The organism is Luteimonas sp. A482 (genome assembly GCF_054072655.1).
In genome coordinates this window covers 336,235-564,385 of sequence record NZ_JBSVRO010000001.1, presented here as the reverse complement: position 1 = coordinate 564,385, position 228,151 = coordinate 336,235, and the positions used below count along the sequence as shown (strand labels likewise).

192 protein-coding genes, 1 tRNA gene, 1 other RNA gene, 2 pseudogenes and 1 riboswitch (2 of these 197 running past the window's edge) are annotated in these 228,151 nt (G+C 70.1%); of the genes and pseudogenes, 105 read left to right on the top strand and 91 right to left on the bottom strand.

From position 1 onward, the window contains the following. Nucleotides 1–546, top strand: partial view of a SirB1 family protein gene (locus ACW5DW_RS02500; RefSeq protein ID WP_457017183.1) — the 3' portion only. Its footprint begins 300 nt before the window's first position; the window shows 546 of its 846 coding nt (coding positions 301–846); the start codon falls outside the window, past its left edge; its stop codon occupies nt 544–546. Between the two features lie 76 nt (nt 547–622). On the opposite strand, the pseudogene ACW5DW_RS02495 reads toward ACW5DW_RS02500, so the two are convergent. Continuing rightward, nucleotides 623–837 (bottom strand): annotated as a pseudogene (locus ACW5DW_RS02495) (rubredoxin). Here ACW5DW_RS02495 and thiE point away from each other — a divergent pair. The 3 genes from thiE to ACW5DW_RS02480 are packed head-to-tail and all read left to right on the top strand — an operon-like array spanning nt 836 to nt 3,482. After that, nucleotides 836–1,570 (top strand): thiamine phosphate synthase, encoded by a 735-nt coding sequence (gene thiE, locus ACW5DW_RS02490; RefSeq protein ID WP_457017181.1) that lies wholly within the window; start codon nt 836–838, stop codon nt 1,568–1,570. The pseudogene ACW5DW_RS02495 and the gene thiE sit on opposite strands and share 2 nt — an antisense overlap. Before the next feature lie 5 nt (nt 1,571–1,575). Beyond that, the gene (gene hemL / locus ACW5DW_RS02485) at nt 1,576–2,871 is read left to right on the top strand and encodes a glutamate-1-semialdehyde 2,1-aminomutase (protein ID WP_457018380.1); all 1,296 of its coding nucleotides are present in this window, start codon (nt 1,576–1,578) and stop codon (nt 2,869–2,871) included. Next, a complete protein-coding gene (locus ACW5DW_RS02480; protein WP_457017179.1) occupies nt 2,868–3,482 on the top strand; it encodes an HAD-IA family hydrolase in 615 nt (204 codons plus the stop codon). The genes hemL and ACW5DW_RS02480 overlap by 4 nt, the downstream gene beginning before the upstream one ends. A gap of 47 nt (nt 3,483–3,529) precedes the next feature. Here the strand turns inward: ACW5DW_RS02480 and ACW5DW_RS02475 are convergent, their stop codons facing one another. Continuing rightward, entirely contained in the window at nt 3,530–4,753 is a 1,224-nt protein-coding gene (locus ACW5DW_RS02475) for an acetylornithine transaminase (protein ID WP_457017177.1), read from the bottom strand. A 280-nt stretch (nt 4,754–5,033) separates the two neighbouring features. After that, nucleotides 5,034–5,471 (bottom strand): VOC family protein, encoded by a 438-nt coding sequence (locus ACW5DW_RS02470; protein ID WP_457017176.1) that lies wholly within the window; start codon nt 5,469–5,471, stop codon nt 5,034–5,036. A gap of 72 nt (nt 5,472–5,543) precedes the next feature. On the opposite strand from ACW5DW_RS02470, the gene ACW5DW_RS02465 reads away from it, so the two are divergent. Then, complete coding sequence (locus ACW5DW_RS02465; protein ID WP_457017174.1) at nt 5,544–6,677, top strand: trans-sulfuration enzyme family protein; 1,134 nt, start codon at nt 5,544–5,546, stop codon at nt 6,675–6,677. Between the two features lie 42 nt (nt 6,678–6,719). Here ACW5DW_RS02465 and ACW5DW_RS02460 read toward each other — a convergent pair whose 3' ends face one another. Together ACW5DW_RS02460 and ACW5DW_RS02455 are read right to left on the bottom strand one after the other, a co-directional pair. Further along, nucleotides 6,720–7,538 (bottom strand): SDR family oxidoreductase, encoded by an 819-nt coding sequence (locus ACW5DW_RS02460; RefSeq protein ID WP_457017172.1) that lies wholly within the window; start codon nt 7,536–7,538, stop codon nt 6,720–6,722. 123 nt (nt 7,539–7,661) lie between these two features. Continuing rightward, nucleotides 7,662–8,324 carry a serine/threonine protein kinase gene (locus tag ACW5DW_RS02455; protein WP_457017170.1) on the bottom strand — a complete coding sequence of 221 codons (663 nt, stop codon included), beginning with the start codon at nt 8,322–8,324 and terminating at the stop codon, nt 7,662–7,664. 47 nt (nt 8,325–8,371) lie between these two features. Here ACW5DW_RS02455 and ACW5DW_RS02450 point away from each other — a divergent pair, with 47 nt between their 5' ends. Next, nucleotides 8,372–10,393, top strand: coding sequence for a VTT domain-containing protein (locus ACW5DW_RS02450; protein WP_457017168.1), 2,022 nt, complete (start codon nt 8,372–8,374; stop codon nt 10,391–10,393). Between the two features lie 72 nt (nt 10,394–10,465). Here the strand turns inward: ACW5DW_RS02450 and ACW5DW_RS02445 are convergent, their stop codons facing one another. Together ACW5DW_RS02445 and mpl are read right to left on the bottom strand one after the other, a co-directional pair. Continuing rightward, nucleotides 10,466–11,035 (bottom strand): LON peptidase substrate-binding domain-containing protein, encoded by a 570-nt coding sequence (locus ACW5DW_RS02445; RefSeq protein WP_457017166.1) that lies wholly within the window; start codon nt 11,033–11,035, stop codon nt 10,466–10,468. 384 nt (nt 11,036–11,419) lie between these two features. After that, the gene (gene mpl / locus ACW5DW_RS02440; RefSeq protein WP_457018379.1) at nt 11,420–12,826 is read right to left on the bottom strand and encodes a UDP-N-acetylmuramate:L-alanyl-gamma-D-glutamyl-meso-diaminopimelate ligase; all 1,407 of its coding nucleotides are present in this window, start codon (nt 12,824–12,826) and stop codon (nt 11,420–11,422) included. 167 nt (nt 12,827–12,993) lie between these two features. Between mpl and ACW5DW_RS02435 the strand changes: the two genes are divergently transcribed. Then, nucleotides 12,994–13,497 carry a DUF411 domain-containing protein gene (locus ACW5DW_RS02435; RefSeq protein WP_457017164.1) on the top strand — a complete coding sequence of 168 codons (504 nt, stop codon included), beginning with the start codon at nt 12,994–12,996 and terminating at the stop codon, nt 13,495–13,497. Nucleotides 13,498–13,660: 163 nt separating this feature from the next. Here the strand turns inward: ACW5DW_RS02435 and ACW5DW_RS02430 are convergent, their stop codons facing one another. Beyond that, nucleotides 13,661–14,239, bottom strand: coding sequence for an adenylate kinase (locus tag ACW5DW_RS02430; protein ID WP_457017162.1), 579 nt, complete (start codon nt 14,237–14,239; stop codon nt 13,661–13,663). Between the two features lie 126 nt (nt 14,240–14,365). Here ACW5DW_RS02430 and ACW5DW_RS02425 point away from each other — a divergent pair, with 126 nt between their 5' ends. Continuing rightward, a complete protein-coding gene (locus ACW5DW_RS02425; RefSeq protein WP_457017161.1) occupies nt 14,366–15,622 on the top strand; it encodes a 6-phosphofructokinase in 1,257 nt (418 codons plus the stop codon). 145 nt (nt 15,623–15,767) lie between these two features. On the opposite strand, the gene ilvD is transcribed toward ACW5DW_RS02425, so the two are convergent. Continuing rightward, on the bottom strand, nt 15,768–17,606 hold the full coding sequence (ilvD, locus tag ACW5DW_RS02420; protein ID WP_457017159.1) for a dihydroxy-acid dehydratase: 1,839 nt from the start codon (nt 17,604–17,606) through the stop codon (nt 15,768–15,770). Between the two features lie 367 nt (nt 17,607–17,973). On the opposite strand from ilvD, the gene ilvC reads away from it, so the two are divergent. The 8 genes and pseudogenes from ilvC to gdhA all read left to right on the top strand — a co-directional run bounded on the left by ilvC (nt 17,974) and on the right by gdhA (nt 27,176). Beyond that, nucleotides 17,974–18,966 carry a ketol-acid reductoisomerase gene (gene ilvC, locus ACW5DW_RS02415; protein ID WP_457017157.1) on the top strand — a complete coding sequence of 331 codons (993 nt, stop codon included), beginning with the start codon at nt 17,974–17,976 and terminating at the stop codon, nt 18,964–18,966. Further along, on the top strand, nt 18,966–20,732 hold the full coding sequence (gene ilvG, locus ACW5DW_RS02410) for an acetolactate synthase 2 catalytic subunit (RefSeq protein WP_457017156.1): 1,767 nt from the start codon (nt 18,966–18,968) through the stop codon (nt 20,730–20,732). The genes ilvC and ilvG overlap by 1 nt, the downstream gene beginning before the upstream one ends. Beyond that, nucleotides 20,716–20,952: an ACT domain-containing protein gene (locus ACW5DW_RS02405; protein ID WP_457017155.1), complete on the top strand. Its 237-nt coding sequence runs from the start codon at nt 20,716–20,718 to the stop codon at nt 20,950–20,952. The genes ilvG and ACW5DW_RS02405 overlap by 17 nt, the downstream gene beginning before the upstream one ends. A 55-nt stretch (nt 20,953–21,007) precedes the next feature. Further along, the gene (locus ACW5DW_RS02400; RefSeq protein ID WP_457017153.1) at nt 21,008–21,943 is read left to right on the top strand and encodes an aminotransferase class IV; all 936 of its coding nucleotides are present in this window, start codon (nt 21,008–21,010) and stop codon (nt 21,941–21,943) included. Between the two features lie 23 nt (nt 21,944–21,966). Further along, nucleotides 21,967–22,929: pseudogene (locus tag ACW5DW_RS02395) on the top strand (threonine dehydratase); the annotation flags it as partial. A gap of 125 nt (nt 22,930–23,054) precedes the next feature. Next, the gene (locus ACW5DW_RS02390; RefSeq protein ID WP_457017152.1) at nt 23,055–24,605 is read left to right on the top strand and encodes a 2-isopropylmalate synthase; all 1,551 of its coding nucleotides are present in this window, start codon (nt 23,055–23,057) and stop codon (nt 24,603–24,605) included. A 106-nt stretch (nt 24,606–24,711) separates the two neighbouring features. Continuing rightward, nucleotides 24,712–25,770: a 3-isopropylmalate dehydrogenase gene (gene leuB / locus ACW5DW_RS02385; RefSeq protein ID WP_457017150.1), complete on the top strand. Its 1,059-nt coding sequence runs from the start codon at nt 24,712–24,714 to the stop codon at nt 25,768–25,770. 65 nt (nt 25,771–25,835) lie between these two features. Further along, complete coding sequence (gene gdhA / locus ACW5DW_RS02380; RefSeq protein WP_457017148.1) at nt 25,836–27,176, top strand: NADP-specific glutamate dehydrogenase; 1,341 nt, start codon at nt 25,836–25,838, stop codon at nt 27,174–27,176. A 276-nt stretch (nt 27,177–27,452) separates the two neighbouring features. Here the strand turns inward: gdhA and leuD are convergent, their stop codons facing one another. Further along, entirely contained in the window at nt 27,453–28,100 is a 648-nt protein-coding gene (gene leuD, locus ACW5DW_RS02375; RefSeq protein ID WP_457017147.1) for a 3-isopropylmalate dehydratase small subunit, read from the bottom strand. 13 nt (nt 28,101–28,113) lie between these two features. Continuing rightward, nucleotides 28,114–29,541: a 3-isopropylmalate dehydratase large subunit gene (gene leuC / locus ACW5DW_RS02370; protein WP_457017145.1), complete on the bottom strand. Its 1,428-nt coding sequence runs from the start codon at nt 29,539–29,541 to the stop codon at nt 28,114–28,116. Nucleotides 29,542–29,750: 209 nt separating this feature from the next. Here leuC and ACW5DW_RS02365 point away from each other — a divergent pair, with 209 nt between their 5' ends. Further along, nucleotides 29,751–30,629 carry a LysR family transcriptional regulator gene (locus ACW5DW_RS02365; RefSeq protein ID WP_457017143.1) on the top strand — a complete coding sequence of 293 codons (879 nt, stop codon included), beginning with the start codon at nt 29,751–29,753 and terminating at the stop codon, nt 30,627–30,629. Nucleotides 30,630–30,656: 27 nt separating this feature from the next. On the opposite strand, the gene ACW5DW_RS02360 is transcribed toward ACW5DW_RS02365, so the two are convergent. Then, nucleotides 30,657–33,941 carry an efflux RND transporter permease subunit gene (locus ACW5DW_RS02360; protein WP_457017141.1) on the bottom strand — a complete coding sequence of 1,095 codons (3,285 nt, stop codon included), beginning with the start codon at nt 33,939–33,941 and terminating at the stop codon, nt 30,657–30,659. Between the two features lie 110 nt (nt 33,942–34,051). Further along, nucleotides 34,052–35,191 (bottom strand): efflux RND transporter periplasmic adaptor subunit, encoded by a 1,140-nt coding sequence (locus ACW5DW_RS02355; RefSeq protein ID WP_457017139.1) that lies wholly within the window; start codon nt 35,189–35,191, stop codon nt 34,052–34,054. Nucleotides 35,192–35,267: 76 nt separating this feature from the next. Between ACW5DW_RS02355 and ACW5DW_RS02350 the strand changes: the two genes are divergently transcribed. From ACW5DW_RS02350 to ACW5DW_RS02340, 3 genes are all read left to right on the top strand, one after another. After that, complete coding sequence (locus ACW5DW_RS02350) at nt 35,268–35,933, top strand: TetR/AcrR family transcriptional regulator C-terminal domain-containing protein (protein WP_457017137.1); 666 nt, start codon at nt 35,268–35,270, stop codon at nt 35,931–35,933. A gap of 133 nt (nt 35,934–36,066) precedes the next feature. Then, the gene (locus ACW5DW_RS02345) at nt 36,067–36,720 is read left to right on the top strand and encodes a protein-L-isoaspartate O-methyltransferase family protein (protein ID WP_457017135.1); all 654 of its coding nucleotides are present in this window, start codon (nt 36,067–36,069) and stop codon (nt 36,718–36,720) included. A 30-nt stretch (nt 36,721–36,750) separates the two neighbouring features. Then, nucleotides 36,751–38,082 carry a TolC family outer membrane protein gene (locus ACW5DW_RS02340; RefSeq protein ID WP_457017134.1) on the top strand — a complete coding sequence of 444 codons (1,332 nt, stop codon included), beginning with the start codon at nt 36,751–36,753 and terminating at the stop codon, nt 38,080–38,082. A 290-nt stretch (nt 38,083–38,372) separates the two neighbouring features. On the opposite strand, the gene waaA is transcribed toward ACW5DW_RS02340, so the two are convergent. Then, on the bottom strand, nt 38,373–39,677 hold the full coding sequence (gene waaA, locus ACW5DW_RS02335) for a lipid IV(A) 3-deoxy-D-manno-octulosonic acid transferase (protein ID WP_457017133.1): 1,305 nt from the start codon (nt 39,675–39,677) through the stop codon (nt 38,373–38,375). Between the two features lie 251 nt (nt 39,678–39,928). Between waaA and lpxL the strand changes: the two genes are divergently transcribed. After that, nucleotides 39,929–40,858 (top strand): LpxL/LpxP family Kdo(2)-lipid IV(A) lauroyl/palmitoleoyl acyltransferase, encoded by a 930-nt coding sequence (gene lpxL, locus ACW5DW_RS02330; RefSeq protein ID WP_457017131.1) that lies wholly within the window; start codon nt 39,929–39,931, stop codon nt 40,856–40,858. Between the two features lie 65 nt (nt 40,859–40,923). Here the strand turns inward: lpxL and ACW5DW_RS02325 are convergent, their stop codons facing one another. The 6 genes from ACW5DW_RS02325 to ACW5DW_RS02300 all read right to left on the bottom strand — a co-directional run bounded on the left by ACW5DW_RS02325 (nt 40,924) and on the right by ACW5DW_RS02300 (nt 45,825). After that, complete coding sequence (locus ACW5DW_RS02325) at nt 40,924–42,279, bottom strand: O-antigen ligase family protein (protein ID WP_457017129.1); 1,356 nt, start codon at nt 42,277–42,279, stop codon at nt 40,924–40,926. Then, nucleotides 42,236–43,375 (bottom strand): glycosyltransferase, encoded by a 1,140-nt coding sequence (locus ACW5DW_RS02320; RefSeq protein ID WP_457017127.1) that lies wholly within the window; start codon nt 43,373–43,375, stop codon nt 42,236–42,238. Before ACW5DW_RS02320 ends, ACW5DW_RS02325 begins: the two co-directional genes overlap by 44 nt. Nucleotides 43,376–43,394: 19 nt before the next feature. Further along, nucleotides 43,395–43,595, bottom strand: a complete 201-nt coding sequence (locus ACW5DW_RS02315; protein ID WP_457017125.1) for a zinc-finger domain-containing protein — start codon at nt 43,593–43,595, stop codon at nt 43,395–43,397. Nucleotides 43,596–43,704: 109 nt separating this feature from the next. Beyond that, nucleotides 43,705–44,415, bottom strand: a complete 711-nt coding sequence (locus ACW5DW_RS02310) for a pirin family protein (protein WP_457017123.1) — start codon at nt 44,413–44,415, stop codon at nt 43,705–43,707. 9 nt (nt 44,416–44,424) lie between these two features. Continuing rightward, entirely contained in the window at nt 44,425–45,120 is a 696-nt protein-coding gene (locus ACW5DW_RS02305; protein WP_457017122.1) for a YceI family protein, read from the bottom strand. A 117-nt stretch (nt 45,121–45,237) separates the two neighbouring features. Continuing rightward, the gene (locus ACW5DW_RS02300; protein ID WP_457017121.1) at nt 45,238–45,825 is read right to left on the bottom strand and encodes a malonic semialdehyde reductase; all 588 of its coding nucleotides are present in this window, start codon (nt 45,823–45,825) and stop codon (nt 45,238–45,240) included. 75 nt (nt 45,826–45,900) lie between these two features. On the opposite strand from ACW5DW_RS02300, the gene ACW5DW_RS02295 reads away from it, so the two are divergent. After that, entirely contained in the window at nt 45,901–46,890 is a 990-nt protein-coding gene (locus ACW5DW_RS02295; protein WP_457017119.1) for a mitochondrial fission ELM1 family protein, read from the top strand. 87 nt (nt 46,891–46,977) lie between these two features. On the opposite strand, the gene ACW5DW_RS02290 is transcribed toward ACW5DW_RS02295, so the two are convergent. Together ACW5DW_RS02290 and ACW5DW_RS02285 are read right to left on the bottom strand one after the other, a co-directional pair. Continuing rightward, nucleotides 46,978–47,370, bottom strand: a complete 393-nt coding sequence (locus ACW5DW_RS02290; RefSeq protein ID WP_457017118.1) for a hypothetical protein — start codon at nt 47,368–47,370, stop codon at nt 46,978–46,980. Beyond that, the gene (locus tag ACW5DW_RS02285) at nt 47,370–48,578 is read right to left on the bottom strand and encodes a DesA family fatty acid desaturase (RefSeq protein ID WP_457017117.1); all 1,209 of its coding nucleotides are present in this window, start codon (nt 48,576–48,578) and stop codon (nt 47,370–47,372) included. The genes ACW5DW_RS02290 and ACW5DW_RS02285 overlap by 1 nt, the downstream gene beginning before the upstream one ends. 105 nt (nt 48,579–48,683) lie before the next feature. Between ACW5DW_RS02285 and ACW5DW_RS02280 the strand changes: the two genes are divergently transcribed. The 4 genes from ACW5DW_RS02280 to ACW5DW_RS02265 all read left to right on the top strand — a co-directional run bounded on the left by ACW5DW_RS02280 (nt 48,684) and on the right by ACW5DW_RS02265 (nt 53,941). Continuing rightward, complete coding sequence (locus ACW5DW_RS02280; RefSeq protein ID WP_457017115.1) at nt 48,684–49,511, top strand: ABC transporter ATP-binding protein; 828 nt, start codon at nt 48,684–48,686, stop codon at nt 49,509–49,511. After that, nucleotides 49,504–50,331, top strand: a complete 828-nt coding sequence (mutM, locus tag ACW5DW_RS02275; protein WP_457017113.1) for a bifunctional DNA-formamidopyrimidine glycosylase/DNA-(apurinic or apyrimidinic site) lyase — start codon at nt 49,504–49,506, stop codon at nt 50,329–50,331. Before ACW5DW_RS02280 ends, mutM begins: the two co-directional genes overlap by 8 nt. Before the next feature lie 70 nt (nt 50,332–50,401). Continuing rightward, nucleotides 50,402–50,962, top strand: a complete 561-nt coding sequence (locus ACW5DW_RS02270; RefSeq protein WP_457017111.1) for an ECF-type sigma factor — start codon at nt 50,402–50,404, stop codon at nt 50,960–50,962. Between the two features lie 159 nt (nt 50,963–51,121). Beyond that, nucleotides 51,122–53,941 carry a protein kinase domain-containing protein gene (locus ACW5DW_RS02265; protein WP_457017110.1) on the top strand — a complete coding sequence of 940 codons (2,820 nt, stop codon included), beginning with the start codon at nt 51,122–51,124 and terminating at the stop codon, nt 53,939–53,941. Here the strand turns inward: ACW5DW_RS02265 and ACW5DW_RS02260 are convergent, their stop codons facing one another. Then, a complete protein-coding gene (locus ACW5DW_RS02260) occupies nt 53,942–54,565 on the bottom strand; it encodes a thymidine kinase (RefSeq protein ID WP_457017108.1) in 624 nt (207 codons plus the stop codon). 264 nt (nt 54,566–54,829) lie between these two features. Here ACW5DW_RS02260 and ACW5DW_RS02255 point away from each other — a divergent pair, with 264 nt between their 5' ends. The 3 genes from ACW5DW_RS02255 (at nt 54,830) to ACW5DW_RS02245 (ending at nt 59,795) form a co-directional block, all read left to right on the top strand. Next, on the top strand, nt 54,830–56,806 hold the full coding sequence (locus tag ACW5DW_RS02255) for a UvrD-helicase domain-containing protein (protein ID WP_457017107.1): 1,977 nt from the start codon (nt 54,830–54,832) through the stop codon (nt 56,804–56,806). 92 nt (nt 56,807–56,898) lie between these two features. Further along, nucleotides 56,899–57,804: a 5'-nucleotidase, lipoprotein e(P4) family gene (locus tag ACW5DW_RS02250; protein ID WP_457017106.1), complete on the top strand. Its 906-nt coding sequence runs from the start codon at nt 56,899–56,901 to the stop codon at nt 57,802–57,804. Between the two features lie 329 nt (nt 57,805–58,133). Next, nucleotides 58,134–59,795, top strand: a complete 1,662-nt coding sequence (locus ACW5DW_RS02245) for a hypothetical protein (protein ID WP_457017104.1) — start codon at nt 58,134–58,136, stop codon at nt 59,793–59,795. A gap of 28 nt (nt 59,796–59,823) precedes the next feature. On the opposite strand, the gene ACW5DW_RS02240 is transcribed toward ACW5DW_RS02245, so the two are convergent. The 17 genes from ACW5DW_RS02240 to ACW5DW_RS02160 form a co-directional block, all read right to left on the bottom strand. After that, on the bottom strand, nt 59,824–60,279 hold the full coding sequence (locus tag ACW5DW_RS02240; RefSeq protein WP_457017102.1) for a hypothetical protein: 456 nt from the start codon (nt 60,277–60,279) through the stop codon (nt 59,824–59,826). A gap of 149 nt (nt 60,280–60,428) precedes the next feature. After that, nucleotides 60,429–60,755 (bottom strand): hypothetical protein, encoded by a 327-nt coding sequence (locus tag ACW5DW_RS02235; protein WP_457017100.1) that lies wholly within the window; start codon nt 60,753–60,755, stop codon nt 60,429–60,431. A gap of 65 nt (nt 60,756–60,820) precedes the next feature. Further along, nucleotides 60,821–61,180: a hypothetical protein gene (locus ACW5DW_RS02230; RefSeq protein ID WP_457017099.1), complete on the bottom strand. Its 360-nt coding sequence runs from the start codon at nt 61,178–61,180 to the stop codon at nt 60,821–60,823. Between the two features lie 69 nt (nt 61,181–61,249). Beyond that, nucleotides 61,250–61,828, bottom strand: coding sequence for a hypothetical protein (locus tag ACW5DW_RS02225; protein WP_457017098.1), 579 nt, complete (start codon nt 61,826–61,828; stop codon nt 61,250–61,252). Nucleotides 61,829–61,962: 134 nt separating this feature from the next. After that, on the bottom strand, nt 61,963–62,403 hold the full coding sequence (locus ACW5DW_RS02220; protein ID WP_457017096.1) for a hypothetical protein: 441 nt from the start codon (nt 62,401–62,403) through the stop codon (nt 61,963–61,965). A gap of 79 nt (nt 62,404–62,482) precedes the next feature. Continuing rightward, nucleotides 62,483–62,692, bottom strand: coding sequence for a hypothetical protein (locus ACW5DW_RS02215; RefSeq protein WP_457017095.1), 210 nt, complete (start codon nt 62,690–62,692; stop codon nt 62,483–62,485). Between the two features lie 133 nt (nt 62,693–62,825). Continuing rightward, a complete protein-coding gene (locus tag ACW5DW_RS02210; RefSeq protein WP_457017093.1) occupies nt 62,826–63,551 on the bottom strand; it encodes a type III secretion HpaP family protein in 726 nt (241 codons plus the stop codon). A gap of 10 nt (nt 63,552–63,561) precedes the next feature. Beyond that, nucleotides 63,562–64,065 (bottom strand): hypothetical protein, encoded by a 504-nt coding sequence (locus ACW5DW_RS02205; protein WP_457017091.1) that lies wholly within the window; start codon nt 64,063–64,065, stop codon nt 63,562–63,564. Next, nucleotides 64,062–65,408, bottom strand: a complete 1,347-nt coding sequence (locus ACW5DW_RS02200; protein ID WP_457018378.1) for a FliI/YscN family ATPase — start codon at nt 65,406–65,408, stop codon at nt 64,062–64,064. The genes ACW5DW_RS02205 and ACW5DW_RS02200 overlap by 4 nt, the downstream gene beginning before the upstream one ends. A gap of 2 nt (nt 65,409–65,410) precedes the next feature. After that, nucleotides 65,411–66,106: a FliH/SctL family protein gene (locus ACW5DW_RS02195; protein ID WP_457017089.1), complete on the bottom strand. Its 696-nt coding sequence runs from the start codon at nt 66,104–66,106 to the stop codon at nt 65,411–65,413. 1 nt (nt 66,107) lies between these two features. After that, nucleotides 66,108–66,743, bottom strand: a complete 636-nt coding sequence (locus tag ACW5DW_RS02190) for a hypothetical protein (RefSeq protein WP_457017087.1) — start codon at nt 66,741–66,743, stop codon at nt 66,108–66,110. An 8-nt stretch (nt 66,744–66,751) separates the two neighbouring features. Continuing rightward, the gene (gene sctJ, locus ACW5DW_RS02185) at nt 66,752–67,546 is read right to left on the bottom strand and encodes a type III secretion system inner membrane ring lipoprotein SctJ (protein WP_457017085.1); all 795 of its coding nucleotides are present in this window, start codon (nt 67,544–67,546) and stop codon (nt 66,752–66,754) included. A gap of 19 nt (nt 67,547–67,565) precedes the next feature. Beyond that, complete coding sequence (locus tag ACW5DW_RS02180) at nt 67,566–67,982, bottom strand: hypothetical protein (RefSeq protein ID WP_457017084.1); 417 nt, start codon at nt 67,980–67,982, stop codon at nt 67,566–67,568. Nucleotides 67,983–68,088: 106 nt separating this feature from the next. Continuing rightward, on the bottom strand, nt 68,089–68,427 hold the full coding sequence (locus tag ACW5DW_RS02175; RefSeq protein WP_457017082.1) for a hypothetical protein: 339 nt from the start codon (nt 68,425–68,427) through the stop codon (nt 68,089–68,091). A 144-nt stretch (nt 68,428–68,571) separates the two neighbouring features. Beyond that, the gene (locus tag ACW5DW_RS02170; protein WP_457017081.1) at nt 68,572–69,828 is read right to left on the bottom strand and encodes an FHA domain-containing protein; all 1,257 of its coding nucleotides are present in this window, start codon (nt 69,826–69,828) and stop codon (nt 68,572–68,574) included. A gap of 68 nt (nt 69,829–69,896) precedes the next feature. Beyond that, on the bottom strand, nt 69,897–71,942 hold the full coding sequence (locus ACW5DW_RS02165; protein WP_457017080.1) for an FHIPEP family type III secretion protein: 2,046 nt from the start codon (nt 71,940–71,942) through the stop codon (nt 69,897–69,899). Between the two features lie 253 nt (nt 71,943–72,195). Further along, complete coding sequence (locus ACW5DW_RS02160; RefSeq protein WP_457017079.1) at nt 72,196–72,642, bottom strand: flagellar biosynthetic protein FliO; 447 nt, start codon at nt 72,640–72,642, stop codon at nt 72,196–72,198. A gap of 117 nt (nt 72,643–72,759) precedes the next feature. Here ACW5DW_RS02160 and ACW5DW_RS02155 point away from each other — a divergent pair, with 117 nt between their 5' ends. From ACW5DW_RS02155 to sctT, 6 genes are read left to right on the top strand one after another with little or no spacing between them, the layout of a single operon-like run. Then, a complete protein-coding gene (locus ACW5DW_RS02155; protein WP_457017078.1) occupies nt 72,760–73,842 on the top strand; it encodes a sensor histidine kinase in 1,083 nt (360 codons plus the stop codon). A 3-nt stretch (nt 73,843–73,845) separates the two neighbouring features. Further along, entirely contained in the window at nt 73,846–74,442 is a 597-nt protein-coding gene (locus ACW5DW_RS02150) for a response regulator transcription factor (RefSeq protein WP_457017076.1), read from the top strand. Next, nucleotides 74,435–75,541 carry a type III secretion system cytoplasmic ring protein SctQ gene (gene sctQ, locus ACW5DW_RS02145; protein ID WP_457017074.1) on the top strand — a complete coding sequence of 369 codons (1,107 nt, stop codon included), beginning with the start codon at nt 74,435–74,437 and terminating at the stop codon, nt 75,539–75,541. Before ACW5DW_RS02150 ends, sctQ begins: the two co-directional genes overlap by 8 nt. A 49-nt stretch (nt 75,542–75,590) precedes the next feature. Next, complete coding sequence (locus ACW5DW_RS02140; protein WP_457017072.1) at nt 75,591–76,598, top strand: hypothetical protein; 1,008 nt, start codon at nt 75,591–75,593, stop codon at nt 76,596–76,598. A 30-nt stretch (nt 76,599–76,628) separates the two neighbouring features. After that, on the top strand, nt 76,629–76,895 hold the full coding sequence (sctS, locus tag ACW5DW_RS02135) for a type III secretion system export apparatus subunit SctS (RefSeq protein ID WP_457017070.1): 267 nt from the start codon (nt 76,629–76,631) through the stop codon (nt 76,893–76,895). After that, on the top strand, nt 76,895–77,683 hold the full coding sequence (gene sctT / locus ACW5DW_RS02130; RefSeq protein ID WP_457017068.1) for a type III secretion system export apparatus subunit SctT: 789 nt from the start codon (nt 76,895–76,897) through the stop codon (nt 77,681–77,683). The genes sctS and sctT overlap by 1 nt, the downstream gene beginning before the upstream one ends. A gap of 25 nt (nt 77,684–77,708) precedes the next feature. On the opposite strand, the gene mdoH is transcribed toward sctT, so the two are convergent. The 3 genes from mdoH to ACW5DW_RS02115 form a co-directional block, all read right to left on the bottom strand. Next, nucleotides 77,709–79,586: a glucans biosynthesis glucosyltransferase MdoH gene (gene mdoH / locus ACW5DW_RS02125; protein WP_457017067.1), complete on the bottom strand. Its 1,878-nt coding sequence runs from the start codon at nt 79,584–79,586 to the stop codon at nt 77,709–77,711. Beyond that, complete coding sequence (locus ACW5DW_RS02120) at nt 79,583–81,121, bottom strand: glucan biosynthesis protein (RefSeq protein WP_457017065.1); 1,539 nt, start codon at nt 81,119–81,121, stop codon at nt 79,583–79,585. Before ACW5DW_RS02120 ends, mdoH begins: the two co-directional genes overlap by 4 nt. An 85-nt stretch (nt 81,122–81,206) precedes the next feature. Further along, a complete protein-coding gene (locus ACW5DW_RS02115) occupies nt 81,207–83,237 on the bottom strand; it encodes a M3 family metallopeptidase (protein ID WP_457017064.1) in 2,031 nt (676 codons plus the stop codon). 371 nt (nt 83,238–83,608) lie between these two features. Here ACW5DW_RS02115 and ACW5DW_RS02110 point away from each other — a divergent pair, with 371 nt between their 5' ends. The 6 genes from ACW5DW_RS02110 to ACW5DW_RS02085 all read left to right on the top strand — a co-directional run bounded on the left by ACW5DW_RS02110 (nt 83,609) and on the right by ACW5DW_RS02085 (nt 87,460). Then, nucleotides 83,609–84,370: a DUF72 domain-containing protein gene (locus tag ACW5DW_RS02110; protein WP_457017062.1), complete on the top strand. Its 762-nt coding sequence runs from the start codon at nt 83,609–83,611 to the stop codon at nt 84,368–84,370. After that, nucleotides 84,363–85,091, top strand: coding sequence for a DNA-formamidopyrimidine glycosylase family protein (locus ACW5DW_RS02105; RefSeq protein WP_457017060.1), 729 nt, complete (start codon nt 84,363–84,365; stop codon nt 85,089–85,091). The genes ACW5DW_RS02110 and ACW5DW_RS02105 overlap by 8 nt, the downstream gene beginning before the upstream one ends. 132 nt (nt 85,092–85,223) lie before the next feature. After that, on the top strand, nt 85,224–86,075 hold the full coding sequence (locus ACW5DW_RS02100; protein ID WP_457017058.1) for a succinate dehydrogenase iron-sulfur subunit: 852 nt from the start codon (nt 85,224–85,226) through the stop codon (nt 86,073–86,075). Further along, nucleotides 86,075–86,500, top strand: a complete 426-nt coding sequence (gene sdhC, locus ACW5DW_RS02095) for a succinate dehydrogenase, cytochrome b556 subunit (RefSeq protein ID WP_457017057.1) — start codon at nt 86,075–86,077, stop codon at nt 86,498–86,500. The genes ACW5DW_RS02100 and sdhC overlap by 1 nt, the downstream gene beginning before the upstream one ends. Before the next feature lie 4 nt (nt 86,501–86,504). Beyond that, a complete protein-coding gene (gene sdhD / locus ACW5DW_RS02090; protein ID WP_457017056.1) occupies nt 86,505–86,900 on the top strand; it encodes a succinate dehydrogenase, hydrophobic membrane anchor protein in 396 nt (131 codons plus the stop codon). 116 nt (nt 86,901–87,016) lie between these two features. Beyond that, on the top strand, nt 87,017–87,460 hold the full coding sequence (locus ACW5DW_RS02085; RefSeq protein WP_457017054.1) for a CBS domain-containing protein: 444 nt from the start codon (nt 87,017–87,019) through the stop codon (nt 87,458–87,460). A gap of 45 nt (nt 87,461–87,505) precedes the next feature. Here ACW5DW_RS02085 and ACW5DW_RS02080 read toward each other — a convergent pair. The 4 genes from ACW5DW_RS02080 to dtd all read right to left on the bottom strand — a co-directional run bounded on the left by ACW5DW_RS02080 (nt 87,506) and on the right by dtd (nt 91,058). Then, nucleotides 87,506–87,581: transfer RNA gene (locus ACW5DW_RS02080), tRNA-Ile, on the bottom strand. Between the two features lie 316 nt (nt 87,582–87,897). Beyond that, nucleotides 87,898–88,278: a hypothetical protein gene (locus ACW5DW_RS02075; RefSeq protein ID WP_457017053.1), complete on the bottom strand. Its 381-nt coding sequence runs from the start codon at nt 88,276–88,278 to the stop codon at nt 87,898–87,900. Nucleotides 88,279–88,487: 209 nt separating this feature from the next. Further along, on the bottom strand, nt 88,488–90,374 hold the full coding sequence (rpoD, locus tag ACW5DW_RS02070; protein ID WP_457017052.1) for an RNA polymerase sigma factor RpoD: 1,887 nt from the start codon (nt 90,372–90,374) through the stop codon (nt 88,488–88,490). 243 nt (nt 90,375–90,617) lie between these two features. Then, entirely contained in the window at nt 90,618–91,058 is a 441-nt protein-coding gene (gene dtd / locus ACW5DW_RS02065; protein ID WP_457017050.1) for a D-aminoacyl-tRNA deacylase, read from the bottom strand. Nucleotides 91,059–91,210: 152 nt separating this feature from the next. On the opposite strand from dtd, the gene ACW5DW_RS02060 reads away from it, so the two are divergent. The 4 genes from ACW5DW_RS02060 to ACW5DW_RS02045 all read left to right on the top strand — a co-directional run bounded on the left by ACW5DW_RS02060 (nt 91,211) and on the right by ACW5DW_RS02045 (nt 95,329). Next, entirely contained in the window at nt 91,211–92,242 is a 1,032-nt protein-coding gene (locus tag ACW5DW_RS02060; RefSeq protein ID WP_457018377.1) for a lauroyl acyltransferase, read from the top strand. Beyond that, nucleotides 92,239–92,754 (top strand): PH domain-containing protein, encoded by a 516-nt coding sequence (locus ACW5DW_RS02055; protein WP_457017049.1) that lies wholly within the window; start codon nt 92,239–92,241, stop codon nt 92,752–92,754. The genes ACW5DW_RS02060 and ACW5DW_RS02055 overlap by 4 nt, the downstream gene beginning before the upstream one ends. Then, nucleotides 92,735–94,273, top strand: coding sequence for a PH domain-containing protein (locus tag ACW5DW_RS02050; protein ID WP_457017048.1), 1,539 nt, complete (start codon nt 92,735–92,737; stop codon nt 94,271–94,273). Before ACW5DW_RS02055 ends, ACW5DW_RS02050 begins: the two co-directional genes overlap by 20 nt. 96 nt (nt 94,274–94,369) lie before the next feature. Next, nucleotides 94,370–95,329 (top strand): glycosyltransferase family 9 protein, encoded by a 960-nt coding sequence (locus tag ACW5DW_RS02045; RefSeq protein WP_457017047.1) that lies wholly within the window; start codon nt 94,370–94,372, stop codon nt 95,327–95,329. A gap of 13 nt (nt 95,330–95,342) precedes the next feature. Here ACW5DW_RS02045 and ACW5DW_RS02040 read toward each other — a convergent pair whose 3' ends face one another. The 4 genes from ACW5DW_RS02040 to def all read right to left on the bottom strand — a co-directional run bounded on the left by ACW5DW_RS02040 (nt 95,343) and on the right by def (nt 99,521). Further along, entirely contained in the window at nt 95,343–96,467 is a 1,125-nt protein-coding gene (locus ACW5DW_RS02040; protein ID WP_457017046.1) for a glycosyltransferase, read from the bottom strand. A 236-nt stretch (nt 96,468–96,703) separates the two neighbouring features. Then, nucleotides 96,704–98,011 carry a 16S rRNA (cytosine(967)-C(5))-methyltransferase RsmB gene (rsmB, locus tag ACW5DW_RS02035; protein WP_457017044.1) on the bottom strand — a complete coding sequence of 436 codons (1,308 nt, stop codon included), beginning with the start codon at nt 98,009–98,011 and terminating at the stop codon, nt 96,704–96,706. A gap of 58 nt (nt 98,012–98,069) precedes the next feature. Next, nucleotides 98,070–98,993 carry a methionyl-tRNA formyltransferase gene (fmt, locus tag ACW5DW_RS02030; RefSeq protein WP_457017043.1) on the bottom strand — a complete coding sequence of 308 codons (924 nt, stop codon included), beginning with the start codon at nt 98,991–98,993 and terminating at the stop codon, nt 98,070–98,072. A gap of 12 nt (nt 98,994–99,005) precedes the next feature. Beyond that, complete coding sequence (gene def, locus ACW5DW_RS02025) at nt 99,006–99,521, bottom strand: peptide deformylase (RefSeq protein ID WP_457017041.1); 516 nt, start codon at nt 99,519–99,521, stop codon at nt 99,006–99,008. Between the two features lie 142 nt (nt 99,522–99,663). On the opposite strand from def, the gene ACW5DW_RS02020 reads away from it, so the two are divergent. From ACW5DW_RS02020 to ACW5DW_RS01970, 11 genes are all read left to right on the top strand, one after another. After that, nucleotides 99,664–100,830, top strand: coding sequence for a LysM peptidoglycan-binding domain-containing protein (locus ACW5DW_RS02020; RefSeq protein WP_457018376.1), 1,167 nt, complete (start codon nt 99,664–99,666; stop codon nt 100,828–100,830). Nucleotides 100,831–100,908: 78 nt separating this feature from the next. Next, nucleotides 100,909–102,039 (top strand): DNA-processing protein DprA, encoded by a 1,131-nt coding sequence (gene dprA, locus ACW5DW_RS02015; RefSeq protein ID WP_457017039.1) that lies wholly within the window; start codon nt 100,909–100,911, stop codon nt 102,037–102,039. A gap of 33 nt (nt 102,040–102,072) precedes the next feature. Next, nucleotides 102,073–102,546, top strand: coding sequence for a DUF494 family protein (locus ACW5DW_RS02010; RefSeq protein ID WP_457017038.1), 474 nt, complete (start codon nt 102,073–102,075; stop codon nt 102,544–102,546). Nucleotides 102,547–102,565: 19 nt separating this feature from the next. Beyond that, the gene (locus ACW5DW_RS02005; RefSeq protein WP_457017036.1) at nt 102,566–103,069 is read left to right on the top strand and encodes a pilin; all 504 of its coding nucleotides are present in this window, start codon (nt 102,566–102,568) and stop codon (nt 103,067–103,069) included. A gap of 54 nt (nt 103,070–103,123) precedes the next feature. Continuing rightward, nucleotides 103,124–104,062, top strand: a complete 939-nt coding sequence (locus ACW5DW_RS02000; RefSeq protein WP_457017035.1) for an RDD family protein — start codon at nt 103,124–103,126, stop codon at nt 104,060–104,062. 178 nt (nt 104,063–104,240) lie between these two features. Continuing rightward, entirely contained in the window at nt 104,241–106,775 is a 2,535-nt protein-coding gene (locus ACW5DW_RS01995) for a DNA topoisomerase I (protein WP_457017034.1), read from the top strand. A gap of 168 nt (nt 106,776–106,943) precedes the next feature. Continuing rightward, nucleotides 106,944–107,504 carry a Sua5/YciO/YrdC/YwlC family protein gene (locus ACW5DW_RS01990; protein ID WP_457017033.1) on the top strand — a complete coding sequence of 187 codons (561 nt, stop codon included), beginning with the start codon at nt 106,944–106,946 and terminating at the stop codon, nt 107,502–107,504. Nucleotides 107,505–107,676: 172 nt separating this feature from the next. After that, nucleotides 107,677–112,140 (top strand): glutamate synthase large subunit, encoded by a 4,464-nt coding sequence (gene gltB / locus ACW5DW_RS01985; protein WP_457018375.1) that lies wholly within the window; start codon nt 107,677–107,679, stop codon nt 112,138–112,140. Nucleotides 112,141–112,290: 150 nt separating this feature from the next. Further along, nucleotides 112,291–113,772: an FAD-dependent oxidoreductase gene (locus ACW5DW_RS01980; RefSeq protein WP_457017031.1), complete on the top strand. Its 1,482-nt coding sequence runs from the start codon at nt 112,291–112,293 to the stop codon at nt 113,770–113,772. Between the two features lie 156 nt (nt 113,773–113,928). Beyond that, complete coding sequence (locus ACW5DW_RS01975) at nt 113,929–114,600, top strand: DUF4124 domain-containing protein (RefSeq protein ID WP_457017029.1); 672 nt, start codon at nt 113,929–113,931, stop codon at nt 114,598–114,600. After that, complete coding sequence (locus tag ACW5DW_RS01970) at nt 114,600–115,253, top strand: DUF4124 domain-containing protein (protein WP_457017027.1); 654 nt, start codon at nt 114,600–114,602, stop codon at nt 115,251–115,253. The genes ACW5DW_RS01975 and ACW5DW_RS01970 overlap by 1 nt, the downstream gene beginning before the upstream one ends. Nucleotides 115,254–115,288: 35 nt before the next feature. On the opposite strand, the gene ACW5DW_RS01965 is transcribed toward ACW5DW_RS01970, so the two are convergent. From ACW5DW_RS01965 to ACW5DW_RS01920, 10 genes are all read right to left on the bottom strand, one after another. Further along, nucleotides 115,289–115,792, bottom strand: coding sequence for a methyltransferase family protein (locus tag ACW5DW_RS01965; RefSeq protein ID WP_457017025.1), 504 nt, complete (start codon nt 115,790–115,792; stop codon nt 115,289–115,291). Continuing rightward, entirely contained in the window at nt 115,782–116,558 is a 777-nt protein-coding gene (locus tag ACW5DW_RS01960; protein WP_457017024.1) for an SDR family oxidoreductase, read from the bottom strand. The genes ACW5DW_RS01965 and ACW5DW_RS01960 overlap by 11 nt, the downstream gene beginning before the upstream one ends. Before the next feature lie 314 nt (nt 116,559–116,872). Next, a complete protein-coding gene (locus ACW5DW_RS01955) occupies nt 116,873–118,000 on the bottom strand; it encodes a GDSL-type esterase/lipase family protein (protein ID WP_457017022.1) in 1,128 nt (375 codons plus the stop codon). A 154-nt stretch (nt 118,001–118,154) separates the two neighbouring features. After that, nucleotides 118,155–118,913 carry a 2-dehydro-3-deoxy-D-gluconate 5-dehydrogenase KduD gene (kduD, locus tag ACW5DW_RS01950; RefSeq protein WP_457017020.1) on the bottom strand — a complete coding sequence of 253 codons (759 nt, stop codon included), beginning with the start codon at nt 118,911–118,913 and terminating at the stop codon, nt 118,155–118,157. 21 nt (nt 118,914–118,934) lie between these two features. After that, on the bottom strand, nt 118,935–119,783 hold the full coding sequence (gene kduI / locus ACW5DW_RS01945; protein ID WP_457017018.1) for a 5-dehydro-4-deoxy-D-glucuronate isomerase: 849 nt from the start codon (nt 119,781–119,783) through the stop codon (nt 118,935–118,937). 362 nt (nt 119,784–120,145) lie between these two features. Then, nucleotides 120,146–121,192 carry a LacI family DNA-binding transcriptional regulator gene (locus ACW5DW_RS01940; RefSeq protein ID WP_457017016.1) on the bottom strand — a complete coding sequence of 349 codons (1,047 nt, stop codon included), beginning with the start codon at nt 121,190–121,192 and terminating at the stop codon, nt 120,146–120,148. Between the two features lie 117 nt (nt 121,193–121,309). Next, the gene (locus tag ACW5DW_RS01935) at nt 121,310–122,593 is read right to left on the bottom strand and encodes a TRAP transporter large permease (protein ID WP_457017015.1); all 1,284 of its coding nucleotides are present in this window, start codon (nt 122,591–122,593) and stop codon (nt 121,310–121,312) included. A 3-nt stretch (nt 122,594–122,596) separates the two neighbouring features. Beyond that, nucleotides 122,597–123,112: a TRAP transporter small permease gene (locus tag ACW5DW_RS01930; protein ID WP_457018374.1), complete on the bottom strand. Its 516-nt coding sequence runs from the start codon at nt 123,110–123,112 to the stop codon at nt 122,597–122,599. Nucleotides 123,113–123,144: 32 nt separating this feature from the next. Further along, entirely contained in the window at nt 123,145–124,137 is a 993-nt protein-coding gene (locus ACW5DW_RS01925) for a TRAP transporter substrate-binding protein (protein WP_457017013.1), read from the bottom strand. Then, nucleotides 124,134–124,958: a 2-keto-4-pentenoate hydratase gene (locus tag ACW5DW_RS01920; protein WP_457017011.1), complete on the bottom strand. Its 825-nt coding sequence runs from the start codon at nt 124,956–124,958 to the stop codon at nt 124,134–124,136. Before ACW5DW_RS01920 ends, ACW5DW_RS01925 begins: the two co-directional genes overlap by 4 nt. Nucleotides 124,959–125,106: 148 nt before the next feature. Here ACW5DW_RS01920 and ACW5DW_RS01915 point away from each other — a divergent pair, with 148 nt between their 5' ends. Together ACW5DW_RS01915 and ACW5DW_RS01910 are read left to right on the top strand one after the other, a co-directional pair. Beyond that, the gene (locus ACW5DW_RS01915; RefSeq protein ID WP_457017010.1) at nt 125,107–126,450 is read left to right on the top strand and encodes a pectate lyase family protein; all 1,344 of its coding nucleotides are present in this window, start codon (nt 125,107–125,109) and stop codon (nt 126,448–126,450) included. Nucleotides 126,451–126,459: 9 nt separating this feature from the next. Next, nucleotides 126,460–128,055, top strand: coding sequence for a carboxylesterase/lipase family protein (locus ACW5DW_RS01910; RefSeq protein ID WP_457017008.1), 1,596 nt, complete (start codon nt 126,460–126,462; stop codon nt 128,053–128,055). 261 nt (nt 128,056–128,316) lie between these two features. On the opposite strand, the gene ACW5DW_RS01905 is transcribed toward ACW5DW_RS01910, so the two are convergent. Next, nucleotides 128,317–131,094, bottom strand: a complete 2,778-nt coding sequence (locus tag ACW5DW_RS01905; protein WP_457017007.1) for a TonB-dependent receptor — start codon at nt 131,092–131,094, stop codon at nt 128,317–128,319. A 196-nt stretch (nt 131,095–131,290) separates the two neighbouring features. On the opposite strand from ACW5DW_RS01905, the gene ACW5DW_RS01900 reads away from it, so the two are divergent. After that, nucleotides 131,291–132,316: a sugar kinase gene (locus ACW5DW_RS01900; RefSeq protein WP_457017006.1), complete on the top strand. Its 1,026-nt coding sequence runs from the start codon at nt 131,291–131,293 to the stop codon at nt 132,314–132,316. A 296-nt stretch (nt 132,317–132,612) separates the two neighbouring features. Here ACW5DW_RS01900 and sppA read toward each other — a convergent pair whose 3' ends face one another. After that, the gene (sppA, locus tag ACW5DW_RS01895) at nt 132,613–134,499 is read right to left on the bottom strand and encodes a signal peptide peptidase SppA (RefSeq protein WP_457017004.1); all 1,887 of its coding nucleotides are present in this window, start codon (nt 134,497–134,499) and stop codon (nt 132,613–132,615) included. Nucleotides 134,500–134,554: 55 nt separating this feature from the next. Next, entirely contained in the window at nt 134,555–135,937 is a 1,383-nt protein-coding gene (locus ACW5DW_RS01890; protein ID WP_457017002.1) for an MATE family efflux transporter, read from the bottom strand. 261 nt (nt 135,938–136,198) lie between these two features. Here ACW5DW_RS01890 and ACW5DW_RS01885 point away from each other — a divergent pair, with 261 nt between their 5' ends. Beyond that, nucleotides 136,199–137,410 (top strand): DUF3667 domain-containing protein, encoded by a 1,212-nt coding sequence (locus ACW5DW_RS01885; RefSeq protein WP_457017001.1) that lies wholly within the window; start codon nt 136,199–136,201, stop codon nt 137,408–137,410. 13 nt (nt 137,411–137,423) lie between these two features. Further along, nucleotides 137,424–137,732 (top strand): DUF4286 family protein, encoded by a 309-nt coding sequence (locus ACW5DW_RS01880; protein WP_457017000.1) that lies wholly within the window; start codon nt 137,424–137,426, stop codon nt 137,730–137,732. A 197-nt stretch (nt 137,733–137,929) separates the two neighbouring features. On the opposite strand, the gene ACW5DW_RS01875 is transcribed toward ACW5DW_RS01880, so the two are convergent. Together ACW5DW_RS01875 and ACW5DW_RS01870 are read right to left on the bottom strand one after the other, a co-directional pair. Then, complete coding sequence (locus ACW5DW_RS01875; RefSeq protein ID WP_457016998.1) at nt 137,930–138,517, bottom strand: DUF3106 domain-containing protein; 588 nt, start codon at nt 138,515–138,517, stop codon at nt 137,930–137,932. After that, nucleotides 138,504–139,433, bottom strand: a complete 930-nt coding sequence (locus ACW5DW_RS01870; RefSeq protein WP_457016997.1) for a hypothetical protein — start codon at nt 139,431–139,433, stop codon at nt 138,504–138,506. Before ACW5DW_RS01870 ends, ACW5DW_RS01875 begins: the two co-directional genes overlap by 14 nt. Before the next feature lie 466 nt (nt 139,434–139,899). Between ACW5DW_RS01870 and ACW5DW_RS01865 the strand changes: the two genes are divergently transcribed. Next, nucleotides 139,900–142,158, top strand: a complete 2,259-nt coding sequence (locus ACW5DW_RS01865) for a primosomal protein N' (protein ID WP_457016995.1) — start codon at nt 139,900–139,902, stop codon at nt 142,156–142,158. Here ACW5DW_RS01865 and ACW5DW_RS01860 read toward each other — a convergent pair. Further along, entirely contained in the window at nt 142,152–142,943 is a 792-nt protein-coding gene (locus tag ACW5DW_RS01860; RefSeq protein WP_457016993.1) for an NYN domain-containing protein, read from the bottom strand. The two genes, ACW5DW_RS01865 and ACW5DW_RS01860, sit on opposite strands and share 7 nt — an antisense overlap. A 137-nt stretch (nt 142,944–143,080) precedes the next feature. On the opposite strand from ACW5DW_RS01860, the gene tal reads away from it, so the two are divergent. The 3 genes from tal to zupT all read left to right on the top strand — a co-directional run bounded on the left by tal (nt 143,081) and on the right by zupT (nt 146,209). After that, nucleotides 143,081–144,028: a transaldolase gene (tal, locus tag ACW5DW_RS01855; protein ID WP_457016991.1), complete on the top strand. Its 948-nt coding sequence runs from the start codon at nt 143,081–143,083 to the stop codon at nt 144,026–144,028. Between the two features lie 22 nt (nt 144,029–144,050). After that, nucleotides 144,051–145,319, top strand: a complete 1,269-nt coding sequence (locus ACW5DW_RS01850; RefSeq protein WP_457016990.1) for an NAD(P)/FAD-dependent oxidoreductase — start codon at nt 144,051–144,053, stop codon at nt 145,317–145,319. An 80-nt stretch (nt 145,320–145,399) separates the two neighbouring features. After that, nucleotides 145,400–146,209: a zinc transporter ZupT gene (gene zupT / locus ACW5DW_RS01845; RefSeq protein ID WP_457016988.1), complete on the top strand. Its 810-nt coding sequence runs from the start codon at nt 145,400–145,402 to the stop codon at nt 146,207–146,209. A gap of 125 nt (nt 146,210–146,334) precedes the next feature. Here the strand turns inward: zupT and rpoH are convergent, their stop codons facing one another. From rpoH to ACW5DW_RS01825, 4 genes are all read right to left on the bottom strand, one after another. Beyond that, entirely contained in the window at nt 146,335–147,225 is an 891-nt protein-coding gene (gene rpoH, locus ACW5DW_RS01840) for an RNA polymerase sigma factor RpoH (protein WP_457016987.1), read from the bottom strand. A 271-nt stretch (nt 147,226–147,496) separates the two neighbouring features. Then, nucleotides 147,497–150,118, bottom strand: a complete 2,622-nt coding sequence (locus ACW5DW_RS01835; RefSeq protein WP_457016986.1) for a TonB-dependent receptor plug domain-containing protein — start codon at nt 150,116–150,118, stop codon at nt 147,497–147,499. A 48-nt stretch (nt 150,119–150,166) separates the two neighbouring features. Next, nucleotides 150,167–151,087: a helix-turn-helix transcriptional regulator gene (locus ACW5DW_RS01830; protein WP_457016984.1), complete on the bottom strand. Its 921-nt coding sequence runs from the start codon at nt 151,085–151,087 to the stop codon at nt 150,167–150,169. Nucleotides 151,088–151,141: 54 nt separating this feature from the next. Then, nucleotides 151,142–153,523, bottom strand: a complete 2,382-nt coding sequence (locus ACW5DW_RS01825) for a winged helix-turn-helix domain-containing protein (protein ID WP_457016982.1) — start codon at nt 153,521–153,523, stop codon at nt 151,142–151,144. 352 nt (nt 153,524–153,875) lie between these two features. Between ACW5DW_RS01825 and ACW5DW_RS01820 the strand changes: the two genes are divergently transcribed. Continuing rightward, nucleotides 153,876–154,247 carry a hypothetical protein gene (locus ACW5DW_RS01820; RefSeq protein ID WP_457016980.1) on the top strand — a complete coding sequence of 124 codons (372 nt, stop codon included), beginning with the start codon at nt 153,876–153,878 and terminating at the stop codon, nt 154,245–154,247. A 46-nt stretch (nt 154,248–154,293) separates the two neighbouring features. Here the strand turns inward: ACW5DW_RS01820 and ACW5DW_RS01815 are convergent, their stop codons facing one another. The 3 genes from ACW5DW_RS01815 to ACW5DW_RS01805 all read right to left on the bottom strand — a co-directional run bounded on the left by ACW5DW_RS01815 (nt 154,294) and on the right by ACW5DW_RS01805 (nt 157,670). Next, nucleotides 154,294–154,887 carry a DUF4136 domain-containing protein gene (locus tag ACW5DW_RS01815; protein ID WP_457016978.1) on the bottom strand — a complete coding sequence of 198 codons (594 nt, stop codon included), beginning with the start codon at nt 154,885–154,887 and terminating at the stop codon, nt 154,294–154,296. A gap of 301 nt (nt 154,888–155,188) precedes the next feature. After that, nucleotides 155,189–157,072, bottom strand: a complete 1,884-nt coding sequence (gene thiC, locus ACW5DW_RS01810) for a phosphomethylpyrimidine synthase ThiC (RefSeq protein ID WP_457016976.1) — start codon at nt 157,070–157,072, stop codon at nt 155,189–155,191. Between the two features lie 71 nt (nt 157,073–157,143). Beyond that, nucleotides 157,144–157,251: riboswitch (TPP riboswitch) on the bottom strand. Between the two features lie 227 nt (nt 157,252–157,478). Then, the gene (locus ACW5DW_RS01805) at nt 157,479–157,670 is read right to left on the bottom strand and encodes a hypothetical protein (protein ID WP_457016974.1); all 192 of its coding nucleotides are present in this window, start codon (nt 157,668–157,670) and stop codon (nt 157,479–157,481) included. Nucleotides 157,671–157,686: 16 nt separating this feature from the next. On the opposite strand from ACW5DW_RS01805, the gene ACW5DW_RS01800 reads away from it, so the two are divergent. The 4 genes from ACW5DW_RS01800 (at nt 157,687) to thrC (ending at nt 163,103) form a co-directional block, all read left to right on the top strand. Continuing rightward, nucleotides 157,687–158,118, top strand: coding sequence for a hypothetical protein (locus ACW5DW_RS01800; RefSeq protein WP_457016972.1), 432 nt, complete (start codon nt 157,687–157,689; stop codon nt 158,116–158,118). Between the two features lie 89 nt (nt 158,119–158,207). After that, nucleotides 158,208–160,763: a bifunctional aspartate kinase/homoserine dehydrogenase I gene (thrA, locus tag ACW5DW_RS01795; protein ID WP_457016970.1), complete on the top strand. Its 2,556-nt coding sequence runs from the start codon at nt 158,208–158,210 to the stop codon at nt 160,761–160,763. Continuing rightward, nucleotides 160,760–161,695: a homoserine kinase gene (locus tag ACW5DW_RS01790; protein ID WP_457016969.1), complete on the top strand. Its 936-nt coding sequence runs from the start codon at nt 160,760–160,762 to the stop codon at nt 161,693–161,695. Before thrA ends, ACW5DW_RS01790 begins: the two co-directional genes overlap by 4 nt. Nucleotides 161,696–161,816: 121 nt before the next feature. Then, nucleotides 161,817–163,103, top strand: coding sequence for a threonine synthase (gene thrC / locus ACW5DW_RS01785; RefSeq protein WP_457016968.1), 1,287 nt, complete (start codon nt 161,817–161,819; stop codon nt 163,101–163,103). A gap of 117 nt (nt 163,104–163,220) precedes the next feature. Here the strand turns inward: thrC and ACW5DW_RS01780 are convergent, their stop codons facing one another. Together ACW5DW_RS01780 and ACW5DW_RS01775 are read right to left on the bottom strand one after the other, a co-directional pair. Next, entirely contained in the window at nt 163,221–164,546 is a 1,326-nt protein-coding gene (locus ACW5DW_RS01780; RefSeq protein WP_457016967.1) for an aminopeptidase P N-terminal domain-containing protein, read from the bottom strand. Nucleotides 164,547–164,649: 103 nt separating this feature from the next. Continuing rightward, the gene (locus ACW5DW_RS01775; protein ID WP_457016966.1) at nt 164,650–165,195 is read right to left on the bottom strand and encodes a UPF0149 family protein; all 546 of its coding nucleotides are present in this window, start codon (nt 165,193–165,195) and stop codon (nt 164,650–164,652) included. Between the two features lie 159 nt (nt 165,196–165,354). Between ACW5DW_RS01775 and ACW5DW_RS01770 the strand changes: the two genes are divergently transcribed. The 7 genes from ACW5DW_RS01770 to rpiA all read left to right on the top strand — a co-directional run bounded on the left by ACW5DW_RS01770 (nt 165,355) and on the right by rpiA (nt 170,366). Continuing rightward, complete coding sequence (locus ACW5DW_RS01770; protein WP_457016964.1) at nt 165,355–167,565, top strand: putative bifunctional diguanylate cyclase/phosphodiesterase; 2,211 nt, start codon at nt 165,355–165,357, stop codon at nt 167,563–167,565. Nucleotides 167,566–167,596: 31 nt separating this feature from the next. Then, the gene (locus ACW5DW_RS01765) at nt 167,597–167,818 is read left to right on the top strand and encodes a TIGR02449 family protein (RefSeq protein ID WP_457016963.1); all 222 of its coding nucleotides are present in this window, start codon (nt 167,597–167,599) and stop codon (nt 167,816–167,818) included. Between the two features lie 10 nt (nt 167,819–167,828). Further along, entirely contained in the window at nt 167,829–168,128 is a 300-nt protein-coding gene (locus ACW5DW_RS01760) for a cell division protein ZapA (RefSeq protein ID WP_457016961.1), read from the top strand. 105 nt (nt 168,129–168,233) lie between these two features. Continuing rightward, nucleotides 168,234–168,417, top strand: a non-coding RNA gene (ssrS, locus tag ACW5DW_RS01755) — 6S RNA. 105 nt (nt 168,418–168,522) lie between these two features. Further along, nucleotides 168,523–169,104 carry a 5-formyltetrahydrofolate cyclo-ligase gene (locus tag ACW5DW_RS01750; RefSeq protein WP_457016960.1) on the top strand — a complete coding sequence of 194 codons (582 nt, stop codon included), beginning with the start codon at nt 168,523–168,525 and terminating at the stop codon, nt 169,102–169,104. Then, nucleotides 169,101–169,568 (top strand): EVE domain-containing protein, encoded by a 468-nt coding sequence (locus tag ACW5DW_RS01745; protein WP_457016958.1) that lies wholly within the window; start codon nt 169,101–169,103, stop codon nt 169,566–169,568. Before ACW5DW_RS01750 ends, ACW5DW_RS01745 begins: the two co-directional genes overlap by 4 nt. Nucleotides 169,569–169,715: 147 nt before the next feature. Continuing rightward, the gene (gene rpiA, locus ACW5DW_RS01740; RefSeq protein ID WP_457016956.1) at nt 169,716–170,366 is read left to right on the top strand and encodes a ribose-5-phosphate isomerase RpiA; all 651 of its coding nucleotides are present in this window, start codon (nt 169,716–169,718) and stop codon (nt 170,364–170,366) included. 38 nt (nt 170,367–170,404) lie between these two features. Here rpiA and ACW5DW_RS01735 read toward each other — a convergent pair whose 3' ends face one another. The 3 genes from ACW5DW_RS01735 to ACW5DW_RS01725 all read right to left on the bottom strand — a co-directional run bounded on the left by ACW5DW_RS01735 (nt 170,405) and on the right by ACW5DW_RS01725 (nt 172,722). After that, nucleotides 170,405–170,743: a hypothetical protein gene (locus tag ACW5DW_RS01735; RefSeq protein WP_457016955.1), complete on the bottom strand. Its 339-nt coding sequence runs from the start codon at nt 170,741–170,743 to the stop codon at nt 170,405–170,407. A gap of 96 nt (nt 170,744–170,839) precedes the next feature. Next, a complete protein-coding gene (locus tag ACW5DW_RS01730; protein WP_457016954.1) occupies nt 170,840–171,754 on the bottom strand; it encodes a patatin-like phospholipase family protein in 915 nt (304 codons plus the stop codon). Then, a complete protein-coding gene (locus ACW5DW_RS01725) occupies nt 171,754–172,722 on the bottom strand; it encodes a helix-turn-helix transcriptional regulator (protein WP_457016952.1) in 969 nt (322 codons plus the stop codon). The genes ACW5DW_RS01730 and ACW5DW_RS01725 overlap by 1 nt, the downstream gene beginning before the upstream one ends. Before the next feature lie 220 nt (nt 172,723–172,942). Here ACW5DW_RS01725 and ACW5DW_RS01720 point away from each other — a divergent pair, with 220 nt between their 5' ends. Next, nucleotides 172,943–174,697 carry an SLC13 family permease gene (locus tag ACW5DW_RS01720; protein WP_457016951.1) on the top strand — a complete coding sequence of 585 codons (1,755 nt, stop codon included), beginning with the start codon at nt 172,943–172,945 and terminating at the stop codon, nt 174,695–174,697. Between the two features lie 97 nt (nt 174,698–174,794). Continuing rightward, on the top strand, nt 174,795–175,481 hold the full coding sequence (locus tag ACW5DW_RS01715) for a DUF481 domain-containing protein (RefSeq protein ID WP_457016950.1): 687 nt from the start codon (nt 174,795–174,797) through the stop codon (nt 175,479–175,481). Between the two features lie 96 nt (nt 175,482–175,577). On the opposite strand, the gene hemC is transcribed toward ACW5DW_RS01715, so the two are convergent. The 6 genes from hemC to ACW5DW_RS01685 form a co-directional block, all read right to left on the bottom strand. Then, the gene (gene hemC, locus ACW5DW_RS01710; RefSeq protein ID WP_457016948.1) at nt 175,578–176,492 is read right to left on the bottom strand and encodes a hydroxymethylbilane synthase; all 915 of its coding nucleotides are present in this window, start codon (nt 176,490–176,492) and stop codon (nt 175,578–175,580) included. A 63-nt stretch (nt 176,493–176,555) separates the two neighbouring features. Next, nucleotides 176,556–177,293: a LytR/AlgR family response regulator transcription factor gene (locus tag ACW5DW_RS01705; RefSeq protein ID WP_457016947.1), complete on the bottom strand. Its 738-nt coding sequence runs from the start codon at nt 177,291–177,293 to the stop codon at nt 176,556–176,558. 70 nt (nt 177,294–177,363) lie between these two features. Then, complete coding sequence (locus ACW5DW_RS01700; protein ID WP_457016945.1) at nt 177,364–178,050, bottom strand: alpha/beta hydrolase; 687 nt, start codon at nt 178,048–178,050, stop codon at nt 177,364–177,366. A gap of 281 nt (nt 178,051–178,331) precedes the next feature. After that, nucleotides 178,332–181,121 (bottom strand): bifunctional [glutamate--ammonia ligase]-adenylyl-L-tyrosine phosphorylase/[glutamate--ammonia-ligase] adenylyltransferase, encoded by a 2,790-nt coding sequence (gene glnE / locus ACW5DW_RS01695; protein ID WP_457016944.1) that lies wholly within the window; start codon nt 181,119–181,121, stop codon nt 178,332–178,334. 857 nt (nt 181,122–181,978) lie between these two features. Further along, the gene (locus ACW5DW_RS01690) at nt 181,979–183,592 is read right to left on the bottom strand and encodes a phytoene desaturase family protein (protein ID WP_457016943.1); all 1,614 of its coding nucleotides are present in this window, start codon (nt 183,590–183,592) and stop codon (nt 181,979–181,981) included. A gap of 114 nt (nt 183,593–183,706) precedes the next feature. Further along, a complete protein-coding gene (locus ACW5DW_RS01685) occupies nt 183,707–184,813 on the bottom strand; it encodes a UDP-N-acetylglucosamine--N-acetylmuramyl-(pentapeptide) pyrophosphoryl-undecaprenol N-acetylglucosamine transferase (protein WP_457016942.1) in 1,107 nt (368 codons plus the stop codon). Nucleotides 184,814–185,199: 386 nt separating this feature from the next. Here ACW5DW_RS01685 and ACW5DW_RS01680 point away from each other — a divergent pair, with 386 nt between their 5' ends. The 3 genes from ACW5DW_RS01680 to ACW5DW_RS01670 are packed head-to-tail and all read left to right on the top strand — an operon-like array spanning nt 185,200 to nt 192,628. Next, complete coding sequence (locus tag ACW5DW_RS01680) at nt 185,200–186,396, top strand: MdtA/MuxA family multidrug efflux RND transporter periplasmic adaptor subunit (RefSeq protein ID WP_457016940.1); 1,197 nt, start codon at nt 185,200–185,202, stop codon at nt 186,394–186,396. Then, nucleotides 186,393–189,506: a multidrug efflux RND transporter permease subunit gene (locus tag ACW5DW_RS01675; RefSeq protein WP_457016939.1), complete on the top strand. Its 3,114-nt coding sequence runs from the start codon at nt 186,393–186,395 to the stop codon at nt 189,504–189,506. Before ACW5DW_RS01680 ends, ACW5DW_RS01675 begins: the two co-directional genes overlap by 4 nt. Then, nucleotides 189,506–192,628, top strand: coding sequence for an efflux RND transporter permease subunit (locus ACW5DW_RS01670; protein ID WP_457016937.1), 3,123 nt, complete (start codon nt 189,506–189,508; stop codon nt 192,626–192,628). The genes ACW5DW_RS01675 and ACW5DW_RS01670 overlap by 1 nt, the downstream gene beginning before the upstream one ends. Before the next feature lie 215 nt (nt 192,629–192,843). On the opposite strand, the gene ACW5DW_RS01665 is transcribed toward ACW5DW_RS01670, so the two are convergent. Both ACW5DW_RS01665 and ACW5DW_RS01660 read right to left on the bottom strand, forming a co-directional pair. Next, a complete protein-coding gene (locus tag ACW5DW_RS01665; protein ID WP_457016936.1) occupies nt 192,844–193,167 on the bottom strand; it encodes a GIY-YIG nuclease family protein in 324 nt (107 codons plus the stop codon). Further along, nucleotides 193,164–195,470: a hypothetical protein gene (locus ACW5DW_RS01660; RefSeq protein WP_457016934.1), complete on the bottom strand. Its 2,307-nt coding sequence runs from the start codon at nt 195,468–195,470 to the stop codon at nt 193,164–193,166. Before ACW5DW_RS01660 ends, ACW5DW_RS01665 begins: the two co-directional genes overlap by 4 nt. Before the next feature lie 197 nt (nt 195,471–195,667). Here ACW5DW_RS01660 and ACW5DW_RS01655 point away from each other — a divergent pair, with 197 nt between their 5' ends. From ACW5DW_RS01655 to ACW5DW_RS01600, 12 genes are all read left to right on the top strand, one after another. Then, nucleotides 195,668–196,270 (top strand): ECF-type sigma factor, encoded by a 603-nt coding sequence (locus ACW5DW_RS01655; protein WP_457016933.1) that lies wholly within the window; start codon nt 195,668–195,670, stop codon nt 196,268–196,270. Continuing rightward, nucleotides 196,260–198,863 carry a protein kinase domain-containing protein gene (locus tag ACW5DW_RS01650; protein ID WP_457016931.1) on the top strand — a complete coding sequence of 868 codons (2,604 nt, stop codon included), beginning with the start codon at nt 196,260–196,262 and terminating at the stop codon, nt 198,861–198,863. Before ACW5DW_RS01655 ends, ACW5DW_RS01650 begins: the two co-directional genes overlap by 11 nt. A 97-nt stretch (nt 198,864–198,960) precedes the next feature. After that, nucleotides 198,961–200,610, top strand: a complete 1,650-nt coding sequence (locus tag ACW5DW_RS01645; protein WP_457016929.1) for a hypothetical protein — start codon at nt 198,961–198,963, stop codon at nt 200,608–200,610. Between the two features lie 136 nt (nt 200,611–200,746). Further along, the gene (locus ACW5DW_RS01640; RefSeq protein WP_457016927.1) at nt 200,747–201,982 is read left to right on the top strand and encodes a hypothetical protein; all 1,236 of its coding nucleotides are present in this window, start codon (nt 200,747–200,749) and stop codon (nt 201,980–201,982) included. 115 nt (nt 201,983–202,097) lie between these two features. Continuing rightward, the gene (locus ACW5DW_RS01635; protein WP_457016925.1) at nt 202,098–202,859 is read left to right on the top strand and encodes a carboxypeptidase-like regulatory domain-containing protein; all 762 of its coding nucleotides are present in this window, start codon (nt 202,098–202,100) and stop codon (nt 202,857–202,859) included. Between the two features lie 37 nt (nt 202,860–202,896). After that, nucleotides 202,897–203,250 (top strand): hypothetical protein, encoded by a 354-nt coding sequence (locus ACW5DW_RS01630; protein WP_457016924.1) that lies wholly within the window; start codon nt 202,897–202,899, stop codon nt 203,248–203,250. After that, nucleotides 203,247–203,702, top strand: a complete 456-nt coding sequence (locus ACW5DW_RS01625) for a hypothetical protein (protein WP_457016922.1) — start codon at nt 203,247–203,249, stop codon at nt 203,700–203,702. Before ACW5DW_RS01630 ends, ACW5DW_RS01625 begins: the two co-directional genes overlap by 4 nt. A gap of 49 nt (nt 203,703–203,751) precedes the next feature. Continuing rightward, nucleotides 203,752–206,814, top strand: coding sequence for a PKD domain-containing protein (locus ACW5DW_RS01620; RefSeq protein ID WP_457016920.1), 3,063 nt, complete (start codon nt 203,752–203,754; stop codon nt 206,812–206,814). Between the two features lie 584 nt (nt 206,815–207,398). Beyond that, nucleotides 207,399–207,542 (top strand): hypothetical protein, encoded by a 144-nt coding sequence (locus ACW5DW_RS01615; RefSeq protein WP_457016918.1) that lies wholly within the window; start codon nt 207,399–207,401, stop codon nt 207,540–207,542. Nucleotides 207,543–207,623: 81 nt separating this feature from the next. Continuing rightward, nucleotides 207,624–208,208 (top strand): ECF-type sigma factor, encoded by a 585-nt coding sequence (locus tag ACW5DW_RS01610; RefSeq protein ID WP_457016916.1) that lies wholly within the window; start codon nt 207,624–207,626, stop codon nt 208,206–208,208. Between the two features lie 16 nt (nt 208,209–208,224). Further along, nucleotides 208,225–211,089 (top strand): tetratricopeptide repeat protein, encoded by a 2,865-nt coding sequence (locus tag ACW5DW_RS01605; RefSeq protein ID WP_457016914.1) that lies wholly within the window; start codon nt 208,225–208,227, stop codon nt 211,087–211,089. Between the two features lie 163 nt (nt 211,090–211,252). Continuing rightward, nucleotides 211,253–213,151, top strand: coding sequence for a hypothetical protein (locus ACW5DW_RS01600; protein ID WP_457016912.1), 1,899 nt, complete (start codon nt 211,253–211,255; stop codon nt 213,149–213,151). Between the two features lie 100 nt (nt 213,152–213,251). Here ACW5DW_RS01600 and groL read toward each other — a convergent pair whose 3' ends face one another. The 3 genes from groL to ACW5DW_RS01585 all read right to left on the bottom strand — a co-directional run bounded on the left by groL (nt 213,252) and on the right by ACW5DW_RS01585 (nt 215,972). After that, entirely contained in the window at nt 213,252–214,892 is a 1,641-nt protein-coding gene (groL, locus tag ACW5DW_RS01595; protein ID WP_457016910.1) for a chaperonin GroEL, read from the bottom strand. 62 nt (nt 214,893–214,954) lie between these two features. Further along, a complete protein-coding gene (gene groES / locus ACW5DW_RS01590) occupies nt 214,955–215,245 on the bottom strand; it encodes a co-chaperone GroES (RefSeq protein WP_149102601.1) in 291 nt (96 codons plus the stop codon). Nucleotides 215,246–215,498: 253 nt separating this feature from the next. Next, a complete protein-coding gene (locus tag ACW5DW_RS01585; protein ID WP_457016909.1) occupies nt 215,499–215,972 on the bottom strand; it encodes an Lrp/AsnC ligand binding domain-containing protein in 474 nt (157 codons plus the stop codon). 171 nt (nt 215,973–216,143) lie between these two features. Between ACW5DW_RS01585 and ACW5DW_RS01580 the strand changes: the two genes are divergently transcribed. Then, nucleotides 216,144–217,427 carry a D-amino acid dehydrogenase gene (locus tag ACW5DW_RS01580; RefSeq protein ID WP_457016908.1) on the top strand — a complete coding sequence of 428 codons (1,284 nt, stop codon included), beginning with the start codon at nt 216,144–216,146 and terminating at the stop codon, nt 217,425–217,427. Further along, nucleotides 217,427–218,539: an alanine racemase gene (alr, locus tag ACW5DW_RS01575; protein ID WP_457016907.1), complete on the top strand. Its 1,113-nt coding sequence runs from the start codon at nt 217,427–217,429 to the stop codon at nt 218,537–218,539. The genes ACW5DW_RS01580 and alr overlap by 1 nt, the downstream gene beginning before the upstream one ends. Nucleotides 218,540–218,707: 168 nt before the next feature. Here alr and ACW5DW_RS01570 read toward each other — a convergent pair whose 3' ends face one another. Continuing rightward, nucleotides 218,708–219,136 carry an acyloxyacyl hydrolase gene (locus ACW5DW_RS01570; RefSeq protein WP_457016906.1) on the bottom strand — a complete coding sequence of 143 codons (429 nt, stop codon included), beginning with the start codon at nt 219,134–219,136 and terminating at the stop codon, nt 218,708–218,710. A 261-nt stretch (nt 219,137–219,397) separates the two neighbouring features. Between ACW5DW_RS01570 and cutA the strand changes: the two genes are divergently transcribed. The 9 genes from cutA to ACW5DW_RS01525 all read left to right on the top strand — a co-directional run. After that, nucleotides 219,398–219,727: a divalent-cation tolerance protein CutA gene (gene cutA, locus ACW5DW_RS01565; RefSeq protein WP_457016904.1), complete on the top strand. Its 330-nt coding sequence runs from the start codon at nt 219,398–219,400 to the stop codon at nt 219,725–219,727. Nucleotides 219,728–219,732: 5 nt separating this feature from the next. Further along, nucleotides 219,733–222,075: a protein-disulfide reductase DsbD family protein gene (locus tag ACW5DW_RS01560; protein ID WP_457018373.1), complete on the top strand. Its 2,343-nt coding sequence runs from the start codon at nt 219,733–219,735 to the stop codon at nt 222,073–222,075. Next, entirely contained in the window at nt 222,072–222,668 is a 597-nt protein-coding gene (locus ACW5DW_RS01555) for a TlpA family protein disulfide reductase (protein ID WP_457016903.1), read from the top strand. The genes ACW5DW_RS01560 and ACW5DW_RS01555 overlap by 4 nt, the downstream gene beginning before the upstream one ends. 184 nt (nt 222,669–222,852) lie before the next feature. Next, a complete protein-coding gene (aroQ, locus tag ACW5DW_RS01550; RefSeq protein ID WP_457018372.1) occupies nt 222,853–223,299 on the top strand; it encodes a type II 3-dehydroquinate dehydratase in 447 nt (148 codons plus the stop codon). A gap of 40 nt (nt 223,300–223,339) precedes the next feature. Then, complete coding sequence (gene accB, locus ACW5DW_RS01545) at nt 223,340–223,825, top strand: acetyl-CoA carboxylase biotin carboxyl carrier protein (protein ID WP_457016901.1); 486 nt, start codon at nt 223,340–223,342, stop codon at nt 223,823–223,825. Nucleotides 223,826–223,921: 96 nt separating this feature from the next. Further along, nucleotides 223,922–225,289, top strand: a complete 1,368-nt coding sequence (gene accC / locus ACW5DW_RS01540) for an acetyl-CoA carboxylase biotin carboxylase subunit (protein ID WP_457016899.1) — start codon at nt 223,922–223,924, stop codon at nt 225,287–225,289. A 123-nt stretch (nt 225,290–225,412) separates the two neighbouring features. Continuing rightward, complete coding sequence (locus ACW5DW_RS01535; protein ID WP_457016897.1) at nt 225,413–225,802, top strand: CopL family metal-binding regulatory protein; 390 nt, start codon at nt 225,413–225,415, stop codon at nt 225,800–225,802. A gap of 124 nt (nt 225,803–225,926) precedes the next feature. Continuing rightward, a complete protein-coding gene (locus ACW5DW_RS01530; protein ID WP_457016895.1) occupies nt 225,927–227,747 on the top strand; it encodes a copper resistance system multicopper oxidase in 1,821 nt (606 codons plus the stop codon). Beyond that, a protein-coding gene (locus ACW5DW_RS01525) for a copper resistance protein B (RefSeq protein WP_457016893.1) crosses the window boundary here: on the top strand, nt 227,744–228,151 show its 5' portion. It continues 576 nt past the right edge of the window; the window shows 408 of its 984 coding nt (coding positions 1–408); its start codon is at nt 227,744–227,746; its stop codon lies beyond the right edge, outside the window. The genes ACW5DW_RS01530 and ACW5DW_RS01525 overlap by 4 nt, the downstream gene beginning before the upstream one ends.

The window sequence follows — 228,151 nt, the reverse complement described above, 5'->3', positions numbered from 1 at the left end:
GAGCGGCGCCTGGGCAACCCGATTTCGCTGGCACTCGTGCAGATGGCCGTGTCGCGGGAGATCGGGCTGCCGCTGGACGGGGTTTCGTTCCCCGGCCACTTCCTGGTGCGCCTGCCGGTCGACAACGGCGTGCTGGTGATGGATCCGTTCAACCGCGGGCGCCCCCTGGACGTCGACGAACTGCGCCAGCGCGCAAGTGCGCACCTGGGTGGCGGCGTGCCCGATGACGATGCGCTTTCGCAGATCCTCAACCCCGCCTCGAACCGCGCGATCCTGGTACGCATGTTGCGCAACCTGCTCGGTGTCTACCAGAAGCACGGGGACTGGGAACGCGCGGTGCGCAGCGCGGACCGCGTGCTCAGCCTGCTGCCGGACGACGCCGAGGCGCTGCGCGACCGCGGACTGGGTTACCTGGAGCTTGGCCACCACGCTGGCGCGCGCGCGGACCTGGGGCGCTATCTGCAGCGTCAACCCGACGCCAGCGACGCAGCGCGGATCCGGCTGCGGCTGATCGAAGCGGGAATGCAACGGACCCGGCTGCACTGAGCCGCGTTGGCGGGTCCCTGGCAGGTATCGCCTTCACGGGGGATGCCGGAAAGAAAGCTGTTTGCGCCGCGCCTCCTCAGAGGACGACCATCTCGAAATCGTCCTTGGTCACGCCGCAATCCGGGCAGGTCCACGTGTCCGGAACGTCTTCCCAGCGCGTGCCGGGCGCGATTCCGTCATCGGGCAGGCCTGCCGCTTCGTCGTAGACGAAACCGCAGACCACGCACATCCAGCTGCGGTAGGACATGTCATTCATCGGATAATGGGCGCACGAAGCGTCGGAGGACTCATGCCATTGTCCCATCCATCGCGCCAGCGCGAAACCGGTACGGCGCGCGCGCGCGGTCTTTACGCGATCACGCCCGACCTGGCCGATACCGGCCTGCTGCTGTCGAAGGTGGAATGCGTGCTGCCGTGGACGCGGTGGCTGCAGTACCGCAACAAGACCGCGACGCCCGCGCTGCGACGCGCGCAGATCGAGGCCCTGCTGCCTGCGTGCCGCGCACGGGGCGTGCCACTGATCGTCAACGACGACTGGCGCCTGGCCGCGGATTGCGGCGTCGACGGCGTCCATCTTGGCGAGGATGACGGCGACCTGCGCCAGGCGCGCGCAGCGCTGGGCGACGATGCAATCGTCGGCGCCTCCTGCTATGACTCGCTGGCGCTGGCGCAGCGGGCCGTGGCGGCTGGTGCGGACTACGTGGCCTTCGGCGCGTTCTTCGCCACCGCGACGAAGGCGGCGACGCGACGCGCCGGTCCGGCGCTGCTGCAGCAGGCCGCCGGCCTGGGCGTGGCGCGGGTGGCGATCGGCGGAATCACCCCGGACAATGCGCCAGCACTGGTCGAGGCCGGCGCCGATCTGATCGCGGTGGTCAGCGGCGTGTTCGGTGCCGACGACCCTGCGGCCGCAGCGCAGGCTTATCTGGGCGCATTCCAGCCGCACGGCTCCGCCCCGCGGCACGCCGGACATTCTGTCCAGCCGACGTCCGACGCACCCATTCGCATTCCCGACTCCGAGGCATGAACACCATGAACCACGAACGCTCCCAGGCACTGTTCTCGCGCGCACGCACCTTGATGCCCGGCGGCGTCAATTCGCCGGTGCGCGCCTTCAAGTCGGTGGGCGGCGAGCCGTTCTTCGTCGCGCGTGCCGACGGTCCGTACCTGTATGACGTCGACGGCAACCGCTACGTGGACTACGTCGGATCGTGGGGGCCGATGATCGCTGGCCACAACCACCCGGCGGTGCGCGAAGCGGTGGCAAACGCGATCGGCAACGGCCTGTCCTACGGCGCGCCGTGCGCAGCCGAAGTGACGATGGCAGAGCGGATCACGCAGCTCGTACCTTCGTGCGAAATGGTGCGCATGGTGAATTCGGGCACCGAGGCGACGCTGTCGGCGATCCGGCTGGCGCGCGGCGCCACCGGCCGCATGAAGATCCTGAAGTTCGAGGGCTGTTACCACGGCCACGGCGACTCGTTCCTGGTCAAGGCCGGCAGTGGCGCACTCACCTTTGGCGTACCGAACTCCCCCGGCGTGCCGAAGGCCCTGGCCGACCTCACGCTGACCCTGCCCTACAACGATTTCGAAGCGGCCACCGCCCTGTTCGACGAAGCGGGAAGCGAGATCGCCGGCCTGATCATCGAGCCGGTGGTCGGCAACGCCAACTGCCTGCCACCGCGCGACGGCTACCTGCAGCACCTGCGCGATCTGTGCACGAAGCACGGCACCGTGCTGATCTTCGACGAGGTGATGACCGGCTTCCGCGTGGCGCTTGGCGGCGCGCAGGCACGCTACGGGGTGGCCCCCGACCTGAGCACCTTCGGCAAGATCATCGGCGGCGGCATGCCGGTGGGCGCCTATGGTGGCCGGCGCGAGCTGATGGAGCAGATCGCACCCGCCGGCCCGGTCTACCAGGCCGGCACGCTCAGCGGGAATCCGGTGGCCATGGCGGCCGGGCTGGCGATGCTTGACGTCGTGGCGCAACCGGGCTTCCACGACCGGCTGGAGGCCGCCACGCATGCGCTGTGCGACGGGCTGGAGGTCGCCGCACGCGACGCCGGCGTGCCGTTCACCACCACCCGCGTGGGTGCCATGTTCGGACTGTTCTTCACCGGCGATGCGTACGTGGATACCTATGCCCAGGCGGTGGCCTGCGATACGGCCGCGTTCAACCGCTTCTTCCACGCGATGCTCGGGCGCGGCGTGTTCCTGGCGCCTTCGGCGTTCGAGGCGGGCTTCGTGTCGAGTGCGCACGACGGGCAGGTGGTCGAAGCCACCCTTGCCGCGGCCAGGCATGCCTTCGCGGCAGTCGCCGCCGGATGAAGCCCGGGATCCGCCGGATCCTGTTCGACTTCGACCAGGTGCTTGCGCCCTACCGGCACGAAAGGCGGATCGCGGCGCTGGCGAGCTTCGCCGGCTGCCCGCACGAGCAGGTGCGCGAGGTGCTGTTCGCCTCGGGACTGGAGTCCGAGTTCGACCGTGGCGCCATCGACACCGGCACCTATCTCGAACGCCTGGGCAGCGGCATCGGCAGGCCGGTCGACGCGGAGGCGTGGATCGCCGCGCGCATGGCCGGGAGCGTGGCCGAGGTTGCGATGCTCGAGCGGGTCGCGGCGCTGGACATGTCGCTGGAACTGGCCGTGCTGACCAACAACGGCGTGCTGATGGCGCAGGCGATTCCGCGCATCCTCGGGCCGCTGGGCGCGCGTTTTGAAGGCCGCGTGCTGTGCAGCGGCGCGCTGCGGGTGCGCAAGCCCGATCCGACCGTGTTCCGCCTGGCGCTGGAGCGACTGGGCTGGCAGCGGGCGGACACGCTGTTCGTGGACGACTCGTTTGCCAACGTGCAGTCGGCGCGCAAGGTCGGGCTGCATGCGGAGACCGTGGTCGATGCGCGGTCGCTGGGACGGGTGCTCAGGCGCTACACGCTGGGCTGACCGGCATCGTGCGCGTGGCCGCAGAAGCTGCGGCCGGGGAATGCGACTCAGGCGTTCGCCAGCGCCCGTTCCAGCCGCGCCAGCCCGTCACCAACCTCGGCATCGGTGATGTTGAGCGGCGGCACCAGGCGCAGCACGTCGGGGCCGGCCTGCAGCAGCAGCAGGCCCTCGGCCGCAGCCAGGTCAAGCAGTTCGCCGGCGCGTCCGGCATACGCCGGCGCCAGCACCGCGCCCAGCATCAGGCCGCGGCCACGCACTTCGGAGAACAGCGCGCGTGCGCGGCCCATCGCCTCCAGCCCGGCCCGCAAGGCCGCCGCCTGGCGGCCGACGTTGGCCATGATCTCCGGAGAAGACAGCTTGCGCAGCGCCACGCGTGCCACCGCCGCGGCCAGTGGATTGCCGCCGAAGGTGGTGCCGTGGTCGCCGAACTGCATGGCCTCGGCCACCTTCGGCCCCGCCAGCATCGCGCCGATCGGGAAACCGCCGCCCAGGGCCTTGGCCAGGGTGACGATGTCGGGCGTGACCTGGTCCTGCCAGTGCGCGAACAGCGTGCCGGTACGGCCCATCCCGCTCTGGATTTCGTCCAGCACCACCAGCGCGCCGTGGTGGTCGCACAGTTCGCGCACCCTGCGCAGGAACCCCGGCGCCACCGGCGTCACCCCGCCCTCGCCCTGCACCGGTTCGATCAGGACGGCGGCGACATCGCCCCCGGCCATGGCGACCTCGAGGCCGGTGGCATCATTGAAGTCGACGTAGCGGAAACCGCCGGGCAGCGGCTCATAGCCGGCCTGGTACTTCGGCTGCGCGGTCGCGGTCACGGTCGCCAGCGTGCGGCCATGGAAGCTGCCGCGGAAGGTGACGATGACGCGCCTGGACGGCTCGCGGCCCTGCGCCGCGGCCCACTTGCGCACCAGCTTGATCGCCGCCTCGTTGGCCTCGGCCCCGGAGTTGCACAGGAACACGCGCTCGGCGAAACGCGAAGCGGCGGCCAGCTCCTCGGCCAGGCGCAGCGGCGGCTCGCTCAGGAAAACGTTGCTGGTGTGCCAGAGCCTGCTGCTCTGCTCGTGCAGCGCGGCCACCAGGTCGGGGTCGGCGTGACCGAGGCTGCACACGGCGATGCCGGCGGAAAAATCGATGTAGTCGCGGCCCTCGATATCCCACAGCCGCGCGCCCTGCCCGCGGTCGAGGATCATCTGGCGCTGCCGGTACACCGGCAGGTAGCGCTGCTGCCCGAGGGCGACGAGGTCGGCGGTGCTGGCGGGATCGGTCATTGCGCGTGCAGGAACGTGGGATGGAGCGCCATTGTGCCGTTTTCGAGTCAGGACGCGCGCGCTGCGGGGAAGGAGCGGTCGGGCGCCTCGGATCGACTCCCTCCCCCCGCAAAGCGGGGGAGGGTTGGGGTGGGGGCAGTCAGATCGCCACATCACGTCCTGCGCGCCTGCGGCGCGCGCCCATCCCAGCCTTCCCCCGCAGTGCGGGGGAAGGAGCAAAGCGCGCTCGCGCGGAGCGATTCCCTACCCGCAAAGCGGGGGAAGGAACAAAGCGGAGCGGCTACCAGGTGCCGGTATTGGGCATCGACGCCCAGGGCTCCGCCGGCGGCAGCGCCGCGCCCTTCTGCAACAGTTCGATCGAAATCAGGTCGGGCGTGCGCACGAAGGCCATGCGGCCATCGCGTGGCGGGCGATTGATGGTGACGCCCAGCGACTGCAGGTGCGCGCAGAGCGCATAGATATCGTCGACCTCGAAGGCGAGGTGGCCGAAGTTGCGGGCGTTGCCGTAGTCCTCCGCCGCGGAGCCGTCTTCGGGCGGCCAGTTGTACGTCAGCTCGACCTCGGCTTCGGGGTTTTCCGGTGCGCCGAAGTAGACCAGGGTGAAACGGCCGGCCTCGTTGTCCATGCGCCGCGTCTGGCGCAGGCCCAGGCCTTCGGTGAAGAAGCGGCTGCTGGCGTCGAGGTCATGGACGCGGATCATGGCGTGCAGGTATTTCATGGAGGCGGCTCCTGTGGGGACGGCGGCGCGTGTGGTGGCATTATCGCGTGCCCACACGACACCGGCGCCCTCATGACCCGCACGCACCGTTTCGACACGCTCGCCGCCCACGCAGGCGTCACGCCCGACCCGGCCAGCGGCGCGCTGTCGCCGCCGCTGCAGCTGGCCACGACCTTCGAACACGCGCCCGACGCCAGCACGCCGCTGGGCTATCTCTACCAGCGCTACGGCAGCCCCAACCAGACCCAGCTGGAGGACGTGCTGGCGACGCTGGACGGCGGCGCACGCGCGATGTTCTTCGCCACCGGCATGACCGCCGGCACCACGGCGATGCAGGCGCTGCCGTTGGGCAGCGAGTTGCTGATCGCCGACGACACCTACTTCGGCTACCGCGCGGTCGGCGCGAAGTGGCTGGACCGCTGGGGCGTGCGCCACCGGGTGGTGGACATGACCGACCTGGACGCGGTGCGCGCCGCGATCACGCCCGACACGCGCCTGCTGTGGGCCGAGACACCGTCCAACCCGCTGCTCAAGGTCTGCGACATCGCCGCGCTGGCGCAGATCGCACGCGATGCCGGCGCGCGCCTGCTGGTCGACGGCACCTTCGCCACCCCGGCGCTGCAACAGCCGCTGGCGATGGGCGCGGACATCGTCCTGCATTCGGCGACCAAGTACCTGGGCGGGCACGGTGACGTGATGGGCGGGGTGCTTGTGTTCGCGGTCGACGACGACTTCGCCGCCGAGTGCGACGAGCTGCGCCGCCAGACCGGCAACACCGCCTCGCCGTTCGCGGCCTGGCTGGTGCTGCGCGGACTGCGCACGCTGCCGGTGCGCGTCGAGCGCCACTGCCGCAATGCGCAGGCGGTGGCGGAGTTCCTGCAGTCGCATCCGCGCGTGGAGGTGGTGCACTACCCCGGCCTGGCCACGCATCCGGGACACGCCGTGGCCACGGGGCAGATGCGCGGCGGCTTTGGCGGGATGCTGTCGTTCGAAGTGGCGGGCGGGCGCGCCGGCGCGCTCGAGGTCGCGGGCAGGCTGCGGCTGTTCACCAACGCCACCTCGCTGGGTTCGACCGAGTCGCTGGTCGAGCACCGCGCGTCGATCGAAGGTCTGCAATCGGCCTCCCCGGAGGGGCTGCTGCGGCTGTCGGCGGGGCTGGAGGACCCGCAGGACCTGGTCGACGACCTGGCGCAGGCGCTGGTCTGAAGCGCCTCGCGGCCGCCGAGTGAACCGGCCCGCGCCTGCGCGTCAGTCCAGGAAAAGATCGGGGAACAGCGGCTGCGCCGGATCGACCGCGTAGCCGGACAGGTCGTTGACGCCGGCCTCCGCCAGCACATCGTCGTCGATCAGGAAGCGGCCGGTGAAGCCGGCGGCCGGACGGGTGAGGACGGCGTGCGCGGCGTCGGCCATGATCTCCGGCGAGCGGCCGTTGGCCGTGGACACGCCGGGAATCATGTTCAGTGCATCGGTGGCGATCAGGGTGCGCGGCCACAGCCCGTTGATCGCCACGCCGCGGTCGGCGAACTCCGCCGCCAGCCCGAGCGTGACGAAGCTCATGCCCATCTTGGCCAGGGTGTAGCCGGTGTGCGGCGCCCACCACTTCGGATCGAGCGAGGGCGGCGGGCACAGGGTCAGGATGTGCGGGTTTTCCGCCTCCAGCAGGTGCGGCAGGCAGGCCTGCGCGCACAGGAAGCTGCCGCGGGCGTTGACCTGCTGCATCAGGTCGAAGCGCTTCATGGGCGTGTCCAGCGCGCCGCGCAGCCAGATGGCGCTGGCGTTGTTGACCAGGATGTCGAGGCCGCCAAACGTGTCCACGGTCCTGGCCACCGCATCGCGGACCTGGTCTTCCTCGCGGATGTCGCAGCGGATCGCCAGCGCGCGGCCGCCCGCCTCCTCCACCGCCCGGGCCGCGGTATGGATGGTGCCGGGCAGCTTCGGGTTCGCCACCTCGGACTTGGCGGCGATGACCACGTTGGCGCCGTCGCGCGCGGCGCGCAGCGCGATGGCCAGGCCCATGCCGCGCGAGGCGCCGGTGATGAAGAGGGTCTTGTTGGAGAGTGAGGACATCAGTGTGCACATCGCTGACGGGAGATTGTCATCCCGAGCGTAGCGAGGGATCTCGCGTTTGGCGATACGGCGACCGGGGGACGGGATCCCTCGCTGCGCTCGGGATGACGGAATTTTCACCCATCATGGCTTCGGCCCCTGCCCCTCGTTGTCTTCCCACTTCAGCAGCCGCCGGGTGACAAACCGGTATACCGGCTTGCCGGTGCGGAACCAGACATCGCGCACCCAGGAATTGCGCCGCAACACGCGTTTCTCCACCGGCGTGAGTGCCTCACGGCAGTACATGCGCTTGTGCTTGAGCAGGTGGCGCAGGTCCTCGCGGAACAGCAGCCGCATCCAGCGCGACCGCGGGTCGCCGCGGCTGGCGAGCTGGAAGTCGATGAGCGCCGGGCGCCCGTCGTCGAGCACCAGCCAGTTGGCCTCCTTGGCCAAGTCGTTGTGGGCGATTCCGCGACGGTGCAGCTGCTGCAGCAGCCGGCGCGCGCCATGGAAGTACGCCAGGTCGCCGCGCGGCGGGCGCTGGTACATCGCCGCGCCGGCCATGTAGCTGCGGTCGAGCCGACGACCGTCCCAGGCCAGCAGCTGCGGCACGTCGGCCATGCCGTGGATGCTGCGCAGCGCCAGCGCCTCGCGCCGGGCCAGCCACCATGCCGGCGGGCGCAGCCACAGCGGCACGTGGGCGAGGTCGCGACGGACGAACGGGCCGGCCGCGCCCCGCATCAGCGAGATGCGGCCGAAGCTGTCCGCCTTCAGCGCATGGATCTCGGTGGCGGCGTCACGATGCATCGCCACAGTGTAGGCGAGCAGTCAGCGACGGCTGTCATAATCGCCTGATGGACTCCGGCTGGTTCGACGCCACGCTCGCCTGGCTCAGCGCGCACCCCGTGGCGGCCGGTGGCTTGATCTTCCTGATCGCGTTTTGCGACGCGATCGTCGTGCTGGGCATCCTGGTGCCGGCGCTGCCGCTGCTGTTCGCGATCGGCGCGCTGATCGGGCTGGGCCACATCGACGGGACCTATGCCGTGACCTGCGCGGCGCTCGGTGCATTTGCCGGCGACGGCATGGGTTACTGGGTCGGCCGTCGCTGGGGACCGCAGCTGCGCGATCACTGGCCGTTCCGCCGCTATCCGCAGCTGCTCGACCGCGGTGAACTGGTGTTCCGCCGGCACGGCATCAAAGGCATCCTGATCGCGCGTTTCGTCGGCGCCATCCGCGCCTTCGTGCCGGCCATCGCCGGGATGCTGCGCATGCCGCTGCGGCGCTACGTGCCGATGAGCCTGCTGGCCTGCTTCCTGTGGGCGGGCCTGTTCCTGGCGCCGGGCTGGATCTTCGGAGCGTCCTACGACGCGGTGGCCGCGGTCGCCGACCGGCTGGTGCTGGTGCTGGGCGGGCTGCTGGTGGTGCTGGCGCTGGCCTGGTCGGGCGTGCTCTACACCTACCGCTGGTTCGACCGCCACGCCAATGCGCTGTTGGCGCGGCTGCTGCGCTGGACCCGTGCGCATCCCCGGCTGGGCCGATACGCGGCGGCGCTGATCGACCCGCAGCGGCCGGAGTCGTCCTCGCTGGCGATCCTTGCCGCCTGCCTGCTGGCCATCGGCTGGGCCTGGTTCGCCCTGCTGGGCACGGTATGGATGCGCGGCGAACCGCTGTCGCTGGACCTGAGCGTGTTCCAGGCGATGTACACCCTGCGCAATCCGCTGGCCGATCGGCTGATGGCGGCGCTGGCCTCGATCGGCGACTGGGAGGTGCTGGTGCCGGCATCGGCGCTGGCGCTGCTGTGGCTGCTGTGGCGGCGGCGCTGGATTGCGGCTGCGCACTGGGTGGCCGCGCTCGCCTTCGGCCTGGTGCTGACCACCGGCCTGTCCAACCTGATCGACATGCCGCTGCCGCCCACCGCCCACAGCGGCTTCGGCTTCCCGTCGGTGTCAGTGACCATGACCACGATCACCTTCGGCTTCTTCGCCGTGCTGATCGCACGCGAGCTGCCCGGGCGCACCCGCGTCTGGCCGTACCTGGTCGCGGGCCTGGTCGGCGCGCTGCTGGGCTTCGCGCGGCTGTACCTGGGCGCGCACTGGCTCAGCGACGTGGTCGGCGGGATGCTGCTGGGCATCGTCTGGCTGCTGGTGCTGGGCATCGCCTACCGGCGGCACGTGGCGCGCTCGTTCTGGATGCGACCGCTGGCGGCGATCTTCTACATCGCGTTCGCGGTCGCAGCGCTGTGGCATGCGCCCAGGGCAGTCGACCCCCTGCTCGCGCGCTTCCATGCGCCCGAGCCGACGCTGGTGCTGGACCGCGAAGGCTGGTGGGAACGCGACTGGGCGCAGCTGCCCGGCCAGCGCCATGAGCGCGATGCCAGCCGCCGCTGGGCGCTGGAAATCCAGGTCGCCGGGCCGCTGCAGCCGCTGCAGGCGCACCTGCAGTCGCTGGGCTGGGAGGCGCAGCCGCAGGCGGACTGGATCGCAACCCTGAGCCTGCTCGATGACGATGCGCCCGCAGCCCAACAGGCGGTGCTGCCTGCCACGCTGGGTTCAGAGGCCGAGACCCTGCTGCTGCGCCGCCCGGCGGGCGACGGGCGGCTGCATTCGCTGCGCCTGTGGCGCGCCCCGGCGCGGCTGGCCGACGGCACGCCGCTGTGGATCGGCACCACGCAGACGCTGTCGTTCGAGCGCCCGCTCGGCGGCCTGTTCGGGATCTGGCTGCCGGCGCTGGACGATGACGCCGCCCACGCCGCCGTGCAACGCGCACTCACCGGATTCCCGGTCCGGCACGCGCCACACCCGACGACCGGCGCGCCGGTGCTGCGGCTGCGCACGGACCGGGTGGCGCCTGGGCAGGCTGGCGAACAGGCGCACTGACCCACGCCCGCCTCCACGGTGCTCCCGCGCGGTGACCGAATCGACGGCGTGCCTGCGCCGCAGCGGCGCCAGTTATTGGATCAGGTCCAGCATCGCATCGAGTCGCCGGTCGGGGTCATCCTCGTCCAGCAGCTGCTGGCGCTGTGCCAGGGTGAGCGGCAGCAGTTCGGCCAGGCGCCAACCCACCCAGGCCGCTTCGTCGAAGCGCCGTTCCGGCACCGCGATGTCGGCGTCGAGCTGCTCGAGGATCCGCCGCAGCACCTCGCCCAGCAGCGCGTGCTGCGGCTGCAGGTCGGCGACTGGGTCCGGTTCGCACCATGCGATCTCACCCAGCACCAGGCCGTTGTCGCGCACCTGCGTGGCGGTGACGCGGAAGCGGCGATGGCCGCGCAGGCGCAGGTGCAGCAGGCCGTCCGGACCAGTGTCGAAATCTTCGATGCGCGCCTCGGTGCCGCAGTCTTCCGGCGTCGCCGGCGCGCCGGCCTCGAGTCCTTCGGCGATCAGGCATACGCCGAAGCCGGTTCCCCGCCGCCCGCACTCGCGCACCAGGTCCAGGTAGCGCGGCTCGAACACGCGCAGGCCCAGCGCGGCGCCGGGGAGCAGTACGGTGTTCAGCGGAAACAGGGGCAGCGTTTCGGACATGGGGCAACAGTCTAGGCCGGTCGACGGAGGGCTGCGTTTAGGCCGGTGAATGTCTGGGAATGTGCTCTGCCACGGATTACGCGGATCACGCGGATGAACAGCGTGAAAGAGGATGGGATTCCCGACTGCACGCTTTGGTACGGATCTGCGCTATGGAACCTCTGAACAAATGTCATTTCGAGCGCAGCGAGAAATCTATGCTTCTGATTGCCTGAGATTTCTCGCTGCGCTCGAAATGACAGGCTGGACTTGTTCAGAGGATCCCTATCCGCGTAGTCCGCGTAGTCCGCGTAGTCCGCGGCCAAGGATTCCCGGCCGGCGGCGGAATCCTCGCTACGCCCGGGATGACAAGCACGCGTCGACCCGGGCGCGTTGCCCGCCGCTTCAAGCTTCGCGCAGTTGCGCCAGGAATCGCCGCGGCGCGCCATCGAAGCCGCCGTTGGACATGAACACGACGTGGTCGCCGTCTCTCGCAGCCTCGTGCAGTGCTGCCAGCAGGGCGTCGACATCGGCCACGGCGTGGGCCTGTCCGCGCACCGCCGCGACTACCTGCGCCGCATCCCAAGGCAGTTCGGGTCGCGCCAGGAACAACACCGCATCCGCACCCGCCAGCGACGGCGCCAGCGCGTCGGCGTGGGCGCCCAGCCGCATCGAATTGCTGCGCGGCTCCATCGCCACCACGATCCGCGCATCGCCCACCTTCGCGCGCAGGCCGGCGAGGGTGGTGGCGATCGCGGTCGGATGGTGGGCGAAGTCGTCGTATATGGTCACGCCGCGCGCCTCGCCCAGCACCTCCATGCGCCGCTTCACCCCGCGGAACTGCGCCAACGCGCCCAGCACGCTCGACACGTCCACGCCGACCGCCGCGCAGGCGGCCAGCGCGGCCAGGCCGTTGAGCACGTTGTGGTCGCCCAGCAGCGGCCACTCGACCGTACCCAGCGCGCGTCCATCGTGCAGGACCTCGAACGCGCTGCCGTCCTCGCGCAGCCTGCGGGCCTGCCACTCGAAGCCGTCGTCGAAGCCGAAGCGCTCGACCGGAGTCCAGCAGCCCATTTCCAGCACTTCGCGCAGATGCGCGTCGTGGCCATTGACGATCAGCCGCCCGCGCCCCGGCACGGTGCGCACCAGGTGGTGAAACTGGCGCTGGATCGCGGCTACGTCGGGGAAGATGTCGGCGTGGTCGTACTCGAGGTTGTTGAGGACCGCCACCAGCGGCCGGTAGTGGACGAACTTGCTGCGCTTGTCGAAGAAGGCGGTGTCGTACTCGTCGGCTTCCACGACAAAAAGAGGCCGGCGCGCGAGCGCCGATACGGCATCTCCTTCTTTCTCGGCGAGGGGATGCCGCGACGCGCCGGACGAGGACACGGCAGCCGGCGTCCCCAGCCGCGCCGACACCCCGAAATCATCCGCGACGCCGCCGATCAGGAACCCTGGCTCGCGCCCTGCCGCCTGCAGCAGGAAGGCCAGGATCGTCGTCGTCGTGGTCTTGCCGTGGGTGCCGGCCACCGCCAGCACCTCGCGACCGGGCAGCACCTGGTCGCGCAGCCACTCGGCGCCCGAGGTGTAGGCACGGCCGCTGTCGAGCACCGCCTCCACCGCGGCATTGCCGCGCGAAAGCGCGTTGCCGATCACGACCGCGTCGCAATCGGGCGAGATATGGCCGGGCAGATAACCCTGGCTGAGCGCGATGCCGAGTCGCTCGAGCTGGGTCGACATGGGCGGATACACCGCCTGGTCGCTGCCCTCGACCGCGTGGCCGAGTTCGCGCGCGAGCGCGGCGACGCCGCCCATGAAGGTGCCGGCGATGCCGAGGATGTGGAGTTTCAAGGCGGACCTGCGTGCTGCATGACAGCCGCGCACTTTACCCAAACGCGCAAGACCGGGCCGGCTGATCCCGGTCAAGGCCGGTTCCGCCCGCCCCGCTAGACTCTGCGACTGACCCGTTCCTGGAAGACCGCATGGTCCGCATTCCTTTCGTCCTCGCCGCCATCGCCCTGCTGCTGGGCGGCTGCAGCGCCGTCGGATCCGCCGGCAGCGCGACCGACAGCGCCAGCCCTGTGGCCACGCAGGCGCACGCGCTGCCGCTGCTCACCGTCCAGAAGCATCCGACCTGCGGCTGCTGCAGCGTCTGGATCGAGCATGTGCGCGAAGCAGGCTTCGAGGTCGAGGCGCGGGATGTGGAGGACATGGCCGCGGTCAAGGACGCAGCTGGCGTTCCGGACGCGATGGCGTCCTGCCACACCGCCGAGGTCGGCGGCTACTTCATCGAAGGCCACGTGCCGGCCGCCGACATCGCCCGCCTGCTGCGCGAGCGCCCGGCCGCCAGGGGCCTGGCCGTGCCCGGGATGCCGTTGGGCTCGCCGGGGATGGAGCATCCCGACGGCATCGCGCACCCCTACGCGGTGATGCTGGTGCTCGAGGACGGCAGCACGCGCGAGTTCAGCAGCTATCCACGGGATTGAGCGCAAGCCGGCGGGGCTGGCCCGCCGTTGCGAAGGCTGAAGACACCTGTGCCGCGCCTGGGCGCACGGCTGACCGGACGGACTTTCATGTGGGTGATGCCGGCAGTCGTTGCCGTTCGCGGCTGAAGCCGCTCCTACCGGATCCACACCCCGTACGCCGCCCTCAGCCGACCGCTTTCTCCGGCGCGATCGCTTCGATGATGCGGTTGAACACCGCGTCGAGCGAGCCGACACCATCGACGATGGTCAGCTGGCCATGCTGGCGGTAGAACTCGATCACCGGCGCGGTCTGCTGGTCGTAGACCTGCAGCCGCTTGCGCACGGATTCGGGATTGTCGTCGGCGCGACCCTCGGCCTTGGCGCGGCCGGCCAGGCGCTCGACGATCTGCTCGTTGTCGACGGTGAGCTGCACCGCCGCGTCGAACTTCTGCCCCAGGTCCGCCAGCAGTTCGTCCAGGGCCGCGGCCTGGGCGAGGTTGCGCGGGTAACCATCGAGGATGAATCCGGACCTGGTGTCCTGACGCGAGAACCGGTCCTTGAGCATGCCCAGCAGGATGTCGTCGCTGACCAGTTCGCCACGCGCCATCACTTCCTTCGCCTGCAGGCCCAGCGGAGAGCCCGCAGCCACCTCGGCGCGCAGCAGGTCGCCGGTGGAAATGTGCGGCACCTGCAGGTGCTCCTTGAGCCGCGCCGCTTGCGTGCCCTTGCCCGAACCGGGCGCTCCCAACAATACCAATCGCATCGACGACTCCCAACAGAACGAGACCGGAAGCGGTCGCGGACCGTTGCTACACTCGGCCGTCACCGCGGATTCAGCCGCCACTTTAACCCATCGATCCGTCTCTCCGACCTCCTGCAAAGGGCGCATATGGCTTCCGGAACCCTGCTCTACTCACAGTCCGGCGGTGTCACCGCCGTCATCAACGCCACCGCCTCGGGCGTGATCGGCGAGGCGCGCGCGCGCAAGATCAAGGTGCTGGCCGCGCGCAACGGCATCCTCGGCGCGCTGCGCGAGGAGCTGGTGGACACCACCAAGGAGACCGCCGCGACGATCCGCGGGCTGGCCCACACCCCCGGCGGCGCGTTCGGCTCGTGCCGCTACAAGCTCAAGTCGGTGGACGAGGACCGTGCGAAGTACGAGCGCCTGCTGGAGGTGTTCCAGGCCCATGACGTGCGCTGGTTCCTCTACAACGGCGGCAACGATTCGGCCGACACGGCCAACAAGGTCTCCAAGCTGGCCGCCGAGTTCGGCTACCCGCTGACCTGCATCGGCGTGCCCAAGACCATCGACAACGACCTGGCCGTGACCGACTGCTGCCCGGGCTTCGGCTCGGCCGCCAAGTACACGGCGGTATCGGTGCGCGAGGCCGCGCTGGACGTGGCGGCGATGGCCGATACCTCGACCAAGGTGTTCGTCTACGAGGCCATGGGTCGCCATGCCGGCTGGCTGGCCGCGGCCGCAGGCCTGGCTGGCAAGGGCCCGGACGAGGCACCGCACCTGATCCTGTTCCCGGAGCGCCCCTACGACGAGGCCGACTTCCTGAAGAACGTGAAGAAGGTGGTCGATCGCGTGGGCTATTGCGTGGTGGTCGCCAGCGAGGGCATCCAGACCGCCGACGGGCGCTTCGTCGCCGATTCGGGCGGCGGCAAGGATTCGTTCGGCCATACCCAGCTCGGCGGCGTCGCCTCGTACCTGGCCGGCAAGGTCAAGGACGAGCTCGGCCTCAAGGTCCACTGGACACTGCCCGACTACCTGCAGCGCAGCGCGCGGCACATTGCTTCAAAGACCGACGTCGAGCAAGCCATCGCCGTGGGCAAGGCCGCGGTGCAGTTCGCGCTCAAGGGCCAGAACGCCACCATGCCGGTGATCGTGCGCACCTCCGACAGCCCCTACCGCTGGAAGATCGGCAGCGCGCCGCTGGACAAGGTGGCCAACCACGAGAAGACCTTCCCGAAGGGCTACATCCGCCGCGACGGCTATGGCATCTCCGACAAGGCCCGCACCTACCTTGAACCGCTGATCCGGGGCGAGCTGCCGCCACCGTACGGCCGCGACGGCATTCCTGCCTATGTGACGCTGAAGAACGTGGCGGTGAAGAAGAAGCTGCCGGCCTGGGAGGGATAAGCTCCGGCGTCGCACGGCGCGGCGCGCGGCGCTCAGTCCACAGGCGTTACCGCGCCTGACGCCGCCGCCAGTCACCTCACCGACGGCATGCTCGATTTGCCGCACGTCGCAGCGTGCGGCATCGTCGGTCGCGCGCGGAAGTCCCTCAGGCGTCCAGCATCGCCAGGTTGCGCACAGCGCCCTTGTCCGCACTGGTGGCAAGCAGCGCGTAGGCCTTCAGCGCAGCCGTGACCTTGCGCGGCCGCGGAAGCGCGGGCTTCCAGCCGGCCGCATCCTGCGCTGCGCGGCGGGCAGCGAGCTCGGCTTCCGGCACCAGCAGGTCGATCGACCGGGCGGGAATGTCGATGCGGATGCGGTCGCCGTCGCGCACCAGGCCGATCACACCACCGGCCGCGGCCTCGGGCGAGACGTGGCCGATCGACAGGCCCGAGGTGCCGCCGGAGAAGCGGCCGTCGGTGAGCAGGGCGCAGTGCGCGCCCAGGCCCCTGGACTTCAGGTAGCTGGTCGGATACAGCATTTCCTGCATGCCCGGGCCGCCCTTGGGTCCCTCGTAGCGGATCACCACGACCTCGCCGGCCTGCACTTCGTCGCCGAGGATGCCCTGCACCGCCGCGTCCTGGCTTTCGTACACGCGGGCGCTGCCCTCGAACACGTGGATCGACTCGTCCACGCCTGCGGTCTTGACCACGCAGCCGTCGGGCGAGACGTTGCCGCGGAGCACGGCCAGGCCGCCATCGCTGGAATACGCATGTTCGACGCTGCGGATGCAGCCCGCCGCGCGGTCGGTGTCGAGCGTCGGCCAGCGCGTGGACTGGCTGAAGGCGGTCTGGGTCGGGATTCCGCCGGGACCGGCGCGGAAGAAGGTCGACAGCGCTTCATCGTCGTTCTGCGTGACATCCCACTTCGCGATGGCCTCGCCCAGCGTGTTCGCATGCACGGTCGCAGTGCCGGTATGCAGCAGGCCGCCACGTGCGAGTTCGCCAAGAATCGACATGATGCCGCCGGCGCGGTGCACGTCCTCGACGTGATAGTCGGGGATATTCGGCGCGACCTTGCACAGCTGCGGTACACGCCGCGACAGGCGATCGATGTCCTCCAGGGTGAATGGCACCCCCCCTTCCTGCGCCGCGGCCAGCAGGTGCAGGATGGTGTTGGTCGATCCGCCCATGGCGATGTCGAGCGTCATCGCGTTCTCGAACGCCTCGAACGTGGCGATGCCGCGCGGCAGCGCGCGTTCATCGCCGGCGCCGTACCAGCGGTGCACCAGCTCGACCGCGGTGCGTCCCGCGCGCAGGAACAGCTGCTCGCGGTCTGCATGCGTGGCCAGCACGGTGCCGTTGCCCGGCAGCGACAGGCCCAGTGCTTCAGTCAGGCAGTTCATCGAATTGGCGGTGAACATGCCCGAACACGAGCCGCAGGTCGGACACGCGTTGCGCTCGACTTCCGCGACATCCTCGTCCGAGGCCGCAGAATCGGCCGCCATCACCATCGCATCCACCAGGTCCAGCTTCTGGTCGGACAGCTTGGTCTTGCCGGCCTCCATCGGGCCACCGGAGACGAAGACCGTGGGGATGTTGAGCCGCAGCGCGGCCATCAGCATCCCCGGCGTGATCTTGTCGCAGTTGGAGATGCACACCAGCGCATCGGCACAATGCGCGTTGGCCATGTACTCGACCGAGTCGGCGATCACCTCGCGGCTGGGCAGCGAATACAGCATGCCGTCATGGCCCATCGCGATGCCGTCGTCGACCGCGATGGTGTGGAACTCCTTGGCCACGCCACCGACGCGCTCGATCTCGCGCGCGACCAGCTGGCCGAGGTCCTTCAGGTGCACGTGCCCGGGCACGAACTGGGTGAAGGAGTTGGCGATGGCGATGATGGGTTTCTGGAAATCCTCGTCACGCATGCCCGTCGCGCGCCACAGCGCGCGGGCGCCGGCCATGTTGCGGCCGTGGGTGGAGGTTTTTGAACGGTATTCGGGCATGGACTTCGCAGCGGGAATGACGCATCGCGTCAAAGCGGGAATTCTGCGGGTTTTGCGCCGTTTCGGCTGCAATGATTTCACCGGCAACAAAGCCCGCATGCGCTTGTCAAGCCCTCGCGCTTGACAAGGCCTGAAACCGGGGGTTAGTTTGCAGGAATGCTGCATCGCCACACACCCGCGAAGAATGCCCACGACGCCAGCGCGCCGTCCATTCTCGTACTCGTACTTATTACCTCGCCAACAGGTGCGGGACGATCGGGCGCGTAAGCAGTAAGCGCCAAATCGCAAAACCCCGCACCGCAAGGGCGGGGTTTTTTGTTGCCTTGCACCCACCCCTCCAACACACCGTTCCACAGAGAGCCCTGAAATGACCCAGTCTTCCCTTCCCAAGCCCAGCATCGCCATCGTCGGTTATGGCAGCCAGGGCCGCGCCCATGCGCTGAACCTGCGCGATTCGGGCTTCGACGTCACCGTCGGCCTGCGCCCCGGCGGTCCGACCGAGGCCAAGGCCAAGGCCGACGGCTTCAACGTCAAGACGCCGGCCGATGCAGTGAAGGAAGCCGATCTGGTCGCCGTCCTCACGCCGGACATGGTGCAGAGGCAGGTCTACGAGGACGCGATCGCGCCGAACATGAAGCCGGGGGCCTGCCTGCTGTTCGCGCACGGGCTGAACGTGCATTTCGACATGATCAAGCCGCGCGAAGACCTGGACGTGGTGCTGGTGGCGCCCAAGGGCCCGGGCGCGCTGGTGCGCCGCGAATACGAGATCGGCCGCGGCGTGCCCTGCATCTACGCCATCCATCAGGACAAGAGCGGCAAGGCCAAGGACCTGGCGCTGGTCTATGCCGGCGGCCTGGGCGGCGCGCGCGCCAACCTGATCGAGACCACCTTCAAGGAAGAGACCGAGACCGACCTGTTCGGCGAGCAGGCCGTGCTGTGCGGCGGCGCCTCGTCGCTGGTGCAGGCCGGCTTCGAAGTGCTGGTCGAAGCGGGCTACCAGCCCGAGATCGCCTACTACGAAGTGCTGCACGAGCTGAAGCTGATCGTCGACCTGTTCTATGAAGGCGGCATCACCCGCATGCTCGAGTTCGTGTCCGAGACCGCGCAGTACGGCGACTACGTCAGCGGTCCGCGCGTGATCGACGCCGGCACCAAGGAGCGCATGCGCGAAGTGCTCAAGGACATCCAGGACGGCACCTTCACCCGCAACTGGGTGGCCGAGCACGCGGCGGGCCTGCCGAACTACAACAAGTTCAAGCAGGCCGACCTCGACCATCCGATCGAAGTGGTCGGCAAGAAGCTGCGCGCGAAGATGGTGTGGCTGGACAACTCCCCGAAGGAAGAGAAAGAGGCCGCGTGATGAACGGTGCGCAGTGGCTGGTGCGGGCACTCGAGGCCGAGGGCGTTGATGCGCTCTTCGGCTACCCCGGCGGTACGATCATGCCGTTCTACGACGCGCTGCACGGCGCGTCGACGCTCAAGCACGTGCTGGTACGACACGAGCAAGGCGCGGCGTTCGCAGCCAACGGCTTTGCACGCGCCAGCGGCCGGGTCGGAGTCTGTGTGGCGACGTCCGGGCCGGGCGCGTCGAACCTGGTGACCGGCATCGCCGACGCCATGTTCGACTCGGTGCCGATGGTGATCCTCACCGGCCAGGTGCCCACGTTCCTGATGGGCACCGACGCGTTCCAGGAACTGGACGTGTTCGCCATGACCATGCCGATCGTCAAGCACAGCTTCCTGCCGCGCAGCGTCGATGATTTGCCGCGCATGTTCGCCGAAGCCTTCCGTATCGCACGCAGCGGGCGTCCGGGGCCGGTGCTGATCGACCTGCCCAAGGACGTGCAGGTGGGCGACGCCTCGCACCTGCCGGTGCATTCGCCGCTGCCGGTCGATCCGGTGCCGGGCCCGCCCGATGCCGCGCTGCACGAAGCCGCCGCGCTCATCTCCCAGTGCACCAAGCCGGTGGTCTATGCCGGCGGCGGCCTGGTGCTGGGCGATGCGATCGATGCGTTCCGCGAGTTCGTCGACCTCACCGGCCTGCCCACCGTGCTCACGCTCAAGGCGCTGGGCGCGCTGCCGGCGCAGCATCCCTCCAACCTGGGCATGCTGGGCATGCACGGCAGCCGCGCCGCCAACATGGCGGTGCAGGAGTGCGACCTGCTGTTCGTCGTCGGTGCGCGCTTCGACGACCGCGCCACCGGCAAGCTGGCCGAGTTCGCGCCGCATGCACGCGTGGTGCACCTGGACGGCGACTGCTGCGAGATCGGCAAGCTGCGCAGCGTCGACGTGTCGGTGCCCGGCGACATCGGCGCCAGCCTCAGCCGCCTGGCCGCACCGCTGGCCGCGCAGATGGAAGGCCGCCACGCGGCCCCGCGCAAGGCCTGGCGCGACCTCTGCGCCGAACGCCGCAGCCGCCACGCGCCGCGCTACGACGCGCCCGGCGAGAAGGTCTACGCACCCGCCCTGCTCAGGCGCCTGAGCGACCTGGCGCCGCACGCCGTGGTCGCCTGCGACGTCGGCCAGCACCAGATGTGGGTCGCGCAGCACTGGCGCTTCCAGCACCCGCGCCAGCACCTGACCAGCGGCGCGCTGGGCGCGATGGGCTTCGGCCTGCCGGCCGCGATGGGCGCGCAGATGGAAAGCCCGGCCGCGCAGGTGATCTGCGTCAGCGGCGACGGCTCGTTCATGATGAACATCCAGGAGCTGGCGACGATCCGCCGCTACCGGCTGCCGGTGAAGATCGTGTTGCTCGACAACTCGGCGCTGGGCATGGTCCGCCAGTGGCAGGAACTGTTCTTCGAGAAGCGCTATTCGGAGATCGACCTGTCCGACAATCCGGACTTCGCCGAAGTGGCGCGTGCGTTCGGCATCCAGGCACTGCACGTGGACAAGGCCGCCGGCGTGGACGACGCGCTCAAGGCGCTGCTCGCGGCGGAGGGCCCGACCCTCCTGCACGTGGCGATCGACACGGCCGCCAACGTCTGGCCGCTGGTGCCGCCGAACCACAACAACGCACAGATGATGGATCCGGATGATGCCGGCTCGCTGGATACCGGCGAACCGGCCGCACCGTCCACCACGTCGCCCGCCTCCGGGGAGCCCAACAATGCGCTACCAGCTTGATTTCATCCTGCGCCGCGCCGAAGGCGTGCTGCCGCGCGTGCTGGGCGCGACCGAACGGCGCGGCTTCCGCCCGCTGGCGGTCGAAGGCGAGGCCGGCGCCGACGGCGAACAATGGCGGCTGCGGGTGACCGTCGAGGGCGAGCGCCCCGACGCGACCCTGCAGGCGCAGCTCGCCAAGCTCTACGACTGCCTGTCGGTCCAGGTACAGCCCTGCCCCTGATCGCGCACCACCCGTCGTTCCACCACCCCATCGCGACCTGTCCAACGGACCTCCCATGAGCGCCACCGTCACCCCCATCGCCGAAGCCCATGCCCGCCACGCGGCAGCCGCGCAGCCGGTTGCCACGCCCGCGCAGACCCTGGCCTGGTTCGACGGCGCCCTGGTTGCCTCTGACACCATGCAGGCCGGCCTGACCACGCACGCCATGCACTACGGCAGCGGCGTGTTCGAAGGCATCCGCGCCTACGCCACGGACGAGGGCACGGCCGTGTTCCGCCTGCCCGAACACCTCGAGCGCATGCGCCAGGGCGCGGAGATGTTCGGCCTGCCCTTCGACCCCGCGCAGTGCGCGCAGGCCACCCTGGCGACGCTGCGCGCCAACGGCCACAGCGACGCCTACATCCGCCCGCTGGCCTGGTTCGGCGAGGGCAGCTTCGGCCTCGACGTCGAAGGCCACGTGCCGCACCTGATGGTCGCCACCACCGCCACCCAGGTGCACCTCAACGGCAGCCGCGCGCGCCTGGGCGTGAGCCGCTGGCGCCGCAACCCGGCCGATTCGCTGCCGCCGCTCAAGCTCTGCGGCGGCTACGTGAACTCGATCCTGGCCAAACGCGAGGCCAAGGCACGCGGCTTCGATGAGGCCCTGTTCACCGATCGCGAGAACAACGTGGTCGAGTGCACCGGCGCCAACGTGTTCATGGTCAAGGACGGGCGCATCACCGCGGTCGAGCACCGCGACGCCCTGCCCGGCATCACCCGCGACACGCTGCTGCAGCTCAGCGGCGCGGAGTCGCGCATGGCGACGCTGTCCGAACTGCTGGATGCCGACGAAGTGTTCGCCTGCGGTACTGCCGCCGAGGTGGCGCCGGTGGCGCAGATCGAAGACCGCCACTACGGCGACAACCCGGTGACGCGTGGGCTGCAGGCACTGTATGGCCGCGTCGTGCGCGGCCAAGAAGCCGCATACCGCCACTGGCTGACGACGGTCTGATGGACCCTGCCGTAGCCAGCACCATCGAGGTGTCCGCCAGCGACGTGCTGGCGGCGCAGGCGCGGCTGCGCAGGTACCTGGACGTCACCCCGACCCACTACGCCGAGCGCTTCGGCACCTGGCTCAAGCTCGAGAACCTGCAGCGCACCGGTTCGTACAAGGTGCGCGGCGCATTGAACGCGCTGCTGGCCGCGCGCGAGCGCGGCGACGACCGCTACGTGATCACCGCCTCCGCCGGCAACCACGCGCAGGGCATGGCCTGGGCGGCGTACCGGCTTGGCATCCCCGCGATCACGGTGATGCCGAAGACCGCGCCGGAGACCAAGGTCGCCGGCGTCGCCCATTGGGGCGCCACGGTGCGCCTGCACGGCGAAACCTACGACGAGGCCAAGGCATTCGCCAAGGAGCTGGCCGAACAGAACGGCTTCCGGCTGCTGTCGGCCTTCGACGATCCCGACGTGATCGCCGGCCAGGGCACGGTCGGCCTGGAGATCGCCGCGGCGATGAACCCGGACGTGGTGCTGGTGCCGATCGGCGGCGGCGGCCTGGCCGCGGGCGTCGCGCTGGCGCTGAAGTCGCAGGGCGTGCGCATCATCGGCGCGCAGGTGGAGGGCTGCGACGCCATGGCGCGCGCGCTCAAGGGCGACCGCAGCCTGGTCGATCCGCGCGCCACGCTGGCGGACGGCGTGCGGGTGAAGGAGCCGGGCTACCTCACCGAACGCATCCTGCGCGAGCTGCTGGACGACGTCATCATCGTGCGCGAGGCCGAGCTGCGCGAGACCCTGGTGCGCCTGGCGCTGGAGGAACACGTGATCGCCGAGGGCGCCGGCGCGCTGGCGCTGGCCGCCGGCAAGCGCGTGGCCGGCAAGCGCAAGTGCGCGGTGGTGTCCGGCGGCAACGTCGATGCCGGCGTGCTGGCCACCCTGCTTTCGGAGGTCCGCCCGCGGCCGCCGCGCAAGCCGCGCAGGCGCGTGCGCGAGCGACTTCCGCTGCCGGCGGCGAAGCAGACCCTGCTTCCCGCCGGCCTTCTCCCTGTATCCGATACATCGTCGCCGCGGCAGAAACCCGCACCGAGTAACATCCGCAAGGATCTTCCCGAGGAACTCCTCGCATGAGCAGCACCCCCCAATTCGTACGCATCTTTGACACCACCCTGCGCGACGGCGAGCAGTCCCCCGGCTGCAGCATGACTCCGCAGCAGAAGGTGGTGATGGCGCGCGCGCTCGCCGAACTGGGCGTGGACATCATCGAAACCGGCTTCCCGGCCAGCTCGCAGTCCGACCGCGACGCCACCGCGCAGATCGTGCGCGAGCTGCGCGACACCACCCTGGCCGTGCTCTCGCGCTGCCTGCCCGGCGACATCGAGGCCTCCGCGCGCGCGCTCGAAGGCGCCGCGAAGCCGCGCATCCACGTGTTCCTGTCGACCAGTCCGCTGCACCGCGAGCACAAGCTGCGGATGAGCCGCGAGCAGGTGCTCGACTCGATCGGCACGCACGTCGCGATGGCGCGCAGCTACGTCGACGACATCGAGTTCTCGCCCGAGGACGGTACCCGCACGGAGGAAGACTTCCTGCACGAGGCGGTCGGCGTGGCGATCGCCGCCGGTGCGACCACCATCAACGTGCCCGACACCCTCGGCTACACCACGCCGGAAGAGATCCGCGGCCTGTTCGAGCGCATGATCGCGAACATCCCGGGCGCGCGCGACGTGATCTTCAGCGCCCATTGCCACAACGACCTCGGCCTGGCCGTGGCCAACTCGCTGGCGGCGATGGAGGGCGGCGCGCGCCAGATCGAGTGCACCATCAACGGCATCGGCGAGCGCGCCGGCAACGCGGCGCTGGAAGAGCTGGTGATGGCGCTGAAGGTGCGCAGCGCCTTCTACGGCATCGACACGCGCATCGACACGCGCCGCCTGGTGTCGACCTCGCAGCTGCTGCAGCGCCTCATCGGCATGCCGGTGCAGCGCAACAAGGCGATCGTTGGCCAGAACGCGTTCGCGCACGAGTCGGGCATCCACCAGCACGGCATGCTGCGCAACCGCAGCACCTACGAGATCATGAGTCCGTCCGACGTCGGCTGGCCCGACACCAAGATGGTGCTGGGACGCCACAGCGGCCGGGCTGCGCTGGAGCACCGCCTGCGCGCGCTCGGCTACACGATGGAGGACGAGCAGCTCGACCAGGTATTCATCCGCTTCAAGGACCTGTGCGAGCAGCAGCGCGTGGTGGAGGACGATGACCTGGAGCGGCTGATCAACGGTGGCCTCGATGGACAGGGCTATCGGCTGGCGTCGATGACCATCAGCGATCGCGGCCAGCGCGCCAGCGCGCAGGTGGAGCTGTCGGATCCGGACGGCAGGAAGATCAGCGAGAGCGCGCTGGGCGACGGCCCGGTGGATGCGCTGTTCGCGGCCCTGTGCAATGCGACCGGGGTGAAGCTGTCGCTGGAAAGCTACAGCGTGCACAGCGTCGGCCTCGGCGCGGATGCGCAGGGCGAGGCTTCGCTGAGCGTCCACCACGAGGGCGTCGAGTACCAGGGCAGCGGCACCAGCCGCGACATCATCGAGGCCAGCGCACTGGCCTGGCTGGACGTGGCCAACCGCATCCTGCGCCGCGCGCCCGCCGCCACGCCGGGCATCGAAGCCCGCGCGACCGCCTGATCCAACCCACACCGCCGCCGTCCGCCGCCTCGCGCGTCGGGCCGGCACGCACAGGCGGACAGCGCCTTCGCCGTCCGCCCCTCTTCCACGCTCGCCTTCGAAATCCATGCACGCTGACATTGTCGTACTGCCCGGGGACGGTATCGGTCCCGAGATCATCTCCGCCACCCTGCCCGTCCTGGAAGCCGTCGCCACGCGCTTCGGCCATTCGTTCTCATTTGCCGAGCACGATATCGGCGGCATCGCCATCGACCGCCACGGTGAACCGTTGCCGGCGGCGACGCTCGAAGCCGCGCGCAAGGCCGATGCGATCCTGCTGGGCGCGGTCGGCGGCCCAAAGTGGGCGGACCCGAACGCGAAGGTCCGCCCCGAGCAGGGCCTGCTGGCAATCCGCAAGGCCCTGGGCCTGTTCGCCAACCTGCGTCCGGTCAAGCCGCATGCGGCCGCGCTCGACGCGTCCCCGATCAAGCCCGAGCTGCTGCAAGGCGTGGACATCGTGGTGGTGCGCGAGCTCACCGGTGGCATCTACTTTGGCGACAAGACCCGCAGCGACACCGAGGCCACCGACCTGTGCCGCTACAGCGTGGCCGAGATCGAGCGCGTTGTCCGCAGCGCCGCGGCGCTTGCCCGCCAGCGCCGTGGACACCTGACCTCGGTCGACAAGGCCAACGTGCTGGAGACCTCGCGCCTGTGGCGCGACGTGACCACGCGGGTGATGCGCGATGAGTTCGCGGACGTGACCGTCGAGCACCAGTTGGTCGATTCGATGGCGATGCACCTGCTGTCCAGGCCGCGCGCCTACGACGTGATCGTGACCGAGAACATGTTCGGCGACATCCTCACCGATGAGGCCTCGATGCTGGCCGGCTCGCTGGGGCTGCTGGCCTCGGCATCGCTGGGCGCCGGCAAGGTCGGAATCTATGAGCCGATCCACGGCTCTGCGCCTGACATCGCCGGCAAGGGCATCGCCAACCCCTACGCCACGATCCTGAGCGCGGCGCTGCTGCTGCGGCATTCGCTGGGGCTCGAGGCCGAGGCTGCGGCGGTGGAAGCGGCGGTCTCCGCTGCGCTGGACGCGAGGGTATTCACCGCCGATCTCGCCGCGCCGGGCCAGGCGGTCGATACCGCCCGCGCCGCGCAGGCGGTACTCGAACACATGGCCTGAAGCTGCACGGCCGGCCCGCGGGGCACGGCGAGGGTCGACGACATCGAAACAGACAGGGGATGCAAATGCGGCTTTCGAGGGACGAATTTCTGGCGCGGGTCGAACGCCGCGATCCAGGCCAGCCTGAGTTCCTGCAGGCGGTAAAGGAGGTCACGGCCAGCCTGTGGCCGTTCCTGGAGCGTTTCCCCGAGTACGGCCAGCACGGCCTGATGGAGCGCCTGGTCGAGCCGGAGCGCGTGATCCAGTTCCGAGTGAGCTGGGTCGACGACCGCGGCAACGTGCAGGTCAACCGCGCCTGGCGCGTGCAGCACAGTTCGGCGATCGGTCCGTTCAAGGGCGGCATGCGCTTCCATCCATCGGTGAACCTGTCGATCCTCAAGTTCCTGGGTTTCGAGCAGACCTTCAAGAACGCGCTCACCACGCTGCCGATGGGCGGCGGCAAGGGCGGCGCGGACTTCGACCCCAAGGGCAGGAGCGACGGCGAGGTGATGCGCTTCTGCCAGGCGCTGATGTTCGAGCTGCACCGCCACCTGGGGCCCGATACCGACGTGCCCGCGGGCGACATCGGCGTGGGGGCGCGCGAGGTTGGTTTCATGGCCGGCATGATGAAGAAGCTCTCCAACCAGGCCGGCAGCGTGTTCACCGGCAAGGGGCTGTCCTACGGCGGCAGCCTGATGCGGCCGGAAGCAACCGGCTTCGGCACGGTCTACTTCGTCGAGCAGATGCTGCACCACGCGCGGCGCGAGACGCAGGGCGCGCGGGTGCTGGTCTCCGGGTCGGGCAACGTGGCGCAATTCGCCGCAGTCAAGGCCGAGGAACTGGGTGGCAAGGTGCTGACCTTCAGCGATTCGGACGGCACGCTGTACGCGCGCGACGGCTTCGACCCCGAAGCGATCCGCGAGGTCGCCGACCTGAAGAACCTGCGCCGCGGACGCCTGTCCGAACTGGGCGAGGACGCGCGCTTCGAGTACCTGCCCGGCAAGCGGCCCTGGCACATCCCGGCCGAGATCGCCCTGCCCTGCGCGACCCAGAACGAGCTCGACGCCGACGATGCGCGCACGCTGGTGCACAACGGCGTGGTCTGCGTGGCCGAAGGCGCGAACATGCCGAGCACGCTGGAGGCGGTGGACGTGTTCCTCGAGGCGGGCACGCTGTATGCGCCGGGCAAGGCGAGCAATGCCGGCGGCGTGGCCACGTCCGGGCTGGAGATGAGCCAGAACGCGCTGCGCCTGTCGTGGCACCACGCGGAGGTCGACGAGCGCCTGCACGCGATCATGAAGGATATCCACGGCCACTGCGTGCGCCACGGCAAGCGCCAGGACGGCAGCATCAACTACGTCGACGGCGCCAACATCGCCGGCTTCGTGAAGGTCGCCGACGCGATGCTGGCGCAAGGCGTTTACTGAGGCGCTGGCGCGCGGCGTTCTCGTGGAGGCGGAGCGCGGCGACCGGGCGCTCGGTCGCTCGCCCGCGCCCGTCCTGTCATCTCGAACGCAGTGAGAGATCTTCTTCCGGCGGCGTGATTCGGTTGGGTAGATCTCTCACTGCGTTCGAGATGACAGCTGGGTCCGAGATGACAGCTGCGTTCGAGATGACAGCTGGGCTCGAGATGACAGCTGCTTCAAGCCGACGGTGAATGGCTACGGATGCGATCCGACCTCGCGAACGCCAGGCGCGCCGGCTCACCCCATGGCGTCGAACAGCCAGGGCTGCGCCGCGCGGTGCCGGGTCTCGAACGTGGCGATCGCGTCGCGCTCCTGCAGGGTCAGGCCGATGTCGTCCAGGCCGTTGAACAGGCAGTGCTTGCGGAACGCGTCGATCTCGAAGGAATGCTGCGCGCCGTCGGGCCGGGTCACCGTCTGCGCGGCGAGGTCCACCGTCAGCGTATAGCCCTCGTTGGCCGCGCACTGTGCGAACAGCGCATCGACCTCGTCGTCGGCCAGCACGATCGGCAGCAGTCCGTTCTTGAAGCTGTTGTTGTAGAAGATGTCGGCGAAGCTGGGCGCGATGATGGCCCGGAAGCCGTATTCCTCCAGCGCCCACGGCGCATGCTCGCGCGAGGAGCCGCAGCCGAAGTTCTCGCGCGCCAGCAGCACGCTGGCACCGGCATAGCGCGGAAGATTGAGCACGAAGCCGGGATTGAGTGGCCGCGTGCTGCTGTCCTCGCCTGGCTGGCCGGCGTCCAGATAGCGCCACTCGTCGAACAGGTTCCGCCCGAAGCCGCTGCGCCTGATCGACTTCAGGAACTGCTTGGGGATGATCTGGTCGGTGTCGACGTTGGCGCGGTCGAGCGGCGCGACCAGGCCGGCATGTGTGGTGAAGGCTTTCATGGCTGCGTGGTCCTCAGGCTTGCATCAGTTCGCGCACGTCGACGAAGTGGCCGGCCACGGCGGCGGCAGCGGCCATCGCCGGACTGACCAGGTGGGTGCGTCCGCCCGTGCCCTGCCGTCCTTCGAAGTTGCGGTTGGAGGTCGACGCGCAGTGCTCGCCGTTGCCGAGCTTGTCGGGGTTCATCGCCAGGCACATCGAACAGCCCGGCTCGCGCCATTCGAAGCCCGCGTCCAGGAAGACCTTGTCCAGCCCCTCGGCCTCGGCCTGCGCCTTGACCAGGCCGGAACCCGGCACCACCAGCGCCTGCTTCACGCTGGCAGCGACCCTGCGGCCGCGGGCGACGGCGGCCGCAGCGCGCAGGTCCTCGATGCGCGAGTTGGTGCACGAGCCGATGAACACCCGATCGAGCCTGATGCTGGTGATCGGCTGGTTGGCCTGCAGTCCCATGTACTTCAATGCGCGCTCGATCGAATCCTTTTTCACCGGATCGGCCTCGCGCGCCGGGTCCGGCACGTTCTGGTCCACCGCCAGCACCATCTCCGGCGACGTGCCCCAGCTGACCTGCGGCCGGATGTCCTCCGCGCGCAGTTCGACCACGGTATCGAAGCGCGCGTCGTCGTCCGACACCAGCGTCTTCCACAGCGCGACCGCGGCATCCCAGTCGCCGTCCTTGGGCGCGAAGGGGCGGCCGTGCACGTAGTCGATGGTCTTCTGGTCCACCGCCACCATGCCCACGCGCGCACCGGCTTCGATGGACATGTTGCAGATGGTCATGCGCCCTTCGATGGACAGGTCGCGGATCGCGCTGCCGGCGAACTCGAGCGCGTGGCCGTTACCGCCGGCGGTCCCGATCCTGCCGATGATGGCCAGCACGATGTCCTTGGCGGTCACGCCGGGGCCCGGTCGGCCTTCGACGCGCACCTGCATGTTCTTCATCTTCTTGGCCACCAGGCATTGGGTGGCCAGCACGTGTTCGACCTCGGAGGTGCCGATGCCGTGCGCCAGCGCGCCGAACGCGCCGTGCGTGGAGGTGTGTGAATCGCCGCAGACCACGGTCATGCCCGGCAGGGTCGCGCCCTGCTCCGGACCGACGACGTGGACGATGCCCTGGCGCGCGTCGTTCATCCGGAACTCGAGGATGCCGAACTCGTCGCAGTTGTCGTCAAGCGTCTGCACCTGCAGGCGCGAGACCTCGTCGACGATCGCTTCCAGCCCGCCCTGGCGCTCGGCTTTGGTGGTCGGCACGTTGTGGTCCGGGGTCGCGATGTTGGCGTCCACGCGCCACGGCCTGCGGCCGGCCAGGCGCAATCCTTCAAAGGCCTGCGGCGAAGTCACCTCGTGCAGGATGTGGCGGTCGATGTAGATCAGCGAGGAGCCGTCGTCGCGACGCTTGACCTCGTGCATCTCCCACAGCTTGTCATAGAGAGTCTTGCCGGACATGGCGAATGGTTCCGATTGATGCTTGGGGTGGGTGACGGAGCGGCAGGCAGGCCATGGAGCCCGGCTTGACCAGCCTTCGGCTGTTGAAAGGCACTTCGCCGGGATGACGGTGTCTGCGGCTGCCGGGCAACCTGCTGATCCATCCTAGGCACTTGCATTCGATAACTCCAATTCATATTTTTCATCCAACGCATAACTGGAGCGACTGGATGCAACTGGCCAGCCTGGCGGCATTCCTGGCCGTCGCCGAGAGCGGCGGCTTCTCGGCGGCCGGCGAGCGGCTGCATCTCACCCAGCCTGCGGTGAGCAAGCGCATCGCCGCGCTGGAACAGCACCTGGGGCGGCGGCTGTTCGACCGCATCGGCCGCGAGATCGCGCTTACCGAAGCCGGCCGCGCCCTGCTGCCGCGCGCACGGAGCATCCTCGGCGAGATGGAGGACACGCGCCGCGCCCTGGGCAATCTGGACGCGTCCGTCGCCGGCCACCTCACCCTGGCGACCAGCCACCACATCGGCCTGCACCGGCTGCCACCGCTGCTGCGCGCGTTCATCGGCAAGCATCCGCAGGCGCCGGTCGACATCCGCTTCCTCGATTCCGAACACGCCTGGTCGGAGGTGCTGCACGGCCGGCTGGAGCTTGCGATCACCACGCTCGGCCCGGCCGCGGCGCCGCTGCGCGCCGTACCCGTGTGGGACGATCCGCTGGAATTCGTGGTTGCACCGGACCATCCCCTCGCCGCGCGCGGCCGCGCCACGCTGCGCGAGCTGGCTGCGCATCCGGCGGTGCTGCCCGATGCGAACACCTTCACCCACCGCATCGTGGCCGAGCGCTTTGCCGCCGAAGGCCTGGCGCCGCGCCTGCACATGACCACCAACGCGATGGAGACGCTGAAGATGCTGGCAGGCGTCGGCCTGGCCTGGAGCGTGCTGCCGCATACGATGCTCGATGCGTCGACGGTGGTGCTGCGCGTAGCCGGAGGGCGGCTGCAGCGCCAGCTGGGCTACGTCACCCACAGCGGGCGCACGCTGTCGAATGCGGCGCGCGCATTCATGGCGCTGCTGGACGATGCGTCGGTGCGGCAACGCTGATCATGCGCAACGCGACACTTCGCGTGTTCAGCGCGCGATATCGGGCCCGGGCTCGTCACGCCGCACCCGGAACCACGCGGCATAGAGCGCCGGCAGGAACAGCAGGGTCAGCACGGTGGCGATGGTGAGCCCGCCCATGATCGCCACCGCCATCGGCCCGAAGAAGGCGCTGCGCGACAGCGGGACCATCGCCAGGATCGCGGCCAGCGCGGTCAGCACGATCGGCCGGAAGCGGCGCACCGTGGCGTCGATGATCGCCTCCCAGCGCGGGTGGCCGGCGGCGATGTCCTGTTCGATCTGGTCGACCAGGATGACCGCGTTGCGCATGATCATGCCGGCCAGCGCGATCGTGCCCAGCATCGCCACGAAGCCGAACGGCACGCGGAATGCGAGCAGGAACAGGGTCACGCCGATCAGCCCCAGCGGCGCGGTCAGCAGCACCAGCAGCGAACGCGACAGGCTGCGCAGCTGCAGCATCAGCAGGGTCACCACCACCAGCAGGAACAGCGGCAGGCCGGCCTTGATCGAATCCTGGCCGCGCGCCGAATCCTCCACCGCGCCGCCGGTTTCCAGCAGGTAGCCCGGCGGCAGCGCCTGGCGGATGTCCTCCAGCGTCGGCAGGATCTGCGCCACCACCGTCGGCGGCGTGACGCCGTCGCGGATGTCGGCGCGCACGGTGATGGTGGGCAGGCGGTCGCGATGCCAGATGATGCCGTCCTCGTAGCCGTACTCGAGCGTGGCCACCTGCGACAGCGGCACCGGCCCGCCTTCGCCGCCGGGAATCGCCAGGCTGCCGAGCAGCTCCAGGTGCGTGCGCTCCTCGCCGGTGCCGCGCAGCAGCACGCCGATCAGCTCGTTGCCTTCGCGGAAGGTGCTGACCTGCAGCCCGCTGAGCGAGCCCGACAGGAACTGCGCCACGCGCTGCGAGCTGATGCCCAGCGCGCGCGCGCGGTCCTGGTCGATGCGCAGGCGCACCACCTTGCTCGGCTCGCTCCAGTCCAGGTGCACGTTGTCCAGGTGCGGGTTGGCGCGCACGCGCGTCGCGACCTGCTCTGCAAGCGCGCGCACCCGCTCGACGTGTTCGCCGGAGACGCGGAACTGGACCGGGTAGCCGACCGGAGGACCGTTCTCCAGCCGCGTCACGCGCAGCTGCAGTTCCGGGAAGCGCGGCACCACCTCGTCCAGCAGCCAGGCGCGCACCGCCTCGCGCAAATCGAGGTCATCCGCGCGCACCACGAACTGGGCGAAGTTGGTTTGCGGCAGCTGCTGGTCCAGCGGCAAATAGAAGCGCGGCGAACCGGTGCCGACGTAGGCGACGTAGTTGTCGATGCCCTCGCGGCCGGCCAGCATGGCCTCCAGTCGACGCACCTGGGCCTCGGTCGCGCGCAGCGAGCTGCCTTCGGCCAGCTCCATGTCGACCATCAGCTCGAGCCGCGTGGAATCGGGGAAGAACTGCTGCGGCACAAAGCGGAACAGCGCCAGCGACAGCGCGAATGCGGCAATGGTGGCGATGATCACCAGCCAGCGGTGGCGCAGCGACCAGTCCAGCAGGTGGCGGAAGCGCAGGTAGAAGCGGGTCTGGTAGGGATCGTGCCCAGGTATCGCCCCGCTTGAGCTCCCTCCCCCGCTTGCGCCTCCTGCCCCACTTACGCTCCCTCCCCCGCTTGCGGGGGAGGGTTGGGGTGGGGGCAAGCCGGTCGTCGCGCCATCAAGCGCCGCTTCGCGGCGCTCCCCCACCCCGGCCCTCCCCCGCAGGCGGGGGAGGGAGACGACGCTGCGAACGAAGTTGGACAGTCTCTGCAGCAGCGGCGGCTTCCCCGCATGCGCCTGCATGTCCGGCAGCATCTTCTCGCCCAGCCACGGGATGAACAGCACCGCCGCGATCCACGACACCACCAGCGCGATCGCCACCACCTCGAACAGCGAGCGCGTGTACTCGCCCACGCCCGAGGCCGCAGTCGCGATCGGCAGGAAGCCGGCCGCGGTCACCAGGGTGCCGGTGAGCATCGGGAAGGCGGCATTGGTCCAGGCGAAGCCGGCCGCGCGGAAGCGGTCGAAGCCCTGCTCCATCTTGATCGCCATCATCTCCACCGCAATGATCGCGTCGTCCACCAGCAGGCCCAGCGCCAGCACCAGCGCGCCCAACGAGATCTTGTGCAGGCCGACGCCAAACCACTTCATCACCACGAACGTCATTGCCAGCACCAGCGGGATCGCCACCCCCACCACCAGCCCGGTGCGGAAGCCCAGCGCGAAAAAGCTCACCAGCAGCACGATCGCCACCGCCTCGGCCAGCACCTTGACGAACTCGCCGACCGAGTCGCGCACCGCGGCCGGCTGGTCGGTGACCTTGCGCAGCTCCATGCCGGCCGGCAGCGTGCGCTGCAGGCGCTCGAACGCCGCGTCCAGCGTGCTGCCCAGGCGCAGGATGTCACCGCCCTCGCGCATCGACACACCCAGGCCGATCGCGTCCTGGCCCATGAAGCGCATGCGCGGCGCGGCCGGGTCGGAAAAGCCGCGGGTGACGGTGGCGACGTCACCCAGGCGGACGGTGCGGTCGCCGGCGCGGATGGGGAAGTCGCGGATATCGTCGACCGAGGCGAAGGCGCCGTCCACGCGCAGCTGCACGCGCTCGCCCGGGGTTTCGAAGAAGCCGGTCGGCGAGACGGCGTTCTGCTGCGCCAGCGCCTGCTGGATCGTCGCCATCGGGATGCCGAAGGTGGCCAGCCGCGTATTGCTGACCTCGATCCAGATCCGCTCGTCCTGCAGGCCGATCAGCTCGACCTTGCCGACGTTGTCGATGCGCTGCAGCTCAAGCTGGACCCGGTCGGCGTAATCCTTGAGCACGGCGTAGTCGAAGCCCTCGCCGGTGAGCGCGTAGATGTTGCCGAAGGTGTCGCCGAACTCGTCGTTGAAGAACGGGCCGACTACGCCCTCGGGCAGGGTCGCGCGGATGTCGCCGATCTTCTTGCGCACCTCGTACCAGAGCTTTGGCACGTCGCGCGAGCGCATCGAGTCGCGCGCCATGAAGATCACCTGCGATTCGCCCGGCCGCGAGTACGAGCGGATGTACTCGTACTCGCCGGTTTCCATCAGCTTCTTCTCGATGCGCTCGGTGACCTGGCGCGCGACCTCCTCGGCGGTGGCGCCCGGCCACAGGGTGCGCACCACCATCGCCTTGAAGGTGAACGGCGGGTCTTCCGAGCGCCCCAGCTGCAGGTAGGACAGCGCCCCGCCGATGGCGACCACGATCATCGCGTACAGCACCAGGCTGCGGTTGCGCAGCGCCCACTCGGAGAGGTTGAAGCGCATGGCTCAGCGCTCCACCCGGCCGCGGTGGGCGTCGCAATGCCGCGCCGGCGTGCTCTGACCAGGTCTCGCCCGGGCGACACCCGGCGCCAAGCACTGCGGCTTCGCGGCAGTCACCGCGGCTGTTCCGCGGAAGCCGGCGCCGGCGTGGCGAGCCCCACCGGCCGATTGTCGCGGTCCACCGGCGTCACCGCCTGGCCCTCGCGCAGCAGGTGACCACCCGCCGTCACCACCCAGTCGTCGGGTTCCAGCCCCGACAGCACCCGGACCCGCTCCTGGCCCAGCCGCCCCGGCTCCACCGGCGCCAGCCGCAGCGTGCCGCTGGCCGGCTCGAACACCCACACCGCATGCCCGCCCGACGGACCCGGCTGCAGCGCGGTCAGGGGCACGCTCAGCGCCGCGCCCTCCCCCTCCTCCCGCACGTGGACGCGCGCGCTCTGGCCCAGCGCGACCTCGTCGGCGACGTCGGCATCCAGTGCCACGCGCGCGGCGAAGGTACGCGCCTGCGGATCGGCGGCAGCGGCGATCTCGCGGATGCTCCCGCGCAGGCGCCGCTCCGGACCAACCCACAGTTCGACCTCGACCACCTGCCCGAGGCTGGCTTCGCCAACGCGCGATTCCGGCAGCGCGATCGCGACTTCGCGGCCGCCGTCACCGGCCAGGGTATAGACCGCCTGTCCAGCGGCGACCACCTGCCCGGCCTCGGCCAGGCGGCTGGCCACCACGCCATCAAACGGCGCACGCAGTTGCGCGTAGCCGGCCTGGTTGCGGGCGACATCGAGCTGCGCCCGGGCGGCGCTGGCTTGTTCCCCGGCCGCCCGCCAGGCCGCGTCCTGCGCGTCCATGGCCGACTGGCTGACCAGCCGCTCGCGCAGCAGCGCCTGGAAGCGGGTGCGGTCGGCGCTGATCCGACCCAGCTCTGCTTCGGCAGCCGCCAGCTGCGCACGCGCAGCTTCGGCCTGCAGGCGCTGGTCGCCCGGGTCCAGTTCGGCCAACACCTGGCCCTTGCGCACGCGTTCTCCGGCATCGACGTGGCGGCGGACGAGGTTGCCGCCGATGCGGAATGCGAGCGGGCTTTCCTCACGGGCGCGGATCTCGCCGGCGTAGGTGACGACCGCAGCGTCGGCGCCGCTGCGTGGCTGTTCCACCAGCACCGGGCGCCGCGTTTCGACGGCCTCGCCGTTCCCGCCGCAGGCGGACAGCAGTGCGGCCATCGCCGCACCAAGGGCCCACAGGGAGGAGCGATCGGTCATGTGCATCCGGAGCGCGGGGTGAATGCCAGGGCGGGCAGAGTATAAATAGCAAACCGATTAGTCTAGTATTCCATGGATGGCCCCGCAGCTCCCGCCCGTCGTCGCCAAGCCCAAGCCGACCCCCGGACCCGGCCGCCCCAAGGACCTGGCCAAGCGCGCCGCGATCCTCGACGCCGCGGCGCGCATGTTCACGCGCTTAGGCTTCGAAGGCGCGAGCATGGACCAGATCGCAGCCGAGGCCGGCGTGTCCAAGCTCACCGTCTACAGCCACTTCGGCGACAAGGAAGCCCTGTTCGGCGAGGCCGTGCGGGTGGTCTGCGATTCGCTGATGCCCGACGACCTGTTCGTGGCCGACCCGTCGGCGCCGCTGCGCTCGCAGCTGGACGGCATCGCCCGCGCCTTCTTCGCGATGATCACCAGCGAAGAAGCGCTGGCCACGCACCGGATGATGATGAGCCCCGGCGGCGACGAACGCCTGCGCCACCTGTTCTGGCAGGCCGGGCCTGAACGCGTGCAGCGTGCCTTCGCCACCTTCCTGGAGGCGCGCGCGGCCGAGCTGGAAATCCCCGATCTCGCCCGCGCTGCCCGCCAGTTCTTCGCGCTGCTCAAGGGCGACCTGCACACGCGCATGGCCTGCGGGCTGTGCGGGCGCCCCAGCACGGCCGATGTGGACGAACATATCGCTGCCACCGTCGCGATGTTCCTGCGTGCCTATGGCCGCCGGCCGCTGACCGCGCCCTGACGATTCGGGCCATCGGTCGCGGTGACTTCCGGCACTCAGCCGTCCCCGGGCCGCTGGCGATGATGGCCCCGGGGAATTCAGGTGATCCGGCCGGTAGAATCGCGTTCCCTCCTTCCACATTCCGGACCGCAAGATGACGTTCGATTACACCAAGGCCCGCGAGACCATGGTCGAGCAGCAGATCCGTCCCTGGGACGTGCTCGACGGCCGCGTGCTGGACGTGCTGGTGCGAATGCCGCGCGAGGCCTTCGTGGCCGATCGCCACCGCGCCCTGGCCTATGCCGACCTGGAGCTGCCGATCGGCCACGGCGAAACCATGCTCAAGCCCGTGCTCGAAGGCCGTGCGCTGCAGGCGCTGGAGCTGCAGGGCGGTGAGGCGGTGCTGGAAATCGGCGCCGGCAGCGGCTTCCTCGCCGCCTGCCTGGGCGCGCTTGCGCGCGAGGTGACCAGCATCGAGCGCCACGCCGACCTGGCCGAAGCCGCCGGCGACCGACTGCACGCGCAGGGCCTGGGCAACGTCTCGGTGGTCGCCGCCGATGCGTTCGCGTGGGAGCCCGGCCGCCAGTTCGACGCGATCTGCGTGTCGGGCGCGGTCGACACCGTGCCGTCACGTTTCCTCGAGTGGCTGCGTCCCGGTGGACGGATGTTCGTGGTGCGCGGCCGCGCGCCGGTGATGGAAGCGGCGCTGCTGCACAACGATGTCAACGGCCGCCGCTACGAATCGTTGTTCGAGACCGACCTGCCCTACCTCGCCGGCGCCGAACCGACGCCCGAATTCAAGTTCTGACACGCCCCGCATTTTCGCCAAGGATCTCCGATGCTTCGCCGCCCCCTCGTTCTCTCCCTCGCCCTGGCCCTTTCGTCCGCGCCGGTCTTCGCCGAAGACCTGATGCAGACCTACGAGCTGGCGCGGGTCAACGACCCGCAGCTTTCGATCGCCGAATCCAGCCGCCTGTCCACCCGCGAGAATGCCGTGCAGGCGCGTGCGGCGCTGCTGCCGCAGGTCAGCGGCTCGGCCGGCCTGACGCGCGCGCACGACGCCGGTGAGACCGGATCGGGCCGCGGCCGGAGCTACGGCGCCCGCCTGACCCAGCCGCTGGTCGACCTTGGCGCGATCTCCAACCTGCGCGCGCAGCGCGACTACAGCGTCGCCGCCGATTACGACCTGGCGGCCGCCGGCGACGAGCTGATCACGCGCACCGCCAACGCCTACTTCGACGTGCTGGTCGCGCTGGAGACGCTGAGCGCTGCCGAGGCGGCCGAGGCGGCGTTCCAGAAGCAGTTCGACTACGCCGACCGGCGGCTGGAAGTCGGCCTGGCGCCGATCACCGACGTCCACGAGGCCCGCGCCCAGTACGACGGCGCGCGCGCCAACACGATCCTGGTGCGCAATGCGCTGCAGGACGCCTACCAGGCGCTGGCCGAGATCACCGGCACGCCGATCAACGCGCTGCGTGCGCTGCCGGATGACTTCCGCCCCGAGCTGCCGGTCGGCGGCGATGCCGAAGCCTGGGTGCAGCGCGCGCTCGAGACCAACCCGAGCCTGCAGGCCGCGCAGTACTCGGTGCAGGGCGCCGAGCACGGCGTGCAGACCGCGCGCGCCGGCCACCTGCCCACGCTCGATGTGGGCGTGACCTACAGCAACAACACCAGCTGGTACTCGCCCTCGCCCGGCACCGTCAGCCTGACCGACGAAGGCCACACACTGGGCCTGACGCTGACCGTGCCGATCTTCTCCGGCGGCGCGACCCAATCGCGCGTGCGCCAGTCGATCGCCAGCCGCGACATCGCCCGGGACCAGCTCGAGCAGGGCCGTCGCGCGATCGAGCGCAACACCCGCTACGCCTACCAGGCACTGGTCGCGGGCATCAGCGAGGTCGAGGCGCGGCGCCTGGCGCTGGTCTCGGCGCAGAGCGCGTACGACGCCTCGCAGGTCGGCCTCGAGGTCGGTACGCGCACCGTCATCGACGTGCTGATCAACCAGCAGAACCTGTTCCAGGCCCGGCAGAACTACGCCACCGCGCGCTACAACTACCTGCGCAACCGGCTGCTGCTCGAGCAGGCGGCCGGCACGCTCGACGCGACCACGGTGCAGGACGTGAACCGCCTGCTGACCATCGACACCACGGCGCCCGCGCCGCTGCAGTAGGCACTTCGCCGTTGCGGCATCCGGAGCCGGCGCATTGCGCCGGCTTCGTCGTTTCTGGGGCCTACTGGTTTCACTGGTTTCAGCGGAAGAGCTTTCTGCCACGGATTTCGCGGATGACGCGGATAGACGCGGATAACGCAGATGAGGACGAGTGGCGGTGTCCTCGCCGTCTTGTCCTGTCCTGTCTTGATCCGCGGAATCCGCGAAATCCGTGGCTGACCGCCTTGCACCTCGGCGACCAGCTGGTGTCATCCCGACCCCGACAGCGCAGCGCGCAACGAGGCTCCCCGTCACGCCAGCCCGGGCGGCAGATCGGGGGCGATGACGTCGAGCGTGCGCTGCAGGGCGCCGCGGCCGTCGCGCACCAGGGCCAGGCCCGCATCGCGCATGGCCGCCCGCGCGTCGGCGTCGTCCATCAGCCCGATCAGCGCCGCGCCCACCGCGTCCGCGTCCTCGCCCACGCGCAGCGCGCCGGCAGCCTGCATCTGGCGCGCGATGTCGGCGAAGTTGTGCAGGTGCGGGCCGCTGACCACCGGCGTGCCCACCGCCGCCGGTTCAAGCAGGTTGTGACCGCCGATGTCCTGCAGGCTGCCGCCGACGAAGGCCACATCGGCGCAGGCATAGAACTGCTGCAGCTCACCGAGCGTGTCGAGCACGAACACCGCATCCTCGGCATCCGGCCACCGGGTCAGCCTGCGCGTGGCCACGCGCCAGCCGGCGTCCACCGCCTGCTGCGCGGCGCCGCGGAAACGCTCGGGATGGCGCGGCGCCCACAGCATCAGCAGATCCGGCCAGCGCTCGCGCAGGCGCCGGTGCATTTCAAGCACCGGCGTCTCTTCCTCGGGATGGGTACTGGCCGCGATCCAGACCGGCCGGCCGCCGATGCGCTCGCGGAACCCGGCCGCCTCGCGCGCCAGCGCCTCGGCGTCGATCGTGATGTCGTACTTGAGGTTGCCGGTGACCACGAGCGCGGCGGGTGGCGCGCCCAGTGCGCCGAAGCGGCGCGCATCGTCGTGCGACTGCGCGGCGACGCGGCGCATCGTGGCCAGTGCCCGCGACAGCAGCGGCCGCAGCGCGCGATATCCACGCAACGAGCGCTCGGACAGGCGCGCGTTGACCAGGTAGGCCGGGATGCCGGCGTCACGGCAGCAGAACAGCAGGTTCGGCCACAGCTCGGTTTCCACCACCAGCGCGATCTTCGGGCGGAAGTGTCCGAGGAAGCGGCGCACCGCGCCGCCGAGGTCATAGGGCAGGTAGGCGTGGTCCACGCGCTCGCCCCAGATCGCGCGCACCCGCGCCGAGCCGGTGGGCGTGATCGTCGTGATCAGCAGGCGCCGCTCCGGCGCAGCCTCGAGCAGGGCGTTGACCAGCGGCGCAACCGCGTTCACTTCGCCGACCGACACCGCATGCACCCACACCGGCGTCTGCGCCGCGGGCGCGGCGTAGTGGGCGTAGCGCTCGCTCCAGCGCTCGAAGTACGCCTCCTGGCGGAACCCGCGCCAGATCAGGTGATAGACCGTCACCGGCACCAGCAGGTACAGCACGGCCGAATACAGGCCGCGCAGCAGGCGTTCGGTCGTATCGGCGGCGGACATGCGGACAGGATAGCGGGAATGGGGCGGAGGCCGGTCCACGACAGATCGGGAGCAGGGCGTCGGGAGTCGAACAGCATCTTCACTGTCATCCCGAACGCAGTGAGGGATCTGCTTTCGCCACCGCCCAGATCCCTCACTGCGTTCGGGATGACACGCGGTACCGAAACGACATGCCCCTGCGGGGGTGCGATGTCCAACAGCATCCGACCGCGACACCCGGCCGGCCACACCCCTGCGACTACAATCCGCGCATGGCTTTCGAGACCGCCACGCCGCCACCGCCACCGCTGTCGCCACGCCACTGGCCGACCTGGCTGGGCATCGGCCTGATGGCGCTGGCCGCGCGCCTACCGTGGCTGTGGCAGCGCGCGATCGGGCGTGGGCTGGGCACGCTGCTGCGCACACTGCTGCGCGACCGCCGCGAAGTGGCCGCGCGCAACCTGGGGCTGTGTTTCCCGGAACTCGACGCCGCGGCGCGCGACGCGCTGCTGCGCGCGCACTTCACCGCGCTCGGCACCGGCCTGTTCGAGTTCGCACGCGCCTGGTGGGGTTCGGTCGATCCGATGCGCCGCGGGCTGGTGGTCGAAGGGCTGGAGCACATGCAGGCCGCGCGCGCCAGCGGCCGCGGCGTGATCGTGGTGTCCGGCCACTTCAGCACGCTGGAAATCTGCGGCCGGCTGATGTGCGACCACGTGCCGCTGGCCGGCATGTACCGCCCGCACGCGTCGCCGGCGATGGAATGGGCAGTGCGGCGCGGCCGCGCGCGCTACGCGGCGGCGATGTTCCCCAAGCAGGACGTGCGCGGCGCGGTCCGCCACCTGAAGAAGGGCGGCCTGCTGTGGTACGCCCCCGACCAGGACCCGAGCCGCGGCGATGCGGTGTACGTGCCCTTCTTCGGCCAGCCGGCGCACAGCCTCACCTCGACCCACTCGCTGGCGCGGCTGTCCGGCGCGGCGGTGGTGCTGTTCGAGCACCGCCGCCGTGCCGACGGCGGCTACACGCTGTGCCTGCGGCCGGCGCTGGAGGCGTTCCCGTCGAAGGACGCGATTGCCGATACCGCGCGCGTGATCGCCGGCATCGAGACGATGGTGCGCGCGGCGCCGGAGCAGTACCTGTGGATCCACCGCCGCTTCAAGCGGCAGCCCGATGGCACGTCGCCCTACGAGGCAGGCCCGTTGTAGGAGCGGCTTCAGCCACGATATGGGTGGTGCGGCATCCGCATGTTCGATCGCGGCTGAAGCCGCTCCTACAGGGGCGCGTGGCTATCGGGCAGCGGTGGGGCGCGACCGGCCAGCAGGCTGCCGGCGTACAGGGCCGCCAGCAGCAGGGTGAGGCCACCCCAGAACGTGGAATAGAAGGCCAGGTGGGTGTTGAACGGGAACACCGTCACCGCCAGCGCCAGCATGGCCGGGCGCGCGCGATTGCGTGCCTCGGCGTCGGCGAAGCGCCAGGCGCGCCAGGCCATGGCCGCGCCAGCCAGCCACAGCAGCAGGCCGAAGAAGCCGGTTTCACTCAGGACCTCGAGCACGATCTGGTGCGCATGGAAGGCCGGTCCCTCGCCCCACGCCGCGGGTTCGCCCGGCTCGGGATCGCAGGCCGGGAACGCACGACGGAAGCCGCGCGCGCCCACGCCGTTGACCGGATGCTCGCGCGCCATGCACAGCGCCGCGCTCCAGATCCGCGTGCGTCCGGACAGGGCGGTATCGACACCTTCGTCGCCGTCCGCGGTCCAGGCCTGCGCGGTGCGCTCCACGCGCTGCTGCACCTGCGGCGACACATAGCTCAGCGCAACCAGGGCGATCGCGCCGGCCGCGAACACGCCCAGCAGCTTCTTCCAGCCCAGCAGGCCCCAGCCGCTGAAGGCCAGCACCAGCGCGAAGGTGATCCACGACGCGCGCGAGCCGGCGAACAGCACCACCGTCCCCACCAGCAGCGCGGCCACGATCCAGCCACCGCTGCCGAAGCGGCGTCCGGCGACATAAAGTGCGAACGGCGACAGGCTGGCCAGCACCACGCCCAGCTTGAGGTTGCACGGTCCCAGCACGCCGCCCAGGCGGTCGACGGTGGCGAGCTGGTCCACGCTGCACATGGGCCGGCCGCTGATCGCCTGCTTGAGCGTGTCGATGCCCCAGAACAGGGGACTCGTACCGGTGACCACCTGGGCCAGCGCATCCAGCGTCCAGACCAGCACGATCACCGCCAGGCCGCCGAAGGTCGTGCGGCGGCCGCGCGGCGAGGCGACGGCCGAGGCCGCCAGCCACAGGAACGGCAGGTAGCGCAGGTCGACCAGCGATTCGCGCAACGCGCGGCCCTGGTCGACCGCATCGAACGAGGACACCAGCTGCGGCAGCCAGTACGCGCAGAACAGCACGCTGGTCAGCGCCCAGGCCTGGTGGCTGAGCAGGCGCATGCCGCCGCGGAACCGGCCGATCAGCAGGTGCACGATCGCCGCCAGCGCGCCCAGCACCATCACTGCTTCCGCGTAGCCGGGGGCGGGCCACAGCGCCACGAAGGTCAGCACCCAGTGCGGGGCCCAGCGCCAGCCGGCGGATTGCGCCTCAGCGGGCGAGGAGGACGGCGGGATCGTCGCGGAGTTCGTCATAGACCGAGAGCGTGGCTTCCTGCATCGACTGCAGGGTGTACGGAATGGTATCGGGAAGCGATGGCGGACGTTGCAGCAGTGTGCGTGCCGCCAACGCCAGCGCAGCGGCGTCGAACGGCGGCACCGCGCCGCCCGGCTGCAGTTCGCGCAGCAGTTCGCCGCTGCCGCCGTGTTGCCATCCCGCCACGGGGCGCCCGCAGGCCAGCGCCTCGATCACGGTGCGGCCAAAGGCCTCGGGCTTGCGCGAGAGCTGCAGCACCAGGTCGCAGGCGGCATAGGCCTCGGCGATGGCGGCGGTGGGCGCGGTGATCGCAAGCGCGGCGGACACGCTCTCGCGCGCGGCCTGCTGTTCGAGTTCGGCGACGTAGCGCTCGCGGCCGCGTTCGCGCGCCCCCGGCATCCACAGCCGCACATCCACGCCGCCAGCGCGCAGCGTCGCCAGCAGCGCCAGCGCGTCGGAATGGCCCTTGAGCCGGGTGCCGCGCCCGGGCAGCAGCATCAGCGGGCCATCGCCGCCCAGCGCCGGATGCTGCGCGGCCACGCGAGCGCGCGCGTCGCGATCGGGCCGCGGCGCCCGCGGGAAGTCGGCAGGATCGATGCCGCGCGGCACCAGGCGCAGGCGCAGCGGGTCGGTTGCCGGATAGTGCTGCAGCACGTAGTCGCGCACCGTGCGCGACACGCAGATCACGCGCTCGCCGCGCGCCATGATCGCGCTGTAGCGCGAGGGCGAGTTGAGCCCGTGCACGGTGGTGACGAACCGCGGACGCGCCGCGGCAGGCATGCCCGCAAGCGCCCACCAGCCCAGCCAGGCCGGCAGCCGCGAACGTGCGTGCACGATGTCGACCCCCTCGCGCGCGAACAGCCGCCGCAACGCCGGCACGTGGCGCAGCACCAGCGGTGACTTGCGGCCGATGTCGAGTTCGACGTGCTGCGCGCCGCGCGCCCGCAGCTCGCGCACCAGCCGGCCACCGGCGGACACCACGATGGCGCGGTGACCCGCGCGCACCAGCGCGTCGGCGATCTCGAGGGTGGAACGTTCGACGCCGCCGGACTCCAGCCCCGGCAACAGCTGCACCACGGTCAGCGGGCGCGGCATGCGCGTGCCGCCCGCGGCGTCAGTCGACCAGGACGAAGTGCGCGCCGCAGTACGGGCAGTCGGCTTCGCCGCCGTCGGCCTCGATCGGCATGTACACGCGCGGATGCGAATTCCACAGCGCCATCGACGGCAGCGGGCAGCTCAGCGGCAGGTCGCCGCGACGGACTTCGTAGCGGGTCTGCGCATTGGCCTGCGTGGGCTGGGACTGCGTGGCGGTCATGGCGTGTGCGACATCCGGATGGAACCCGCGCATTCTAGCCCGGAGCGGCGGCAGCCTGTGAGCGTGGAAGCCCGCGACCGCGACAGGGTAGCGTCGTGGAGATGCCCCGCTATTGCGGCAGGTCGAACAGCAGCAGGTCGGCGATGCCATCGCCTGCACCGGACAGACGCAGCAGGCCCGCTTCGCCTGAAATGCCGATCGCATCGCCCGCCGACAGCGGCTGTCCGTCCGCATCGACCGAGCCTTCCACCACATGCAGCCAGTAGCGCCGGGCCGGATCCAGCGCCTGCTCCACTGTGATCCCGCGCGCCAGCCGCGTGCCGCGCAGGCTGGCCTGCTGGCGGATGGCGAGGCTGCCGTCGATGCCGTCCGGCGAGGCCAGCGTCGCCCAGCGGCCCTTGCGCAGCGCCGGCTCGAACCTGCGCTGCGCATAGTCCGGCTCGAGCCCGGCGGCGCCGGGCATGATCCAGATCTGCAGGAAATGCACCGGCTCGCTGTCCGAGCCGTTGTACTCGCTGTGTTCGATCCCGCTGCCGGCGCTCATCCACTGCAGTTCGCCCGGCCGCAGCACGCCCGTGCCGCCGCTGCTGTCGCGATGCGCGAGCGCACCGCTGACCACGTAGCTCAGGATCTCCATGTCCGCGTGCCGGTGCGGCGGGAATCCGCCGCCCGGCGCAACACGGTCCTCGTTGATCACGCGCAGCGGCCCGAAACCCATCCACCGGGGATCGTGGTAATGCCCGAACGAAAACGTGTGCCGGCTGTCGAGCCAGCCGGCGTTGACGTGGCCGCGATCGGCGGCAGGCCTGTCGATGCGCATGGCCGCGACTCAGCCTGCTGCCGCTTCGCCCTCGGGCGCAGCGACGAGCGCTTCGGTGGTGATGCGGATGTGCACTTCGTCGCTCACGTGCGGCGCCGCCATGCCCAGCCCGAAATCGCTGCGCTTGAGGGTGGTGGTTGCGTCGAAGCCCGCGGCGGCGCGGTTGGCCATCGGGTGCTCGCCGAAGCGGTTCATGGTCACGTCCAGCACCACCGGATGGGTGTTGTCCTTGATGGTCAGGTCACCGGTGACCTTGAGCTTGTTCGGGCCGGCCGATTCGACCGCTGTGCTGCGGAAGGTCGCGGCCTGGTACTTGTCGGCTTCGAAGAAGTCGGCGCTGCGCAGGTGCGTGTCGAAGTCGGCCACGAACGAGTTCAGCCCGCTCAGCGGCAGCGTGACCTCGACCGAGGACGCGGATACGTTGTCGGCGTCGTACACGATCTGCCCCTCGGCCCCGCCGAAGTTGGCGACCGGGTTGGAGAAGCCCAGGTGGTTCCACTGCGCGATCACGGTGGTGTGGCCGGGGTCGATCACGTAGGTGCCCGACACGCCTTCGACGGTTTCGGCAGCGGCATCCGGGGTGGCGGCGGCGATCTCGGCCGCAGGGCCCGCGGCATCGACCGGCGCCGGCGGTTCGGACTGCTGGCAGGCGGCGAGGGCCACGGTCAGGGCGAGGGGAAGCAGGAGCCTGGAAGAGATGTGCATGGGTGTGCCTCTGGAAGCGATGGGTGGAAGGGGATGGCGAGCCGTCCCCGGGCGCTGCGGCATGGGTACGGCACCCGCGGGCGGCGGCAGGTCGCCACCCGCGGGGAAATCATGCGCTCATTCGATCCTGGCGGCCTCGTCGAAGGACAGCCGCGGCGAGCGCGGATATATCGCCGCCGGATCGCCCTGGCCGAGGTTGACCAGCACGTTGGAGCGGATCGAGGTGCCCTTGAAGAAGGCCTCGTCGACCTGCGCGTTGTCGAAGCCGCTCATCGGCCCGGTGTCGAGCCCGAGCGAGCGCGCGGCCATGATCAGGTAGGCCGTCTGCATGCTCGACCCGCGCAGGGCGACGCGCTGCAGGCGCTCTTCGGGCGAACCCTCGAACCAGGACTTCGCATCCACGTGCGGGAACAGCGCGGGCAGCTTGTCGTAGAAGCGCAGGTCGTGGCCCACGATCACCGTCACCGGCGCCGACATCGTCTTGGCGTGGTTGCCCTCGCTGAGCGCCGGCCCGAGTTTCTCCTTTGCCTCGGGCGAGCGCACGAACACGAACCGCGCCGGGCAGGTATTGGCCTCGGTCGGCCCCAGCTTGAGCAGGTCGTAGAGCCGGCGCAGCGTGGCCTCGTCGATCGCGCCCGAAAACGCGTTGTGGGTGCGGGCGGCACGGAACAGCTGGTCGAGCGCTGGGTCGGGCAACGGGGTCATGTGCATCCTGGGCGTGGCGGAATGGCAACAGTGTAGTGTTCCATGCACGGCACTTTGCATCGACCTCCGTAACTGATGATCACAAAAATAGAACAATCGGCAGCCCAACCCGGGGATTCACCCCAAATCTGGTCGCTCAGCGACGGCCGGGCCGGCAATGCACGCCAGGCCGACGCGCTGGCCGCGGCGCTGGGCGGCGCAGCGCGGAGCCTGACGCTGGAGCCGCGTGCGCCCTGGCGCTGGTTCGCGCCGCGGGGCCTGCCTGGTGCCGCAGGCGCGTTCGGCCCCGACTTCGATCGCGCGCTGGTCGCGCCACCGGCCGTCGCCGTCGGCTGCGGGCGGCAGGCGGCCCTGGCCACGCGGCTGCTGCGCGGACAAGGCGCCAAGGCGGTCCAGATCCTCGATCCGCGGATCGACCCACGCCACTGGGACGCCGTCATTGCGCCGGCACACGATGGCCTGTGCGGCGCCAACGTCATTACGCTGCTGGGCAGCCTGCATCCGGTCGACGATGCCTGGCTGCAGCGCGCGCGCGCGCGCTTCCCTGCCGTGGGCGAGCTGCCGGCGCCGCGTACCGCGCTGCTGCTGGGCGGACCGACCGCCAATGCCCGCTGGGACGCCGCGCACATCGACCGCCTGCTTGGCCAGCTTCTGGCCATCCGCGCACAGGAGGCAGGCAGCCTGCTTGCCACCGTCTCGCGGCGCACCCCGGGCGGCATCGTCGACCTGCTGCGCAGCCGCCTCGATGGTGTGCCCGGCCTGCTGTGGACCGGCCCGGCAGACGGCGCCAACCCCTACCCCGGCCTGCTGGCCTGGGCCGACCGCATCGTCTGCTCGCCCGACTCGGTCAACATGGTCTCCGAAGCCTGCGCCACCCGCGTGCCCGTGCATGTCTTCGATGCCGCGCTCGCGCGCAGCCGCCCACGTCGCTTCCTCGAAGCCCTCGCCGCACGCGGACGCCTCGGCGGGATCGAGCTGGCGCCTGCCCAAGACGTCGAACCGCTCCGGGAGACGCCGCGCGTCGCGGCGGAGGTCCGCACGCGCCTTGGCTTGGACGCGCGCTGACCCCTTGGCAGCGACCGCTGGGCGCGGGCCTGAGCTTCGCCCTGGTCGTGCTGCGCCGCGAGCGCGGCGCGTAGCGCGCAATCGGCTTCAGCGCGGCGGCGCGGCGAGTTCGCGTGCGTCGAGGAAGCCGTCACGATCGACATCCTGCTTGCCGAACCGCTCGGCGAGGCGCGCAAGATGCTGCCCGCGCGACAGCGGCGCGCCCTTGCCGCCGGGCTGTTCGCCCGCGTCCAGTACACCGTCTCCATTGCGGTCCATGCCGTCGAAGGCATAGCTCATCCAGGCCTGGTATTCGGAAAGCGACACGCGGCCGTCGCCATCGGCATCCATCTTCGCCAGGTATTCGCCGGTCTGGGTGACCTGGGCGAAGGCCGCCACAGGCAGCAGAACCAGGCAGATCCAGCCGCGCCTGGCCACGTGCCATGCCGCGCCGCCAACGCCGCCTTCCCGCACGCGCGGGAGAGCGGCGCGGCCCTGCATCAGGCGCGCGCCGACTGCAGCGAGTAGCCTTTCAGACGCGCCGCGTAATCCTGCAGCGCGCGGATGCCGGTGGCCTCAGCCTCGCGGCACCAGGCCTGCAGGTTGTGCAGCGCCTCGTTGGCGTTGGTGGTGCGCGCCTCGAGCACGGCTGCAAGCCTGCGCCGGTATTCGACCAGGGTGTGGATGCGCGGACGCTGCGCGACCCATTGCTGCATCTGCTCGCGCGACTCCGGGTCGAGCCAGCGCCCATCGTCGACCAGGGCCTTGCGCATCTTGCGCGGCAGCAGCTTGCGCAGCCTGGCACCAGCCGCCTGCGCCTCTTCGCGCAGCGCCGGCATCAGCACGTTGCGCTGGTAGTCGGTCATGGCCTGGAAGCGGTGCGCGAGCAGCGCCTTCATGGTGTCCATGTCGGGCGCCTGGATGTTCGGGCGCACGTCGAGCGATGGCGCAACGCGCAGCACCTTGGCCAGCTTCACCGTCTCCAGGCCCTTGATCACGGCCCAGCCGATGTCGAACTCCCAGCGGCGCAGCGCGAACTTGGCCGAGCTGGGGAAGGCGTGGTGGTTGTTGTGCAGTTCTTCGCCACCGATCCAGAACGCCCACGGAGTGAGGTTGGTGGCGGTGTCGCTCGTGGCGAAGTTGCGGTAACCCCACCAGTGTCCAAGGCCGTTGACCACGCCGGCCGCCCAGAACGGGATCCAGGCCATCTGGATCGCCCAGACCGCCACACCGGCAAATCCGAACAGGCCAAAGCTGATGAACAGCAGCAGGGTCGGCCCGAAGGTCGCGTACGGCGTGTAGAGCCTGCGCTCGATCCAGTCGCTGGGCGCACCCTTGCCGTACTGCTCGATGTCCGCGCGCATGGTGCGCGCCTCGCGATAAAGCTCGACGCCGCGCCAGAACACGGTCTTGATGCCCTTGAACTGCGGGCTGTGCGGGTCTTCCTCGGTCTCGCACTTGGCGTGGTGCTTGCGATGGATGGCCACCCATTCGCGGGTGATCATCGACGTGGTCAGCCACGTCCAGAAGCGGAAGAAGTGCGCGATCACCGGATGGAAATCCACGCCGCGATGGGCCTGGCTGCGATGCAGGTACAGGGTGACCGCGAAAATGGTCAGCTGGGTGGCGATCAGGAGGTAGAGCGCGAGCTGCCAGAAACCGAACTGAAGCAGGCCGCCGGCAAGGAAGTCGATGAAGGACGCGGGCATGGCTGTGTCGAAGCTGGGGGATCCCCGGCATGATGGCGCCCGGGTCGCCGCAAGGCCAGCCCTACGCAACCGTATGGCTCCCCCGGTTCATCCCCAATCCTGCCCATGACCCACGCCCCGCCCGCCAGCCCTGCCCTGATCGAACTCGACGATGCCCGTGTCTGGCGCGACGGCCACGCCGCGCTGGACGGGGTCAGCCTGCACCTGCCGCTGGGCCGGCACACCGCCATCCTCGGACCCAACGGCTGCGGCAAGTCCAGCTTCATCCAGCTGCTGACCCGCCAGCTCTACGCCGCCGCCCACGCCGATGGCCGCCCGCCGGTGCGGATCCTGGGCGAGCACCTGTGGGACGTGCGCACGATCCGCTCGCGGCTGGGAATCGTGACCGGGGCCATGCACGACGACCTGCTGTCCCTGCCCGGCCTGGGCGCGCGCGACGTGGTGCTGGGCGCCTTCGAAGCGCGCCTGGCGCCGCCGGATGAGGAGGTCGACCCGGCACGGCTGGCCGCAGCCGACGCCGCGCTGGCGCGGGTCGATGCGGCCCACCTTGGCGGGCGCGACTACGTCACCCTGTCCACCGGCGAGGCGCGGCGGGTGCTGCTGGCGCGGGCGCTGGTGCATGCGCCGATGGCGCTGCTGCTCGACGAACCGGCCGCCGGCCTGGACGTGGTGGCGCGCGCGCGCCTGCTGCAGATCCTGCGCCGGCTCACGACCGAAGGCGTGACCCTGCTGCTGGTCACCCACCACGCCGAGGAGCTGCTGCCCGAAATCGGCCACGTGGTGCTGCTGCGCAATGGCCGCGTTGTTGCCGACGGCCCGCGCGCCAAGGTGCTCACCGGGCCGCTGCTGTCGCTGGCCTTCGGCGCACCGCTGCGATTCGTCGACGGCGAGGTCCCGGCGTTCGTGCTCGAAGCGGAGCCTGTCGGTGCCTGAGCTGCCCGAGGTCGAAACCACCCGCGCCGGGCTGGCGCCGCACGTCGAGGGCCGGCGCGTGCGCACGGTCATCCTGCGTCGCCCCGACCTGCGCTGGCCGATCCCGCCTGAAATCGCCGGGCAACTGCCCGGCCAGCGAATCGACACGGTGCGCCGCCGCGCCAAGTACCTGCTGCTCGACACCGCCGCCGGCAGCGCGCTGCTGCACCTGGGCATGTCCGGCAGCCTGCGGGTGCTGCCGGCCGACACGCCGCTGCGCGCGCACGACCACGTCGACGTGGTGCTGGATGACAGCGGGCCCGATCCGGGTCGCGTGCTGCGCTTCAACGATCCGCGCCGCTTCGGCTGCCTGCTCTGGCAGCCCGCCGGCGAGATCCACCCGCTGCTGCGCGGGCTCGGCCCGGAGCCGCTGTCGGACGATTTCGACGGCGACTACCTGTTCGCGCGCAGCCGCGGACGCAGCGCGCCGGTCAAGACCTTCCTGATGGACCAGCGCATCGTGGTGGGCGTGGGCAACATCTACGCGGCCGAGGCGCTGCACGCGGCCGGCATTGCGCCGCTGCGTGCGGCGGGGCGCGTTTCCCGCGAGCGCTACCGGCTGCTGGCCGACGCGGTGCGCCGCATCCTTGTCCATGCGATCGGGCGCGGCGGCACCACCTTGCGCGACTTCCTGTCCCCCGACGGGGCGCCGGGTTACTTCGTGCAGGAGCTGTCCGCCTACGGTCGCGGCGGCATGCCTTGCCCGCGCTGCGGGCGAGCGCTGCGCCAGGCCAGCATCGGCCAGCGCGCGACGGTCTGGTGCGGGCACTGCCAGCGCTGACCGGGCCTGCCGCCCGCGTGCCGGGCGGCTTCGCGGTATAGTCCGGGCCGCTGAATGGAGCACGGCGCGCATGTCGGATACCGCAGATATCACCCTCTGGCTCGACGCCGCCCGCAGCGGCGACCGGGGCGCGCTCGACCGGGTGCTGGCCACGCTCTACCAGGAGCTGCACACCATGGCCCGGCGCCAGCTGTCCGGGCAGCAGGGGCAAACGCTCGATGCCACCGCGCTGGTGCACGAGGCCTATCTCAAGCTGATCGGCCGGCGCGAAATCCAGTTCGACGATCGCGGGCACTTCTTCGCGTATGCCGCGTCTGCGATGCGCAGCGTGGTGGTCGACTACGCGCGCCAGCGCCTGGCGCAGAAGCGCGGCGGCGACCTGCACCGCGTCACCGACCTGCCGCACGACCTCGAAGGCGGCCTGCGCCTGGACGAGGACATGCTGGCGCTGGACGTCGCCCTGAACCGGCTGGCGGACGTCGACGCCAGGCTCGCGCGCGTGGTGGAACTGCGCTACTTCGGCGGCCTGTCGGAGGCCGAGATCGCCACCCTGCTCGGCCGCTCCGACCGCAGCATCCGCCGCGACTGGCAGAAGGCGCGGATGTACCTGCTGGCTTCGCTGCAGGGCTGACGCTGCCTTCCGAAAGACGTGGACCGGAGCCTTGATCGACCTTCCCCGCGAGGCCGTGGGCGCCCGCGGCGGACGGCGGCGCGCCACATGCCCCAAACACGCCACGTTCCCGGCGCGCACGCAGCTGCGTCGCCGCCACCGCGCGCGCCAGGCTGAGTGATGGACGCCGAACGCTGGCAGCGCCTTTCGCCCCTGCTCGACGCGCTGCTCGAGCTCGACGACGACGCGCGCGCCAGCAGCCTGGCCTCGCTGCGCGAGGACGATGCGCAACTCGCCGACGACCTGGAGGAACTGCTGGCGCTGGAGGCCGGCAGCGAGGACTTCCTGTCCGAACCCCTGATCGCGCCGCACCCGGGCGTGCACGCCGGCGCCAACGTGGGCCCCTACGAGCTCGAGCGCATGCTCGGCGAAGGCGGCATGGGCCAGGTCTGGCTGGCGCGCCGCGCCGACGGCCTGTACGAGCGCCGCGTCGCGCTGAAGCTGCTGCGGCCCGGCCTGGCCGATCCCGGACTACGCCTGCGCTTCACCCGCGAGCGCCAGATCCTGGCGCGGCTTGAGCACCCGCACATCGCGCGCCTGCTCGATGCCGGCATCAGCAGCGACAACCAGCCCTACCTGGCGCTGGAGTACGTGGAAGGCGAGCCGATCACCGACTGGTGCCGGGCGCGCGACCCGGGCGTGGTCACGCGCGTGCAGCTGTTCCTGCAGGTGTGCGAGGCGGTCAGCCACGCGCACACCAACCTGATCGTGCACCGCGACCTCAAGCCGTCCAACATCATGGTCACGCCGCTGGACGACGTGCGCCTGCTCGACTTCGGCATCGCCAAGCTGCTCGACACGCCCGACCACGCGCCGGAGCAGACCCGCACCGGACTACGCGCCTTCACCCTGCACTACGCCGCGCCCGAGCAGATCCGCGGCGAGCCGGTCACCACCATGACCGACGTGTATTCGCTGGGCGTGGTGCTGTACGAGCTCCTGGCCGGGCGCAAGCCCTACCAGCTCAAGCGCCCGAGCGACGCGCAGTGGGAGGACGCGATCCTCACCGTCGACCCGCAGCGGCCATCGCAGGCGCTGCAGCGCGATGCCGAAGGCAATACCGCAGGGCCGGCGCTGCGCCGGCGCGCGAAGGAGATCAGCGGCGACCTCGACAACATCGTGCTCAAGGCGCTGAGCAAGAAGCCCGAGCAACGCTACCCTTCGGTCGAGGCACTGGGGCTGGACCTGCAGCGCTGGCTTGACGGCAAGCCGGTGCACGCGCGCCCGCAGAGCGTGTCCTACCGCATCGGCAAGTACGTCAGCCGGCATCGCTGGGCGCTGTCCACTGCGGCGGTGGTGTCGCTGGTGCTGGTCGCCGCGCTCGGCATCGTCGCCTGGCAGGCGCGCCAGGCGGTGCGCGAATCCGCACGCGCCCAGGCCATGCAGAACTTCGTGGTCGGCCTGTTCGAAACCGCCGGCGGCGTGCCCGCCGGCGCACCGGTAGACATCCATCGCCTGCTCGACGACGGTGAGCGCCGCATCGAACGCGAGCTGGGCAACCAGCCGGTGGCGCGCGCCGAACTGCTCGGCGTGGTGGCCCGGCTGCGGTCGGGCCTGGGCGACTACGTCGCGGCGCACGAGCTGCTCCGCCGCCAGGCCAAGCTGGTCGACACCCTGCCCGAGGCGCCGCCGAGCCTGCGCCTGCAGTCAGCGACCGACCTCGGCCGCGTGCTGCGCCTGACCGGCGACACCGACGGCTGCCTGGCCGGGATGCAGCCCCTGCTGGCGCTGGCGCGGCGCAGCGAGCACCGTCTGCCCGTGCCGGTCTCGGCCTTCTACACGCAGCTCGGGCGCTGCCACGCCGCCGGGCGCGACATCGAGGACGCACGCGCCCTGTACATGCGCGCGCTGGCGCTGCGCCGCGACCCGCTGCACGATGATGCCGGCGTGGTCGAGAACCTGGCCGACCTGGCCAACCTGCACGCCGCGACGGGCAACACTGCGCGCGCCCTGACCGCTTCGCGCGCCGCGCTGGCGCTGCTCCACGACACCGCCGGTGAACGCCATCCGCTGGCGATCGACCTGCTGCGCTCGCTGTGCTCGCTCGAGCGCGACGCCAGCAATACCGTGGTCGCCGAAGGCCACTGCCGCCAGGCGCTGGCGCTGGCCATGGAACTGCGCGGCCCGCAGCACCACGCCACCATCGATGCGCGGCGGCAGCTGGCCGCGGTGCACGTGGACCAGGGCCGCTTGGCCGAAGCCGAAAACGAGTTCCGCGACACCCTGGCTTGGCTGGTCGCACGCCTGGGCGAGGACCACGTCGACGTCGCGCGCGGCCGCAGCAGCCTGGCCATCGTCGCCTGGGAGCGCGGCGACATCGACGCCGCGCTGCGAGGCCTGGCGCGCTCGGTGGATACCTGGCGCCGGCATCGCAGCCAGCTGCAGCTGGCCGGCGGGCTGTTCAACCAGGCGATGGTGCTGCACAGCGCCGGGCGCGACGAGCAGGCGCTGCCGCTGCTGCTTGAATCACTGGCACTGCGGCGCGAGGCCTACGGCGAGCGCCACGGCCTGGTCGGCGACACCCTGCGCCTGCTGGGCGAAGTGCAGGCCGCGCACGGGCGGGACGAAGCGCTGGCCAGCCTGCGCCAGGCGCAGGCGCTGACGCGCGACGGCTATGGCGCGCAGCACTCGCACACGCGCCGGGCGGAGATTTCACTGGCGCGCCACGAAGCCCGGCTGGGCGACGCGGCCGCACTGACCCGGCTCGACGCGCTGGCCGAACTGCCGCAGCAGGAAGCCGAGCTGCGCAAGGCGGGCTGGCTGGCGCGTGCCTACGCAGCCGACGTGCGCTGCGGCACGCCGTCGCAGCGGCCGCTGGCGCTGGCCAGCCTGCAGGCGCTGCAGGCCCAGGTCGTGCAGGCGCAGCCCGAGGGCGGCGCGCTGCCGCGGGAAATCGAGCGCCTGCACGCGGCCTGCCTGGCCATCGCGGCCACGCGCTGATCAGCCCAGCGGCAGCGGCTGCTGCAGCGGGTCGATCCGTCCTTCGCCGCGGGAAATCCTCTTGAACTCGGCGCGGCTGACCGAGACATAGCGCTCGTTGCCGCCGATTTCCACCTGCGGCCCTTCGCTCACCGCAAAGCCCTGTTCGTCCACGCGCACGGTCATCGTCGCCTTGCTGCCGCTGTGGCAGATCGTCTTGATCTCGCTGATCTCGTCGGCCCAGGCCAGCAGGTATTGGCTGCCTTCGAACAGCTCGCCGCGAAAATCCGTACGCAGCCCGTAGCACAGCACCGGCACCCGCAGCGCATCGACCACTTCGCCCAGCTGCCATGTCTGCGCGCGGGTCAGGAACTGGGCCTCGTCGACCAGCACGCAGTGCAGCCGGCCGTTGGCCGCGATGTCGCGTTCGACCCGCGCCTGCAGGTCGTCATCGCGCTCGAAAGCCACGCCTTCGGCCGTCAGCCCGATCCGCGAGGCCACGGTGCCGCTGCCTGAGCGGTGGTCCAGCCGCGGGGTCAGGATCAGCGTGCGCATCCCGCGCTCGCGGTAGTTGTGCGCGGACTGCAGCAGGGTGGTGGTCTTTCCGGCGTTCATTGCCGAGTAGTAGAAGTAGAGCTTGGCCATGCGGAGATTCTAGCGCCAGGTTTCGTGTGCCCGCCGGTGCCGGGCGCGTGAGGCAGGAGCCGTGGATTGCGCGGATGGACGCGGGCCAAGCTGGCCCCCACCCCAGCCCGTCCGGCCAGGCGCAGCGCGCCTGGCGTTCGACAGGCCCGCACGGCAGTGCCGTGCAAGCGGGCCTCCCTCTCCCCCCGCAGGCGGGGGAGGGAGCACGCCGGCCCCCGCAGGTGGGGCCGGGTAGAATGCGCGGCCGTCTCCAGCAGTTGCACGATGCACGGCCTCAATCCCCAGCAATCCGCGGCCGTCGCCCACTGCGAGGGCCCCATGCTCGTGCTGGCCGGCGCCGGCAGCGGCAAGACCCGGGTGATCGTCGAGAAGATCGCGCACCTGATCGCGTCCAGCCGCTACCCGGCCAAGCGCATCGCCGCCATCACCTTCACCAACAAGTCGGCGAAGGAAATGCGCGAGCGCGTGGCCCGGCGCATCCGGGGCGATGCGGCCGAGGGCCTGACGGTCTGCACCTTCCATGCGCTGGGGCTGAAGATCCTGCAGATCGACCACGCCAAGCTCGGCCTGCGTCGCGGCTTCTCGATCTTCGACAGCGACGACACGCTGGCGCAGATCAAGGACCTGATGCCCGGGGCCAAGTCCGATGCGGTGCAGGCGATGCAGTCGCTGGTATCCAACATCAAGAACACCGGCCTGTCGCCGGAACAGGCGGCGGAAGTCGCGCGCAGCGCGCGCGAGCACGAGGCCGCATCGCTGTACGCGCGCTACCAGCAGCGCCTGGCCGCGTTCAACGCGGTCGACTTCGACGACCTGATCCGGCTGCCGGTGCAGCTGCTGGAAAGCGACGAGGACGCGGTGGCGGGCTGGCGCGAACGCATCGGCTACCTGCTGGTCGACGAGTGCCAGGACACCAACGACGCGCAGTACCGCCTGCTCAAGGCGATCGCCGGGCCAAAGGCCAACTTCACCTGCGTGGGCGACGACGACCAGAGCATCTACGCCTGGCGCGGCGCCAATCCGGAAAACCTCACCCAGCTGGGCAAGGACTATCCGAACCTGGTGGTGGTCAAGCTCGAGCAGAACTACCGCTGCTCCAACCGCGTGCTGCGCTCGGCCAACGCGTTGATCGCCAACAACCCGCACGAGCATCCCAAGACGCTGTGGAGCGCGCAGGCCGACGGCGAGCGCATCCGCGTCTGGGAATGCCGCGACGCCGCGCACGAGGCCGAGCGCGTAGCCGGCGAGATCCACTTCATCGCCACCGCGCGCAAGGTCGAATGGGGCGAGTTCTGCGTCCTGTTCCGCGGCAACCACCAGTCGCGCGCGCTGGAGAAGGCGCTGCAGCTGCTGCGCGTGCCCTACCACCTGTCCGGCGGCACCGCCTTCCTTGACCGCGGCGAAGTGAAGGACGCGCTGTCGTGGCTGCGGCTGCTGGCCAATCCCGAAGACGATTCGGCCTTCCTGCGTGCGGTGCAGTCGCCCGGCCGCGGCATCGGCGCGACTTCGCTGGCCAAGCTTGCCCAGATGGCGCAGCACGCGCAGCTGCCGCTGTCGCGCGCGGCCGAATCGATGGGCATGCTCAAACAGCTGCAGCCACGCATCGCCAATGCGCTGGGCGCGTTCACCGACATCGTGCGCGGCCTGCGCCGCGATGCCGCGCAGCTGCCGCCGGCCGAACTGGTGCGCGCGCTCAACGAACAATCCGGCCTGATCGCCTCGCTGCGCGAGCAGTGCAAGAGCGACGAACTGTTCCGCATCCGCCGCGGCAACCTCGACGAACTGGCCGACTGGTTCGAGGGCGCGCGCGGCGCCGGCCCGGGTGAACTGGCCGCGCAGCTGGCCCTGCTCTCGCACGCCGACAAGGGCGACCCGGGCAACCAGGTGCGGCTGATGAGCCTGCACGCGGCCAAGGGCCTGGAGTTCCGCTACGTGTTCATCATCGGCATGGACGACAACACCCTGCCGCACGAGGCCAGCATCGACGAAGGCCGGCTCGACGAGGAGCGGCGCCTGCTCTACGTCGGCATCACCCGCGCCAAGGAGCAGCTGTGGCTGTCCTACAGCCGCGAGGCGCAGCGCTGGGGCGCCAAACTCAAGCTGGCGCCGAGCCGCTTCTTCGATGAGCTGCCCGCGGCCGAACTCCAGCGCGACGGCGCCGACCCCGTCGCCGATGCCGCGCGCAAGGCCGAACGGGCCGACGTCGGTTTCGCCTCGATCCGCGCCATGCTCGGCGAGTGACCGGTCTGCGTCCACGCCACGCAAACGCGCCGGATCTGCAACACCGCTTCGCTACACTCGGCGTCCCGCTCCAGATTCGTAGGTTTCCAAGAATGCGCGTGCACGCTTCCGCCATCCTGTTCGCCGCACTGCTCGCCTCCGGCTGCGCAACCGTCCCATCGCCGCAGTCCGGCGGCACAGTGGGCGACACGGCATCGGCGCCTGCGACCGCGATAGTCCCCGCCGATGACAACCTCAACGCCGTGCTCTGGGTGCAGCGTTCAGCCGAATACCAGGCCAACTCGATTTCGCTGTTCCGCGCCGCCGCCGATCACCTCGATGTCGCGTTGAAGACGCCTGGCTGGGATGCGCTGGTGCCGGACGAGCGCGTGCAGACCGCGCCGCTGGCCGGCCTGGCACCTGCGGTGATCATGGACATCGACGAGACCGTGCTCGACAACTCGCCCTACCAGGCGCGCCTGGTCGCCAACGGCGAGGAGTACGACGAGGTTACCTGGGCCGCATGGGTCGAGGAACGCAAGGCCCGGCCCGTACCCGGCGTGCTGGAGTTCGCCCGCGACGCGCAGGCCCGGGGCGTGACCATCCTCTACCTGTCCAACCGCGCCCAGCACCTGCAGGCGGCGACCCTGGCCAACCTGCGCGCGGTCGGCATGCCGGTGAAGGACGAAAGCGTGTTCCTCGGCCTGGGCACCCATGTCGAAGGCTGCGAGCAGAACGGCTCCGAGAAGCTGTGCCGGCGCCGCCTTGCCGGGCGCGAGTATCGCGTGCTGATGCAGTTCGGCGACCAGCTTGGCGATTTCGTCGAGGTCATCGCCAACACGGCCCAGGCCCGCGCCGCGCTGCTGGACGCGCACCGGGACTGGTTCGGCGAGCGCTGGTGGATGCTGGCCAACCCCACGTATGGCTCCTGGGAGCCGGCGCTGTTCAACAACGCCTGGAGCGAACCGCGCCCAGCCCGGCGCGCCATCAAGCGCGAGGCGCTGGATACACGACTGTAAAACAACCACTTACACATGCTAAATTAAGGTATTGCATCAACTTGTCGCGCGCGCTAGGCTGTGCGCGCCACAACACGAGTCCTTTCCGGTGATGCCGGTTGAACGGGAAACCAGCCGGTTTCCCGTTTTTTTTCGACTTCGCGATCCGCGCACGCCGGACCAGCCCACCCGAGCCTCGGCATCGCGCCGGTGCCTGGCCCGAGAACTGTCAGATGAGCAGCTGTCTGCGCGGGCGCAGCTCGTGGTCGCCACAGCCGCAGAGGCGAGCGCCGCAGACACGATGGCCTAGGGTTGCCCCCAGGTTTCCGCCCGCAAGCCCGCGGCGTAGCGTGGAAAACGCCGGCCCGGGCGACCGGACCCAGATGCGGGGTGTCGCCATGCCGTCCTTCCCGTCACTGCACGATGCGCTGTTCTCGCTCCTGCCTGGTGCCCGCGCCGGGTTGGACCGGGCGCCGTGGCCGGGCGCCCCCGGGTTTGCCGAAGGACCGGACGCGGACGACGTGGACGTTCCAAAGCCGCGCGGTCAGCTGGCGCCCGATGTCGACCTGCCGTCGCATCTGCACCGGCTCACCCCCGGCGGCGAAGGGCCGGGGCGGCACGCGCCGTCCGACGCGGGCTCCTCGCACCACTCACGCACGGGAATGCCCGACGCAGACCCGTCGCCCCACGTGCCCGCGGGTGTGCCGGATGGCATGCGTGGCCAGGGTGCGCATTCGCTGACGCCGGCATCCGGCCAGATCGAGCCTTCGCTGCAGGCGCTGGCGCGGGAACTGCAGCAGCTTCCGCCCAGCGTGATCCGCCAGCTCAGCCATGCGCTCTCAGCCGATCCTGCTGTGCTGCGTGATCTGCCGGCACGGCCCGAAGCGCTGGCCATTGCACTGTCGCGCACCGCTGGCGAAACACGGCCCCTGCATCCGGCGGCCGGTGAGGCGCGTCTGGCCGGCCACGGTCCGGACGCTGCACGTGGGCAGGATGCGGATGCGGTGCGGGACGCACGCCTGCCCGGTGCACCCGGCGACGCACGGGCTGCGGCAGACGCCCGCGGCGCGGCCGCGCTGGAAGCCCGCCAGGCGATGGCGGCCACGCAGGCGCTCCCGGGTCAGGCAGCGGAGCCCCGCCCCGCCTGGGCAATGGGCCTGGACCCTGAACTGGCCGGCCATGTGCTGGCGCGCTCCGCCCCGGCGCTTGAGGCGCAGACGCTGCGGGCACTGGCGCCGCGCATGGACCCGGCCGCAGTGGCCATGCCCGGGCACCCCTCAGCCACGACGCCAGCGGTGGGCAACAGCCAGGCGCAGCCGGGCGCTTTGCCGTTGTCCCAGGGCGAAAGTCCGGTGCCGGGCGCCCGGGGCGAACCCGGAACTCCCGTCGCCGCCGAGCGCGGCGCACAAGCGCCGGGCCTCGGCGGGCTTGGCGGCGCTGCCGCGGGCGTGACCCTGGCGGCCGTGGCCAACCCCGCCGGGACAACCCACGCCTACGCGCCCGACAGCGCGGTCCGCGCACGCAGGCCGCAGCAGTCCCGGGACCAACGGCAGGGCGGCGCCAACGGCGGTACCGGACAGGAAGAGGCGCCGGACGGACAGCCGGGCGACGTGAAACAACAGCAGCACCCACGCGCCGGGGCCGCAGCCACGGGAGCGGGCGCGGCCGGCGGGACGGGCGAGGCAGCGCGTGCGCAGTCGGCGGCGGCTGTCGCGGGCCATGTCGCGTCTGCAAGCGTGGCGCACGTGCACCATGAGGATGATCAGGCCGCACCTGCCGGCCACGTCGCCGACGACGAGGCACGGCATTCACGTGCTCACCTGCAATGGCTGTACTGGTCGCTGATCGCGGTCACCTACTGCTGCCTCGGGCTCGCGCTGGCGACGGTCGCCCCCGACCTGTTCGGCCTGCCGATGCCGCCAGAGTCGCTCGACATCTGGCGCAATGCCCTCACGGGCACCGGACTGCTGACCGGGCTGTGGGCCTGGCTGCTGGCGCGCCGCCTGCGCTGAGGACCCGAGGCCAGCCGTCCGCAGCGGCCTAGCGCGGACCGGGCACGCATTCGGTGACCATGATCATCTGCATGGGTCCGCCTGACATGCTGGGAACGCTGCGCTGGCGCGTGACCATGCGCGCACAGGATCGCCCGTCGCGCTTGCCGTCGACCCGATCCCTGGCCGCCTCCGGGCGTTGCACAGGCGTCGTGCCCAGGCGCGACTGCACGGGCCGGGCCGGCGCCGTGCCATCCACCACATTCCCGCCGCGCTCGTGGTCGCGACGGATCCGCTCCCCGTCGCGCCGACCCAGCCGCTCGGCCTCGCCGCGCAGCCAGGCGTCGGCGCTGGACCTGCCCTCGTCGCGCACGCGGCGCTGGTACTCTGGCAGCAGCTCGCGACGGCGCTGATCGACCGCCCGCTGCATGTCGGCGTGCAGCCGCTGTTCGTCGATCCCGCCCGGAACCTGCGCCGTGAGCGGAGCCGGCGCGAGCAGCACCACCAGCAGCGCGATGCAGCATGGCCACGATGATCCGGATATCCACCAATACACGGCATCCCTCCTCGCGTACGGCGCTTGCTTGCCTCGGAGCGATCGATACCGGCAACGCCGGCATCGACATCATGCAACCCCGCTGTGGGACCGCGCGTCTATCCTTTCGCGGGAACGCACTCGGTGACCATGATCATCTGCATGGCACCGCCCGATACGCTGGCGACGCTGCGGGTGCGGGTCACCAGTCGCGCGCAGGAGCGGTCGCCGCGCCGGTGGCGCTCCCGGGGCGTTGCCGGATCGGCATTCGCCTCATCCGTGTCGCTTGGCGCGTCCGTATCGTCCCTGGAGGTAGCCGCGATCGCACCGTCGGCAGCGGACGAGCCCGAGGCCACATCCTCGACCTCGGCGCGCTCGCCACCGCAGGCGGCCAGCGCCACGGCGAGCAAGGCCGCCGCGATCGCTGGAACTGGATGAATACGCATCTGTAGTGCCGAAAGCAGGACGCCCCTCGCGACTGCGAAGGGCGTCTGCCGCGAGCGTGCCGGGATCAGCCGGACTTGCGCGCGATCTGCGCGTTGCCTTCGCCCAGGCTCTTGATGATGTTGCTTGTGGCCTGCATGAACATGTTCATGGTCTGGCTGTAGGCGTTCATCCGGGCATTGAGTTCGGTGAGCTTGGAGTCGTCGGCCTGCTTGCCGTCGTTGGACTGCTTGGCGATGCGGTTGGACTCGCTGTCGATGGCCTTGGCCATGTCGACCAGGTTCCCGCCCATCTTGTCGGCGATCTTGCCCATCAGCGTGGCCAGCGCCAGCAGCCAGCCGCCACCCTTGGCGATCTTGGCTTCGGTCGCGAGCTGGTCGATGCTCATCTGCGAGTAGTCGTTCATGGTCGGACGGATGTCGGTCATGTTCTTGTCTCCAGTCGATGCGTGTGTGTGATGATCGGGTGTGCGCCGGCGGGATGTTCCCGCCGCGGCCTAGCCAACGCCACGCGGCGGGGGACCCCTCACCCGCCGTGACTTCGAGCGCATGGCATCCGTCGCCAATGCCGGCGGCGGCCCGCCGAATCCGTTGGACATGGCGGCATCCGCCGCGCCATCGCCGTCATCGAGCAGCACCTGCCGGTTCTGCCGCAGCCACTCCAGCGCCGCGGTCTCGCCCTCGCGCGCCATGCGGCGGCTGAACTCCATCGCGAAGCGCGACTCCTTGCGCTCCAGCGCCGACAGCGCGCCATCGAGCTGGCGAACCAGTGCGTTGGCCTCGTCGTCCGACACCGCGCCCGCCGCGTGCAGCGCGTTCGCGGCGTCCATCCATGCCGCGCGATCGGGTTCTTCGAATGCCGCGCCCGACTCCGCCACGGCCGCCACCGCGTTGGCCAATTCCCGCTGGATCAGCGACCGGTCGCTGTCGTCCAGGGACGGGTCGTCGCCAAGCAGGTCCATGAACTGCCGGAGCAGTTCGTCCGTCTCCGCCTGGACCATGGCCGCATGCCCTGCATCCTGCGAGGCGGCATCTGCGTCGCCCTGCGCCACGGGCGACGCAGATGCCTGCGCCATCAGTCGAGTTGGCGGGCTGGCGGGGCGGCGGAGCGGGCGACGGGCCATCGGGAGTGTGGACTGCTCGGGAGGGAAGTGTGCGGGGACGATTGCAATGTAACGGGACGCCGCGACTGTTCCAGCTGGGGCAGACCCTAGGCCTGTGCCTGCGTGAACGCTGGAATGGTCTGCACCAGTTGGCGCATCTGTTCGCCCTGGCGGCGACCCAGGGCATCGGCGGCCGCCGCCAGCCAGGCGTTTGCCTCCTCCAGCCCGTCACGCTTCGAGCGCTCCCGGAACTCCGCGGCCAGGCGTGTCTTTTCGGCCCGCAGTTCCACCGTCAGTCCGTCGTACTCGCGCAGGATCGCGGCTTCATCGGCGACGCCCAGGCCGCGACGCTCCCGCAACTCGTCCAACATGCCGGTCAACTCTTCACGACTGGCCGGGACGGCCCCCGGCGTGGCCTGCAACTCCGGATTGCCCGCGATCGCCGGCTGGCCAGACAGCCCGGCCGCCTGCATGCCGGCCACGGACTGGTCCACCTGCGCGGTGCTGGTGCCACGGCTGGCCTGGCGCTGGACTGGTCGCTTGCTCATCGAGTCACTCTTGCCTCGACCGGAACCGGGGATGTCCGCGACCGACGCCGTCCCGGCGCCAGCCACTCCCCGGCCTTGATCAGTTGCCGATGCCGCTCAGGAAACCGCTGCTGAAGGCGTTGTCGAAGACCGCATCAAAGCCCGAGTCACCGCTGCTGCCGGACTCGCCAAGCAGGGAGCCGGCGATGCCACCGGCCAGCTGGCCAAGCATCGGATTGCCGGTGTACGCGGTGACCGCGAGGTTGGCGACGCTGGAGACGATGTCGCTGAGGCCGCTGAGGAAGCTCATGGGGGGACTCCTGTCTGTGTCGATGCCGGGGGTCGGAACATCAGGCGCGATGTGCGCAGGAGGAAGTCTGCGGCGATCGTGTCGGTGCCTCCAAGCTGGGGCGTGCCCCACCTCGGGCAAACCCGAGCGTCGCTCAGGCGTCGAAGTGCGGGTCGACCTCGAGCGTGCCGAGGTTCTGCTCGGCGAACCGCCTGGCCAGCGCGGGCGCCGCCTCGCGGATCGCGTCATAGCTGTCGCGCGAACGCACGTCGGCGCGCAGGCGCCAGCCGTCGGCGGTGCGGCTGAGCAGCAGGTCGGTGCCCGGCAGGGTCGCGTCGGACATGCGCAGCAGCACCTGGCCGTCGCCGTCGCCGGCATGGGCCGCATCGACCGCGAGCTGGCGCACGTGGCGCTCCAGCATCTCGGCGAGCGCCTTGCCGCTGGCCATCGGCGGTGCAGCCGCGGCCGGCAGGGTGGCGCCGGCGCCTTCGCGCAGGGCGGACTGGGCCTGCATCATCGCCAGCAGGTCGGCGCCGTCGATGGCGTTCGCACTCATGCCGTGGTGGTCGGTCCCGCCATCGTGCTGACCGCGGCCTTCCAGCGCGCGTAGTGCCGCCTGTTCGTCGGCCCGCAGCGCGGCTGCGGCTGCGGCGTGCTGCCCTGCCCCGGATGCGCCGGGCCGCTGCTCCTGCGGCAGGCGTTCGGGCAGGCCGGCGCGTCCTTCCTGGCGGCCGTGCTGCATCAGCTGGCGAAAGCGGTCGACCTGCTCCTTCGGCGGCGCCTCGCGCGGGCGTTCGGCGGGACGATCCGGCTCGCCCGGACGCGTGGACTCGGCGGGACGATTGGACAGCGACGAGGTATCCGGTCGGTCGATGCTCATGCTGCGCTCCTCAATGGCGGCTGCGGCTGATGTGGGCGGCCTGCACCAGGTCGGCTGCGGCGTCCTCTTCGCGGCGGGCCTCGAGCGCCAACATCTCGCCGCGCCAGACGCCCTTGCGCTTTTCCAGCGCGTCCTCGCGCGCCTTGGCGCGAAAGAATTCCTGCATGGCCGCGGCCAGGGCCTGTTCGGCCTGCTGCAGCTTCTGCTGCGCCTGCTGCAGCCGCAGCTGCGCGGCCTGCTCCTGCTCGCCGAGCCAGTCGATGTGTGCCTCGCGCTGCTCGAGCGCGAGCGGGAAGGGAATGCCCGGCGGCGGCGCTTCCATCATCCGCAGGCGCTGGCCGGCGCGCTCGCGGCGCAACTCGACGATCTCCTGCTCGATGCGCTCGCAGGCCTGGCGGCATTCGCGCACCGCGCGCTGCCTCTCGACGACCACAAGGCGCGCTTTCGCGGTGCGATGGGCGCGCAGCTGCAGCAACTGCTGCAGCGGGTAGCGCGTGCGCGAGGCGGTGCTCATGCGAACAGCTTCTTCAGCGTGTCTGACGACTCCGCAAACGGCACCAGCTCGGCCGAGGACTGCTGCAGCAGCTTGCGGATCGGGCCGATGCGCTCGATCGCGAAGTCAGCGTCCGGATCGCTGCCGCGCTTGTACTCGCCCAGCTGCAGCAGCAGCTCGATGTCCTGATGCTTGGCCAGCGCCTTGCGCAGCTGCCCGGCGGCGCGCAGGTGCGCCTGGTCCACCACCCGCGGCATGGTGCGGCTGAGGCTGGTGAGCACGTCGATCGCCGGGTAGTGGTAGGCGGCCGCGAGCTTGCGCGAGAGCACGATGTGGCCGTCGAGGATCGAGCGCACTTCCTCGACGATCGGATCGCCGCCGTCCTCGTCCTCGGCCAGCACGGTGTAGAAGGCGGTGATGCTGCCGGTCTCGTTGTTGCCCGCGCGCTCGAACAGCCGCGGCAGCGCGCTGAACACCGAGGGCGGGAAGCCGCGTCGCGCCGGCGGCTCGCCGATCGCCAGGCCCACGTCGCGCAGCGCGCGCGCGAAGCGCGTCACCGAATCGAGCAGCAGCAGCACGCGCTTGCCCTGGTCGCGGAAGTATTCGGCGATGGCGGTGCCGACCCAGGCCGCACGACTGCGTTCCAGCGCGGGCCGGTCGGAGGTGGCGACCACGATCACCGACTTCGCCAAGCCGGCCTCGCCCAGGTTGTCGTGGATGAACTCGTTGACCTCGCGGCCGCGTTCGCCGACCAGCACGATCACGTTGATCTCGGCGTCGCCACCGCGCGCGAGCATGCCCAGCAGGGTGCTCTTGCCGCCGCCGGCGACCGCGAAGATGCCGACGCGCTGGCCTTCACCCGCGGTCAGCACGCTGTCGATGGCGCGCACGCCGGTGGAGAACGGCCGCTCGATCAGTTTGCGCGTGAGCGGGTTGGGCGAGGCGGCATAGATCGGCATGTCGACGGCGGGGCCGACCGGCCCACGTTCGTCGATCGGCTCGCCGTGCGCATCGAGGATCCTGCCGAGCAGTCCGGGTCCCGCGCGTATCGATGCCTGGCGGCCGCTGGCGACGATCTGGGTGGTCGCGGAAATCCCGTCCAGCGCGCCCAGCGGCGTGAGCAGGGTGTGCTGCTTGGAGACGCCGACCACTTCGGCGGCCAGGTTGAACGAAGGGTCGCCGTCGCCAGGCGCATTGCGCAGATGGCACAGCTCGCCGATCGAGGCCTTCAATCCAGTGGCACGGATCAACGTGCCGTAGGCCTCGACCACGCGCCCGACGCGCTGGATCGACTTGACCCCGGCCAGCGCGCTCAGCAGCGGATCGAGCGTGTCATCGGGCGCCTGCGCGAGTGGCCCGGGCAGGTTCACCGCTCCGCCGCTCCGCCGACACCGGCCAGTGCGACGCGGATCGCCTCGATCTGCTGGGCCACGCCGGCACGCACCTCGCCCGCTTCGGACACCACCACGCAGCTGAGCGGGTCCAGGCTTTCGTCGTCGACCAGTTCGATCATGCCCACCGCAGGGTGCGCCTGGCGCACCGCGCCGAGGCCTGCCTGCACCGACGTGCGCACGTCCGGGTGCACCCGGATCAGCAGGAACTGCTCGGCCTGCGCGGCCTCCACCGCCTGCATCACCAGCGGCGGCACTACGCTGGCGGCGTCGAAGCCGGGCGCGATCCTGGCCACGATCGCACAGGCCAGTTCGGAAATACGACCGGTCGCCTCGGCAAGCGCGCGCGCGCGCCGCTCGTTCAGCGCGGTCAGCTGTTCGGTCATCTGCTGCTGCGCGCGACGCAGGCCCTCGGCGAATCCTTCGGCCTGCCCGGCTTCGCGCGCCTGCGCAATCCCGGCTTCGACCTCGCCATGCAGGGCGTTGACGCGTTCGAGCAGCACGTCGAGCTCTTCGAGCTTGGCCAGGTGCTGGGGCTTGAGCACGCGCGCCGACAGCGAACGCTCGAACGCACGGCGTTCGAACACCGCGACGGTGCCCGTCGCCTGCGCCTGCGCCGGCCCGGACTGCACCGCAGGCACGACCGGGTCGGCGGTGTCCGGCGTGCGCACGCTAGTCTCCATCCCGGCCCTCGTGGTGCGAGACCACCAGCAGCAGCGCCTTCTCGGGCAAATGCGCCGGCGCGGGAGGTTCATCCGCGTGCAGCAGGCGCGTCCAGTCCGCCAGCGGACGGTTGCGGCGCAGCGCCCAGGCCAGGAGCTCGCCGCGGCCCTGGCGATCGAGCACGTCGCCGAGCAACGCGGCATCGCCCAGGAACCCGGGGTCGGCCAGCAGCGCCTCCCAGCGCGAGGACAGGCGCGCGTGGACGTCGCGATCCACGCGCCCGTCCCAGACCGCGGGATCCAGGGCCAGCAGGTAGCTGTTGCCCAGGGTCCGCCGCAGCCAGCGCACGGGCTCGCGGCGGACCTCGGCGCGGATCATCGGCGCATGCGCCAGCACGCCCAGGTCGCGCACCAGCGCCTGCATGCGCGTGCGCGGCCAGCGCTGCAGGATGCCGGAATGAACGCCGCCACCCGGCGCGGGCGCGAACAGGCCGTCCATGAAAGCCGGCGGCAGTGCACGCAGCAGCAGGCGCCGGCCCAGCGCGCTGGCGCGCGCGCGCGCGGCCAGCTGCGGGTCAAGCGCGGGCTGCACGCTGCCTGCGTGCCAGTCCGGATGCAGTTCGCCGAGCAGTGCCTGCAGCGCCATGTCGCGCCTCAGCCGTTCCAGAGCCTGCCGCCGTCGCCCGCGGACTGCCGCATGCGCCGCTGCCGCAGCTTGCCCCAGCCGGCCCAGACCAGGCCCAGCAGTGCCGCCACGCCCAGGCCGATGCCGATCGAGGTGGCGTTGGCGGCCGACATCGCCGCGGGCGCCGCCTGGCGCTGCGGGACGGCCGGGGCACCGGGCATCAGCACGAACTCGACGGACACCTTGTTGATGTCGTCCAGGCCCTCGATGCCGTCCTTGACCACGGTCTTGATGCGGGTCTGCAGATTTTCGAGGTTGGCGCCGGGCTGCTGGAAGATCACCACGGAAGCCGAGGAATCACCGTCCGCGCCACCCAGCGGATCGCGCCGGGCCAGGGCGATATGCACGCGCGCATCGACCACGCCCGGATAACCGGACAGCGTGCGCGCCAGCTCCTGCTGGCGGCTGCACAGGTAGCGCGCGTTCTCCTCGACGGAAGACGAGGCGATGCCCTCCTTCTTGAACACGTCGCACATCGACAGGTACTGCTGGCTCGGTAGCCCGCGTGCCTGCAGCACCTGCATGGCGTGGGCGAAGTCCGAACGGTCGACCCGGATCTCCCAGCCGGTCTTGCTCAGCGACGTGCGCTTGTTGGCATCGACGTTGGCCGCCAGCAGCGCGGCGAACACTTCGTTGGCCTGCCGCTCCTCGAGATCGCCGTACATCGTGACCTGCGTGCACGCCGCAAGCAGCAGGCAAGCGAGCAGCGCGATCGCCGGGCGCAGCGTCACGCCTGTGCGGGCGCGGAATCGGGAGAGGTCCATCGACGGTGCTCCGGAAAAGTCAGGACTGCTGCCGGAACAGCTGCTGCACACCATCGGAGGTGCGGTTGGCCACGTTGGACGTGAGCTGGGACTGGAACAGGAACTGGTGGCACTGCATGGTCATCTCGAGCATCTGCCCCGGCGTCATCTCGGTCGCGCTGGCCGACATCGCGCGCGACAGGTTCTCGATCTTGGTGGCCGTGCCGTTGAGGCTGTCGAAGGCGTTGACCATCATCTTGGCCGTGGCCGACTCGCCGGGCGGCGCCGTGCTGGTGATGGCGTTGGCGTCGCTGGGCGCAGGCGCGGCACCGCCGGCGCGGTCGAGTGCCTGCGCGAACTCGCGCACGTCCACCGCCGCGGCCTGCGGCTGCAGCGCGGGCGATGCCGCGGGGTTGGCTGTCGCGTCCATCGCCGCGACCTGGATTGCATCGATCATCTGGATTGCTCCCGAGGCGTGCGCCCGTGGGCGCACTTTCGTGCATGTATCGCCATTGCGAACGACCACCGCGGGCCTCGCCCGCATCGGCCGGGTCGCGTCGCGGTTACTGCTTGCGGGCGACCGCGTTCAACGATTCGGCCACGCTGTTCTGCGAGGTGGCCGCATTGTTGGACATGAACTGCATCTTCAGGCTGGCCGCGGTCAGCGCGACCATCTGCGAGGGCTCGTCGGAGCCCGCGCCGATGGCGTCGGACAGCGAGGTGATCTCGCTCGCCTGCGCGTCGAGGGTCTGCCCCCATGCGCGCGACATCGCTTCGTACCAGCTGGTGCCGCTGCTGCCACCGCTGCTGCTGCGCGTGCCGGTCGGGCCGCCGGGGCCGTTGGCAAAGGTCGCCGCGCCGACGTACTGGTTGATGAGGTTGGCGTTGGTCGGGATGGTCATCGTGATGACTCCTTGTGCATGCGAGGCAGGGACCTCGCGGATTCGGGGGAGCGGACCGCGTGCACTTCCGGGACGGTCACGCGCTGGACTGTAGCGGAAAAATGTTGCGTCGAATCGTGACCTAGGGTTTACCGCAGGGGGTGTTCACATCGTGTCTTCGGCGCCCGCCGCGCGCTTGCGGCCAGTGCCCGCCAGCGGTGCCGCCGCCGTCGCGCCCATGCCGGTGGTGGGTTCCGCCTCAGGCGCCTGCGCTGGCGGCGCTTCTTCTTCCACGGGCGCCCTGGGCGCAGGCGAAGGCGTCAGCTTGACCAGCGTGCCGTCGGCCTGGATGACGTGCGCGAACTGGCCGATCGACACCAGCTCGCCCCAGCCCGGTATCGCCGCGCCATCGTGGTAGACGTTGCCCTCGGCATCGATGATGTGCGGCGTCTCGCCGCGGACAATCGAAACGATGTGGGCCTTGTCGCCGTCCATCACTGCGCCCGCATCCGCATCGGCGACCGCGTCGGGTGCCGGCTGGTCGAGGTTGACCGGCTCGACCATGTTGACCCCGGTCTCGATCATGGCGCGCGAGGTGATGAATTCGCGCACCACCTTGTCGTCCTCGCCGAAGCGCCCGCTGACGCGCACGTTGTTGTTGCCCAGGTATTCCGCCCGCACTGCGTAGCCACCGGTGCGCATCACCTCGGCCACGTCGACCGCCAGGTCCTGTCCGCTGCGCAGCGCGACGCTGGCGTCCATTTCTTCGCTGGCGATGCGTGACTGGAAACGCGTGCGCGCGTCGCTGTCGTCAACGGTGCCCGACAGTACGATGCGACCTTCGACGTCGCGGCTGATCACGACGTCTCCGACGTCGAATTCCTGCGCCAGTGCGCGCAGTCGGTGCTCCACGTCGACTTCCGGCGCCGGCGCCGGCATCAGCGCGGCGACGATCGCCAACGCCGACAGCGCGAGCACCGCGATTCCCGCGATCAGCGGCATGCGGTTGGCGAATGCGGGGCGCGGCCTGGCCAGCGGCGCGTCGGCGCCCGGTTCAGGCGCGAGGGTCAGCCACTCGACCGCATCGGCGCGACCGAAGGCGATCGCCGCCTGGCCCAGCGCGATGCGCTGCACCTGGCCGACCTCGACCGGATCGCCCGGATGCAGGGTGCCGCCGGGCAGTTCGACCGGCGCATCGAGCGCACGCAGGTGGAAGCGTCCATCGACGGCGTTGAGCAGCGCGTGATGCGGCGCCACGCCGAGGTCGGCGAGAACCACGTCGCAGTCGTCGCCGCTGCCGATCAGCAACATCTCGCGTCGCGAAAGCGGCCGGGTCGCGCCGGCGTGCAGGCCGGAGACGATCCGCAGCACCGCGGCATCGTCGTCGGTGGCTTCAGGTCTGTCTGTTGTGGGCAAAGACATCGGGTCTGGCTCCTGCGGGCGGGGGATCCCGCGGGATGGTCATGGGTCGGGAGATCGGCGACAGCGGCTCAGGCATTGACCTGGCCCGCCTGCACGATGCGCAGCTCCGGCGCGAGTTCCTGGTAGGAGAGCACCGGCAGATCGAAGAAGTCCACCTCCAGCAGCTTGCGCAGGTGGCGACGTACATCCAGCGAGCACAGCAGCACCGGGTGCACGCCCGGTGCCTGCCGCGCCAGGTGCGCGCGCACCTCGTTGCCCAGGCGCGCGGCCAGCTCCGGCGAGATCGCCAGCTGGCTGGCGCCGCCGGCCACGCGTACCGATTGGCGCAGCTTGTCCTCGAGCTCGGGATGGATCAACAGCACGTGCAGGTTGCGGTCGGCGTCGGACCAGCGCTCGGCGATCTCGCGCTTGAGCGCCACGCGCACGTATTCGGTCAGCAGCACCACGTCCTTCTCGCGGCTGCCCACGTCGGTGATCGCCTCGAACGCATCGCGCAGGTTGCGGATCGGCACGCCTTCCTCGGCAAGCCGGCGCAGCACGTCGGCCACGCGCTGCGGCGCGACCACGCGCAGCATCTCCTTGACCAGGTCGGGATAGTCGCGCTGCATCTTGCCGAACAGGTTGGACGTTTCCTGGATGCCCAGGAAGCTGCCCAGGCGGCGGCGCAACGCGACGTCCAGGTGCAGGGTCAGCACGTCGAGCGGCGCCAGCTTGCCTTCAATGGCGACGCCCTCGTCCCAGCGGCCGGACATGGCGGGAAAGAAGCCCGGCAGCGGTTCGCCGCCCGGTACCTGCGCGACGTAGCCGACGCCGCGCGGCAGGCGGCCGGTGGCGACGCGTGCACCATGCGCGCTGAGCCGGTACTCGGCCTCGGCGAGCGCGGCCGACACGCGCACCACCGGCACCGGCACCGGCACGCCGAACTCGTCGCGCACCCGGCGCGCAGCCTCGGCGGCGCGTGCGCGCGGCGGCTCCTGTCCGATCATCGCGGCCAGCCCCGGCGAGAGCTCCAGCAGCAGCGGCGGCGGCGGCGCGAACTCGTCGGTCTCGATCGGCTTGAGCGCGGCGGTGATCTCCTCGTCGCTGATCCTGAACATGCGCCGCAGGCTTTCGAATTCGTAGCGATAGCGCCAGGCGCTGTAGCCCAGCAGCGCCAGCCCGAGCAGCAGGAACACCGGCCACGGGAAGCCGGGCACCAGGGTCATCAGCATCGCCAGCAGGCCGGTGATCAGCGCCACCCGCGGCTGCGCGGCGACCTGGCGGCTGATCGCGTCGCCAAGGTGGCGGTCCTCGATCTCGCCGGTGGTGCGCGTGACCACCAGGCCCGCGGCCATGGTGGCAAGGATGGCGGGGATCTGCGAGACCAGGCCGTCGCCGATGGTCAGGATGCTGTAGGTGTGCGTGGCCTGGGCCAGCGACATATCCCTCTGCAGCACGCCGATCGCCAGGCCGCCCAGCAGGTTGACCAGGATGATGACGATGCCGCAGATGGCGTCGCCCTTGACGAACTTCATCGCGCCATCGAGCGAGCCGTGCAGCTGGCTCTCGGTCTCCAGCAGGCGCCGCTTGCTCCGCGCCTCGTCCTTGTCGATCAGGCCCGAGCGCAGGTCCGAGTCGATCGACAGCTGCTTGCCCGGCATCGCATCGAGGGTGAAGCGCGCGGCGACCTCGGCCACGCGCTCGGAGCCCTTGGCGATCACGATGAACTGCACCACCGTGATGATCAGGAACACCACCAGGCCCACGACGAGGTTGTTGCCCGCCACCAGTGTGCCGAAGGTCTCGACGATGTGGCCGCCGTCGGCGTGCAGCAGGATCGACTTGGTGATCGCGATCGAGATCGCCAGCCGGAACAGCGTGGTCAGCAGCAGCACGCTGGGGAAGCTGGAGAACGCGACCGGGTTGGGGATGTAGATGCTCAGCAGCAGCAGGCCGAAGCCGATCGAGATGTTCACCGCGACCAGCGCGTCGATCACGAACAGCGGCAGCGGCAGGATCATCACGCTGATGATCAGCACCGCGCCGAAGGCGAGGATCACGTCGCTGTAGCCCAGGCCCGTACGAGGCGCCGCGCCGTCGGGGGCGGCGAACAGGGAACTCAGCCAGCTGCGCACGCTTGTTGTCATCCGTGGCCCTCGGGGGAAAGGGACGATTGCGAACGGCGACGATGCGCGTGTCGTGCCGCGGACACCACGTCGCATCGGGGGCTGCGGCGTGGCGCGGGTCGCGACCGACCCGAGGCGATTGCGCATCCGCGCATCGCGTCGTCCGGGGGGCTACATATATCGTTGCGAAGTTATACGCGAGTCAACAGCAGGTTTCAGTTGATCGGCGCTGCAGGAGTGTGACCGCGAACACGCTGACGCGTCACGGCCGTTTAACCCTGTACCGTTGTAATAGCGTCATCGGCGCCGCCTGCTCCGACAACGCACCGTCGGTTGTGGCGGGGCCGAGGTCGTCACTGTCAAGATGGGTGATCAGGCTCACCGCACCGGCGCTCACGCCAACCGCGAATGCGCGGCCGGCGCGCGAACGCAGCACCACGACGCGTTCGCGCGGCCCGACCGGCAGCACCTGGACCACGGACAGCGGCGCATCCGGTCCTGCGAGGCCAAACCGCCTTCGCAGGATCCGCAGCAGGACAAGCAGGCAGATGATGATGAAGGCCAAGGGCAACAGGATCGCCAGCAGTTCCCAGACGTATGAAGCGCCGGTGGATGCTGGAGCCACCGCGGCCGCAGCCACGGCGGCGCCGGGCCAGGACGCGGCCAGCAGGCAGGGCAGCAATGGCAGGGCGTGGCGTCGGCTCGGCATCATCGGAAGTCTTCCGTTGGAAGGACGGGCGGGCGGTGCGTCCGCGCAGGCCGCATACCCTAGCAGGCGGTCTGCTGCGCGTGCGGGCGTGCACGCCTGCATGCCCGGATCGGCTGCATGAGCGCGGCGCCTGCCGTGCGTCGCCGCGGCGCCGCAGACGCGGCCTCGACCACGCTGGGCACGATCCTCGATGCGGTCCCGTTCGCCTGCGCGGCATTCTCGCGCGCCAACGGCGCACTGGTGGCGGGAAACACAGAGTTTGCCGAGGCGTTTTCCGCGCTGTCCGGCCACCGCGACCGCGCCGGGCTGCTGGCGGCGCTGGGCGCAGCGCGCGCGGACGATGGCGCCGAAGTGCGCGCGCCACACAGCGGCCACTGGTATGCACTGCACTGGCGTCGGCTGGCGCTGGAGAAGGGCGATGTCGACCTGCTCACCGCGGTCGACATCAGCGAGCGCCTGCAGGCGCTGGACACGCACAAGCACCAGCAGGAGAAGCTGCTGTTCACCTCGCGCCTGATGTCGGTGGGCGAGATGGCTGCCACGCTTGCTCACGAGCTCAACCAGCCGCTGGCGGCGATCGTCAATTACCTCAACGGCAGCCTGCGCCTCGTCGGGCAGGCGGGCGGCCCCGCGCAGGTCGAGCGCGCGCTGCTGGCCGCGCGTACCCAGGCCGAGCATGCCGCCGCCGTGATCTCGCGCGTGCGCGAGTTCGTGCGTGCGCGCGAACCCAGGCGCGACGCGCACGAGGTCGGCGTCATCGCCAGCACCGTGCTGGAGCTGCTGCGGCTGGAGGCCGAGCGCCAGCAGCTGTGCATCGACCTGGCGCTGGCGCCCGGCCTGCCTGCGGTCTACGCCGACCGGGTGATGGTCGAGCAGGTGCTGCTCAACCTGGTCAAGAACGCGATCGAGGCCATGCGCGCGATGCCGTCCGGCCAACGCGAGTTGCGCATCGAGGGTCGGGTCAACCTCGACGACGAAGTGGAGGTGCGCGTGCTCGACCGCGGCGGCGGGCTGAGTCCCGCGGAAACCGAGCAGCTGTTCTCGCCCTTCTTCACCACCAAGTCCGACGGCCTGGGCATCGGCCTTGCCATCTGTCGTTCGATCATCGAATACCATGAAGGTCGTTTGTTCTTCGAGGCACGCCCCGGTGGCGGCAGCGTGTTTGCATTCACACTGCCACGCGCGGAAGGGAGACTGTAGGGAATGGCATCCGCGCGGGTGTACCTGGTCGACGACAACGATGGCTTCCGCGATTCGACCGCATGGCTGCTGGAGACCGCCGGCTTCGAGCCGCGTCCGTATGCATCCGCCGCCGCGTTCCTGGCCGCATACGAGGGCGAGCGCCATGGCGCGCACGAGGAGTGCCTGGTCTCGGACATCCGCATGCCGCAGATGAGCGGGCTGCAGCTGCAGGAAGAACTCATCCGCCGCGGCATCCGCCTGCCGCTGGTGTTCGTGACCGCGCACGGCGACGTGCCGCTGGCGGTGGAGGCGATGCGCAAGGGCGCGGCCAACTTCCTTGAAAAGCCCTTCAGCGAGGAGGCGCTGACCCATGCCATCCACGCCGCGTGCGCCAGCCGCCGCGAGCAGGCGCCGGCCCACAGCCCGGCGCTGGAAAAGTTGAGCCCGCGCGAGCGCCAGGTGCTCGACCTGGTGGTCGCCAGCAAGCCCAACAAGATCATCGCCGACATCCTGGGCATCAGCATCAAGACCGTCGAACTGCACCGCGCGAACATGATGGCCAAGCTCGGCGTGCGTTCGCTGCCCGAACTGATGAAGGTGGCACTTGGCCATGGCTGACCCCACTGCAACCAGGCGCAAGGCCGCCGGACCCAAGCGCCGGCAGCCGGCAACGCCCGCTGGCGAAGCTCCGCGGCCGCTGCGGCCGCTGCGCGGCCTGTTGCCCACGCTCTCGACCGCGCAGGCGGCCGCGCTGCGCAGTTTCTTCGCCACGCCGCAGACCTGGAGCCTGTCCAACCACGGCCTGCTGCAGTTCATCCCCGGCCGTCCCGCGCCGGCCGCGCAAACGTTCGAGCTCGATGCCGAGGGCACGCGCCTCGGGCTTGCGCTGCAGGCGCCCACGCACGGCGATGGCGCGCACTGGAGCGACTACCAGGGCCGCTCGCGCGTGCTCGCCTGGAGCCTGGCCAACGAGACGCAGCTGATGCGGCTCAGCGAAGCATTCGGCGTGGTGTTGACGCCCCTGGTCGATGCCGGCGACGCGGCACAGGACGAGGCGTCGCTGCTGTGGCTGGACTTCATCGTCGACGAGGACGCGCCGGAAGGTTCGACCTCGCGCATGCCGGCGCTGCAGGGCGCGCTGCGCGTGCCCGCCTCGTGGATCGAACGCCTGCTCGAGCGCGCCGACCCGCCTGGCGGGGAAGCTGCGCCGCTGGATGGCTGGCGCGAGCTGGGCGTGCCGATCCAACTGCAGTGGCGGATCGCGCCGCTGCCGTGGGCCGACTGGAACGCGCTGCAGCCGGGCGACGTGCTCGTTGCCGGCAGGCGCAGCCAGCCGCCACAGGCGGAGGCCTGCGCACGCGGAATCGCCTGGCCGCTCGCGCCGGCTGCCGACGGTTGGCGGATCAGCGGACCACCCCGGCATCTTCAGACCCATGTACAGGAGATTTCCCCCATGAACGACACCCCCCAGGCCAGCGAAGACGGCGACGCCGACGCACTGGCGCGGCGCCTGCCGGTCGACCTGGCCTTCGAGCTGGGCCGCACCGAACTGCGCGTGGGCGACCTGTCGGCGCTGCAGCCGGGCTATGTGTTCCCGCTGGCGGGCGCACTGGAAGGCGCCAACGTCACCATCCGCGCCAACGGCCAGGCCGTGGGCCAGGGCGAGGTGGTGGCGGTCGGCGACACCCTCGGCGTGCGCCTGCTGGGCTGGAGCTGAGCGGCGCCCGCCGCCCGCCCCCGCCCGTCCGCGTCCAGCAGGAGCGTCCATGGATCTGAGCAGTTACTCCCCCGCCCTCGTCCTCGTCGTCATCGTCGCGCTGGCGCTGGCGCCGTTCGTCGCGGTCATGGTGACCTCGTTCACCAAGATCGTGGTGGTGCTGAGCCTGCTGCGCAATGCGCTGGGCCTGCAGCAGGTGCCGCCGAACGTGGTCATCAACGGCCTTGCGATCGTGCTGTCGATCTACGTGATGTACCCGGTGATCCTGGAGACCTACGACGCGGTGACCGCGCACCAGCAGGGGCGACCGGTGCCGGCCGCGGTACAGAAAATGGTCGACGAGCGCCAGCGCGAGCAGGCCGCGCGCGAACAGGCGCAGGCCCGCCGCATCGCCGCGCGCACCGCGCAGCCGTCGGGCGCCGCCACCGCGCCACCCGCGCTTGCCACGGACGATCCCGCGCCCGCGAGCCCGGCAGCCGCCGACGCGCTTCGCGCCGAGGCCGAGGCGGAGGCGGCCGGCACCGCGGCTGGCGACGAAGGACCTGGGCCGCTGTTCCGCAACGTCGTCACCGGCTCCAGCGCCGATGCCGCGACCGCACAGTCAGCGTCCGCACCCGCGACGACGCAGCCGCCAGCGGCGCCGCTGGCGCCACCGGGCAGCGAGGGCGCGCGCCTGCTGGCGATGTTCGAGGCCGGCAAGGAGCCGCTGCGCGGATTCCTGATCGCGCATTCCAACCCGGCCGAGCGCGCCTTCTTCCTCAGGAGCGCGCAAAGCCTGCTGCCCGAAGAGCGTCGCGGTTCGCTGAGCGCCAACGATTTCATCGTGGTGGTGCCGGCCTTCACCGTGAGCGAGCTGACCACCGCCTTCCAGATCGGCTTCCTGATCTTCCTGCCGTTCCTGATCATCGACCTGGTGGTGGCCAACATCCTGCTGGCGCTGGGCATGATGATGATGTCGCCGACCACCGTGTCGCTGCCGTTCAAGCTGCTGCTGTTCGTGCTGATCGACGGCTGGGCCAAGCTGGTGCACGGCCTGGTGCTGACCTACACGCCCTGAACGGGTCACGCGGACGGAGGCGACAGGACGATGAGTGAAACACTCGAGCTGACCAGGCAGGCGTTGTGGCTGGTGCTGATGCTGTCGGGCCCGCCGATCGCGGCGGCCGCCATCGTGGGCCTGGTGGTGGCCTTCCTGCAGGCGGCGACCCAGATCCAGGAGCAGACCTTTGCCTATGCGCTGAAGTTCGTGGCCATCGTGCTGGCGCTGTTTGTCACCGGCGCGATGATCGGCGGCACGCTGTACACCTACTCGAACCGGATCTTCACCGAGTTCCCGCACCTGACCCGGCGCTGATGGAAGTCTTCGCCTCGGCCGAAACCGCGGTGCTGGCGCTGGGGCTGACCCTGCCGCGCATCATCGGCGCGTTCATCATGCTGCCGCTGATCAGCCCGCAGAACATGCCGGCGATGGTGCGCAACAGCTTCCTGGTCAGCCTGGCGATCGTGGCCCTGCCGATCGTGGTCGCCACCGCGCCGACCGGCACGATGAGCACGCTGTCGTGGCCGGCGCTGGTGGTCAAGGAGCTGTTCATCGGCATCGCCATCGGCTTCTGCTTCGGCATCGTGTTCTGGGCGATCTCGGCGGCCGGCAACGTCATCGACACCCAGGTCGGCATGAGCATGGCGATGGTGTTCGATCCGATCCAGGGGCACCAGACTTCGCTGCACGCCGACTTCCTGTCGCAGTTCTCGGCCTGGGTGTTCATGGCCAGCGGCGCGTTCCTGATCTTCCTGGACCTGCTGCTGGGCAGCTACGCGATCTGGCCGCCGACCTCGTTCTACCCCGACCTCGCGGCCTCGGGCATGAACCTGTTCGTCGGCCACTTCGGCTACTTCATGACCACGATGCTGGTGCTGGCCGCGCCGGTGATGGTGATCCTGCTGATCGTCGACCTGTCGTTCGGCCTGGTGAACCGCTACGCGCCGCAGCTCAACGTGTTCGCGCTGACCCTGCCGCTCAAGGCATGGGCGGCGACCGGCATCATCCTGCTGCTGCTCGGGGTCTACATCGAGATTCTGGTGCAGCGCCTGCACGACAGCCAGGGGCTGTTGCTGCTGCTGCGCAGGGCATTTGGCGGCTGAGGCGATGCGCCGGGCCGCGCTGGGCTCAGCGCTCGCGCCGCAGCGCCTCGGCGCGCTGCAGGATCGCCGGCGGCGCAGCCTCCTCGGGAGTCGCGAAGATGCGCAGGCGCCGCAGCCGGTCGCCAAGGCTTCTGGACGAGGTCAGCGCCACCACCGGGATCGAAAGCAGCATGCCGGCGATGACCGGCACCATCCACGCGGCCAGCCCGGGCGATACCAGCCACGCGACCACGGCCGCGCCGGCGCCGAACACGGTCAGCCCGCCGTAGCGTGCGAGCAGCCCCGACAGCGGCAGGCTGCCATCGTCCCGGCGCTGCGCGTCCCAGCCCGAGTCCTTGCCGGCCAACACCTCGGCCACGCCGCGCGACTGCAGGTACATCGTCACCGGCGCCATCAGCGCGGCAAGCACGGTCTCCAGCAGCGCGCCCGCCGCCAGCCGCAGGCCGCCGCCAAAGGCGCGGCGCGAGGTGCCATCCAGCAGCGCCGCGACCACGGCCAGCAGCTTGGGCCCGAACAACAGGGCCATGGTCAGGCCGAACACCCACAGGAAGCGCTCGGGATCGGCGCCCTGCCAATAGGCCAGCGGCGCATAGCCTTCCTCGATGCCCGCCTGCAGCGGGATCGACAGGCCGACCAGCATCAGCATCGCCCACATCGGCGCGGTGAAGTAGTGGCCGATGCCCATCATCAGGTGCAGCCGGCTGACCGGATGCAGGCCGCGCGCGGGCAGCACCAGCGAGTGCTGCAGGTTGCCCTGGCACCAGCGGCGGTCGCGCACCAGCATGTCGGTCAGCGACGGCGGGCCTTCCTCGTAGCTGCCGCCCAGGCCCGGCTCCATGTGCAGCGCCCAGCCGCCGCGGCGCATCAGCGCGGCCTCGACGAAGTCGTGGCTGAGCACGTTGCCGCCGAACGGCTCGCGGCCCTCCAGCGCGGGCAGGCCGGCGCAGGCGGCGAAGGCGCGCGTGCGGATCATCGCGTTGTGGCCCCAGTAGTTGCTCTCCGCGCCGTGCCACCAGGCCACGCCATGCGCGATCACCGGCCCGTACACGCGTCCGGAAAATTGCTGCATGCGCGCGAAGATGGTGCTGCCGTTGACCACCAGCGGCAGGGTCTGGACCAGGGCCACGTCCGGGTTGCGCTCCATCGCCGCGGCCAGGCGCACGATGGTGGCGCCTTCCATCAGGCTGTCGGCGTCGAGGATCAGCATGCTCGCGAAGGCGCCGCCGAAACGGCGCACCCAGCCTGCGATGTTGCCGGCCTTGCGCTCGGCGTTGTCGTCGCGGCGGCGGTAATAGATCCCGACCTCGTTGGCGAAGCGTTCGCGCAGGCGCAGGAAGGCCCGCTCCTCGTCAGCGGCGACCTCGGGCCGGCGCGTATCGCTGAGGATGAATACATCGAAGCAGGCGCCCTGCCCCGTGGCGACCACCGACTCCAGGATCGCCTGCACGCCGGCAAAGGTGCGGTGCGGATCCTCGTTGTAGACCGGCACCAGCAGCGCAGTGCGCGTCGACAGCCACGGCAGCGGCCCATCGCTCGACAATCCCAGCCGCAGTGGCTGGTTGCGCAGCACGCGCACGAAGCCGGGCACCGCGCTGGCGAAGGACAGCGCGATCCAGGCGAACAGCGGCACGAACAGCGCCAGCAGCACGCCCTCGAGCACCGAGATCCCGTTGCCGCGCAGCAGCCACCACATCTGGTAGGCCGCCACCAGGCTCAGCAGTGCGGTACCGCCAAATACCGCCGAGCGCCGCAGCGCCATGCGCGGCGGCGAGCTGGGCGGCTTCGAGCCCGCCAGGCGGCCACGGCGCAGGTCCTGCACCGGCATCTCCAGCGGCGCCTCGGGCGGCAGCCAAGGCGTGGCGCCGACCGGCGCGTCGACCGGCAGGGCTGCGGACGAGCTCATGCCGGCCACCGCGACAGCCAGGTCTCGGACAGCGGCGTGCCGTCGGCATCAAGCAGCCGCGCGCGCAGTTCGATTACCTCAGCCGTCCCCGGCAGCAGTTCGAAACTCATGCGCCAGCGGCCGTTGGCCGCGAGGCGATAGGCAACCGGATTGCGCAGCTCGCCGGCCGACGCATGCGCCTCGACCCTGGGCGCGGCATCGGCCGGCAGGCTGGACAGGCGCCCGCCGTCGAGGTCGATCACGAACATTCGCGGCGGCACGCCAGCATCGGCATCGCCCTGCCCGCTGCGCGTCTCGACCACGCGCGCCAGCTGCGGCAGCCAGGCGTGGTCTGCGCACCAGTGCAGCCGATAGGCGAAGCGATGCTCGCGGCCGGCGGCGAGCGGCGCGCGCGGGCGCCAGAAGGCGACGATGTTGTCGGCGAACTCGTTGCCCGTGGGCAACTCGACCAGGTGCACCTCGCCCGGCCCCCACTCGCCCAGCGGCTCGACCCAGGCGCTGGGCCGCTTCTCGTAGCTGGCCTCGGCGTCCTGGTAGGCATCGAAACTGCGCTTGCGCTGCATCAGCCCGAACCCGCGCGGATTGTCATCGGCAAACCCGCTGTGCGCGACCTGCGGGGGATTGCGCAGCGGCCGCCAGATCTGCTCGCCCGCGCCGTTGAGGATCGCCAGGCCGTCGGAATCGTGCACCGCGGGCCGGAAGTCGTCGACGCCCACGCGATCACCGGCGTCGAACTCGAACATGGCGGTCAGCGGTGCGATCCCGGCATTGCGCAGCTCGACGCGCGGATACAGGCGCGCGTCGACCTCCATCGTGGTCTGCGTGCCCTCGGGCCGGATGGTGAAGCGGTAGGCGCCGGCCACGCTGGGGCTGTCGAGCAGCGCATGCACGACCACGGCGTCGGCATCGGTCGCGGGACGTTCCAGCCAGAACTCGCGGAACAGCGGGAACTCCTCGGGCCCGGGGTCGCCGCTGCCCAGCGCCAGCCCGCGCGCCGACAGCCCGTACACCAGCCCCTGCGCCACGGCGCGGAAGTAGCTGGCGCCCAGGAACACGCACAGTTCGTCGAAATGGTCGGGGCTGTTGAGCGGCGCATGCAGGCGGAAGCCGGCGTGGCCCAGCGCCGCGTCGTCCGGCGGCGGCACCTGCGGACCGAAGTCGTACAGCTCGCGCCGGTACGGCAGCGGCGTCGCGCGCCCGTCCGCGACCAGATGCATTTCGACGCGGTCCTTGAACAGGAAGCCGCGGTGGAACAGCTGCACCTGGAAGGGCAGCCCCTCGTCGCGCCACAGCGCGCGTTCGGGACGGAAGCGGTAGTCGCGGTACTGGTCGTAGGCGATGGCGTCCAGCTGGGCCGGAAGCACACGCACGGGCGGCACGAAGGCGCGCGAGGCCAACTCGCGCGCCAGTGCCGCTACGGTGTCACGATCGAAGGGCGCCGAGGCAGCAGGCGTCGCTGCCAGCGCCTGGCGCAGGGGCAGGCACAGCAGCAGCGGCAGCGACGTGGCGGCCGCAATCAGTTGACGGCGATGCAAGGGCAGCCCTTGGGCGAGGATGGCGGAACCGCTTCATTAAACGGGCGCCGGCTTAACGCAACGTCAACGACGCGCGGGCGCCAGGTCAGCCGGTCATGCCCGAATGCCTGAGCAGGGCCTCGATGCGTGGCGCACGGCCACGGAAGGCGCGGAAGTTGTCTGCCGCGCTGCGGCTGCCGCCGCGGGCCAGCACCTCGTGGCGGAAACGTGCGCCGGTCGCGGCCACCGCGGCGGGCGCCTCCTCGAAGGCGGCATAGGCATCCGCGCTCAGCACCTCGGCCCACTTGTAGCTGTAGTAGCCGGCCGCATAGCCACCGGCGAAGATGTGGCTGAACTGGTGCTGGAACCGGTTCCAGACAGGCGGACTGTTGACCGCGACCTCGCCCCGCACGCGATCGAGCAGCGCCTGCACCGGCTCGCGGGCCGGATCGAAGCGGTCGTGCAGCAGCATGTCGAACAGTGCGAACTCCAGCTGGCGCACGGTGGCCATGCCGCTCTGGAAGTTCTTCGCGGCCAGCATCCTGTCAAACAGCGCGTGCGGCAGCGGCTCGCCGCTGTCCACGTGTGCGGTCATCGCTTCGACCCGCGGCCATTCCCAGCAGAAGTTCTCCATGAACTGGCTGGGCAGCTCCACCGCGTCCCACTCCACTCCGTTGATGCCGGCCACGCCCAGCTCGCCCACCCGCGTGAGCAGCTGATGCAGGCAGTGGCCCATCTCGTGGAACAGGGTGGTGACGTCGGAATGGCTGAAGGTCGCAGGCTTGCCGTCGATACCGCGTCCGAAGTTGCAGACCAGGTACACGATCGGCGTCTGCGTGGCGTCGGCACGCTCGCGACGGTTGCGGCAGTCGTCCATCCACGCGCCGCCGCGCTTGCCCTCGCGCGCATACAGGTCGAGGTAGAACTGGCCGACCAGGGCGCCCTCGTCGTCGACCAGGCGATGGAAGCCCACGTCCTGGTGCCAGACCGGCGCCGTGTCGGACTCGACGCGCAACCCGTAGAGGTCGTGGATCAGGCCGAACAGGCCGGCCAGCACCTTCGGCTCGGTGAAGTACTGCTTCACTTCCTGGGCCGAGTAGCTGTAGCGCGCCTGCCGGAGCCTGTCGCTGGCGAAGGCCAGGTCCCAGGCCTCGAGGGCGTCGATGCCCAGCTGTTCGCGCGCGAAGGTTTCGAGCTCGGCACGATCCTGCTGCGCATGCGGCTTCGCGCGCGCGGCGAGGTCGCGCAGGAAGCCCAGCACTTCGTCCGGCGTGTCGGCCATCTTGGTCGTGAGCGAGTAGGTGGCGTAGCTGTCGAAGCCGACCAGCGCGGCCAGCTCCGCGCGCAGGGCGAGGATGCGATCGATCAGCGCGCCGTTGTCGAGCGCCGGATCGTCGCCCAGCTCGGAGGCACGCACCGCGTTGGCGCGATACAGCGCGGCGCGCAGTTCGCGATCCTCGGCGTAGGCCTGCACCGGCAGGTACACGGGCATCTGCAGGCCGAGCTTCCAGCCGGGCCTGCCGTCGTTCTCCGCCGCATCGCGGCAGGCGGCGAGCACGTCGGCGGGAAGGCCGGCAAGCCGCGCCTCGTCCTCGACGTACAGGGCGAAGGCATCGGTGGCGTCGAGCACGTTCTGCGAGAAACGCGCCTGCAGTGCGGCGAGCTCCTCGCGGATTTCGCCAAAGCGCGCCTTCCGCGCCTGCGGCAGCTCCGCGCCGCCGAGACGGAAATCGCGCAGCGCGTTTTCCACCACCTTGCGCCGCGGCTGGCTCCAGTCCGCGAAGCCGGGCGCTTGGGCCAGCCGCCGGTACTGCGCGAACAGCGCCTCGTTCTGTCCCAGCGCACTCCAGAAGCGGGTGACCGCCGGCAGCGTCTCGTTGTAGGCCGCGCGCAGTTCGTGCGTGTTGACCACCGCCTCCAGGTGGGTGACCTGGTTCCAGGCGCGCCCCAGGCGTTCGGTGGCATCGTCCAGCGCAACGGCGAAGGCCTCCCAGGTCACCGGCGAGACGGCTTCGGCCAGGCGGACCGCGGCTTCGGCTTCCGACAGCAGCTGTCCGATCGCCGGAGCCACGTGTGCGGGACGGATGTCAGCGAAACGCGGCAGGCCGAAGAAATCGAGCAGCGGATTGGAGGACATGGCGTGCACGGGTTGGAGGGGGCGGACAGGATGCCACGGCCGCCGAAACCCGCCGCGGAACACACCGTGCCCGCTCAGCCGTGCTCTTGTAGAGGTGGGCCGGGCAGCACATCGCGTCCTTTCTCCCGCCTCACGAGGCATTGATCGAGGCTACGTCAGCCTCCCGGCTTCATTGACGCGCGAGGCGGAACCGGTGCCCCTGGCAGAACGTAGCCCGTCGGATCTCCACGCGCCGCCACGTGGCCTGGCACGCAGCGGCGGCATCGCCCACAGCGCAGCATCCCGCCGCGCCCGCCCACTGCTGTCATTTCGACCGCAGGGAGAAATCGTCCCCACCGCCGCCCCGTTCCCACGCCGAGGCCGCTGACGCGATGGCCACTCCACGCATCCGCACCGGCTGCGCCGGCTGGTCGATCGGCACGCCCCAGCGCGGCCTGTTCGGCGATGGCCCGAGCATGCTCGCGCGCTATGCCACGCGCTTCGACATCGCCGAGGTCAACTCGTCTTTCTACCGGCCGCATCGGCGCGATACCTGGCAACGCTGGGCGGACAGCGTGCCGGCAAGCTTCCGCTTCTCGGCCAAGATGCCGCGCACCATCTCGCACGAGCTTGTGCTGCGCGGCGCGGGGCCGGCGCTGGACCAGTTTCTCTCCGAAGTCGATGGCCTGGGCAGGAAGCTCGGCGGCCTGCTGCTGCAGCTACCGCCCAGCCTCGTCTTCGATGCGCGCAGCGCCTCGTCGTTCTTCCGCATGCTGCGCCGGCGAACCGATCTGCCGGTGGCCTGTGAGCCGCGGCACGCCAGCTGGTTCGACGCGCGCGCCGATGCGCTGCTGCAGCAGCACGCGATCTCGCGCGTGGCAGCCGACCCGGCGCGCCTGCCGGAAGCCGCACTTCCCGGCGGGGCAGCCGCAGGCTGGACCTACTGGCGCTGGCATGGCGCGCCGCGCATGTACTACAGCCGCTACGACGACGCGGCGCTGGCGGCGTTGGCGGCACAGGTCGCGTCCTGCAAACGGGTACCCACCTGGGTGATCTTCGACAACACCGCGCACGGCCACGCCGCCACCGACGCCCTGCGCTTCCAGACCATTGCCGGCGCCAGGCGACGCGCCCGCGGGAGCACACATGCCTGAAGGCCCGTCCATCGTCATCCTCAGGGAAGAGGCCGCCCATTTCCGCCGCAAGACCGTGCGCCACGTCGAGGGCAACAGCAAACTCGACCTCCAGCGCATGCAGGGGCGGCGCGTGGTGTCCGTGCGCAGCTGGGGCAAGCATTTCCTGCTGGAGTTCAGCAGCTTCAGCCTGCGCGTGCACATGCTGATGTTTGGCACCTACCGCATCGACGACCCCAAGCCCAGGCCCGTGCGCCTGTCGCTGCAGTTCGACAACGGCACGCTGTACTTCTATTCGTCCTCGCTCAAGTACATCGAGGGGCCGCTGGACGACACCTACGACTGGCGCGGCGACGTGATGTCCCCCGAATGGAGCCCGCCGCTGGCGCGCAGGAAGCTCAAGGCGCAGCCCGAAGTGCTGGTCTGCGACGCGCTGCTCGACCAGGACGTGTTCGCCGGCGTCGGCAACATCATCAAGAACGAAGTGCTGTTTCGCATCCGCGTACATCCCGAGACACGCGTCGGCGACCTGCCGCCGCGCAAGCTCGGCCAGATGATCGCGCAGGCGCGCGAATACAGCTTCGATTTCCTCGAATGGAAAAAGCAGTACGTGCTGCGCAAGCACTGGCTGGTCCACCGCAAGCGCGACTGCTCCGAATGCGGCAGTCGCCTCGAGCTCGCGCACCTCGGTACTCGCCAGCGGCGGACCTTCTGGTGCAACCACTGCCAGGTCCGCTACTGAGGGGAACCGGTCCGGTGCTGCCGGCAGCATTCTGTTCGCGCCCGGCAGCCGCCCGGCAATGCCGGCCGTTGCGCGGGGACCGCGCAAACCCGGTTCACGCGCACCGAACCTGGCTGGTTCTAGAGTGGACCGATGATCATCAGATCGTCGGAAGAGTTGCCGCGTACGACGCTGCTCAAGCGCTTCCCCGTACCCCGGGACCTCGGCGTCCCCGCGGCGTCGCGCATCGGTCCCGGCAAGACATGGCCGGCGCCACCAGGTGCGGTGCGGATCAAGTCATTCCAGGTGTATCGATACGATCCAGACCCGAGCGACGGGCTCGCCTCGACCCCACGGCTGGACACCTTCGAGGTTGACCTCGACGACTGCGGCCCGATGGCGCTCGATGCGCTGCTCTGGATCAAGAACAAGGTCGACTCGACGTTGACCCTGCGCCGTTCCTGCCGCGAGGGCGTCTGCGGCTCATGTGCAATGACGATGGACGGCACCAACTGGCTTGCCTGCACGCGCTTCATCTCCGACCTGGCCGCTTCACCCACGATCTACCCACTGGCCAGCTTTCCGGTCATCAAGGACCTGGTATCGGATACCACGCACGCTTTCGCGCAGTACGCGGTCGTCCAGCCCTGGCTCAAGACGCGGACCGCGCCGCCAGTGCGCGAACGCCTGCAGTCGCAGGAGCAGCGCGCCGAACTCGACGGCTACTACGAATGCATCCTGTGCTTCTGCTGCACCTCGGGCTGTCCGAGCCACTGGTGGAATGGCGACCGTTTCCTGGGCCCGGCCGTGTTGCTCCAGGCGTGGCGCTGGCTTGCCGACAGCCGCGACGACGCCCGCGACGAGCGTCTTGACGCACTCGAAGATCCGTTCCGACTGTATCGCTGCCACACCATCCTCAACTGCACCCGGACCTGCCCGAAACAGCTGAACCCCGGCAAGGCAATTGCCGAGATCAAGAAAATGATGATGGAGCGGCACGGCTGATGGACGATAAAAGCCAGGGCGCCGCGACCAGGCCCGGCCAACACCGGCCTCGGCCGAGGTCGCCCAACATGCAGATCTATCGGCCGCAGCTGACGTCGGTGCTGTCCGTGGTCAACAGGATTACCGGGGTCATCCTCAGCGCCGGCGCGGTGGTGCTGGTGCTCTGGCTGGTTGCGGCTGCAAGCGGGCCGCAAGCCTATGCCGTGATCCAGGACGCCATCGACTCATGGGTCGGCCAAGTGATGCTGCTTGTATGCACCTTCGCGTTCTTTTTGCACCTGTGCGGCGGCATCCGCCATCTGGTCTGGGACACTGTGCACGGCTTCGAGCTGCACGCGATCTATGCATCCGGGTGGTGGGTCGTGGCGGCGAGCCTGGTGCTCACGGCCCTGGCATGGGGTGGCAGTGCATGGCTCGGGTCATAGCGCCATGACGCGCCATCCGCCCCGCAATACGCGTTCGCCGCTGGCACACGCCATTGGCCTCGGTTCGACCCGGTCAGGCGTTGCCCATTGGTGGGCGTTGCGCGTGTCCGCCATTGCGCTGGTTCCGCTGACATTGTGGTTTGCCGCCGCGCTCATCCTGCACACCGGAAGCAGTCATTCCGAGTTCGTAGCCTGGCTGCGATTGCCCCTCAACACGATCGCAATGGTGTTGCTCCTGGTTGCGGCGTTCCACCACACGGCGCTTGGCGTGCAGGTAGTGATCGAAGACTACATGCACTCCACCGCCAGGTTCGCTGCCCTCTTGCTGCTGCGCCTGGGCTGCATCGCTCTGGCGCTGGCGGGGATCCTGGCCACGCTTGGCATCGCGTTCAACGGATAGGCCGGACCCCACCACCAATCATGAAACCGGAGGAAGCCACATGACATTCCAGCTTGATTCGGCAGCACTGGTCATGCCACTCGTCCCACGACGGCCACACCGTCCTGGAAGTCGCCATGTTCGTTAACGGCGTACTTGTCGCCGCGCGCACGCGCCTGGTCACGCTGGCCGACAGCGCTGCACTCCTCGAAGCCGCGAAATTGCTGGGCGAGCCGGACACGGACCTGGTCGTGGTCTGCGGGCCCGATGGCTTGTTGGCAGGCGTGGTCACCAGCTCGAACGTGGTCGAGCAGATGGGACGTTGCCAGGGCTGCGGATGCACCACGGCGGCTGCGCTGGTGATGACGCGCGACGTGGTGGTGTGCCATCTGGGCGATCCGCTGGATGAAGTGTGGTCCAGGATGAAAGCTCGCGGCTTGAAGAACCTGCCGGTTCTTGATGAAGCCCGGCGACCGTTGGGCGTGCTCAACGCACGCGACGTGCTGCAGGCGCTGCTGCTGGAGGTCGAGAACGAGGAGTCGCTGCTCCGCGATTACGTGATGAACACCGGATACCGCTGACAGTCGCCAGCTGATGCCCGGCGCGGACTCGGCCGGATCAGTAGATGGTGGGCCCACCAGGACTCGAACCTGGAACCAAGGGATTATGAGTCCCCTGCTCTGACCGTTGAGCTATAGGCCCGCGCGACGCCCATTATCACCGCACCGCGGGGCCTGCAGTTGCTGCTGAGGGCCGGCGGGCTGCGCCGGCGCGGGTTGAAGCCGACATCAGGGATGCGGACACCGTCCGGAGCCGGCAGTTGGCGGAGTCGGGTCGGGGATCGGGGTCCGGTGGGGGAGTGGATCACCTGGTGCCGGATGGGATGCCAGCCATCGCGCCAGTGCCGGTCGCCAACCTGCAAACAAAAATCGCGCAACCGGGGCCAGTCGACGAGTCCGGCCACGGCTGCGCGACACGAGCCGGGCGGCGCAAGCCGCCCGGTCGTCGGGGTGACGGCTTACTGGCCGTCGGTGTTGTTGCGGCCGTCGGCCGCGGCGTTGGCTTCCTCAGCGGCGTCCTGCGCCTGCTCGGCAGCGTCAGCGGCCTTCTCGGCGGCATCGGCGAGGTCGTCGCGACGGGTCATGTCGTCACCCGCGCCGCCAACCTGGCCGGCGATCTGGGAGGTCGCGTCCGCTGCGGCGTCGGCCGCATCAGCGGCGGCCTGGGCAGACTGCGCCGCAGCCGTGTCGCCGGTGCTGGCTGCGTTCTGGGCGGCCTGCTGCGCTTCGGTCGCCGAGTTGGCGGCTTCCTGGGCGGAGTTCTGGGCCTGGTCGGCGTTGGAACAGGCGCCCAGGCCGGCGGCAAGAGCAAGCGCAAGAAGGGTCTTGGCGGTATTCATCGAAAGGTCTCCTGTTTCCGGCGCTAGGTGCGCCGTCGGGAGGCACTTTGCCGATGGCCATGTCGGCATCGCGCGAAGCCCGGCGCGCCGCCGCAGCGCCGTTCAGGTTTCGCCGACCCAGACGACAATCGCCCCGGCGCGCAAGGCACGCCGGGGCGATCGATGGGGCCAGGACCGCCAGCGGCGGACCTGCAGGCCGGTGCCGCGCCTCAGTCGATATCGAGGAACGAGCGCAGTTGCTCGGAGCGGCTGGGATGGCGCAGCTTGCGCAGCGCCTTGGCCTCGATCTGGCGGATGCGCTCGCGGGTGACGTCGAACTGCTTGCCGACTTCTTCCAGCGTGTGATCGGTGTTCATGTCGATGCCAAAGCGCATGCGCAGCACCTTGGCCTCACGCGGGGTCAGCCCGGCGAGCACGTCGCGCACGGTCTCGGACAGGTTGATGTTGGTCGTGGCCTCCACCGGGGACTCGACGTTCGTGTCCTCGATGAAGTCGCCCAGGTGCGAGTCCTCGTCGTCGCCGATCGGGGTCTCCATGGAGATCGGCTCCTTGGCGATCTTCATCACCTTGCGGATCTTGTCCTCGGGCATCTCCATTTCCTTGGCCAGCTCCTCTGGCGTGGCCTCGCGGCCGTACTGCTGGAGCATCTGGCGGGAAATGCGGTTGAGCTTGTTGATCGTCTCGATCATGTGCACCGGGATGCGGATGGTGCGCGCCTGGTCGGCGATCGAGCGGGTGATCGCCTGGCGGATCCACCAGGTGGCGTAGGTCGAGAACTTGTAGCCACGGCGGTACTCGAACTTGTCCACCGCCTTCATCAGGCCGATGTTGCCTTCCTGGATGAGGTCGAGGAACTGCAGGCCGCGGTTGGTGTACTTCTTGGCGATGGAGATCACCAGGCGCAGGTTGGCCTCGACCATTTCCTTCTTGGCCTTGCGCGCCTTGGCTTCGCCATAGGCCATCGCACGGTTGATCTCGCGCAGGTCGGCCAGCGTGACCATCATCGCCTTCTCGACCGCGAGGGTGGCTTCCTGTTCGGCGATGATCTGGTCCTTGACCTCGCGCATGCCGCTCGACCACTTCTGCTTGCGCTTGAGCACGTCATCGACCCAGCCCAGGTTGGTCTGGTTGCCATCCCATGCGCGGATGAAATCCCTGCGCGGCATCCTGGCCACGCGCGTGGACAGGTCGAGGATGCGGCGCTCGTGGTCCTTGATCTGGCCGACCACCTCGCGCAGCTTGCGGACCAGGGTGTCGGTCAGCGGCAGCGGCAGCTTGAGGCTGGTGAAGATCTCGGCCATTTCCTCGCGAAGCTTCAGCGCGGGCTTGGCCTCGGCGCCGCTCTTGGCGTAGGTCTTCTGGAACTTGGTATACAGCGCGGCGAGCGCCTCCATGCGGCGCGCGACCTCGGCCGGATCCGGACCGGTCGGGCCGGCCTCCTCGGCCTCCTCGGCGGCCTCCTCTTCCTCCTCCGCCTCTGCGCCATCTGCGGCGGTGCCGGCGGCAGCGGCGGCGGCAGCAGGGGCGGGCGCCGGAGCGGGAGCGGGCGGCTCCGCCACGGGCTCTTCCTGGTCGTTGAAGCCGACCACGAGTTCGGCCAGCCGCTTCTTGCCGGCCTTGTGCAGCTCGAAGTCCTCGAGCAGCAGCTGCACCGACCACGGGAAGCTGGCCAGCGAGGCCAGCATCTGGTTCAGGCCTTCCTCGATGCGCTTGGCGATGGCGATCTCGCCTTCGCGGGTCAGCAGCTCGACCGTGCCCATCTCGCGCATGTACATGCGCACCGGGTCGGTGGTGCGGCCGCCCTCGGCATCGAGCGCGGTCAGCGTGGCCGCCGCTTCCTCGGCCGCGGTGTCATCGACTTCGCGGTTGCCGGTGGAGTCGCCGGTGAGCAGCAGCGATTCGACGTCGGGCGCAACTTCGTGCACCTCGATGCCCATGCCGTTGATCATGCCGATGATGTCCTCGATCTTCTCCGGATCGACGAGATCGTCGGGCAGGTGATCGTTGACTTCGGCGTAGGTCAGATAGCCCTGCTCGAGCCCCTTGGAAATCAGGAGCTTGATGGCGGACTGTTCGGCTGGACGTTCATTCGCCATGAGGCGCGCACCCGGGGGGAAAAGTGAACCCGTAATTATACCATTGCAGCCCGCTCGGATCCTGCGCGGACGGCCTGGACCCGGCCTCCACCGGCCGGACCCGACAACAGATGGGGGCGGATCGGCAGGTTTCCAGCGTCTGGAAAGGGCATCGCGGGACCCGGAGGAGCGCCTGCGCATGCAGCGCGCTGGGCAGCGGCCTCCTCAACCGGGCAAGCCGCGCCCTCGGCGGGCGGGCCCGGATCAGGCTTTCAGCAGAAAGGTCACCGGCCCGTCATTGGCCAGGTCCACCACCATGTGCGCTCCGAATCGACCGGTTTCCACGGCGCCGGGGTGGCGGGCGCGGCATTCAGCCAGCAGTTGGTCAAACACCTGCCGGGCCTCGGCCGGCGCTGCCGCGGTGCTGAATCCGGGGCGCATCCCGGAGCGCGTGTCGGCCGCCAGGGTGAACTGGCTGACCAGCAGCAGCCCGCCGCCGGTGTCGGACAGGGAACGGTTCATCCGCCCCTCGGCGTCGGCAAATACGCGGTAGCCCAGCAGCCGGTCGACCATCCTGGCGACCTGGCCCGCGCCGTCGCCCGGCTCCACGCCCACCAGCGCGACCAGGCCGGGCCCGATCCGGCCGAGCGTCTCACCGTCGACGCTGACACTGGCCTGGCTGACGCGCTGGATGAGGGAGAGCATGGTCTGGGGAGGCGGGAATTGGAGGCGGAGAGTGGCGTCAGAGACCGCGGAGCGCCCGGGAACGGCTGATTGGACGACGGGGCCAAGAGCCGCGGGGCGTGGAACGGGTGCCAAGTCCGCCAAAGCCTAATGGTTTGTCATTGCGGGCGCAGCTGAGGGCTCCGCGGTTCGTCCAAGGCCGGAAGCAGATCCCTCGCTGCGCTCGGGATGACAAACCTGGGACCGGGCGGCGGTCCACTGCCCGCCCTCGCTACACTGGCCGCGTGACCGACCTCCTTGCCCGCCTCCTGTATGCGCTTGCCGCGGCGATCGGACGGCTGCCGTGGCCGGCGCTGCGGCGCATGGGCGACGCGCTGGCCTGGGTGTGGCTGCGTACCGGCGCGCGCGAGAGCGTGGTCGCGCTGCGCAACCTGGAACTGGCCTATCCGGAGATGCTGCCGCTCGAGCGTGCCGACTGGCGCGGCCGCATCCTGCGCTCGACCGGCCTGCAGACCCTGCAGACGCTGCGGCTGTGGACCCGCCCGCACGCCGAGAGCCTGGGCCTGATCCACGAGGTCCATGGCGAGGCGCTGTTCGACGAGGCCTTGGCCGCCGGCCGCGGCCTGATCGTGGCCGCGCCCCATTTCGGCAACTGGGAGCTGCTCAACCAGTGGCTGGCGGCGAAGACGCCGCTGGCGATCCTCTACAAGCCGCCGGAGTCCGCGATCGGCGAGGCCTTCCTGCGCCGGGTGCGCGCCGATGCCGACGCCGGGCGCATCACCCAGGTACGGGCCGAAGGCGCCGGCGTGCGCCAGCTCTACAAGCGGCTGCAGGCCGGCGGCGTGGTCGGCATCCTGCCCGACCAGCAGCCCAAGGGCGGCGATGGCGCGTTCGCACCGTTCTTCGGCGTGCAGGCCTCGACCATGACCCTGCTCGGCCGGCTCGCCGCGCGCAGCGGCGCGACGGTGCTGTTCGCCTGGTGCGAACGCATCGGACCGGGGCCTGGACACGCACTGCGGATCATGGCGGCCTCGCCGGGCATCGATTCGAATGACGCCCAGGTCGCGACCGCCGCGCTCAATGCCGACGTCGAGCGCATCGCGCGGCGCGACCCGGCCCAGTACCAGTGGACCTACAAACGCTTCAAGGCGCAGCCGCCCGGCAGCCACGTGTCCAATCCGTACGCCGACCTGGAGCGCGGATGAGCGAGCCCTCTCCACCGCCGGATCCGGAGCCGATCGCCGCCACGGACGACTGGCAGCCGCTGCCGCCGCGCGCGCGCTGGCTGTTCGTGGCCGGCAACGTGTTCGGCAACGGCGTAGTCGCCCTGGCCCTCCTCGTCCCCATCGGCCTGTTGCTCGAATCGTCCATCGGGCTGCCGCTCGCGCTCGCGCTACTGGTCGTGCTGCCGGCGCTGGGCGCCTGGATGGGCCTGCGCCGCCACGCCTGCACGCGCTGGCGGCTGGATGGCGACGGCTATGCCCTGCGCCGCGGGCGGCTGTGGCGCCAGGAGACCTTCGTGCCGAGGTCGCGCGTGCAGCACCTGGACATCCAGCACGGGCCGATCGAGCGGCACTTCAAGCTGTCGACCCTGGTGATCCACACCGCCGGCAGCCGCAACAACTCGGTGGCGACTCCCGGGCTGGATGCGCAGGACGCCGAGCGGCTACGCGACCACCTGGCGCGCTGGATCGAGCATGACGACGACGACGCCTGAGCCGGCACCACAGGCCCCGTCCGTGGACCGGCGCCTGCATCCCTGGTCCTGGCTGTTCGTGCTGCTTGGCTCGCTGCGCCAGCTCCTGGTGCCGCTGCTGGTGCTGGTCGTGTTCGGCGGCCGTCGCGACGAGGGCTACCAGCTGATCGCCGCCGGCGTCGCCGTGGTGGTGCTGGCGCTGCTGTCGGTCTGGCGCTATTTCACCTATCGCTACCGCATCGAGGGCGACAGCCTGGTGATCCGCAGCGGCCTGCTCGAGCGCAGCCTGCGCCAGGTGCCGTTCTCGCGCATCCACAACGTCGAACTGCGCCAGACGCTGCTGCACCGGCTGTTCGACGTGGCCGAGGTGAAGCTCGAATCGGCCGGCGGCACCAAACCCGAGGCGCAGATGCGGGTGCTGCAGCTGGACGACGCGCTGGCGCTGGAGCGACTGATCCGGCACCGCGCACGCGGTGCCGAAGACGCGTCCGACGCCGCGGACTCGGCTGCCGCGATGCCGGAGCGCGGACACACCCTGCTGGCGCTGCCGCTGTCGGAAATCGTGCGGCTGGGGCTGATCTCCAATCGCGGCATGGTGGTGGTGGGCGCCGCGTTCGCCCTGGCTTGGCAGGCGCTGCCCGAGAACGCCTTCAAGCAGGGTTTCAACCTTGCCCGCAGCGAGCTGTCCGGTTACGCCGAGCACATCAATGGCGGCTGGACCTCGACCGCGCTGGCGGCGACGGGCGTGCTGCTGTTGGCGCTGGCGCTGGTGCGGCTGTTCTCGGTGCTGCTGGCGATCGTGCGCTACCACGGCTTCGAACTGCGCGAGCACGGACGTCGCCTGACCGTCGAGCGCGGGCTGCTGTCGCGCGTGCGCAGCAGCGTGTCGCGACGCCGCATCCAGGCCTGGACGCTGCGCGAAGGCATCCTGCACCGCCTGTTCGCGCGGCGCTCGCTGTCGATCGATACCGCCGGTGCGCAGACCGGCAGCGGCGAGGGCCAGGCGCGCGATGCGCCGGAGCTTGCCCCCATTGCCACGCCGGAGGCCTGCGACGCGCTGCTGCGCCATCTGCTCGACGGTCTCGCCTGGCCACCGCAAGGCTGGCGCCCGCTGCATCGGCACGCGTGGCTGCGGCTGCTGCTGGGTGATGCGGTGTTCGGCCTTCTGCTCAGCGCCGGCCTGTGCTGGTACCTGGGCGCCTGGGGCCTGCTCGGCCTGCTGTGGCTGCCGTGGGGCTGGCTGCTGGCCACGCGCCACGCGCACTTCGCCGGCTATCACGTCGACGCGCGCCTGGTGGCCGTCCGCGAGGGCTGGTGGTCGCGCCACTGGCGCTTTGCCGAGATCGACAAGCTGCAGGCGCTGCAGCTGCGCCAGTCGCCGCTCGACCGCCGCTTCGGCATGGCCTCGCTGTGGCTCGATACCGCCGGCGCCAGCCCGATGGCGCCACCGCTGCGGATGCGCTGGCTGCCGCTGGACGATGCGCGCGCGCTGCATGACCGGCTTGCGCGCGAAGTGGCGCTGCGGCCGCTGCGCTGGTGACAGGCCGCGCGACGGTGATGCACCATCGCGGCCCGTGCCGGCCGCACGCCGCAGGCTTCCTTGCACCGTGACCCTCTCCGCAACCTGGAACCACTGATGTCCGACACTCCAGCCCCACCGGCTCCAGGTACCCGAGGCCCGCTGCTCGTCCGCCTGTGCAACTGGGTGGGTGAAGTGGTGCTGTCGGTGCCGGCGATCCGTCGCCTCAGCCTGGCTGGATATTCGGTGCATCTGTACGGCAAGCGCTGGGCGCCCGCGCTGCTGGAGGGCCTGGCGTTGCCGGTGACGGTTCGCGACGAACGGCACCGGCTTGCGATCGGGCAGCTGCGGCAGGTGTCCCGCGCAATGCGCGCGCACGAGCCTGGAAGCAGGCCGGGCGCGCTGCTGTTCACGCGCTCCATTTCCTCGGCGGTCGAGACCCGGCTCGCCGGCTTCCGGCCGGTGGGCTATGCCTACGACGGCAGGCAGCTGTTCCTGCACGAGGCCTACCCGCGGCCCCGGGGGCTGCATATGGGCGAGGAGTACTGGCGCATCGTCAACGCATTCCTGCGCGAAGACCTGCCGTTTCCGTCCAGCCTCGACCTGGTTCCGAGCGCCGGCCAGACCGCAGCCGCCAGCGCACTGCTGGCCCAGGCGGGCATTGCGACCGGTTCCTACGTGGTGCTGTGCCCGTTCAGCGGCAGCGACGATCGCGCCGACCGCAAGGTCTGGCCCGGCTTCGCCGACATCACCCGCCATTTGCTGGAACGGGGCCGCACGGTGGTGGTCTGTCCCGGGCCGGGTGAGGAAGATGCAGCGCGCGCGCGTACCCCCGGCGCAATCCTGTTCCCCGGCGTCGACCTGGGCATCTATTCCGCGCTGCTGGCGCTGTCGCATGCGGCGGTTTCCAACGACACCGGTCCCGGGCATATCGCCGCCGGCGTCGGCGCGCGCCTGGTGAGCATCCACGGGCCACCGTCGACGGCGGCCTGGGCGCCGGTGGGTCCGCAGGTGACGCTGTTTCCGTACGCAGGGCGATGGGCCAGCGTGGAAGAGGTCGCGCAGGCGCTGCGCTGATTGCGGACGCGCGTCAGGCGCCCGGCGCTGTCGCCACCAACTCGAGGAACAGGTCCTCGTAGCGCTCGTTCATCAGTTCGCGCGAGTGCCTCGACATGGCCGCCTCGCGCCCGGCCGCGCCGAGCCGGTCGGCCAGGGCGTCGTCCTGCAGCGCGTTCGCGAGCGCGTCGGCGAGCGCGACCGGATCTGATTCCGGCACCAGCAGGCCGTCGACGTCGTGGTGCAGCAGTTCACGCACGCCGGGCACCGCGCTCCCGATCGCGACGCAGCCCGCCGCCATGCCTTCGATCAGCGCCAGCGGCATGCCCTCGTAGTGCGTGGCGAGCACCGAGATGCGGTGGCCCAGCAACAGCTCGGGCACGTTCCGGCACAGCCCGAGGAACCGCACCTGCCCATCCAGGCCGAGCGTGCTGCACAGCTTCTCCAGCGGTCGCCGGTAGCGCGGCTTGCCGTGCCCCGCAATCAGCACCGGCGGCGTCAGGCCCCGCTCCTTCAGCACCGCAACCGCGCGCAGCAGGGTGGCGTGGTCCTTCTGCCGCGACAGCCGCGACGCCATGACGATGCCCCCAACGCGCTGCGACGGAGGTACGGGCGTGGACACCTGGAACGGCTCGAGGCGGATCCCGTTGGGAATGGCGATCGTGCGCTCCGGCGGCATTCCCATCCCGAGCAGCACCTCACGCACCCCTTCCGAACAGCCGACGATGCGCGCGGTGCGCGCCGCCAGCCAGCGCATCTGCGCACGGCGCCAGCGGGTATAGCGCTCGCGCGTGTTGTGTTCGACATGGACCAAATGCGGCACCTTCGCGATCAGCCCGGCATAGCGCCCCCACAGGTGCTCGCTGAACCCGTGCGCGACCAGCACGTCGGGCCTGAACTCCCGGCACAGCCGTACCAGCGCGAGCACCGTGGCGACATGCGACCAGCCGGCCACCACCCGCACCGGCGTGCCTGCCGCCTCCAGCTCGGCCACGCGCGCCGGATCTGTCCGGGACTTGCGCCGCAGGACCAGCAGCGGCTCGATCCGCCCGCCATCGCGCTCGGCGTTGACCAGCTGGATCGCTACCTGGATCGAACCACTCGAAAAGCCCCCGGTGACGAAATGGAGGACACGCAGCTTCGCTGTGGCGGCCGTCACCGGCCACCTCCAGGCACCGGCCAGGCGGAGCATCCGCCCGCGGAACTCCAGTGCGGTTGCAACACAGTCCCGGCCAAACGCCCGTGGCGGTCACACGCGGGGCACACCTGTCCCGGAACGTCCTTGCGGACCTCCCGCACGCACTTGCGGCATCCGGTCATGCTGCGGCCTCTGGTCAGTCGGGCCATTCTAGTGGCGCGTGCCGGCGATCCGACAGGTGCTGCACCGCGCGGCGGTCATGGGCCGTCGCGCAGCAGGCTGGCGTAGTAGAAGCCGTCCATGCCCTGCTCGCCGGTCAAACGCTGACGGCCCGGCCCCTGGTCACGTCCCAGGGATGCGTCCAGCACCTCGGCGCGCGCGTCCGGCGTGCGCTCGAGCATGGCGGCAACCTGGTCGTCGTTCTCGGACTTGAGGATCGAGCAGGTGGTGTAGAGCAGGCGGCCGCCGGGCGCGAGCAGCGGCCACAGCGCATCGAGCAGGCGTGCCTGCAGGCCGGTAAGCGCGGCCAGGTCGGATGCGCGGCGGTGCAGCAGCACGTCGGGCTGGCGGCGCACGATGCCGGTGCCCGAGCACGGGGCATCGAGCAGGATCGCCTCGAAGGGCACGCCGTCCCACCAGGCGGCGGTGTCGATGGCGTCGGCCGCGACCAGGCGCGCGCTGGTGCCGAGGCCCAGGCGATCCAGGGTCTCGCGCACCCGGCGCAGGCGACGCTGGTCGATGTCGATGGCGGTCAGCTGCAGGCTGGGGTCGCGCTCGAGCAGGTGCGCGGACTTGCCTCCGGGTGCGGCGCAGGCATCCAGCACGCGCGCACCAGGCGCCGGCGACAGCGCATCGGCCACGCGCTGCGCGGCGGCGTCCTGCACCGACACGTCGCCCCCGGCAAACCCCGGAAGCGTGGTCGGCGATACCGGCGCGTCGATGCGGATCGCATCCGCAAGTCCGTCGACCAGCGCATGCGCGATGCCGGCCTGGGCGAGGCGCGCGGCATAGTCCTCGACGCTGCCGCGGCCGCGATTGACGCGCAGCCAGGTCGGCGCCGGCACGGCGCTGGCGCTGAAGATGGCCTCGGCATCCTGCGGCCAGTCGCTGCGGATGCGCTCGCGCAGCCACCCGGGCCAAGCCACTTCCATGTCGCCGGCAGGCAGCCCATCGCGCTGCGCCCGGCGCAGCAGCGCATTGACCAGGCCGGCCTGGTGGCTGCGCCCCGCCACGCGGACCGCGTCGACCGTCGCGGCCAGCGCGGCGTGGGCGGGCAGCTGCAGCGGATCGAGCTGGGCGAAGCCGACGTACAGCAGCGCGCGCAGTGGCGCGTCCCGCTGCCCCAGCGGCCTTGGCATCCATGCCTGCAGCGCGGCCTCGTAGCGCGGGCGGTTGCGCAGCGCGGCAAAGCAGATCGCCTCGATCAACGCACGATCGCGCGGATCGGCGATCTTCGGCAACGCGGCCGCCAGTTCGGTCTTCAGCGAGCGGCCCTGCAGCACCGCATCGAGCACGCTGGCTGCCGCCACGCGCGCTGCGGCGCCGGTTCTGGAATTCATGGTCATCGTCCTGCGCTGCCGTTACGTGCCCATTGTGTGCCGCACGACTGGAGCTGGCGTCGACTCATCCCACACGCAGCAGGTCACGCCGTGCGTTGAGGTAGTCGGCGGCGGTCACGACCTTGCCGCCGGCCCGCTGCAGGGAGCGGATCCGCAGGGCGCCTTCGCCGCAGGCGATATCGATGCCGTCGCGGGCGGCCACCAGCACCGTTCCTGGCGCGGCCCGATGTGCCAGCGGCAGCGCGACCGCGCCGTGGATGCGGAGCACCTCGCCGGCAACGTCGCCCTCGGCCACTGGCCACGGCACGTAGGCGCGCACCTTGCGCGCCAGCGCCTCGGCCGGCAGTCGCCAGTCCAGCCGCGCCTCGGCCTTCTCCAGCTTGTGCGCGTAGGTGGCACCTTCCTCCGGCTGCGGCCGCGGCGCCGGACGCACGCCTGCGCGCAGCAGCGCCAGGCCGTCCCCCAGCACCTGGGCGCCGAGATCGGCCAGGCGCGCATGCAGCTGCCCCCCGGTCTCGCACTCTGCGATCGGCGTGGTCTGCGACAGCAGCACCGGACCGGTGTCCAGGCCCTGCTCCATCTGCATCAGGCACACGCCGGTCTCGGCATCGCCGGCCTCGATCGCGCGCTGGATCGGCGCGGCGCCGCGCCAGCGCGGCAGCAGCGAAGCGTGCACGTTCCAGCAGCCGAAGGTCGGGATGGCCAGCACCTTCGGCGGCAGCAGCAGGCCGTAGGCGACCACGACCATCAGGTCCGGCTTCAGCGCGCGCAGCGCCTTGCGCGCCTCCACCGTGCGCAGCGTCTGCGGCTGCAGCACCGGCAGTCCGAGGCGCTGCGCCTCCTGCTTGACCGGCGAGGCCGCCAGCCCGCGCCCGCGCCCGGCGGGCCGGTCGGGCTGGGTATAGACGGCCACCACCTCGCCGCGCGCGGCGGCCACGCGCAGCGAGGCAACGGCGAAGTCGGGAGTACCGGCGAAGACGATGCGCATGGCGGCGTGGCCCTAGTCGCGACCCTTGCGCAGCTTGTCGAGCTTCTTGATCGCGCGGTCGCGCTTGAGCGGCGAGAGGTAGTCGATGAACAGCTTGCCGTCGAGATGGTCGATCTCGTGCTGCACGCAGGTGGCGAGCAGCCCGTCCACGCGCAGTTCGAATGGCTTGCCGTGGCGGTCCAGCGCGTCGACGACGATGCCGTCGGCGCGGGTCACGTCGGCGTAGATGCCCGGGATCGACAGGCAGCCTTCCTGGTGCGCGCGCAACTCGTCGGAGCGTTCGCGGATGGTCGGATTGATGAAGACCAGCGGCTGCTCATGCCCTTCGGTGACATCGATCACCATGAAGCGCTGGTGCGTGTCGACCTGGGTCGCGGCCAGGCCGATGCCCGGCGCCTCGTACATGGTCTGGAACATGTCGTCGAGCAGGCGCTGGAAGACAGGATCTTGCAGATGGCCGGCATCAACCGGCCTGGCCACGGTCCGCAGGCGGGGGTGGGGATATTCGAGGATCGGGAGCAGGGCCATGGCGGAAAGGTGGCGGCGGTCACAACCGCGTGGAACGGCTGGCCATTGTAGCGCCCGGCGGCTTGCAACCGGCCGCCACTTGTACGTTATAGTGCGGCTGCTGCACGGGGAAATCTTCAAGGGGAGCAACTAGATGGCCCGTATGCTTAAGCGCCTTTCTCAGGGGCTCCGCACGACGTGCGTGGTCGCATTGATGACGGTGGCCACCTACGCGGCTGCGCAGACCATGCGTGGCGATCATCCCGATACCTATGTCGTGCAGCGTGGGGATACGCTGTGGGACATCGCGGGCAAGTTCCTGCAGAAGCCATGGCTGTGGCCGGAAATCTGGCAGGCCAACCCGCAGATCCACAACCCGCACCTGATCTATCCGGGTGACGTGGTCAGCCTGGCCTACCTCAACCGCGTGACCGCCAGCGAGGGGCCGCGCGAAGCGACCGCGCAGCCGATCAACGCGATCCCGCTGTCGGACGTGGAGGCCTTCCTGAAGGACCTGCGCGTGGTCGACGAGTTCGAGCACCTGCCCTACGTGGTGGGCCTCGAAGAAGACCGCATGCGCGTCACCCAGGGCGAGGTCGCCTACATCCGCGGCCTGCCCGGCGCCAGCGCCGGCCAGCGTTACGCGGTGGTGCGTCCGACCGTGCGCTATACGCACCTGGACCGCAGTGGCCTGTGCTGCGACCTGTTCCACAAGGACGACCTGGACTTCCGCGGCAAGCGCATCGCCGACTTCCAGCAGTACTGGACCAACGTGGTCACGCCCGACAAGGGCCAGGAACTGCTTGGCTACGAGCTGCAGCGGGTCAACGTGGGCACGATCACGCGTGGCGAGGTCGGTGGCATCCAGGCGAGCACCCTGCTGCTGGACGAAACCGGGCGCGAAGTGCGCGTTGGCGACCGCCTGATCGCGATCGACGCCCAGCCCTACGACCTGCAGTTCTTCCCGCACGCACCGGCGCAGCAGCTCGAGTACGGCCGCGCCCGCGTGCTGGCGGTGGCCGACACGCTGACCCACGGCGGTCCGCGCGATGTGGTGGTGCTGTCGATTGGCGCCCGCGAGGGCGTGAACAACGGCACGGTGTTCTCGCTCTGGCGCGAAGGCACCAATACCGTGGACCGGGTCGAAAAGGGGCCCGATCGCGACGCAGACACCGTGTTCTTCGAGAACAAGGTGCGGCTGCCCGACGAGTTCGCCGGCCATGCGATGGTGTTCCGCACCTATGACAAGGTCAGCTACGCGCTGGTGATGGACAGCATCAAGCCCACCCGCATCGGCTACCACCTCAAGCATCCCGACGCGCCCTACTGACACGGCGCGGGGTTTTCTGACAGAGTCCAGCGACGGCGCCTTCGGGCGCCGTCGTCGTCTGTGCGGCACGCTGCCGCCATGACGCCCGACGACCTCGCCCTGCTGCGCCTGATCGAGTGTGGCGGTGCCAGCGCGCCACGCCGCCTGCTGCTGGAACGATTCACAACGCCCGCCGCCGCGCTGGCCGCGGGCCCACGCGCCTGGCGCGAGGCCGGACTCGATGAGGCACAGGTGCGCGCGCTGGACAGCGGGCACACGCCCCCACCCCGGCAGTGCGAGTGGCTGGCCGGCCCACGCCACCACCTGATCGGCTGGCACGACCCCGACTATCCCGCCCTGCTCCGCCGCATCTCCAGCCCGCCGTTGGCCCTGTTCGTGGCTGGCGACGCCGACCTGCTCTGGCACCCGGCGATTGCCGTGGTCGGCACCCGCGCCCCGACCGCCGGTGGCCGCGACCACGCCCGCGAATTCTCCCGCGCCTTCGTCCGCGCGGGCCTTGCGGTCTGCAGCGGCCTCGCCGCCGGCATCGACACCGCCGCCCACGAGGCTGCGCTGGAGGCCGACGGCATCACCGTGGCGGTGCTCGGCAGCGGCATCGACGTGCCCTACCCGCGATCCAATGCCGGCCTGCACCGGGCCATCGCGACGTGCGGCGCGGTGGTCAGCGAGCATCCGCCCGGCACCGGGGCGCGCAGCGAGCACTTCCCGGCCCGCAACCGGATCATCGCCGGGCTGTCCCTGGGCACCCTGGTGGTCGAGGCCGCGCATCGCTCCGGTGCCTTGATCACCGCGCGCCTGGCCGCCGACGCCGGGCGCGAGGTCTTCGCCCTGCCCGGATCGATCCGCAACCCGATGGCCCGCGGCTGCCACCGGCTGCTGCGTGACGGCGCGGTCCTGGTCGAAACCCCGGCCGAAGTGAACGCTGCACTCGTAGCGGTGGCCGCATCGCTGGCCGACGCCTTGCGCAAGCGCCTGCAGGCCCCCATCCCTGTGTCCGCGGACGCCGTGCACGGGTCCGCGGGGAGTGCAGCGCCGGAGGATCCGGACTACCAGCGCTTGTGGTCGGCTCTGTGCCATGACCCAAGCCCTATGGATGAATTGCTGGAGCGCACTGGATTGACGACCGCGGAAGTGTCGTCCATGCTCCTGCTCCTGGAGCTGGATGGCCGTGTCGTGCAGGCGCACGGCCGGTATTCCCGAAAGTCCTGACATATCGCGCCTACAGGCGCAGGCCGGGGGGAAATGAAAGAAAGCATCCTGGACGTCCTGCTCTATCTGTTTGAACACTATTTCAGCGAGGACGCGGATCTCATCCGCGACCGCGACTCCCTCCAGGCTGGCCTGCTCGAGGCCGGCTTCAGCCCGGCGGAGATCAGCAAGGCCTTCGACTGGCTCGACGCGCTCGCCCAGCAGCGGCCCGACGCCGGCGTGCTGCGCGCGGACGGCCCGGTCCGGGTCTATTTCGGCCCGGAGCTCGACAAGCTCGACGTCGACTGCCGCGGCTTCCTGCTGTTCCTGGAGCAGCACGGCGTGCTCGACGCCGGCCAGCGCGAACTGGTGCTGGACCGCGCGATGGCGCTCGACCAGGACGAGCTGGACCTGGACGACCTCAAGTGGGTGGTGCTGATGGTGCTGTTCAACCAGCCCGGCATGGAAGCGGCGTACGCCTGGATGGAAACCCAGATGTTCGCCGACGAGCCCGAGCCGGTGCACTGACGCACCACCGAAGCCCTTGATGAACCAAACCACCCCGGGTGCCGGCCCACCGCCGCTGCCGCCCAGCCGTCCGCACGCCCCACCCCCGCCGCCACGCAAGGGCATGAGCGGCTGCCTGATCGCGCTGCTCGTCGCGGGCGGGCTTGCGATCCCGCTGGTCGCGATCATGGCCGCGATCGCGCTGCCAGCCTACAACGACTACCTTGCGCGCGCGGTGGCCGCTGCGGCGCTGGCCGAAACCGCTCCGCTCAAGGCGCAGGTGGCCGAGTTCGCGGCGCGCAATGGCCGCTGCCCGATCGATGCCGACCTCGGATTCCGCGCCGCAGGCGCAGCCGGCAGCGCCCACGACGGCGTCGGCTTCGGTCGCACCGGCGTCGGCTGCGCGCTGGAGATCCGGCTGCGCGACGACAAGGGCGGCGCTATCCACGGCAAGCACCTGTGGCTCGAACTGGACGCCAGCGGCGCCTGGCGCTGCAGCTCCGACGCTGAAGACAAATACCTGCCCGCCGATTGCCGCGGCTGAGGCGGGCGCCGCCGGGGAGCGGCGCCGACCCACACATAAACAGGGGAAAACACGATGTCCAAGTGGTATTACGCCGACGCCGAGCATGCCAGCCAGGGCCCGGTCGACGACACCAGCCTGGTGCGCCTGCGCCTGCAGGGCCAGCTGGGCTGGGAAACGCTGGTCTGGCGCGAGGGAATGAGCGACTGGCGGCCGATGCGCGACTTCGCCGCCGAGCTCGCCCGGGCCGAGGGCGGCGCGCCGCCGCTTCCGCTGGGCGCGGGCCCGGTCAGCGCAGGCGCAAGCGTGGTCCCGAGCGCACCGGCCCATCCGGCGGCGCCGGCAGAACCGGTTTCGCCTTACGCCCCGCCAGTCGCCACGGTCACCGCCGGCACGAGCGTGGTGGCTGGCGGCGAAGTGGTCCATGCCGGCTTCCTGAAGCGCTTCGCGGCGATGGTGATCGACGGCTTCGTCACCGCCGTAGCGTCGTGGGCGATCCAGATTCCGTTGCTGTTGGCGGCCGGCGCGGCCGGCCTGGCGGGCGGGGAACTGTTCGGGGCCGGCAGCTCGCTGGGGCTGCTGCTGCTCTCCTACGGCGTCGGCCTTCTGATCCCGCTGTTCTATTTCGCCTGGATGCATTCGTCGGCCGGCCAGGCCTCGCTGGGCAAGATGGCGGTCGGGATCAAGGTCTGTCGCGGCAGCGGCGAGCGGATCAGCTTCCTGCGCGCGTTTGCCCGTTACGCGGCGTACCTGGGCACCGTCGTGTTCAGCTTGGGCATCGGTGGCCTGGTCTCCGCCTTGACCACCGGCCTGAGCCAGCGCCGCCAGGCGCTGCACGACATGGTCTGCGACACCCTGGTGGTGGACAAATGGGCCTTCACCGACCGCCCCGACCTGCAGCGCCGGGAGCTGGGCGTGGTGACCTGGGTGGTCATCGCGATCGGCGCTGGCCTGCTCGCCCTGGGCCTGCTCGCGATGGTGGCCGCGATCGCAATTCCGGCCATGACCCGCTGAGCGGCTGGGGTTGCGGCCGGACGGGTGGCTTGACACCACCATGCGCGCCGTGATTCCACTATAAATAGCGCCATCCCTGGATGGCGCGGTTTCTTGCGCCCGGGACCTCCCGGGCGTCGTGTTCTTCGAATCCCCGATTTTGGCGCGGCCGACAGGCCCGCCCGGAACCTCCCCCAAAATGCCCAAGCACCTGCTCATCGTCGAATCGCCGGCCAAGGCCAAGACGATCAACAAGTACCTCGGCAAGGACTTCCAGGTCCTTGCCTCGTACGGCCACGTCCGCGACCTGGTGCCCAAGGAGGGCGCGGTCGACCCCGACGACGGCTTCCGCATGCGCTACGAGCTGATCGAGCGCAACGAGAAGCACGTCGAGGCGATCGCCAAGGCGGCGCGCGGCGTCGAGGGCATCTGGCTGGCGACCGACCCGGACCGCGAGGGCGAGGCGATCAGCTGGCACATCGCCGAGATCCTGCGCGAGCGCGGCCTGCTGGAGGGCAAGGACCTGCAGCGCGTGGTGTTCACCGAGATCACGCCGCGCGCGATCAAGGAAGCGATGAGCCAGCCGCGTCCCATCGCCGCCGAGCTGGTCGACGCCCAGCAGGCACGGCGCGCGCTCGACTACCTGGTCGGCTTCAACCTCTCGCCGGTGCTGTGGCGCAAGATCAAGGCCGGCTTGTCGGCCGGGCGCGTGCAGTCGCCGGCGCTGCGCATGATCGTCGAGCGCGAAGAAGAGATCGAGGCGTTCAAGGCGCGCGAGTACTGGACCATCGAGGCCGAGTGCGCGCATCCCTCCCAGGCCTTCAGCGCCAGGCTGATCAAGCTCGACGGCCAGAAGTTCGAACAGTTCACCATCACCGACGGCGAGACCGCCGAGGACGCGCGCAGCCGCATCGCCACTGCCGCCAATGGCGCGCTGCATGTCACCGACGTGGCCAGCAAGGAGCGCAAGCGCCGGCCGTCGCCGCCGTTCACCACCTCGACCCTGCAGCAGGAGGCCGCGCGCAAGCTCGGCTTCACCACGCGCCGGACCATGCAGGTGGCGCAGAAGCTGTACGAGGGCGTCGCGGTTGGCGAGGAAGGCACGGTCGGCCTGATCAGCTACATGCGTACCGACTCGGTGAGCCTGTCGCAGGAGGCGCTGGGCGAGATCCGCGACGTGATCGCGCGCGACTTCGGCACCGCCTCGGTGCCGGACAAGCCCAACGTCTACCAGACCAAGTCCAAGAACGCGCAGGAAGCGCATGAGGCGGTGCGTCCGACCTCGGCGCTGCGCACGCCTTCGCAGGTAGGGCACTTCCTCAGCGACGACGAGCGTCGTCTCTACGAGCTGGTGTGGAAGCGCGCGGTCGCCTCGCAGATGATCCCGGCCACGCTCAATACCGTGACCATCGACCTCGCCGCCGGCGCCGAGCATGGCTTCCGCGCGTCAGGCACCACCGTGGTCGTGTCCGGCTTCCTGGCCGTGTACGAGGAAGGCAAGGACAGCAAGGGCAAGGAAGACGAGGACGAGGGCCGCAAGCTGCCGGCGATGAAGCTTGGCGACCGCATCCCGCTCGACCGCGTCCACACCGACCAGCACTTCACCCAGCCGCCGCCGCGCTTCACCGAGGCCTCGCTGGTCAAGACGCTCGAGGAGTACGGCATCGGCCGTCCCTCCACCTATGCCTCGATCATCCAGACCCTCACCGGCAAGCAGTACGCGCTGCTGGAAGGGCGCGCGTTCAAGCCCACCGACGTGGGCCGCGCGGTCAGCAAGTTCCTGAGCAACCACTTCGCCAAGTACGTCGACTACGACTTCACCGCCAACCTCGAGGACGAGCTCGATGCGGTGAGCCGCGGCGAGGAGGCGTGGGTGCCACTGATGGAACGCTTCTGGGGCCCGTTCAAGGAGCAGGTGGACGACAAGAAGGCCACCCTGGACAAGGCCGATTCGGGCAGCATTCGCGTGCTGGGCGAAGACCCGGCGAGCGGGCGCCAGCTGAGCGCGCGCATCGGCAAGTTCGGGCCGCTGGTGCAGATCGGCAAGGTCGAGGACGAGGACAAGCCACGTTTCGCCTCATTGCGGCCGGGTCAGAGCATCTATTCGATCAGCCTTGAGGAAGCGTTGGAGCTGTTCCAGCTGCCGCGCGTGCTGGGCCAGAACAAGGACGAGGACGTGAGCGTGGGTATCGGCCGCTTCGGCCCCTTCGCCAAGCGCGGCAGCGTCTACGCCTCGCTGACCAAGGAAGACGACCCCTACAAGATCGACCTGGCCCGCGCGGTGTTCCTGATCGACGAGAAGGAAGAGATCGCGCGCAACCGCGTGATCAAGCAGTTCGACGGCAGCGACATCCAGGTGCTCAACGGCCGCTTCGGCCCCTACATCAGCGACGGCCGCCTCAACGGCAAGATCCCGAAGGATCGTGAGCCGGCCTCGCTCACGCTGGAGGAAGTGGTCCGGTTGCTCGAGGAAACCGGCAAGCCTGCGCGGCGCGGCTTCGGGGCGAAGAAGGCGGTCGCCAAGAAGGCGGCCGCGAAGAAGGTGCCGGCCAGGAAGGCGCCCGCCAAGAGCGCTGCGAAGAAGACCGCGAAGAAGGCGACGACAAAGAAGGCGGCCAAGGCCTTGCACCCGCTGTCGAGCGAATTCGAGCCGGCGCGGCCGCTGGTCACGGCGGCGAAGTTCGAGCCCGGCCGCAAGCGCGTGATCAAGAAGAGCGAGGACGCGCCGTTCTAGGCGCGTTGGGGGACGGCAATCGCGGCTGAAGCCGCTCCTACGGGAGTGCCGTGCGTCGCGCTTTTCTGCAGGAGCGGCTTCAGCCGCGACCGTTGCATCACGCCCCCCGCCTGCGGGGCCGTCGCGCCGCCCACTGACATCCACCGCGCCAGTCCCTAAGCTGGCGCCATGCCTGCCTCGCCCCGGATCGCCGAAGCCGTCGCCGCCCTGCGTGGCAGCGGCCTGATCGCCTATCCCACCGAGGGCGTGTGGGGCCTGGGCTGCGATCCCTTCGACGAGGCGGCGGTGCTGCGCCTGCTGGCGCTCAAGCAGCGGTCGCTGGACAAGGGCCTGATCCTGGTCGCCGCATCGACCGCGCAGTTCGATGACCTGGTCGACTGGGACCGCCTGGAGCCTGCCACGCGCGACGAGGTCATTGCCTCCTGGCCTGGCCCGCATACCTGGATCGTGCCGGTCACCGCGCGCGTGCCGCGCTGGATCACCGGCGCCCACCAGGGCGTCGCCGTGCGCGTGAGCGCGCATCCGGTCGTCGCCGCGTTGTGCAGCGGATACGGCAGCGCGCTCGTCTCGACCAGCGCCAACATCGGCGGCCTGCCCGCACCGCGCACGCACGAAGAACTCGCGGCGGATGTCCGCGCCGGAGTGGAGGTGATTGTTGCCGGAGAAACCTCAGGGCTGGCGCAGGCCACCCCGATCCGGGACGCCCGCAGCGGTCGCGTGATCCGCTGAAAAACAAGGGTTTTTTTCAGCGCCCCGTTGCATCGGAAACCAGTTCGAACCGGGGCAATTGCCGCGTCGCACAAATTGTGTTTTATTCGGGCCACGTGGAAGCGCCGTCGGGTAATCGCGCCCTGGGTCCCCGGCTCCGATGCCCACGCCACCCGACCACCACCACGACGACATGACGATGCGGGCACACCCGGATCGGGGCCTCCACGACCCCGCAAGCGAACACGACAGCTGTGGTTTCGGCCTGATCGCCAAGATCCAGGGCGAGCCCGAGCGCGCCATCGTCGACATCGCGCTCGAAGCGCTATCGCGCATGGCGCACCGCGGCGGCGTGGCCGCCGACGGCCTGTCTGGCGATGGCTGCGGCGTGCTGATCCACGGCGCGCAATCCTTCGTCCGCACGCTGGCGCACGAATCCGGTTTCCCACTGCACGAGGGGGCCGTTGCCGCCGGCATGGTGTTCCTGCCGCACGACGATGGCGATGCTTTGATATGCCGCGACACGCTGGCCGCGCAGCTGCGGCGCGAAGGCGTGCGCGTGGCCGGCTGGCGCGAGGTGCCGATCGACCTGGCCGCCTGCGGCAAGCTGGCGCGCGCCACCGTGCCGCGCATCGAGCAGGTCTTCGTCGAGACCGACGAACCCGACACCGCCAAGCTCGAACGCGCGCTGTACCTCGCGCGCCGGCGCAGTGAGGAAGCGCTGGCCGCGCTGGCCGACTTTTACGTGGTCGGGCTGTCGCCGCGGCTGCTCGGCTACAAGGGCATGGTCCTGCCCAGCCACCTGCGCCAGCTGTTCCCGGACCTGTCGCACCCGCAGCTGGCCGCGCGCGCGGTCGTGTTCCACCAGCGCTTCTCCACCAACACCCTGCCGCGCTGGCCGCTGGCGCATCCGTTCCGCAGGCTCGCCCACAACGGCGAGATCAACAGCATCGAGGGCAACCGGCGCTGGGCGCAGGCCCGCAAGCACGTATGGCGCTCGCCGCTGCTGGACGTGTCGGAATTCGAATCGACCGTGACCCTGCACGGCTCGGACTCGCAGTCGCTCGACAACATGCTCGAATGGCTGCTGCTCGGCGGCATGGACCTCCCGCAGGCGATGCGCATCCTGATCCCGCCGGCGACGCAATCGCTGGAGTACAAGGACGCCGACCTCGCCGCGTTCTACGAGTACTACTCGATCAACTCCGAGCCCTGGGATGGCCCGGCCGGCGTGGTGATGTGCGACGGCCGCTTCGCCGCCTGCACGCTCGATCGCAACGGCCTGCGCCCGGCGCGCTGGACGCTCTCGCGCGACGGCGTGTTCCTGATCGCCTCCGAGGCCGGCGTGTGGGACCTGCCGCCCGAGCAGGTGCAGGCCAAGGGCAAGCTGGGTCCCGGCGAGATGATCGCGGTCGACCTCGAGGCCGGGCGCCTGCTCGACAGCGATGCGATCGACGATCTCAACCGCATGCGCGCGCCGTACAAGCAGTGGCTCAAGCGCGGCATGCGCTGGCTGCACACCGAGCTCATCGACCCGGCACTGACCGATGCGCCGTTCACGCCGGAAATGTTGCTGGCGTTCCAGAAGCTGTTCCAGCTCTCGCGCGAGGAGCAGGAGGCGGTGCTGCGGCCGCTGGCCGAGACCGAGCAGGAAGGCATCGGCTCGATGGGCGACGACGTGCCGATGGCCGCGATCAGCCAGCGCGTGCGGCCACTGTACGACTGCTTCCGCCAGGCGTTCGCACAGGTCACCAATCCGCCGATCGATCCATTGCGCGAGGCCTGCGTGATGACGCTCTCCACCCAGATCGGGCGCGAGGGCAACCTGTTCCTCGACCAGGCGGGGAATGTCGATCACGTGATGCTCAACTCGCCGGTGCTGTCGCAGCGCAAGCTGCACCAGCTGCTGGCGCTGCCGCGGTTCGAGTCGCGGCATCGCTACATCGACCTGTACTTCGAGCGGCGCAGCGGACTGCGCACGGCGCTCGCGCGCATCTGCGCCGAAGCCGAGGCCGCGGTGCGCGCGGGCGTGGAACTGCTGATCCTCAGCGACCGCCGGCCGCGCCACGGCCACGCCGCGGTGCACGCGCTGCTGGCCACCGGCGCGGTGCACCTGCATCTGGTGCGGCAGGGACTGCGCTGCGACACCAACCTGATCGTCGAGACCGGCACTGCGCGCGACCCGCACCACTTCGCCTGCCTGATCGGGTTCGGCGCGACCGCGGTCTATCCCTATCTCGCCTACCAGACCCTGGCCGCGCTCGCGCGCCGCGGCCTGCTGGGCGGCAAGACCAGCAACGAGCCGACACAGTTCGGCCGCAGCTACCGCCGCGGCATCAAGAAGGGCCTGCTCAAGATCCTGTCGAAGATGGGCATCGGCAGCATCGCCAGCTATCGCGGCGCGCAGCTGTTCGAGATCGTCGGGCTGGATGAGGCGGTCGTCTCGCTGTGCTTCGAAGGCACGCCTTCGCGCATCAGCGGCGCCGGCTTCGCCCGGCTGGAAGCCGACGCCTGGGCGCTTGCCGCGCACGGCTGGGACGACAACGCCCTGCCCGAGCCAGGCGGGCTGATGCGCTACGTGCACGGCGGCGAATACCACCAGTACAACCCCGACGTGGTGCAGACCCTGCAGCGCGCGGTGCTCACCGGCACGCGCGAGGACTGGAAGGCCTACGCCGACCACGTCGACAAGCGCCCGCCCGCGGCGCTGCGCGACCTGCTGCGCCCGCGCGCGCTGGGCACGCCGGTGCCGCTGGACGAGGTCGAATCCATCGCCTCGATCCTGAAGCGCTTCGACTCCGCGGCGATGAGCCTGGGCGCGCTGTCGCCCGAGGCGCACGAGGCGCTGGCGATCGCCATGAACCGGCTCGGCGGGCGCAGCAACTCCGGCGAGGGCGGCGAGGATCCCGCCCGCCACGGCACGGACAAGCGCAGCAAGATCAAGCAGATCGCCTCGGGCCGCTTCGGCGTCACGCCCGAGTACCTGATCAACGCCGAGGTGCTGCAGATCAAGGTCGCGCAGGGCGCCAAGCCCGGCGAGGGCGGGCAGCTGCCGGGCAGCAAGGTCAATCCGCTGATCGCGCGGCTGCGCTATGCGCGGCCCGGCATCGGCCTGATCTCGCCGCCGCCGCACCACGACATCTATTCGATCGAGGATCTGGCGCAGCTGATCTTCGACCTGCGCCAGGTCAATCCGACCGCGCTGATCTCGGTGAAGCTGGTCTCACACGCGGGCGTGGGCACCATCGCGGCGGGCGTGGTCAAGGCCGGCGCCGACCTGATCACCATCTCCGGCCACGACGGCGGCACCGGTGCCAGCCCGCTCGGTTCGATCCGCTATGCCGGCGCGCCCTGGGAGCTGGGCCTGTCGGAGGCGCGCCAGGCGCTGCAGGCCAACGAGCTGCGTGAGCGCGTGCTGCTGCAGACCGACGGCGGGCTCAAGACCGGGCTGGACGTGGTCAAGGCGGCGATGCTGGGCGCCGACAGCTTCGGCTTCGGCACCGCGCCGATGATCGCGCTGGGCTGCAAGTACCTGCGCATCTGCCACCTCAACAACTGTGCCACCGGCATCGCCACCCAGGACGAGCGCCTGCGCTCGGCCCACTTCACCGGGCTGCCGGAGCGCGTCGAGAACTTCTTCCGCAACGTCGCCCAGGACGTGCGCGAACTGCTGGCGGCGCTGGGCGCGCGTTCGCTGGACGAGATCATCGGCCGCACCGACCTGCTCGAGCAGCACCTGCGGCATACGCGCGAGGACGTCGACATCGACCTGTCGCGGATGCTGGCGCGCGATGCCGCGCAGCCGGCCGCGTATTGCGGCGCGCCCGCACTGCAGGCGCCGCCGGACGGACTGGCCGCGCGCCTGGACGCGGCGCTGTCGGGCGCGATCGAGCGCGCAGAAGGCGGCGAACACGTCGACACCATCCGCAACACCGACCGCAGCATCGGCACACGCTTGTCCGGGCTGATCGCACGCCACCATGGCAACGCCGGCATGGCGGCGCGTCCGCTCACGCTGCGCCTGACCGGCAGCGCCGGACAGAGCTTCGGCGCGTTCAACGCCGGCGGCCTGCGCCTGCAGCTGGAGGGCGAAGCCAACGACTACGTCGGCAAGGGCATGGCCGGCGGCCGCATCGTGCTCTCGCCGCCGCGTGGCAGCGCATTCGAGTCTCGGCATACGCCGATCCTGGGCAACACCTGCCTGTACGGTGCCACCGGCGGCGAGCTGTACGCGGCCGGACGCGCCGGCGAACGCTTCGCGGTGCGCAACTCCGGCGCGGTGGCGGTGGTCGAGGGCGCGGGCGACCACTGCTGCGAGTACATGACCGGCGGCACGGTGGTCGTGCTGGGCCGCACCGGCCTGAACTTCGGCGCCGGCCTCACCGGCGGCCTGGCCTACGTGCTCGACCTGGACCGCGATTTCGTCGACCGCTACAACCATGAGCTGATCGACATCGTGCGCATCTCGCCCGAGAGCTTCGACAACCACCGCCAGCACCTGACCGAGCTGGTGCAGGAACATGCAAGCCTCACCGGCAGCGCCTGGAGCGCGCGCATCCTCGACGAGTTCCGCGACTTCGTCGGCAAGTTCTGGCTGGTCAAGCCCAAGGCGGCAAGCCTCGAGGCGCTGGCGCACGAGTTGCGCAGGGCGGCGTGATGGAAATCGTGATTCGTGATTCGTTGTGGGTGTTCGGAACCAGCAAGGGCATGGCGACCCGGCACGTCGCCGGCACGCCTCCCGCGTGCGGCGGTTTCGCACGCGCTGTTCCCGACCACCCGTCACGAATACAAGAATCACGGCCCCGCCATGAGCAAGAAGCAGGTTTTCCAGTTCCTTGATGTTCCGCGCGACATGCCGCGCAAGGTGCCGCTGCAGCTGCGCACCGACGGCGACTGGAACGAACTGTACGGCCAGTTCGGCCAGGCCGAGGCGGTGCACCAGGCCGGCCGCTGCCTGGACTGCGGCAACCCGTACTGCGAGGTCAAGTGCCCGGTGCACAACTACATCCCCAACTGGCTGGCGCTGGTGGAGGAAGGCCGCATCCTGGAGGCGGCGGCCCTGTGCCACGAAACCAATCCGCTGCCCGAGATGTGCGGACGCGTGTGCCCGCAGGACCGGCTGTGCGAAGGCGCCTGCACCCTCAACGCCGGCTTCGGCGCGGTGACGATCGGCGCGGTCGAGAAGTACATCGTCGACACCGCCTTCGAGCAGGGCTGGCGACCGGACCTGTCCAAGGTGGTCGCCACCGGCAATCGCGTGGCGGTGATCGGCGCGGGTCCCGCCGGCCTGGCCTGCGCCGACCGGCTCGCGCGCGCCGGCATCGCCGCGACCGTGTTCGACCGCTATGAGCAGATCGGCGGGCTGATGCAGTTCGGCATCCCCAGCTTCAAGCTCGACAAGTCGGTGATCGCGACGCGCCGCGACGTGCTGGAGGAGATGGGCGTGCGCTTCAGGCTGGGCGTGGAGGTGGGCCGCGACGTGGCCATCGGCACGCTGCTGTCGGAGTACGACGCGGTGTTCCTCGGCCTGGGCGCCTACCGCTATACCGACGGCGGCCTGCCGGGGCAGGACCTGCCCGGCGTGCTGCCGGCGCTGCCGTTCCTGGTGCAGCACGGGCGCATCGTCACCGGCCGCGAGCCGCAGGGCCGGCCGATCGCCGGCTGGGAGGACAGCCTGGCGCTGCCCGACCTGTCCGGCAAGCGCGTGGTCGTGCTGGGCGGCGGCGACACCGGCATGGACTGCGTGCGTTCGGCGATCCGCCTGGGCGCGGCCAGCGTCACCTGCGCCTACCGCCGCGACGAGGCCAACATGCCCGGCTCGGCGCGCGAGGTGGCCAACGCGCGCGAGGAAGGCGTGCGCTTCCTGTTCAATCGCCAGCCGCTGGCGGTCGAGAGCGCGGACGGCCAGCGCCTCGACGGCGTGCGCGTGGTCGAGACCCGGCTGGGCGAGCCCGATGCCAATGGCCGCCGCAATGCGGTCGCCATTGCCGGCAGCGAGTCGCTGCTGGACGCGGACGTGGTGATCATTGCCTTCGGCTTCTCGCCGCGGCCGCCGGAATGGCTGGCGTCGCTGGGGGTGAAGGCGCGCGAGAACGGCCGCCTCATCGTCGGTGGCGACGACCGCCTGCCCTACCAGACCTCGCATCCGCGCCTGTTCGCCGGCGGCGACTGCGTGCGCGGCGCCGACCTGGTGGTGACCGCGGTGAAGGAAGGCCGCGATGCTGCGGCGGCCATCGCACGCCTGCTGCGCAGCCAGGCACAGCCGGCCGCCGCGCTCGACGCGGCCTGAGCGGCGGACCGCATCGCCGCTGACGCACGCACCGGCGCCGCGTTTGCACGGGCCGCCACGCAGCTGCAAGATGGCCGCATGCGCCCGCTCCTGTCCTGCTGTCTGCTGTGCGTGCTGTTCGCAGTTGCGGGCCCCGCCCGCGGGGCCGATCCGGTCATGGTCCATCGCTGCGTCGACGCACGCGGCCACGTGACCCTGGGCGACGTGCCCTGCGCCGACGGCAGCACCGGGCAGACGCTGGAGATGCAGCGGCCCACCGATGGCGAGCCGCTGAACCGGGCGTCGCCGAGGACGGCGCCACCGCCACCTCCGCCAGCGCTGGCAGTGACCGCACGCACGCCGCAGCCGATGTACGAATGCGTGACCCCCGACGGTGAGCGCTATACCAGCGAAACCGGCGAAGGCAATCCGCGCTGGGTGCCGCTGTGGACGCTGGGATACCGCAGCGACTGGCGTCCGGGCGACCCGACGCCCCGCGCCGGCAGCAGCGCATTGGGCGACTACTACGCCAATCGGCCGCTCGGCGGTCGGGTGGGCGCGCCGACGCCCAAGCCCGATCCACCTCCTCCCGGCAGCGGACGCCCGGGCCGGCCCGGGCACCCGCATCGTCCCGGCGACGGCGGCTTCGGCGGCTACGGCGGGGCGGGTACCTGGGTGCGCGACACCTGCCATGCCCTGCCCCAGGGCGAGGTGTGCTCGCGCCTGGTCGATCGTCGCGGGCAGATCCGGCAGCGCTTCTTCAACGCCCAGGAGCGCGAGCGCGACACGCTGCGCGTCGAGGAACGCGGCATCAACGCACGGTTCGCCGCCGACTGCGCGAACCACTGATGCGCCGGTCCGCCTGCCTGGCCGCCGTCCTGCTGCTGTGCGCGTCGATCGCGCCCGCGCAGGACGCCAGCACCATCTACCGCTGCACCGCCGCCAGCGGCGAGGTCACGATCCAGAACGGCACGCCCTGCCCGGCCGGGAGCAAGCAGGAGATCCGCAAGGTCCAAGCCCTGCCGACCCGTCCCGCGCCGCCGCCCGCCGCCCTCGTGGTCGCCGAGGAGCCGCCGGCCTGGGCGCCCCCGCCGCTGTCCGACTTCGAGCAGGTTGCCGGACCGCAGGACGAGCCGATCACCGGGCCACCGCGCCCCGACCTGCCGCGCCCCGCGCGGATTGCCGAGGACGCCCGCCTGCCTCCTCCGCCGATCTACCAGTGCGAGAGCTGGGACAACGACAGCTACGTCAGCGAGGATCACTCGCCCGGCCCGCGCTGCGTGCGCCTGGACACCGGCGGCGTGGGCGAGGCCTGCGAGAACCGCTACGACGTGTGCGCCCGCGTCGGCCAGAAGGCCGAGTGCGGCGCGTGGAAGCGCCGCCAGCGCGAGATCGAGTCCTCCTGGCGTCACGCCCGCGGGCAGGACAAGCCGCGCCTGCAGGAAGACTTCGCGCGGGTCACCCGCATCCTCACCGATTCCAGCTGCGCCCTGCCGCCCTGATCTGCGGGCTCGGCCCTTCCACGCCACGACACGCGCTACAGCCAGCGCGGCACCGCCTCACGGTAGTCGAGGTAGTCGCGGCCGAACCGCGAATGCAGCGCCGCCTCTTCCCATGGAATGATCGCGCGTCTCAGGACCCACAGCGGCAGCGGCAACGTCGCCAGCGCCCAGTGCAGGTCGTACATCAGCGCCAGGCCGACATAGCTGGCCAGCAGGCCGATGTAGACCGGGTTGCGCGTGCGCCGGAACGGACCGGCCCGCACCAGGCCGCTGGGCGCGCCGCCCGGCATGATCGTGGTGCGTCGGCGTGCGAACAGCGCGAAGCTCCACAGCACCAGCAGCAGCCCGCCATTGGCCAGCAACGTGCCCGCCACTTCCAGCCCATCGCGCAGCGCGCCCTGCGGCACCGGCAGGCCCATCGTGGTCTGCAGCACCGCACCGGCGGCAAAGGCCAGCACGCAGTGCAGCGGCGAGGTCGAGCGCACCAGCCAGGGTGCATCGCTGCGCGTTGCGCCCGCAGGCGCGATGTCAGAACCCATGCCGCAGGAAGCCCCCGTCCACGGCGATGCATTCACCGGTGATGTAGGCGGCCGCTGGCAGGCACAGGAACGCGACCGCGGCGGCCACCTCCTCGGGCTCGCCTATGCGTCCCATCGGCGTGCGCAGCAGCACCTCGTCCAGGTAGTCGGGATCGGACAGCTTGTCGGAGGTGCGGCGCGTGCGGATGTACCACGGCGCCACCGCGTTCACGCGCACACCGTCCTCGGCCCATTCGACCGCGAGGTTGCGCGTCATCTGGTGCATCGCCGCCTTGCTCATGCCGTAGGGCGCGCCGCTGCGCACATGGGTCAGCCCCGACACACTGCCCACGTTGACGATGGACGAGACCGCGTGCCGGGTGAGCAGCGGATGCGCGTAGCGCGAGAGTTCGAAGGCGCTGAACACGTTGACCTCGAAGATCTCGCGCCACTGGTCCTCGGTGTAGTCGTTGGCGGCGCGGGTGAGGTTGCCACCGGCGTTGTTGACCAGGATGTTGAGGCCATCGCCCTGGTCCTCGACCCAGTCCAGCACCTCGCGCCGCTGTTCCTCGTCGACGACGTCGCCGATGAAGGCGCGGATGTCGCCGTCGGGACGCTCCTCGGCCAGTTCGTCGCGCGCGGCCTCCAGCGCATCGCCGTTGCGCGCGACGATCAGCACGGTCGCGCCGAAGCCCAGCAGTTCGCGCGCGATCGCGCGACCGATGCCGGCGCTGCCGCCGGTCACCAGCGCAAGCTGCCCATCCAGGCGCCAGCGATGCGGATCCATGTGCATTCCCCTTGATGTGACCGGCGTAGCATAGCGCCGGGATACACACTGGAGGCCGCCATGCACGCCATCCGCCGACTGGCCATGCTCGCCGCGCTGCTCGGGTGCGCAGCCTGCGCGCCACCGCCCGACCCGACTGATGAGACGCCGCCAGCACCGCAGGCGGCTGCGGCACGGGATGCAGGCAAGGGCTGAGGTTCCGCGCCAGGCAGGCACGCAGCGACCTGCCGGTACGCGCATGCTCGGGCGGTGGGACCGTGGTTGCGGCAGTGGCTCGCCGCGCCGCGCCCTGACCTGTGGTGCGGCGAGGGCGCTCAGGGGCTGCGCGAGGCCTCGTCGAAGACGATGAAGATCACCAGGTCATCGTCGCCCAGCTGGCGCAGCGCGTGGCTGTCGCCGTTGCGGGTGAGGATGGCATCGCCCTGCCCGACTTCGCGCGTCGCGCCGTTGAGCGTCAGTTCGCCGCGGCCCGAGAGTACGTAGTAGATCTCGTCCTTGTCGTTGACGTGTGCGCCGATGGTCGCGCCGGCATGCAGGGCGCGCTTGCGGAACATCAGGTCGAAGCCGGTCGCATTGGCGAAGAAGGGATACGCGGTGGTCGTCCCCTCGCCTTCGTGGGGTCCGGGCTGCTGCGAGGCGATGTCGCGCTCGTTGACCACGACCGAGGGTGACACCTGCGCAGATGCGGGCGCTTCAACGCGGCGGCAGTCCTCCGGCGTCACCTCGCGCACGGGCGCACGGGCATCGGCCGCGCGCCATCCGGCGGCGACCAGGCAGGCCACGAGCTGCGCGCCGGCGGCGCTGAAATGGGTGTCGTCGGCCTGCTTCTGCGCCGGCACGTGCATGAAGTAGGGCTTCGATCCCGCGTCACCGGCGTCTCGCAGCCAGTCCATGCTCAGGGCATTGAGGTCGACCAGCGCGACGTGTTCGCGCCGGGCCAGCTCGCGCACCGCCTGCGGATACGGTCCGTGCGTGTCGAGCAACTGGTTGCCGTCGAACTTGCGGCGCGCCACCGGCGTGACCAGCACCGGCGTGGCGCCACGGTCGCGGGCCAGCTCGACATGGCGCATCAGCCAGCGCGGGTACTCGACCAGCGGTTCGCTGTAGCGTGTCGGGTCCTCGAGTTTGGCGTCGTTGTGTCCGAACTGGATCAGCAGCACGTCGCCTTCGCCGAGCTCGGCGGCGATCGCGTCGAGCCAGCCCTGCTCGATGAAGCTGCGCGCACTGCGCCCGCTCTGCGCGTGGTTGCGCACCTCCACGCCATCGGCCAGGTAGTGGTGCAGCTGCATGCCCCAGCCTTCGCGCGGCGCGCGTTCGGGCGGGTAGGCGCTGGCGGTGGAGTCGCCGGCGATGAACACCCGCGGCGGCGCGGCGTGGGCGCTGGCGATACCTGCGAAGCACAGGACGCCGCACGCAGCCAGGGCTTTCAGGTCAGGCAGCATCACGGCCCCTTGAAGGCTGCGCCGACGTTCAATGCATCAGCGGACGTCGGAACGAACGGCGGCGTGCCGTACACGCGGCAGGAAAGAAAAAGTGGAACGGGCGGATGGCCACATCGGGGAGGACGTCGATCCCTCCGCCCGTTCCGGACAACACTCAGCGCGCCAGCCAGCCGCCGTCCACGGGGATCACCGCGCCGTTGACATAGTCCGAGGCGCGGCTGGCCAGGAACACCGCGGTGCCGCCGAGGTCGGACGGCTCGCCCCAGCGCGCGGCGGGGATGCGGTCGAGGATGGCCCTGTTGCGATCGGCATCCGCGCGCAGCTGCGCGGTGTTGTCGGTGGCCATGTAGCCCGGCGCGATCGCGTTGATGTTCACGCCCTTCGCGCCCCACTCGTTGGCCAGCAGCCGGGTGATGCCGGCGATGCCGCTCTTGGACGCGGTGTACGAGGGCACGCGGATTCCGCCCTGGAACGACAGCATCGAGGCGATGTTGATGATCTTGCCGCTGCCCTGGGCGATGAAGTGGCGCCCCGCCGCCTGCGACATGAAGAACGCGGACTTGATGTTGACGTTCATCACGTCGTCCCAGTCCTTCTCGCTGAAGTCCACCGCGTCGGCGCGGCGGATCAGGCCCGCGTTGTTGACCAGGATGTCGAGCCCGCCGAGCTGGGCGATGGTTTCCTGCACCAGCCGCTCCACCGGCTCGATCGAGATCAGGTTGGCGTCGAGGTTGAGGAAACGACGCCCGAGTGCGCGCACCTTTTCACCGGTTTCGGTCGCTTCCACGATGCCGGCGCCGGCGATGTCGGCGCCCGCTTCGGCCAGCGCCAGGGCGATGCCCTGGCCGAGACCGGTGTTGGCGCCGGTGACCAGCGCGACCTTGCCTTCCAGACTGAAGGGATTGCCTGCCACGTTGTAGCCTCCTGGGTCGTCTTACTTGAGCTGGCAGATGTCCAGCACGTGCATGTCGGTGTAGTCGAGGTTTTCGCCGCCCATTGCCCAGATGAAGGCGTAGTTGGACGTGCCCGAACCCATGTGGATCGACCACGGCGGCGAGATCACCGCCTCGTCGTTGCCCATCACGATGTGGCGCTGCGCATCGGGCTCACCCATGAAGTGGTAGACGCGGTCGTTCTCGCCGAGGTCGAAGTAGAAATAGATTTCGCTGCGGCGGTCGTGCAGGTGCGGCGGCATGGTGTTCCAGACGCTGCCGGACTTGAGCACGGTCAGGCCCAGCAGCAGCTGCGAGGATTGGCAGGTGGCGGGCACGATGTACTGGTAGATGGTGCGTTCGTTGCTGGTTTCCAGCGCGCCGCGGTCGAGCGCGACGGCGTCCTTGATCGACAGCGCCTTGGTCTCGAAGCGCGCATGCGCGGGCGTCGAGGTGAGGTAGAACTTGGCGGGGTTTGCTGCATCGTCGGAAGCGAACGACACATCGGTGCTGCCCATCGCCACGTACAGCCCGTCCTTCGGGCCAAGCACGTACTCGGTGCCGTCGACGGTGACCTTGCCCGCACCGGCGCCGACGTTGATCACGCCCAGCTCGCGGCGCTCGAGGAAGGGGTGGCCCTTGGCGGACTCGGGCTCGGTCTGGCGCGGCAGCTCGACCGCCTTCGATACTGGCGCGGCACCGCCGATCACGAAGCGCTCGTTGTGCGAATAATTGAGCTGCACCGTGTCCGCGACGAACAGGTCGCCGACCAGGTAGCGGTCGCGCAGTTGGTCGTTGCTGGCGCCATCCATCATGTCGGGATGGGTGGCGTGATAGGTCTTGCTGAACATGGCAGGGCTCCGTGGTGCGGAGGCCGGCGTGGCCGGCCAGATGAATCGAACGGGGATGAGTCTACCCATTCTGGTAACCGGTGTCATACCGCACTGCGGCACGGTCTGTTCTGGCGTTTCCGTTGGCATCCGGCCCGCATCGCGCGTGCCTTGACCGCCAGTTCGCTGCCTGGGGCTTGCCTGCAGGCATGCGCGCGCCCACGGGCTTGGCCGGCGCCGCGCCGGCATGCGCGGCTGGCGCGGGATTGACCGGCTTCGCCGTTGAAATGCCCTTCTCCCTTCGGTCGAAATGACAGTCGCTACAGCTTTGGCCCGGGCAAGCGGCTACCTGCCGATAGGCCGCAGAGGGCGGGCGCTGGCCGCTACGCCGGCGGCTGGCAGGAGTCGCGGATCACCAGGTGCGGGCGCACGCTCGAGAGCGGACGCGCGCCGGGTTCGCTCTGCAGCAGCATCGCCGCGGCCATGCGGCCGGTATCGCGCGTGTCGCGGCGCACCGAGGTCAGCGGCGGCCACAGCCGCGAGGCCAGCGGGCTGTCGTCGTAGCCCACCACCGACAGCTGCTGCGGGATCTGGATGCCGGTACGCAGCGCGACCCGGTAGACGCCCGCGGCCATCTCGTCATTGCCGCAGAAGATCGCGGTCGGGCGCTTCTTCGCGCCAAGCAGCTTTTCGGCAGCGGCCAGGCCGGACTCGAAGGTGTAGCCGGCTTCCACCAGCCGCGCCTTGGGCAGCTCGATGCCGCGGCGCTGCAGCGCGCCGACGAACCCTTCGGTGCGCTCGATCGCCGAGCGGTAGGCGACCGGACCGGTGATCATCGCCATGTCGCGATGGCCCAGGCTCTGCAGGTAGTCCGCCACCTCGGCCGCGCCGTCGCGGTCGTGGGTGACCACCATCTTCTCCGGGCCGTCCAGCGACACCGCCGCGATGCGCGCGTAGCGGCAGCCGATTTCGTTGAGCATGTCGCACAGCGACTGGTCTTCCGACACGCGCGGCACCAGCATCACGCCGTGCAGTTTCTGCAGCTGCACGAAGCGTCGCACCCCGGTCACGTAATCCGGGCTGCGGCTGTCGCAGGGATGCACCACCAGCTCGAAACCCGAGTCGCGCAGCGCATCGAGCGCGCCGTACTGGATGTCGACGATGTACTGCGCGGTCGGGTTGTCGTAGATCATCCCGATCAGGAACGAGCGGCGGAACGCCAGCCCCCGCGCCATCGGGTCGGGCACGTAGCTGACCTCGCGCATCAGCGCCTCGACCTTCTCGCGCGTATCGGCGCGCACCAGCGGCGAGCGGTTGATGATGCGCGACACGGTCTTCTTCGACACCCCGGCCAGCCGGGCGATGTCGTTGATGGTGGCGGCCTTGCCCGGTGCCAGCCAGGCTTTGTCTTCCTTGGGATTGCGCGACATACGGGTCCTGCCCGGCCTGATACCGGTGTCCAAGCAGTCTAGCGCGGGGCGGCCGGAATTGCGGAGCGCCCCCGGGGCACGGGCGCGCCGCTCAGCCGGCGCCCTGCCGCCGTCCAGTCAGGAACGCAGCAGCGCCGGCAGCCACAGCGACATCTGCGGGAACAGCACCACCGCCAGCAGCACCCCCAGCCCGGCCAGCCAGAACGGCCAGATCGAGCGCAGGCTCTCGGCAATGGTGATCTTGCCGATCGCGGTGCCGACGAACAGCACCGAGCCCACCGGCGGCGTCACCAGGCCCAGGCCGCCGGTCAGCACCAGCACCATGCCAAAGTGCACCGGGTGGACGCCGTAGGCCTTGGCCACCGGCAGGAAGATCGGCGTGCAGATGAGGATCATCGGCGCCAGGTCCATGAAGGTGCCCAGCAGCAGCAGGATCAGCACGATCAGCAGCAGCGCCGTGTACTTGCTGTCGGCGATGGACTGCAGCGCCTCAACCGCCGTCACCGGCACCTGCAGGTAGGCCAGCAGCCAGCCGAACGCGGCCGCGCATGCGATCACGAACAGGATCACGCCGGTGGTGCGCGAGGCATGCACGATGGTCTGGACGAACACGCGCCACGGCAGCTGCCGGTACAGCACCACCGTCACCAGCAGCGCGTACACCACCGCCACCGCCGCGCTCTCGACCGCGGTGAACACGCCGGCACGGATGCCGATGAAGATCAGCGCGACCAGGCCCAGCCCGGGCAGTGCCGACACAAATCGCAGCAGCACCGCGCGCTTGCCCGGGAAGGGTTCGGTGCCGTAACCGCGGCGGCGCGCAACGATGTAGCCGGTGAGCATCAGCACCGCGGTCATCAGCAGCGCCGGCACGATGCCGCCGGCGAACAGGTCGGCGATCGAGATGCCGCCGCCGGCCGCGGCCGAATACAGGATCAGGTTGTGCGAGGGCGGCACCAGCAGCGCCACCAGCGCAGCGGTGATGCTGACGTTGACGGCGAAGTCGCGGTCGTAGCCGCGCTTGATCATCTGCGGGATCATCGTGCCGCCGACCGCCGAGACGTCGGCGATTGCCGAGCCCGACACGCCGCCGAAGAACAGCGACGACAGCACCGACACCTGCCCCAGGCCGCCGCGCACGCGGCCGACCAGGCCGGCGGCCAGCGCGATCAGGCGTTCGGAAATCCCGCCGCGCATCATGATCTCGCCGGCGAAGATGAAGAGCGGGATCGCGATCAACGAAGCGGTGCCGATGCCGGCACCCACCTGCTGCACCAGCACCACCGCCGGCAGGTCGAGGTAAAGCAGCGCCGCCAACGAGCCCGCGGCCAGCGCGAACGCCACCGGCACGCCCATCACCAGCAGCGCGATGAATACGAAGAACAGGATTGCGATGCCCATGGCTCAGCCCTCCCCGTCGCTGCGCAGCAGCTTGGGCAGCCGCGCCAGTGCGAACACGCACATCAGCGCGCCGCCCAGCGAGAGCGGCAGGAAGTTGATGCTCTGCGGCATCGGTGCGCCGGCCAGACGCACGTCGAGGCCATCAAACAGCAGCACCCCGCCCCAGCCCGCCAGCACCCCGCCAATACCGACCACCACCAGGATGTTGCAGGTGTCCACCACCCGGCGCACGCCGGGCCGCATCGCCTCGGCCAGCAGGCTGAAGCTGAAGTGTCGCTGCGTGTGCACGCCCGCCGCCGCGCCGAGGCTCATCGCGGTGCTGAGCAGCAGCAGCGTCACCGGCTCGGTCCAGCTCGGCGAGTTGTTGAGCACGTAGCGGGCAATCACCTGCCAGCCCTGCACCAGCACCAGGCCGGCCAGCGAGACGGCGGCGATGCCGATGGACAGATCGCTGAGGCGATCGAGCGGACCGCGCGGCGAATCCAGTTCGGGAAGCCCGCTGTCGTCGGTCTCGGGCAGGTCGTTGCCAGGAGCTGCAGTCATCGGTGTCCTCATGCGGTGGCGCGGATGCGGGCGTGCAGCGCGTCGATCCGCGGATCCTTGCGGTATTCGGCGAGCAGCGGTGCGGCGGCGCGGCGGAAAGCCTCCACGTCGACGTCGTTGGCCTCGACGCCGGCGGCGAGTATCTGTTCGCGGGCGCTGGCCTCGGACGCATCCCAGGCCTCGCGCATCACCGTGACCGACTGGCGCGCGGTCTCGCGCAGCAGTTCGCGGTCGGTCGGGCTGAGCGCGTCCCAGGTATGGCGCGAGAGCAGCAGCACGTCCGGCGCGTAGGAATGCTCGCTCTGCGACCAGTAGCGCGCGGCCTCGAAGTGGCGGCTGGAATGGAAGCTGCGGATGTTGTTTTCCGCGCCGTCGATCATGTGCGTCTCCATGCCCGAGTACACCTCGCCCAGCGACAGCGGCGTGGCGTTGGCCCCGAACAGGCGCAGCATGCGGATGAAGATGTCCGACACCGGCACGCGGATCTTCATGCCGGCCAGGTCCTCGGGCCGGTGGATCGGCTGGCGCGCGTTGTAGAAGCAGCGCGCGCCCGAGTCATAGATGGCGAGCCCTACCAGCCCGCGCTCGCCGAATCCGTCGAGCACGGTCTGGCCGACGTCGCCATCCATCGCCCGGCGCATGTGCGCGACCGAGTCGAACACATAGGGCAGGCACAGCGCGCGCGTCAGCGGGAAGGCGTTGTTGAGCGCGCCGCTGTAGACGCGGGCGAAATCGATCGCGCCGAAGCGGGCCATGCCGATGGCCTCGGCCTCGCGGCCGAGCTGGCCGGAGTGATAGAGGCGGATGCGCAGCCGGCCGCCGGTCTCGCGTTCAAGCGTCTCCCCGATCCAGCGCATGGCCAGCACGGTCGGGTAGTCGCTCACGTGCACGTCGGTGGCGGTGAGCAGCCCGCCGCGCGGCGGGCTGGCCCATGCCGGCAGGCCGAGTCCGGCCAGCGCGGCGACGCCGGCGCCCGCGGCGAGCAGTTGCCGGCGCCTCACGGCGCGTCTGCCCGCGGCGCGGCGGCCACCACCTGCCCGCTGATCTGTCCGTACGCGCCGAAGTCCACGCGCACCTGCTGGCCCACGCGCACGTCGTGGATGCCGGTGGCGTTGCCGGTCGCGATCAGGTCGCCCGCCCTGAGCGGCCGGCCGCGCCGGGCCGAGCGCGACAGCGCGAACGCATACGCGGCCAGCAGCCCGCCGGGCAGGGTCGTGGCGCCGCCGCGACCGACGCATTCACCGTCGATCCAGCTTGTCGCGGTGAGCTCGGACTCCGGAATCGAACGCCAGCCGGCGATCTCCGCACCCATCACCAGGCCGTTGTTGTTGCCGAAATCCGACACCACCACCTGCGGCCCGAGCTGGTTGACCGTGGCCAGCGGGCTGCTCGCGATTTCCAGGCCGACATGCAGCGTGGCGGCAACGGCGGCGGTGGCGGCGGGCGTCCAGTCGACGACGTCCGGTGGCGCGTCGGCTTCCAGGCGCAGCACGTACTCGGCCTCGATCGCGCCGAAGCCGCCAACGAACACCGGCACCGCCGCATCCTCGGCCCGGGCCGAGAGCTGGCGCGCGTAGATCGGCCCGAGCAGTCGCTCGTCGCCGGATCCGTCGCGCCGCTCGGGCGCGATGTAGCCGACTTTCCAGCCGACCACCCGGTCCGGCCAGCGCGCGATCGCCAGGTCCTGGACGCGGTAGGCCGCCACAAGATCCTCGGGGATGGCGCCGGGGAAGCCGGGAACACTGGCGCCACGCAAGCGTGCATCGACGAATGCCTCGGCGATGGCCACCAATTGATTGGTTGTCTCGATATCGCTGCTCAAGCCCCCTCCGAATGATGTTGCGGTGCAGATCGCCGCAGGCCGGTCGTCCTTGTAAGGTAAACCGGTGTCATCTTCAATGTGCAGTGCGGCAAACCGGTGGACATTTCTGCCCCGGCCGCCCGAATCCGAACGTCATGGAGCCACCAGAATGCCTCTGATCCGCCGATTTTCCGCCTGGTTGACCGTCCTCGCCTGCTTGCTGCCCGCCACCCTGTCCGCGGTTGCCGCGACCCCCGAACAGGGGCCGCTGGCCTTCCCCAGTGCGCAGGGCTGGGCCGCGCATACCCCGGGCGGCCGCGGCGGCCAGATCCTGCGGGTGACCACGCTTGCCACCGACGGGCCGGGCTCGCTGCGCGCTGCGGTGGAGGCCAGTGGCCCCCGCATCGTCGTGTTCGAAGTCGGCGGCGTGATCGACCTGGACGTGCAGACGCTGCGCATCACCGAGCCCTATCTCACCATCGCCGGCCAGACCGCGCCGGCACCGGGCATCACCCTGATCCGCGGCGGCATCGACATCGCCACCCATGACGTGATCGTTCGCCACATCCGCGTGCGGCCGGGCGATGCCGGAAAGCCGCTGCGCAGCGGCGTGGACTTCGACGCGATCTCCACCGTCGGCGCCGAGAACGTGATCGTCGACCACTGCTCGCTGACCTGGGGCACCGACGAGGGCCTGTCGTCCTCCGGCACGCGCTTCATCGAGGGCGGCCGCACGCTCGAGGATTTCCGCAAGGGCACCTCGCGCCGCATCACCTTCAGCAACAACCTCATCGCCGAGGGCCTGGCCTACTCCAGCCACGGCAAGGGCGAGCATTCCAAGGGCAGCCTGGTCCACGACCACGTGCAGGACATCCTGATCACCGGCAACCTGTACGCGCACAACTACGAGCGCAACCCGCTGTTCAAGGGCGGCGTGTCCGGGCAGGTGCTCAACAACCTGATCTACAACCCCGGCGCGCGCGCCGCGCACTACAACCTGATCGCCGAAGAGTGGCTCGGCCACGACTACGCGACCGGCACCATGGTCCTGCGCGGCAACGTGCTGCGCGCCGGCCCGGACACGCGCAAGCTGGCGCTGTTCATGATCGGCGGTTCGGGCGACGTCGACCTGTTCCTCGAGGACAACCTCGCCGTGGACGTGATCGGCGAGGCGACCATTCCCGAGGTCGGCCGCTACACCACCGCGCCGGTCAAGGTGAACCGGCTGCGCAGCGCGCCGGCGCTGCCGTTCGGCGTGCGCCTGCTGCCCTCTGCACAGGTGCAGGATTCGGTGATCGAGAAGGCGGGCGCCACGCCCTGGAACCGCGACCCGATCGACCGGCGCATCGTTGCCGACGTGGTCGAGGGTCGCGGCGCGATCATCGACAGCCAGGATCAGGTGGGCGGCTATCCGCAATACGCGGAAACGCGGCGTCCCTTCGTCGAATCCAAGTGGAACCTCGACACCATGGAGCCGCTCGCCGGCTACGCGCGCGGCGAACCGCTGCGCTGAGGGGACGCCATGCAGCATGCACGGCGGCGGTTCCTGCAGCAGGCGACCGGGGCCGCCGCGGCTGCGCTCGCGCCGCCAGCGCTGTTCGCCGCGCCCTCGCCTGCGGCCAGCCACGCGCGCGTACGCGGTGGCCGCGTGGCGGGCACGCACGAAGGCGGCCTGCACGTGTTCCGCGGGCTGCGCTATGGCGCCGACACCGGCCCGCGCCGCTTCCTGCCGCCAGCGCGCGAGGCGGCGTGGCGCGGCGTGCGCGACGCGTCCATGTTCGGCGCCTCGGCCCCGCAGCGCGGCGGCGACGGCCCGGGCAGCGAGGACTGCCTGTTCCTCAACCTGTGGAGCCCGGCGCTGCGTGACGGCGCGCGGCGTCCAGTGCTGGTCTACATCCACGGCGGCGGCTTCAGCACCGGATCGGGCAGCGATCCGCTGTACGACGGCACGCGGCTGTGCCGGCGCGGCGACGTGGTGGTGGTCACGCTCAATCATCGGCTCAACGCCTTCGGCTACCTGCACCTGAAGGACCTGCTGGGACCGGACTACGCCGCGTCCGGCAATGCCGGCCAGCTCGACCTGGTGCACGCACTGCAGTGGGTGCGCGCGCATGCGGCGGAGTTCGGCGGCGATGCGGACAACATCACCGTATTCGGCCAGTCCGGCGGAGGCGCGAAGATCGCCACGCTGATGGCGATGCCGGCGGCACGCGGCCTGTTCCATCGCGCTTGGACGATGAGCGGCCAGCAGGTTACCGCCGCCGGGCCGCGCGCGGCCGACGCGCGTGCACGCATCCTGCTCGACGCGCTGGGCATCGCGCACGGCGATGCCCGCTCGCTGGCCACGGTACCCATGGAGGCGCTGCTGCAGGCGCAGGCCACGCGCGATCCCTCGCGGGTCGAGGACACCGCGCTGTACCTGGGCCCGGTGATGGACGGCGCGGCGCTGCCGCGCCATCCGTTCTGGCCGGACGCGCCCGCGCAATCGGCATCGATCCCGATGGTCATCGGCAACACCCGCGACGAGACGCGCGCCTTCCTCGGCAACGATCCGGCGAACTTCGCCCTTGACTGGGCCACCCTGCCCGCCAAGCTGCGCAGCCAACAGTACGTGGACATCGCCCCGGACGTCGTCATCGCGGAGTACCGCCGCCTGTATCCACGCTACACACCCTCGGAGATCTTCTTCGCCGCGACCACCGCGGGCCGCTCATGGCGTGGCGCGATCGAGGAGCTCGAAGCGCGCACACGTAACGGCCGCGGCAATACCTGGGCCTACCAGCTCGACTGGCACCCGCCCGGGGAGGAAGGCGAGCGCCTGCGCGCCTTCCACACGCTCGACATCCCGCTGGTGTTCGACAACATCGCGCAGCCGGGCTCGAAGACAGGCACCTCGGCGCAGGCGCAACGGGTCGCGGACGCCATGGCGGGTTCCCTGCTTGCCTTCGCCCGCAGCGGCGATCCGCGGACGGGCGCAACCGGCGACTGGTCGCCCTGGTCGCTCGATCGCCGCGAAACGATGGTGTTTGGCGCGTCGCCACGCATGCAGGACGACCCGCGCGGCGGCGAACGCCGGCTCTACCGGCGCGCCCCCTTTATCCAGCGCGGGACGTTCTGAGGGCACGCGTGCCGGGTGGGGGTCCGGCCGGCGTTGAACTCTCGTGCGTCGGCCGATGCACGGCCACGTCCCGTCCACTGTAGGAGCGGCTTCAGCCGCGATGGATGCATCCGGCTGCAGGGCTGCGGGGGACCGCGATCGCGGCTGAAGCCGCTCCTACAGTCGGGCAAGAGCTTGGCGAATCGTTGTTCTGCCATCGCGACACCAGCGCGGTGGAAGCGCACCTGCGCCGGTCCCGCCGCAGCGGGACCGGCAGGTGCATCAGAACTTGTAGCGGAACCCCACCATGTACTGGCGGCCGGTGTGGGTGTAGGCGATCGGCATGTTGCGCTCGCTGTCGAGCCACATGTCCGACCACTCGTCGGTCAGGTTCAGGCCCTCGAGCGAGATCGAGAAGTTGTCGTTGAAGTTGTACGACAGCGAGGCATCGATGGTGGTCGTCGCCGCCGTGCCTTCCATGTCCGTGCCCTCGCGACCCGGGACCTGGTTCATGTACTCGTCGCGATGGGCCGCCGACACGCGTGCGGAGAACTTCGTGTTGTCGTAGTACAGCGTCGCGTTCCAGGCGTTGTTCGACAGGCCGACCATCGGCCCCGTGGCACTGGGCGCACCGGACGAGGACAGGTACTGGATGTCCGATTCGACGTAGGTGTAGTTGAGCTGCACGCCGAAGTCGCTCCAGATCCCCGGCAGGAAGGTGAAGGGCTGCTGGTAGCCGATCTCGACGCCGGTCAGGTCGCCGCCGGGGGTGTTGAGTGGCTGCTGGAAGACGAACTCGTCATCCGGCGTCACGCCCCATTCGGGCAGCAGCAGCGACGCAGGCAGTCCGGAGGTGTGGAACGGACGGCTCTCGCGCGAGGTCTGGATGTAGCTGTCGATGTCCTTGTAGAACGCGCCGACCGAGACCAGGGCGCCATCGCCGAAGTACCACTCCAGCCCCAGGTCGAAGGTCTTGGCGCGGAACGGCTCGACACGCGGGTTGCCGGTGGTCACCGTACGCGCGCCGCCGGCAACGCTGAAGCTGGTGCCGATGCCGAGGAAGCCGAGGTTGGGACGCGTCATGACCTCGGCACCGGCCACACGCAGCAGCAGGTCGGGGGCCAGCTCGGCGACCAGGTTGAACGACGGCAGGGTGTCGGTGTACGTGTGCACCACCTGCCCGGGCGTGTTGATGTCGACCCAGCCGTTGCTGGTCAGCTCGGTCTCGACCCGCCGCACGCCGACGTTGCCGCGCACCGGGATCGCGCCGATGTCGAAGTTGAAGTCGCCCTGCAGGAAGAAGCCCAGGCTCTCCTCCTGGATCGCGCGGTTGTTGGCGATGGTGTTGGTCAGGTCCGTGTGGACCGCGTAGGGTCCGGTGTTGTTGTGGATGCCCATCATTTCGGCGAAGGCGTGCACGTCCGGCACGACCGCGCGGCCGGCGTTGCCAGCGCGGATGTTGAATTCGCGCATCATGGAGGCCAGCGCGGCATCGTCGATGCTGATTCCGCCCACGGTCTCGACACGACCGCTGCCCGGCGTGCCGCGGCCCCATTCACGGCTCTTGTACTCGTAGCTCTTCCAGTTCACGCCACCCTTGAGGGTGAAGTAGGGCGACGCCGCCCAGGACAGGTCCATCGTCGCGGTGTCGAAGGTATTTTCGACGTACTGCGGGCGCAGGCGGATCTCCGCCAGGGTCCAGCCGGTGGGGTCGGTCGGATCGAGGTCGCCGTAGCTGAAGGCCGGCAAGCGGTCATTGCCACGGTAGTCCCAGCTGTAGCCCTGGACGTTGAACTTGTCGGCGATGACGGTGGTCTGGATCGGGTTGTCGTACTCGGACTGCGACATGCCCAGCAGCAGGTTCATCTGCACGCTGTCGCTGAAGCCGTGTTCGAGCGCCGCGGTGAGCTGGGTGAACTCGGTTGACTGCTCGTCGTAGCGGCCTTCCGAGCGGATGTCGACGTTGTCGAACACGCCGTAGACCAGGTTGCCGCGACCGTCGACCGCGCCGTCGCGGACGCTGGTTTCCTGCTTGCCCGACGCGTTGGTGCGACTGAACGAGACCGCGTTGATGTTGTCCTGCCAGCGGTTGGCGTCGAAGCGCGCGTACAGGCCGTCGAACACCAGCTCGGTGCGATCGCCGAGCTTGAACTGCAGCGCGCCGGTGATGCCCAGGCGCTCCTGCTCGTGGCGGTAGAGGTTGTAGCGCGGAATGCGCGGGTGGTAGACGTTCGGATCCAGCGCGGCCTGGAACGGCGAGCTCTGGTCGAAGAAGTTGGTCGTGCTGTTCTGCGCTGTCCACCAGCGCACGGAGTCGGAGCCTTCCTCGACCACGGTGCGGTCGGTGTAGGCGATCGACAGCAATGCACCGGCGTGGCCATCGGCGAAGGTGTTGCTGACCAGGAAGGTGCCGCGCGGATCGTATTCTTCGGCCAGCGTGTTGTAGCCCATCTGCCCGCCGACGGCCATGGTGAAGCCGTCGTAGTCGAACGGACGCGCGGTGCGCAGGTCGACCGTCGCGCCAAGCGAGCCTTCCTCGATCTCCGCCGCCGAAGTCTTGCGCACCACCAGCTGGGTGAACAGGTCGGACGCGAAGGTGTTGAAGTCGAAGTTGCGCGCGCGGTTCACGCCGCCGGAGGTGTCGGTGCCGCCACCGGTGGCGAGTCCCTCGATGCCGTTGATGCGCACCCGGGTGAACTGTGGGCCCAGCCCGCGGACGGAGATGTTGCGGCCCTCGCCGCCCTCGCGGGTGATCGATACGCCGGGAATGCGCTGCAGCGATTCGGCGAGGTTGAGGTCGGGGAAGTCGGCAATGTCTTCTGCGACGATCGAGTCGACCATGCCCGCCTCACCGCGCTTGATGTCGATCGCACGCTCGAGGCTGGCGCGGTATCCGGTCACCACCATCGTGTCCAGGGTCTGCGGATCAGTCTGCGCCGCGGGCGCGGCCTCCTGCGCCTCCTGCGCCACCGCCGTCATCACCTGCACCTGGAGTGCGAGACCGATTGAAACCGCTAGCAAGGTAACCGGTGTCTTTTTTCTCTTCGAAGCAGCTTGCATAATTCCCCTCCCGTGAGGTCAGACGTGCGCGTTGCGACGGCTGACAGTTGTATGGTGCGATGACCATGCCCCGGCGGGCCAAATGACACCGCTGGCCAAAACCCTAACAAAACCTTTCCCGGCAAGCATGCTGCGGTGCAAAAAATCGCTCCGGGCCGGCGTGTCCCAAGATGCAGAATTCCTGACAGGAGGCCCCATGGGCGGTCGTATCGCGTGTTTCGGTGAACTGTTGCTGCGCCTGGCGGCGCCCGGGCGGGAGCTGCTGCTGCAGTCTCCCCGGCTCGAGGTGCGGATTGGCGGCGCGGAGGCCAACGTCGGGGTCTCGCTGGCCCGCTTCGGCCACGAGGTCGCCATGCTGGGCACTGTCGCCGACAACGCGCTGGGGCAGGCGGCGCTGGGGGAACTGCGCCGCCACGGCGTCGACACCCGCGCCGTGCGCCTGGCGGAAGGGCGCATGGGGCTGTACTTCCTGGCGACCGGTGCCGGGCACCGGCCCAGCGAGGTGCTGTACGACCGCGCCGGCTCGGCGTTCGCGCTGGCCCCGGCTGGCGACTACGACTGGCCTGCGCTGCTGCGCGGCGCCGGCTGGCTGCACGTGTCGGGCGTGACCCCGGCACTGGGCGCCGCGACTGCGACCGCCGCCACCGCAGCAGTGCGCGCCGCGGTGGACCTGGGGGTACGGGTGTCGTTCGACGGCAACTTCCGCCCCAAGCTGTGGGCCGCCTGGGACGGCGAGCCGGCGCGCATCCTGCGCCCGCTGCTGGAGGCGGCGGACATCGCGTTTGCCGATCATCGCGACATCGACGTGGTGCTGGGCGCGCACGACGGCGACGGCGAGGTCCCGCACGCGCAGCGCTTCACGCGTGCCGCAAGCCGTGCCTTCGAGGCGTTCCCGCGCCTGCAGCGGCTGGCGTGCACCACCCGTGCCCAGGCCAGCGTCGAACAGCACGCGCTGGGTGCGCTGATGGCCACGCGCGACGGCGCGCTGCACCAGGTCGAGCCGCGCGAGCTGCACGGCATCGTCGACCGCATCGGCGGTGGCGACGCATTCGCCGCCGGCGTGCTGCATGGCCTGGCGTCGGGCTGGGACGACCTGGACAGCCTGCGCTTCGGCCATGCCGCCGGCTGCCTGAAGCATGCGGTACCAGGCGATTTCAACCTCTGCGATGCGGATGACGTGATGGCGCTGGTGCGCGGCGAGCGCCTGGACGTGAAGCGCTGAGGATGCCGCAATGGCGGGCGCGTTGCGGCGCCCGCAGAGATCCCCAGCGGTCGGACAGCAACGCCGGCATGCCGGCTGCGCACTGTCATCCCGGGGCCGCGAGGGATCTGCGTTCGGGCGCCCCGGAGATTTCTCCCTGCGGTCGAAATGACAATCCGCCGCGTCAGACATCAATCCCGATGTCATCTCGAGCGCAGCGACGGATCTCCAAGAGGCTTGACCGCCCAGTCATGGAGGCATGACACCTGGCGCAATCGCCAGCCCTGCGAAAAGGCAATCGCGATGCGCCGTTGCCGTCAGATCCCGCAGAAGCAGTGCGCCAGCACCGAGACCGGCGCGCCGTCGCGGGTCTGCAGCACCTGCTCCAGCACGCGCAGGTCGCGCTCGGCCTGCGGCACGGCGCGCGACAGCAGCGTCTGCGCGAACTCCGAATCCTTGAGCCAGGCCTGGCCGATGCGACCCTGCACAAAGCCGGTGAACCACTTCTCGAACGGCGTCGCCGCGCGCTCGACATAGCGCACGCGCCATGTCCCGGTTTCACCCAGCTTCGCGCGCGCGGCGGCGTCGGCCACCGCCGCCTGGATGCCGCCGAACTCATCCACCAGCCCACGCTCGCGCGCCTGGTCGCCGGTCCAGACACGGCCACGCGCGACCTCGTCGATCTGCTCGGGCGTACGCTTGCGACCCTGCGCCGCGCGGGTGATGAAATCGCGGTAGCCCTTGTCGATGTAGGACTGGATCACCTGCCCCACTTCGGGCGACAGCGGCCGGCTCAGGTCGAAAGCGCCCGCCATGCGCGTGGTCGCCACGCCATCGGTGTGCACGCCGATCTTCTCCAGCGCGCGCGGAAAGGTGGGCACCAGGCCGAAGATGCCGATCGAACCGGTGATCGTCGACGGGTCGGCATAGATCCGCTCGGCGTCCATGCTGATCCAGTAGCCGCCGGACGCGGCGACATCACCGAACGACACCACCACCGGCTTGTCCGCCGCCTTCAGGCCGAGGATCTCGCGGCGGATCACTTCCGAGGCGTAGGCCGAACCGCCCGGCGAGTTCACCCGCAGCACCACCGCCTTGACGTCGTCGTCGTCGCGCGCCTCGCGCAGCAGCTCCGCAGTCGACTCGCCGCCGATCCTGCCCGGCGGCTGGCGGCCGTCGACGATCTCGCCCTCGGCCACCACCACCGCCACCTGCGGCCGCGAATCGGCCGGACGCGGCGGGCCCTCGGCGTGGCGCAGGTAGTCGAGGAAACCGGCCTGGCGGAAACCGCCGTCGGCATCCTCGTCGACCTCGCCGCGCTCGGCCAGCAGGTTCTCGACCTGCTCCTGCGTCTTCAGCCCGTCGACCAGCTTCTGCTGCAGCGCGTACTGCGCGGTGTCGCCATTGGCCGCGGCGATGCCCTCGGGCAGGGTGTCGATGCTGGCCGCGAGCGTCGCGGCGGTGGTGCCGCGCAGGCGCGCGACATCGGCCAGGTAGCGCTGCCAGACGTCGCCGCGCCAGAACAGGTCCGCTTCCTTGGCCTCGGGCGAGGCGTCGTCGCGGATGAAGGGTTCGGCAGCCGACTTGTACTCGCCCACCTTGAACAGGTGCATGTCGATGCCGAGCTTGTCCTGCAGCCCTTCGCGATAGAACTGGCGGTAGCCGCTCAGGCCCAGCAGCAGCACCTCGCCCTGTGGATCGAGATAGACCTCGTCGGCATGCGCGGCCAGCAGGTATTGCCCCTGGCTGAAGCGCTCGCCGAAGGCGATGACCTGCTTGCCCGAGTCGCGCAGGGCCTGGATCGCGGCGCCGACCTCGCGGATCGCGGCAAACCCCGAGAAGCCCATGCGGTCCACGCGCAGCAGCACGCGCTCGATGTTGTCGTCGGTGCGCGCGGCCTCCAGCACCTTGAGCACGTCGCGCAACTGCACTTCCCCCGGCCCCTGGCCGAAGCTGGCCTGCAGCGAGCGGCTCATCGCATCGGTGGTGTACTGCTCCACCAGCTGCGCCTCGGGCGCGAAGACCAGGGTGGTGCGCTTGTCCAGCGGCGCCACGCCCCTGCCACTGCCGACGATGGCCACCAGCACCAGCAGCAGCAGGAAGAAGAACAGCAGGTTGAGGATCAGCCGGCGGACGAAGTTCATCCCGTCCCAGACGCCGACGATGGCGCGCGCGACGGGGCCGCGCGAAGAGGCTTGACTCATTTGGGCAGATGCTCGCTGTTGCGGATGCTCAGGGTACCCGGCGAGTGCCGGGTTTTCATGCGTCTTTGGTCACCAGGCCGGTTGGCAGGGCGGCGGGCCTGCTGCTGCGCATGAAGCGCCATGCCATCAGCACCGAGGCGACCAGCAGGCCGGCGATCAGGCCCAGCCACATGCCTTTCGGCCCCCAGCCCAGCCCGAGGCCCAGCCCGGCTCCCAGCGGCATGCCCACGCCCCAGTACGCGATGGCGGCGATGAACATCGGCACGCGCGTGTCCTTGAGCCCGCGCAGGGCGCCGGCCGACAGCACCTGCACGCCGTCGGGAAACTGGAAAGCGGCGGCGTACAGCAGCAGCGTCCCGGCCAGCGACGCCACCGCCAGGTCGCGCGTGTAGATCGCGGCGATCGCATCGTGCCAGCCCAGCAGCACCGTTGCAGACGCCGCCTGGGTGGCCAGCACCAGCACTATGCCGGCGAAGGCCGCGCGCCGCACGCCCGCCGACCCGCGGCCTGCGCCCACCGCGTGGCCCACGCGCACCGTGGTCGCTTCGGCCAGGCCGAAGGGAATCATGAAACACAGCGAGGCGACGTTGATCGCGATCTGGTGCGCGGCAACCTCGAGCTCACCAAGGCGCCCGATCAGCAGCGCGGTGGCGACGAACAGGCCGCCCTCCATCGCCACGGTCACGCCGATCGGCAGGCCGGTGCGCAGCAGACCGGAGATCTCGCGCCAGCGCGGCGGGTCGAAGCGCTCGAACAGCCGCAGCGCCTCGAACCTGCGCGCCCGCGCCAGGTAGACCAGGAAGCCGGCCACCTGCAGCCACATCATCGTCGCCGAGGCCAGGCCCAGGCCGCCCGCGCCCATCTCCGCGAAGCCGAACGCGCCGAAGGCCATCGCATAGCCCAGCGGCAGCAGCACCAGCAGCCCGCCGAAGCCGAAGACCATGGTCGGCAACGTCCAGTGCATGCCGTCGCACAGGTAGCGCATGCAGAAGTAGAGCGTGAGCGCGGGAATGCCCCAGCGGATGCCGTGCAGGAAGGCGGTCGCCGTGGGCCGAACCTCGGCCGCGATGCCCATCGGCTCAAGCGCATGCACCGACAGGCTGAGGCAGGCGAACAGCAGCAGCCCCAGCATCAGCGACAGCCACAGCGCCTGCCGGAACAGCGGCCCGACCTCCGCCTGGCGGCCGGCGCCATCGAGCTGCGACACCGACGGCGGCAGCGCCATCAGCGTGCCCATGGGCACCAGCATCGGCAGCCAGAACAGCGCCGTCCCGACCGCCACGCCGGCCAGCGTATTGGTGCCGTGGCGGCCGGCAATGACGTTGTCGACGAAGCCGATCAGGCCGGTGGCCAGATGGCCCGCGACCAGCGGCGCGGCAAGCACGGCGGTGGTGCGCACTTCACCGCGGAAGCGCGCCGGCGGGGCGGGCGGAGGCATGGGGGTCTGGGAGGGCGCGACTGCGGCCGGCAGCGATCCACTATCGCTGCGCTGGCGCCGGGTCGGCGGCGGCCGGTATCTTACCCGCCGATGCCAGTGGCCGCCATTGATGGCGACCGCATGGTGCCGGCCCCGCCGTCCCGGGCGGCAGGCGCGGGGTCCCGGGGCGCCGGCACGAGCTGGCGCGACGGATTTCCCACCTGCCGCGCGGGTTTCGGAAGGACGCGTTCGACACGCCGAAGCACGGGAGCCACGACGCCGATGAGCACATCGCACGAGCAGCCGGCGGCAATCGCCGTACCCGACGCCGCCCAGCCCGATTGCGCCAACTGCGGCGCCGCGCTGCTGGGCGAACACTGCCATGCATGCGGGCAGCCGGTGAAGGGCCTGGTGCGCCACTTCTCGAGCCTGGTGGGGGACGTGCTCGACAGCGTGTTCGACTGGGACTCGCGCACACCGCGCACGCTGGGGCCGCTGCTCGCGCGTCCGGGCCATCTCACCCTGGAATACTTCGCCGGGCGCCGCATCCGCTACGTCAGCCCGTTCCGCCTGTTCTTCTTCCTCGCGGTGCTGACCTTTTTCATCGGCAAGCTCACCCTCAGCTTCGGCAACGAGAACCCGGTGCAGCTGGGCGGTGACAACGGCATCGAGACCGCGCTCGACATCGCCCAGGTCGAACAGGCGCGCGACCGGGCGCTGTCCAGGATCGCCACCTCGCGCGCCGAACTCGAAGCCGGGGCCGATGCAGCCGAAGCCGGCGACGGCGTCGGCGCTCGCGTGGGCCAGCGCACGGCCGCGGCCGCCATGACCGCCAGCGAAGCGGCGATCCGCGCCCAGGCGGAGGAGCGCATCGCCGCCTTCCGCCATGCCGAGCAGACCAATGGTCCGCCGCCAGTGCCGCGCCTGAACCGGCTGCAGTTCAGCGGCAGCGAGCCCTGGGATGCGGACACCAACCCGGTCCACATCGCCTCCCTGCCCGGCTTCGCCAACGACTGGATCAACCATCAGATCGGGCGCCTGCAGAAGAACATCCCGCGCCTGCAGGAGGATCCGGACCTGTTCAAGGACGCCGTGCTCGGCGCGATTCCCTCGACCCTGTTCGTGCTGCTGCCGCTGTTCGCGCTGATGCTCAAGATCGCCTACGTGTTCAGGCGGCGCCTGTACATGGAGCACCTGATCGTGGCCCTGCACAGCCATGCCTTCGTGTGCCTGGCGCTGCTGCTGATGTTCCTGGCGATGGGCCTGGAGCACTGGTTGGCGCCACGCAACGTCGGGCTGCAGATCGCGTTCGACCTGGTCGAGGCCGCCATCTGGATCTGGATGCCGGTGTACCTGCTGTTGATGCAAAAACGCGTGTACGCGCAGGGCTGGCCGATGACCCTGCTCAAGTTTGGCGCGATCGGCCTGTGCTATTCGGTGTTGCTGAGTTTTGGCGCAGTATTCACCACGATCACCAGCCTGGTCTGGATGTAGGCAGGAGGACGCGATGCTGCTCTACGAAGTGAGCCTGCGGGTCGAACGCGGGAGCGCCGAGGCGCTCCTGGCCTGGCTGCCCGGCCACTTGCAGCGCATCCTGGCGCTGCCGGGGTTCGAGGCAGCCGATGCATTCGAGGTGGTGGAACAGCCGCCCGATGCCGGTCATCTGCTGCTGTGCATGCACTACCGCCTGCGCGATGGCGCCGCGCTGGACGCCTACCTTCGCGACCACGCCGCGAGGATGCGCGCCGAAAGCGCGGAACTGTTCGGCGACCGCGTGCGCGCGTCGCGGAGGATCCTGCGGCCACTGGGCGGCTGAAGCCACGCGGCGCCGGCCTGTCATTTCGACCGCAGGGAGAAGAGCCTCACAACGGCGAAGCCGGTCAATCCAGGCGGGGCTGCGCCGGGAGGATCTGCCGCCACCTGGTCGAAGATCCCTCGCTGCGCTCGGGATCACATCGGGAGTGATGTCTCACGCGCAACGCGGGTGGACGCCATGCCGCCCCGCCGCCCCCGTCAGGGGTCGACGCGACGTCGCAGCCACTGCGCACGCTGCGCCTGCGGCTGCGCCAGCAGTTCGGCCCTCAATGCCTCCCTCTCCTGCGGCGGCGTACGCTGGGCCAGCACCGCGAGGTCGTCGCGCGCCTGCGCCGGCAGTGCATGCAGTGCCTGCAGCAGCGCATCGCGGCCCTCCGGCGGCACCTGCGCGAACAGCGCGTGCAGCCGCGACCAGTCCGCGCCAAGCACCGGGCCGAGCAGCCAGCCGCGGGCGATGCCGGCATCCAGCGCGTCGAAGCGCGCACGCAACGCCTGCTGCTCGGCGACCGGCAGCGCCAGCCAGGCCTCGCGGGCGGCGCGCATGCGCTGGCGTTCGCCGTCGGGCAGGACGCGCCAGGCCAGCCACGCCTCGCGACGCTCGCGACGCATCGGCTCGGGAAGCGCCTCCCAGGCCTCGACGCGCCGCTGCAGCGCCTGCCGCTGCTCGGTCGTGAGCGCGGCCAGCCGCGCCGCGGCATCTCCAGCGGGCTGCGCGCCCGCACTGGCCGCGGCCAGCAGCAGCGCCAGCGCGGCGGCCGCCGACCGGCGTGGCCTACTGCGGCGCATCCACCTGCTCCTGCGATGCGGCATCGGCATCGACCGCGGTGGTTTCGGGCGGTGCCAGGGTGGCACCTTCCTGCGACAACGCGTCCACCAGCCAGGCGTCGAATGCCGGATCGGCATCGTCGGCGAAGGCGCCGCTCACCTGCGCGACAAGCAGGTCGAGGTCGCGATGGCTGGCCAGCGCACTGGCCGGGTCGAAGCGCGCGGCCGGCGCCGCCGCTGGCGGCAGGGTTTCAATACGGATGCGCGCATCGCCGTCTGGCTCCGCACCGGCAATCCACGGACCCCACCAGGTAGCTGCCAGCGCGCCGGCGGTCAACGCCACGACCGCCACGGTCGCCGGCCAGAGCCAGCCCGGCCGGCCGGGCTGGGGCGGCGTGATCGCGCGCACCGGTCGGGGACGCACCCCGTCGCGCAGCATCGCGATCGTCTCCAGCCGCTCCGCCGGCACCGCACGCACCGCCAGTTGCGCTGCCTGCGACAGCTCACGCCAGGCACCGGGATCGGCGCTGCCGTCCTGGCCACGGGGCAGCGCACGCTGCAGCGCAAGCCGGTAGGTGGGGCCAGCGATGCCGAGCACCGCCGCCGCCTCGGATTCGGCCAGGCCGGCCACCACCCGCAGCAGCAGGGCGGCGCGCGGGCCGCTTCCCAGGCTCGCCACCACGACCGGCACGTCGCCGGCTGCGGGCGTGGTGCCACGCAGTTGCGGCGCAGCCAGCAGCATCGCCCAGAACCGGCGCGGCCACTCGGCGAAGGGCATCGCCTGCGCGCCCCCCGCAAAGGCACGCAGGGTGGCGGCAAGGGCGGCATCGCCGGCGGCGGCGTCCCCGCCCTGCCATTGCGCGAACACCACGCCGCGACGTTCGACGCCGCGCAGGAAAGCGGTCAGGGCGGCACGCGCCGCGACGGGATCATTCAAGGACGGAAGACCGGTTTCCGGGCCCGGGGGCGGCCCGATGCGCGCCATCATACGGCGCCGCGCCGCGCCGGCCCTGGACTTGACGGCAGTCTCATTCGCTGATCCCGCTCAGGTTGCGGCGCAACACGTTGTGCACATGCGTCGCCAAAATGTCACATCGGCCATGCCGTGAAGCGCCTTGGTCTATGTGAAGGCTTTGTTTCACGGACAAACCATTGTTTTTCATGGTGAATATTGGACTGGCGATTTTTTGGCCAAGGCAGCTCTTCACGTAGATGGCGCGGCCAAAACGAGCCTGCAAAGGGCTTCGTGCACAGACTTATCCACACAAATTGTGGATAAGGGAAAATCCCTTCCCTGCCATCGACTTGCACGATGTACGTCCACCCGGGGACAACTTGGGCCCGCAAGTCGGGGCTTGTATCCCGCGCCGCGGGAAGGCGCACGCAGTCGCTAGACTTCGGCGGTGCCCGACGCCCTCACGCCCGTGTTCCAGGTCGCCCTGCCGCTGCCGCCGCTGCGGCTGTTCGACTATGCCGCCCCCCCAGGCCACGCCCCCGCCGCGCACGACATCGGCCGCCGCGTGCGCGTGCCTTTCGGTCCGCGCGAACTGGTCGGCGTGATCGCCGGCGTCGGAGTGGCCGCGCCGGCGCCGGAAGGTCGCCTGCGCCCGGTGCATGGCCTGCTCGACGAGGCCCCGCTGCTGCACGGCGAACTGCTCGAATCGCTGCACTGGCTCAGCCGCTACACCCACGCCCCGTTGGGCGAGATCCTGGCCACCGCCCTGCCGGCGTCGCTGCGCCGCGGCGAGCCGCTGCCCGACACCCACGCCTGGGCCTGGCGCCTGACCGAGTCCGGCCTCACCGCCCTGCCCGGCCTGCGCGCAGGCAGCCGGCCGAGGCGGCTGGCCGAACTGTTGCGCGAGAGCGCCCGCGGCGAAGACGCGCTGGCCGATTCGATCGACGAGTGGCGCAGCGCGGCCCGTGCGCTCGCCCGGCGCGGCCATGCCGAGCGCGTCGCCGTGCCCGCCTCCCAGCTCGCACCCGCTCCACAGCCGGGTCCGACCCCCAATGACGAGCAGCGCACGGCGATCGATGCGCTGCACGACGCGTCCGGCTTCGCTCCGATGCTGCTCGACGGCGTCACCGGCAGCGGCAAGACCGAGGTCTACCTGCACGCCATCGCCGACTGTCTTGCGCGGGGCCGCCAGGCGCTGGTGCTGGTGCCGGAGATCGGGCTGACCCCGCAGCTGCTGGGGCGCTTCCGCGCCCGCCTGGGCGTGCCCGTGCACGCCACTCACTCGGGCCTCAACGACGGCGAGCGCGCACGCACCTGGGCCGCCGCCTGGCGCGGCGAGGCGCGGGTGATCGTCGGCACCCGCTCGGCCGTATTCACGCCGCTGCCCGACGCCGGCCTGATCGTGATCGACGAGGAGCACGACGGCAGCTACAAGCAGCAGGACGGGATCCGATACCACGCCCGCGACTTCGCCCTGGTGCGCGGCAAGGCGCTGGGCGTGCCGGTGCTGCTGGGCAGCGCCACCCCCTCGCTGGAGACGCTGCACAACGCCGGCGCCGGCCGCTACGGCTACCTGCGCCTGTCGCGGCGTGCGGGCGACGCACAGCCGCCGGCGGTACGCGTGGTCGACGTGCGCAAGCGCGCGCTCGAGGCCGGCCTGTCGACGCAGATGCTCGACGCGATCCGTGCCGCGCTGGACGGCGGCGGGCAGGTGCTGGTGTTCCGCAACCGTCGCGGCTACGCGCCGGTGCTGCTGTGCCACGACTGCGGCTGGAGCGCGCAGTGCCCGCGCTGCGGCACCGCCGACCAGGGCCGGCCGATGACCGTGCACGCGCATGGCCGGCGCCTGCAGTGCCACCACTGCGGCCACCGCAGGCCGTCGCCACCTGCCTGCCCGGACTGCGCCAGCCTGGGGCTGCAGCCGCAGGGCGCGGGCACCGAGCGCATCGAGGAAGTGCTGGCGGCGAAGTTCGCCGACGTGCCTGTGCTGCGCATCGATCGCGGCAGCACCCAGCGTCGCGACGCGCTGGAGCAACTGCTGGGCGAACTCGGCGACCGCCCCGGCATCCTCATCGGCACGCAGATGCTGGCCAAGGGCCACGACCTGCCGGACCTGAGCCTGGTGTGCGTGGTCGGCGTCGACGAGGGCCTGTTCTCGGCTGACTTCCGCGCGCACGAGAAGCTGGCCCAGCTGCTGATCCAGGTGGCCGGGCGCGCCGGCCGCGCGCGCCGTGCCGGCGAGGTGCTGCTGCAGACCCACCATCCCGGCCATCCGCTGCTGGCGGTGCTGATCGCCGGCGGCTACCCGGCCTTTGCCGGCGACGAGATGGCCCAGCGCGAGGACGCCGGATTCCCGCCGTACGCGCACCTGGCGCTGCTGCGCGCCGAGTCCAAGCACGCCGAGCCGCCGCTGGCGTTCCTGCAGGCCGCGCGACGGCTGCTGGAGCCCGCATCTCCCGCGCGGGGCAGGCGCGCCGGCTCCACCGAGCCGCACGGGATTCAGGCCGAGCCGCTCTCGCTCAGCGGGCCGATGCCGGCACCCATGCCCAAGCGCGCGGGCATGCATCGCGCCCAGCTGCTGCTGGTGGCGTCGTCGCGACGCGGCCTGCATGCCGCGCTGCACGGCGCCATTCCCGCGATCCATGCGCTTCCCGAGGCGCGCAAGGTGCGCTGGTCGCTGGACGTGGACCCGATCGATCTCTACTGAGCGCCGGTCGCACCCGGAGCAGCCTTGGCCGGCGCTGCCTTGCCAGGCCGGCGGCGACGTCGCGCGTCGGCGTGTGGCCGTTCGCGCACCAGCACCTTCTGGCCTTCCCTGCGCACTTCGAACAGGTCCACCGCCTCGATCAGTGCGCTCAGGCTGCGGTAGCCGTAGTTGCGCGGATCGAACGAGCCCTGGTTGTTCAGATGGCTGCCTACCCCGCCCAGGTGTGCCCAGCCTTCGTCGTCGGCGACGGCTGCCACCGCGCCGCGCAACTGGTGCGCCAGGCCTGCGTCGCCCTTGAGTTCGCCCGAAGTCTGCGGCCGCACTTGGTCATCCGCCACGTCGCCGTCGTCGCCCAGCTTCTCCAGGTACAGGAAGGTCGAGCAGGCCTTCACGAACGGCAGCGGCGTCTGCTTCTGGCCGAAGCCGTAGACCGCGTAGCCGTCGTTGCGCAGGCGCATCACCAGCGGGGTGAAGTCGGCGTCGCTGGACACCACCGCGAACCCGTCCAGGGTGCGCGCGAACATCAGGTCCATCGCGTCGATCACCATCGCCATGTCCGAGGCGTTCTTGCCGGGCGAGTAGGCGAACTGCTGGATCGGCCGGATCGCGTACTCGTGCAGCACCTTTTCCCAGCCCGCCAGACTCTGGCTCTTCCAGTTGCCGTAGGCGCGGCGCACGTTGACCACGCCGTGGCGCGCGACCTCGTTGAGGATCGCGTCGATCTTCGATGCGGGTGCGTTGTCTGCGTCGATCAGCAGGGCGATGCGTTTTTCACTTTCGGCCATGTGCGTGTCTTCCTGCGATTGCAGGCCTCAGGGTAGCGCGGGCCCGCTGCGATCGTACGGGCTGCAACCAACACGGCAAGGCCACGGGGGATGCGCGACAATATGCGCTTCCCCGCATCGCCAGGCGCCGATCCGACATGCCGACCCAGCTCGAACAGCTCCGCTCCCTGTCCACCGTCGTCGCCGACACCGGCGACATCGAAGCCATCGCCCGCTTCAAGCCGATGGACGCGACCACCAATCCGTCGCTGCTGTTCAAGGCCGCCTCGCTGCCGGCCTACGCATCGCACCTGGAGCAGGCCGTGTCCGCCGCCAGCGGCAGCGGCGAGGCCAGGGTGGCCGACGCGGGCGACCGGCTGTCGGTCGCGATCGGCGGCGAGATCCTCAAGCTGATCCCCGGGCGCGTGTCCACCGAGGTCGACGCGCGCCTGAGCTTCGATACCGAGGCCACCGTGGCCAAGGCGCATCGCCTGGTGGAGCTGTACGACCAGGCCGGCATCGGCCGCGATCGCCTGCTGATCAAGATGGCCTCGACCTGGGAAGGCATCCGCGCCGCCGAGCGGCTCGAGCGCGAAGGCATCCACTGCAACCTGACCCTGCTGTTCTCGTTCGCCCAGGCCGTGGCCTGCGCCGAGGCCGGCGTGTTCCTGATCTCGCCCTTCGTCGGCCGCATCCTCGACTGGCACGTGGCCAACGGCATGGACAAGCCGGCCACGCCGCAGGACGACCCGGGCGTGCAGTCGGTCACCGGCATCTGGCAGTACTACAAGCAGCACGGCTACGACACGGTGGTGATGGGCGCGAGCTTCCGCAACACCGGGCAGGTGCTGGCGCTGGCCGGCTGCGACCGGCTGACGATCTCACCCGACCTGCTGGCGGCGCTGGAGGAATCCGATGCCACGGTGGAGCGCGCCCTGGTCGATGCGGGCGACCGCGGCCAACCGCCCGCAGCGCTCGACGAGGGGTCGTTCCGCTGGCAGCACAACGAGGACCCGATGGCGACCATGAAGCTGGCCGAAGGCATCCGCAACTTCGCCGCCGACCAGCGCAAGCTCGAAGCGCAGCTGGCGGCGAAGATCGGCTGACGCAGCTCCTCGGCCGCGACGCATGACCCCGACGCTGCCCCATGTGGTCATCGTCGGCGGCGGTTTTGCCGGGCTGTGGGCCGCGCGCGCACTCAAGGCCGCGCCGGTCTGCATCACCCTGGTCGATCGCGGCAACCATCACCTGTTCCAGCCGCTGCTCTACCAGGTCGCCACCGCCGGCCTGTCGGCGCCGGACATCGCCGCGCCGCTGCGCCAGATCCTGCGCCGGCAGAAGAACGTGGTCGTGCGCATGGCCACCGTGGTGGGCGTGGATGCCGATGGCAAGCGCGTCGGCCTGGCCGACGGCAGCGACATCGGTTTCGACTACCTGCTGCTCGCCAGCGGCGCCACCCATGCCTATTTCGGCAACGACCACTGGGCCGAGCACGCGCCCGGGCTGAAGACGCTCGACGACGCGCTCGACCTGCGCCGCAAGCTGCTGCTGGCCTTCGAACGCGCCGAATCGGCGACCGATCCCGCGGAGCGCGACGCCTGGTTGAGTTTCGCCATCGTCGGCGGCGGCCCGACCGGCGTCGAGCTGGCCGGCACCCTGGCCGAGATCGCACGCCACACCCTGCAGGGCGAGTTCCGCAACATCGACCCTGCGCGCGCGCGGGTGCGCCTGGTCGAAGCCGGGCCACGCGTGCTGTCGTCCTTCCCCGAAGATCTTTCGCAGCGTGCACGCGAACAGCTCGAGCGGCTCGGCGTGGAAGTGCTCACCGGCGATCCCGTGGAGGAGATCACGGCCGAGGGCTATCGCGTCGGCGGCCGGTTCGTGCCGGCCAGGACGGTGGTGTGGGCCGCCGGTGTTGCGGCCTCGCCGCTTGCCCGATGCCTCGGCGTGCCGCTGGATCGCGCCGGCAGGGTCCATGTCGAGCCCGACCTCTCCATTCCCGGTCACCCCGACATCTTCGCTGCCGGCGACCTGGCCAGCCTCGAGCGCGCCGACGGCAGGCCGGTGCCGGGCGTGGCGCCGGCCGCCAAGCAGATGGGCCGGCACGTGGCGAAGATGATCCGTGCCCGGCTGCAGCACGGGCAGTCCGTGCCGTTCCGCTATCGCGACGCCGGCAACCTCGCGACCATCGGCCGCATGGCCGCGGTCGTCGACCTGGGCGCGGTGCGCTTCTCCGGCATCCTGGCCTGGTGGTTCTGGCTGCTCGCGCACCTGTTCTTCCTGGTCGGTTTCCGCAACCGCTCGGTGGTGCTGCTCAACTGGTCGGTGGCGTACTGGACCTACCAGCGTGCGGCGCGGATCATCCTCGGCGGCGATGATCGAAGCGATACAGGGTAACGATCGACCAGGCCCATCGCGTGGCCGCCGCATCACGCGCCGCTGGGCTAGGATGGCGCGTCTCCCAGAGCAGTCCACGCATGATCGACGTCCCGATGCAGAACGTGCTGGTCGCGCTCGCGGTCACGACCGTGGCGGGCCTTGCGACCGGCTTCGGCGGCCTGCTGGTCTTCGCCTCGAAAACACCCAACGCACGCCTGCTCGCATTCGGCCTGGCCTTTGCCGGCGGCGCGATGGTGTACGTGTCGCTCGGCGAGATCCTAGCCAAGTCGATCGCTTCGTTCACCGCACAGTTCGGCGACAGGCTCGGATTCACCTGGGGCACGCTGTCCTTCCTGGCCGGCGTGCTGCTGATCGTGACGATCGATCGGCTGGTGCCCAATCCGCACGAGCGACTCGAGGTCGATGACCCCTACTTCCGCGAGCACAACCGCGATTACATCAAGCGCGTCGGCCTGCTGACCGCCATCGCGATCACCGCGCACAATTTTCCCGAAGGGTTGGCGACGTTCTTCGCCACGCTCGAGGATCCCCGCGTGGGCATGCCGCTGGCCTTTGCGATCGCGATCCACAACATCCCGGAGGGCATCGCCATCGCGGTGCCGGTGTATTTCGCGACCAACAACAAGGCCTACGCCTTCTTCGCCTGCCTGCTCTCAGGGCTGGCCGAGCCGATCGGCGCGATCATCGGCTACGTGCTGTTGCGCCAGTACCTGTCGGACGCGGTGTTCGGGGCGGTGTTCGGGGTGATCGCCGGGGTCATGGTGTTCCTGGCGCTGGACGAGCTGCTGCCGGCGGCCAAGCGCTACGCCAAGGGCCACGAGACGGTGTACGGCCTGGTGACCGGCATGGGCGCGCTGGCGATCAGCCTGGTGCTGTTCAAGTGGTGAGTCGCCGGATCGGGCGCAGCAACGCCTGAGCGTCCGGCCACGTTCGGCAAGGGCGGCCAGGTCAACTGAGCGGCCACGAAAAAGCCCGGCCGGAGCCGGGCTTTCCTGTGGGCCACCGCCGCGGCTCAGGCCGCGAACAGCGTCTTCATCTTCTTCAGCGCGTTGGCCTCGACCTGGCGGATGCGCTCGGCGGAGACGCCGTATTCGTCGGCCAGTTCCTGCAGCGTGACCTTGCTCTCGTCATCGAGCCAGCGACGCATGATGATGTCGCGCGAGCGCGCATCCAGGCGGGCCATGCCTTCGCGCAGCAGGCCGAGCTTGTTGTCCCGGCTGCTGCTGCGCTCGTAGGCCTGGGCCGGATCCTCTTCGCGCGCGACCAGGTAGGCCGCAGGCGCCGGCGGTGCGCGCTCGTCGTCCTCGTCGGACGGCGCATCGAAGCCGATGTCGCGGCCCGACAGTCGCGACTCCATCTCCAGCACTTCGCGCTCGGACACGTTCAGGTCCTTGGCAACCGCCCTGACCTCGGCGGCATTGAGCCAGCCCAAGCGGGTCTTGCTCTTGCGCAGGTTGAAGAACAGCTTGCGCTGCGCCTTGGTCGTGGCGACCTTGACGATGCGCCAGTTCTTGAGGATGAACTCGTGCATCTCGGCGCGGATCCAGTGCACCGCGAAGCTCACCAGGCGCACGCCGACGTCCGGATCGAAGCGCTTCACCGCCTTCATCAGGCCGATGTTGCCTTCCTGGATCAGGTCGGCCAGCTGCAGGCCGTAGCCGCTGTAGCCACGCGCGACGTGCACCACGAAGCGCAGGTGCGAGTGCACCAGCTCACGGGCGGCATCCAGGTCCTCGTCGTCCCGGTAGCGGCGCGCGAGCGCCTGCTCATCCTCGGTCGACAGGACGGCGATCTGGTGGACCGCGCCGATGTAGGCTTCCAGCGACCCGAGCGGAGTCAGACCGTTGAACGCGGTAACCGGCAGGTTGTTGGCAACGAGCGCTTGGGACATGGGCATGTTCATGGGGGGAGTTTAGCAGTCGGCATATATGACTGCTAAGACCTCGGGAAGTTCCCTAGCGTTGCGCTGCTGGAACGGGAAGGCAAGTCTCGCCCGAACACCGCGACGGGGCGGTGAACCGCCCCATCGCGCCCGAACGCCGGTTGCAAATCAACGATCTGCGCTTGGACATCCCTGACTAACCCGTTCAGGCTTGCTCCTGGCCGGCCCAATCCGCGTTGATCCGCCAAATCCGTGGCAAAAGCCTGCCCCACCAGCAGCACACTCCAGCAGGTCAAAACGACTGCGCGTAGCGGAAGTACAGGGTCCGGCCATAGGCGTCGTAGAGCTCGAAGTTCCAGGGCCGGCCGCGGACTTCCATCAGATCCGGGTAGCGGTCGCCGGCATTGTTCACGCCGACAGTGATGCTGCCCTCCCACGGCGCCCGGTAGGTCACCGACAGGTCGTGGGTGGTGTAGCTGCCCAGGCGCGAGTTCGGACCACCGCCGATGAAGCCGAACGCGGGCGTGCTGGCCGGATTTTCCTGCGAGTCGATGTGGTTGATGTTCCAATTCGCGGTCAGCTCGCCCAGCGTCCAGCTGTTGCGCAGGGTGGCGCGCAGGTCGGGCGACGAGATCCAGCCCAGGCGGTCCTTGACCGTGTCGCCGTCGGTGACGGTGAAGTCGAGGACCTTGGCCACCTGCAGCCAGTTCTCCAGCCGGCCGGCGTCGCCCAGCGTGTAGCGGGTGCGCAGGTTAAGGTCGAGGCCGCTCGTTTCCAGGTCGCCCTCGTTGGCATAGGCGGTGTTGACCTCGCTGATCGAGCCGTTCGAGCGCCGCACGACCGAGGTGCCGGTGGGCAGCGCGACGCCGGCGTTGTCGAAGTTGACCAGCTCCTGGAATTCGATCTGGCGGATGCGGTCCTCGACCTCGATCCGGTAGTAGTCCAGGGTCAGGTTGAGCCAGCTGGCCGCGTCCCAGGCCAGGCCGACGCTGGACTGGCGCGAGGTCTCCGATTCCAGGTCGAGGTTGCCGCTGGACCAGGTGTCGACCTGGTAGCTCACGTCGTCGCTCTGCGGCCCGTCGGCGATGTTGTCGCCGTTGGCGTCGCCGCCGCAGTCGGCCGGGCTGTAGCCGAGCACCACGCAGGTGCGGAAGTCGCCCACCTGCTCGGCCGAGAACGCGCGCTTGCCGTGCACGTAAGGCAGCGGCGGCGCGCGGAAGCCCTGGCCGGCCGAGGCACGCAGGGTCAGGTTGTCCAGCGGCTGCCAGCGCAGCGACACCTTGGGCGAGACGTCGCTTCCGTAGTCGCTGTAACGGTCGTAGCGCGCGGCCACGGTGACGTCGAAGCTGTCCACGATCGGGAACAGCCATTCGGCGTAGGCCGCGTAGATCTCGCGCGAGCCTGCCGCCGAATTGCCCGAAGAACCGGCGATCACCCCCGCCTCCGACAGCGAGTCGAAGATGTCGGCGTAATCTTCCTGCCGGTATTCCGCGCCAAACGCCACCACCGAGGTGCCGCCGCCCAGCTCGAACAGGTCGAGCGTGGCGTTGGCGTACAGCTCCTCGATGTCGAAGACGCCGTCGCGCGAGGTGGTGGCGGTGAAGCCCTTGATCACCTCCTCGGAGTTGCCGAACGGATCGAACAGGTTGTAGGAACCGTTTGCGACAGCGGCCTCGGCCAGCGGGGTGACGATGAAGCCGCGTCCGAGCTCCTTGAACCTGGCCTTGCTGCGACGCATGCCGAGGTCGACGTAGAGCTTCTCGGTGGCCTGCCAGTTGAAGCCCACGTTGATGTCGACGACGTTGTTGTCGACGAAGGTGTCCCGGTTGCCGGCCGCCGCGTAGCGGTGGTACACGAATGCGCCCAGGCCGTCGCCAAGCAGCGGATCGTTGGGCGATCCTTCCGGCACGTACAGCGCGCCCGGCGTGGGCGCATAGCGGCCAAAGCTGTCGGTCCCGCTGTAGCTGCCCGAGGCGTAGATCGACCAGTCCTCGTTGATCTGCCAGCTGCCTCGCGCGAACAGCGACTTGTTCTTCACCGAGGCTTCGTTGGCGGCCACTGCGTTGAAGTCGAACACGCAGTTCTCGCCGTTGCGCCAGAAGTTGGGGTCGTCGCAGGCATAGCCCGGCAGCGCCCCGCCGAACTCGCCCTCCTCGCCGGGATCGGTCGCGCTTTCAAAGTAGAAGTTGTTGCCATAGAACGAGCCGCCGCGCACGTCGCCACCGATCTGGTCGCGGGTGTACACCATCTCGCGCGAGTTGGCCGACGCGCCGAACAGCACGCTGCCGCGATCGGACGAGGTGCCGAACACCAGCGAGGCCTCTTCGGTATCGCCGCCGCGCACGGCCGGGGTGCCGATGCCGTAGCGGAACTCGGCGCCGTCGTAGTCCTTGCGCAGGATGATGTTGACCACCCCGCCGATGGCGTCCGAGCCATACAGCGCCGACGCGCCGTCGGACAGGATCTCGATGCGCTCCACCGCTGCCAGCGGGATGGTGTTGAGGTCGGCGTTGGTGCCCGTCGACGGCGCATACGGCACGCGACGCCCGTCCACCAGCACCAGGGTGCGGTCGGAGCCGATGCCGCGCAGGTCGATGTCGGCGGTGGCCTGAGCGGTGCTGCCAGAGCGCGGGCGGAAGTTGCCGAACGACGAGAAGGTGGTGTCGCGCAGCACGTCGGCCACGGACACGTCGCCGCTGGCGTCGATCGCGGCGCGATCGATCACGGTCAGCGGCACCGCGCCCTCGATGTCGGCACGGCGGATGCGCGAGCCGGTGACCTGGATGCGGTCCAGGGTCTGCGCTTCGGCGGGGGCGGCGTCCTGGGCGATGGCGGGAAGCGCGGGCAGCGCACAGGCAATGGCGATCGGCAGCGCCGCGAGCCTGCGGCCGCGCGATCGGAACGGGGATGTCATGTGGTTTCTCCGGATCTCGTTATGTGTGCGTTAAACGCATCGACGACGTTACGGACCCCATGCCTGCGTCGCTTGGCCCCACATGCCGGCCCGGTTTGCCGCGTGTGGCGTCCCGGCTCCGTGCAGCCGGTAGCGCGAGGGCGGCATGCCGAAGCGCGCGCGGAAGGCACGCGAGAAGCTGCAGTTGTTCTCGAAACCGCAGGCCGCACCCGCTTCGCCCACGGACAGCCGCGTGCCGCGCAGCAGCCGCGCCGCGTGCACCAGGCGCAGTCGGGTCGATGCAGCCTGGGGCCCTTCGCCGTAGAGCGTCTGGAAGGTCTTGGTGAAGTACCAGACCGAGACGCTGCCCAGCCCGGCGAGTTCGGGAATCCGTACCGGACGGTCGAGGTTGCCGGCCATGTACAGCCAGGCGCGCTGCATGCGCGCGAACACCTGCCGCCGGCGCCGCAGCGAGCGGCCCGGGCAGCGGTCGACCAGTTCGCGGAAGCCCGTCTGCTGCGAGGCCAGCAGGCGCAGCAGCGGCTCGATCCGCAGGCGCTCGACCTCGTGTTGTCCGGTCCTGTTGCGCATGAACTGCGCGCAGCGGCGCCACAGGCGCAACGCGGCGTGGCGGGCGCCCGCGGCCATCGTGCCCAGGCCCGGGAACAGCCCGCCTTCCACCGCAGCCATAGCCTGCATCCGTGGCGACAGCGCAACGCCGACAACCAGCCCATCGACCGCCGTGTGCAGCAGCGGCCGCGAGTCGCGCTCGAGCACGATCCACTGGCCGCGCGAGAGCACGAAGCGGCCTTCGCGGCAGTCGATCCCGGCGCTGCCGCGCAGCACCATCCAGGCGCTGGCCGCGGCGTCCGCGATGGCGAGGCTGCCGCCGCGGCTGGCCATCATCAATACGGGAAGATCATCGCCTGGCAACTGTCCGCCTGCGGCATGTGCGCCGCCGCGATCGCTCCAGATCGTCTGCATCTGCATGGCTGTCTCCTGTGCGGAATCCAGCCACCTGTTTGACGCGAGCGGATCCGAAACTCAGGAAACCAGCACGAAATCGTGCCGACATTGCGCCGCGGCGCATCCGAAAGTCATGCTCCGTGCCCTGCGCCCCATGACTTCCGCCACGGCTGCGGCGGGTCCGGGCGTCCCGAGCGCCGCTGCGTCCACGCCCTGCGGCAGCTCGGCCCAGCCGATGTCGATGTTCTGCGACATCGGCAGGCCCAGGTACACCCTGCCTCCTTGCGCATCCACCGCGGGCGATCCACCGACCGCGATGCCGTCGCGCGAGATGCAGCTGCCTCGCCCGGCATCGCCGACACCCGGCAGCAGCGGCCGCCAGGGCGTGGCGCAGTCGCTGTCGGGGCCGATTGAATATGCGCGACCGCCGTGCATGCCCCAGTGCCGGTAATGCTGTGGTTCGGGCAGGGTGTCGGCGATCCGGGCACTGCCGCGCAGCGATGCATCCGCGCGCCACAGGCCGGGTGTCGATGGGCGGGTGAACAGTACTGCGCCGGTGCCGGCGTCGTAGCGGGCGAGACCAACGTCGTCCTCGCCGGCCAGTTCGCGCCAGCCGTGGCGCGCGTACAACACCAGGCGTACGCGGCCCTGGCCACCGTCCACGCCCACCAGCAGCCGGCCCGGCTGGTCGGCATACGCGGCAAACACCGGACGCGCCGCCGGCACCGGCAGCAGCTGCACGCGACCGGTGGCCGCTTCCACCTCGAACAGGCGATCGCCGTCGGCGGTGCGGCCCAGCACCAGCAGGCGGCGGCCATCGTCCGACCACACCGGCGGATGCCGCGGCAGCGGCTGCAGGCCCTCGACCGCGCGCAGCGTGGCGGGCTGGTCGACATCGCCCAGCCACAGCTGCACCGACATCGAGCGATCCGACAGGAAGGCCAGCGTCTGGCCGTCGGGCGAAAGCGCCGGCAGCATGTCCACCCCGCTGGACGCGAACACCGGCTCGGGCGCCGGATCGCCATGGCCATCGATGCGCGCGCGGAACAGGCCGCTGCGCGACTGGTCGATCTCGAACACCATCGACCAGGCATCCGCGGCGATGTCCGGATGCACCGCATTGCCCATCGGCAACCGCGACAGCGGCAGCATGGCGGCGTCGGACAGGCGCAGCAGCCACAGCGCGGCGTCGCCGGCCACGTGGCTGAGCACCAGGCCGCTGCCATCGGGCAGCCAGTCCCAGCCGCGGATGTCGCCGCGCAGTTGCGTCAGCGGGCGCGGCGTGCCGCCCTCGGCCGGCATGATCCACAGGTCGGCCAGCGACACGTTGCGACGGAACACCAGCCAGCGCCCGTCGGGCGAGTAGCGCGGCAGCTGGTCGACATCGCCATCGCCGATCGCATACGCCAGTGCCCGCCATTGCCCGCTTGCGAAGTCGAGCTGCTGCAGCGGCGCACTGGCCTCGCCGGCCGCGCGCGGACCACCCATCACCAGGCCGCGGCCGTCCGGCGTCCAGTCGAACTGCGACCAGCTGCCATGCAGGCATGGCCCGGCTTCGCGCGGCGCGCCGCCGCTGGCGGCCACCAGCATGAACCGGCACGCGCCGGGCGATACGCGCACGAAGGCGATGCGCGTGCCGTCGCGCGACCACACCGGCATGGTGTCGGCCTCTCCAGACGCTGGCAGGGTGAGCGCGCGGGCCGGGGACTGCGCCACGGGCTGCAGCATGAGTGCGCTGCCGCCCTGGGCGCCGGCCTGGGCGAACGCGACAGTCGTGCCGTCCGGCGACAGCGCGGGCAGGCGCTCCTGGCCCGGGGTGGAGGTGATCGCGCGGTAGCCGAGCTCAAGCACCGGATGCACGTCCTCCGCCGGCACTGCGGCCGCAGGGTCGCCCGTGGACAGCGCCCACAGCGCCATGGCGACGCCAGACAGCAACAGCACGAAGCCGGCGACGAGCGCGGATGCAGCCAGCCTGTACCGCCGCCGCGGCGAGGCTTGCGCGGGAAGCGCTCGGTCGGAGGGCGATGGTCCGGACGGACCCGGGTCGGGCGCCAGGGTCGCGTCATGGGCTGGCAGGGTCGGCGCCTGCCCTGCCGCATCGCCGGGATCCGCGCTGACCTCACAGTCCAGCCACTGCGCAGGCGCCAGCAGGCGGTAGCCGGTCTTGGAGATGGTCTCGATGTAGCGCGGCGCGTCGCGGTCGTCGCCAAACGCCTTGCGCAACTGGGTGATGGCCTGGGTCAGCACATCGTCGGTCGGCATCGTGTCTGGCCAGACCTGTTCGAACATGGCATCGCGGGTGACGACGCCGCCCTGCCGTTCCACCAGCACCACCAGCACCTGCAGCGCCTTGTGGGTGAGCCTGCGCCCCTCGCCGCCATCGGTGCGTGTCACCACGCGCCGGATCGTGTCGACCTCGCAGTCCAGCACGCGCAACCGCAAGGCGGACGGGCGGATCATGCGTCGCCGACCGCGCCGGTCGGCGCCGGCACATCGGGACGAGTAAAAGTGGTGACCTGACGGCGCATGCGTTCGCGGCGCGGCCCGTGGGAACAGGAATTGCAGACTGTCACCGCACACGGCGCACTGCATGTGTCATTGGTGGGGCCTGCGCCTGCGCGGCAAGCAGGTTTCAGGGGCAACACTTCTCCTGCGGGTACGGATCCCGATGCAGCGGATTTGCGCTGCTAGCACGCAACGTTTGCAGCTTCCGGCCGCAACCTCTGCCGCTGGTCACGGGCACTTCCTGCAGATTCGCGCTGGCCAGCGGCGGCCTAGCCTGCAGGTGTTCCCCACCCCAAGAGGCCACGCCATGAAGACCATCGCAATCACGTTCGGCACCATCCTGGCCGTCTGCTCCGTGCTTCCCGCAGCGGCAAAAGAGGCCGGAACGCTCCCGGACTGCGTTTCACTGTCCAGCGCCCACCAAGGCACGCGCGGCGCCGAAGCCAAGCAACTGCTGCTCAAGGATGGCGACGAGCACTACCGCGTTGCTTTCAACGGCAGCTGCCAGGCGATGGCGCGAAGCTCGAAGGTGCAGGTGCAGACCAACGGGCAGGCCAACCTCCTGTGCCCCACAGGCTCCTCGGTGCATGCGGCCAACCGTAGCTGCGACGTGCACTCGGTCGATCTCATCGACGCGACCGCCTACGAGCGCCAGGCGCGGCTCAACCGCAGCCGCTGACCCCGCCCTGCCCGTGGAATCGCGGGCAGACCGGGATCCGCGTCGATCACCTCGGCGCGGGCACCAAGCCGGCGCGATACGGATACTGCGCGAAGATCTCCGCCATCGTGCTGTCGATGCGCGCGGCCCGTGCGGCCGGATCCTTGGTCCGGCCGACGCGGCCGACCGCGATGCCTTCCCACACCAGCCGGTTGCGCTCGACGTCGATCAGGTCCACGTTGAGCGTGCCCTCGGTGTAGCGATGCACGTCGGTGCGGTCGCGCCAGTAGGGCACGACGTAATAGCCGCGGGCGCGATAGCTGTAGTAGTAGGCGTAGTCGACCGTGGGCATCGAGGTCACGTCGGTGCGCTGCTGGGTGTGGGCGTTGATGTTCAGCCACAGGTCCGGCCGCTCGGTCGTGAACACGTAGCCAAGCGACTCCATCTGCGCGCGCGCCGCGTCCTTCATGCGCTCGGTTGCGGCGGAGCTGTAGCCATGCGGTTCGATCGCCAGCGGCGAATAGAAGCCGAAGGTGCGGTAGCGGCTGAAATCGGCTTCCGGATCGGCCTCGGTCGTGATGCGCGGGCCGGTGGCGCAGGCGGCAAGCAGGACCAGGGCGGCCAGCCCCAGCACGCGTGCAGCAACGCGAAAGGTACTCATGGGCAAGGCCTCCTGTTGGTCCGGCTGACGCTAGCATGCCTCCTGCTACGCCGAGTGAACAAATCGGCGCGGGCATACCCCGGCCTTCGCGGCCAACCGATGGCGTGCACATCGCCATGACCCGCGATGCGCCAGGCTTGCATCACCAGCCCGGCCACTCGACCGGGGCGACTCTCTCTCCGATAGCTGTTTGAGGCGCCGGTCCCGGCGCCTTTTTTTCGGGTCGTCTCCCATTCGGGAGGCGGGCCGTAGTGCAAGCGGCTGGATCAGGCCTGCGGCCGGGTCGTGCGCTGCACCGCCGTCAGCCGGGCCCGTATACCTCCGCGCCCTGTTCGCGGAACTCCGCCGACTTGGCCGCCATGCCGGCCTCCAGCGCCTGCGTGGCCGCCAGGCCTTCCGCGGCCGCGTAGTCGCGTACGTCCTGGGTGATCTTCATCGAGCAGAAGTGCGGGCCGCACATCGAGCAGAAGTGGGCCAGCTTGTGCGCGTCCTTGGGCAGGGTCTCGTCGTGGAACTCCTTCGCCTTCTCCGGATCCAGCCCCAGGTGGAACTGGTCCTCCCAGCGGAACTCGAAGCGTGCCTTCGACAGCGCGTTGTCGCGCAGCTGCGCGCCGGGGTGGCCCTTGGCCAGGTCGGCGGCATGGGCCGCGATCCGGTAGGCCATGATGCCGTCGCGCACGTCCTGGCGATTGGGCAGGCCCAGGTGCTCCTTGGGCGTGACGTAGCAGAGCATCGCGCAGCCGTACCAGCCGATCATGGCTGCACCGATCGCGCTGGTGATGTGGTCGTAGCCGGGCGCAATGTCGGTGGTCAGCGGCCCCAGTGTGTAGAAAGGCGCCTCGCCGCACTCGGCCAGCTGCTTGTCCATGTTCTCCTTGATCAGCTGCATCGGCACGTGGCCGGGGCCTTCGACCATGGTCTGCACGTCGTGCTTCCAGGCGATCTTCGTCAGCTCGCCCAGCGTCTCCAGCTCGCCGAACTGGGCCGCGTCGTTGGCATCGGCGATGCAGCCCGGGCGCAGGCCGTCGCCCAGCGAGAAGGCCACGTCGTAGGCCTTCATGATCTCGCAGATGTCCTCGAAGTGCTCGTAGAGGAAGCTCTCGCGATGGTGGGCCAGGCACCACTTGGCCATGATCGAGCCGCCGCGGCTGACGATGCCGGTCACGCGCTTGGCGGTCAGCGGCACGTAGCGCAGCAGCACGCCGGCGTGGATGGTGAAGTAGTCCACGCCCTGCTCGGCCTGTTCGATGAGCGTGTCGCGGAAGATCTCCCAGGTCAGCTCCTCGGCGCGGCCGTCGACCTTCTCCAGCGCCTGGTAGATCGGCACCGTGCCGATGGGGACGGGCGAGTTGCGGATGATCCACTCGCGGGTCTCGTGGATGTGCTTGCCGGTGGACAGGTCCATCACGTTGTCCGCGCCCCAGCGGATCGCCCAGACCAGCTTTTCCACTTCTTCGGCAATGCCGGAGGACACGGCCGAGTTGCCGATGTTGGCGTTGATCTTGGTCAGGAAGTTGCGGCCGATGATCATCGGCTCGCTTTCGGGATGGTTGATGTTGCAGGGCAGGATCGCGCGGCCACGGGCGATCTCATCGCGTACGAACTCCGGGGTGACGGTGGCCGGGATGCTGGCGCCGAACGACTGCCCCGCGTGCTGGGCAAGCAGGCCCGCGTCGCGCACCGCTTCGAGGCGCTGGTTCTCGCGGATCGCCACGAACTCCATCTCCGCGGTGACGATGCCGCGGCGGGCGTAGTGCATCTGGGTGACGTTGGCGCCGGGCCTGGCGCGCCTGGGCAGCACGCGGTTGGGAAAGCGCACCGCGTCCAGCTTCGCGCCTTCCCCGCGGGCACGTCCGAAGTCCGAACTCGGCGCCGGCAGCAGCGACGTATCCCCACGTGCCTCGATCCAGCGCGCGCGCAGCGGTGACAACCCGGCGGACAGGTCGATGCGGGCCTCCGGATCGGTGTACGGGCCGGAGGTGTCGTAGACCGTGATCGGCGGATTGTCCTCGCCACCGAACAGGCTCGGCGTGCGCGTCTGCGCGATCTCGCGCATGGGAACGCGCACGTCCGGGTTCGCACCGTGGACGAAGACCTTGCGCGACCCCGGGATCGGCCGGGTGACGGATGCGGAGAGGTCTCCGGCCTGCTGGACCAGCGAAGCGGCTTCGGGAATGGCGTTCATCGGCGTCGTCCTTGGGCGGCCGCGAGGAATTCGCGGCACGGAACGAAGCGAAGACGCGGACGCCCCGCATGGGACGTCGCCGCGAAGCTTCCCTACGCCGGTATCAACCGGATCAGGTTCGAAGGGACTGTCTCAATCCACTGGGCGCCAGGCGCCCGCGGATACCCCCGCTTCGTGGCCATTAGACCGCGGGCGCCGCGCGGGCGCCAGCCGTGGCGATCGCCGAACCTCAGAACGCCAGGGTCGCGCCGGCCATCGATCCGCGGAAGCGCTGGTCGATCCCGATGGAGCCGTCGGCACCTTGCTGGCGCAGGTTGAGCTTGCGCCAGTCGTAGCCGGCGTACAGGCCGAAGTTGTCGGTGAAGCGATATTCGACCAGCGCATTGGCGCGGCTCAGGTCGCCCTCTTAGTCGTCGAAATCGCCCCAGTCTGCGCCCAGGTACTGGCCCTGGAGGACGAAGCGCCAGCGCTGGTCCTGGGTATTGAAGCCGAGGCGTACGCCGACCACGGGCGCGGTGCCGCTCTCGGACTCGCGCGCGGTGTAGCGTTCGCCGTCGCTGTCGGCACGCAGTTCCGCGGCCAGGCGTGCGCGCTGCACGCAGATCTGCAGGCCGATGCTGGTGGTCGGGCTTTTCGACCACCGCGAAATCGTAGACCGCGCCGCCCATGTCGAACTCGGTATCGAGGGACGCGGTGGTCCCGGCCGCAATCGTGGTGTCACCCAGGTCGATGTCCTCGCCCAGGGCGTAGCCGCGATCCTCGGCGTAGCGGAAATAGTTGAACAGCAGCCGATGGCGGCTGCCGAAACGAATGTGTCCTCCACACGCGGCACTGTCTTCTCGCCCAGCTTGATGGTTCCCGATGCAATCAAACTGCGCCTTGACGCGCTGCATCATCGTCCGGTATTCATGGCGGCCATGTCGCACGTCCACACCATCGTCACGCCCCGCAACGCTGCGCCCTGCGCGCAGGCGGTTGCGATTGCGACGGTCATTACCACCACCGGCACCATTCGGGCCGGGGTGCGGACGCGCGTGCAGGATTGATCGACCACGCCGCTCCGCACCCGATCCGGGTGCGGGCCGCACGGCCTCCACCTCGACCGGACGCGGAGCCCAACCGGAGCTTCCAGAGCATGTCGTCCGCATCACAAATCCTCGGTGACGCCGTCGCCTCCGCCGCCTCGTCCGTGCTTTCGGCGCTGCAGCCCGCGTCCACCACGCGCGTCCACAAGTTCGGCGGCAGCAGCGTGGCCGATTCCGCGCGCATCACGGGGCTGGCACCGCTGGTCGACGACGGCGCGGATGTACGCGTGGTCGTGGTCTCGGCGATGGCGGGCACCACCAATGCGCTGGTGGCGATGGCCACGCAGGCCGCCTCCGGGCAGGACTGGAGCGGCGACTGGTCGTCGCTGCGCGAGCGCCACCTGTCCACCGCCGACGAACTCGATCCCGACGGCCGCCATGGGCTGCGCGATGCGGTCGCGCGCGACTTCGACGGCCTGCGCGACGACCTGCTTGCCCTCGCCTCGACGACCGGCGACACCGCGCCGGTCATCGCGCAGGTGCACGGGCTTGGCGAACTGGTGTCCTCGCGCCTGGTGCAGACGGCGCTCGGCGGCGAATCCGGCGGCTGGCAGCGCTTGGACGCGCGCGAAGTGCTGGTCGTGCATCCGGGCGACATGGGCGTGGGCGTGGACTGGGAGGCCTCGCGCGAACGCTTCGCCGACTGGCGCGCGCGCAACCTGCCGCAGCGCGTGGTCGTCACCGGCTTCATCGCCTGCAACGCAGCCGGCCAGTGCACCACCCTCGGCCGCAACGGCAGCGACTATTCCGCCGCGATCTTCGCCAACCTGTTCGACGCCAGCGAACTGCTGATCTGGACCGACGTGGACGGCGTGCTGTCGGCCGATCCGCGCTTGGTCCCCGACGCGATCGTGCTGCCGACGATGTCCTACGCCGAGGCCTGCGAACTGGCCTACTTCGGCGCCAAGGTGCTGCATCCGCAGACCATGGCGCCGGTGCAGTCGCGCAGCATCCCGCTGTGCATCCGCAACACGCTCAACCCCGGCGCGCCGGGCACCTGGATCCTTGCCGAGAATCCGGCAGGCGACGCAGCGCTGTCGCCGGTCAAGGGCCTGACCATCGTCCGCGACATGGCGGTGCTGGAGCTGGCCGGCAACGGCATGGTCGGCGTGCCCGGCACCGCGGAAAAACTCTTCGCCGCGCTGCATCGCGCCGGCGTGTCGGTGGTGATGATCTCGCAGGGATCGTCCGAGCATTCGATCTGCTGCGTGGTCCGCGACAGCCAGGTCGAGCGCGCCCGCGCCGCGGTCGAGGCGGCATTCGCCGATGCCATCGCCGACACCCAGACGCAGACGGTGCACCTGACCCGCAGCATCGCGATCCTGGCCGCGGTCGGCGACGGCATGGTCGGCATCCCCGGCGTGGCCGCGCGCCTGTTCTCGGCGCTGGCGCAAGCTCGCGTCAACATCCGCGCGATCGCGCAGGGCGCCAGCGAGCGCAACATCTCGGTGGCGATCGCCGATGCCGATGCCACGCGCGCGCTGCGCGCCACGCATTCGGCGTTCTGGCTGTCGCCGCAAACGGTGTCGGTGGGCCTGATCGGTCCCGGCCAGGTCGGGCGTGCGCTGCTGTCGCAGATGTCGGCGGTGCTGCCGCGGCTGCGCGCCACCTCGCAGGTCGACCTGCGCCTACGCGGCATCGCCAACAGCGGCTACATGGCGCTCGACCACTTCGCCATCCATCCCGACGAGGCAACGACGCGCCTGACCGGGATGACCACGCAGGCCTTCGATGCCTGCGCCTTCGCCGCGCACATCCGCGCCGAGCACATCCCGCATGCGCTGATCGTGGACTGCAGCGGCAGCGATGCGATCGCGCAGCACTATCCCGAATGGCTCGCCGCCGGCATCCACATCGTCACTCCCAGCAAGCACGCCGGCAGCGGCGACTGGGAGCGCTATGTGGCGATTGGCGAGGCGCGGCGCGGCGGCAGCCGCTTCATGTACGAGGCGACGGTCGGCGCCGGCCTGCCCGTGATCAGCACCCTGCGCAACCTGCTCGACACCGGCGACATCGTGCTGGCAATCGACGGCATGCTCTCGGGCACGCTGGCGTGGCTGTTCAACAGCTTCGACGGCAGCCGTCCGTTCTCGGCGTTGGTGCGCGAGGCGCGCGAGCTTGGCTACACCGAACCCGATCCGCGCGACGACCTCTCAGGCCTGGACGTGGCGCGCAAGCTGGTGATCCTGGCGCGCGAGTCCGGACGCGAGCTGTCGCTGGACGACGTGCAGATCGAAAGCCTGGTGCCTGAAGCCCTGCGCGGCGTGCCGCGCGACGAGTTCCTCGCCAGGCTCGAGGAACTCGATGCGCCGATGCAGCAGCGGCTCGAAGCGGCGCAGGCGCAGGGCGAGTCGCTGCGACACATTGCGCACCTGTCCAGCGAAGGCGGCGCGCGCGTCGGCGTGGTCGCCCTGCCCGCCTCGCACGCCTGCTGCCACACGCGGCTGACCGACAACCTGGTGCAGTTCACCACCGAGCGCTACGCCAGCAACCCGCTGGTCGTGCAGGGGCCGGGCGCGGGACCGCAGGTGACGGCGGCCGGCGTGTTCGGCGACGTGCTGGCGATCGCGCACTCCCTCAACAGCGGCGTCGGCGTGCAGGCATGAGTGCATCCGTTCGTGCGTTCGCACCGGCCAGCGTCGGCAACATCGGCGTCGGCTTTGACCTGCTCGGCCATGCCATCGACGGCCCGCGCGACATGGCCACGGTGCGCCGCATCGACGAGCCGGTGGTGCGCATCGAGGCCATCGAAGGCGACATCGCGGGCATCGAGAAGCTGCCGCTGGAGGCCGCGCACAATACCGCCGGTGGCGCACTGATCGCGCTGCGTGAAGCGCTGGCGCTGCCGTTCGGCTTCGCCCTGTCGCTGCACAAGGGCATCCCGCTCGGCTCCGGGCTTGGCGGCTCGGCGGCATCGTGCGTGGCAGCCCTGGTCGCCGCGAACGCGCTGCTCGACGCGCCACTGCCGCGCGAGGCGCTGTACGGATTTGCGCTGGAAGGCGAGGCGATCTCCAGCGGCAGCCGCCACGGCGACAACGTCGCGCCGATGCTGCTGGGCGGCGTGGCGCTGGCCACCGCGAGCCGCGCGCTGCGGCTGGAGGTGCCGGCCTGGCTGCATGCGGTCGTGGTCCATCCCGACCAGGTGCTGGAGACGCGCCGCTCGCGCGCGGCGCTGGCCGAACCGTATCCGCTGCACGCGCTGGTCGAGCAGACCGCCCACTTGGCCCAATTTCTGCTGGGTCTGCAGCGCGGCGACGCCGGGCTGATCCGCGACGGCCTGCACGATGTGCTGGTAGAGCCGAGGCGCGCGCCGCTGATCCCGGGGTTCGACGCGGTCAAGTCCGCCGCGCTCCGGCACGGCGCACTGGGTGCCAGCATTTCCGGCGGCGGTCCCAGCGTGTTCGCCTGGTTCGATTCGCAGGCGGCCGCCGCCAACGCGGCGCCGGCCATGCGCCAGGGCTTTGTCGACGCGGGATTCGATGCGCGCGCCTACGTCACGCCGGTCGATGCGCCGCGTGCCGAGATCATCGCCAGCTAGCCGCACACACCGTCATCCCGGCAAAACACCGTCATCCCCGCGAAACACCGCCATCCCGACAAAACATCGTCATCCCGGCGAAGCCACACCCTTTCACCGCCACCGCTTCCCCGAGAGTCCCATGCAGTTCATCAGCACCCGCGGGCAGGTTGCGCCCACCTCCATCGATGCCGCCCTGGTCGCCGGCCTTGCGCCCGACGGCGGCCTGTACGTGCCTGAATCCATTCCGTCGGTGGATTTTTCCGCGCCCTTGCCGACCCTGCCGGCAACGGCCTTGCGCACCCTGGCACCGTTCTTCGCCGACTCGGCGCTGCGCGGGCGGCTCGAGGCGATCTGCAGCGACGCGTTCTCGTTCGATGCGCCGCTGCGGCCGCTGACCGGTCCCGGCGACCACGTGCTGGAGCTGTTCCATGGGCCCACGGCCGCCTTCAAGGACTACGCCGCGCGTTTCCTGGCGCGCGCGCTCGAGGGCCTGCGCGCGCCCGATGCACCGCCCACGACGATCCTGGTCGCGACCTCGGGCGACACCGGCGCCGCGGTGGCGGCGGCGTTCCATCGGCGGCCGGGTTTCCGGGTCGTAATCCTGTACCCCGACGGCAAGGTGTCGCCCCGACAGGCGCACGGGCTGGGCTGCTGGGGCGACAACGTCGCCGCCTACCGCGTCGACGGCAGCTTCGACGACTGCCAGCGGCTGGCCAAGCAGGCGCTGTCGGACGAGGCGCTGCGCGCGCGCGTTGCGCTGGGTTCGGCCAACAGCATCAGCCTCGGCCGGCTGCTGCCGCAGGCGGCGTACTACGCGCACGCCGCGTCGCACTTCCGCGCCGGGCACGGACAGCCGCTGAACTTCATCGTCCCGACCGGGAACCTCGGCAATGCGAGCGCGGCCTTCCTCGCGCGGTCGATGGGCGCGCCGGTCGGCGAGATCCGCCTGGCCTGCAATGCCAACGACACCCTGCCGCGCTATTTCGCCGGCGCCGCCTATGCCGCGCAGCCCACCCGCGCCACGCTCGCCAACGCCATGGACGTCGGCGCGCCGAGCAACTTCGAGCGGCTGCGCCACTGGCACGCAAGCGACGACGCGTTGCGCGCGGCCTTCGTCGCGGCGCCGGTGGATGACGCGACGATCCGCGCGGTGGTCCGCGAGGCGCCGGCGCGCCACGGCATCGTCGCCTGTCCGCATACCGCCACCGCGCTCAGGCTGCTGCAGGACCTGCGCGCGTCGGGCGACACGCGTCCCTGGGCGGTCGTGGCGACCGCGCATCCGGCCAAGTTCGAGAGCATCGTCGAGCCGCTGGTGGGACACGTGGTCGAACCGCCGCCCGCGCTGGCCGAGTGCCTGGCGAAGCCGGCGCACGCGGAGGCGATGCCCGCGGATTACGGGGCGCTGAGGGCGCTACTGGAAGGCTGAGACACGGGCTGGAAGCCTTCGGGAAGGCCGTCGCGGCGGTGGTCCCCACCCCGGCCCTCCCCCGCAGGCGGGGAGGGAGCAAGGCGGGAGGCGCAGTCGCCAGGTTGATGTGCGCGCTCAGCGCGCCGCCATGAACGCCTCGATCTCGTCCGCACTGCGTGCGAGGCCTCCGGTCAGCACCTCGTGGCCATCCTTGGTGATCGCCACATCGTCCTCCGTGCGGATGCCGATGCCCCGCCACTTCGCTGCCACGCTGGTGTCGTCGGCGGGGATGTAGAGGCCCGGTTCGATGGTGAACACCATGCCCGGTTCGAGCAGGCGCGACTGCCCGTCGATGCGGTAATCGCCCACGTCATGCACGTCCAGGCCCAGCCAGTGCCCGGTCTTGTGCCGGTAGTAGCGCCGGTAGTTGCCGTCGGCGACGTTCTTCTCGAGCTTGCCCTTGAGCAGGCCGAGGCGCAGCAGCCCTTCGGTCAGCGTTTCCACGGCGGCGTTGTGGCCGGCCTCGTAGGGAACGCCTGGCCGCGCCTGCGCCAGCGCCGCGGCGTAGGCGGCGTCGACCAGGTCGTGCAGCGCCCGCTGCGCGGCGCTGAAGCGGCCATTGACCGGGAAGGTGCGGGTGATGTCGGCGGCATAGCCGCGGTACTCGGCACCCGCGTCGATCAGCACCAGTTCGCCATCCTGCGCCTGCGCGCAATTGGCGTGGTAATGCAGCACGCAGGCGTTCAGGCCCGCGCCGACGATGCTGCCATAGGCAGGCTGCGCACCGGCACGACGGAACTCGCGCTCGAGTTCGGCCTGCAGTTCGTACTCGTGGATGCCGGGCGCGGCGGCGCGCATCGCCGCTTCGTGTGCGCGCACGCTGATCTTCGCCGCGCGGCGCATCAGCTTGAGCTCGTCGCGTGACTTGAACAGGCGCATCTCGTCGAGCAGGTGGCCCAGCTCGAGGAACTCGTGCGGCGGCTGCGCGCCCAGGCGCACCTGCGCGCGCACGCGGTTGAGCCAGCCGATCAGTTTGAGGTCGAACTCGGTGTCGCGGCCGAAGTGGTAGTAGACGCGGGTGCGGCCCTCGAGCAGCCCGGGCAGGATCTCGTCGAGGTCGTCGATCGGATAGGAATCATCCATGCCGTAGGCCTCGACCGCGCCCTCGGGCCCGGCGCGCGGGCCGTCCCAGCCTTCACGCTCCGGGTCGCGCTCGCGGCAGAACAGGAGCGTCTCGCCGTGGCGGCGCCCCGGCACCATCACCAGCACCGCCTCGGGTTCGGGGAAGCCGGCCAGGTACCACAGGTCCGAATCCTGCCGATAGGGATACAGGGTGTCGCGGCTGCGGATGCGCTCGGGCGCGGCCGGCAGCACCAGGATGGCGTCATCGCCAGCCATCCGCATCAGCTGCCGGCGGCGCCGGGCATAGCCCTGGGCGGAGATTCCGCTGACCGGGCGCATCACGGCGCCGCCCCGATCGTGTCCCGCCGTGTCCGGGGCAGGCACCGCATCGCCGCAGCAGACATCCGCGGGCCACGAACAGGCATCATCTTCATGCAGCGCCCTAGTTCAGTCGCCCGCGGTGGCGCGGACCCAGCGCGCAATCGCCGTGCAACAGCAGCACCGCGACGCGGACGTACTCCTCGATCTCAGCCAGGGCGTCCTCATCCTCCTCGTCACCGCCTTCTTCCGGCGCCGCCCCCGCCAGGCGGACGAGGTCGGCCAGCGCCTCCTGGCCCTCGTCGGACAGCGGCGGCGCTGCACCGGCGGCCAGCCCGAAGGCGCCGACGAAGCCCCGGCACCAGTCGAACAGCGCGCCGCTGCGCTCGTACAGCGTCGCCTCCACGTCCGGCAGCAGCAGCTCGAAGCCGAATTCGCGGTCCTCCAGCTGCGACACGCTGGCCTCGCGCAGGCGGTCGAAGGCCTCGCCAGGCGCTACCGGATCGATGTCGGCATCGACCAGCACCCGCGCCAGCCAGTCCGGGCCGTCGCTGCCGCCGCCGGCCAGCCAGCCGCACAGGCCGCCGTGCAGCTCGCTCGCGCTGGCGCCCAACTCGCGCTCGCGGCTTGCGGTTTCAACTTCCTGCAGGGACGGCAATGCTGGAGGCACGGGCGATTTCCGGACGCGGGCGGACAAGTCTAGAACGTCGACGGCGCTGCTGCATGTCGCTGCGCGCAGCGGCGGCGCGCCCGCGTGCGCTTGTTGCCGGCCTGCGCTGGCGCCTACACTCGGGCACATTCATGAACGCATCGCGCAGGGGTTCGCCGCGTGACGACCAATCCGGGGGACCTCCAGCTCATCGTCGCGGCCGTCGCCGTGGCGGTGCTGCTGGTCGCGCTGGTGGTCATCACCCTGCGCCGCCGCCAGAGCGAGCGATCCCACCTTGCACGCCTGCGCGACCGCGAGGAGCGCCTCAAGCTCGCACTGTGGGCCACCGGCGAGCGCTACTGGGACTACGACGTGGCCAGCGGCAAGATCAACCGCCTGGCCCTGGACTCGCACGAGGACCCCGACGGCCGGATCGGCGAGGACATCGTCGACATCAGCGACATCATCCATCCCGACGACCTGCCGATGGCGCGCCAGCGCATCGCCGCCTACCTCGCCGGCGAGGACGAGAGCTTCCTGGCCGAGCTGCGCGTCCAGCGCGAAGGGGATTGGGTGTGGATGCGCGCGCGCGGGCGGGTGGTGGCGCGTGACGCCCAGGGCAGGATCCTGCGCATCGCCGGCACCGCGCTGAACATCACCGGCACCCGCGCCGCCGAGCGCGAGCTGCGCATTTCCAGCGAAGTGCTGCGCAGCATGAACGAGGCGGTGGTGGTGGTCGACCGCAACTTCGACTTCGTCTCGGTCAACCCGGCCTTCCTGCGCATGACCGGCTACGACGAGGGGGACGTGACCGGGCGCAACTCCAGGATCCTCGACAGCCTCCAGCACGACGGCGCGTTCTATCAGCACATCCGCGAACAGATCCGCCGCAAGGGCCGCTGGAACGGCGAGATCTGGCAGCGCCGCAAGGACGGCGAGGAGTTCCTGTGCCATATCGAGTCGAGCACGGTCTACGACAAGAACGGCCAGCTGATCCTGTACGTGATCGTGCTCAACGACATCACCCAGCAGAAGCGCGCCGAGCAGGAGCTGCGCTACCTGGCCAATTTCGACACGCTTACCAACCTGCCCAACCGCTCGCTGCTGTCGGAGCGGCTGTCGCGCGCGATCGTGCGCGCGCACCGCGAAGACAACCGCATCGCGGTGCTGTTCCTGGACCTGGACCGGTTCAAGGATGTCAACGATTCGCTCGGCCACGCCGCCGGCGACCGCATCCTGCGCGCGGCCGCGGCGCGCCTGCAGCAGACCGTGGGCATGCACCACACCGTCGCGCGCCTGGGCGGCGACGAGTTCACCGTGGTGCTGGAAAACCTGGCTTCGCCTGAAGAGGCCGACCACGTGGCGCGCGAGATCATCACCGCCTTCGAGGCGCCGCTGCTGCTCGAGGACCGCCGCGAAATCGCGATCTCGCCCTCGATCGGCATCAGCCTCTACCCCGACCACGCGCACGTGCCGACCGAGCTGCTCAAGCAGGCCGACACCGCCATGTACCAGGCCAAGGCCGCCGGCCGCCGCACCTTCATGCGTTACGACGACGCCATGGACGTGGTGGTGCGCCAGCGCGCAACCATTTCCGGTGCCTTGCGCAAGGTGCTCGACCGCGCCGAACTGCGCCTGGTGTTCCAGCCGCAGCTGGCGCTGGCGGAGGATCGGATCACCGGCGTCGAGGCGCTGCTCCGCTGGCACAGCGACGAGCACGGCGACATTCCGCCCAGCGATTTCATCCCGATGGCCGAGGAAAGCGGCCTGATCCTGGAAATCGGCGAGTGGGTGCTGCGCGAGGCCTGCCTGACCCTGCAGCGCTGGCGCCAGCACGGCCTGACCGAACTGACCGTCTCGGTCAACGTCTCGGTCTTGCAGCTGCTGCGCGGCGATTTCCCCGAGGTGGTGAGCGCGGTGCTGGCCGACATCGGCCTGCCCCCCAGCGCGCTGGAGCTGGAGCTGACCGAGAGCGTGCTGATGGCCAACGCCGAACACGCCGCGGCCAAGCTGCAGTCGTTCCGCGAACTCGGCGTGTCGCTGGCGATCGATGATTTCGGCACCGGCTATTCTTCGCTGGCCTACCTCAAGCGCCTGCCGATCACCACGATCAAGATCGACAAGGCTTTCATCGGCGATCTCACCCACGACCCGGAAGACGCCGCGATCACCAGCACCGTCATCACCATGGCCCATTCGCTGGGCCTGAACGTGGTGGCCGAGGGCGTGGAAACCGATGCCCAGGTCCGCTTCCTGCGCGACCAGCGCTGCAACGAGATCCAGGGCTACTGGCTGTCGCCGCCGCTGGAAGCACATGCCTGCCTGGCCTTCATCCGCAACTGGCGCCCGGCCCGGACGCAGGTCGCCACGACCTCGCTGGCCACGCCTTGACCGCCCCGCGCGGCCTGCTATCGTGCGGGCCATGGACCGCCCGGACGTGATCGCCCAGCTTCGCGCCCTGACCGCGCGCATCGACGCGCTGGTCGATCGTGCGCAGAAGCTGTCCGAGGAGAACCGTTCGCTGCGCCAGCAGCACGAGCAGATCGCCGGCGAGCGCTCCCAGCTGCTGGCCAAGAACGAGCAGGCACGCTCGCGCGTGGAGGCGATGATCGCCCGGCTCAAGTCACTGGAGCAGCACACGTGAGCGCGCGCGCATGAGCGGCGCCAGCGAAGCGGTCAACGTCCGCCTGCTCGACCGCGAGTACACGGTGGGGGTGCCGCCCGACGGCCGCGAGAGCCTGGTGGCCGCGGCAAAGGTGCTCGACGAGCGCATGCGCGAGGTGCGCGGCAACAACCGCATGGCCGGGGTCGACCGCGTCGCGGTGCTCGCGGCGCTGAACCTGGCGCATGAGCTGCACCAGATCCACGAGGACAACGCGCAGCGCGACCGCGAGATGGCCGAGCTGCTCGAAGGCCTGCAGCGCAAGCTCGACGACCTGATCGACGCGCGCTGAGCGCGGGATGCGCTTGCGTCGTTGTGCATGCGCGAAATGAACCGCGAGACCCACCTGCCGACGAACGGACTTGGCAGCTTTTTCCCTCGGGCTATACTGCGTCTGCGTCCTCTGCTGTGATCGACGGCATGCGCAACATTCGCCTTGTCCCTTAATTACGACCACGGGGGCGCGAGGAATCCGGGAGTGCAGGTCCGCCTTGCAGCGGGAAGCCCGATGGAAACCGAACGCTCCCACTTGAACCCCGGGTTCAAGGTCGTTTCGCAGGCATCGGCATGGCGGAGGACGTATTCATTCCGGTCGCGCGCCGCCACGGACTCCGTCGCGGCGCCGCTTCCAGTGACCCGGCAGCGGCGGTCACAATAGCGCGCATGCTCTTGCGCGGATCCCACCCATGAACGATGACCGCGGCGCGCTGCGCCGCGAGATGCGCGCGCGTCGACGCACCCTGCCCGCCACGACGCGCATTGCCGCAGCCGACGCGCTTGCCGCGCGCCTGCTGTCGCTGCCGTTTGCGCCGCAGGCCGGCTCGGTGGCCGGCTACTGGGCGATGGACGGCGAGATTGCGCTGCACGCCTGGCAGCTGCGCCTGCCGCGCGCCGTGCGGTACTGCCTGCCCGTGCTGCACGCCGACGACACCCTGCGTTTCGCGCCCTGGAAGCCAGGCGCGCCGCTGTCGACCAATCGCTACGGCATCCCCGAACCCGACGTGCCCGGCACCGAATTGCTGCGTCCGGACCAGCTCGATCTCGTGGTCGCGCCGGTGGTCGCGTTCGACGCGGCCGGGCACCGGCTGGGCATGGGCGGTGGCTGGTACGATCGCAGTTTCGCGGCGCGCGTGGACCAGCCTGCGCCGCCCCATCTGGTCGGCGCCGCGTTTTCCGTGCAGCAGGCCGACGCGATCATGGCCGCGGCCTGGGATATCCCGCTCGACGCGGTCTGCACCGAATCCGATACGTTCCTGGTGAGCCCATGAGTCCCCGCAAACGCTACTGGCTGATGAAATCCGAGCCTTCGGACTTCTCGATCGACGACCTCCAGCGCGTGCGCACCGAACCCTGGACCGGAGTGCGCAACTACCAGGCGCGCAACTTCATGCGCCAGATGCAGCTTGGCGACGGCGTGCTGTTCTACCACTCCAATACCGCCGTGCCCGGCATCTACGGCATTGCCGAAGTGGTGAGCACGGCGTATCCGGATCCGACCCAGTTCCAGAAGAAGTCGAAGTACTTCGATGAAAAGGCCACGCGCGAACAGCCGCGCTGGGACCTGGTGGACGTGGGCTTCGTGCGCAAACTGGAGCGCGGGATCGCGCTTGACGAGATCCGCGCGCACGCCGAAGGGCTTGGCGAGGAGTTCGCGCTGATCCGCAAGGGTTCGCGACTGTCGGTGCTGCCGGTGACGGCGGCGCAGTGGAAGCTGCTGCTGTCGCTGGAGTAGGGCCCGCCGACGCTCATTGCCACTTGGATCGCTGGCGCGGATTGCGGCGCGATCCGGACGCAGATCTATCCCTGCGGTCGGGATGACAGTTTCATTCCCGACGCACACTTCCGATTCCTGATTTCCTATTCACGGTTCAGCAAACACATGTCCGAACACAAGCGCCTGGCCGGCGAAAAGGCCATTGAATTCGTCGAGGACGGCATGATCGTCGGCGTCGGCACCGGCTCGACCGTGGCCTGCTTCATCGATGCGCTGGGCAGGATCCGCCACCGCATTGCCGGCGCGGTGTCGAGCTCGGAGCAGAGCACGCGGCAGCTGCGTGGCCTCGGCATCGAGGTGCTCGAGCTCAACACCACCGGGCCGCTGCAGTTGTACGTCGACGGCGCCGACGAATGCGACCCGCAGGGGCGGCTGATCAAGGGCGGCGGCGCGGCGCTCACGCGCGAGAAGATCATCGCCGAGGCCAGCGCGCGCTTCGTCTGCATCATCGATGCGGCCAAGCAGGTCGACGTGCTCGGCCGCTTCCCGCTGCCGGTCGAGGTGATCCCGATGGCGCGCAGCCTGGTGGCGCGCGAGATCCTGGCGCAGACCGGCGGCCAGCCGGTGTGGCGCGAGGGCGTGGTCACCGACAACGGCAACGCCGTGCTCGACATCCACAACCTGCGCATCACCGATCCGGTCGCGCTCGAGCGCGAGCTCAACCAGATCCCGGGCGTGGTCTGCGTCGGCCTGTTCGCGCGACGCGGCGCTGACGTCGTGATCGTCGGCGGGGAGGCGCCGCTGGTCCTGCGCTGAGGCGGGGGACGTTCCTGGTCCCATCCGCACGAAGTTGCTCAGCGCAGCACGAAGGCCGCCAGCAGTCGCCCCGCACGCCGCGGATGGACGCCACGCCGCCGCGTGGCCACCGCCATGGCAGAGCGGCGTCGCGGCACGACGGTTGGCGCGATGTGGGCATGGGCGCCATCGCGCCGCCGCAGACGCAGCGCGAAGGAGGTGACCAGCGCCGCGGCCGGCGCGGCCACCAGCCATAGCGGTATCCAGCCTGGACCTGCGATGGCAGCGGGCAGCGACAGCATGGCGACCAGGCCGAGGAACAGCGTGCCCAGCAGCGCCGCTTCGACGCTGCGCAGCGGATCGGCGGTGGTCCTGCGCGGCATTGGGGATGCGGTCATGGCGGTGGCTCCAGGGGTGGAGCGCAGCTTCCCGCGGGCACATCTCAGGGGCTGCGACCGTGCCGGGGTGGATGCGGCCGCCGCCGGGACCGGGCCTCAGTAGCCGGCCGCGTCCAGCGCCCGGGTCGCCACCGCGCGGCCCACGTCGATCACTTCGCCCGCGCGCCAGAACTCGTAGAACTGGCAGACATCGCGCGGGATGCGGATCAGCAGCTCCGGTGGATCCAGCGCCAGCTGCACGCGCGCGATCTGCGCCTGCATCGTATCCAGCGAGCGCGCCATGATCTCCGGCAGGCCCATGCGCAGTGCGTCGCCCGAGGTGTCACCCGAGACCGCGCGCTCCAGCCAATCGCCAACGCGCGCGGTGATGGTCGAACCATCGGCTCCGGCCTGCGGCTGCGCCGGCTCGCCCGGCGGGCGCTTGGGCCAGCCGTGCATGTCGACCGCGACCAGCCGGTGCGCATCCGACAGCCGGGTCGCCGTGATCGGCAGCGGCGCCAGCAGGCCGCCGTCGACCAGGGCGCGGCCGTTGATCCGGTGCGGCGTGAACAGTCCCGGGATCGCGAACGAGGCGCGCAGCGCGTCCCACAGCCGGCCCTCGCGAATCCACACCTCGCGCTGGCGTTCCAGGTCGACCGCGACCGCGGTGAACTCCACCGGCAGCGTCTCGATCAGCGGGTCGCCCACCACCTGGCGCATGGTGTCGACCAGGCGCTGACCGCGCAGCACGCCCGAACGGCGCCAGCCCGGGTCGAGCAGACGCAGGAAATCGATGCGCGACATGCTGCGCAGGCGCTCGTCGAATGCACGCAGCCTGCCGGCCGCGAAGATGCCGCCCACCAGCGCGCCGCTGGACGAGCCGGACACCGCGTCGATGACCAAGCCGCGCTCCTCCAGCACCTCGATCACGCCGATCTGCGCCAGCCCGCGCGCGCCGCCCGCGCCCAGCGCCAGCGCGATGCGCTCGCGCCCGGCCTGCGCGGGCGCGCCAGCTGCAGGGACTGCCGACATCACCGTTCGTAATTCGACAGCGCCAGCTGCAGCAGCGACTTGGCCTGTTCGCGCAATGCCGGCGGCGCCATGATCTCGGCGTCGGCGCCGTAGTGCAGCACGTCCATCAGCAGTTCGCGCGAGGCGCTGTAGGGCAGCTTGAGCTCGTAGCGCCCGTCCGGCAGCAGGCGCCCCTGCTGCTGCGAATGCCAGTGTTCGTCGGCCACCCAGCGCGCGGCCTTGGCGCTGAACATGATCGTCGCCACGCCCTTGGCCGGGCCGGAGAAGATGCCGTAGCTGCCGGCCAGGTGGGTGTCGAGCGCGGCCTCGTCGATGTCGCGGGCCTCGGCGTCGAGCACGCGCGCGGTGGCGATGCGGTCGACCGAAAAGCTGCGCAGCGCCTCGCGCTCCTGGTCCCAGGCATCCATGTACCAGTTGTCGCGGTAGTGGGTGATGCGCTGCGGCGAGACGGTGCGCCGGGTCTTCTCGTCGGTGGAGCGCGCGCGGTAGTCGAACGACAGCTGCCTGCGCTGCAGCACCGCCGAACAGACGTTGCGGAACACGTGCTCGTCCATGCGCCGCCCGCGGTGCGGGATCACGCGTACGCGCTCGACCGGCCAGTGCTTGCCGGTCGAATGCTCGTCGAGCAGCTTGTCGATGCGGGACTGCAGCGGCGCCAGCGCGCTGGACAGGATGCCGCCGCTGCTGCGCGAGAGCAGCTGCTGGGCAGCCAGCAGCGCGTGCAGCTCGTCGGAATTGAGCCACAGGCCCGGCAGCTCGAAGCGGCCGCCTTCCTCGCTGTCGTAGCGGAAGCCGGCCTCGCCGTCGCCGGCCACCGGGGCCATCAGCGCGTCACGCAGGAAGGCGAGGTCGCGGTAGACGGTGGCGCGGGAGCATTCGAGCTCCTCCTGCAGGCGCGCAACCGTCACCGGATAGCGCGATGTCTTGAGGATGCGGTGCAGGGACAGGATGCGTTCGTATCGGTCCATGCGGGCGATTATGCGCTGTCCGACGCCGCTTGGCGCCGGGCCGGGACCCGTCCGGGGGCCAACCCGGATTTGCAGCATCGGGGCACGGGCCGCACCATGTGCGGCGAATTTTGCGGGGAACGCGGCCGGACATGGCCTGCAGGACAACCAGACCACCACTGGCGCACACGACGCGCACGGGCATCCGTGCGGTCCTTGCGCGCGTCCACAGGGAGAGCGCATGGCCCTGTGGCTGACGCTGGCGATCCTGGTCGGCGCGATCTACCTGTTCGTCACCGAACGGCTGCGCGTGGACGTGGTCGCGCTGCTGGTGATGACCGCGCTGGTGGTGACCGGGGTACTCACGGTTCCCGAGGGCCTGTCGGGCTTCAGCAGCCAGGCCACGATCATGGTCGCGGCGATGTTCGTGCTGAGCGCGGCGCTGCAGCGCAACGGCGCGGTGGCGGCGATCGGCGAGGTGCTGTCGCGGATCCGCTCGCAGTGGCTGTTCCTGCTGGTGATGCTGGTGCTGGTCTCGTGCGTGGCGGCGTTCGTCAACAACACCGCCACCGTGGCGGTGTTCCTGCCACTGGTGCTGGCGGCCAGCACCGCCAACCGCTGGGCACCCTCGAAGTTCCTGATCCCGCTGTCGTACATGTCGCAGGCCGCGGGCGTCTGCACCCTGATCGGCACGTCGACCAACCTGTTGGTCGACGCGATGGCGCGCGACGCGATCGGCGTGGGCTTCACCCTGTTCGAGTTCGCGCCGCTGGGCATCGTCTTCGTCGGCATCTGCATGCTGTACCTGATGACGGTCGGACGCTGGCTGCTGCCCGACCGCGGCGTGCCCGGCACCGAAGAGCACGAGCACGTCGGCCGTTACGTCGCCGAGCTGCTGGTGCCCGAAGAGTCGAGCGCGATCGGATTGCGCCGCAGCCAGGTGGTGCCGGAGAGCATCGATGACGTGGTGGTGCTGGAGATCCTGCGCAACGGCCGTCCGGTCTATGGCGGCGAGGCCGAGGTGCGGGCCGGCGACCGGCTGCTGCTGCGTGGCGAGTGGAAGCGCATCGGCGCGGTGCGCAAGGCGCGCAAACTGAAGTTCGACCACGTCGCGCGTGACCTGGACGGCGACATCAACGCCGAGCGGGTTCAGGTCGAGGTCATGGTGTCGCCGGGCTCGCACCTGATCGGGCATACGCTGGCGGGCATGCGCTTCGGCCACATGTACCGGGCGCGGGTGCACGGCATCCACCGGCGCCTGCTGGATGTGCGCAGGCCGCTCGACCAGGTGCAGCTCAACCTCGGCGACGTGCTGTTGCTGGACGCCCCGGAAAAGGCGATCGACGACCTGCGCGCCGACAAGGGCATGATCGTGCTCGGCGCGCGCAAGCAGGCCAAGGTCGACGTGCTGCGCGCGACGCTGTCGGTGCTGGTGATGGTGTCCACGATCCTGGTCGCGGCGCTGGGCTGGATGTCGATCGTGGAAGCGGCGCTGCTGGGCTGCGCGACGCTGCTGGTGTCGGGCCTGATCGAACCCGACGAGGCCTACCGCGCGATCGACTGGCGGGTGATCTTGCTGCTGGCCGGGATCCTGCCGCTGGGCATCGCCCTGCAGAAGTCCGGCGGCGCCACCCTGGCGGCCGACTTCATGATCAGCAGCCTGGGCGGCTTCGGGCCGCTGGCGGCGCTGGCCGCGATCTACCTGATGACCTCGATCGCCACCGAGTTCATGAGCAACAACGCCTCGGCCGTGCTGGTGGTGCCGATCGCGCTGGCCGCCGCCGAGTCGATGGGCATCGACCCCAAGCCGCTGCTGGTGGCCGTGGCCTTCGCCGCCTCGACCAGCTTCGCCACGCCGATCAGCTACCAGACCAACACCATGGTCTTCACCGCCGGCGGATACCGGTTCTCGGATTTCGTGCGCATGGGCCTGCCGCTGAACATCGTGTTCTGCACCGCGGCGATCCTGCTGATTCCGCGCTTTTTCCCGTTCTGAGCGTCTCCACGCGGCGCGGGTGACGCTTTATTCAGGAATATGAGGCGCAGCTTGCGGACAATGGGCGGGTAATCGTTTCCATCCGTGGAGAACCTGGATGCTCGCCAGCTGGTGGCTGGCCGTGGTCGGCCTGCCCGTGTTCATGCAACCCCTGCCCGAAGCGCCAGGCCAGCCGGCGGCGCTGGCGGTCGCCTCCGGGCGGGTGTCGCTGCGCCAACCCTGCCTGCGCCTGGTCTGTCCCGACGCCGAGTGGCAGCAGGCGAGCCGCCCCGCTCGTACGCTGGAGCGGGCGCAGGCGCCCGGCGCATTCGAGGCGATCAGGCCGCAGCGGCTGCCGCGCCTGGCCACGCGCCGCTTCATCGGCCTGCACTCGCCTGCTTCGCGCCGCGACTGGTTCGATTCCAGCGGCGGCGCGGCCCTGGTCGATGCGCGCTACGGGATGGAAGCGGTGCGCAATTCGCAGACCCGCGTGCAGCTGGAGCTCGGCACGGGCTACCGCCTGCAGCCCTACGCCAACTACGGCACCGCCGCGCAGGGACCGGTGGCGATGGGGCAACTGCGTCTGTCGCAGCGGCTGGGGGAGTTCGGTTCATTGAACCAGCAGGTCCGGGTCGAGCGCGGACGCGAGAACGCCTACCTGCGCCAGACCATCGGCGTGGACCTGGACCTGGCCCCGCAGTGGTCGCTGCTGGGCGATTTCGAGCTGCGCCACGACACCGCGGGCAATGGCGGCCAGGGGCATACCGACCGGGAGGGGTCGGTGCGGTTTCGGTACGCGTTCTAGGGCTGGGGCGGTGCCGGGGGGATCCGGGCGCTTTGTTGGCGGTCGCGGCTGAAGCCGCTCCTACTGGAGCGGAGGCTTCAGCCAGGATTGAATAAATCAGGTGTGTGGCGCCAGCAGGGCGCCGGCGCCGTCGGCGAGCAGGCGGCGGGCGACTTGCTCGCCCAGCGCGCCGGGATCGTCGCCACTGGCCTGCGCGCGCAGGATGCGGCCGGTCGCGGCGTCGCCGACCATGCCCTGCAGCTGCAGCCGGTCTCCGTCGATCTTCTCGGCAAACGCCGCTACCGGGACGTGGCAGCTGCCGTGCAGGGCCCGGTTCATGGCGCGCTCGGCTTCGACGCAGCGCCGCGTCGGCGCGTCATCGAGGACGGACAGCAGTCGCTGCACGACGGGGTCGTCGTCGCGGCCCTCGACCGCGATCGCGCCCTGCGCGGGCGCGGGCAGCCACTGCGGCGCGAGCAGGCGGGAGCGGATGCGCGCGTCCAGGCCGAGCCGCAGCAGGCCGGCGCAGGCCAGCACGATCGCGTCGTATTCGTCCGCATCCAGCCGGCCCAGGCGCGTGTTGACGTTGCCGCGCAGGTCGCGCAGGCGCAGGTCGGGGCGGCGCGCGCGCAGCTGGGCCTGGCGCCGCAGCGACGAGGTGCCGACGCAGGCGCCTTCGGGCAGGTCGTCGATGCCGTGGTAGCGGTTGCTGACGAAGGCATCGGAGGGATCGGCGCGCTCCAGGATCGCCGGCAGGACGAAACCCGGTTCGAGCTCCATCGGCACGTCCTTGAGCGAATGCACCGCGCAGTCGGCTTCGCCGCGCTGCATCGCCACTTCCAGCTCCTTGAGGAACAGGCCCTTGCCGCCGATCGCGGCCAGCGAACGGTCGAGCACTTCGTCGCCGCGGGTGCTCAGCGGCACCAGCGCGACCTCCAGGCCCGGATGCGCCTGGCGCAGGCGCGCGGCCACGTGTTCGGTCTGCCACAGGGCAAGCGGGCTCTTGCGGGTGGCGATGCGGAGCAGGTCCATGGCGCGCATTATCCCCCGTCGCACCACACAGCGGCGAGCCGTGTCCTGGCGCCGCCGGAACGCCTACAGGTTGCGGATCGTGTCGCGCAGCTGCGCCACGCAGCGCCGGCTGACCTCGAGCGGTCGGTCGCCGTGGCGCAGGATGGCATGGACGTGACCGTCCAGCCCGCGCCGCAGCTCGACCAGCTCATGGCGCGCCACCAGGCAGTTGCGGTGGATGCGCACGAAGCGGTCGCCGAACTCGTCCTCCAGCGACTTCAGCGATTCCTCGATCAGGTCCTCGCCGCGCGCGTGGTGGACCACGACGTATTTCTCTTCGGCCTGCAGGTAACGCACGTCCTCCACCGGGATCAGCCGCAGGCTGCCGCGCAGCCGCGCGCACAGGTGGGTGCGACGCGCACCGACTGTGTCGATGTCGGCGCCGTTCGTGCCGTGGCGCCCGGCGGTGAGCATGCGCGCGCGCTGCAGCGCCGACGCCAGGCGTTCGGCGCGCACCGGCTTGACCAGGTAGTCGGCCGCTTCGGCATCGAAGGCCGACAGCGCGTGCGCATCGTAGGCGGTGCAGAACACCACCACCGGGCGTGGCTCGAACGCCTGCAGGTGTCGCGCCACCTCGAGCCCGTCGATGCCGGGCATGGCGATATCGAGCAGGACCAGGTCCGGATCGTGCGCGGCGCAGGCGTGCAGGGTCTGGTGCCCGTCACCGACTTCGGCCACCACCTCGACGTCGGCCAGTGCGGCCAGCAGCATGCGCAGGCGCTCGCGGGCGAGGGGTTCGTCGTCGGCAATCACGATTTTCACCGGGGCATCCAGTCCTGGGAACGTGTCACCGCATGGTAGCCGCAGCCCAGCCAACGGCCAAACCCGTGGCTCAGCCGGCCGCGAGCCTGTTGCCGATCCAGTCGCCGAGGTCGCGGATCTCTTCGATGCACACCGAGTGCGGCATCGGGTAGCGATGGAAGGCGACCTCGAAGCCGTGCTGGCGCATCCACGCCGCGCTCTGCTCGCCTGCGGCAAAGGGCACGACCGGATCGGCGGTGCCGTGGGCCATGAACAGCGGCTGCGCCTTCGCCGCTTCGACCAGGGCCGCAGCGGCGCTGGCGGCGCCGGGCAGGTAGGTCGACAGGCCAACCAGCCCGGCCAGCGGCTCGCTGCGGCGCAGGCCCGCGGCGAGGGTGATCGCGCCACCCTGCGAGAAACCCGCCAGGAAGATGCGTGAGGCAGGAATGCCGCGCGCGATCTCGCGGTCGATCAGCGCCGTGACCTGGGCGATGGACTCGGTCACGCCGGTTTCGTCGGCGCGGTTGGCCAGGTCGAAGTCGCGGATGTCGTACCAGGCGCGCATGCGCGCGCCGTTGTTGATCGTCACCGCGCGCACCGGCGCATGCGGGAACACGAAGCGCATCGCCGGCCAGTCGCCTCGCACCAGCTCCGGCAGGATCGACACGAAGTCGTTGCCGTCGGCGCCAAGACCGTGCAGCCACAGCACGCTCCACGCGGGATCGGCGCCGGTTTCGCGCTCGATCGTATCCAGCAACTGCAGCCCGCCTTCGGCCATCGTGTTCGTCCCCGTCGATGCAGCGGCGCACTATACCGCGCCGGTCGCGCGGCCAGCGTGGCGTGTCCGTCGGTCACTCGAGCGCAGGAGAGTCGCTTCAAGGCGACGCTGAAAAATTGTCATTTCGAGCGTAGCGAGAAATCTAGGCTTCTGATTTTTGGGGATTGACCGGCTTCGCCGTTGTAAAGCGCTTCTCACTGCGTTCGGAACGACAAACCGCAGTTTTTTAGCGTTGCCTCAGGACGACGAAGCTGGTTGGTCCTCGACTCCAAGCTGCGGACTCAGCCTTCCGCGCCCGATTGCTCTTCCAAGCCATGTTGCCGCCAGGCCACGCGGATGGCGTCGCGCGCAGCCTCGAGTGCGGCATCCACCGGCACGATCCGGGTGCGCCGGTCGAGCGTGCAGTCCAGTCCGGCTGCCACGAACAGCGCGTGCGCATCGCACAGCGCCGCTGCGCCCTGCGCGTCCAGCACGCCGGCCTGCGCCAGCGCGTCCACCAGCAGCGGCGTCGCACGCGGTGCCAGCAGGGCCGGATGGGCGTGGGCCTCGCGCAGCACCAGGTACTGCAGCAGGAATTCCAGGTCGACCAGCCCGCCTTCGCCCTGCTTGAGGTCGAACAGGCCATCGCCGCCGCGGTCGAGTTCGGCGCGCATGCGCGCGCGCATCGAAACCACGTCCGCACGCAGAACCTCCTGCTCGCGCACCCGCGCCAGGGTGGCGGCACGCACGCTTTCGAACGCCGCCGCAAGTTCGGGATCACCGGCCACGCAGCGTGCGCGCACCAGTGCCTGGTGCTCCCAGGTCCACGCGCGTTCGCGCTGGTAGTCGCCATAGCTGGACAGGGTCGAGACCAGCAGGCCCTTGCCGCCGTCCGGGCGCAGGCGCACGTCGATGTCGTACAGCCGCCCGGCGCCGGTGACCGCACCGAGCAGGGCCACGATCTTCTGCGCCAGCCGCGCGAACCAGCGCGGCGCATCCAGCGGACGCGGCCCATCGGACTGCGCATCGGCGGGTGCGTCATACAGGAACACCAGGTCGAGGTCGGAGCCGAAGCCCAGCTCCTCACCGCCGAGGCTGCCGTAGCCGAGCACGGCGAAGCCGCCGCCCGCGACGCCGCCATGCGCGGTCTCGAGCTCGCGCCGCGCAAGCGCCAGCACGGCCTCGACCAGGCCGTCGGCCAGCCAGGCCAGCTGGCGGGTGCTGTCCTGCGCGGGCTGGCGCCGGTCGAGCGTGGCCAGCGCGATGCGGAAGCTGAGCTGCTGGCGGATTTCGTTGAGCGCGAACAGCGCCGATTCGGTGTCGTCCTCCTGCGCCGGGCCACAGGCTTCGGCGAACAGCTCGCGCCTCGGAAGCGGGCCTTCAGCGCGGGCATCGAGCAGTTCGTCGAGCAGCAGCGGATGCGCGGCCAGCCGCTCGGCCAGCAACGCGCTGCGCGTGACCAGGTCCACCACCCGCGCCAGCGCCGGCGGATGCTCGTCGAGCAGGGCGAGGTAGCTGGCGCGCCGCAGGATGTTGTGCAGCAGGGCGAGCAGGCGCCGGATCGCCTGCAGCGGCTGCGTGGCCGGCACCGACGCCTGCAGCAGCACCGGCATCACCCGATCGAGCCGCGCACGCGTGGCGTCGGACAGCTCGCGCACGCTGGGCGAGCGCGCGAAATCGCGCAGGGCCGCGTCCACGTTCGCGGCATCGCCGAACCCGGCCTGCGCCAGCACCGCCGAGTCGCTGGCCTCGGGCAGCGCACGCCAGTACGCGGCGATGTCGTGATCCACGGCCGGCTGTCGGCCGCGCTGGGAGAGCAGCGCGTCGAACTCGTTGGAGACGCGTTCGCGGCGTCGCTCGATCTCCACGAACAGTTCGTCCCAGTGCGCGTGGCCGAGACCGCGCGCAAGCCGGTCGCGATCGACCGCGGCGGCCGGCAGCACATGGGTCTGCTCATCGCGCAGCATCTGCAGCCGGTTCTCCAGCCGGCGCAGGAAGCGGTAGTCGTCGGCGAGGCAGGCGGCGGTGTCCTCGCTGACCTGGCCAGCCTCGCGCAGCGCCGCCAGCGCCGGCAACAGCCGCGGCTGCTGCAGCGAAGGCTCGCGACCACCGCGGATCAGCTGCAGGGCCTGGGCGAGGAACTCGATCTCGCGGATGCCGCCCGGGCCGCGCTTGACGTCGTCGGCCAGCTCCTTGCGCGCGACCTCGGCCGCAATCATCGACTTCATCCCGCGCAGGCCGTCGAGCGCGCCGAAGTCGAGGTAGCGCCGGTAGACGAAGGGACGCAGCGTGTCCAGGAACCGGTGTCCCGCCTCCAGATCGCCGGCCACCGGACGCGCCTTCTGCCAGGCGTAGCGTTCCCAGTCACGGCCCTCGCGCTGGAAGTACATCTCCAGCGCCGCAAAGCTCATCGCAACCCGGCCCGCGTTGCCGAAAGGACGCAGCCGCAGGTCGACGCGGTGGCAGAAGCCGTCGACGGTGACCTCGTCGAGCAGCCTGCCCAGCTGCTGGCCGAGGCGCGCGAAATAATCCTCGGCGGCCAGCGGGCGGCCGCCATCGCTCTCGCCGCCGTGTTCGTAGGCGTAAACCAGATCGATGTCGGAGCTGAAGTTGAGCTCGCTGCCGCCCAGCTTGCCCATGCCGAACACGACCAAGCGCACAAGCTGGGCCTCGCTATCGCGGACCACGCCATGGCGGCTGGCGAAGTCGCGCTCGAGCGCCTCCAGGGCAAGGGCCAGGCAGTCTTCGGCCAGGCGCGTGGTGCCGACGAGGGTGGTGTCGACATCGTCCAATCCGAGCACGTCGCGCCAGACCAGGCGCGTGGATTCGGCACGGCGATAGCGCCGCAGCAGCCGCGGCCAGTCGTCGCGACGCTCCGCTTCGAGCACCGGCTGCGGCAGCGGCTGCGCGCCGTCGTCCTGGGCCAGCTGCGCCAGCAGCGCCGGCTGCTGCACCAGCACGTCGACCGCGAAGTCGCTGGCCATCGCAACGCGCCACAGGCGTTCACGCAGCGTGCCGTCATCGGCCAGCGCAGGGAAGCGCGCAAGCGCGCGGTCGGCTATCGCATCGGACTGGGAGCGTGCGTCATCCATGCGGCGATTGTGGCAGGAGGACCGCGATGAGGCGCCCTGTCGTTTTGATCCTGTTCGGCGAACTGGACATAGCGGCGTCGCCATCGTCGGCATGTCATCGCCAGGGACGTGGGGGAAGCAGTCCCTGCCGCAGGCCTGCGGAGCAGCCCGGCATCCTGCCAAGGAAGCTCGTCACTCCGGCGGACAAAGCCATCATCCCGCGGACGACAAGTTCGTCATCCCGGCGCAAGCCGGAAGCGCTTTACAACAGCCTGAAAGGCTGGTCATCCGTTTTGACGTTGCCGGACGAAGCATGGATTCAATGCGTTCGCAGGAACGACGGCAGTTGAAGCTCAGAACAATTAAAAAGGATTCTTCTCCCAATCGAGGGGGAAGGCGGTCACGGTTGCTGGACCCCTCGCGCGGGCTCGAGTAGACGCCGCGCCCTGTCGACTGGGCGATGGTCGTTTCGGGCTGGGTTGCGGCGGCGAGTCAGCCATGAATGGCTGACCGAGCCGAGAAGCAACCCCCGGCCCGGAACGGCCCCGGCCGCAGGCCTGATCCAGTCGCCTGCAATGCGGCCGACTCCCCTCAAATGGGAGAAGAACAAATAAAAAGCCCGCTGGCAGTTGCCTGCCAGCGGGCTTTGCTCCCTCCCCCACGTCGGGTGCGGGGCCATCGTGAACGATTCGTTAGGACGCTTGCACGCTGCACCGCAAAACGATACCGCCGGGTTTAGTAACGCGGTGCGCGGGTGCACCACAGGCGAAGCGCGCTGGTAACGTTTACAACCGCGCAACCATGCGGTATTGCCGCTCTGTCGCCCCTGTCCCCCAAGCGGCGCGCGCGCCCGGACGGTGGCGGCAACGGCGGAAATTTCACTCCGGACGCGGTCCGCGCCGCAGGTCGCGCAGGATTTCGCGTGCGGCATTGCGCCCTGGCAGGCCGGTGACGCCGCCGCCTGGATGCGTGCCCGAGCCGCACAGGTACAGGCCCGGCAACGCGCCGCGATAGTTGCCCTGCCCCAGCAGCGGGCGGGCGCTGAACATCTGGTCCAGCCCGAGCGCGCCATGGAAGATGTCGCCGCCGACCAGGCCGAACTCACGCTCCAGGTCCAGCGGCGACAGCGCGTGCCAGCCCAGCACGCTGCGGGCGAAGTTGGGGGCAACTGCGTCGACGGTGTCGATCATCAGCCTGGCCACGGTGTCGCGGTGCGCGTCCCAGCCGCCGTCGACCTCGGGATGCACGTGCTGGCAGAACAGGCTCGCGACGTGCTGCCCGGGTGGCGCCAGCGTGTCGTCGAGCGTGGACGAGATCACCAGTTCGACGATCGGCGCGCGCGCCCAGCCCGGGTTGTGCGACTTCGATTTCGCGTCGAAATAGGCGTTCTCGAAATACTGCAGCGATGGGCCGACCAGGATCCCGCTCTGGTGGTGCGGCTGCAGCTGCGTGCCGGGCGCAGCGATAAAGTCGGGCAGCTCCGACAGCGCGACGTTCATGCGGAACGTGCCCGAACCGCAGCGATAGCGGGCGATGCGCTGCGCGGTGTCGTCGTCGAGGTGCTCGCGCGCGACCAGCCGCGTGTACAGCAGCTTCGGGTTGAGGTTGGACACCACCGTGCCGGCGCGCAGTTCGCGGCCGTCGGCCAGCGCCACGCCGACCGCGCGGCCGCGCTCCACCAGCACGCGCTCCACGGCCTGGCCGCTGTGCACCTGCACGCCACGCGCCGCGCACTCGGCCGCGATCGCCTGCGTGATCGCGCCCATGCCGCCGATCGCATGCCCCCACACGCCGGGCTTGCCGTTGGTTTCGCCGAACACGTGGTGCAGCAGCACGTATGCGCTGCCGGGCGTATACGGGCTGGCGAAGTTGCCGACCACCGAATCCCAGCCCAGCGCGGCCTTCAGTGGTTCGGATTCGAACCAGTGGTCGAGCAGTTCGCCGGCGGATTTGGTGAACAGGTCGAGCAGGTCGCGGCGGCCGCGCAGGTCCAGGTGCCCGAGGCGCCTGGCCACGTCGTACGAGGCCAGCCAGTCGCCCAGCGAGAGCCGGTCGCCGACGTTGGGCGGCGTACGCTGCATGAGTTCGCGCAGCACGACCACGATCCGATCGAGCATCGCGCCGTAATCGACGAGCCGCTCGATGTCGCGCGCCGACGAGGCCCGCAGCGATGCGGCGGTGTGGCCGTCGCCCAGGCGGAACGCGCGGCCGCCGGGCAGCGGCAGGAAGTTGGCGAACGGGCGCTCCACCACCCGCAGGCCGTGCTGCGCCAGGCGCAGTTCGCGGATCACCTTCGGGTTGAGCAGGCTGACGGTGTAGCTGGCGGTGGAGTTGCGGAAGCCCGGGTGGAATTCCTCGGTCACCGCCGCGCCACCGACCACGCCACGTCGTTCGAGCACCGTGACCTTCAATCCGGCCGCGGCCAGGTAGGCCGCGCACACCAGGCCGTTGTGGCCGCCGCCGATGATCAGGACGTCCGTTGCCTGCTGCACTGCCTTCCCCAGGTTGCCTGCCGTCACCATTCTACGAGTGCGCGCTGCGGGCGTAGGGTGCTGCAGCTGTCATCTCTCCCTCCGGTCGAGATGACAACGGTTGCGGCCGGACTTCTACCGCAGCAGGCGTTCGACCGCGTCGGCCAGGCGCTTGGCCGCGTCCGGGCGACCGAGCGCCGCGGCCGCGCGTGCGGCGTCGGGCAGGCGCGTGGGCGATTCGAAGGCCTCGCGCAGCGCCGTGGCCAATACGTCCGGACTCAGCTCGGCCTCCGGGATGTGCCAGCCAACGCCGGCTTCGGCCAGGGTCTGCGCGTTGCGCCGCTGCTCTTCGCGCGCGCCACCGTGCGGCAGGGGCACGAAGATCGCGGGACGGCCGATGGTGAGCAGGTCGGCCGCGGTGGTGGCGCCGGCGCGGGTCACGACCAGATGCGCGTCGCGCAGACGCTCGCCCATGTCGTCGAAGAACGGGCGCACGCTGGCGTCGATGCCGATGTCGCGCAGCTGCGCGACCAGCGTGTCGGCATCCTCGCCGCGGTACTGCAGCGACAGCTGCAGGCGCGCGCGCAAGGGTTCGGGCAGCAGTGCCAGCGCCGGCGGCACCACCCGACCGAACACCGCCGCACTCTGGCTGCCGCCAACCACCAGCAGCCGCAGCGGCCCCTGCGCATCGAAGGCCGGATAGTCGCCGCGCGCCGCCAGGATCGCCTGCCGCACCGGATTGCCTGTCTCGACGATCTTCGAAGCATCGAAGCGCTCGGCGCCGGCCACGACCGGGAACGAGGTCGCCAGTCCCGCGGCGAAGCGCAGCAGCTGCGCATTGGCCTTGCTCAGCCGCGTGGCCTGTTCGTGCAGCAGCAGCGGCAGCCCCAGGCTCCGGGCTGCGAGCGCCGGCGCAAAGCTGGGATAGCCGCCAAAGCCGACCATCAGCGCGGCGCCACGCCGCTTCAGGTCCGTGCGCGAGGCCAGCACGCCGCGCAGGATGCTCAGCGCCGCGCTGGCCTTTGCCGCGACGCCGCCCTCGAGCGAGCTGGCCGGCAACACCACGTGCGGGATCCCGGCCAGCGCCTGTGCGTACTGCGCGCCGCGACGCTCGGTATGGATCACCACGTCGTGCCCGCGCGCCATGAGTTCTCGCGCCAGCGCTTCGGCCGGAAACAGGTGGCCGCCGGTGCCGCCGGCGGCAAGGGCGATGGTGGATCGGGCGGGTTTGGAAGAAGGCATCGGCGATCGGTGTGACCTGCGCAACGGCGCACTATAGAGGGATCGTGCATTGCGCCATACCGCGCAGAGCCGGCGTGCGACGCTTGCCGGTCGCTTGATGACGTCCGGATGACATCGCCCACATGCGCCGTCGGCGGCGCTCGCGCGTTGCTGTCATTTGCAACAGCCGCGCAGCACATCCACGCGAGCGCCTGCGGCCAAGTCGATTGCTACCGGAATCCGGCGCCACCCCATGACTTTCGACATGGGGCCGCCACGGTCCGGTCTGTACCATGACGGCCCTCGCATCGCGCCGCTGTCATCCATTCGCCCGCGCATGCGTTACCTCCCCCTTTGCCCCCGACCGCCCCGGCGGCCGGTCGCTTCGCTGCCCTTCGGAATACCGGATGAACCTCAAAGGCCTCGCCAGACCCGTCCTCATCGTCGTTGCCGTACTCGTTGCCGGTCTGCTGCTGTGGCGCGGCTTCGGCAGCGACGAACCCGCGCCCCAGGGCGGGCGCGGCGGCTGGCGCGACGGCGAGCGCCCGCCGACGCCGGTGCGCGTGGTGGTGGCCGCGCGCGAGCAGCTCGCCGTCCAGCTCAAGGCGTTGGGCACGGTGACGCCGCTGAAGTCGGTGACCGTGCGCCCGCGCGTGGACGGCGAACTGCTGCGCGTGGTGTTCGAGGAAGGCCAGCACGTCGAAGCCGGCGCGCTGCTGGCCGAGATCGACCCCGCATCCTTCCGCATCCAGCTTGCGCAGGCGCAGGGCCAGCAGAAGCAGAACCTGGCCGAGCTGGAAAATGCGCGCATCCAGCTGCAGCGCTATCGCGACCTGGCACAAGGCGCGTACGTGTCGGCGCAGGACGTGGCCAACCTGCAGGCGCAGGTGCGCCAGTTCGAGGGCCGCCGCGAGATCGACCAGGCAGCGGTCGACGAGGCCAGGCTGCAGCTGCAGTACACCCGCATCGTGGCGCCGGTGGCGGGCCGCGTCGGCCTGCGCACGGTGGACGCCGGCAACCTGGTGGGCAGCGGCGACGAAGATGGCATCGCGAGCATCGCGCAGATGCGTCCGATCAGCGTGCTGTTCTCGGTGCCGGAAAACGTGCTGCCTTCGGTGATCGAGGCCGCGCGCAGCAACCCGGCGCTGCCGGTGCAGGCCTGGGACCGCAGCGAGCGCCACGTGCTCGCCAGCGGCCGGCTGTCGAGCATCGACAACCGCATCGACACCGAGACCGGCACGCTGCGCCTGCGCGCCCTGTTCGACAACGCCGACGGCGCGCTGTTCCCCAACCAGTTCGTCAATGCGCGCCTGCAACTGGACGACGACGAGACGCTGGTGATCCCGGACGCCGCGGTGCAGTTCGGCAACCAGGGCACCTATGTCTACCTGGTCAACGACGACGACACCGCCAGCGTGCGGCCGGTGGTGCTGGGCGCGGGCAGCGAAGGCCGCGTGGCCGTGCTCGAGGGGCTCGAGGCCGGCGATCGCGTGGTGCTCGAAGGCATCGATCGCCTGAGCGAAGGCGCCAAGGTCGAGGTCGTCGAGACCGACGTCTCAGGCGATGAAACCACACCCTCGCAGGACGCCGGGCCCGCCGCATGAACCTCTCGCGCCCGTTCATCCTGCGGCCGGTGGCGACCACGCTGCTGATGCTGGCGCTGCTGCTGTCGGGCCTGTTCGCCTACCGTCTGCTGCCGGTCGCGGCGCTGCCGCAGGTCGACTACCCGATCATCCAGGTGCTCACGCTGTATCCCGGCGCCAGCCCCACCGTCACCACCAGCGCGGTGACCGCGCCGCTGGAGCGGCGGCTGGGCCAGATCCCCGGCCTCAACCAGATGTCGTCGACCAGCTCCGGCGGCGCATCGGTGATCACGCTGCAGTTCGCGCTCGAAGTCGACCTGGGCGTGGCCGAGCAGGAGGTGCAGGCGGCGATCAACAGCGCAAGCAGCTTCCTGCCCAATGACCTGCCGATGCCGCCGGTGTACCGCAAGGTCAACCCGGCCGACACGCCGATCCTCACCCTGGCGATCACCTCGCCGACGATGGCCCTGCCCGAGGTCTACGATCTGGTCGATACGCGCATGGCGCAGCGCCTGTCGCAGCTGTCGGGCGTGGGCCTGGTGAGCATCGCCGGCGGCCAGCGCCCCGCGGTGCGCATCCAGGTCAACCCGTCGGCGCTGGCCTCGGCCGGCGTGGGCATGGACGAGATCCGCGCCGCGATCACCGCGGCCAACGTCAACATGCCCAAGGGCAGCTTCGACGGCCCGACCCGCGCGATCATGCTCGACGCCAACGACCAGATGCGTTCGGCGCAGGAATACCGCGACCTGGTCATCAGCTTCCGCGATGGCGCGCCGCTGCGCCTGGGCGACGTGGCCAGCGTCGAACAGGGGGCCGAGAACCGTCAGCTCGCCGCCTGGTCGGGTGATACGCCGGCGATCCTGGTCAACATCCAGCGCCAGCCGGGCGCCAACGTGATCGAGGTGGTCGACGGCATCCACGAGCTGCTGCCACGGCTGCGCGCGGCGATGCCGGCCGCGGTCGAGGTGACCGTGCTCAGCGACCGCACCGAATCGATCCGCGCCTCGATCAAGGGCGTGCAGCACGAGCTGCTGATGGCGATCGGCCTGGTGGTGCTGGTGACGTTCGTGTTCCTGCGCACCATCCCGGCCACGATCATCCCCAGCCTGGCGGTGCCGCTGTCGCTGGTGTCGACCTTCGGCTTCATGCTGCTGGCCGGCTTCTCGCTCAACAACCTCACCCTGATGGCGCTGACCATCGCCACCGGCTTCGTGGTCGACGACGCGATCGTGATGCTGGAGAACGTCGCGCGCCACATGGAGCAGGGCAAGAGCCGGCTGCAGGCTGCACTCGACGGCGCGCGCCAGATCGGCTTCACCCTGATCTCGCTCACCGTTTCGCTGATCGCGGTGCTGATCCCGCTGCTGTTCATGGGCGACGTGGTCGGCCGGCTGTTCCACGAGTTCGCGATCACGCTGGCGGTCGCCATCGCGATCTCGCTGGTGGTCTCGCTCACGCTCACGCCGATGCTGTGCGCGCGCTTCCTCAAGGCCGGCCGCGACCACGGCGTCGCCGAGGGCGACGATGCCCAGGCCGCCGGCGCGGAAGGCGACATGTTCGACCGCGTGATCGCCGCCTACGACCGCGCCCTGCACTGGACCCTGGCGCGGCAGCCGCTGATGCTCGGCATCACCGTCGCCACCCTGGTGCTGACCGCGCTGCTGTACCTGGCCGTGCCCAAGGGCTTCTTCCCCTCGCAGGACGCGGGCCTGATCCAGGGCATCAGCCAGGCGCCGGCTTCGATTTCGTTCCAGGCGATGGCGCAGCGTCAGCAGGCGCTGGCCGATGCGATCCTCGAGGATCCGGACGTGGCCTCGCTGTCCTCGTTCATCGGCGTGGACGGCAACAATCCCACCCTCAACACCGGACGCCTGCTGATCGAGCTCAAGCCGCATGCGCAGCGCGATGCCGGCGCGCACGCGATCATCGAGCGGATGCAGGCGCGCGCGACGCAGGTGCCGGGCATCGCGCTGTTCCTGCAGCCGGTGCAGGAGCTGGGCATCGAGGACCGGGTGAGCCGCGGCCAATACCAGTTCGCGTTGACCAGCCCCGACCAGGCCGCGCTGTCTGCGTGGGCGCCGCGCATGATCGAGCACCTGCGCGGCACCGGCGCGCTCGCCGACGTGGCCGGCGACCTGCAGGACGACGGCCTGCAGGCCTGGGTGGACATCGACCGCGACGCCGCCGCGCGCCTGGGCGTGCAGGCCTCAGATGTCGCCGACGCGCTGTACGACGCCTTCGGCCAGCGCCAGATCTCGACCATCTTCACCCAGTCCAACCAGTACCGCGTGGTGCTCGAGGCCGACGCGCAGTTCCAGCTGGGGCCGGAGGCGATCGAACGCATCTACGTGGCCACGGCCGACGGCGGACAGACGCCGCTGTCGGGTATCGCGCGCGTGTCCACGCGCACCGCGCCGCTGCTGGTGAGCCATATCGGCCAGTTTCCGGCGGCGATGGTGTCGTTCAACCTCGCGCCGGGCGCGTCGCTGGGCGAGGCGGTGGAGCAGATCGAGGCTGCGCGCGATGCGATCGGCTTGCCGACATCGGTCGAGTTGCGGCTGCAGGGCGGCGCGCAGGCGTTCCGCAACTCGCTCTCGAGCACGCTGTGGCTGGTGCTGGCCGCGGTGCTGGTGATGTACATCGTGCTGGGGGTGCTCTACGAGAGCTTCATCCACCCGGTGACGATCCTGTCCACCCTGCCCTCGGCCACGGTCGGTGCGCTGGCCGCGCTGCTGCTGACCGGGCGCAGCCTGGACCTGATCGCGGTGATCGGCATCATCCTGCTGATCGGGCTGGTGAAGAAGAACGGCATCATGATGGTCGACTTCGCGCTTGAGGCCGAGCGCGAACAGGGCCTGTCGCCGCAGCAGGCGATCCACCGCGCCGCGCTGCTTCGCTTCCGGCCGATCCTGATGACCACGCTGGCGGCGCTGTTCGCCGCCATCCCGATGATGCTGGCCAGCGGCTCGGGCGCCGAGCTGCGCCAGCCGCTGGGCCTGGTGATGGTCGGCGGGCTGCTGGTGAGCCAGGTGCTGACCCTGTTCACGACGCCGGTGATCTACCTGTTCTTCGACCGGCTGGTGCACGGCAAGGCATCTGCCGGGATCGCGGGCGAACCGGCCGCGGGCTGATGGACACGCAGCGCCTCAACCTTTCGCGCATCTTCATCGAGCGGCCGGTCGCGACGATCCTGCTGGCGGTCGCGGTGGTGCTGGCGGGCATGCTCGCCTACCGGATGCTGCCGGTGGCGCCGCTGCCGCAGATCGACTATCCGGCGATCCAGGTCAGCGCCTCGCTGCCCGGCGCCAGCCCCGAGTCGATGGCCGCCACCGTGGCCACGCCGCTGGAGCGCGCGCTCGGCACCATCCCCGGCATCACCCGGATCAGCTCGAGCAGCGGCCAGGGCACTACCCGCATCGACCTGCAGTTCAGCCTCGACCGCAACGTCGACGAGGCCGCGCGCGAAGTGCAGGCCGCGCTCAATGCCGCGCGCGCGCAGCTGCCGGCGGGCATGCCGGGCATGCCGCAGTACCGCAAGATCAATCCCTCGCAGGCGCCGATCCTGGCGCTGGCGCTGAGTTCGGCCACGCACACGCCGGGCCAGGTCTACGACGTCGCCTCGACGATCATCGCGCAGAAGATCGCGCAGATCCCCGGCGTCGGCCAGGTCGAGGCCGGCGGCAGTTCGCTGCCGGCGGTGCGCGTGTCGCTCAACCCGAATGCGCTCAACCAGTACGGCATCGCCCTGGACGAAGTGGCCGGCGCGATCCGCAGCGCCAACGCGCTGCGTCCGCTCGGCCACGTGGTGCGCGGCGAGCGCCAGTGGCAGATCGAGGCCAGCCTGCAGCTGCGCAGCGCCGACCAGTACCGCGGCCTGATCGTCGCCTGGCGCAACGGCCGCCCGGTGCACCTGCGCGACGTGGCCGAGGTCAACGAAGGCACCGAGAACCGCTATGCCGCCGGCTTCCACAACGACCGCGACGCGGTGCTGCTGGTGGTCAGCCGCCAGCCCGGGGCCAACATCATCCGCACGGTCGACGCGATCCACGCGCAGATGGACGCGCTGCAGGCGCTGCTGCCGGCCGGCATCGACATGACGCTGGTGATGGACCGCTCGCCGGTGATCCGCGCCACCCTGGGAGAGGCCGAGACCACCCTGTTGCTCGCCATCGCGCTGGTGGTGCTGGTGGTGCTGGCGTTCCTGGGCAGCTGGCGCGCGGCGCTGGTGCCGACGCTGGCCATCCCGGTCTCGCTGTGCGGCGCGCTGGCGATCATCTGGCTGGCCGGCTTCTCGCTCAACACCATGTCGCTGATGGCGCTGATCGTGGCCGCGGTGCTGGTGGTGGACGATGCGATCGTGGTGCTGGAGAACATCTCGCGCCATATCGACAACGGGCTCAAGCCCTGGGACGCGGCGATGCGCGGCGCCGGCGAGGTCGGCGTCACCCTGCTGTCGATGAACATCGCGCTGGGCGTGGTGTTCGTCTCGATCCTGTTCCTGGACGACTTCGTCGAGCGCCTGTTCCGCGAGTTCTCGCTGACCCTGGTCGCGGCGATGACGGTCTCGCTGCTGGTGTCGCTGAGCCTGACGCCGACGCTGTGCGCGCGCCTGCTCGGTGGCCACCGCCGCACCGCCGACGTGCCCAAGTGGCAGCGCCTGGGCACGCATGTCTCCGATCGCCTGCGCGACCTGTACCTGCGCTCACTCCGCGGCACGCTGCGGCACACCACGGTGGCGCTGCTGATCCTGCTCGGCGCCATCGTGTTCAACGCCTTCCTGTTCGCCAAGGTGCCCAAGGGCACCGTGCCCGAGCAGGACACCGGCCAGCTGCGCGGCTTCGCGCGCGGCGACGACGGCCTGTCGTTCCAGGTGATGCAGCCCAAGATCCAGACCTATCGCGAGTACCTGCTGGCGGACCCGGCGATCGAGGAGATCTCCGGTTACCTCGGCGGTGGCACCGGCGTGAACAACGGCTACGTGATGATCCAGATGAAGCCGCTGTCCGAGCGCGGCGTGTCCAGCCGCGAGGTGATCGACCGGCTGCGCGAGGACCTGCCCAGGCTGCCCGGCGGCAACCTTTGGCTGTGGGTGGACCAGGACATCCGCATCGGCGGCGGTGGCGGCAGCGGCGAGGGCAACTACGAGCTGCAGCTGCTCGCCGACGACAGCGCGCCGCTGCGCGCGTGGACGCCGCGCATCCGCGACGCGCTCGAGGCGCTGCCGCAGCTGGTGGACGTGGAGTCGGGCGGCGACGAGGGCATGCGCCAGGTCGCGCTGGAGATCGACCGCAGCGCCGCCGCGCAGCTGGGCGTGGACATGCGCACCATCGGCACCGTGCTCAACAACTCCTTCAGCCAGCGCCAGGTGGCCACGCTCTACGACAGCCTCAACCAGTACCGCGTGGTGATGGAACTCGATCCGCGCCACACGCAGACGCCCGAGACGCTCGACCAGGTGTTCGCGATCGGCGGCGACGGGCAACGCGTGCCGCTGTCGGCCTTCGCCCGCTGGGAGTACGGCATGGCGCCCGACCGCATCCAGCATCGCGAGCAGTTCGTCTCGACCCGGGTCAGCTTCGCGCTGGCGCCGGAGGTCACCCTGGGCGAGGCGGTCGAGGCGATCGACCAGGCGATGGCGCAGATCATGCTGCCCAACGAGGTGCAGGCGCGGCTGGGCGAGGAGGCCGGCAGCCTGCAGGAGATGCGCGAGCGCCAGCTGTGGATGATTCTGGGCGCGGTGCTGGCGGTCTACCTGGTGCTGGGCGTGCTGTACGAGAGCTACATCCAGCCGCTGGCGATCCTGTCGATCCTGCCATCAGCCGGTATCGGCGCGCTGCTGGCGCTGCTGCTGTTCGGCGGCGCGCTCGACCTGATCTCGCTGCTGGGCCTGTTCCTGCTGGTCGGCGTGGTGATGAAGAACACCATCCTGATGGTCGACTTCGCGCTCGCCGCGCAGCGCGAACGGGGCCTGTCCGCGGACGCTGCGATGCTGGAAGCGGCCAGGCTGCGCTTCCGCCCGATCCTGATGACCTCGCTCGCCGCCCTGCTCGGCATGCTGCCGCTGGTGCTGTCGAGCGGCGAAGGCTGGGAAATGCGCCGCCCGCTGGGCCTGGCCATCGTCGGCGGCCTGCTGGTGAGCCAGTGGCTGACGCTGTACACCACGCCGGCAGCGTTCCTGGTGCTGGCGCGGATGCGCGCGAAGTTCGCGCGCGGAGCGAAGGCCGAGCCGGGGACTGCCGCGGAGGGCCGCTGATTGCGGCATCCGCGCTGACGCGGCGTTTGCGCCGACGAGGCATCTGCGCCGACGCGGCATGTGAATCACCGCGGCATTTCGAGTGCCGTCATCCCGGCGAAAGCCGGAAGCGCTTTACAACAGCCTGAAAGGCTGGTCATCCATTTTCCGAAGTGGGCGTCAAACGTCAGGAGCAGATGGATCCCGGCTTTCGCCGGGATGACGGGATTCTGGGCTCAGCAATTCGGGATGGTCCCCGCTTCGACACCGACGTCGACCTCCACATCGGCTTCGACATCGGCTTCCACTTCGAAAAACGCCAGCTTGCGCGCCTTCGGCAGCTGCTTCAGTTGCCACTCCGCACGCGACGCCGTCGCCCGGTCCGGATAAACGCGACTGGCGATCAGGCGCAGCGGCGCGCGGCCCCGTGTGTAGCGCGCGCCCTTGCCCGCCGCATGCGCGCGCAGGCGTGCGTCGAGATCGTTGCTGATGCCGGCGTACCAGCTGCCGTCGCCGCATTCGAGCAGGTACAGCCACCAGGTGTTCGCCCACGCACTCATGGCAGCAGATGCGGGCGGCCGTCGTACCACTCGCGCGCGTTGCGCAGGTGCAGCTTCGGGCGCTCGCCCGTCAGTTCGACGCCCACGCCCAGCACGCCCCACCTGGCGTAAAGATCCCCCTGCCGCCGCTGGCCCTGCAGGCGCATCCGCGCGTCGACCTGGAAACGCTGGTTGGCCGCATGCATGCGGTCGAGCACCAGCTTGTCGCCCTGCCACAGCCAGCGACCGTCGAGGCTGACCTCGCCGGCATCGACGACGCGACCGATCCAGGCCGGATAGTCGGCACGGTCGGCGAACATTGCCAGCAGGAAATCCAGGTCCTTCATGCGCGCGCGCAGCTTGCCCCCGGCGGTGGCTGGCTGCCTCCAGGCCACGTGTCCGTCCTGCAGGTCGACCGTGGCCCACCAGCCGCGGCGCGCATGGCCGCCGCGTTCGCGGAAGCCGACGTTGCGCAGGCGCAGCTGCGTGCCGCCGAGGTGGAAATTGCCCTGCTGCAGGCTGCCGCGACGCAGTCGCCCGTCGATCACCACATCGCCGTCGAGCGCCAGGCCCGCCACCGACAGCCGCGCCTTGCGCGCATCGACGCGCAACGTGCCCTCGCCGACCTCGCCCTCGCCATTCACGCGCAGGTCGCCGCTGAGGCGACCGCTGCCACCGGCAAAGCGGACGCGATCATTGGGCAGGTAGGGATTGAACATCGCCAGCTCCGGGACGCTCGCGTTCTGGAAACGCACGCGCGCCTGCAGGGACTCGCGCATGCGATCGAGCTGCGCGTCGGACTCCACGTCCACGCGCAGGTCGTTGCCGTACACCCAGGGCCGCTGCGGCGTGCTGCCGGGCGCAGCGTCGAAGCGCTCCATCGCCAGCGACACGCGCGAGCGCGGCACTCCATCCTCGCCCGCCTCGATCACGGCATCGGCGCGGGCGCGCCCGCTGAAGCGGTTGCCGAGCACATCGGCGCGCGCCTCCACCTCGCGCACGTGCAGGCGGCTGCCGGTGGCGAGGCGGCCATCGGCCAGCTGCAGGTCCGCCTCGACCGTGCCACTGCCATCCAGCGCCAGCCAGTCGGCCTGGGTGAACAGCGCCAGCAGGCCGCCCAGCGACGGCACGTGCCAGCGTCCGCGCGCGGTGCTGGTTGACTGCATCAGTCGCTGGCGCGCGTCCTGCAGCGGCAGCGCAGTGCCGGGCATGCGCAGGTCGGCTGCCAGCCAGGTGTCGTGGCCGGGCTGCTGCGGCACCTGCGCGCGCAGGTGCAGGGATTGATCGACATCGAGCGTCAAGTCCAGCGCGCTGTCGTGCGCGGTGCCCTGCGCATCCACGAAGCGCAGCGGTGCATGCACGCGCAGGCGATCGCCCTCGCGCAGCGCGCCGTCGTCCAGGGCCAGCTTCGCCTCGAGGCGGCCGATGCCGGGCACTGCGTCGAACCGGTAGTGACCGTCCTCGCCAAGCACCGCCTGCAGCGCGACCGTGCTTGCCTGCAGATCGAGCGTGGCACTAAGCAGGGGCAGCTTGCCCAGCCCGGGATGCGCGCTGGACAGGTGCGGGGCCAGGGCGAACCCTGCGTCGATGCGCGCATCGCCCAGCCACTGTCCGCCATCGCGCTGCACGCTGGCGCTTTCGAAATGCGCCATGGACGGGAACAGCTCGAGCGAACCACCGCGGAACTGCTTGGAGAAACCCACCTCGGCGCGTCCCTTCCCGGTGATGTGCCAACCGAACAGGTCGGCGCCTGTCACGCTGTCGCTGGCGATACGGTCCATGCGCAAGGTCCAGCCGCTGGCATGCGGCTCCGCCCGCGCCAATTCCACGCCGGCGCGAGCCACCGCACCTGTCGGCCGTGGAAGCTCCACGTCGACGGGAGCGACCGCATCGACCGGTCGCGGCAGTTCGACGTCGACGCGAGAGACCGCACCGGTCGGTCGTGGCAGCTCCTCGTCGACGCGGGCGACCGTACCGGTGACCGCTTCGGCCTCTAGCCAGGGCACGCGGACTTCCCGGCGCAGCAGCGGCCACAGCGCGATCCGTCCGCGCACCTGACCTGCCTGCGCGCTCCACTGCGTGCGCCGGGCCTGCCCCTGCATCCGCACATCGCCCAGGGTGACGCGTCCGGGCCACAGCGTATGCGCCGAAGACCAGTCCATGCGGAAGGTCCCGGGCTTGCGACCGACCAGCTCGCGCGCCAGGTCCGAGCGCAGGAACACATTGCCCGCGACGAGGTACAGCGCGTACACGGCAAGCAACGCCACCGCGAGCGCCAACGTGTAGCGTCGCAGGCGAGCCCAGCCGGAAGGGGACGTATCCATGCGCAAAGGATGCCCGAAGCGGGCGTCGCTGCGCAGCGGCAGGCGCCACGGCGCACCGCGATGCAGGAAAAACCCGATGCCACCGCCACTGCGCCAGCACCATGCCGGCTTGCAGTGGCGGCGCTTGCCGGCGCCCCTGCGCACATCGCGCCTTGTCCGGCCCGAAGCGCGCGCCGGTTTGCGCATCCCCGGAGCGGGTGCTAGCGTCGGCCGTGGATCCATCGGGGCGGGCTGTGGCGGACAGCGAAATCACGCAATTGCTGGTGCGCGCACGCAGTGGCGAACCCGCGCTGATCGGTGCCGTGTTCGAGGCCCTGTATCCCGAGCTCCGGCGACTGGCCAATTCGCGCATTTCTGGCCGCGAATCCACGTTCACCCCGACCATGCTGGTGCATGAGCTGTACCTGCGCATCAGCCAGGGCGCCGCGCTCCCGCTGGCCGACCGCCAGCATTTTTTCGCTGCCTCGGCGCGCGCGATGCGCTGGATCCTGGTCGAACACGTGCGCCAGCACGCCACCGTCAAGCGCGGCGGCGAGCACCTCCTGGTGAGCCTGGACGATGCGATTCCCGGCGCGCCACCGGTGCCGACCGACGTCCTTGCGCTGGACCAGGGCCTGGACGCGCTGGAGGCGATCAGTCCGCAGCGTCGCCAGATCGTCGAGCTGCGCTGGTTTGCCGGGCTCGAATTCGCCGAGATCGCCCGCGTGCTCGAATGCTCGGAACGCACCGTCTATCGCGAATGGGAACGCGCGCGTGCTTTCCTGCAGGCGATGCTGGACGAGGATCGCGATGGAGCCTGAGCAACTGGCGCACTGGCAGGCGGCCGATGCGCTGTTCGACCACTGGCTGGACCTGCCCGACGACCAGCGCGACGCCTGGCTTGCCGCGCAGCAGCCCGAACCGCCGGTGCGGCGACGACTCGAGAAGTTGATCGCCGCGCATCGTCATCCCAAGGCCTCGCTCGATCCGGGCGCGGGCAACCTGGCCGGTTGCCGCCTCGGCGACTGGACCCTGGACGACGAACTCGGGCGTGGCGGCATGGCCGTGGTCTACCGCGGCTGGCGCACCCAGGGCATGGCGCGACAGCAGGCCGCGCTCAAGGTCCTGACCCTCGGGGCACTCGGCGCGCACGGGCGCGAACGTTTCCGGCGCGAGGCCGAGATCCTCGCCCGGCTCAACCATCCCCACATCACCGCCCTGGTCGATTCGGGCGTGGCCGAGGACGGCACCTGCTGGCTGGCGATGCCGCTGGTGGAGGGCGAGCGCATCGACCGCTGGTGCGATACGCATGCGCTGGATGCGCGCGCGATCGTGCAGCTCTCGCTGCAGGTCTGCAGCGCGGTGGCCTGGGCGCACCGCAGCCTGGTGGTCCATCGCGACCTCAAGCCGTCCAACGTGCTGGTGGAAGCGGGCGGACACGTGCGCCTGCTCGACTTCGGCATCGGCCAGTTCACCGACGTCGAGGGCGAACGCACGCAGACCCTGTGGCGCGCGCTCACGCCCGGCTATGCCGCGCCCGAACAGTTGCGCGGCGATCCGCCGAGCACGGCGGTCGATGTCTACGGACTGGGCGCGCTGCTGCACCGGCTGCTGACCGGCCGCACGCCGCAGGCAGCGACGGACGGCACCGACACCACCCGACCCTCGCTGCTGGTACGCAATGCCGACGATACCTACCACCGCCACTACGTCCCGCTGAAGAACGATCTCGACCGGGTCCTGCTCAAGGCCCTGGCCGAGGAGCCGGAGCAGCGCTACCCGTCCGCCGGGGCGCTGGCCGACGACCTGCACCGCTGGCTCGACGGCCACCCGGTGCTGGCGCAGAAGCCGAAGCCGGGTTACCGGCTGCGCAAGTTCATGCTGCGCAACAGGGTCGGGGTTGCGGCTGCGGGCCTGCTGGCCGTCACCCTCGGCGCGGGCGCGGGGGCGACACTCTGGCAGGCCGACGTCGCGCGACGCGAAGCCGGACATGCGCACGACCGGGCGCAGCGTGCCGAAGCAGTCCGCGACTTTCTCGGCAACGCCTTCATTTCCACGCGCCCGGCGCAAGGCCGCGTTCCCGATGCGCTGGAGATCGTCGACGCCAGCGCACGCGACGCGCGCGAAACGCTTGCCTCCAGCGATCCACTGGCCGCCGCCGACGTGCTGCTGCTGACCGGCACGGTGCGCGCGAACCTCGATGCCATCGACGACGCCGAAGCCGACCTGAAGGAAGCGCTGCGCCTGCTTGCCCCGCACGAACGGAACGCCGCGAGCGAGCTTTCGCGCGCGCACTGGGAACTGGGCCGCATCGCCCGGCAGCGGGGCGACCGCAAGGCCGCGCGCGAACACATCGAGCGCACCGTGGCGCTCAACGCACGGTGGGACGCGCCGCCCAACGAACGCATTCGCGCCCGGATCTCGCTGGGGGAAACCCTGCTGACCGAGGAACCGACCCAGGCCGCGACGCTGTTCCGCGCCGTCATCGACGAAATCAAGGGCACCGAACTCGAAGACTCGCTGCGCCACCTCAACGCGCTGAACGGCCTTTCGATTGCACTCGCCACGCCGGGCCACGACCCCGGGGTCCGGCTGCCGATCCAGGAAGAGCGCCTGCGCATCGCACGCAAGATCTATGACGACGACAGCGGCGGCTACGCCTTCACCCTGACCGACGTCACCCATACCTTCCGCAGCCTCGGCATGTTCGAGCGTGCCGAAGCACTGGCCAGGGAGGCTGTTGCCGTTGCCGACCGAACGCGCCAGCGCCCGGTCGAACTCAAGGCGATGACCCGCTGCAACCTGGCCTTGTACCTGCAGCAGCGTGGACGCTTCGAGGAGGCCCTGCCGCTGTTCGACACCGGCAACGCGCTCCTGATCGACAGCGGCAACAAGGGCATTGGTACGGAGCGCTGCATACGCGGCCGCGCCTACGTGCGCGCAGCGCTGGGTCAACATCGCGGCGCGCTCGAAGACCTCCAACGCGCGAACGCGCTGTTCGCCCTCGGGAAGCGCGAGACCCACCCCGATGCCATCGCCGCCTGCGGGCTGGCCGCCTCGATCCATCTGCGCGCCGGCGACATAGATGTCGCCGCGCACGAACTCTCACGATGCCCGCTGCCCGACGGCATGTCGCCGCCGATGGAACATACGCTCGCCGGCGCCGAGATCCTGCTGCTGCGCGGCGACCACGCGGGCGCATCGAAGATTGCAGCGGAACTGCGCGAACAGCACCGGCCCGATGGCATCTTGAACCACTGGATGCGCCCGTGGATGTTGTCGGTGCTGGCCACGCACCTGGATGGCGCCGATCCGACGGCACTGGTCGCCACGCTCGGCGACCACGCCGACGACCAACCCCTCGCCTCCTGCCTGGCGTCCCCAGCGCCAGACCTCTGCCTGGCCTTGCCCTAGTGTCAGTTCCCGCCGCCTGATCACGTTGATGATGTACCCGGATGCACCGGGTCCGGGCGGGCCGCCGCCCGGCCATTCAACGCGCAAGGGCACGACCATGCAGATCCGCCTCCTGTTCCACGCCGCGGCCTGCCGGGCCATGCCGGTCATCGCCACGGTGCTCTGCGTCGCGGGCCTGCTGGCCGGCTGCACGCCTGGCAAGGGTGGCGGTGGCGGCCCGGTCCAACTCGGCGGCTACGAGGATGCGATCCGGGTCACCCCGACGCTGGACGAAGCGCACGCCATCACCGAGACCATCGGCTACGCCGGCGGCAGCATCAGCGCGACCACTGCCGACGGCACCGTCTTCACCCTGACCGTTCCGGCCAACTCCCTGCGTCAGGTCACGCAGATCACCATGACGCCAGTCATCAAGCTGGATGGGCTGCCATTCGGCAAGGGCACCGACGTCACCGTGGACCTGCAACCTTCCGGCCTGGTGTTCGATGTGCCGGCCACGCTCGCCATCAAGCCGGCCGTGCCCATCCCCGCCGACGAGCAGATCCTCTATGCCTATTCGGATTCCCGGCTGGTGTTCGCCGAGCCGGTGCTCAAGGCGGAAGGCATCGCGATCGTGGTGCCGCACTTCAGTGGCTATGGCGCAGCCAAGGGATTAATGGGCGATGTGGAAGAGGCGCGCAAACGGATCGGCGGTTCGGCGGAAGAACGGATCGCCAGCGAAATGCGAGCCGTCCTGCAAGAGGCCCAGCAGGCCGAATTGCGCGGCGAACCCGTGAATCTCAATGCGCTGCTCGATCCGTACTTCGAGCAGATGGACCAGGAAGTCGTCATCCCGCGTCTGGAGGCCGCGGGCCAGAGCTGCGCGGCCGGGCGCTCGGCCATCATGACCGTGCTCGACTATGCACGTCAGCGCGAACTGCTCGGATACGAAGAGGAAGGAGGAGCACTCAACCAGGCCGCCGAGCTGCTTGAGAACACCGTCGCCCCCAAGTGCATGGACGAGGAATACCAGATGTGCGTGAACGAGCACATCGTCCACCGCATCGCCCCGGCCTATCTGGGGTTCGATAGGCAGCTCATGTTGTTTGGCATCGACAATTCACCGGTTCTCGAAAAAATGAGGAAGCAGGTCGAGGGATGCCTGCACTTCGACCTGGACCTGAAAATCGATTCGACGCTCACCCATGTCACCGAAGGGGATGGGATGGTGTTCATGGACGGGGCCGACTTCACCGCCGAGGTTGCCCTCGAGCTCGACCGGCTGCTTGGCGAGCACCACGACCTTCCGTTCGCTCCTTCCAGCGGGCCGATGACATCCCGGGACACCGAGGTTCGCGCCGTCGGGAACTGCACTCCCGCCGTGGTTTCGGGCTGGAACGGCGCCGGCCTGTTTCTCAAGATGGACGTCGTCGTGGAACCGGCCTCCCTCGACGAGGGTGGCGGCAGCTTCGAGGTGACCGGAATGGAAATCGAACTGCCCGCCGAACCGTTGAACAATCAATCCGGCGGTTCTTGCCATGGGAAACCCAACCAATATGCGGGGCCCACGACAAATGCAGTCTCCAACTATCTTCTCCTCCATGGCGACGGCAACAGCCGCAGCATGAAAATCGACGGCTGGACCACGCAAGGCGGCGAAATCTTCGCCACGGCCGAATGGACGGGCCAGAAGCAGGTGTCCGAGGCGCACACCTTCCAGGACAAGGGCACCGCCACGCTGCGCCACACCCCGCAGCCCGCGCCCTGACACCGACCACGGCCGGCCCGCTCCGCCACACACGCCACGCTGAGCCTGCGCCCTCCCCGCATGCCCGCTCGCCACGGGCAGCAGCGTTGCCTTGCCGCGCACCTGTCAGTCGACGCCCCGCTTTCTCGTGGATGACATGCCCGGACGCACCGGGCCGGCCGGGTCGCCGTCAGGCCTGTTCTCCTGCAAGGGCACGATCATGCATGTTTCCCATCTTCCCGCCGCGTCGGCCTTGGCGCTTGCGCTGTCCGTCGCCGCTCTGCCTGCTTCCGCGCAGGCGGCACAGACCGAACTCCATATCGACGTCGCCACCCACACCATGCCCGGCATGCCGGGGCTCGGCGCGCTCGGGCGCCTGTCTGGCGCCATGGGCGGCGCCAACGCCAGCTACGGCATGGCCCGGTACCCCGGCATGCCCGGTCGCTACATGGACGTCGCGCTGCACAATCGTGCCGCGCCCGGCACGCCTGCGCGCCAAGCCGTGCCCAAGGGCCTGCAACTGGGCGACAGCATCGACCTGCTGCCTCCCGGCAACGCATCCTCCGCGACCAGCGACGCGACCGCGCACACCGCCGTCGGCCAGGCCGGCGACGGCACGTTCCGCATTCGCTATTACTGGGGTTGCGGCGAACAGGTGCGCGCCGGGCAGCCGTCCGAATTCACCGTCACCGTGCGCAACGGCAAACCGGTGACGGCAGGCCGTGCGATGGTCCCGCGTCAGGTGCCGCAGGCGGGCATCGCGTCCGCTCCGCGCTTCGCGCTCTGGCCCAACCCCTCCGCGCGCAAGGCTGTCGGCGGCAAGGCCTCGCTGGTCGGCAGCCACACCGTGACCAGCGAGGCGCTGCCGGCATCGCTGCAATTCGAACTCGATCGCGACCACGACTTCCTGCCCGAGCTCAAGCTGCGCAGCGAGGGCGACGCGGCCCGGGGTCAAACCCTGAGCTGGGACGCGGTCGACGGCGCCCGCGCCTATTTCATTCACGGCACCGCCGCGGACGGCGAGACGATCGTGATGTGGAGCAGCTCGGAGGACGGCTACGCAGGACAGGAGCTGATGGACTTCCTGCCCGAGAACCTGATCTCGCAGTGGACCGGCAAGCGCACCCTGATGGGCGCCGACGCGCGCAGCTGCCGGATCCCGCCGGGCGTGTTCGCCGGCAACGGCAACGGCACGCCGATGCTGCAGATGATCGCCTACGGCAACGACCGCACCCTCGCGCGGCCCGACGGAAGCGTGCGCGTGCGCACCAAGTCCACCGCGATGCTGATGCCCGGGCTGGGTGCCTCCGCGCCCGGCACCGCCACGGACGCCGTGAAACCGACGGCCAAGGACGCGGCGAAAGGACTGCTGCGCGGTCTGCTCGGTCGCTGACACGCCCGTCATCGCCACGAGACACCGCGCGACCGTCGAAGACTGCCGGACATCGGGCGCGAAACCGGATGTCGCGGCCCATTCACTCATCCAAATGGTTTCCCACACCCGAATCATGCACAACAAGACAAAAGCAACGATGGCCCTGGCAGGTTTGTTCCTGTCGGGCTTGCTGCTGTCGGGCATGACCGCCTGCGACGCAAGCGACCGCCCGGCGACGGAAAGAGGCTATGCCACGGGACGCGTCGTGGACACCCATGGCGAGCCGATCGCAGGAGCGAAGGTCCTGCTGGACAACGCCGTCTTCTACGCCTCCTACATCGACGGCACGACCCGCGACGACGGCAGCTACCGAATCAAGGTACAGCCCGGCGCGTGGAAGGCGGACGCCACTTTCAGGAAGACGTACAACGGAAAGACCTACGCCCTGGAACTGGATCCGGACCACAACGATTCCTTCAATGAGGAAGGCGTTGTCCGCAACTTCACCTGGAAGCTGGAGGGGCGCACGCCCGACAACGAGTACGGCTATTACGGCGGCTTCATCCAGCTGAGCACGGACATCGGCTTCTACGAGGACATGGAAACCATCGAACTGACCCTGACGCCCAACGGTCCGCTGATCGACGGTTCGCCGGGAAAGACGCTTCGACTGCGGATGGGCGACCACTACTGGGTGGATCACTACCAGATCGAAGACGTCCCGATCGGTCGCTATGTGGTGACCGCAACGCTGGAAGGCGACGACGGCCCGCGCCCGCTGAAGATCCAGAACTGGCATACGAAAGGCGATTTCGAGTCGGCGTTCCAACTGGATTTCCTGCCCAAGTCCAACAGCACCATCAGGATCTCGGCATCCATCGTCATTGGCCAATGAATTTGCACATGACCACACCCAGCAGGGGAAAACACACATGAAACCGCACTCGATCGCCCGGGCCAGCGCCCTGGCTGCCGCGGGCCTGTTGCTGGCCGCATGCACCGTCACCGACCTCGATGCGGCCCGCGTGGACTGCGCCACGCCCGGCCCCCACGGCGTCGACTGCCGGATCCAGCGCACCGGCGGCAACGGCAGCTTCCAGGCCTGTTGGGACCTGGTCATCGGCTGCGGGAACGGCGGCGAGATGGTCGGTGCTGCCTGCCACGAGATGGCCGCCGGCACCAACGCCGGGAACGAGAACATGCCCGTGTCCGGTTTCTCCAACCAGGACAGCTGCGACGTTCCAGCCTCCGGCAAGGTCGAGCGCCTCAAGGTCACCTCCAGATGATGCGCAACGACATCCGCGCGGCAACCAGGCGCCGGTGGCTGGCCGTGTTCGGCTCGGCGTCGCTGGCCCTTGCAACCTCCGCCTGCGAGGCACCCGCTCATGCCGCAGTGACCAGTTGCTCGGGCGCGAAGTTCGGCAACATTGCCGCGAAGAAGGACTGCACGGTCGCCATCGCGAAGTTCGACCAGCAAACCTCGGCCCGCTTCCAGCTCGACACAAAGCGGCGCGATGTCGTGGTGCAGGGGCGCTTCACTGTCACACGGGGCACGGCGCGGATCGCTCAGCGCAACAGGACCGGCACGGTCGCGGAGATCGTCGTCGGCCCCGACGCGCCGGCCACCCTGGACAGCACCCTGCACCTGGGCCTGCGCAACCGGGACTTCCACCTCGTCTTCCACCCGCAGGGCGAGGTCGAAGGCCTCGCAGGCCAACTGTCCTACGAAACCCGCTGAGCTGCCCTGCGCGCCTGGCGCCCCTCCTTATTTCTTGCGAACCCTCGACATGACCACGGACTGGAAACACACCTTCAGGCGCATCGCGATTCAGACGGGCAAGGGCCTGCTGTGGCTGGGCAAGCACCTGCTCGCGCTGCTGGCGGCCATCGCGCGGTTCGTCTTCCTGCGTGCGATTCCCGCACTTTGGCGTTGGCTGCGCGACACGGCCTTCCCGGCATTGCGGCGGCTGTACCTGTGGTTGCCGCATCGGCGCGCCGTGGTCGGGGGCATCGCGGCTGTCGTCGCGATCGCGATCGCGGTGTTGATGTGGCGCACGCCTGGCGACATGGGAACAGAAACGGCGCCCGGCGCTGCCATCGCCAGCGCGGACGTATCGGGCACGCCCGCCGAACCGGTGCGGTTGACGCTGTCGCCGGCCGAAGCGTCACCTGGGGCGCCGGTGCTTCTGGACGGCCTGGCCGTTGCCGCAAACGACACCTTCGAGGTATGGATCGGCGACCAGCCAGCCATCGCCGAACGCTTGCCCGATGGACGCCTGCAGGCCTTGGTGCCGCTGCAACTGGGGCCCGATGGCTGGCCGGTCGCGCTGGCGCAGGCGCAGGTGGTGGAAGTACGTCGCAACGGCCGGCCGATCGCCACCAGCGGAAGCGGACTCCGGGTCACCGAACTCCCGCGCGCGCCGGGCACCACGGTGCAGGTGCAGCAGTCGCTGGAGACGATCACGGCGGCCTATGCGCGCATCTTCGAAGCGCTGCCGGTGCAGGACGAATCCGAAACCGCGCACCGCCGCGCGGTCATCGCGATGCTGCGTGCACTGGTGAGTGAAGGCGACCATTCGCTTGCCGCGGTGCTGGCCGGCACCTCGCCGCTGCTCGAAGGCGGGCCCGTCGATCTCGAACTGACCGACGCCCTGCTTGCGGCCAGTGGCGCGGCCGCCTATCTGCAGGCACGCGCCGCGGTATTCGAAGCGCCGCCAGCCGCGGCGGCGGGCGGCACCACAATTCCCGCGGGCGCCGCATTCCCGATGTTGCTGTCCATGCAAGGCTGGCTTCCCCCGGATCCCGGCGTTCCCAAGTGCAGGGAAACCGGGAAGGACGTCGAGATCGCCTGCCTGATGCAGGTCCACGGCCTGCTCACCCTTTTCTCGCAGGAGTTCGTGAAACCGACCGCCGATACCTATGCCACCGGCGTCGGGCTGTCCATGGGCGCCTATGGCCTGAACAGCGACGTGGTGAAGATTGCCGGCAAGTCCGTTCCCGTGCACAAGGTGATCAGCGCCCTGCTGAGCGTGGCCAACCTCGTGATCGAGAAGATCGCGCCTTCGCTGTTGCCGGCCAGCCTGAGCCGGTTCGAGCTGGAAGTCGCCACGCCACTCATCCGGACCCACGAAACCACCCGCACGCGGCTGATGGTGGAAGCCCGCAACCATCCGCAGACGATCACGCTCAATGACCTTGTCGACCTGGTCAAATCCATCATCGGCCTGCCCAAGATCGACCAGCTCTTCCAGAACAAGGTGTTCCAGGTCTTCGATTACGCCGTCGACATCTACCTGGCGGTGTTGCGCGAGTTCGGCGGGGCCATGCCGGGGGTCGAGAACGCGCTCAATCCCGGTGTGTTCACCATGCCGGCCATGAAGTGGGGCCCGGTCGAAGTGGCCAGCGACGATCTACTGAGTCTGTTCAGCTACGACGAACAGGTGTTGTCCACTCAGGAACCGGAACTGGAATGGCGTGGCGAGCGGGCCGGGCAGGCTACGGTGCGCGTCATGCCGCGCGGACCCGGCGACCGCAGCAAGATGCTGCTGGACAACACCCTGTGCTGGGGCTGCGCGTGGAGCGGCGGCGCCTTCGGCGAAGACATGCCGGAGAGCTCGAAGAAGATCGCCGTGGACATCGAGTTCAAGGCATCCCCCCGGCAGGGCCATCCGCCCCTGGATGTCGAGTTCACATGGCGGCTGCTGGCCAAGGAGGACGGCGAGCCGATCCCGTGCACGCTGGACTTCGGCGACGGCTCGCAGCCCGAACGCATTGCCGACTGCACCGAGATCAACACCTTCGAACACACCTACCTGTACACGTCGCGACTGGAAGCCGACACCGCCGGCTCCTACGAGCCGACGATCCGCCTCGATGGCAACAAGGCCGAAGGCAAGACCGAGGTCACCACCGAATGGACGTTCCGTGGCGAGCCGGCGACCGGCAACGCGCCGCTGGATGCATGGTTCACCTGGCACATCCCGTGGCCATCGGACCGCGAGGCACCGGCCTGTGAACTCGATCCCGGCGACGGCTCGGAAAAACAGACCTTCGACGATTGCCTCGCAACGACGCAAGCCGAGCATCGCTTCGAACGCCGTGGCAGTTTCGTGCCGATGCTGACACTCATCGACGGCAACGCCAGGGACACCAAGACCGCACCTGTGTCGGTCGCCGAACCAGGCACCTGCGACGAAGACCTGCTCAAGCACAAGACATGGACCGGCACCGTGTCCTACAACCAGAAGCGCGACGCCTGGAATGAGTCCGGGACCTCCCACATCAAGTACAGCATGGACGTCCGCCTCGGCGCGGACATGCACGAACGCACGCGGCGCCAATGGCGGGGTGCCGATCATCTGGTGCAGTACTACAGTCCGTTGCCGCAAGGGTCCGCCAACCTCAGTCTGTCGTCGCGTGGGTACGATTCGAAAGGCAACCTGCTCGGCATCAACACCTTCAACGGCACCGGGCCCATGCAGCGCCAGGAGCCGCGCATGACCGAGGACGGCTCGTCACTCACCTTGACCCTCGACACCAACGACTGCAGCTACGAGTTCCACCTGCAGGGGCAGACCAAGGGTTCGGGCGAGCGCTGGAACTGGATCAAGGGATCGGAGTCGTACCAGGGCCACATGTGGATCAACTCCGTCTGGGGCGAGGGCGTGGTGACCTCGAACAGTTCGATCCAGGGCTCCGGGACGTTCCCGGTGCTGTCGCGCAGCCAGATCGAAGACAACAGTCGCCAGAAAACCAATTGGGTGAGCGAGGACGACGGCGTCTCCCGCAACCTGGGCGAGGACAACCTCGGCACGATCACGGTGGACTGGCATTTCGACGTGGTGGACTGAGGCTGCGTCAGCTGGTTCGAGCGTCGTAGCGACCGCAAGGCCAGCCCGCCTGTGCCACCAGCGTCGATCGCGCCCCGCAAGCCGCCGCCGCAAGAAAGAAAAAGGTTCTTCTCCCAATAGAGGGAGAAGGCGGGCAAGGTTGCTGCAAGTCCACGCGGCTTCGATTGGACGCCGCGCCCTGTCGACCGGGGATCGCTTTTCGCCCGGTCAGGGTCGTTGCGTCGTCCCCCTTCCCTCTGTGGGAGCGACCTTGGTCGCGAACGCCTTCGCGCGCAAGCGCGCTCCCACAGCTGAACGCCAGGATCGCGCGCAAAATATCCATGTTTTTGCGTGTCGCGACCCGACCGCAGGCCAGATCCATTCGCTTGCAATCCGGCCGACTCCCCTCGAATGGGCGAAGAACCAAGAAAACCCCGCCTCGCGGCGGGGTTCTTCGTGTCTGGTGCGGCCAAGGCCTGGCCAGGTCGTTGTCCCGGCGCGCTGCGGCGCGCGGGATCAACCCGCACCTTCATTGCATCGCGGCGCGATCAGAAATCCATGCCGCCCATGCCCCGCGCGGGTGGCAGCCGGCCTGGACGGTGCGCGTGCGCAACAAGTCCACCGCGATGCCGATGGCCGGACTGGGCGCGATCGGCAACGACGCCGTGCGCGACGCGACCAAGCCCACCACCAAGGAAACCGCCAGGGGCGCGGCCAAGAGCGTGCTGCGTGGATTGCTGCGCCGCTGATGCGCTCTCTCCCACGCGATCGGGACGGGCGGCACTCACGATCAAGCGGCCGGGCCGCGCCCTTCCTGCCGTTGACAGCACATGCAGCAGGGGAATCCGGCCGTCTTCGCGTCGAGACCCGTCATGCCCGCCCAACTCGCTGAAATATCCACCGCCCCGCCCCTACCCATCGACGCCTTGTTCGGTGAGGTCTACGGACAGCTTTGCGCCCTGGCACATCGCCAACGCCTTCCGTCCGATGGTGCCACGCTCAACACGACTGCGCTGGTGCACGAGCTGTATCTGCGGGTCAGCGCGAACCCGGCCCTGGAGTTCACCCGCCCCGGGCAATTCTTCGCCTACGCCGCCTGCGCCATCCGCCATCTGCTCTGCGACCGTGCCCGCGCGCGGCTGCGGCGACAGGCCAACGGCGCGGGCTGGACCACCCTGGTGACGTCGGATGGCCAGTCGCAGCTGGCGATCGCCAGCGCCGAGGAGATGATGTCGCTGGACGCAGCGCTGAACCGCCTGGCCGAGATCGACCCGCGCGCCGCGCACACGGTGGAACTGCGTTATTTCGCCGGACTGACGCTGGAACAGGTGGCGGAGACGCTGGGGCTCGCGCGGCGCACGGTCGATCGCGATTGGCGCTTCGCCCGCGCCTTCCTGCACGACCTGCTGGCCTGAGCGGGAGTGCCCTCGCATGACGCCCGTGCACAGCCACGAGACGCCTGCGGGCGGCATGCGCCTGCGGCGCTTGTTCGAAGCCGCGCTGGAGGTGCCCGACGACGCGCGTGCGGCCTGGCTGGACCGGCACGCGGCCGACGCAGGCGAACGCGCCGCGCTGCAGCGCCTGCTGGCCGCCGACGCGGGCGTCGACGGCGCCCTCGACCTGCCGGTCACCGAGCGCGCCGCGCGCCTGGGCACCTGCGCAGGCAGCGATGCCGATGCCGCCGTGACAGGCATGGTCGGACAGCGCATCGGCCAGTTCCGCCTGGTCCGGCTGCTGGGCCAGGGCGGCATGGCCACGGTCTTCCTGGCCGAGCGGGAGGGCGCCGACTTCGCCCAGCAGGTGGCCGTCAAACTGCTGCGTCGCGGCCTGTACTCGGACGTGGAGCAGCGCCTGTTCCGCCGCGAGCGGCGCACCCTCTCCCTGCTGTCCCACCCCAACATCGCGCGCCTGGTCGACGGCGGCGTCACCGCGGCCGGCATTCCCTTCCTGGTGATGGAATGTGTCGACGGCGTGCCGATCACCCGCCATGCCTTCGAGCAACGGCTCGACCTGCGCGCGCGCCTGCGGCTGTTCGTCGTGGTCTGCGGCGCGGTCGCCGCCGCGCACAGGCAGCTCATCGTGCATCGCGATATCAAGCCCTCCAACATCCTCGTCACCGCCGAGGGTGAGGTGAAGCTGCTCGACTTCGGCATCGCCAAGCTGCTCGACGAGGACGATGGCGCCACCATCGCCGGCGCGGCAGCGCTCACGCCGGGCTACGCCGCGCCCGAGCAGTACGCCGGCGGCCCGGTCTCCACCGCCACCGACGTGTACGCGCTCGGCGTGCTGCTGCACGAACTGCTGCTGTGCAGGCGACCCGACGGCGACGCGTCGAGGCGGCCGTCCTGCCTGGCGTACGACACCGGCGTGGACCCGGCGCACCTGCCGCTGCCGCGCGCCGCGCTGCACCACGCGCTGCGCGGCGACCTGGACAACATCCTGCTGCGCGCACTGGCGCCCGAACCCGCGCGTCGCTACCCCTCAGCCGGCGCACTGGCCGATGACATCAGCCGTCACCTCGACGCCCTGCCGGTGGCAGCGCATCCGCCCTCGCCCGGGTACCGCGCGCGCAAGTTCGTGCGGCGCCACCGCAGCGCCGTGACCCTGGCCGTCGTCTTCGCACTCGGCCTGCTCGCCAGTACCGGTGCCGCGCTGTGGCAGGCACGCGAAGCGCGGCTGCAGGCGCAAGCGGCCGAAGAGCAGACGCAGCGCGCGGTGGCGGTGCGCGACCTGCTGGTGCAGCTGTTCGAGAACGAACAGCCCGGCATGGCGCGCAGCGCCTTGCCCGACACGGCGACGCTGTTGCGGCGCGCCGCCGAACGCAGCCGCGACGGCATGCACCATGCGCCGGCGGTGCGGGTCGACATGCTGGTGGTGATCGGCCGCATCCACGACCGGCTGTCGCAGTACGCGCAGGCACGCAGCCTGCTGACCGAAGCCGTCGACGCCGCGCGCCAACTGCCGGCCAAGCAGCACGCCACGCTGGGCACGGCGCTGAGCCAGCTCGGCCAGCTCGAACTCAGCCTCAAGCATCATGCCGCGGCGCTGCGTCTGTTCGAAGAAGCGCTCGCGATCCAGCAGGCACGCGAGCCGCACGGACTCGACACCGCCATGACCCTGCACCGCCGTGCCCTGGCCTACAGCGAAACCGCCCGCCACGCGCAGGCGCTGGCCGACTATCGCGCGGCCCTGGCGCTGCGCACGGCGCGCCTGCCGGCCGAGCACGAACTGCTGGTTGCCAGCTATGGCGCGCTCGGCACCGCCTACTCGCGGGCGCACCGGCTGCAGGAAGCCGAGCACTGGCAGCGACGCGCACTGGCAATGGCGCGGCGCATCCATGGCAACGTGCATGAAGAAACCGCACGCCGGCTGAGCAACCTGGGCGTCACCCTGTTCGACCTGGGCCAGCACGCCGAAGCCGGACGCCTGTTCGACGAAGCCGTAGCCATCGACCGGCGCGTGTTCTCCGCCCCCAACGCCGGTGCCGCACCGCGCCTGCACAACCTCGGTACGCTGCAACTGCGGCTGGGCCAGCTCGACCAGGGCGAGCGCTCGCTGCGCGCCGCGCTGGCGCTGGGCGACGTGCTCGGGCTGGGCCAGGCACCCGGCCATGGCTACACCCTGCACCAGCTGGCGCGCCTGCAGGAACTGCGGGGGGATCGCGAACAGGCGCTGGCGACGGCGCGCCAGGCCACGCAGGTTTTGTCCGCAACGCTGCCCGAGGGACACGCCCGCCGGATCGAAGCGGAACTGCAGCTGGCGCGACTGATGCTGCCAAACGCCGCCGACATACCCGCGGACGCGCCGCCTGACGCCGTCGCGACCGTCCAGGCGATCCACGCCCGGGTCGAGCGCCTGCTCCAGCGTGTACCCGTGGACGACGTGCCGCTGCAGGCCAGCGCGCGCCACCTGCTGGGACTGGCCCTGGCGGCTGGATCCGATTGGGCCGTGGCCGAACGCGAACTCGTGGCGGCCACCAGCGGCCTGCACGGACCGGCCGGGCTGCGCCATGACGCCGCCGGCTGGTTCGCCACGCTCGCCCGGGTCAGGCTGCAGCGGGGGGACACCGACGGTGCACGCCAGGCCCTGCACGCAGGCCTGGCCCTGGCCGAGCGCATGCATCTGCCGCCGAGGCATTACCTGCGCGCGCAACTGCTGCTGACGCTGGCCGAACTCGAGCACGGTGCCCGCCGCAGCGCCGAGGCGCGCCGCCATGCCGGCGCTGCGCTGCAGGCCATGGACGGGTGGCTGCCCGGGCGCCACCCGTGGCGGAAGCAGGCACGGCGGCTGCTCTAGACCGCATCTCCGCGCATCGCGCGCGGGCTGCGGCGCGGGGCCACGACGGCAATGTCGCAATCCGGTCCGCCGCGACGCTCTTGTGTATTGCACGGCTGCGAGGGCCTCGTGGAACGACGTCCACGGCCGTGCCCGACCCCTCCAGGATTCACACAGGACCCCCATGGACGCGCACCGCAAACCCACCAACCCTACCCCAGCCCCCCAGCCCGCCAGTTCCGACTGCAGGATCGATATCCACATCGACAGCCGCGGCGACGTCAACATCTACAACTGCTCGGCGCCCTGCGATTGCGGCGAGTCCTCTCCTCCCGCCGCTGACCACACCTGCCCACCCACCGCGCCCGGCGCCTGTGTCCCGGCCTCGCTTGGCGGCAAGCCCAAGCAGAGCCGTCGCCGCAAGCTGGACACGCTGCTGGGCAACACCCGCGTGCCCAGCGCACTCGGCGCGACCTTCTTCCATCTCGCGCGCCGCCAGCTGGCCGGCAAGCCTGCCACCAATGTCCTCGAGCAACGCGCCTTCGCCACCCTCGGCCGGCTGACCCCGGACCTGCGCCGCGTCCTGTCCTGTTCGCTGGCGTCCTTCGACACGCTTGCGCCCGGTGAGCGCGACCGCCTGTTCTCCAGCGAGGTGCCGCGCGATCCCGACCAGCCGCTCACCGTCGACGTCCTGGCCCAGGCCGTGGCCACGGAACTGGTGGCCAACGTCGGCCTGCAGCTGTTCGGCGACCCGGACGGCGCACTCGAAGAGCGTCCCGGACTGCGCCGCACGCAACCGTTCCCGGGCGGCGAATTCCCGCCCACCCAGGTTCGCGTGTGCCGCGTCAACGCCCTGCGCACCGGCGAATTCCTGCCCACGCTGGGCACCGGCGACTACACCCCGGAGGAAGTGCAGCAGCGCTGCCATGTGATCCTCGAGGGCGGCCAGCCCGTCCAGGTCTGCGAAGTGCAGACCACCGACTGCCCGGGCAGCTCCAATGGCGAGGTGTGCCTGCGCGTGCAGGAGATCGAGGCCGGGCGCGCGGTGATGCTGGAAGGCGTGAACTTCTCCAGCGTCGAGACGAAGGTACGCCTCACCGACGTGGCGACCTTCAGCATCGTGCGCGATGTCGATGCGCACGTGCGCGGCGACGAACAAACCCCACTGGCCGAGACCATCGACGGGGTCGAGGTGCCGATCATCGACTGTCGGGTGCACGACCGCCTCAGCTTCCGCCTGCCCGACGACCTGCCGCCCGGCCTGTACGATTTCCAGGTGATGGTGCCTAACGACGGCGGCGACCCGGGATGGGGGCAGACGCTGTTCTCCAACGGCCAGCGCGTCATGGTGGTACCGCCAGCAACCGCGCGCTTCCAGATCAGCAGCGAGACCCTGCATGCGCGCAGGGAAACCGCACCGGCCTCGTGGGGTTCGGACGAAGTCGGCATCAAGATCCTGGCCGCGGCGCTGTTCCCCGATCTCAGCGCGAGCGCTCCGCAGTCGCCCAATGGCGGCAACCCGATCCGCTTCGGCGACGTCGACAGCGGCGAGTCGCGCGCGATGGAGCATCTGCTGTTCTCGCACTCGCAACCGATCCTCGGCGGCGCGGTCTCGATCCTGGGTTTCGAGGTGGACGGCGAGGAGGCGTTCGAGAAACAGATCGACAGCTTCACCGAGGCCTTCATCGAGGTCATGAAGGACGTGATTGACTTCATCAAGGACCATCTCAAGGAAGCCGGGGCGATCGCGACAAAGCTGGTCGCCATGGGCGTGGCCGGCGCAATCGCCGCCGCGATCGCGGTCGCCATCGCACTGGCCATCATCCTGTTCGTCGCGTTGTGGGCGCCGGCCGACCTGATCATCGAGGACGCGATCGGCCCGACCATCGGCGAGCTGGTGGCCCTGACCAGCCTCAACTTCCCGCTGCCGCCGCCGCGCCAGTACACGACGGCCGGCGGCATCAAGGTGAAGGTGACACCGCTGGAGAAGGTCGCCCAGCAATACCGCGAACTGCGCGAGTACGTCAGCGACGACGAGGAAAGCCGCTACGAGATCGTGCTGCGCTACAACCGGCTGGCCTGAGCACGAACGCGGCCAGGGTTGCGTGAGTCCACGTCGCGCAAAGAAAAACCCCGCCTCGCGGCGGGGTTTTTCGTGTCGCAGTGGAACGGTTGGCGCTGGATCAGAAATCCATGCCGCCCATGCCGCCCATGCCACCGCCGCCGCCCATGGCCGGCTCTTCCTTCTTGGGAAGCTCCGCCACCATCGCTTCGGTGGTGATCATCAGGCCGGCGATCGAGGCTGCGTTCTGCAGCGCCGAACGGGTGACCTTGGTCGGATCCAGGATGCCGAACGCGATCATGTCGCCGTACTCGCCGGTCTGCGCGTTGTAGCCGTAGTTGCCGGTGCCGTCCTTGACCTTGTTCAGCACCACGCTCGGCTCTTCACCGCAGTTGGTGACGATCTCGCGCAGCGGGGCTTCCATTGCACGCAGGGCGATCACGATGCCGTGGTTCTGGTCTTCGTTGGCACCCTTGAGCTCGCCGATGGCCTGCAGCGCGCGCACCAGGGCCACGCCGCCGCCCGGGACCACGCCTTCTTCCACCGCAGCGCGCGTGGCGTGCAGGGCGTCTTCGACGCGGGCCTTCTTTTCCTTCATCTCGATCTCGGTCGAAGCACCGACCTTGATCACCGCAACGCCGCCGGCCAGCTTGGCAACACGCTCCTGCAGCTTCTCGCGGTCGTAGTCCGAAGAGGTCTCTTCGATCTGCGCCTTGATCTGCTTGATGCGCGCCTCGATGCCACCGGTCTCGCCGGCGCCGTCGATGATGGTGGTGTTCTCCTTGGAGACCTGCACCTTCTTGGCACGGCCGAGGTCGGCGATGGTCGCCTTCTCGAGCTGCAGGCCGACTTCCTCGGAGATCACGGTGCCGCCGGTCAGCACGGCCATGTCTTCGAGCATCGCCTTGCGACGGTCGCCGAAGCCCGGGGCCTTGACGGCCACGACCTTGACGATGCCGCGGATGGTGTTGACCACCAGGGTCGCCAGCGCTTCGCCTTCGACTTCCTCGGCCACGATCAGCAGCGGCTTGCCGGCCTTGGCCACGCCTTCGAGCACGGGCAGCAGGTCACGCACGTTGGAGATCTTCTTGTCGTGCAGGAGGATGAACGGGTCATCCAGGTCGGCCGACATCGACTGCTGGTTGTTGATGAAGTACGGCGACAGGTAGCCGCGGTCGAACTGCATGCCCTCGACGACGTCGAGCTCGTTGTCCAGGCCCGAGCCCTCTTCAACGGTGATCACGCCTTCCTTGCCGACCTTCTTCATCGCGTCGGCGATGATGGTACCGATCGACTCGTCGGAGTTGGCCGAGATCGTGCCGACCTGGGCGATCGCCTTGTCGTCGGCGGTGGGCTTGGAGATGTTCTTCAGCTCCTGCACCGCGGCCTTGACGGCCTGGTCGATGCCGCGCTTGAGGTCCATCGGGTTCATGCCGGCGGCGACGGCCTTGGCACCTTCGCGGATCAGCGCCTGCGCCAGCACGGTGGCGGTGGTGGTGCCGTCACCGGCGTTGTCGGAGGTCTTGGACGCGACTTCCTTCAGCATCTGCGCGCCCATGTTCTCGAACTTGTCGGCCAGTTCGATTTCCTTGGCGACGGAGACGCCGTCCTTGGTGATGGTCGGCGCGCCGTAGCTCTTCTCGAGCACGACGTTGCGGCCCTTCGGGCCGAGGGTTGCCTTGACGGCATTGGCGAGAATGTTGACGCCGCGCACCATCTTGGCGCGCGCGTCTTCACCGAAACGGATTTCCTTGGCAGCCATGGCTGATTACCTCGATGTCTGGATAGTGGGAATGTGGAAAGGGCTGGCGAAAGACGCCGCGATCAGCCGAGGATCGCGAAGATGTCGTCTTCCTTCACCACGAGGTATTCGGTGCCGTCGAGCTTGACCTCGGTGCCGCTGTACTTGCCGAACAGCACCTTGTCGCCGGCCTTGACCTTGGGCGCGCGCACGCTGCCGTTGTCGAGCACCTTGCCCTCGCCGACGGCGACGACTTCACCCTTGATCGGCTTTTCGGTGGCCGAGTCCGGGATCACGATGCCGCCGGCCGACAGCTTCTCTTCTTCCATACGCTTGATGACCACGCGGTCGTACAGCGGCTTGATGTTGCTCATTTTCAACCCTCGCAAGTGATTGATTGGACAGGTAAAGGGGCGGCGATGTTAGCACTCGCCAAGGGCGACTGCCAGCAACGCGGGCGCGAAAATCCCGGACGGGCCGGGAGGTGATCGGAAGATGAGGGGGGTAGCCGGCGCTTTCAAGGGGCAGGGTGTGGATTTCTTTTCGCGGTTTCGGCTTGCCCCCATCCCAACCCTCCCCTGCTCGCGGGGGAAGGGTTGGGATGGGGGCCGCCGGAGCCACGCAAACTCAGTCCCCGACCGGCAGCTCCAGCGTCTCCTTCACCTCTTCCATGACGATGTAGCTCTTGGATTCGCGTACGTGCGGCAGGGTCAGCAGGGTGCTGCCGAGCAGCTTGCGGTAGGACGCCATTTCCGAGATCCGCGCCTTGATCAGGTAGTCGAAATCCCCCGACACCAGGTGGCATTCCAGCACGTTCGGCAGCTTGAGCGCGGCGCGGCGGAATTCCTCGAAGATGTCGCCGGACTTGTAGGCCAGGCTGATCTCGACGAACACCAGCAGGCTGGCCTGGACCGCGGCGGGCGCTACACGGGCGTGGTAGCCGGTGATCACGCCGTCGCGCTCGAGCCGGCGCACGCGCTCGGTGCAGGGCGTGGTCGACAGGCCCACGCGCTCGCCGAGTTCGGTGAAGGCGATGCGCCCCTCCTGCTGCAGGATGCGCAGGATGCGGCGGTCGACGCGGTCGAGTTCCCTGCGTTTCATTGGCACTGTCGGGGGCGGTCTTTGCAGGAATATTAACTGCCATCCGACTGAATCTTGGAAAATTCCGCTGCCTTCCCGCTCTTATACTGGTGGAATTCCGCCCCGTGACCACCTTCGACCCCCCCCCGGATGGACCCGACTCCTTCCGGCCTGCCGCGAGCGAGCAAGGCGATGCGCATCCTGATCCTGGGTTCCGGCGTGATTGGCGTAACCAGCGCCTGGTACCTGCGCCAGCAGGGCCACGAGGTGGTGGTGGTCGACCGCAGCGACGGGCCGGCGATGGAAGCCAGCTTCGCCAATGCCGGCCAGGTCTCGCCGGGCTATGCCTCGCCGTGGCCGGCGCCTGGCATCCCGCTCAAGGCGGTGAAGTGGCTGCTGTCGCGCCACGCGCCGCTGGCGATCAAACCCACCAGCGACCCGGCACAGTACCGCTGGCTGTGGGCGATGCTGCGCAACTGCACCCATCCGCGCTACGCGGTGAGCAAGGCGCGGATGGTGCGGCTGGCTGAATACAGCCGCAACTGCCTGGCCGAACTGCGCGTGGCCACCGGCATCGAGTACGAACAGCGCACGCTCGGCACCACCCAGCTGTTCCGCACCCACGCCCAGCTCGACGCCGCGGCGCGCGATATCGCGGTGCTGCGCGAATACGGAGTGCGCTACGAGCTGCTCGACCGCGACGGCATCGTGCGCGCCGAGCCTGCGCTCGCACAGGTCCGCGACACGCTGGCAGGCGCGTTGCGATTGCCCGGCGACGAGACCGGCGACTGCCATCTGTTCACCACCCGGCTGGCGGCGCTTGCCGTCGACGCGGGCGTGGAGTTTCGCCACGGCAGCGACGTGGAGGCGCTGCTGGCCGATGGCGATCGGCTGTCGGGCGTGCGCATCGACGGCCGCGTCGAGACCGGCGACCGCTACGTTCTGGCCCTGGGCAGCTGGTCGCCACGGCTGCTGGCGCCGGTCGGCGTCCGCCTGCCGGTCTACCCGCTCAAGGGCTACTCGCTGACCATCCCGATCACGCGGCCGGAAATGGCGCCGCATTCGACCGTGCTCGACGAGAGCTACAAGGTGGCGATCACCCGCTTCGACGACCGCATCCGCGTGGGCGGCATGGCCGAGGTGTCGGGCTACGACCTGTCGCTGCCGCAGCGCCGGCGCGAGACGCTCGAAATGGTGGTGCGCAGCCTGTACCCGCACGGCGGTGACCTGTCGCGCGCGGACTTCTGGAGCGGCCTGCGCCCGTCCACGCCCGACGGCCCGCCGGTGGTGGGCGCGACGAAATACCGCAACCTCTGGCTCAACACCGGCCACGGCACCCTGGGCTGGACCATGGCCTGCGGCTCGGCGCGCTACCTCGCCGACCTGATCGACGGCCACGCGCCGGCAATCGATACCGAGGGCCTGGACATCTCGCGCTACGACCGCCCCTGGCCCAACCCGAAGGGCCTGCGCTGATGCGCCCCTCGCGCGCCACCATCGACCTGGACGCGCTGCGCCACAACTATCGCCACGCGCGTGCGCTCGGCGGCGGCAGGGCGCTGGCGGTGGTCAAGGCGGACGCCTACGGCCATGGCGCCGTCGCCTGCGCGCGCGCGCTCGAGGGCGAGGCCGACGCCTTCGGCGTGGCCTGCATCGAAGAGGCGCTGGAGCTGCGCGAGTCCGGCATCCGCACACCGATCCTGCTGCTGGAAGGTTTCTTCGACGCGGCCGAACTGGCGTTGATCGAACGGCACGAGCTGTGGACGGTGGTGGCCTCGCCCTGGCAGGTCGACCTGCTCCAAACGCATCGCGCATCCCGGCCCTGGCAGGTGTGGCTGAAGCTCGACTCGGGCATGCACCGGCTGGGGCTCGCGCCAGGCGAATACGTGGATGCATGGCGGCGGCTGCGCGCCCTGCCCTGGATCGACACGATGATCGCGATGAGCCACTTCTCGCGCGCCGACGAACTTTCGCACGCCAGCACTGGCCAGCAACTTGCCAGCTTCGACGCAGCGCTCGCGCAATTGCCGGCGGGTACGCCCGTCAGCCTGGCCAATTCGGCTGCGCTGATGGCCTGGCCCGCAACGCGCGGCGGCTGGGTGCGGCCGGGCCTGATGCTCTACGGCTCGCACATGCTCGACGCGCCGCGCGCCGAAGCCGTGGCGCTGCGCGCGGTGATGACGCTCGAATCAAAGGTGATCGCGGTGCGCGAACTGGCCGCCGGCGAGCCGATCGGCTACGCCGGCACCTTCATCACCACCCGGCCCACGCGCGTGGGCGTGGTTGCCGCCGGTTACGCCGACGGCTATCCGCAGTACGCCACCTCGGGCACGCCGGTGGTGATCGACGGCCGGCCCGGCGAACTGATCGGCCGCGTGTCGATGGACATGCTCACCATCGATCTGACCGACCACCCGCAGGCCGGCCTGGGCAGCATCGTCGAACTGTGGGGACCCCGGCTGCCGGTCGCCGAGGTCGCCGCGCGCAGCGGCAACAGCCCCTACCGCCTGCTGACCGGGCTCAAGCGCGTGCCGCGGCGTTACGTCGGACCGCAACAGGAGCGCCCGCCCGAAGACGCCGCGGGATGACGCGTGACGCGGCACTGTCTGTCATTTCGACCGGAGGGAGAAATCCACTCCGCGCCGCCGCACAAGCCGACGCCAACGCAGGCCCACGCAAGATCTCTCCCTTCGGTCGAGATGACAGGAATGCGGGGTGACAGAAATGTTTGTCGAGATGATGGGACGCCCAGCGCCCTAGAACCGCCAGGCCCCCTGCAGCATCGTCTCGCCGTCGTTGGGCTCGTGCAGGCTGGCGTTGGAGATGTGCCGGGCCAGCAGCGAGAAACGGCCCCAGCGCCAGCCCAGCGTGCTGATGAACTGGGGATCGCCAGACAGCGCCTCGGTCCACCCCTCCTGCACGCCCACCCCGACACCGGCGACCAGCCCGCTGGGCCGCTCGTAGCGCAGGCCGCCGTGGACGATGGTGACGTCGTCGCCGTTGTCGTAGGCCGAGTCGCTGCGGCCGCGCAGGTGCATCGCGCCAACTTCCCAGTGCAGGGTGCCGCCACGGAACTCGCGCCATTCGGGCAGCCAGGCCACCGCCGCGACCGGCGTGTCCTCGTTGCCACGGGTGAACGACATACCGGCGCCAACTTCAACCTGGGCGGCAGCCGCGGCGCTCATGCCGCAGAGGATGGGCAGCAGCAGGACAGCGAACCGGCACAGCACGACACGCGACAATCGCGACATTGGGAAGGGAGGACCCTGTGGGGCGGGCAAGGATAAAACCGACGGCATGAACAAGCGATGCGCCAGTCGACACGCTGCGTTGCGCCACCGACGCGGCGGATCGCCTGCCGCTCCGACCTCACTCCTCACCCGTCTCCGGCACCACGCCGGCACCTCGGATACCCTATCTGCCCCCGATTCCGGACCGTCGCCACCGTGACCGCGCTCGCCTGCCTGTGTACCTGCCCCGATGCCGCGACCGCCGCGCGCATCGCCGAGACGCTGGTCGACGAACGGCTCGCTGCCTGCGTGAACGTGCTGCCGGGCGTGGACTCGGTCTACCGTTGGCAAGGCCGCGTGGAGCGCGCCAGCGAGGTGCTGCTGATCATCAAGTCCACCCGGGACCGCCTGCAGGCGCTCACCGCCCGCGTGGTCGAACTTCACCCCTACGAACTTCCCGAACTGATCGCGGTCGATATCGCCGGCGGACTGCCGGGCTACCTGGCCTGGATCGCAGACGCGACCCGCCCTGGAGCCGAAGAGTGAACCGACTGACCGGGCTGCTGGTCCGCGTCGCTGCGCTCGCGCTGCTGGCCGTCGCGCTGCCCGCCAACGCCGCCATCGACCAGAGCCAGCTGCTGCCGGTCGACCAGGCCTTCGCGCTGCAGGCACGCGCGACCGCGCCGGGCCGAATCGAGATCGACTGGGCGATCGCCGAGGGCTACTACCTGTATCGCCACCGCACCGCGGTGCAGGTGGTCGAAGGTGGCTTCGAGGCCAATCCACTGCAGCTGCCGCCGGGCAAGCGGCATACCGACGAGTTCTTCGGCGAGGTCGAAACGTATCGGGGCCAGCTTGTCGCGGTGCTCACCGGTGCCGCCGCCGACGGCGCCCGGGACGTGAGCCTGCAGGTCAAGTACCAGGGCTGCGCGGACCTGGGCATCTGCTATCCGCCGCAGACGCGCACGCTGAAGGTCGCCCTGCCCGCAGATGCCGCCGTTGGCACGGCGGATGCAGCGGGCGACTCCGGGTTCGCCGCACTCGGGCGCAGCCTGGCGGGCGCGCCTGGCGCCGGCGCAGCACAGCTCGGGGTCGATGGCAGCGGCGCGGCGCAACCGCTGCCGCTGCCGCCCGAGCAGGCGTTCGGCTTCGAGGCCATTGCCGGCGACGGCAACACCCTGCTGCTGCGCTTCACGCCCGCGCGCGGCTATTACCTGTATCGCGACCGCAGCAGCTTCCGCCTCGACGGGCATGACGGTATCGCCGCCGGCACGCCGCGCTGGCCGCCGGGCGTGGCGCATCGCGACGAGCACTTCGGCGAGGTGGTGGTCTATTTCGACCAGGTCGACGTGCCGTTGCCGCTGCGGCGCACGGTCGCCGATGCCGCGACCGTGCAGCTCACCGCGACCTTCCAGGGCTGCCAGGACGAGGGCATCTGCTATCCGCCGATGACGCGCACGGTCGAGGTGGCGCTGCCGACGGGCGAAATCGAAAAAGCCGCGCTGGGGTCAGAGTCACTTTCCCCCGAGAGGATCGGCGTGACCCCGGGGTCAGAGTCACTTTCCCCGGAGGGGATCGAGGCGCCCAACGTGCCCGGTGGGGAAAGTGACTCTGACCCCACCCCCGATGCTTCCGCCGACAACGCCGCGCGCACCGCGCTTCCCGCAAGCGCCCTGCCGGCCGGTGGTGCGCTGGGCGCGCTGCTGCTGGCCCTGCTCGGCGGGCTGGTGCTCAACCTGATGCCCTGCGTGCTGCCGATCCTGTCGCTCAAGGTGCTGGGCGTGGCGCAGAGCGGCGAGAGCCGCGCCCATGCGCGCAGCCACGCGCTCTGGTACACCGCCGGCGTGCTGGTCGCGTTCGCCGCGATCGGCGCGCTGGTGCTGGCCCTGCGCGCGGGCGGACAGGCGCTGGGCTGGGGCTTCCAGCTGCAGCAGCCGTGGTTCGTCGCCGCGCTGGTGTACCTGATGTTCGCGGTCGGGCTGAGCCTCTCGGGCGTATTCACGCTTGGCGGCGGGATCGGCAACGTGGGTCAGGCGCTCGCCTCCCGCACCGGGCCGGCCGGCGACTTCTTCACCGGCGTGCTGGCCTGCGTGGTCGCCAGCCCCTGCATCGCGCCGTTCATGGGCGGCGCGCTGGCGTTCGCCTTCACCGCATCGCCGTGGATGGCGCTGGCGGTGTTCCTGATGCTGGGCCTGGGCCTGGCGCTGCCGTTCCTGCTGATCGGCTTCATCCCGGCGCTGGCCGACCGCCTGCCCAGGCCGGGCGCGTGGATGGAAACGCTCAAGCAGGTGCTGGCCTTCCCGATGTACCTGACTGCGATCTGGCTGCTGTGGGTGCTGGGCAAGCAGCGCGGCGTGGACGCGATGGCGCTGGTGGCCGTCGGCCTGGCCGTGCTGGCGCTGGCGCTGTGGTGGCATGAGCGCAGGCGCTGGACCGGCGGCATGGCCGGGCGCGTGCTGGCGCTGGCGCTGGCGGCGGCCGCGCTGCTGCCGGTGTGGAAGGTGGGCTCACTCCCGCCGCCGCAGCGCGCGGCGCAGGCCGCATCCGAGGGACGCGAAGCGTGGACGCCCGAACGCCTGCAGGCGCTGCGCGCCGAAGGCCGCGTCGTCTTCGTCAACATGACCGCCGACTGGTGCGTGACCTGCAAGGCCAACGAACGCCGGGTGCTGTCGCAGCCCGTGTTCCGCGACGCGCTGGCGCAGGCCGATGCCGCCTACCTGCTTGGCGACTACACCAACGCCGATCCGGCCATCGCCGCCTTCCTCGACCGGCACAAGGCCGTGGGCGTGCCGCTGTACGTGGTCTATCCACGCGGCGGCGGCGAAGGCGAGGTCCTGCCTGCGCTGCTGAGCGATGACATCGTGACCGCGGCACTGCGGCGCGCGGCGCCATGAAGCTCACGCCGATGAAGATCGTGCTGGTCGCCGCCGCAGCCGGTGCGCTGGGCGTGGTGGTCGGCATGTTCGCCACCGGGCCGGGCCCGTTGCTGGGCAGCGAGTTCGGCCAGCGCGTGCTCAACGACGCGCTCACCGCCAATACGCCCGCACCGGAGGGCGTCACCGTCGCCCGTCGCGGCGCGGCGCTGCCGGCCGTGCAGGTCGCCGGCCTCGATGGCCCCGCGTTCCAGCTGCCCGACGACTTCAGCGGCCGCCCGCTGCTGGTCAACATCTGGGCCAGCTGGTGCGGCCCCTGCATCAAGGAAATGCCCGAGCTCGACCGCTATGCCCGCGCCCAGGGCGACAGCGGCGTGCAGGTCCTCGGCCTGGCGCTGGACGACCCGCAGGCGGTGCGCGAGTTCCTGCAGCAGATTCCGGTCGGCTACCCGCAGGCAATCGACGCACCGGGACCGTCCGACGCGGGCGTGCGCCTGGGCAATCCCAAGGGTGTGCTGCCCTATTCGATCCTGGTCTCGGCCGACGGGCGCCTGCTCAAGCAAAGGATCGGGCCGTTCGAGGATGGCGAGATCGACCGCTGGGCAGCGCCCTGAGGCCTGCGCGAACGCGCGTGATCCAAAAAGACATCGCGCAGGCAAGGCTGCGGACGCCTCCCGCAGGCGGCACGAATCTGGAGTGCCTACTCCAACAACCGCTTAAGTCCGGCAAACTTCGGCGAACTGGACAGCATCCGCGACATCCCCCAGACTGCGCGCCTTGTCCCGATCCGTTCGACCGATGGCCCAGCTGCTGCTCCTGCACGGCCCCAACCTCAACCTGCTCGGCAGCCGCGAGCCGGAGGTCTATGGCCACGCCACCCTGGCCGATATCGACGCCGACCTGCAGGCCCGTGCGACCGAGGCGGGCCACGCGCTGGAAAGCCTGCAGTCCAACGCCGAGCACGTGTTGGTCGATCGCATCCAGGCCGCGCGCGGCGACGGGACCGTCTTCATCCTGATCAACCCGGCCGCCTTCACCCACACCAGCGTGGCGATCCGCGACGCGCTGGCGGCGGTGGCGATCCCGTTCATCGAGATCCACCTGTCCAATCCCCACGCCCGCGAGCCCTTCCGCCAGCACAGCTACCTCAGCGACAAGGCGGTGGGCGTGGTCTGCGGCTTCGGTGCCGACAGCTACCGTTACGCGCTCGATGCCGCGCTGCGCCGCCTGGCGCCGGCCGCCTGAGCCACTTTCCGCAACACCGGTATTCCACCAGAGGCCATCCATGGACCTGCGCAAGCTCAAGAAGCTCATCGAGTTGCTCGAAGAGTCGAACCTCGCCGAAATCGAGATCAAGGAAGGCGAGGAATCCGTTCGCCTGTCGCGCGGCAGCAGCGCCGGCCCGCCGATGGTCTACGCCCAGGCGCCCGTCGCGCAGGCCGGCTACCGCGAGCCGGTGATGCCGATGCTGTCGCCGGTCGACGCCTCCACCGGCGGCCGCCCCGTGCCCGAACCGGCCGGCAGCGGGCTGCCCGACGGCCACGTGGTGAAGTCGCCGATGGTCGGCACCTACTATGCCTCGCCGGCGCCGGACAAGCCGGCCTTCGTCACCGTCGGCCAGGCGGTCAAGGCCGGCGAGACGCTGGGCATCATCGAGGCGATGAAGATGTTCAACCCGATCGAAGCCGACACCTCGGGCACCGTGCTCGCCATCGTCTGCGAGAGCGGACAGCCGGTCGAGTTCGACCAGCCGCTGTTCGTGATCGGTTGAGGTGAGCGGGGATTTCGAGTGCCGCAGGCACGAGCCCGCGAACGCCCGCCGGCCTGCAGGCCGGCGGGCCGTGCGTCGAACGACTGAGACCAGAACATGCTCGATAAAGTAGTCATCGCCAACCGCGGCGAGATCGCGCTGCGCATCCTGCGCGCCTGCCACGCGCTGGGCATCCGCACGGTCGCGGTGCATTCCACCGTCGACCGCAACCTCAAGCACGTGGCGATGGCCGACGAATCGGTCTGCATCGGTCCGGCGCCGTCCAACCGCAGCTACCTCGACATGCCCGCGATCATCTCCGCGGCCGAAGTCACCGACGCGCAGGCGATCCATCCCGGCTACGGCTTCCTCAGCGAGAACGCCGACTTCGCCGAACGCGTGGAGCAGTCGGGCTTCATCTTCATCGGCCCCAGGCCCGAGACCATCCGCCTGATGGGCGACAAGGTCGAGGCGATCCGCGCGATGAAGGAGGCGGGCGTGCCCTGCGTGCCCGGCAGCGGCGGCCCGCTGGGCGACGACGTCCCGACCAACCAGAAGATCGCCGCGGAGATCGGCTACCCGGTCATCGTCAAGGCCGCCGGCGGCGGCGGCGGCCGCGGCATGCGCGTGGTGCATACCGAAGCCGCGCTCGCCAATGCCGTGACCACGACCAAGACCGAGGCCAAGGCCGCGTTCGGCAACGACATGGTCTACATGGAGAAGTTCCTGGAAAACCCGCGCCACGTGGAGATCCAGGTGCTGGCCGACGGCCAGGGCGGCGCCATCCACCTCGGCGAGCGCGACTGCTCGATGCAGCGACGCCACCAGAAGGTGGTCGAGGAAGCGCCGGCACCGGGCATCAGCGAGGCGCAGCGCGTGGAGATCGGCCGCGTCTGCGTGGAAGCCTGCATCCGCATCGGCTACCGCGGCGCGGGCACGTTCGAGTTCCTGTACGAGGACGGCCGCTTCTACTTCATCGAGATGAACACCCGCATCCAGGTCGAGCATCCCGTCACCGAGATGGTCACCGGCATCGACCTGATCCGCGAGCAGCTCAAGATCGCCTCCGGGGAGAAGCTCTCGATCCGCCAGGAGGACGTGGTGCTGCGCGGTCATTCGATCGAGTGCCGCATCAACGCCGAGGACCCGGACACCTTCCTGCCCTCGCCCGGCCTGATCCAGCACTTCCACTCGCCCGGCGGCCCTGGCGTGCGCGTGGACTCGCACATCTACGAGGGTTACACGGTCCCGCCGAACTACGACTCGATGATCGGCAAGCTGATCGTGCACGGCGCCGACCGCGAGCAGGCGATCGCGCGCATGCGCGTGGCGCTGAGCGAGATGGTGGTGGACGGCATCCGCACCAACATCCCGCTGCAGCAGCGGATCATGGCCGACGCCGGTTTCCAGGCCGGTGGCCAGAACATCCACTACCTCGAAAAACGCCTGGCCGAGCGCAAGGACAAGGCGCTGTCGATCGGCTGAGGCCGGTCGGCGAATGCACCGCGCCGGCAGCGCACGCGGCTCCGCTGTCCCCGCCGCGCGGAGCCGTGCGGCACGCTGCGCTATCCTGCTGCGACCGTTTCCAGGCGCCCCCGCCACGCCACCGTGCTGCGACCCCTGCTCCGTCTGCTGCTGTGCCTCTGCCTGCTGGTCGACACCCTCGGCCCGGCGGTCGCGGCGACGCACCTGGCGATGACGCAAGCCGGTGCGCAGGCCGCGGTGGCCGGCGGAGACGGGGCGACACCTCGCCCCGCCGACGCCGACTGCCACACCATGCGCAACGCGGCCGACATGGCGCCCGAGCCGGTTGCGCCGACGCCTGACGAGGATTGTCTCGAACGTTGCCTCGACCTGTGCCTGCAGCACGGCATCGCCGTGGTCCCGGCCGCGCCACTGCTGGCCGATTGCCGCATCGCCTGGCTGCCTGCCCTGGTCGCAGACGCCCAGGTCGACGCCGTGCACGCCGCGCCGCTGCTGCGTCCACCCATCGCCTGATCGCCCTGATCGCCGCCGCCATGGCGGCCCGGAACATGCGCGCGCCGGCACCCGGCCGCACGCCCAAGCCTTCCCGATTCGATCAACGTGCGGACGCTGCAGCGTGTCCGCCGTGGAGCACACCATGATCCATACCAGTCCCCACCTCGACGCGGCGACGAAGCCCTCGCCTGCCCGCAGGCGATTCGTGCAGGGCCTGCTGCTGGGCGGCGCGGCGCTGGCCACGGGCGCGCTACGCGTGCCCGCGCATGCACGCGACAGCCTCTATGCGCAGCCCGGCAACGTCCTGTCCGGCACCGGCTTCCAGCTCGACATCGGCACCTCGGTGGTCGACTTCACCGGCCGCGCGCGACCCGCGATCACCGTCAACGGCAGCCTGCCCGCGCCGCTGCTGCGCTGGCGCGAGGGCGACACCGTGACCCTGCGCGTGAGCAACCACCTGCGCGGCGTGCCGACCTCGATCCACTGGCACGGCATCCTGCTGCCCTCGAACATGGATGGCGTACCGGGCATGAGCTTCGACGGCATCATGCCCGGCGAGTCGTACCTGTATCGCTTCACGCTGAAGCAGTCCGGCAGCTACTGGTACCACAGCCATTCCCTGCACCAGGAGCAGGCCGGGCTGTACGGCGCGATCATCGTCGATCCGCGCGAGCCGGCGCCCTACCACTGGGACCGCGAGCACGTGGTGCTGCTGTCGGACTGGACCGACCTCGCCCCGGAAGCCCTGTTCGCACGCCTGAAGAAGGCACCGCACCACGACAACTGGTACAAGCCCACCGTCGCCGACTTCTTCCGCGACGCGCGCCGCGACGGACTGGCCGCCACGCTCGCCGACCGCAGGGCCTGGGGCGCGATGCGGATGACGCCCAGCGACCTGTCCGACGTCAACGCGCACACCTACACCTACCTGATGAACGGCGTTACCCCGGCCGGCAACTGGACCGGCGAATTCCGTCCCGGCGAAAAGGTGCTGCTGCGCCTGATCAACGCCTCGGCGATGACGCATTTCGACGTGCGCATCCCGGGTTTGAAGATGACCGTGGTCGCCGCCGACGGCCAGTACGTGCACCCGGTGAGCGTGGACGAGCTGCGCATGGGCGCTGCCGAAACCTACGACGTGATCGTCGAGCCGTCCGGCCAGGACGCCTGGACCATCTTCGCCCAGGACATGGGCCGCACCGGCCACGCGCGCGGCACGCTGGCGCTGCGCGCGGGGCTGCAGGCACCTGTGCCTGCGCTCGATCCGCGACCGCGGCTGACGATGGACGACATGGGCCACGGCGGACACGGCGCGCACAAGGGCATGGAAGGCGGCTGCGGCGCGAAGATGGCGGCCGAGGGCGGCTGCGGCGCCACCATGCACGCGCCATCCGCGCATGACGCGCACGCCGGCCATGGCGACGGCGGCGGCATGCAGTCGCATCCGGCCAGCGAGTCGGGCAACCCGCTGGTCGACATGCAGACCATGGCGCCGGCGCCCAAGCTCGACGATCCGGGCATCGGCCTGCGCGACAACGGTCGCCGGGTGCTGACCTACGCCGACCTGAAGAGCGTGTTCGATGATCCCGACGGCCGCGACCCGGGCCGCACCGTCGAGCTGCACCTGACCGGCCACATGGAGAAGTTTGCCTGGTCCTTCGACGGCATCCCCTTCGCCAGCGCCGAACCGCTGCGCCTGAACTACGGCGAGCGCATGCGCATCGTGCTGGTCAACGACACGATGATGCAGCACCCGATCCACCTGCACGGGATGTGGAGCGACCTCGAGGATGCCGACGGCAACTTCATGGTGCGCAAGCACACCATCGACATGCCGCCCGGCACCAGGCGCAGCTACCGCGTGCGTGCCGACGCGCTCGGCCGCTGGGCCTACCACTGCCACCTGCTCTATCACATGGACGCGGGGATGATGCGCGAAGTGCGCGTGGAGGAAGGCGCATGAGCCGGCATCACTACCGCACGGCAGGCCTGCTGCTGGCGCTCGGCCTGCCCTGCAGCGCACTCGCGCAGCACGCGCATCCGCCGCAGCAACATGTGCGTCCGCAGGCGGCGGAAGCCGCTTCCACATGCTCGCCGGAACACGCTGCGATGGGGCATTGCCGATCGCCAGCGAATACGTCTGCACCACAGGCACATGCCGCGCACGGCTGCACGCCCGAACACGCGGCGATGGGCCACTGCACGCCTGGCGCCCCCGGTGAGCAGGCACCGCGCGATCCCATCCCCGCGCTGACCGATGCCAACCGCGCCGCCGCGTTCCCCATGCTGTCGCAGGACCACATGGCACACGGCCCTGCGACCTACACGCGCGTGACCTTCAACCGCTTCGAAGCCTGGGATGGCGAC

Bases quoted from the DNA above. Each gene is read 5' to 3' on its own strand.
- thiE (WP_457017181.1), top strand. From the start codon at position 836: ATGCCATTGTCCCATCCATCGCGCCAGCGCGAAACCGGTACGGCGCGC.
- hemL (WP_457018380.1), top strand. From the start codon at position 1,576: ATGAACCACGAACGCTCCCAGGCACTGTTCTCGCGCGCACGCACCTTG.
- ACW5DW_RS02480 (WP_457017179.1), top strand. From the start codon at position 2,868: ATGAAGCCCGGGATCCGCCGGATCCTGTTCGACTTCGACCAGGTGCTT.
- ACW5DW_RS02475 (WP_457017177.1), bottom strand. From the start codon at position 4,753: ATGACCGATCCCGCCAGCACCGCCGACCTCGTCGCCCTCGGGCAGCAG.
- ACW5DW_RS02470 (WP_457017176.1), bottom strand. From the start codon at position 5,471: ATGAAATACCTGCACGCCATGATCCGCGTCCATGACCTCGACGCCAGC.
- ACW5DW_RS02465 (WP_457017174.1), top strand. From the start codon at position 5,544: ATGACCCGCACGCACCGTTTCGACACGCTCGCCGCCCACGCAGGCGTC.
- ACW5DW_RS02460 (WP_457017172.1), bottom strand. From the start codon at position 7,538: ATGTCCTCACTCTCCAACAAGACCCTCTTCATCACCGGCGCCTCGCGC.
- ACW5DW_RS02455 (WP_457017170.1), bottom strand. From the start codon at position 8,324: ATGCATCGTGACGCCGCCACCGAGATCCATGCGCTGAAGGCGGACAGC.
- ACW5DW_RS02450 (WP_457017168.1), top strand. From the start codon at position 8,372: ATGGACTCCGGCTGGTTCGACGCCACGCTCGCCTGGCTCAGCGCGCAC.
- ACW5DW_RS02445 (WP_457017166.1), bottom strand. From the start codon at position 11,035: ATGTCCGAAACGCTGCCCCTGTTTCCGCTGAACACCGTACTGCTCCCC.
- mpl (WP_457018379.1), bottom strand. From the start codon at position 12,826: ATGGGCGGCGTCGCCGCGCTCGCGCGCGAACTCGGCCACGCGGTCGAG.
- ACW5DW_RS02435 (WP_457017164.1), top strand. From the start codon at position 12,994: ATGGTCCGCATTCCTTTCGTCCTCGCCGCCATCGCCCTGCTGCTGGGC.
- ACW5DW_RS02430 (WP_457017162.1), bottom strand. From the start codon at position 14,239: ATGCGATTGGTATTGTTGGGAGCGCCCGGTTCGGGCAAGGGCACGCAA.
- ACW5DW_RS02425 (WP_457017161.1), top strand. From the start codon at position 14,366: ATGGCTTCCGGAACCCTGCTCTACTCACAGTCCGGCGGTGTCACCGCC.
- ilvD (WP_457017159.1), bottom strand. From the start codon at position 17,606: ATGCCCGAATACCGTTCAAAAACCTCCACCCACGGCCGCAACATGGCC.
- ilvC (WP_457017157.1), top strand. From the start codon at position 17,974: ATGACCCAGTCTTCCCTTCCCAAGCCCAGCATCGCCATCGTCGGTTAT.
- ilvG (WP_457017156.1), top strand. From the start codon at position 18,966: ATGAACGGTGCGCAGTGGCTGGTGCGGGCACTCGAGGCCGAGGGCGTT.
- ACW5DW_RS02405 (WP_457017155.1), top strand. From the start codon at position 20,716: ATGCGCTACCAGCTTGATTTCATCCTGCGCCGCGCCGAAGGCGTGCTG.
- ACW5DW_RS02400 (WP_457017153.1), top strand. From the start codon at position 21,008: ATGAGCGCCACCGTCACCCCCATCGCCGAAGCCCATGCCCGCCACGCG.
- ACW5DW_RS02390 (WP_457017152.1), top strand. From the start codon at position 23,055: ATGAGCAGCACCCCCCAATTCGTACGCATCTTTGACACCACCCTGCGC.
- leuB (WP_457017150.1), top strand. From the start codon at position 24,712: ATGCACGCTGACATTGTCGTACTGCCCGGGGACGGTATCGGTCCCGAG.
- gdhA (WP_457017148.1), top strand. From the start codon at position 25,836: ATGCGGCTTTCGAGGGACGAATTTCTGGCGCGGGTCGAACGCCGCGAT.
- leuD (WP_457017147.1), bottom strand. From the start codon at position 28,100: ATGAAAGCCTTCACCACACATGCCGGCCTGGTCGCGCCGCTCGACCGC.
- leuC (WP_457017145.1), bottom strand. From the start codon at position 29,541: ATGTCCGGCAAGACTCTCTATGACAAGCTGTGGGAGATGCACGAGGTC.
- ACW5DW_RS02365 (WP_457017143.1), top strand. From the start codon at position 29,751: ATGCAACTGGCCAGCCTGGCGGCATTCCTGGCCGTCGCCGAGAGCGGC.
- ACW5DW_RS02360 (WP_457017141.1), bottom strand. From the start codon at position 33,941: ATGCGCTTCAACCTCTCCGAGTGGGCGCTGCGCAACCGCAGCCTGGTG.
- ACW5DW_RS02355 (WP_457017139.1), bottom strand. From the start codon at position 35,191: ATGACCGATCGCTCCTCCCTGTGGGCCCTTGGTGCGGCGATGGCCGCA.
- ACW5DW_RS02350 (WP_457017137.1), top strand. From the start codon at position 35,268: ATGGCCCCGCAGCTCCCGCCCGTCGTCGCCAAGCCCAAGCCGACCCCC.
- ACW5DW_RS02345 (WP_457017135.1), top strand. From the start codon at position 36,067: ATGACGTTCGATTACACCAAGGCCCGCGAGACCATGGTCGAGCAGCAG.
- ACW5DW_RS02340 (WP_457017134.1), top strand. From the start codon at position 36,751: ATGCTTCGCCGCCCCCTCGTTCTCTCCCTCGCCCTGGCCCTTTCGTCC.
- waaA (WP_457017133.1), bottom strand. From the start codon at position 39,677: ATGTCCGCCGCCGATACGACCGAACGCCTGCTGCGCGGCCTGTATTCG.
- lpxL (WP_457017131.1), top strand. From the start codon at position 39,929: ATGGCTTTCGAGACCGCCACGCCGCCACCGCCACCGCTGTCGCCACGC.
- ACW5DW_RS02325 (WP_457017129.1), bottom strand. From the start codon at position 42,279: ATGACGAACTCCGCGACGATCCCGCCGTCCTCCTCGCCCGCTGAGGCG.
- ACW5DW_RS02320 (WP_457017127.1), bottom strand. From the start codon at position 43,375: ATGCCGCGCCCGCTGACCGTGGTGCAGCTGTTGCCGGGGCTGGAGTCC.
- ACW5DW_RS02315 (WP_457017125.1), bottom strand. From the start codon at position 43,595: ATGACCGCCACGCAGTCCCAGCCCACGCAGGCCAATGCGCAGACCCGC.
- ACW5DW_RS02310 (WP_457017123.1), bottom strand. From the start codon at position 44,415: ATGCGCATCGACAGGCCTGCCGCCGATCGCGGCCACGTCAACGCCGGC.
- ACW5DW_RS02305 (WP_457017122.1), bottom strand. From the start codon at position 45,120: ATGCACATCTCTTCCAGGCTCCTGCTTCCCCTCGCCCTGACCGTGGCC.
- ACW5DW_RS02300 (WP_457017121.1), bottom strand. From the start codon at position 45,825: ATGACCCCGTTGCCCGACCCAGCGCTCGACCAGCTGTTCCGTGCCGCC.
- ACW5DW_RS02295 (WP_457017119.1), top strand. From the start codon at position 45,901: ATGATCACAAAAATAGAACAATCGGCAGCCCAACCCGGGGATTCACCC.
- ACW5DW_RS02290 (WP_457017118.1), bottom strand. From the start codon at position 47,370: ATGCAGGGCCGCGCCGCTCTCCCGCGCGTGCGGGAAGGCGGCGTTGGC.
- ACW5DW_RS02285 (WP_457017117.1), bottom strand. From the start codon at position 48,578: ATGCCCGCGTCCTTCATCGACTTCCTTGCCGGCGGCCTGCTTCAGTTC.
- ACW5DW_RS02280 (WP_457017115.1), top strand. From the start codon at position 48,684: ATGACCCACGCCCCGCCCGCCAGCCCTGCCCTGATCGAACTCGACGAT.
- ACW5DW_RS02270 (WP_457017111.1), top strand. From the start codon at position 50,402: ATGTCGGATACCGCAGATATCACCCTCTGGCTCGACGCCGCCCGCAGC.
- ACW5DW_RS02265 (WP_457017110.1), top strand. From the start codon at position 51,122: ATGGACGCCGAACGCTGGCAGCGCCTTTCGCCCCTGCTCGACGCGCTG.
- ACW5DW_RS02260 (WP_457017108.1), bottom strand. From the start codon at position 54,565: ATGGCCAAGCTCTACTTCTACTACTCGGCAATGAACGCCGGAAAGACC.
- ACW5DW_RS02255 (WP_457017107.1), top strand. From the start codon at position 54,830: ATGCACGGCCTCAATCCCCAGCAATCCGCGGCCGTCGCCCACTGCGAG.
- ACW5DW_RS02250 (WP_457017106.1), top strand. From the start codon at position 56,899: ATGCGCGTGCACGCTTCCGCCATCCTGTTCGCCGCACTGCTCGCCTCC.
- ACW5DW_RS02235 (WP_457017100.1), bottom strand. From the start codon at position 60,755: ATGCGTATTCATCCAGTTCCAGCGATCGCGGCGGCCTTGCTCGCCGTG.
- ACW5DW_RS02230 (WP_457017099.1), bottom strand. From the start codon at position 61,180: ATGACCGACATCCGTCCGACCATGAACGACTACTCGCAGATGAGCATC.
- ACW5DW_RS02225 (WP_457017098.1), bottom strand. From the start codon at position 61,828: ATGGCGCAGGCATCTGCGTCGCCCGTGGCGCAGGGCGACGCAGATGCC.
- ACW5DW_RS02220 (WP_457017096.1), bottom strand. From the start codon at position 62,403: ATGAGCAAGCGACCAGTCCAGCGCCAGGCCAGCCGTGGCACCAGCACC.
- ACW5DW_RS02215 (WP_457017095.1), bottom strand. From the start codon at position 62,692: ATGAGCTTCCTCAGCGGCCTCAGCGACATCGTCTCCAGCGTCGCCAAC.
- ACW5DW_RS02210 (WP_457017093.1), bottom strand. From the start codon at position 63,551: ATGAGCATCGACCGACCGGATACCTCGTCGCTGTCCAATCGTCCCGCC.
- ACW5DW_RS02205 (WP_457017091.1), bottom strand. From the start codon at position 64,065: ATGAGCACCGCCTCGCGCACGCGCTACCCGCTGCAGCAGTTGCTGCAG.
- ACW5DW_RS02190 (WP_457017087.1), bottom strand. From the start codon at position 66,743: ATGGCGCTGCAGGCACTGCTCGGCGAACTGCATCCGGACTGGCACGCA.
- sctJ (WP_457017085.1), bottom strand. From the start codon at position 67,546: ATGGACCTCTCCCGATTCCGCGCCCGCACAGGCGTGACGCTGCGCCCG.
- ACW5DW_RS02180 (WP_457017084.1), bottom strand. From the start codon at position 67,982: ATGATCGATGCAATCCAGGTCGCGGCGATGGACGCGACAGCCAACCCC.
- ACW5DW_RS02175 (WP_457017082.1), bottom strand. From the start codon at position 68,427: ATGACCATCCCGACCAACGCCAACCTCATCAACCAGTACGTCGGCGCG.
- ACW5DW_RS02170 (WP_457017081.1), bottom strand. From the start codon at position 69,828: ATGTCTTTGCCCACAACAGACAGACCTGAAGCCACCGACGACGATGCC.
- ACW5DW_RS02160 (WP_457017079.1), bottom strand. From the start codon at position 72,642: ATGCCGAGCCGACGCCACGCCCTGCCATTGCTGCCCTGCCTGCTGGCC.
- ACW5DW_RS02155 (WP_457017078.1), top strand. From the start codon at position 72,760: ATGAGCGCGGCGCCTGCCGTGCGTCGCCGCGGCGCCGCAGACGCGGCC.
- ACW5DW_RS02150 (WP_457017076.1), top strand. From the start codon at position 73,846: ATGGCATCCGCGCGGGTGTACCTGGTCGACGACAACGATGGCTTCCGC.
- sctQ (WP_457017074.1), top strand. From the start codon at position 74,435: ATGGCTGACCCCACTGCAACCAGGCGCAAGGCCGCCGGACCCAAGCGC.
- ACW5DW_RS02140 (WP_457017072.1), top strand. From the start codon at position 75,591: ATGGATCTGAGCAGTTACTCCCCCGCCCTCGTCCTCGTCGTCATCGTC.
- sctS (WP_457017070.1), top strand. From the start codon at position 76,629: ATGAGTGAAACACTCGAGCTGACCAGGCAGGCGTTGTGGCTGGTGCTG.
- sctT (WP_457017068.1), top strand. From the start codon at position 76,895: ATGGAAGTCTTCGCCTCGGCCGAAACCGCGGTGCTGGCGCTGGGGCTG.
- mdoH (WP_457017067.1), bottom strand. From the start codon at position 79,586: ATGAGCTCGTCCGCAGCCCTGCCGGTCGACGCGCCGGTCGGCGCCACG.
- ACW5DW_RS02115 (WP_457017064.1), bottom strand. From the start codon at position 83,237: ATGTCCTCCAATCCGCTGCTCGATTTCTTCGGCCTGCCGCGTTTCGCT.
- ACW5DW_RS02110 (WP_457017062.1), top strand. From the start codon at position 83,609: ATGGCCACTCCACGCATCCGCACCGGCTGCGCCGGCTGGTCGATCGGC.
- ACW5DW_RS02105 (WP_457017060.1), top strand. From the start codon at position 84,363: ATGCCTGAAGGCCCGTCCATCGTCATCCTCAGGGAAGAGGCCGCCCAT.
- ACW5DW_RS02100 (WP_457017058.1), top strand. From the start codon at position 85,224: ATGATCATCAGATCGTCGGAAGAGTTGCCGCGTACGACGCTGCTCAAG.
- sdhC (WP_457017057.1), top strand. From the start codon at position 86,075: ATGGACGATAAAAGCCAGGGCGCCGCGACCAGGCCCGGCCAACACCGG.
- sdhD (WP_457017056.1), top strand. From the start codon at position 86,505: ATGACGCGCCATCCGCCCCGCAATACGCGTTCGCCGCTGGCACACGCC.
- ACW5DW_RS02085 (WP_457017054.1), top strand. From the start codon at position 87,017: ATGTTCGTTAACGGCGTACTTGTCGCCGCGCGCACGCGCCTGGTCACG.
- ACW5DW_RS02075 (WP_457017053.1), bottom strand. From the start codon at position 88,278: ATGAATACCGCCAAGACCCTTCTTGCGCTTGCTCTTGCCGCCGGCCTG.
- rpoD (WP_457017052.1), bottom strand. From the start codon at position 90,374: ATGGCGAATGAACGTCCAGCCGAACAGTCCGCCATCAAGCTCCTGATT.
- dtd (WP_457017050.1), bottom strand. From the start codon at position 91,058: ATGCTCTCCCTCATCCAGCGCGTCAGCCAGGCCAGTGTCAGCGTCGAC.
- ACW5DW_RS02055 (WP_457017049.1), top strand. From the start codon at position 92,239: ATGAGCGAGCCCTCTCCACCGCCGGATCCGGAGCCGATCGCCGCCACG.
- ACW5DW_RS02050 (WP_457017048.1), top strand. From the start codon at position 92,735: ATGACGACGACGACGCCTGAGCCGGCACCACAGGCCCCGTCCGTGGAC.
- ACW5DW_RS02045 (WP_457017047.1), top strand. From the start codon at position 94,370: ATGTCCGACACTCCAGCCCCACCGGCTCCAGGTACCCGAGGCCCGCTG.
- rsmB (WP_457017044.1), bottom strand. From the start codon at position 98,011: ATGACCATGAATTCCAGAACCGGCGCCGCAGCGCGCGTGGCGGCAGCC.
- fmt (WP_457017043.1), bottom strand. From the start codon at position 98,993: ATGCGCATCGTCTTCGCCGGTACTCCCGACTTCGCCGTTGCCTCGCTG.
- def (WP_457017041.1), bottom strand. From the start codon at position 99,521: ATGGCCCTGCTCCCGATCCTCGAATATCCCCACCCCCGCCTGCGGACC.
- ACW5DW_RS02020 (WP_457018376.1), top strand. From the start codon at position 99,664: ATGCTTAAGCGCCTTTCTCAGGGGCTCCGCACGACGTGCGTGGTCGCA.
- dprA (WP_457017039.1), top strand. From the start codon at position 100,909: ATGACGCCCGACGACCTCGCCCTGCTGCGCCTGATCGAGTGTGGCGGT.
- ACW5DW_RS02010 (WP_457017038.1), top strand. From the start codon at position 102,073: ATGAAAGAAAGCATCCTGGACGTCCTGCTCTATCTGTTTGAACACTAT.
- ACW5DW_RS02005 (WP_457017036.1), top strand. From the start codon at position 102,566: ATGAACCAAACCACCCCGGGTGCCGGCCCACCGCCGCTGCCGCCCAGC.
- ACW5DW_RS02000 (WP_457017035.1), top strand. From the start codon at position 103,124: ATGTCCAAGTGGTATTACGCCGACGCCGAGCATGCCAGCCAGGGCCCG.
- ACW5DW_RS01995 (WP_457017034.1), top strand. From the start codon at position 104,241: ATGCCCAAGCACCTGCTCATCGTCGAATCGCCGGCCAAGGCCAAGACG.
- ACW5DW_RS01990 (WP_457017033.1), top strand. From the start codon at position 106,944: ATGCCTGCCTCGCCCCGGATCGCCGAAGCCGTCGCCGCCCTGCGTGGC.
- gltB (WP_457018375.1), top strand. From the start codon at position 107,677: ATGACGATGCGGGCACACCCGGATCGGGGCCTCCACGACCCCGCAAGC.
- ACW5DW_RS01980 (WP_457017031.1), top strand. From the start codon at position 112,291: ATGAGCAAGAAGCAGGTTTTCCAGTTCCTTGATGTTCCGCGCGACATG.
- ACW5DW_RS01975 (WP_457017029.1), top strand. From the start codon at position 113,929: ATGGTCCATCGCTGCGTCGACGCACGCGGCCACGTGACCCTGGGCGAC.
- ACW5DW_RS01970 (WP_457017027.1), top strand. From the start codon at position 114,600: ATGCGCCGGTCCGCCTGCCTGGCCGCCGTCCTGCTGCTGTGCGCGTCG.
- ACW5DW_RS01965 (WP_457017025.1), bottom strand. From the start codon at position 115,792: ATGGGTTCTGACATCGCGCCTGCGGGCGCAACGCGCAGCGATGCACCC.
- ACW5DW_RS01960 (WP_457017024.1), bottom strand. From the start codon at position 116,558: ATGGATCCGCATCGCTGGCGCCTGGATGGGCAGCTTGCGCTGGTGACC.
- ACW5DW_RS01955 (WP_457017022.1), bottom strand. From the start codon at position 118,000: ATGCTGCCTGACCTGAAAGCCCTGGCTGCGTGCGGCGTCCTGTGCTTC.
- kduI (WP_457017018.1), bottom strand. From the start codon at position 119,783: ATGTTCAGCAAGACCTATCACGCCACCCATCCCGACATGATGGATGGC.
- ACW5DW_RS01940 (WP_457017016.1), bottom strand. From the start codon at position 121,192: ATGTCGCGCAATCCCAAGGAAGACAAAGCCTGGCTGGCACCGGGCAAG.
- ACW5DW_RS01935 (WP_457017015.1), bottom strand. From the start codon at position 122,593: ATGGGCATCGCAATCCTGTTCTTCGTATTCATCGCGCTGCTGGTGATG.
- ACW5DW_RS01915 (WP_457017010.1), top strand. From the start codon at position 125,107: ATGCCTCTGATCCGCCGATTTTCCGCCTGGTTGACCGTCCTCGCCTGC.
- ACW5DW_RS01910 (WP_457017008.1), top strand. From the start codon at position 126,460: ATGCAGCATGCACGGCGGCGGTTCCTGCAGCAGGCGACCGGGGCCGCC.
- ACW5DW_RS01905 (WP_457017007.1), bottom strand. From the start codon at position 131,094: ATGCAAGCTGCTTCGAAGAGAAAAAAGACACCGGTTACCTTGCTAGCG.
- ACW5DW_RS01900 (WP_457017006.1), top strand. From the start codon at position 131,291: ATGGGCGGTCGTATCGCGTGTTTCGGTGAACTGTTGCTGCGCCTGGCG.
- sppA (WP_457017004.1), bottom strand. From the start codon at position 134,499: ATGAGTCAAGCCTCTTCGCGCGGCCCCGTCGCGCGCGCCATCGTCGGC.
- ACW5DW_RS01890 (WP_457017002.1), bottom strand. From the start codon at position 135,937: ATGCCTCCGCCCGCCCCGCCGGCGCGCTTCCGCGGTGAAGTGCGCACC.
- ACW5DW_RS01885 (WP_457017001.1), top strand. From the start codon at position 136,199: ATGAGCACATCGCACGAGCAGCCGGCGGCAATCGCCGTACCCGACGCC.
- ACW5DW_RS01880 (WP_457017000.1), top strand. From the start codon at position 137,424: ATGCTGCTCTACGAAGTGAGCCTGCGGGTCGAACGCGGGAGCGCCGAG.
- ACW5DW_RS01875 (WP_457016998.1), bottom strand. From the start codon at position 138,517: ATGCGCCGCAGTAGGCCACGCCGGTCGGCGGCCGCCGCGCTGGCGCTG.
- ACW5DW_RS01860 (WP_457016993.1), bottom strand. From the start codon at position 142,943: ATGGCCGAAAGTGAAAAACGCATCGCCCTGCTGATCGACGCAGACAAC.
- tal (WP_457016991.1), top strand. From the start codon at position 143,081: ATGCCGACCCAGCTCGAACAGCTCCGCTCCCTGTCCACCGTCGTCGCC.
- ACW5DW_RS01850 (WP_457016990.1), top strand. From the start codon at position 144,051: ATGACCCCGACGCTGCCCCATGTGGTCATCGTCGGCGGCGGTTTTGCC.
- zupT (WP_457016988.1), top strand. From the start codon at position 145,400: ATGATCGACGTCCCGATGCAGAACGTGCTGGTCGCGCTCGCGGTCACG.
- rpoH (WP_457016987.1), bottom strand. From the start codon at position 147,225: ATGAACATGCCCATGTCCCAAGCGCTCGTTGCCAACAACCTGCCGGTT.
- ACW5DW_RS01835 (WP_457016986.1), bottom strand. From the start codon at position 150,118: ATGACATCCCCGTTCCGATCGCGCGGCCGCAGGCTCGCGGCGCTGCCG.
- ACW5DW_RS01830 (WP_457016984.1), bottom strand. From the start codon at position 151,087: ATGCAGATGCAGACGATCTGGAGCGATCGCGGCGGCGCACATGCCGCA.
- ACW5DW_RS01825 (WP_457016982.1), bottom strand. From the start codon at position 153,523: ATGATCCGCCCGTCCGCCTTGCGGTTGCGCGTGCTGGACTGCGAGGTC.
- ACW5DW_RS01820 (WP_457016980.1), top strand. From the start codon at position 153,876: ATGAAGACCATCGCAATCACGTTCGGCACCATCCTGGCCGTCTGCTCC.
- ACW5DW_RS01815 (WP_457016978.1), bottom strand. From the start codon at position 154,887: ATGAGTACCTTTCGCGTTGCTGCACGCGTGCTGGGGCTGGCCGCCCTG.
- thiC (WP_457016976.1), bottom strand. From the start codon at position 157,072: ATGAACGCCATTCCCGAAGCCGCTTCGCTGGTCCAGCAGGCCGGAGAC.
- ACW5DW_RS01800 (WP_457016972.1), top strand. From the start codon at position 157,687: ATGCTGGTGGTCGGGCTTTTCGACCACCGCGAAATCGTAGACCGCGCC.
- thrA (WP_457016970.1), top strand. From the start codon at position 158,208: ATGTCGTCCGCATCACAAATCCTCGGTGACGCCGTCGCCTCCGCCGCC.
- ACW5DW_RS01790 (WP_457016969.1), top strand. From the start codon at position 160,760: ATGAGTGCATCCGTTCGTGCGTTCGCACCGGCCAGCGTCGGCAACATC.
- thrC (WP_457016968.1), top strand. From the start codon at position 161,817: ATGCAGTTCATCAGCACCCGCGGGCAGGTTGCGCCCACCTCCATCGAT.
- ACW5DW_RS01780 (WP_457016967.1), bottom strand. From the start codon at position 164,546: ATGCGCCCGGTCAGCGGAATCTCCGCCCAGGGCTATGCCCGGCGCCGC.
- ACW5DW_RS01765 (WP_457016963.1), top strand. From the start codon at position 167,597: ATGGACCGCCCGGACGTGATCGCCCAGCTTCGCGCCCTGACCGCGCGC.
- ACW5DW_RS01760 (WP_457016961.1), top strand. From the start codon at position 167,829: ATGAGCGGCGCCAGCGAAGCGGTCAACGTCCGCCTGCTCGACCGCGAG.
- ACW5DW_RS01750 (WP_457016960.1), top strand. From the start codon at position 168,523: ATGAACGATGACCGCGGCGCGCTGCGCCGCGAGATGCGCGCGCGTCGA.
- ACW5DW_RS01745 (WP_457016958.1), top strand. From the start codon at position 169,101: ATGAGTCCCCGCAAACGCTACTGGCTGATGAAATCCGAGCCTTCGGAC.
- rpiA (WP_457016956.1), top strand. From the start codon at position 169,716: ATGTCCGAACACAAGCGCCTGGCCGGCGAAAAGGCCATTGAATTCGTC.
- ACW5DW_RS01735 (WP_457016955.1), bottom strand. From the start codon at position 170,743: ATGACCGCATCCCCAATGCCGCGCAGGACCACCGCCGATCCGCTGCGC.
- ACW5DW_RS01730 (WP_457016954.1), bottom strand. From the start codon at position 171,754: ATGTCGGCAGTCCCTGCAGCTGGCGCGCCCGCGCAGGCCGGGCGCGAG.
- ACW5DW_RS01725 (WP_457016952.1), bottom strand. From the start codon at position 172,722: ATGGACCGATACGAACGCATCCTGTCCCTGCACCGCATCCTCAAGACA.
- ACW5DW_RS01720 (WP_457016951.1), top strand. From the start codon at position 172,943: ATGGCCCTGTGGCTGACGCTGGCGATCCTGGTCGGCGCGATCTACCTG.
- ACW5DW_RS01715 (WP_457016950.1), top strand. From the start codon at position 174,795: ATGCTCGCCAGCTGGTGGCTGGCCGTGGTCGGCCTGCCCGTGTTCATG.
- hemC (WP_457016948.1), bottom strand. From the start codon at position 176,492: ATGGACCTGCTCCGCATCGCCACCCGCAAGAGCCCGCTTGCCCTGTGG.
- ACW5DW_RS01700 (WP_457016945.1), bottom strand. From the start codon at position 178,050: ATGGCCGAAGGCGGGCTGCAGTTGCTGGATACGATCGAGCGCGAAACC.
- glnE (WP_457016944.1), bottom strand. From the start codon at position 181,121: ATGGATGACGCACGCTCCCAGTCCGATGCGATAGCCGACCGCGCGCTT.
- ACW5DW_RS01685 (WP_457016942.1), bottom strand. From the start codon at position 184,813: ATGCCTTCTTCCAAACCCGCCCGATCCACCATCGCCCTTGCCGCCGGC.
- ACW5DW_RS01680 (WP_457016940.1), top strand. From the start codon at position 185,200: ATGAACCTCAAAGGCCTCGCCAGACCCGTCCTCATCGTCGTTGCCGTA.
- ACW5DW_RS01675 (WP_457016939.1), top strand. From the start codon at position 186,393: ATGAACCTCTCGCGCCCGTTCATCCTGCGGCCGGTGGCGACCACGCTG.
- ACW5DW_RS01670 (WP_457016937.1), top strand. From the start codon at position 189,506: ATGGACACGCAGCGCCTCAACCTTTCGCGCATCTTCATCGAGCGGCCG.
- ACW5DW_RS01665 (WP_457016936.1), bottom strand. From the start codon at position 193,167: ATGAGTGCGTGGGCGAACACCTGGTGGCTGTACCTGCTCGAATGCGGC.
- ACW5DW_RS01660 (WP_457016934.1), bottom strand. From the start codon at position 195,470: ATGGATACGTCCCCTTCCGGCTGGGCTCGCCTGCGACGCTACACGTTG.
- ACW5DW_RS01650 (WP_457016931.1), top strand. From the start codon at position 196,260: ATGGAGCCTGAGCAACTGGCGCACTGGCAGGCGGCCGATGCGCTGTTC.
- ACW5DW_RS01645 (WP_457016929.1), top strand. From the start codon at position 198,961: ATGCAGATCCGCCTCCTGTTCCACGCCGCGGCCTGCCGGGCCATGCCG.
- ACW5DW_RS01640 (WP_457016927.1), top strand. From the start codon at position 200,747: ATGCCCGGACGCACCGGGCCGGCCGGGTCGCCGTCAGGCCTGTTCTCC.
- ACW5DW_RS01635 (WP_457016925.1), top strand. From the start codon at position 202,098: ATGCACAACAAGACAAAAGCAACGATGGCCCTGGCAGGTTTGTTCCTG.
- ACW5DW_RS01630 (WP_457016924.1), top strand. From the start codon at position 202,897: ATGAAACCGCACTCGATCGCCCGGGCCAGCGCCCTGGCTGCCGCGGGC.
- ACW5DW_RS01625 (WP_457016922.1), top strand. From the start codon at position 203,247: ATGATGCGCAACGACATCCGCGCGGCAACCAGGCGCCGGTGGCTGGCC.
- ACW5DW_RS01620 (WP_457016920.1), top strand. From the start codon at position 203,752: ATGACCACGGACTGGAAACACACCTTCAGGCGCATCGCGATTCAGACG.
- ACW5DW_RS01610 (WP_457016916.1), top strand. From the start codon at position 207,624: ATGCAGCAGGGGAATCCGGCCGTCTTCGCGTCGAGACCCGTCATGCCC.
- ACW5DW_RS01605 (WP_457016914.1), top strand. From the start codon at position 208,225: ATGACGCCCGTGCACAGCCACGAGACGCCTGCGGGCGGCATGCGCCTG.
- ACW5DW_RS01600 (WP_457016912.1), top strand. From the start codon at position 211,253: ATGGACGCGCACCGCAAACCCACCAACCCTACCCCAGCCCCCCAGCCC.
- groL (WP_457016910.1), bottom strand. From the start codon at position 214,892: ATGGCTGCCAAGGAAATCCGTTTCGGTGAAGACGCGCGCGCCAAGATG.
- groES (WP_149102601.1), bottom strand. From the start codon at position 215,245: ATGAGCAACATCAAGCCGCTGTACGACCGCGTGGTCATCAAGCGTATG.
- ACW5DW_RS01585 (WP_457016909.1), bottom strand. From the start codon at position 215,972: ATGAAACGCAGGGAACTCGACCGCGTCGACCGCCGCATCCTGCGCATC.
- ACW5DW_RS01580 (WP_457016908.1), top strand. From the start codon at position 216,144: ATGCGCATCCTGATCCTGGGTTCCGGCGTGATTGGCGTAACCAGCGCC.
- alr (WP_457016907.1), top strand. From the start codon at position 217,427: ATGCGCCCCTCGCGCGCCACCATCGACCTGGACGCGCTGCGCCACAAC.
- ACW5DW_RS01570 (WP_457016906.1), bottom strand. From the start codon at position 219,136: ATGAGCGCCGCGGCTGCCGCCCAGGTTGAAGTTGGCGCCGGTATGTCG.
- ACW5DW_RS01555 (WP_457016903.1), top strand. From the start codon at position 222,072: ATGAAGCTCACGCCGATGAAGATCGTGCTGGTCGCCGCCGCAGCCGGT.
- aroQ (WP_457018372.1), top strand. From the start codon at position 222,853: ATGGCCCAGCTGCTGCTCCTGCACGGCCCCAACCTCAACCTGCTCGGC.
- accB (WP_457016901.1), top strand. From the start codon at position 223,340: ATGGACCTGCGCAAGCTCAAGAAGCTCATCGAGTTGCTCGAAGAGTCG.
- accC (WP_457016899.1), top strand. From the start codon at position 223,922: ATGCTCGATAAAGTAGTCATCGCCAACCGCGGCGAGATCGCGCTGCGC.
- ACW5DW_RS01530 (WP_457016895.1), top strand. From the start codon at position 225,927: ATGATCCATACCAGTCCCCACCTCGACGCGGCGACGAAGCCCTCGCCT.